At 61.2% G+C, this 220,959-nt stretch carries 204 protein-coding genes, 6 tRNA genes and 4 pseudogenes; 136 read left to right on the top strand and 78 right to left on the bottom strand.

The window, feature by feature from the left end:
• Nucleotides 1-17 precede the first annotated feature (17 nt).
• The 4 genes from V8Z78_RS16035 to V8Z78_RS16020 all read left to right on the top strand — a co-directional run bounded on the left by V8Z78_RS16035 (nt 18) and on the right by V8Z78_RS16020 (nt 1,717).
• Nucleotides 18-93 (top strand) — tRNA-Gly (locus V8Z78_RS16035).
• A 57-nt stretch (nt 94-150) separates the two neighbouring features.
• Nucleotides 151-226: transfer RNA gene (locus V8Z78_RS16030), tRNA-Gly, on the top strand.
• 15 nt (nt 227-241) lie between these two features.
• A tRNA-Cys gene (locus V8Z78_RS16025) sits at nt 242-315 on the top strand.
• A 271-nt stretch (nt 316-586) separates the two neighbouring features.
• Nucleotides 587-1,717, top strand: coding sequence for a tyrosine-type recombinase/integrase (locus V8Z78_RS16020; RefSeq protein ID WP_349731702.1), 1,131 nt, complete (start codon nt 587-589; stop codon nt 1,715-1,717).
• Here V8Z78_RS16020 and V8Z78_RS16015 read toward each other — a convergent pair.
• The 12 genes from V8Z78_RS16015 to V8Z78_RS15960 form a co-directional block, all read right to left on the bottom strand.
• Nucleotides 1,714-2,097 (bottom strand): helix-turn-helix domain-containing protein, encoded by a 384-nt coding sequence (locus V8Z78_RS16015; protein WP_349731701.1) that lies wholly within the window; start codon nt 2,095-2,097, stop codon nt 1,714-1,716. The genes V8Z78_RS16020 and V8Z78_RS16015 overlap by 4 nt on opposite strands.
• Nucleotides 2,098-2,099: 2 nt before the next feature.
• On the bottom strand, nt 2,100-2,627 hold the full coding sequence (locus V8Z78_RS16010) for a hypothetical protein (RefSeq protein ID WP_349731700.1): 528 nt from the start codon (nt 2,625-2,627) through the stop codon (nt 2,100-2,102).
• Nucleotides 2,624-3,514 (bottom strand): Lar family restriction alleviation protein, encoded by an 891-nt coding sequence (locus V8Z78_RS16005; protein WP_279086830.1) that lies wholly within the window; start codon nt 3,512-3,514, stop codon nt 2,624-2,626. Before V8Z78_RS16005 ends, V8Z78_RS16010 begins: the two co-directional genes overlap by 4 nt.
• On the bottom strand, nt 3,511-5,169 hold the full coding sequence (locus tag V8Z78_RS16000; protein ID WP_349731699.1) for a hypothetical protein: 1,659 nt from the start codon (nt 5,167-5,169) through the stop codon (nt 3,511-3,513). Before V8Z78_RS16000 ends, V8Z78_RS16005 begins: the two co-directional genes overlap by 4 nt.
• Nucleotides 5,170-5,180: 11 nt before the next feature.
• On the bottom strand, nt 5,181-5,840 hold the full coding sequence (locus V8Z78_RS15995; RefSeq protein ID WP_349731698.1) for a ParB/RepB/Spo0J family partition protein: 660 nt from the start codon (nt 5,838-5,840) through the stop codon (nt 5,181-5,183).
• Nucleotides 5,837-6,046, bottom strand: coding sequence for a hypothetical protein (locus tag V8Z78_RS15990; RefSeq protein ID WP_349731697.1), 210 nt, complete (start codon nt 6,044-6,046; stop codon nt 5,837-5,839). The genes V8Z78_RS15995 and V8Z78_RS15990 overlap by 4 nt, the downstream gene beginning before the upstream one ends.
• Nucleotides 6,043-6,690 carry a deoxynucleotide monophosphate kinase family protein gene (locus tag V8Z78_RS15985; RefSeq protein WP_349731696.1) on the bottom strand — a complete coding sequence of 216 codons (648 nt, stop codon included), beginning with the start codon at nt 6,688-6,690 and terminating at the stop codon, nt 6,043-6,045. Before V8Z78_RS15985 ends, V8Z78_RS15990 begins: the two co-directional genes overlap by 4 nt.
• On the bottom strand, nt 6,677-7,027 hold the full coding sequence (locus tag V8Z78_RS15980) for a hypothetical protein (RefSeq protein WP_349731695.1): 351 nt from the start codon (nt 7,025-7,027) through the stop codon (nt 6,677-6,679). Before V8Z78_RS15980 ends, V8Z78_RS15985 begins: the two co-directional genes overlap by 14 nt.
• Nucleotides 7,024-7,209: a hypothetical protein gene (locus V8Z78_RS15975; RefSeq protein WP_349731694.1), complete on the bottom strand. Its 186-nt coding sequence runs from the start codon at nt 7,207-7,209 to the stop codon at nt 7,024-7,026. Before V8Z78_RS15975 ends, V8Z78_RS15980 begins: the two co-directional genes overlap by 4 nt.
• A complete protein-coding gene (locus tag V8Z78_RS15970; RefSeq protein ID WP_349731693.1) occupies nt 7,206-7,343 on the bottom strand; it encodes a hypothetical protein in 138 nt (45 codons plus the stop codon). Before V8Z78_RS15970 ends, V8Z78_RS15975 begins: the two co-directional genes overlap by 4 nt.
• A gap of 761 nt (nt 7,344-8,104) precedes the next feature.
• The gene (locus V8Z78_RS15965) at nt 8,105-8,479 is read right to left on the bottom strand and encodes a hypothetical protein (RefSeq protein WP_349731692.1); all 375 of its coding nucleotides are present in this window, start codon (nt 8,477-8,479) and stop codon (nt 8,105-8,107) included.
• A 9-nt stretch (nt 8,480-8,488) separates the two neighbouring features.
• Complete coding sequence (locus tag V8Z78_RS15960) at nt 8,489-9,229, bottom strand: LexA family transcriptional regulator (protein WP_349731691.1); 741 nt, start codon at nt 9,227-9,229, stop codon at nt 8,489-8,491.
• Between the two features lie 82 nt (nt 9,230-9,311).
• Here V8Z78_RS15960 and V8Z78_RS15955 point away from each other — a divergent pair, with 82 nt between their 5' ends.
• From V8Z78_RS15955 to V8Z78_RS15800, 32 genes are all read left to right on the top strand, one after another.
• Nucleotides 9,312-9,542 (top strand): helix-turn-helix transcriptional regulator, encoded by a 231-nt coding sequence (locus tag V8Z78_RS15955; protein ID WP_349731690.1) that lies wholly within the window; start codon nt 9,312-9,314, stop codon nt 9,540-9,542.
• 207 nt (nt 9,543-9,749) lie between these two features.
• Nucleotides 9,750-10,271 carry a hypothetical protein gene (locus V8Z78_RS15950; RefSeq protein WP_349731689.1) on the top strand — a complete coding sequence of 174 codons (522 nt, stop codon included), beginning with the start codon at nt 9,750-9,752 and terminating at the stop codon, nt 10,269-10,271.
• The gene (locus V8Z78_RS15945; protein ID WP_349731688.1) at nt 10,268-10,561 is read left to right on the top strand and encodes a hypothetical protein; all 294 of its coding nucleotides are present in this window, start codon (nt 10,268-10,270) and stop codon (nt 10,559-10,561) included. The genes V8Z78_RS15950 and V8Z78_RS15945 overlap by 4 nt, the downstream gene beginning before the upstream one ends.
• Before the next feature lie 80 nt (nt 10,562-10,641).
• Nucleotides 10,642-13,386 (top strand): VapE domain-containing protein, encoded by a 2,745-nt coding sequence (locus tag V8Z78_RS15940; RefSeq protein ID WP_349731687.1) that lies wholly within the window; start codon nt 10,642-10,644, stop codon nt 13,384-13,386.
• 315 nt (nt 13,387-13,701) lie between these two features.
• Nucleotides 13,702-14,103 carry a hypothetical protein gene (locus V8Z78_RS15935; protein WP_349731686.1) on the top strand — a complete coding sequence of 134 codons (402 nt, stop codon included), beginning with the start codon at nt 13,702-13,704 and terminating at the stop codon, nt 14,101-14,103.
• 2 nt (nt 14,104-14,105) lie between these two features.
• Entirely contained in the window at nt 14,106-14,540 is a 435-nt protein-coding gene (locus tag V8Z78_RS15930; protein WP_349731685.1) for a hypothetical protein, read from the top strand.
• 688 nt (nt 14,541-15,228) lie between these two features.
• Nucleotides 15,229-15,693, top strand: a complete 465-nt coding sequence (locus V8Z78_RS15925) for a P27 family phage terminase small subunit (RefSeq protein WP_349731684.1) — start codon at nt 15,229-15,231, stop codon at nt 15,691-15,693.
• Entirely contained in the window at nt 15,656-17,449 is a 1,794-nt protein-coding gene (locus V8Z78_RS15920) for a terminase large subunit (RefSeq protein WP_349731683.1), read from the top strand. The genes V8Z78_RS15925 and V8Z78_RS15920 overlap by 38 nt, the downstream gene beginning before the upstream one ends.
• Complete coding sequence (locus tag V8Z78_RS15915) at nt 17,446-17,625, top strand: hypothetical protein (RefSeq protein WP_349731682.1); 180 nt, start codon at nt 17,446-17,448, stop codon at nt 17,623-17,625. The genes V8Z78_RS15920 and V8Z78_RS15915 overlap by 4 nt, the downstream gene beginning before the upstream one ends.
• Before the next feature lie 12 nt (nt 17,626-17,637).
• Nucleotides 17,638-17,883 carry a hypothetical protein gene (locus V8Z78_RS15910; RefSeq protein ID WP_349731681.1) on the top strand — a complete coding sequence of 82 codons (246 nt, stop codon included), beginning with the start codon at nt 17,638-17,640 and terminating at the stop codon, nt 17,881-17,883.
• Complete coding sequence (locus V8Z78_RS15905) at nt 17,843-18,922, top strand: phage portal protein (protein WP_349731680.1); 1,080 nt, start codon at nt 17,843-17,845, stop codon at nt 18,920-18,922. Before V8Z78_RS15910 ends, V8Z78_RS15905 begins: the two co-directional genes overlap by 41 nt.
• Nucleotides 18,919-19,872 (top strand): S49 family peptidase, encoded by a 954-nt coding sequence (locus V8Z78_RS15900; protein ID WP_349731679.1) that lies wholly within the window; start codon nt 18,919-18,921, stop codon nt 19,870-19,872. The genes V8Z78_RS15905 and V8Z78_RS15900 overlap by 4 nt, the downstream gene beginning before the upstream one ends.
• 74 nt (nt 19,873-19,946) lie before the next feature.
• Nucleotides 19,947-21,263: a phage major capsid protein gene (locus tag V8Z78_RS15895; protein ID WP_349731678.1), complete on the top strand. Its 1,317-nt coding sequence runs from the start codon at nt 19,947-19,949 to the stop codon at nt 21,261-21,263.
• 50 nt (nt 21,264-21,313) lie between these two features.
• Nucleotides 21,314-21,610: a hypothetical protein gene (locus V8Z78_RS15890; protein ID WP_349731677.1), complete on the top strand. Its 297-nt coding sequence runs from the start codon at nt 21,314-21,316 to the stop codon at nt 21,608-21,610.
• A 2-nt stretch (nt 21,611-21,612) separates the two neighbouring features.
• Entirely contained in the window at nt 21,613-22,152 is a 540-nt protein-coding gene (locus V8Z78_RS15885; RefSeq protein WP_349731676.1) for a hypothetical protein, read from the top strand.
• A gap of 7 nt (nt 22,153-22,159) precedes the next feature.
• A complete protein-coding gene (locus tag V8Z78_RS15880) occupies nt 22,160-22,498 on the top strand; it encodes a head-tail adaptor protein (RefSeq protein WP_349731675.1) in 339 nt (112 codons plus the stop codon).
• Nucleotides 22,491-23,045 carry an HK97-gp10 family putative phage morphogenesis protein gene (locus V8Z78_RS15875; RefSeq protein WP_349731674.1) on the top strand — a complete coding sequence of 185 codons (555 nt, stop codon included), beginning with the start codon at nt 22,491-22,493 and terminating at the stop codon, nt 23,043-23,045. Before V8Z78_RS15880 ends, V8Z78_RS15875 begins: the two co-directional genes overlap by 8 nt.
• Nucleotides 23,045-23,410: a hypothetical protein gene (locus V8Z78_RS15870; RefSeq protein WP_279086790.1), complete on the top strand. Its 366-nt coding sequence runs from the start codon at nt 23,045-23,047 to the stop codon at nt 23,408-23,410. Before V8Z78_RS15875 ends, V8Z78_RS15870 begins: the two co-directional genes overlap by 1 nt.
• A 17-nt stretch (nt 23,411-23,427) precedes the next feature.
• On the top strand, nt 23,428-23,652 hold the full coding sequence (locus tag V8Z78_RS15865; protein WP_279086788.1) for a hypothetical protein: 225 nt from the start codon (nt 23,428-23,430) through the stop codon (nt 23,650-23,652).
• A gap of 26 nt (nt 23,653-23,678) precedes the next feature.
• Nucleotides 23,679-24,611: a phage tail tube protein gene (locus V8Z78_RS15860; RefSeq protein ID WP_279086786.1), complete on the top strand. Its 933-nt coding sequence runs from the start codon at nt 23,679-23,681 to the stop codon at nt 24,609-24,611.
• Nucleotides 24,612-24,695: 84 nt separating this feature from the next.
• The gene (locus V8Z78_RS15855) at nt 24,696-25,421 is read left to right on the top strand and encodes a DUF1799 domain-containing protein (protein ID WP_349731673.1); all 726 of its coding nucleotides are present in this window, start codon (nt 24,696-24,698) and stop codon (nt 25,419-25,421) included.
• Between the two features lie 2 nt (nt 25,422-25,423).
• Nucleotides 25,424-30,718 (top strand): phage tail length tape measure family protein, encoded by a 5,295-nt coding sequence (locus tag V8Z78_RS15850; RefSeq protein ID WP_349731672.1) that lies wholly within the window; start codon nt 25,424-25,426, stop codon nt 30,716-30,718.
• On the top strand, nt 30,718-31,608 hold the full coding sequence (locus V8Z78_RS15845) for a hypothetical protein (protein ID WP_349731671.1): 891 nt from the start codon (nt 30,718-30,720) through the stop codon (nt 31,606-31,608). The genes V8Z78_RS15850 and V8Z78_RS15845 overlap by 1 nt, the downstream gene beginning before the upstream one ends.
• A complete protein-coding gene (locus V8Z78_RS15840) occupies nt 31,605-32,198 on the top strand; it encodes a hypothetical protein (protein ID WP_349731669.1) in 594 nt (197 codons plus the stop codon). The genes V8Z78_RS15845 and V8Z78_RS15840 overlap by 4 nt, the downstream gene beginning before the upstream one ends.
• A 6-nt stretch (nt 32,199-32,204) precedes the next feature.
• Nucleotides 32,205-33,473, top strand: coding sequence for a phage head spike fiber domain-containing protein (locus V8Z78_RS15835; protein WP_349731668.1), 1,269 nt, complete (start codon nt 32,205-32,207; stop codon nt 33,471-33,473).
• An 80-nt stretch (nt 33,474-33,553) separates the two neighbouring features.
• Nucleotides 33,554-34,024 carry a hypothetical protein gene (locus V8Z78_RS15830; RefSeq protein ID WP_349731667.1) on the top strand — a complete coding sequence of 157 codons (471 nt, stop codon included), beginning with the start codon at nt 33,554-33,556 and terminating at the stop codon, nt 34,022-34,024.
• Nucleotides 34,024-34,554, top strand: coding sequence for a hypothetical protein (locus V8Z78_RS15825; RefSeq protein WP_349731666.1), 531 nt, complete (start codon nt 34,024-34,026; stop codon nt 34,552-34,554). Before V8Z78_RS15830 ends, V8Z78_RS15825 begins: the two co-directional genes overlap by 1 nt.
• A 64-nt stretch (nt 34,555-34,618) precedes the next feature.
• A complete protein-coding gene (locus tag V8Z78_RS15820) occupies nt 34,619-35,017 on the top strand; it encodes a hypothetical protein (protein ID WP_230847783.1) in 399 nt (132 codons plus the stop codon).
• Between the two features lie 2 nt (nt 35,018-35,019).
• Nucleotides 35,020-35,313 carry a hypothetical protein gene (locus V8Z78_RS15815; RefSeq protein WP_045839860.1) on the top strand — a complete coding sequence of 98 codons (294 nt, stop codon included), beginning with the start codon at nt 35,020-35,022 and terminating at the stop codon, nt 35,311-35,313.
• A 3-nt stretch (nt 35,314-35,316) separates the two neighbouring features.
• The gene (locus V8Z78_RS15810; protein ID WP_349731665.1) at nt 35,317-35,775 is read left to right on the top strand and encodes a D-Ala-D-Ala carboxypeptidase family metallohydrolase; all 459 of its coding nucleotides are present in this window, start codon (nt 35,317-35,319) and stop codon (nt 35,773-35,775) included.
• Nucleotides 35,772-36,167 (top strand): hypothetical protein, encoded by a 396-nt coding sequence (locus tag V8Z78_RS15805; protein ID WP_349731664.1) that lies wholly within the window; start codon nt 35,772-35,774, stop codon nt 36,165-36,167. The genes V8Z78_RS15810 and V8Z78_RS15805 overlap by 4 nt, the downstream gene beginning before the upstream one ends.
• Entirely contained in the window at nt 36,167-36,463 is a 297-nt protein-coding gene (locus tag V8Z78_RS15800; protein WP_349731663.1) for a hypothetical protein, read from the top strand. Before V8Z78_RS15805 ends, V8Z78_RS15800 begins: the two co-directional genes overlap by 1 nt.
• 97 nt (nt 36,464-36,560) lie before the next feature.
• Here V8Z78_RS15800 and V8Z78_RS15795 read toward each other — a convergent pair whose 3' ends face one another.
• The 4 genes from V8Z78_RS15795 to metE form a co-directional block, all read right to left on the bottom strand.
• A complete protein-coding gene (locus V8Z78_RS15795; RefSeq protein ID WP_349731662.1) occupies nt 36,561-37,436 on the bottom strand; it encodes a S1 family peptidase in 876 nt (291 codons plus the stop codon).
• 70 nt (nt 37,437-37,506) lie between these two features.
• Nucleotides 37,507-38,805: a Y-family DNA polymerase gene (locus V8Z78_RS15790; protein ID WP_349731661.1), complete on the bottom strand. Its 1,299-nt coding sequence runs from the start codon at nt 38,803-38,805 to the stop codon at nt 37,507-37,509.
• Between the two features lie 6 nt (nt 38,806-38,811).
• Nucleotides 38,812-39,252 carry a LexA family protein gene (locus tag V8Z78_RS15785; RefSeq protein ID WP_349731660.1) on the bottom strand — a complete coding sequence of 147 codons (441 nt, stop codon included), beginning with the start codon at nt 39,250-39,252 and terminating at the stop codon, nt 38,812-38,814.
• 362 nt (nt 39,253-39,614) lie between these two features.
• The gene (gene metE, locus V8Z78_RS15780; RefSeq protein ID WP_349731659.1) at nt 39,615-41,936 is read right to left on the bottom strand and encodes a 5-methyltetrahydropteroyltriglutamate--homocysteine S-methyltransferase; all 2,322 of its coding nucleotides are present in this window, start codon (nt 41,934-41,936) and stop codon (nt 39,615-39,617) included.
• Nucleotides 41,937-42,064: 128 nt separating this feature from the next.
• Between metE and V8Z78_RS15775 the strand changes: the two genes are divergently transcribed.
• A complete protein-coding gene (locus tag V8Z78_RS15775) occupies nt 42,065-42,988 on the top strand; it encodes a LysR family transcriptional regulator (RefSeq protein WP_004341389.1) in 924 nt (307 codons plus the stop codon).
• A gap of 42 nt (nt 42,989-43,030) precedes the next feature.
• Here the strand turns inward: V8Z78_RS15775 and V8Z78_RS15770 are convergent, their stop codons facing one another.
• Nucleotides 43,031-44,248 carry an MFS transporter gene (locus V8Z78_RS15770; protein WP_349731658.1) on the bottom strand — a complete coding sequence of 406 codons (1,218 nt, stop codon included), beginning with the start codon at nt 44,246-44,248 and terminating at the stop codon, nt 43,031-43,033.
• 150 nt (nt 44,249-44,398) lie between these two features.
• On the opposite strand from V8Z78_RS15770, the gene V8Z78_RS15765 reads away from it, so the two are divergent.
• Nucleotides 44,399-44,965, top strand: coding sequence for a TetR/AcrR family transcriptional regulator (locus V8Z78_RS15765; RefSeq protein WP_004341384.1), 567 nt, complete (start codon nt 44,399-44,401; stop codon nt 44,963-44,965).
• Nucleotides 44,966-45,194: 229 nt separating this feature from the next.
• On the opposite strand, the gene V8Z78_RS15760 is transcribed toward V8Z78_RS15765, so the two are convergent.
• Nucleotides 45,195-45,797, bottom strand: a complete 603-nt coding sequence (locus V8Z78_RS15760; RefSeq protein ID WP_349731657.1) for a DJ-1/PfpI family protein — start codon at nt 45,795-45,797, stop codon at nt 45,195-45,197.
• Between the two features lie 90 nt (nt 45,798-45,887).
• On the opposite strand from V8Z78_RS15760, the gene V8Z78_RS15755 reads away from it, so the two are divergent.
• Nucleotides 45,888-47,225 (top strand): aminotransferase-like domain-containing protein, encoded by a 1,338-nt coding sequence (locus V8Z78_RS15755; protein WP_179625702.1) that lies wholly within the window; start codon nt 45,888-45,890, stop codon nt 47,223-47,225.
• Between the two features lie 156 nt (nt 47,226-47,381).
• Here V8Z78_RS15755 and V8Z78_RS15750 read toward each other — a convergent pair whose 3' ends face one another.
• The 3 genes from V8Z78_RS15750 to V8Z78_RS15740 form a co-directional block, all read right to left on the bottom strand.
• Complete coding sequence (locus V8Z78_RS15750; protein ID WP_012837456.1) at nt 47,382-48,242, bottom strand: isocitrate lyase/PEP mutase family protein; 861 nt, start codon at nt 48,240-48,242, stop codon at nt 47,382-47,384.
• Between the two features lie 129 nt (nt 48,243-48,371).
• The gene (locus V8Z78_RS15745; RefSeq protein WP_179625703.1) at nt 48,372-49,373 is read right to left on the bottom strand and encodes a Bug family tripartite tricarboxylate transporter substrate binding protein; all 1,002 of its coding nucleotides are present in this window, start codon (nt 49,371-49,373) and stop codon (nt 48,372-48,374) included.
• A 76-nt stretch (nt 49,374-49,449) separates the two neighbouring features.
• Nucleotides 49,450-50,424 carry a Bug family tripartite tricarboxylate transporter substrate binding protein gene (locus V8Z78_RS15740; RefSeq protein WP_179625704.1) on the bottom strand — a complete coding sequence of 325 codons (975 nt, stop codon included), beginning with the start codon at nt 50,422-50,424 and terminating at the stop codon, nt 49,450-49,452.
• 183 nt (nt 50,425-50,607) lie between these two features.
• On the opposite strand from V8Z78_RS15740, the gene prpR reads away from it, so the two are divergent.
• Complete coding sequence (gene prpR / locus V8Z78_RS15735; protein ID WP_179625705.1) at nt 50,608-52,617, top strand: propionate catabolism operon regulatory protein PrpR; 2,010 nt, start codon at nt 50,608-50,610, stop codon at nt 52,615-52,617.
• Nucleotides 52,618-52,856: 239 nt separating this feature from the next.
• The gene (locus V8Z78_RS15730) at nt 52,857-53,804 is read left to right on the top strand and encodes a diguanylate cyclase domain-containing protein (protein ID WP_179625706.1); all 948 of its coding nucleotides are present in this window, start codon (nt 52,857-52,859) and stop codon (nt 53,802-53,804) included.
• A gap of 51 nt (nt 53,805-53,855) precedes the next feature.
• On the opposite strand, the gene prpF is transcribed toward V8Z78_RS15730, so the two are convergent.
• Genes prpF through prpC form a run of 5 tightly spaced genes read right to left on the bottom strand, consistent with a single transcriptional unit; the run spans nt 53,856 to nt 60,051 of the window.
• Nucleotides 53,856-55,049 (bottom strand): 2-methylaconitate cis-trans isomerase PrpF, encoded by a 1,194-nt coding sequence (gene prpF / locus V8Z78_RS15725; RefSeq protein WP_057091777.1) that lies wholly within the window; start codon nt 55,047-55,049, stop codon nt 53,856-53,858.
• Nucleotides 55,050-55,103: 54 nt separating this feature from the next.
• The gene (locus V8Z78_RS15720) at nt 55,104-55,679 is read right to left on the bottom strand and encodes a 2'-5' RNA ligase family protein (RefSeq protein ID WP_349731656.1); all 576 of its coding nucleotides are present in this window, start codon (nt 55,677-55,679) and stop codon (nt 55,104-55,106) included.
• Nucleotides 55,680-55,688: 9 nt separating this feature from the next.
• The gene (gene acnD / locus V8Z78_RS15715; RefSeq protein ID WP_046461325.1) at nt 55,689-58,316 is read right to left on the bottom strand and encodes a Fe/S-dependent 2-methylisocitrate dehydratase AcnD; all 2,628 of its coding nucleotides are present in this window, start codon (nt 58,314-58,316) and stop codon (nt 55,689-55,691) included.
• Nucleotides 58,317-58,341: 25 nt separating this feature from the next.
• Nucleotides 58,342-58,830: a GntR family transcriptional regulator gene (locus V8Z78_RS15710; protein WP_223305660.1), complete on the bottom strand. Its 489-nt coding sequence runs from the start codon at nt 58,828-58,830 to the stop codon at nt 58,342-58,344.
• Between the two features lie 24 nt (nt 58,831-58,854).
• Nucleotides 58,855-60,051 (bottom strand): bifunctional 2-methylcitrate synthase/citrate synthase, encoded by a 1,197-nt coding sequence (prpC, locus tag V8Z78_RS15705; protein WP_081033915.1) that lies wholly within the window; start codon nt 60,049-60,051, stop codon nt 58,855-58,857.
• A gap of 169 nt (nt 60,052-60,220) precedes the next feature.
• Here prpC and V8Z78_RS15700 point away from each other — a divergent pair, with 169 nt between their 5' ends.
• The 24 genes and pseudogenes from V8Z78_RS15700 to V8Z78_RS15585 all read left to right on the top strand — a co-directional run bounded on the left by V8Z78_RS15700 (nt 60,221) and on the right by V8Z78_RS15585 (nt 87,101).
• Nucleotides 60,221-61,708 carry a short-chain fatty acyl-CoA regulator family protein gene (locus V8Z78_RS15700; protein WP_034363669.1) on the top strand — a complete coding sequence of 496 codons (1,488 nt, stop codon included), beginning with the start codon at nt 60,221-60,223 and terminating at the stop codon, nt 61,706-61,708.
• A gap of 233 nt (nt 61,709-61,941) precedes the next feature.
• Nucleotides 61,942-62,673: an SDR family NAD(P)-dependent oxidoreductase gene (locus V8Z78_RS15695; RefSeq protein WP_004341349.1), complete on the top strand. Its 732-nt coding sequence runs from the start codon at nt 61,942-61,944 to the stop codon at nt 62,671-62,673.
• 12 nt (nt 62,674-62,685) lie between these two features.
• A complete protein-coding gene (locus tag V8Z78_RS15690) occupies nt 62,686-63,453 on the top strand; it encodes an SDR family NAD(P)-dependent oxidoreductase (RefSeq protein ID WP_004341345.1) in 768 nt (255 codons plus the stop codon).
• A gap of 16 nt (nt 63,454-63,469) precedes the next feature.
• Nucleotides 63,470-64,117 (top strand): nuclear transport factor 2 family protein, encoded by a 648-nt coding sequence (locus tag V8Z78_RS15685; RefSeq protein ID WP_004341341.1) that lies wholly within the window; start codon nt 63,470-63,472, stop codon nt 64,115-64,117.
• A gap of 9 nt (nt 64,118-64,126) precedes the next feature.
• Nucleotides 64,127-65,209, top strand: a complete 1,083-nt coding sequence (locus tag V8Z78_RS15680; protein WP_004341337.1) for an alkene reductase — start codon at nt 64,127-64,129, stop codon at nt 65,207-65,209.
• 295 nt (nt 65,210-65,504) lie between these two features.
• Complete coding sequence (locus V8Z78_RS15675) at nt 65,505-66,407, top strand: VOC family protein (protein WP_046461329.1); 903 nt, start codon at nt 65,505-65,507, stop codon at nt 66,405-66,407.
• A 16-nt stretch (nt 66,408-66,423) separates the two neighbouring features.
• Nucleotides 66,424-67,302, top strand: coding sequence for a CoA transferase subunit A (locus V8Z78_RS15670; protein WP_003078407.1), 879 nt, complete (start codon nt 66,424-66,426; stop codon nt 67,300-67,302).
• Between the two features lie 12 nt (nt 67,303-67,314).
• A complete protein-coding gene (locus V8Z78_RS15665) occupies nt 67,315-68,085 on the top strand; it encodes a CoA-transferase subunit beta (protein WP_349731655.1) in 771 nt (256 codons plus the stop codon).
• A 1-nt stretch (nt 68,086) separates the two neighbouring features.
• A complete protein-coding gene (locus V8Z78_RS15660) occupies nt 68,087-68,989 on the top strand; it encodes an enoyl-CoA hydratase (RefSeq protein ID WP_349731654.1) in 903 nt (300 codons plus the stop codon).
• A complete protein-coding gene (locus V8Z78_RS15655; RefSeq protein WP_004341321.1) occupies nt 68,986-70,074 on the top strand; it encodes an NAD(P)H-dependent flavin oxidoreductase in 1,089 nt (362 codons plus the stop codon). The genes V8Z78_RS15660 and V8Z78_RS15655 overlap by 4 nt, the downstream gene beginning before the upstream one ends.
• A gap of 22 nt (nt 70,075-70,096) precedes the next feature.
• Entirely contained in the window at nt 70,097-70,855 is a 759-nt protein-coding gene (locus tag V8Z78_RS15650) for an enoyl-CoA hydratase family protein (RefSeq protein ID WP_004341319.1), read from the top strand.
• Between the two features lie 28 nt (nt 70,856-70,883).
• Nucleotides 70,884-72,038 (top strand): acyl-CoA dehydrogenase family protein, encoded by a 1,155-nt coding sequence (locus V8Z78_RS15645; protein WP_004341316.1) that lies wholly within the window; start codon nt 70,884-70,886, stop codon nt 72,036-72,038.
• 17 nt (nt 72,039-72,055) lie between these two features.
• Nucleotides 72,056-73,195 (top strand): acyl-CoA dehydrogenase family protein, encoded by a 1,140-nt coding sequence (locus tag V8Z78_RS15640; protein WP_012837475.1) that lies wholly within the window; start codon nt 72,056-72,058, stop codon nt 73,193-73,195.
• Nucleotides 73,192-74,346 (top strand): acetyl-CoA C-acetyltransferase, encoded by a 1,155-nt coding sequence (locus V8Z78_RS15635; RefSeq protein ID WP_012837476.1) that lies wholly within the window; start codon nt 73,192-73,194, stop codon nt 74,344-74,346. Before V8Z78_RS15640 ends, V8Z78_RS15635 begins: the two co-directional genes overlap by 4 nt.
• Before the next feature lie 100 nt (nt 74,347-74,446).
• Complete coding sequence (locus tag V8Z78_RS15630) at nt 74,447-76,012, top strand: amidase (RefSeq protein WP_349731652.1); 1,566 nt, start codon at nt 74,447-74,449, stop codon at nt 76,010-76,012.
• Entirely contained in the window at nt 76,013-77,602 is a 1,590-nt protein-coding gene (locus V8Z78_RS15625) for an amidase family protein (RefSeq protein WP_179625715.1), read from the top strand. It abuts the gene before it with no gap.
• Between the two features lie 57 nt (nt 77,603-77,659).
• The gene (locus V8Z78_RS15620) at nt 77,660-78,535 is read left to right on the top strand and encodes an SDR family oxidoreductase (RefSeq protein ID WP_349731651.1); all 876 of its coding nucleotides are present in this window, start codon (nt 77,660-77,662) and stop codon (nt 78,533-78,535) included.
• Nucleotides 78,536-78,603: 68 nt separating this feature from the next.
• Nucleotides 78,604-79,743: an acyl-CoA dehydrogenase family protein gene (locus tag V8Z78_RS15615; RefSeq protein ID WP_349731650.1), complete on the top strand. Its 1,140-nt coding sequence runs from the start codon at nt 78,604-78,606 to the stop codon at nt 79,741-79,743.
• The gene (locus tag V8Z78_RS15610; protein WP_349731649.1) at nt 79,740-80,918 is read left to right on the top strand and encodes an acyl-CoA dehydrogenase family protein; all 1,179 of its coding nucleotides are present in this window, start codon (nt 79,740-79,742) and stop codon (nt 80,916-80,918) included. Before V8Z78_RS15615 ends, V8Z78_RS15610 begins: the two co-directional genes overlap by 4 nt.
• A 215-nt stretch (nt 80,919-81,133) precedes the next feature.
• The gene (locus tag V8Z78_RS15605; protein ID WP_012837482.1) at nt 81,134-81,919 is read left to right on the top strand and encodes an SDR family oxidoreductase; all 786 of its coding nucleotides are present in this window, start codon (nt 81,134-81,136) and stop codon (nt 81,917-81,919) included.
• Nucleotides 81,920-81,921: 2 nt separating this feature from the next.
• Nucleotides 81,922-82,407 carry a MaoC family dehydratase gene (locus V8Z78_RS15600; RefSeq protein WP_349731648.1) on the top strand — a complete coding sequence of 162 codons (486 nt, stop codon included), beginning with the start codon at nt 81,922-81,924 and terminating at the stop codon, nt 82,405-82,407.
• A 136-nt stretch (nt 82,408-82,543) separates the two neighbouring features.
• Nucleotides 82,544-83,746, top strand: coding sequence for an acetyl-CoA C-acyltransferase (locus V8Z78_RS15595; protein ID WP_034360206.1), 1,203 nt, complete (start codon nt 82,544-82,546; stop codon nt 83,744-83,746).
• 41 nt (nt 83,747-83,787) lie between these two features.
• Nucleotides 83,788-85,035 carry a LuxR C-terminal-related transcriptional regulator gene (locus tag V8Z78_RS15590; RefSeq protein ID WP_012837485.1) on the top strand — a complete coding sequence of 416 codons (1,248 nt, stop codon included), beginning with the start codon at nt 83,788-83,790 and terminating at the stop codon, nt 85,033-85,035.
• 613 nt (nt 85,036-85,648) lie between these two features.
• Nucleotides 85,649-87,101 (top strand): annotated as a pseudogene (locus V8Z78_RS15585) (sensor domain-containing diguanylate cyclase).
• A 209-nt stretch (nt 87,102-87,310) separates the two neighbouring features.
• Here V8Z78_RS15585 and V8Z78_RS15580 read toward each other — a convergent pair.
• On the bottom strand, nt 87,311-88,444 hold the full coding sequence (locus V8Z78_RS15580; RefSeq protein ID WP_349731706.1) for a CaiB/BaiF CoA transferase family protein: 1,134 nt from the start codon (nt 88,442-88,444) through the stop codon (nt 87,311-87,313).
• Nucleotides 88,445-88,628: 184 nt separating this feature from the next.
• On the opposite strand from V8Z78_RS15580, the gene V8Z78_RS15575 reads away from it, so the two are divergent.
• The 7 genes from V8Z78_RS15575 to V8Z78_RS15545 all read left to right on the top strand — a co-directional run bounded on the left by V8Z78_RS15575 (nt 88,629) and on the right by V8Z78_RS15545 (nt 100,633).
• Complete coding sequence (locus V8Z78_RS15575; protein ID WP_046461334.1) at nt 88,629-89,372, top strand: SDR family NAD(P)-dependent oxidoreductase; 744 nt, start codon at nt 88,629-88,631, stop codon at nt 89,370-89,372.
• 289 nt (nt 89,373-89,661) lie between these two features.
• A complete protein-coding gene (locus V8Z78_RS15570; RefSeq protein WP_004341287.1) occupies nt 89,662-90,867 on the top strand; it encodes an acetyl-CoA C-acetyltransferase in 1,206 nt (401 codons plus the stop codon).
• Nucleotides 90,868-90,884: 17 nt separating this feature from the next.
• Nucleotides 90,885-93,044 carry a 3-hydroxyacyl-CoA dehydrogenase NAD-binding domain-containing protein gene (locus V8Z78_RS15565; RefSeq protein ID WP_349731647.1) on the top strand — a complete coding sequence of 720 codons (2,160 nt, stop codon included), beginning with the start codon at nt 90,885-90,887 and terminating at the stop codon, nt 93,042-93,044.
• An 88-nt stretch (nt 93,045-93,132) separates the two neighbouring features.
• On the top strand, nt 93,133-94,839 hold the full coding sequence (locus tag V8Z78_RS15560; RefSeq protein ID WP_046461336.1) for a GMC family oxidoreductase: 1,707 nt from the start codon (nt 93,133-93,135) through the stop codon (nt 94,837-94,839).
• A gap of 30 nt (nt 94,840-94,869) precedes the next feature.
• Nucleotides 94,870-97,281 (top strand): acyl-CoA dehydrogenase family protein, encoded by a 2,412-nt coding sequence (locus tag V8Z78_RS15555; RefSeq protein WP_349731646.1) that lies wholly within the window; start codon nt 94,870-94,872, stop codon nt 97,279-97,281.
• Between the two features lie 103 nt (nt 97,282-97,384).
• On the top strand, nt 97,385-98,743 hold the full coding sequence (locus V8Z78_RS15550) for a spinster family MFS transporter (protein ID WP_012837493.1): 1,359 nt from the start codon (nt 97,385-97,387) through the stop codon (nt 98,741-98,743).
• A 264-nt stretch (nt 98,744-99,007) separates the two neighbouring features.
• Nucleotides 99,008-100,633 carry an AMP-binding protein gene (locus tag V8Z78_RS15545; protein ID WP_349731645.1) on the top strand — a complete coding sequence of 542 codons (1,626 nt, stop codon included), beginning with the start codon at nt 99,008-99,010 and terminating at the stop codon, nt 100,631-100,633.
• Between the two features lie 102 nt (nt 100,634-100,735).
• On the opposite strand, the gene V8Z78_RS15540 is transcribed toward V8Z78_RS15545, so the two are convergent.
• Together V8Z78_RS15540 and V8Z78_RS15535 are read right to left on the bottom strand one after the other, a co-directional pair.
• Complete coding sequence (locus V8Z78_RS15540; RefSeq protein ID WP_223305662.1) at nt 100,736-101,134, bottom strand: hypothetical protein; 399 nt, start codon at nt 101,132-101,134, stop codon at nt 100,736-100,738.
• 283 nt (nt 101,135-101,417) lie between these two features.
• Entirely contained in the window at nt 101,418-103,133 is a 1,716-nt protein-coding gene (locus V8Z78_RS15535) for an N-acyl-D-amino-acid deacylase family protein (protein ID WP_349731644.1), read from the bottom strand.
• A 297-nt stretch (nt 103,134-103,430) separates the two neighbouring features.
• Here V8Z78_RS15535 and V8Z78_RS15530 point away from each other — a divergent pair, with 297 nt between their 5' ends.
• The gene (locus V8Z78_RS15530) at nt 103,431-104,726 is read left to right on the top strand and encodes an MFS transporter (RefSeq protein ID WP_223305663.1); all 1,296 of its coding nucleotides are present in this window, start codon (nt 103,431-103,433) and stop codon (nt 104,724-104,726) included.
• Nucleotides 104,723-105,448, top strand: coding sequence for an EthD domain-containing protein (locus V8Z78_RS15525; protein WP_046461342.1), 726 nt, complete (start codon nt 104,723-104,725; stop codon nt 105,446-105,448). The genes V8Z78_RS15530 and V8Z78_RS15525 overlap by 4 nt, the downstream gene beginning before the upstream one ends.
• 174 nt (nt 105,449-105,622) lie before the next feature.
• Here the strand turns inward: V8Z78_RS15525 and V8Z78_RS15520 are convergent, their stop codons facing one another.
• The 3 genes from V8Z78_RS15520 to V8Z78_RS15510 all read right to left on the bottom strand — a co-directional run bounded on the left by V8Z78_RS15520 (nt 105,623) and on the right by V8Z78_RS15510 (nt 109,084).
• Complete coding sequence (locus V8Z78_RS15520; protein ID WP_046461343.1) at nt 105,623-106,732, bottom strand: aromatic ring-hydroxylating dioxygenase subunit alpha; 1,110 nt, start codon at nt 106,730-106,732, stop codon at nt 105,623-105,625.
• Between the two features lie 158 nt (nt 106,733-106,890).
• The gene (locus tag V8Z78_RS15515; RefSeq protein WP_280008287.1) at nt 106,891-107,727 is read right to left on the bottom strand and encodes an SDR family NAD(P)-dependent oxidoreductase; all 837 of its coding nucleotides are present in this window, start codon (nt 107,725-107,727) and stop codon (nt 106,891-106,893) included.
• A gap of 22 nt (nt 107,728-107,749) precedes the next feature.
• Nucleotides 107,750-109,084, bottom strand: a complete 1,335-nt coding sequence (locus V8Z78_RS15510; RefSeq protein WP_231879603.1) for a spinster family MFS transporter — start codon at nt 109,082-109,084, stop codon at nt 107,750-107,752.
• 124 nt (nt 109,085-109,208) lie between these two features.
• Here V8Z78_RS15510 and V8Z78_RS15505 point away from each other — a divergent pair, with 124 nt between their 5' ends.
• Entirely contained in the window at nt 109,209-110,633 is a 1,425-nt protein-coding gene (locus V8Z78_RS15505) for a coniferyl aldehyde dehydrogenase (protein ID WP_046461345.1), read from the top strand.
• Nucleotides 110,634-110,893: 260 nt separating this feature from the next.
• Nucleotides 110,894-111,664: a glucose 1-dehydrogenase gene (locus V8Z78_RS15500; RefSeq protein ID WP_279086633.1), complete on the top strand. Its 771-nt coding sequence runs from the start codon at nt 110,894-110,896 to the stop codon at nt 111,662-111,664.
• Between the two features lie 239 nt (nt 111,665-111,903).
• Here V8Z78_RS15500 and V8Z78_RS15495 read toward each other — a convergent pair whose 3' ends face one another.
• Entirely contained in the window at nt 111,904-112,839 is a 936-nt protein-coding gene (locus V8Z78_RS15495; protein WP_046461347.1) for a LysR family transcriptional regulator, read from the bottom strand.
• Between the two features lie 79 nt (nt 112,840-112,918).
• Here V8Z78_RS15495 and V8Z78_RS15490 point away from each other — a divergent pair, with 79 nt between their 5' ends.
• The 4 genes from V8Z78_RS15490 to V8Z78_RS15475 are packed head-to-tail and all read left to right on the top strand — an operon-like array spanning nt 112,919 to nt 115,196.
• Nucleotides 112,919-113,557 carry a DsbA family protein gene (locus V8Z78_RS15490; protein WP_046461348.1) on the top strand — a complete coding sequence of 213 codons (639 nt, stop codon included), beginning with the start codon at nt 112,919-112,921 and terminating at the stop codon, nt 113,555-113,557.
• 50 nt (nt 113,558-113,607) lie between these two features.
• Nucleotides 113,608-114,507: an MBL fold metallo-hydrolase gene (locus tag V8Z78_RS15485; protein WP_349731643.1), complete on the top strand. Its 900-nt coding sequence runs from the start codon at nt 113,608-113,610 to the stop codon at nt 114,505-114,507.
• A 17-nt stretch (nt 114,508-114,524) separates the two neighbouring features.
• Nucleotides 114,525-114,917 carry a nuclear transport factor 2 family protein gene (locus V8Z78_RS15480; protein ID WP_349731642.1) on the top strand — a complete coding sequence of 131 codons (393 nt, stop codon included), beginning with the start codon at nt 114,525-114,527 and terminating at the stop codon, nt 114,915-114,917.
• Between the two features lie 18 nt (nt 114,918-114,935).
• Entirely contained in the window at nt 114,936-115,196 is a 261-nt protein-coding gene (locus tag V8Z78_RS15475) for a hypothetical protein (RefSeq protein WP_034360276.1), read from the top strand.
• Between the two features lie 52 nt (nt 115,197-115,248).
• Here V8Z78_RS15475 and V8Z78_RS15470 read toward each other — a convergent pair whose 3' ends face one another.
• The 7 genes from V8Z78_RS15470 to V8Z78_RS15440 form a co-directional block, all read right to left on the bottom strand.
• A complete protein-coding gene (locus V8Z78_RS15470) occupies nt 115,249-115,662 on the bottom strand; it encodes an aminoglycoside phosphotransferase family protein (protein ID WP_349731641.1) in 414 nt (137 codons plus the stop codon).
• A gap of 13 nt (nt 115,663-115,675) precedes the next feature.
• Nucleotides 115,676-116,083 carry an aminoglycoside phosphotransferase family protein gene (locus tag V8Z78_RS15465; protein ID WP_349731640.1) on the bottom strand — a complete coding sequence of 136 codons (408 nt, stop codon included), beginning with the start codon at nt 116,081-116,083 and terminating at the stop codon, nt 115,676-115,678.
• Between the two features lie 280 nt (nt 116,084-116,363).
• The gene (locus V8Z78_RS15460; RefSeq protein WP_004341242.1) at nt 116,364-116,855 is read right to left on the bottom strand and encodes a hypothetical protein; all 492 of its coding nucleotides are present in this window, start codon (nt 116,853-116,855) and stop codon (nt 116,364-116,366) included.
• A 238-nt stretch (nt 116,856-117,093) separates the two neighbouring features.
• Nucleotides 117,094-117,570: a GNAT family N-acetyltransferase gene (locus V8Z78_RS15455; RefSeq protein ID WP_349731639.1), complete on the bottom strand. Its 477-nt coding sequence runs from the start codon at nt 117,568-117,570 to the stop codon at nt 117,094-117,096.
• A 123-nt stretch (nt 117,571-117,693) separates the two neighbouring features.
• Nucleotides 117,694-118,278 (bottom strand): nucleotidyltransferase family protein, encoded by a 585-nt coding sequence (locus V8Z78_RS15450; protein ID WP_046461351.1) that lies wholly within the window; start codon nt 118,276-118,278, stop codon nt 117,694-117,696.
• A 222-nt stretch (nt 118,279-118,500) separates the two neighbouring features.
• On the bottom strand, nt 118,501-120,627 hold the full coding sequence (locus V8Z78_RS15445; RefSeq protein WP_046461352.1) for an NAD(P)/FAD-dependent oxidoreductase: 2,127 nt from the start codon (nt 120,625-120,627) through the stop codon (nt 118,501-118,503).
• A 16-nt stretch (nt 120,628-120,643) separates the two neighbouring features.
• Nucleotides 120,644-122,659 carry an NADPH-dependent 2,4-dienoyl-CoA reductase gene (locus V8Z78_RS15440; protein WP_046461353.1) on the bottom strand — a complete coding sequence of 672 codons (2,016 nt, stop codon included), beginning with the start codon at nt 122,657-122,659 and terminating at the stop codon, nt 120,644-120,646.
• A 154-nt stretch (nt 122,660-122,813) separates the two neighbouring features.
• On the opposite strand from V8Z78_RS15440, the gene V8Z78_RS15435 reads away from it, so the two are divergent.
• Entirely contained in the window at nt 122,814-123,587 is a 774-nt protein-coding gene (locus tag V8Z78_RS15435; protein WP_046461354.1) for a 3-alpha-hydroxysteroid 3-dehydrogenase, read from the top strand.
• A 153-nt stretch (nt 123,588-123,740) separates the two neighbouring features.
• Entirely contained in the window at nt 123,741-124,118 is a 378-nt protein-coding gene (locus V8Z78_RS15430) for a steroid Delta-isomerase (protein WP_349731638.1), read from the top strand.
• Between the two features lie 162 nt (nt 124,119-124,280).
• On the opposite strand, the gene V8Z78_RS15425 is transcribed toward V8Z78_RS15430, so the two are convergent.
• The 3 genes from V8Z78_RS15425 to V8Z78_RS15415 form a co-directional block, all read right to left on the bottom strand.
• Nucleotides 124,281-125,192, bottom strand: a complete 912-nt coding sequence (locus V8Z78_RS15425; protein WP_349731637.1) for a bifunctional GNAT family N-acetyltransferase/nucleoside diphosphate kinase regulator — start codon at nt 125,190-125,192, stop codon at nt 124,281-124,283.
• A gap of 400 nt (nt 125,193-125,592) precedes the next feature.
• Nucleotides 125,593-126,033 carry an acetyltransferase gene (locus V8Z78_RS15420; RefSeq protein ID WP_057091834.1) on the bottom strand — a complete coding sequence of 147 codons (441 nt, stop codon included), beginning with the start codon at nt 126,031-126,033 and terminating at the stop codon, nt 125,593-125,595.
• Between the two features lie 44 nt (nt 126,034-126,077).
• Nucleotides 126,078-126,989: a LysR family transcriptional regulator gene (locus V8Z78_RS15415; protein WP_279086614.1), complete on the bottom strand. Its 912-nt coding sequence runs from the start codon at nt 126,987-126,989 to the stop codon at nt 126,078-126,080.
• 108 nt (nt 126,990-127,097) lie between these two features.
• Here V8Z78_RS15415 and V8Z78_RS15410 point away from each other — a divergent pair, with 108 nt between their 5' ends.
• Nucleotides 127,098-127,865, top strand: coding sequence for an SDR family NAD(P)-dependent oxidoreductase (locus tag V8Z78_RS15410; protein ID WP_349731636.1), 768 nt, complete (start codon nt 127,098-127,100; stop codon nt 127,863-127,865).
• A 148-nt stretch (nt 127,866-128,013) separates the two neighbouring features.
• Nucleotides 128,014-128,415: a GFA family protein gene (locus V8Z78_RS15405; protein ID WP_279086611.1), complete on the top strand. Its 402-nt coding sequence runs from the start codon at nt 128,014-128,016 to the stop codon at nt 128,413-128,415.
• Between the two features lie 59 nt (nt 128,416-128,474).
• On the opposite strand, the gene V8Z78_RS15400 is transcribed toward V8Z78_RS15405, so the two are convergent.
• Nucleotides 128,475-129,287, bottom strand: coding sequence for an enoyl-CoA hydratase (locus tag V8Z78_RS15400; protein ID WP_012837522.1), 813 nt, complete (start codon nt 129,285-129,287; stop codon nt 128,475-128,477).
• A gap of 108 nt (nt 129,288-129,395) precedes the next feature.
• Between V8Z78_RS15400 and V8Z78_RS15395 the strand changes: the two genes are divergently transcribed.
• The 14 genes from V8Z78_RS15395 (at nt 129,396) to V8Z78_RS15330 (ending at nt 146,577) form a co-directional block, all read left to right on the top strand.
• Entirely contained in the window at nt 129,396-130,187 is a 792-nt protein-coding gene (locus V8Z78_RS15395; protein WP_034360305.1) for an SDR family oxidoreductase, read from the top strand.
• An 18-nt stretch (nt 130,188-130,205) separates the two neighbouring features.
• Nucleotides 130,206-131,150: a Zn-ribbon domain-containing OB-fold protein gene (locus V8Z78_RS15390; protein ID WP_046461360.1), complete on the top strand. Its 945-nt coding sequence runs from the start codon at nt 130,206-130,208 to the stop codon at nt 131,148-131,150.
• 15 nt (nt 131,151-131,165) lie between these two features.
• Nucleotides 131,166-132,269, top strand: coding sequence for an acyl-CoA dehydrogenase family protein (locus V8Z78_RS15385; RefSeq protein WP_349731635.1), 1,104 nt, complete (start codon nt 131,166-131,168; stop codon nt 132,267-132,269).
• Between the two features lie 12 nt (nt 132,270-132,281).
• The gene (locus V8Z78_RS15380; RefSeq protein WP_004341218.1) at nt 132,282-132,698 is read left to right on the top strand and encodes a MaoC family dehydratase; all 417 of its coding nucleotides are present in this window, start codon (nt 132,282-132,284) and stop codon (nt 132,696-132,698) included.
• A gap of 32 nt (nt 132,699-132,730) precedes the next feature.
• Nucleotides 132,731-133,903, top strand: a complete 1,173-nt coding sequence (locus tag V8Z78_RS15375) for a lipid-transfer protein (protein ID WP_046461362.1) — start codon at nt 132,731-132,733, stop codon at nt 133,901-133,903.
• A 17-nt stretch (nt 133,904-133,920) separates the two neighbouring features.
• Nucleotides 133,921-135,102 (top strand): acyl-CoA dehydrogenase family protein, encoded by a 1,182-nt coding sequence (locus tag V8Z78_RS15370; protein ID WP_034396832.1) that lies wholly within the window; start codon nt 133,921-133,923, stop codon nt 135,100-135,102.
• Nucleotides 135,103-135,144: 42 nt separating this feature from the next.
• Nucleotides 135,145-136,956: a long-chain-acyl-CoA synthetase gene (locus V8Z78_RS15365; RefSeq protein ID WP_046461363.1), complete on the top strand. Its 1,812-nt coding sequence runs from the start codon at nt 135,145-135,147 to the stop codon at nt 136,954-136,956.
• A complete protein-coding gene (locus V8Z78_RS15360) occupies nt 136,949-138,016 on the top strand; it encodes an MBL fold metallo-hydrolase (RefSeq protein WP_046461364.1) in 1,068 nt (355 codons plus the stop codon). Before V8Z78_RS15365 ends, V8Z78_RS15360 begins: the two co-directional genes overlap by 8 nt.
• A 12-nt stretch (nt 138,017-138,028) precedes the next feature.
• Nucleotides 138,029-139,225 (top strand): acyl-CoA dehydrogenase family protein, encoded by a 1,197-nt coding sequence (locus V8Z78_RS15355; RefSeq protein ID WP_004341213.1) that lies wholly within the window; start codon nt 138,029-138,031, stop codon nt 139,223-139,225.
• 132 nt (nt 139,226-139,357) lie between these two features.
• A complete protein-coding gene (locus V8Z78_RS15350) occupies nt 139,358-140,485 on the top strand; it encodes an acyl-CoA dehydrogenase family protein (RefSeq protein ID WP_046461365.1) in 1,128 nt (375 codons plus the stop codon).
• A 1-nt stretch (nt 140,486) separates the two neighbouring features.
• Nucleotides 140,487-142,193: a class I adenylate-forming enzyme family protein gene (locus tag V8Z78_RS15345; protein ID WP_046461366.1), complete on the top strand. Its 1,707-nt coding sequence runs from the start codon at nt 140,487-140,489 to the stop codon at nt 142,191-142,193.
• 282 nt (nt 142,194-142,475) lie between these two features.
• A complete protein-coding gene (locus V8Z78_RS15340) occupies nt 142,476-143,855 on the top strand; it encodes a DUF1329 domain-containing protein (RefSeq protein ID WP_004341210.1) in 1,380 nt (459 codons plus the stop codon).
• A 35-nt stretch (nt 143,856-143,890) separates the two neighbouring features.
• Nucleotides 143,891-145,402: a DUF1302 domain-containing protein gene (locus V8Z78_RS15335; protein ID WP_004341209.1), complete on the top strand. Its 1,512-nt coding sequence runs from the start codon at nt 143,891-143,893 to the stop codon at nt 145,400-145,402.
• A gap of 71 nt (nt 145,403-145,473) precedes the next feature.
• Nucleotides 145,474-146,577 (top strand): dienelactone hydrolase family protein, encoded by a 1,104-nt coding sequence (locus V8Z78_RS15330; RefSeq protein WP_223305665.1) that lies wholly within the window; start codon nt 145,474-145,476, stop codon nt 146,575-146,577.
• A gap of 170 nt (nt 146,578-146,747) precedes the next feature.
• On the opposite strand, the gene V8Z78_RS15325 is transcribed toward V8Z78_RS15330, so the two are convergent.
• The 3 genes and pseudogenes from V8Z78_RS15325 to V8Z78_RS15315 form a co-directional block, all read right to left on the bottom strand.
• Nucleotides 146,748-147,206 carry a nuclear transport factor 2 family protein gene (locus V8Z78_RS15325; RefSeq protein WP_046461368.1) on the bottom strand — a complete coding sequence of 153 codons (459 nt, stop codon included), beginning with the start codon at nt 147,204-147,206 and terminating at the stop codon, nt 146,748-146,750.
• Nucleotides 147,206-149,690: pseudogene (locus tag V8Z78_RS15320) on the bottom strand (efflux RND transporter permease subunit). The gene V8Z78_RS15325 and the pseudogene V8Z78_RS15320 overlap by 1 nt, the downstream one beginning before the upstream one ends.
• Nucleotides 149,687-150,634 (bottom strand): WD40/YVTN/BNR-like repeat-containing protein, encoded by a 948-nt coding sequence (locus V8Z78_RS15315; RefSeq protein ID WP_349731634.1) that lies wholly within the window; start codon nt 150,632-150,634, stop codon nt 149,687-149,689. The pseudogene V8Z78_RS15320 and the gene V8Z78_RS15315 overlap by 4 nt, the downstream one beginning before the upstream one ends.
• A 271-nt stretch (nt 150,635-150,905) precedes the next feature.
• On the opposite strand from V8Z78_RS15315, the gene V8Z78_RS15310 reads away from it, so the two are divergent.
• The 4 genes from V8Z78_RS15310 (at nt 150,906) to V8Z78_RS15295 (ending at nt 156,076) form a co-directional block, all read left to right on the top strand.
• Nucleotides 150,906-152,120, top strand: coding sequence for a thiolase family protein (locus V8Z78_RS15310; protein WP_004341195.1), 1,215 nt, complete (start codon nt 150,906-150,908; stop codon nt 152,118-152,120).
• Nucleotides 152,121-152,124: 4 nt separating this feature from the next.
• Nucleotides 152,125-153,069, top strand: coding sequence for a bifunctional OB-fold nucleic acid binding domain-containing protein/MaoC family dehydratase (locus V8Z78_RS15305; RefSeq protein WP_046461372.1), 945 nt, complete (start codon nt 152,125-152,127; stop codon nt 153,067-153,069).
• 352 nt (nt 153,070-153,421) lie between these two features.
• Nucleotides 153,422-153,625, top strand: a complete 204-nt coding sequence (locus V8Z78_RS15300; RefSeq protein ID WP_039049306.1) for a hypothetical protein — start codon at nt 153,422-153,424, stop codon at nt 153,623-153,625.
• 351 nt (nt 153,626-153,976) lie between these two features.
• On the top strand, nt 153,977-156,076 hold the full coding sequence (locus V8Z78_RS15295; RefSeq protein WP_349731633.1) for a TonB-dependent receptor: 2,100 nt from the start codon (nt 153,977-153,979) through the stop codon (nt 156,074-156,076).
• Nucleotides 156,077-156,245: 169 nt separating this feature from the next.
• On the opposite strand, the gene tesG is transcribed toward V8Z78_RS15295, so the two are convergent.
• The 5 genes from tesG to V8Z78_RS15270 form a co-directional block, all read right to left on the bottom strand.
• The gene (gene tesG, locus V8Z78_RS15290; protein WP_349731632.1) at nt 156,246-157,286 is read right to left on the bottom strand and encodes a 4-hydroxy-2-oxovalerate aldolase TesG; all 1,041 of its coding nucleotides are present in this window, start codon (nt 157,284-157,286) and stop codon (nt 156,246-156,248) included.
• A 14-nt stretch (nt 157,287-157,300) separates the two neighbouring features.
• On the bottom strand, nt 157,301-158,224 hold the full coding sequence (tesF, locus tag V8Z78_RS15285; protein WP_004341179.1) for an acetaldehyde dehydrogenase TesF: 924 nt from the start codon (nt 158,222-158,224) through the stop codon (nt 157,301-157,303).
• Nucleotides 158,225-158,230: 6 nt separating this feature from the next.
• Complete coding sequence (gene tesE / locus V8Z78_RS15280) at nt 158,231-159,037, bottom strand: 2-hydroxyhexa-2,4-dienoate hydratase TesE (RefSeq protein ID WP_003071347.1); 807 nt, start codon at nt 159,035-159,037, stop codon at nt 158,231-158,233.
• A 4-nt stretch (nt 159,038-159,041) separates the two neighbouring features.
• The gene (locus V8Z78_RS15275; protein ID WP_012837539.1) at nt 159,042-159,881 is read right to left on the bottom strand and encodes an alpha/beta fold hydrolase; all 840 of its coding nucleotides are present in this window, start codon (nt 159,879-159,881) and stop codon (nt 159,042-159,044) included.
• Between the two features lie 79 nt (nt 159,882-159,960).
• A complete protein-coding gene (locus V8Z78_RS15270; RefSeq protein ID WP_349731631.1) occupies nt 159,961-160,938 on the bottom strand; it encodes a flavin reductase in 978 nt (325 codons plus the stop codon).
• A gap of 288 nt (nt 160,939-161,226) precedes the next feature.
• Between V8Z78_RS15270 and V8Z78_RS15265 the strand changes: the two genes are divergently transcribed.
• The 11 genes and pseudogenes from V8Z78_RS15265 (at nt 161,227) to V8Z78_RS15215 (ending at nt 170,688) form a co-directional block, all read left to right on the top strand.
• Complete coding sequence (locus V8Z78_RS15265; RefSeq protein WP_349731705.1) at nt 161,227-162,414, top strand: acyl-CoA dehydrogenase family protein; 1,188 nt, start codon at nt 161,227-161,229, stop codon at nt 162,412-162,414.
• Nucleotides 162,415-162,518: 104 nt separating this feature from the next.
• Nucleotides 162,519-162,635, top strand: a pseudogene (locus V8Z78_RS15260) (FAD-binding protein); the annotation flags it as partial.
• Nucleotides 162,636-162,741: 106 nt separating this feature from the next.
• Nucleotides 162,742-164,043: an FAD-binding protein gene (locus V8Z78_RS15255; RefSeq protein WP_502878851.1), complete on the top strand. Its 1,302-nt coding sequence runs from the start codon at nt 162,742-162,744 to the stop codon at nt 164,041-164,043.
• A 10-nt stretch (nt 164,044-164,053) separates the two neighbouring features.
• Nucleotides 164,054-164,251 (top strand): FAD-binding protein, encoded by a 198-nt coding sequence (locus V8Z78_RS15250; RefSeq protein ID WP_349731629.1) that lies wholly within the window; start codon nt 164,054-164,056, stop codon nt 164,249-164,251.
• A gap of 15 nt (nt 164,252-164,266) precedes the next feature.
• Nucleotides 164,267-166,003, top strand: coding sequence for an FAD-binding protein (locus V8Z78_RS15245; protein WP_003071332.1), 1,737 nt, complete (start codon nt 164,267-164,269; stop codon nt 166,001-166,003).
• Between the two features lie 82 nt (nt 166,004-166,085).
• The gene (locus V8Z78_RS15240) at nt 166,086-167,153 is read left to right on the top strand and encodes a ferredoxin--NADP reductase (RefSeq protein ID WP_046461376.1); all 1,068 of its coding nucleotides are present in this window, start codon (nt 166,086-166,088) and stop codon (nt 167,151-167,153) included.
• A 3-nt stretch (nt 167,154-167,156) separates the two neighbouring features.
• The gene (locus V8Z78_RS15235; RefSeq protein WP_057091852.1) at nt 167,157-168,779 is read left to right on the top strand and encodes a FadD3 family acyl-CoA ligase; all 1,623 of its coding nucleotides are present in this window, start codon (nt 167,157-167,159) and stop codon (nt 168,777-168,779) included.
• A 97-nt stretch (nt 168,780-168,876) separates the two neighbouring features.
• Nucleotides 168,877-168,952 (top strand) — tRNA-Gly (locus V8Z78_RS15230).
• 99 nt (nt 168,953-169,051) lie between these two features.
• Nucleotides 169,052-169,140 (top strand) — tRNA-Leu (locus V8Z78_RS15225).
• Between the two features lie 226 nt (nt 169,141-169,366).
• Nucleotides 169,367-169,996: a DUF6806 family protein gene (locus V8Z78_RS15220; protein ID WP_003061017.1), complete on the top strand. Its 630-nt coding sequence runs from the start codon at nt 169,367-169,369 to the stop codon at nt 169,994-169,996.
• 74 nt (nt 169,997-170,070) lie between these two features.
• Nucleotides 170,071-170,688, top strand: a complete 618-nt coding sequence (locus V8Z78_RS15215) for a M48 metallopeptidase family protein (RefSeq protein WP_034407375.1) — start codon at nt 170,071-170,073, stop codon at nt 170,686-170,688.
• A gap of 9 nt (nt 170,689-170,697) precedes the next feature.
• On the opposite strand, the gene murI is transcribed toward V8Z78_RS15215, so the two are convergent.
• The 4 genes from murI to V8Z78_RS15195 all read right to left on the bottom strand — a co-directional run bounded on the left by murI (nt 170,698) and on the right by V8Z78_RS15195 (nt 173,405).
• A complete protein-coding gene (gene murI / locus V8Z78_RS15210) occupies nt 170,698-171,594 on the bottom strand; it encodes a glutamate racemase (protein ID WP_012837546.1) in 897 nt (298 codons plus the stop codon).
• Between the two features lie 85 nt (nt 171,595-171,679).
• The gene (locus V8Z78_RS15205; RefSeq protein ID WP_223305666.1) at nt 171,680-172,276 is read right to left on the bottom strand and encodes a hypothetical protein; all 597 of its coding nucleotides are present in this window, start codon (nt 172,274-172,276) and stop codon (nt 171,680-171,682) included.
• Between the two features lie 188 nt (nt 172,277-172,464).
• The gene (locus tag V8Z78_RS15200) at nt 172,465-172,902 is read right to left on the bottom strand and encodes a hypothetical protein (RefSeq protein ID WP_349731628.1); all 438 of its coding nucleotides are present in this window, start codon (nt 172,900-172,902) and stop codon (nt 172,465-172,467) included.
• A gap of 38 nt (nt 172,903-172,940) precedes the next feature.
• Nucleotides 172,941-173,405 (bottom strand): GNAT family N-acetyltransferase, encoded by a 465-nt coding sequence (locus tag V8Z78_RS15195; RefSeq protein WP_046461379.1) that lies wholly within the window; start codon nt 173,403-173,405, stop codon nt 172,941-172,943.
• A 227-nt stretch (nt 173,406-173,632) separates the two neighbouring features.
• Here V8Z78_RS15195 and V8Z78_RS15190 point away from each other — a divergent pair, with 227 nt between their 5' ends.
• From V8Z78_RS15190 to V8Z78_RS15155, 8 genes are all read left to right on the top strand, one after another.
• A complete protein-coding gene (locus V8Z78_RS15190; RefSeq protein ID WP_349731627.1) occupies nt 173,633-176,608 on the top strand; it encodes a monovalent cation/H+ antiporter subunit A in 2,976 nt (991 codons plus the stop codon).
• Nucleotides 176,608-176,973: a Na+/H+ antiporter subunit C gene (locus V8Z78_RS15185; RefSeq protein WP_003061035.1), complete on the top strand. Its 366-nt coding sequence runs from the start codon at nt 176,608-176,610 to the stop codon at nt 176,971-176,973. The genes V8Z78_RS15190 and V8Z78_RS15185 overlap by 1 nt, the downstream gene beginning before the upstream one ends.
• Nucleotides 176,970-178,802, top strand: a complete 1,833-nt coding sequence (locus tag V8Z78_RS15180; RefSeq protein WP_039049282.1) for a monovalent cation/H+ antiporter subunit D — start codon at nt 176,970-176,972, stop codon at nt 178,800-178,802. The genes V8Z78_RS15185 and V8Z78_RS15180 overlap by 4 nt, the downstream gene beginning before the upstream one ends.
• A complete protein-coding gene (locus V8Z78_RS15175; RefSeq protein WP_003061039.1) occupies nt 178,799-179,299 on the top strand; it encodes a Na+/H+ antiporter subunit E in 501 nt (166 codons plus the stop codon). Before V8Z78_RS15180 ends, V8Z78_RS15175 begins: the two co-directional genes overlap by 4 nt.
• Nucleotides 179,296-179,574 (top strand): K+/H+ antiporter subunit F, encoded by a 279-nt coding sequence (locus V8Z78_RS15170; RefSeq protein ID WP_003057255.1) that lies wholly within the window; start codon nt 179,296-179,298, stop codon nt 179,572-179,574. The genes V8Z78_RS15175 and V8Z78_RS15170 overlap by 4 nt, the downstream gene beginning before the upstream one ends.
• Complete coding sequence (mnhG, locus tag V8Z78_RS15165; protein WP_012837551.1) at nt 179,571-179,999, top strand: monovalent cation/H(+) antiporter subunit G; 429 nt, start codon at nt 179,571-179,573, stop codon at nt 179,997-179,999. Before V8Z78_RS15170 ends, mnhG begins: the two co-directional genes overlap by 4 nt.
• A gap of 54 nt (nt 180,000-180,053) precedes the next feature.
• Nucleotides 180,054-180,431, top strand: a complete 378-nt coding sequence (gene crcB / locus V8Z78_RS15160) for a fluoride efflux transporter CrcB (RefSeq protein WP_003061043.1) — start codon at nt 180,054-180,056, stop codon at nt 180,429-180,431.
• Between the two features lie 217 nt (nt 180,432-180,648).
• On the top strand, nt 180,649-181,527 hold the full coding sequence (locus V8Z78_RS15155) for an LOG family protein (protein ID WP_012837553.1): 879 nt from the start codon (nt 180,649-180,651) through the stop codon (nt 181,525-181,527).
• A gap of 4 nt (nt 181,528-181,531) precedes the next feature.
• Here the strand turns inward: V8Z78_RS15155 and V8Z78_RS15150 are convergent, their stop codons facing one another.
• The 8 genes from V8Z78_RS15150 to V8Z78_RS15115 all read right to left on the bottom strand — a co-directional run bounded on the left by V8Z78_RS15150 (nt 181,532) and on the right by V8Z78_RS15115 (nt 189,219).
• Entirely contained in the window at nt 181,532-181,660 is a 129-nt protein-coding gene (locus V8Z78_RS15150) for a hypothetical protein (protein ID WP_255432077.1), read from the bottom strand.
• A complete protein-coding gene (locus V8Z78_RS15145; protein WP_349731626.1) occupies nt 181,650-182,171 on the bottom strand; it encodes a DUF2199 domain-containing protein in 522 nt (173 codons plus the stop codon). Before V8Z78_RS15145 ends, V8Z78_RS15150 begins: the two co-directional genes overlap by 11 nt.
• Nucleotides 182,172-182,182: 11 nt before the next feature.
• On the bottom strand, nt 182,183-182,815 hold the full coding sequence (locus V8Z78_RS15140) for a DUF938 domain-containing protein (RefSeq protein WP_349731625.1): 633 nt from the start codon (nt 182,813-182,815) through the stop codon (nt 182,183-182,185).
• Nucleotides 182,816-182,894: 79 nt separating this feature from the next.
• On the bottom strand, nt 182,895-183,479 hold the full coding sequence (locus tag V8Z78_RS15135) for a hypothetical protein (protein ID WP_046461382.1): 585 nt from the start codon (nt 183,477-183,479) through the stop codon (nt 182,895-182,897).
• A gap of 208 nt (nt 183,480-183,687) precedes the next feature.
• Nucleotides 183,688-184,407, bottom strand: coding sequence for a hypothetical protein (locus V8Z78_RS15130; RefSeq protein WP_046461401.1), 720 nt, complete (start codon nt 184,405-184,407; stop codon nt 183,688-183,690).
• A gap of 300 nt (nt 184,408-184,707) precedes the next feature.
• Nucleotides 184,708-185,208 carry a GNAT family N-acetyltransferase gene (locus V8Z78_RS15125; RefSeq protein ID WP_349731624.1) on the bottom strand — a complete coding sequence of 167 codons (501 nt, stop codon included), beginning with the start codon at nt 185,206-185,208 and terminating at the stop codon, nt 184,708-184,710.
• Between the two features lie 135 nt (nt 185,209-185,343).
• Complete coding sequence (locus tag V8Z78_RS15120) at nt 185,344-186,897, bottom strand: fumarate hydratase (protein ID WP_003061052.1); 1,554 nt, start codon at nt 186,895-186,897, stop codon at nt 185,344-185,346.
• Nucleotides 186,898-187,032: 135 nt separating this feature from the next.
• Entirely contained in the window at nt 187,033-189,219 is a 2,187-nt protein-coding gene (locus tag V8Z78_RS15115) for a putative bifunctional diguanylate cyclase/phosphodiesterase (RefSeq protein ID WP_256630031.1), read from the bottom strand.
• 245 nt (nt 189,220-189,464) lie between these two features.
• On the opposite strand from V8Z78_RS15115, the gene fumC reads away from it, so the two are divergent.
• From fumC to V8Z78_RS15100, 3 genes are all read left to right on the top strand, one after another.
• On the top strand, nt 189,465-190,856 hold the full coding sequence (fumC, locus tag V8Z78_RS15110) for a class II fumarate hydratase (protein WP_003061054.1): 1,392 nt from the start codon (nt 189,465-189,467) through the stop codon (nt 190,854-190,856).
• A gap of 95 nt (nt 190,857-190,951) precedes the next feature.
• The gene (locus tag V8Z78_RS15105) at nt 190,952-191,596 is read left to right on the top strand and encodes a ParB-like protein (RefSeq protein ID WP_349731622.1); all 645 of its coding nucleotides are present in this window, start codon (nt 190,952-190,954) and stop codon (nt 191,594-191,596) included.
• Nucleotides 191,593-193,260, top strand: a complete 1,668-nt coding sequence (locus V8Z78_RS15100) for a SulP family inorganic anion transporter (protein ID WP_280031991.1) — start codon at nt 191,593-191,595, stop codon at nt 193,258-193,260. The genes V8Z78_RS15105 and V8Z78_RS15100 overlap by 4 nt, the downstream gene beginning before the upstream one ends.
• Here the strand turns inward: V8Z78_RS15100 and V8Z78_RS15095 are convergent.
• The 3 genes from V8Z78_RS15095 to V8Z78_RS15085 are packed head-to-tail and all read right to left on the bottom strand — an operon-like array spanning nt 193,215 to nt 195,578.
• Nucleotides 193,215-193,793 (bottom strand): SMI1/KNR4 family protein, encoded by a 579-nt coding sequence (locus V8Z78_RS15095; protein WP_003061059.1) that lies wholly within the window; start codon nt 193,791-193,793, stop codon nt 193,215-193,217. The genes V8Z78_RS15100 and V8Z78_RS15095 overlap by 46 nt on opposite strands.
• A 53-nt stretch (nt 193,794-193,846) precedes the next feature.
• The gene (locus tag V8Z78_RS15090; RefSeq protein WP_046461386.1) at nt 193,847-195,043 is read right to left on the bottom strand and encodes a multidrug effflux MFS transporter; all 1,197 of its coding nucleotides are present in this window, start codon (nt 195,041-195,043) and stop codon (nt 193,847-193,849) included.
• 52 nt (nt 195,044-195,095) lie between these two features.
• Entirely contained in the window at nt 195,096-195,578 is a 483-nt protein-coding gene (locus tag V8Z78_RS15085) for a MarR family winged helix-turn-helix transcriptional regulator (protein ID WP_003061063.1), read from the bottom strand.
• 301 nt (nt 195,579-195,879) lie between these two features.
• Here V8Z78_RS15085 and V8Z78_RS15080 point away from each other — a divergent pair, with 301 nt between their 5' ends.
• Nucleotides 195,880-197,949, top strand: coding sequence for a PQQ-dependent dehydrogenase, methanol/ethanol family (locus tag V8Z78_RS15080; protein WP_502878852.1), 2,070 nt, complete (start codon nt 195,880-195,882; stop codon nt 197,947-197,949).
• Between the two features lie 60 nt (nt 197,950-198,009).
• On the opposite strand, the gene V8Z78_RS15075 is transcribed toward V8Z78_RS15080, so the two are convergent.
• A complete protein-coding gene (locus tag V8Z78_RS15075) occupies nt 198,010-198,708 on the bottom strand; it encodes a DUF3334 family protein (RefSeq protein ID WP_003061066.1) in 699 nt (232 codons plus the stop codon).
• A gap of 124 nt (nt 198,709-198,832) precedes the next feature.
• On the opposite strand from V8Z78_RS15075, the gene V8Z78_RS15070 reads away from it, so the two are divergent.
• Entirely contained in the window at nt 198,833-199,351 is a 519-nt protein-coding gene (locus V8Z78_RS15070; RefSeq protein WP_349731621.1) for a hypothetical protein, read from the top strand.
• A 76-nt stretch (nt 199,352-199,427) separates the two neighbouring features.
• On the opposite strand, the gene proX (V8Z78_RS15065) is transcribed toward V8Z78_RS15070, so the two are convergent.
• From proX (V8Z78_RS15065) to V8Z78_RS15040, 6 genes are all read right to left on the bottom strand, one after another.
• Nucleotides 199,428-200,474 carry a glycine betaine/L-proline ABC transporter substrate-binding protein ProX gene (gene proX, locus V8Z78_RS15065; RefSeq protein WP_349731620.1) on the bottom strand — a complete coding sequence of 349 codons (1,047 nt, stop codon included), beginning with the start codon at nt 200,472-200,474 and terminating at the stop codon, nt 199,428-199,430.
• A gap of 107 nt (nt 200,475-200,581) precedes the next feature.
• A complete protein-coding gene (proX, locus tag V8Z78_RS15060) occupies nt 200,582-201,652 on the bottom strand; it encodes a glycine betaine/L-proline ABC transporter substrate-binding protein ProX (protein ID WP_057091865.1) in 1,071 nt (356 codons plus the stop codon).
• Nucleotides 201,653-201,826: 174 nt separating this feature from the next.
• Nucleotides 201,827-202,882: a glycine betaine/L-proline ABC transporter substrate-binding protein ProX gene (gene proX, locus V8Z78_RS15055; RefSeq protein WP_057091866.1), complete on the bottom strand. Its 1,056-nt coding sequence runs from the start codon at nt 202,880-202,882 to the stop codon at nt 201,827-201,829.
• A gap of 20 nt (nt 202,883-202,902) precedes the next feature.
• The gene (gene proW / locus V8Z78_RS15050) at nt 202,903-204,147 is read right to left on the bottom strand and encodes a glycine betaine/L-proline ABC transporter permease ProW (protein ID WP_012837572.1); all 1,245 of its coding nucleotides are present in this window, start codon (nt 204,145-204,147) and stop codon (nt 202,903-202,905) included.
• A 15-nt stretch (nt 204,148-204,162) separates the two neighbouring features.
• The gene (gene proV, locus V8Z78_RS15045; RefSeq protein ID WP_145914893.1) at nt 204,163-205,458 is read right to left on the bottom strand and encodes a glycine betaine/L-proline ABC transporter ATP-binding protein ProV; all 1,296 of its coding nucleotides are present in this window, start codon (nt 205,456-205,458) and stop codon (nt 204,163-204,165) included.
• A gap of 720 nt (nt 205,459-206,178) precedes the next feature.
• Nucleotides 206,179-206,817: a YqhA family protein gene (locus V8Z78_RS15040; protein WP_349731619.1), complete on the bottom strand. Its 639-nt coding sequence runs from the start codon at nt 206,815-206,817 to the stop codon at nt 206,179-206,181.
• 359 nt (nt 206,818-207,176) lie between these two features.
• Here V8Z78_RS15040 and acs point away from each other — a divergent pair, with 359 nt between their 5' ends.
• Both acs and V8Z78_RS15030 read left to right on the top strand, forming a co-directional pair.
• The gene (acs, locus tag V8Z78_RS15035) at nt 207,177-209,171 is read left to right on the top strand and encodes an acetate--CoA ligase (RefSeq protein WP_349731618.1); all 1,995 of its coding nucleotides are present in this window, start codon (nt 207,177-207,179) and stop codon (nt 209,169-209,171) included.
• 141 nt (nt 209,172-209,312) lie between these two features.
• Nucleotides 209,313-209,768 (top strand): hypothetical protein, encoded by a 456-nt coding sequence (locus V8Z78_RS15030; protein WP_003057208.1) that lies wholly within the window; start codon nt 209,313-209,315, stop codon nt 209,766-209,768.
• Between the two features lie 107 nt (nt 209,769-209,875).
• Here V8Z78_RS15030 and argG read toward each other — a convergent pair whose 3' ends face one another.
• The 4 genes from argG to V8Z78_RS15010 all read right to left on the bottom strand — a co-directional run bounded on the left by argG (nt 209,876) and on the right by V8Z78_RS15010 (nt 213,027).
• A complete protein-coding gene (gene argG, locus V8Z78_RS15025) occupies nt 209,876-211,213 on the bottom strand; it encodes an argininosuccinate synthase (RefSeq protein WP_003057205.1) in 1,338 nt (445 codons plus the stop codon).
• A gap of 106 nt (nt 211,214-211,319) precedes the next feature.
• The gene (gene ppnP, locus V8Z78_RS15020; protein ID WP_349731703.1) at nt 211,320-211,637 is read right to left on the bottom strand and encodes a pyrimidine/purine nucleoside phosphorylase; all 318 of its coding nucleotides are present in this window, start codon (nt 211,635-211,637) and stop codon (nt 211,320-211,322) included.
• A 149-nt stretch (nt 211,638-211,786) separates the two neighbouring features.
• Nucleotides 211,787-212,539, bottom strand: a complete 753-nt coding sequence (locus V8Z78_RS15015; RefSeq protein ID WP_012837577.1) for a glycine zipper 2TM domain-containing protein — start codon at nt 212,537-212,539, stop codon at nt 211,787-211,789.
• Nucleotides 212,540-212,664: 125 nt separating this feature from the next.
• Complete coding sequence (locus V8Z78_RS15010) at nt 212,665-213,027, bottom strand: ArsC family reductase (protein WP_003061086.1); 363 nt, start codon at nt 213,025-213,027, stop codon at nt 212,665-212,667.
• Nucleotides 213,028-213,127: 100 nt separating this feature from the next.
• On the opposite strand from V8Z78_RS15010, the gene folC reads away from it, so the two are divergent.
• From folC to V8Z78_RS14970, 8 genes and pseudogenes are all read left to right on the top strand, one after another.
• Nucleotides 213,128-214,453 (top strand): bifunctional tetrahydrofolate synthase/dihydrofolate synthase, encoded by a 1,326-nt coding sequence (folC, locus tag V8Z78_RS15005; protein ID WP_057091868.1) that lies wholly within the window; start codon nt 213,128-213,130, stop codon nt 214,451-214,453.
• Between the two features lie 58 nt (nt 214,454-214,511).
• Nucleotides 214,512-215,486 carry an SPOR domain-containing protein gene (locus tag V8Z78_RS15000; RefSeq protein ID WP_057091869.1) on the top strand — a complete coding sequence of 325 codons (975 nt, stop codon included), beginning with the start codon at nt 214,512-214,514 and terminating at the stop codon, nt 215,484-215,486.
• Nucleotides 215,487-215,514: 28 nt separating this feature from the next.
• Complete coding sequence (locus V8Z78_RS14995; protein WP_057091870.1) at nt 215,515-216,012, top strand: CvpA family protein; 498 nt, start codon at nt 215,515-215,517, stop codon at nt 216,010-216,012.
• A 105-nt stretch (nt 216,013-216,117) separates the two neighbouring features.
• Nucleotides 216,118-216,264 (top strand): hypothetical protein, encoded by a 147-nt coding sequence (locus tag V8Z78_RS14990; RefSeq protein ID WP_003057184.1) that lies wholly within the window; start codon nt 216,118-216,120, stop codon nt 216,262-216,264.
• A pseudogene (gene purF, locus V8Z78_RS14985) lies at nt 216,209-217,716 on the top strand (amidophosphoribosyltransferase). The gene V8Z78_RS14990 and the pseudogene purF overlap by 56 nt, the downstream one beginning before the upstream one ends.
• 304 nt (nt 217,717-218,020) lie before the next feature.
• Nucleotides 218,021-219,232 carry an O-succinylhomoserine sulfhydrylase gene (locus V8Z78_RS14980; protein WP_003061097.1) on the top strand — a complete coding sequence of 404 codons (1,212 nt, stop codon included), beginning with the start codon at nt 218,021-218,023 and terminating at the stop codon, nt 219,230-219,232.
• A 150-nt stretch (nt 219,233-219,382) separates the two neighbouring features.
• The gene (gene gltX / locus V8Z78_RS14975; protein ID WP_179625746.1) at nt 219,383-220,792 is read left to right on the top strand and encodes a glutamate--tRNA ligase; all 1,410 of its coding nucleotides are present in this window, start codon (nt 219,383-219,385) and stop codon (nt 220,790-220,792) included.
• Nucleotides 220,793-220,860: 68 nt separating this feature from the next.
• Nucleotides 220,861-220,936, top strand: a tRNA-Ala gene (locus V8Z78_RS14970).
• Nucleotides 220,937-220,959 lie beyond the last annotated feature (23 nt).

The raw sequence follows: 220,959 nt of genomic DNA, 5'->3' as shown, positions 1-220,959 counted from the left end.
GCGAAGGCTTTTTGAATGCGGGAATAGCTCAGTTGGTAGAGCGATACCTTGCCAAGGTATAGGTCGACGGTTCGAACCCGTTTTCCCGCTCCAGGTTTTCAGAGCCTGTAGCAATACAGGTTCGCATCAGAAAGCGAAGGCTTTTTGAATGCGGGAATAGCTCAGTTGGTAGAGCGATACCTTGCCAAGGTATAGGTCGACGGTTCGAACCCGTTTTCCCGCTCCAGGTTTTTGTGATAGCGGCGCGATAGCAAAGCGGTTATGCCCCGGATTGCAAATCCGGTTAGACCAGTTCGACTCTGGTTCGCGCCTCCAGATTTCTCCAAGGAAATCAACAAGTTAGGCCACCCTTGCGGGTGGCCTTTTTGTTTTTACACGCGCAAAACCCCCGTAAAAACGATGCTGACCGCGCGTCATTCGCGGTCAAACCACGCGTGGAACTTCATTCTTGCCGTCCACACGAGTACACTTTATATGGCTGTTGTTTTATACAGTGTTAGGGGTGTATATGGCGAGTGTGCGGGAGACGCGGACGGGCCGCTTTGAGCTGACCATCAGAAACAAGCTGCTGCCCAAGCCGGTGTATTTGACTTTTGAAACGCGTGAAGAGGCCGATGCTTATGGCAAGCAGGTCGACATGCTGCTAGCTGCCGGCGTCGTGCCAGCAGATCTGGCCAGGACTGATGCCGAGCCCAAGCCGACCGAAAAGCTGCGCTACATCATCGGTGCCTGGATGAATACAGGCCAGCCCGCCAGGAGTGACATGGAGATCCTGCGACTCTTGCAGATCGAGCTGGGCAAGGTGCTCATTGCCGACATCACCTACAAGTGGGCCGAGGCCTGGGTGAAAAGCATGAAGCTCGATGCGAGCAAGAACTACGCGCCCAGCACCATCCGCAAGCGGATTGGCTCACTCTCGCGCTGCTTTGACTGGTGGCTTCGGCAGGCGGACGGCGTGAACTTCGGCAACCCGCTCAAGCTGCTGCCCCGTGGTCTGGCCTCCTACAACGGCAAGGACCGTGAAGAGATCGCACAGGCCAATGCCGCCGGCGTGCCTGGTGCGCAAGGCTTGTCTGTGCGTGTGGACGTGAGCCGAGAGCGGCGCCTGTTCCCTGGAGAGCAGGAGAAGATCGAACGGGCCATGGCGGGTGAAAAGCGGCCAGACCGTGAGCGCGCCCTGGATGCGCCAGACATGCCCGCGCTCTCTGTGCTCTTTAGGTTGATCGTCTGGACGGGATTGCGATTGCGGGAGGCCTATACCTTGACGCGTGGCCAGGTCCAGCTCGATGCGCTCAAGCTGCGCGTGCGCACCAGCAAGCAGTGGCACGGGAATGTTAAGTGGCGCGAGGTGCCGGTGCGGCCGGAGCTATTGCCCGTGCTGCGTGAGTATCTGGAAGTGCTCCCGAATGAGGGGGCGGAGCAGCTGATTTTCCCGTTCTGGGATGGTGATCCTGATGAGATGGATCGTGTGTCGCACAAGCTGTCAAACCGTTTCAGGACGGTGTTTGCTTATGCCGATTGCCAGGGGCTGGCTGAGCATGATTTGCGGCATGAGGCGACCTGCCGCTGGTATGAGATGCGTCACCCTAAAACGGGTGACTGGATGTTCCGTGAGGTAGAGATACCTGGAATGATGGGCTGGGCTCCGGGGAGCAAGATGCCGCAGCGCTACGCCAGCTTCCGTGCGGAGGATCTGGCCGCGCGCATGTACGGCTAGCACGGCATTCCATGGCTGGCCAGCAGGCCGCCCAGCTCCGGCGGCTTACGGCTCTGGCCGCGTCTGCGAGGCCGTTCGTTGGTCGGCAGCATCGGTGAGGGTGCGGCCGCAGCTTTGGCGGGGGTCTTGCCCTTTTCAAGTGCGGCCGCACGGGTGCCCTGCAGGTCTGCTTTCCGCTGGGCGGCTTCGCTCAGTGCCATTTCATTCAGGCACTGGAGCAGCGCCTGGCGCGGAATGACCCAGCTCTTACCAAACTTGACGCCTGGCAGGTCGCCGCTGCGGATGCGTGCTTCTGCCGTCTCTTTGTCGCATTTCAGAAGAGAGGCAATCTGCTCGGCCGTGTAGATATCGCTGTCGATGATTTGATCTGCGGCTTCCATGATCAGGCTCGCTTTCTTTGTTCTTGTTTGTAGGTTGTCAGGGTGGTCATGCTGTTGTCTGCCTGGTAGACATCGCCGCCGGCGGACTTGGTGCGGGCAATCAAGCGCTGTGCAGCCAGGTGCACTTCGCGTGCGGTGAGCTGCTGTAGCTGGTACTCGTGCAGATCTAGCATCGCGCCCAGTGCGTCCAGCTCATGGAAGTGCATATCGCTGGGCGCCCAGTTTTCGGCATAGCCGCTGCGCTCCTGGTAGGAGGCGCAGGCCTGCAGCGCGGCCGTGATGTGCTCCTGCAGGCCGCGCACGACGCCCATCTGCTCAATCTCTTGTGCAATCAGCATGCTGGTGTGCAGGACTGCATATTCGTTGTGCGTAGCCACGCCTTCGCGCATGTGCGCAAAGGCCGTGCGTAGTGAGCCCATGGTCTCGGCAACTTCGGCAGGCGTGAGCTTGCTGTTGTGCTGGTTGAAAACCATCAGCGGATTGCGGCCGCGCTTTGGCTGTGGTGTGTGGAAGCGTCGGCGTCCCATCATTCCCCCTTTGATGCCGCCATAACGGCGCGGGTCGATGCTTCGGCACCTTGAACCCAGTTGAGATTGAGAACTTTTTGAATGGCGCCAAGAGCTACGCCTGCTGCAACTCCTCCATGCTGGTGTGTATCGAGCGCGAAGTAGTAATCACGAACTGCCTGTGTCACTGCATCCTGCGTGTACATCCCAGCAAGCCGGGCATGGGCTTGCGCCATGCGGAAAATGCTTTTTGCGTGCCATTCCGGGTCAACAATGATGGTGTCGGCCGGATAGTTCTTTGCAAACCATTCTCGGAAGCTATCTGGCATGTCCGCCTGCGCGGGAAGTCCGGTAGCAGTGGCCAGTTGGGCGCGCAATGCCTCGATTTCCAAAGCACCACGGATGCAGACTTTTGCATCGAGCTTGTCCCAGCTGTGACCGGTTGGGTAGTTCGTTGCCATGGTTCGCAGTTGTGCGGCTGCGCTCTCGCCCTTGGGCATGATCGCAGGTTGCTGCGCCTGCGCTTCTCCACCAGTAGCCAGCAGGGCGCGCAGGATTGCAATAGCTCGCCGCATCTGGCGTTGGTCTTCTTCATCCGGCCGAACGTCTGCTTCAATCGCCATGGTGTCGATGGCCTTTTGAAAAGCGAAGCGCCATTCTCGATGCATAGGCTCAGGCAGCACCACTGGCGAGGCTGCAGCCTGGGTGGGCCGACGATTCCAAGTGGCGATAACTTCCTCGCGCGTCGCTTCAATCATCCCGCAGCCACACGCGCACTCGATGACGTGGCTGCCTGGGTGGTCGGGCATCTTTGCGCCGGCGAACTGGAGGACGTGGGTATGCGGCTCGATGGCGTATTCGGTCGGCCGCTGGCCGCAGAACGGACAGGGCAAGAGTGTGGTTGTGCTCATTGAATCACCTCAACTTCAGAGATATGGAAGGCCACGCGAATGGGCTTGCAGCGCGGGGCGCGCACGATGGAGACGTCTACGGACTCGGGGCCGATCTGGGCCACGACCGTGCCCTCGTAGCCAATCCAGGGCTTTTGTTGCTTGCCGGTAGCGGTCTCCCGGATCTGCACGCGCTCGGCCACCAGCTCCTCGGCCGTCCATTGCTTCGCTGCAGCCCCTGTCTTCGCGTCTGTATTGCCTTGGCCACCGTTAGCGGCCGCAGCCTGCGCGTCAGCAGGCTGCTGTGCGTCATCGTCCGGGTAGGGGAAGTCGTCCTCGATCTCAGGGGAGGGCGGCAGACCATGAGCCGCTTTGGCGGCTACAGGGGCTGCTTTGTCGCCTTGCGCTTTAGCGCCTGATATGGGTGCCTGGGCGACAGCCACAGGCGCCCCATCGTTGCCCTGCGCGGCTGCGGCCGCGCCTGATCCTTCCAACTCTTGCAACGCCTCAGCGATCTGGGCAGACGCATGCGCAGCGCTGGTTTTCGGCTTTTCGCTGGCCTGCGCAGCGGGCTTCTTGCCTTTTTTGGCATTGCCTCGCCCGCCATCACCGCCAGCGCGCGCAGCGGGGTGTTGGGGTAGATCGGCCTTCGGGGCGGCAGTTTGAGGGGTGGCAGCGGCCTTTCGGGCGGCTTCGGCCGCGCGCTGATTGGCCTTTGCCTGTGCCTTGATGGCTTCAATGTCTATGCCGCAAGCGGTTGCCAGCGTCTGCAGCTGCTCATTCGGCTGGGTGTATGGGTTGCGTTCATCCCACCATGGTGAGTAGGCACTATCTCTGAGAGCGATCACTGCGCCGGCGGTGCTGATAGGGCTGGCCTCGGCTTGCTCCTTGATTGCCGCGACTGGTGCGACCTTGCCCAAGTCCATCAGCTTGCAAAGCGTTTGCGCGTGGGCGGTATTGATCGTGTTGACGATATTGCGCGCAGCCATCAGGGTGATGCAGTCTTGCGCGGCCTGGCTGGGTGCCTGTAGGTGCTGCACGATGGCGGCAAGCGTGCCCTGGCGCCACGCGATTTCGTAGTCTGTCTTGAGCTGGGCTTTGGCTGATTCCTCATTGAGCTTGGCCGTGCGTTCAGCCTCCTCAGCCAGCTTCGCCTCGGCTTCCTTGGCGCCGGCCATAGCCAGCAGTTCTCGGGCTTGCTCTGGGCGCAGCACCGGGATGAGGTCTTTATTGTTGTGCGGGTTGACGATGATGGTGGCCTGCACGCCTGCCTGCTCCATGACCTCGGCCAATGCAGTCCGCAATGTCTTGCCCTTGATTGGGCTGTCGTCCTTGCTGTCCAGGCGCAGATAGCCTTCCACCCGGTTGCTGAAACTGCTGGTGACCAGGGCCTTGGCCTCGCGGCCGTCGATTACTTCGGCGCCCAGCTGCTCGGCCTGCTTGCGCACATTGGCCGCGTGTGCCTCTTCTTTTTCGCGGTAGCAGGGCGGGTTCGTGCACACGTCTGCACTCTCCACGTCCGTAAACATGTCCGGGTTTGCGCCGGTGCGATGGGTGCAACTGCTGCACGTGCCTGCTGCCGGGCAAAGATTCGCGTCTTCACGGTCAAACTGCGCATACTCCAGCTTGAGCATGTAGCTGTGGCGAACCAGGTCTTGCGCGGCACGGGCACTCATGCGGCTGCCATTCATGCTAGACCGGGTGAGAATTTCTTCCAGTGCCTTGATCTGCAGCTGCTCGTTGGGAATACGGGCAACCGGGAGAGCAGCAGAGAAGTCAATCTTGCCTTCGCGCAGTGCGTGTTGGCCTTCCTGGCACAAGTCCAGATCTTGACCCGCGTATGCACATAGCTCTTGCTCTTGCCGATCTTCTGCGCCACTTGCTCCAGGCTGATGCCCTGGCTATCCATCAGGGTGCGATAGCCCTCGGCCTCTTCCAGCTCGGTCACGTCCTCGCGCTGCAGGTTCTCAATGACCTGGACTTCCAGGGCCTGCTCGTCGGTCATGGGGCGGATCATGGCCGGGATCTGCACAACCTTGGCCAGCTGGCAGGCACGCCAGCGGCGCTCGCCGGCCACCAGCTCATATTCGGGCGCGGGCTGCTTGAGTGCGCGGGCTTCGCGGTGTGTGTCTTCCAGGCGGTGGCCTGGGAGCGGGCGAATCAAGATGGGCTGATGCACACCGCTGGCCGCGATGCTGTCTGCCAGCTCCTGCAGCTTGGTCGGGTCGAAGCGCTTGCGCGGGTTGGTCAGGCTGCGGGCAATGCTGACGATTGCCACATGGTCCATGCGCTCGCCGGCGCCGGGCATTGGCATGGCCTGGCTAATGGGGTCTTGGGTGTCAGTCATGCTGTTGCTGCTCCATTGCAGGCCACTTGGCCGGTGGGAGGGTTGGCGTAGGTCGTAGCGTTATCCGTCCATGTGTGACGTTTGCGAAATTCCTGATCGCGGTAAGCGAGGCCCAGGCCGCAGTGCATGCATTTGCGGCTTTCATGGGTGTAGGGCTTGCCATCGCTAGTGCGCAGATGCAGCGTGACGGTCTGGCCTTGTGTCATGCTGCCTCCTGGGCTTTGCCGAGCTTGGCCAGCAGCGCATAGGCCTGCTTGTGCAGGTGGGTGATGCTGTGGCTGTTGACCAGCTGGTAGTCGGGGCCGAACTCGGCGCCTGTGGTTTCGCTGCTGTGCGAACCTGGCTGGGGCTCAAAGCCGGGGCGGGTGATCTGCCACAGGCTGGCGCCCAGTTCGCGCAGCAGTTCGGCCTCGTTGGCATTGCGCACATCAGTCACTACAAAGCGGTTCTGGCCGTCTCGGTGCGCCCTGACAAATCGCGTCGTGAAGGCATCGAGCCAGTAGTGCGGATTGTTGGCGCGGCGGTATTCGGTGCCCCACCATTGCATGATCTGGCGCGGGCTGCGGGGCGCGCTCAGGTCCAGTTTGTCGAGGTGGACCCAGATCCGATTCACAAACTCGTTGTCCATGCAGCGGCGCAGGGCGAGCGCTGACATGGGGTGCTCTTTGGTCTCGCGCTGGATGAGCAGCTGGATCGACACGTCAAAGGCACGGCCGATTTCATCGCGCAGCGCATCGGCAAAGGCCAGCTTTGTGTAGCCGTGGTGTCCAGCTAGGTAGTCGGCCACAGTGTCCTTGCCCGCGCCGGCGGGTCCAGTCAGGGCGACGATGATGGGGTCAAGCATGGGCATGTGTTGCCTCCTTGGGTGGGGTTGTGTTGGCCTGCGTTGTGCGGCCGTGGACTTGGATGCGGCTGGACATGCCCAGCGTGGTGCGCAGCTGGGCGATGGGTGCCCAGACCGTGACGCGCATGCCTTTTTTCATGGTCTTGGCGGCGCGGTCTGCATCGCCACGCATTGCGGCGGGGTAGACCTGCTCGGCGCGCACAGGGGCGGTGCAGCTGCCGTCTGTCTGCATGACCAGGCAGAGCACGGGCATGGCGGTGTTGTCGTCGCCCATGGGGCGGGTGCGGACCTCGGCGTCCTGCAGCAGCACGCCGCTCAGTTCGATTTGAGCGTCGGTCGTCATGCTTTGATCTGCAGGCTGAACTGCAGCTCCAGGCCTTGCGTGGCGATGATGTAAGTCGCTGCCGTGGCGGGCGCGATGATGGCGACCCAGGCCAGGACAGCGATGAGCATGCGCTGTCGGCGCATGCGATCCATCTGACGGCGACTGCGTGGACGCTGGGGCAGCAAGGTGGTTGTCTTCATGCTGCCGCCTTCCGTGCGCTGATGCGTTGCGTGTTGCCGAAGCGAACCATTGCGCGGTCGATTGCGGCGCAGCTGCTGGTGGCAAGGGTGGTGCGGCGCTTGCCGCCACAGGTGACGATGTAGCGGGTCAGCATTTGCCCTCCTGGCGCCTTTTTGCACGCAGTTCGTGTAGTTCTCGAGCCTTTTGAACAGCGGCGTTTACACCGATGTGAAGGAGCCCGCCGTACTGAATTGCTTTGTCTTCGTCGGTTCGTGCGCATTCGGTTAGTGCAAATTCACCGTCGAGGATGGCGTTCGATACTTTGCTGTTCTTGAGCTTCGACCAGTGCGCGCGCAAGACCTCGGCTGATGCTCGGTTTTCAGCTGCGATCAAGATCCAGATATCGCATCGCGCGAGAGCCGACATAAAGGGGAACCCGTTCAATGGATGCTTGCTAGTGCACGCGTGTGCACTCTGTATTCGGGGTGCTGTGCACACGTGTGCACAGGCTTGTGTGGTGCTCATCCTCTGCTCCTTGGGCAAGAAAAAGCCCGCCTGGTCAGGGCGGGCAGATCCTGCTGAGCACATGCGGCACCACTCGGGCGCGAGAAAAAGGCCGCATAGCCCGTGGCAAGTAAGAGAGGGAGGGAGGAGAAGAACCACGGGCGCGGCACAAACCTAAGCGCATTGGCCGGGGTGGCAATGCGCTTAGGTTTGCCCTGCACGGGGCAGGGCAAGGCACCGAGGGGTGCCGTATGTGCTCAGCAGGTTGTTAACGACCGGGGCTGGCCCGGTCGATGCCGTGGAGCCCATCGCGTTGGTGCGACGGGTTGCATAGTAGCATTGCTTCTTGAAATGTCAACAGCTACGCTTCTTTTGTGCTTCTGTGATGGGTGAACTCAGATTCTGATGCTGTCAGGAAAAGCATTCATCTTTGGTTGCCTTGGGAAAGATAGAGCAGCGCCACAGCATTTGCTTCTTTCCTGTTCGTTGATTGCTCGTGTAGCTCGCGACCTCACTGCTAACCTCTTTGGGGGCTAGAGGGAATTTTCTTGGGGATGCTGTCCCTGTCTCCCAGAAATGGACATAGCAGAAGGCTTTGTTAAAGCAGTAGCCTTCAGCTGTTCTCAGGAGAAATGCCTGATCTCTAATCTGAGGTTTAGGTACCGTAAAAAAATAGTGATCGCCTTGTTGTCCAACCAGCTGAAGGTTAATTTTTTCGGCGTGAGCTGAAAAGTAGCAAGTAGCTAATAGCGGGAAAATAGCTATTTTTAAGCGTGAGATTTTCATGAAAATCGATTAGAACTGTTCGCTACGCCAAACGGTTAGGATTTTTCCGAAAACTTGAAAATCCATACCGCTCTTAATATCAAAAGACTCATAATCTGGATTAAATGACTTAGCCCTTAATATCATTCCGTGTTCGCTTGGTATTCTTTGTAGCTGCTTAATGAATCCGTATTGTTCGACGCGGAAAAAGAATATTCCATCATGGTCAACATGGGTTACACCACTATCCATAAGAAGAGGATCGCCGGGGTTGTATCTCGGCTTCATGGAATTCCCGAATCCAGTAACAATACATAGATTATTGGCGCTGGTGTATGAAGGAACGTTGAGTTTTAGCCAGCTTTTATCCACGCGCCAACTTTTTATAAATCCTGGAGGGTGATCTTCTAAAGTGAAACCGGGGCCCATAGCGCCATATGCGGAGTATTGGGAAATTAGTACCTCATTGGCACTCGCATTGTCACCAATTCTGTACTCGGCAGAAGGTTCTGCAGCAATGGATATGGTTTGAGCTAGCCGTGGGCTGAAGTCTGAAATATTGCATTTCAGTCCTTTTGCAAAACCAATTGCTGCTTTCAGGCTAAGGGGGCGCTCGCCACGAAGAAACTGACCAACAGCGCTTTGGCTTCCTATGCCGAATTCTTCTCCGAAAACGGCTTGGCCAGGATGCTCTCTGCTGTCCCAGAGGGCTTTCAGTTGCTGTGCTTCTTGATGTGCTTCGGGGGTGCTCTTGAGCTTGCTATCTGACATGAGGGAACAGTAGCTTAGCTACTGGAAAACACATAACAGCAATGCTTTTGACTTTATCAAGAAGCAATGCTACTATGTGCGAATGAGCAACATCAAAGCTATTCGCCTTGCGCTTGGGCTTACTCAGCAGAAATTTGCTGAGGGGGTGGGCTGTACCCAGAGTGCTGTTGGGCAATTTGAGCGCGGAGAGACCACCCCTTCAGTGGAAATCGGTAAGCGGGTTGTAGGTCTTGCAGCTGACGCAGGGCGGGAAGTGTCTCTTGATCATGTGTACGGAATGAAGCCTTGGGGCGATGTGGCTGTCCATGGCTAACCGTCTCACTTTTACCCACCGCCCAGAACCGAGCTGCACAGCTGCCGGGCGTTTTGTCTCCCCGCTCCATCAAGGTGCTGCACGCATTGGCAGTTGCGTGCGGCTTGCTGTGCTGCGGGTGGTGGGCTTTTTTATTCATGGACGCAGTGTCGTTGCTGCGGTCGCGGGCCGAAAGCCTGAAATTTTTCTGTTTCAAGGGGGTGGGCTGTGACCTGCTATCTGTCTCCCAATGCATGGCGCGATGTGCTCTACAACGCAGTGCGCAACACCCCCGGCGGCGTCTCAGCCGCTGCCACGTTTCTGACCGTGCGCCGTGGTCGCAGCATTCACACCGAGACCCTGCGCGCCCGCCTGCGTGGCGTGGATGGCGAATGGATCAATCTGGAGATGCTGGAGCTGCTGACGGAATGGATGCAGGAATGCCGCGACCCTGGCTCCCTCAAGTGGCTGAGCATGCTGAACCAGCAATACGGCATGGTGGCTATGACCTTGCCCCCGGCTCCTCCTGGTGGCTGGCCCTGCGAGGCTGAAGCCATCCAGAAGAAGCTACTGCAGCTGGGCGTTGAGGGCGGGTCTCTGACAGCCCTGGGCATGCGCGTCACCGAGGACAAGCGAGTGGAGCCGGCCGAGGCTGAGCAGATGTGCGCCCAGATCATGGGCGAGGTGGAGCTGCTCCTGCGCTTGCACCGCAATGTGCGCCGCGCTGCCGGCCTGGAGGTGGACCTATGAGGCCCGCAGGAGAAATCAGCCTGGCCTTGTTGCAGGCCGTTGAGCATCTGGCGGCTGCAGGCCGCGGTGCAACGTTGCGTGAGATCGCAGCACAGGCGCAGGTGGGCCTGGATGCAGCTCGCACTTTGGTGCCAAAGATGAAGCGCTATGGCCGTCTTGTGATTTGTGGGCAGCGCAAGGTGCCTGGCCGCAATCGCCCGGCAGCCGAGTACGCGCTGCCTCATCAAATTCATGCCGCCAATGAGGCGGATTTCGTTGGCCTCTCGCAGGCCATGCAGCTCTGGGGGTAAGGGATGGTTGTAGTGCACGTCGCTGGTGTTAGGGACGCCGGCGTGTCGATGTTCTGTCAGGGATGGCAAGGGGGTGCTGCATGAACCAGCGCCGCAATGACTTGCCGCCCATTCAGTTCGGCCCGCTGCGTAAAGCGCTGTTGGCCAATGCAGAGAATCTGGTACCGCGCTGGCTGCCTGGTGGGCAGTTTGACGGTCATGAGTACAGGTGCGCCGACTTGAGTGGCGGGCACGGGCATAGCTGCAGTGTCAATGTGAAGTCGGGCAGTTGGGGTGACTTTGCCACGGGTGACCAGGGCAACGACCTGATCGGCCTGTACGCCGCAATTCATGATTTGAGCAATGCCAAGGCTGCCATTCAGGTGGCGCGCGAGGAAAAACTGGAGAGCGTGGCCGGGCTGGTGATTCAGTCCAGCGGAGCCCCCGTGGTGCCCACAGCCAACCCGCGCCCAGCACCCGCGCCCAAAGCGGACAAAACTCGTGACCAGGAAGAGTGGAGCACGCTGCGGCCGGTGCCAGGGAATGCGCAACAGCCCACGTTCTGGCACAAGCACCGTCAGCTGGAAGACCTGGAGCACAAAGCTGAGTACCGTGTGGGTGCTGATTTGCACGGCTTTGTGATGCGGTACCGCACCAGCGATGGCGGCAAGGATACTTTGCCGCACACGTTTTGCAGTAGTGCCCGCGATGCGTCTCGTGCTTGGAAGTGGAAGACCTGGGACGAACCCCGGCCGCTGTATTTCCCCAGCCACGAGCTGCCCAATGGTCGCACGGTCATTCTGGTTGAAGGCGAACTCAAGGCAGACGTACTGCAGCAGTTGCTGGATGCGGTGGCCCCTGGCATTTACTGCGTGGCCAGCTGGGCCGGTGGCAGCAAGGCGTGGAAGAAGGCGGGCTGGGATTGGCTTGCCGGGGCCACGGTGCTGTTGTGGCCTGACTGCGATGCGCAACGTGAGAGGTTGACCAAGGCCGAGCAGGCCGAGGTGAAGGATAAGCCCGAAGCGAAGGAAGCCTTGCAACTGACAAAAGCTTTGCTGCCTGCACACAAGCAGCCGGGCATGGGCGCGATGCTGGGTATTGGTGGCCATCTGGTGGCTGAGCAAGGCTGCACTGTGCAGCTGTTGCCCATTCCTGAGCCAGGCGCGAAGCCCAGCGGCTGGGACTGCAAGGACGCCATCAAGGATGAAGGCTGGACCGGTGAGGATGTGCTGGCCTTCTTCGGCCGCGCACAGCCATTGCCGTCTGTCGATGCGTCTGCAGACGCGCCCGATCAGGCTGATGCCCCTGCGGCAGCGGGTGGAAGTGGTGGCAAGCCGCCAAAACGCGATGCCCCCGTTGGCACGGACAGCGGCGGGTCTAGTCCGCCCTCGGGTGACCCTGATGACCTGGACTGGCTGTGGCAGTTCTACGACCGCAAGAAGTACCGCTGGGATCTGCGTCGCAGCCTGGTGGTGGCGGCCTTGCAGAACGATCCCAAGCTCAAGGGCTGCGTTGCATTCAATGAGCTGAGCAAGAGCACCAGTGTGCGCAAGGCGTGGCCATGGCCGCATGCCAAGGAGGGCGGGCTTGAGGCCGATAGCACTTTGCTGCTGGGCATGTACTTGAATGATGTGTATGGCGTGGGCGATGTCTCTACCCAGAACATCAAGGACGGCATTGCCACGGTGGCCTATACGGAACGCTATCACCCGGTGCGTGAATGGCTGGCTGATCTGGAGTGGGACGGCAAGCCGCGCCTGGACAAGTGGCTGATCCATGTGTTGGGTGAGTCCCCCGAGACGCTGAAGGCGCCGATGGATGAGTACCTGGCGCTTGTCGGTCGCTACTGGGTGATGGGCATGGTCTGGCGGGTCATGGAGCCCGGCTGCAAGTTTGACTATATGCCTGTGCTTGAGGGCAAGGGCGGCTTGCGTAAGTCCACGCTGGGCCGCTTGTTGGCGGGCCGGCCTGAATGGTTCAGCGACACCAAGTTTGACCTGAGCAGGGGCAAGGAAGCCTATGAACAGGTGCGCGGCAAGTGGCTGTATGAGATCCAGGAAATGTCCAGCTTCTCAAAGGCGGACGTGAATGACATCAAGGCCTTTGTGTCGTCGATGGTGGACAACTACCGGGTGGCCTATGGCGACCAGGCGCAAGAGTTCCCGCGCCAGTGTGTGCTGGTGGGATCGACCAACGATAAGAAATATCTGCGCGACCGCACGGGCAATCGTCGCTTCTGGCCTGTGCCGGTGCGCCACAAGATCAAGACCGAATGGATTGAGAAGTGGCGCGACCAGCTGATGGCCGAGGCCTATGCGCTGTATCAGAAGGGCGGCGAGCGTTACACGCCGACCGAAGAGGAAGAAGAGCGCCTGTTTGTGCCCATGCAGGAAAGCCGTCAGCAAGATTCGGCCGTCGATAACGAGCTGTTCAAGCTGCTGACCCGTGCGGCCACAGCTGATGCGCGATTTATCAACAGCGATGCTGAGCGCGTGGCCGTCAATTCGCTGATCAGGGCCTTGGGCGTTGACATTGGCAAGGCCACCTCTGTCCTGAAGGGGCAAATAGAGGCGTGGCTTGAAAGCAATGGCTGGCAGTTCAAAGGCCGTCAGCGCGTCAACGGCGTGCTGGAGTCGGGCGTGTACTTCCGGCCCGATGTGTGGCCCCCGGCCGAAGAGGATGAGGCGTCCGCATCGTGGACGCAGCAAACGGATGTGACCGCTTCACCTGAAGTCGCGCCTGGCGGTGCATCGACAACCTTTGAGGCCCCACCTCTACCTGCTGGCATTGGCGCAGCGGGTGGCGGCGGCTATGGGCCTATGGACGGAGACGATGAACCGTTCTAACCCCTTTTCTATTGACATGGTGGCAGCGCCTGAATCGCGCTGCACTGCCCACGTGGCTGGAGGCGAGATTCGCGTCCACGTGGTGGCATGGGCGATGGTGCGCCCGGCCTGCGGTGCAGTGGCGGGGATGGGCTGCCATGCGCCTATGAGTTGATTCTGTTCAGTTGTTCAGGCTGTTCAGGCGTTTGCCTAGTGCCATATAGCAATCACTACCCCTCTCTTTTGGGGTTGAAGCTGCTGCATTGCCTAGTTGATGACTGTTCAGCCTGGATGACTGAGACAAGCGCATGCCGGGGCGCATAGGCACAGGCGCGCGTGCGCTCGGGCAAATCCGCAATTCCCTCTTATCAATTAACTGAACAGGGTGAACAGATGAACAAAGATGTTAGGGCATCAGTCAAAGTGGGTGGTCAGGGCCAGTGGTCTGATCATGAGAAGTGGTTGATTGAGCAGGGGCAGCAGCGCATCAAGAATTCGATGCCCGAGGTTTACAAGACCATTTGCCGGTATGCAGAGAAGGACTCGAATGTGTGGCGCATCGTGCGCTTGGGCCTGATTGGTCGGCCCGATCAGTTCTGGGCCTGCGAGGCTGGGCATGTGGCGGGTGCACCGTTCACACAGTTCAAGCGGGCTGTCGAGGTGTCGCGCCTGATGTCCCGGTTCGGTTGTGCACACGTGTGCATGATCGCCGGCCACGGTGATCTGGGAGGCTCCTGACCATGGCGCGGATCGAGCACATCAAGCGTCGCCTGGACAACTGGGCGCTGTGGAAGGCCCGGCTCAACAGCTCAGGCCTGGGCTTCCATTCGATGAACGTGCTGGCCGTGGATGTGTGGAGCCGCAACAGCTACAACGGCAGCATGATCCCGCACATCGACCAGGAAGGAGAGGAGACGGATCAGGCGGTGGAGGCGTTGAAGCCCGGAAAGATTCACCTGTACCAGACGCTGCATGCCTACTACCTACAGGACCTCGGCGTGCAGTTGATAGCCCGCAGCACAGGTAAGAGCCCCAGCACCATCCATTCGCACTTCGACCAGGCGGACCACTTTATCGCTGGCTGGTTGCAGGAGCAGGCCAGGGTGAGGGAAGAGAAAGAGGCATTAGCCCGTGGCCGCGAGTACATGGCGAAGCAAGGGAGTTTTTCCACATAGAGAGTTGCAGTACATTTGCGGCAAGCTAGTGCTCAGTGCCCCTAACCGCTGAGTCCTTGCCGGGAACCCCGCCAGTTTGCGCTGTGCGGGGTTTTCTTTTGTCCTCCCCCTCGGAGCAACTATGAGCAACGCCAGCAAACGGGCGCATGACGACCGGCGAGGCAGCTCGCACTCGCGTGGCTACAACTATGCATGGCAACAGGCCCGCGATCAGTTCCTGCGTGACAACCCATTGTGTGCAGAGCATGCAAAGCAGGGAGACGTGGTGCCCGCATCTGTGGTTGACCACATCGAAGCGCCGCGACTGCGCGAGGCCAGGGAGTCGGGAGATCCGGCTCGGCTGACTGCAGCTCAGCAGTTGTTCTGGAGCCGGTCCAACTGGCAGCCCTTGTGCAAGCACTGCCATGACTCGGTGAAACAGCGGGTTGAAAAGTCAGGTCGGGTGCCTGGATGCGACCCCTCGGGGCGCCCATCAGACCCGTTTCACCCATGGAACCGACGCCGACCCGAGGGGGAGGGGGGGGTGAAAAATTCGACCCCTTGAAGGGTCAAGACCGACAGCCCCTCTCTATACGCAAAATGCGGGAAATATGGGGAGGGGGGGGATCAAGTGAGGAGGCCATTATGGCAGGAAACGCAAACTCTGGCCGCAGTGCCAAACCCTCTTTTCTGCACCTTGCAGGCGGAAATGCCAGCAAAAAAAAACGCGGCTGAACTGCTCCGCGAAGTGGAGGCGCAGACGATCGCATCAAGCGAGCCGCCGATGCCGGAATTCCTCAGCCCGGCTGCTCAGGAAGAGTGGCGCCGCGTGGTGGTCGATCTGCTCACGCTGGGCTGGGTGCATCAGCTGGACATGATGGCCCTGGCCTCCTACTGCGAGGCCGTGGCCGACTGGCGCCGGTTCCGTGAATTGATCGCCAAGAAGAATCTGGCAGATCCAGAAAGCGGCGACGTGCAGACCTACGCCACGGGCGCAAGGCAGATCAGCGTGTGGCGCCAGTTGGCAAACGACGCGGAAAAGCGCGCGAACGCCGCTGGCGCGTTGTTCGGTATGTCGCCCCTGGCGCGGCGAAACATGAAAGCTGCGCCGCTGCCGCAGGGGGAGTTGTTCGGAAATGACGAAAAGGACGCCGTTAGCCGCTACTTCAGCTGATTGCCGCGTCCTTAAATTCGCGCGCCGCGTGCTGCAGGGGCGCATCATCGCTGGCCCACTGGTACGCGCAGCATGCAAGCGCCATCTCAGTGACCTCAAGTCCGGGCACAAGCGTGGGCTGGTTTGGAACCAGAAGGCCGCAGATAAAGCCATTGGGTATTTTGAGGATGTCCTCAAACTCAACGGTGGAGAGTTTGAGGGGAAACCTTTCCTGCTGGCGCCCTGGCAGGCCTTCATCGTAGGGAGCCTTTACGGCTGGTTCATGGATGACGGGCAGCGCCGCTTTCGCGTGGTCTACATCGAGACGGGCAAGGGCTCGGGCAAGAGCCCGCTTGTGGCGGGCATCGGCCTCTATGGACTGGCATCGGATGGCGAGCAGCGCGCGGAAATCTATGCTGCCGCTACAAAGAAGGATCAGGCCCAGATCCTGTTCCGGGATGCGGTGGCGATGGTCAATCAATCGCCTGGTCTCAGCTCGCGCCTGGTGCAATCTGGCCGTGACGAGAAGGTGTGGAACCTGTTCTACCCGAGCAAGAACAGCTTCTTCAAAACCATCTCTGCAGATGAAGGTGGCTCAGGGCCGCGCCCTCATGTGGGCCTGATTGACGAGGTGCACGAGCACAAGACGGCGACGGTGATTGACATGATGATCGCCGGCACAAAGAGCCGCCGGCGGGCCATGGTGATCATGATCACCAACAGCGGCAGCGACAAGAACACGCCTTGCGGCCAGTATCACGATTACGGTGCAGACGTGTGCACAGGAAAGGCACAGGATGATCGGTTCTTCGGTTTCATTTGCTCGCTCGATAAGGGCGACGACCCGATCAAGGATGAGCGCTGCTGGCCGAAGGTCAATCCGTCGCTGAGATATCGCCTGCCAGGTCAGCGCGAAGGCATCCCCGGATACGCCTACCTGCGGGCACAGGTGCAAGGTGCCAGAGGCATGCCATCGAAGCAGGCCAAGGTGCTGCGCCTGAATTTCTGCGTGTGGACTCAGGCGGAGTCGCCTTGGATTGACTGGGAGATTTGGAGCAGCGCCGCAGACAAAGTGCCGATGCGCTTGCTGCGCAATCGCAGGGCTGTTGCTGGCCTGGACTTGTCCAGCACCACGGACTTGACGGCTTTCGTGCTGCTCTTCTTCCCAACGGTCGAAGACCCGTACTGGCGATTGATGCCGTATTTCTGGATACCTGATCACGACATCGATGAGCGCGAGAAGCGTGACCGGGTTCCTTACCGAGAGTGGATTGAGAAGCGCCAGCTGGAGACGACACCAGGGAGAGCTGTCAGCCGTCTGTTTGTGTTGCGCCGCCTGCAAACCATCTGTGATTTCTTCGGTGGTGTGGAAAAGATCGCCTATGACCGCTGGCGCATTGAGGATCTGATCCAGCTTATGTCTGAGCACAGCATCAGCTTGCCGCCCATTGAGAAATTCGGTCAGGGCTATCAAGACATGGCCCCAGCGGTCGATGAGTTTGAGCGTCGTTTGCTCGGCGCTCCCTTGGAGGGGTCGGAGCCACTGGAGGACATGGAGGTCATCGAGCAGTTGCGGCATGACTCGAATCCTGTGCTGACCTGGAATGCGGCAAATGCTGTGGTGACTGCTGACCCAGCAAACAACCGGAAGGTCGATAAGTCCAAGTCAATTGGCCGAATTGACGGCATCGTCGCCTCGGTCATGGCTTGCGGTATCAGCGGGAAGGGCTCCCAGTTGGGCGGCCCTTCCATTTACGAATCAGGAGTGCGGATATGAAGCTGCGGATTCTCTCGTTTGTGTTTGGAGTGCTCGGCTTCGCCCTCCTGGTTAGTGGGCTGGCACTTTGGAGCGTCCCGGTGGCGCTGTGCGTTGCCGGGGTTTGTCTGTTGTTGTACGCGCTGTTGCTGGATAAGGCAGCAGCCGCATTGATCGCCAAGGGCGAGCCCAGCTAGTAAAGGATTGCCATGTTTTTTTCCTCGCTGCTTGGCGGTAGCGGCACGGGCGACCTGATCGATAGCAAAAGCAGTTTTTGGAACGGCTTTCTGGGATCGATCGGCATGAGCGCGTCCGGTGTGCGCGTCACGCCTGAATCCGCGCTGGCCCTGCCCATCCTGCAGAACTGCGTCACGTTGCTGGCCGAAAGCCTGGCCTCGTGCCCTGCAGAGCTGTATGAGCGCCTCGACGATGGGGGGGCGGGTCGCTGCCACTGAGCACCCGCTTTACAACGTCCTGCGCAGCAAGCCCAACGACTTCCAGACTCCCTACGAACGGGTAGAACTGTCGCAGATGGCCGCAGGTCTGCGCGGCAACAGTTACTCCTTCATCGACCGTGACGATCACGGCCAGGTCAAGGCACTTTGGCCTCTGGACTCATCCAAGGTCACAGTGCTGAAGGGGCCGGATCTACTGCCCTATTACCAGGTGGCCGGCGCCGGTGCACCGCTGCCCATGCGCCTGGTGCACCACGTTCGCTGGCATAGCCATAACGGTTATGTGGGGCTGTCGCCTATCCAGCTGCACGCCGATGCCATTGGCCTTGCTCAGACAGTACGGACATTTGCGGGAAAGTCATTTGCCAACGGAGCCAGTCTGTCGGGCGTCATTGAGCGGCCCAAGGAGATGAGGGCCATCACTGACCAGGCCACCATCGACGGGATCATCAACCAGTGGGGCAGCAAATTTAGCGGTGCAGACAATGCTCGGAAAGTGGCGTTGCTGCAGGAGGGCATGACCTTCAAGGCGGTGTCGCTGTCCAACGTTGATGCCGAGATGATCTCCATGCTCAAGACATCGGGCGTGGATGTGGCGCGGATCTACAAGATCCCGCTGCCCATGGTCAACGACCTGGAGAAGGCCAACTACAACACCATTGAGCAGTTGCTGATCCATTTCGTGGTGTTCGCGCTGCTGCCCTGGGCCAAACGGCACGAGGGCGCAATGATGCGCGACTTCCTGCTGGATAAGGAGCGGGGGCGTTACTTCATCGAGTTCAACCTGTCTGGCCTCATGCGGGGCGACCAGAAGAGTCGCTACGAGGCCTACGCCATCGGGCGGCAGTGGGGCTGGCTGTCGGTCAACGACATTCGGCGCCTGGAAAACATGCCGCCCATTACTGGAGGCGATACCTACCTGCAGCCGCTGAACATGGTGGATGCCAGCAAGGGCACGCCGGATCTCAACAACCCTCAAGTGCGCGCCCAGTTGGTGAACCAGCAGCGCGAAATTGAAAAACTACTGGCACCGCAATGAAGAGCTATCTCCGTGCAGCCGGGCTGCTGTTCAATCAGCCCCTTCTCGCCACGCCCGACACGGTCGAAATGGCCGTGCGCTGGGCCAATCAGACCATGGGCCTGAATATCATCAACCTGCCAGGCCCGGCCGAGCCGCGCATGTGGCACGACGATGACGACTATTCAGCTGCGCTGGCCAGGCAGGAAGCCGAGCGCCGGGCGGTCATTGAGTCCACGGGCGTAGAGGTGATCGCTGTGCATGGCCTGCTGGTCAGCCGTGGCGCTCACATGAACGTCTGCGAAACAATGACCAGCTATGAAGGGCTGCGCAGCGAACTGCGCCGCGCGGTGGCTGATCCCAAGGTGGAGCGCATCGTGCTGGACATCGACAGCCCTGGCGGTTCTGCCACGGGTGCTTTCGAGCTGGCCTCCGATCTGCGGGCCATGAGTCGGCAAAAGCCCATCACGGGCATCGTCAACTTCCAGGCCTTCAGCGGTGGCTACCTGATCGGGGCGGCTTGTTCCGAGCTGGTGGTCAGCCGCACCAGCGGTGTGGGCAGCATCGGCGTGATCGCCAAGCATATGGATCGTTCTGTGATGGAGGAGCGGGCCGGCGTCAAAGTGACCACGGTCTACGCTGGCGCCCACAAGAATGACCTCTCGCCGCATGAACCCCTCACGGAGCAGTCTCTGCAGTACCTGCAAGGTCTGGTCAATGAGGGCTATGCAATGTTTGTCGATGCGATTGCGGAATATCGCGGGCTGAGCCCTGATGCAGTGCGCGCCACGGAGGCCGGCGTCTATCGAGGTCAAGCGGCCATCAGCCTGGGCCTGGCCGACCGCCTGGAAGCACCGACCGACGCCCTCGACAACATCACCCGCGCCATCGCCGTGACTCGGGCAAACCGCCCCAGCGGCAGTCGCCTATCTGTACGCGCTGCAGCTGCTGCAGCACAAGTTCAACTCTGACGCGTTCGCGGCAGATCTCCCGGCCCGCTGGCAATCGCCATGCGGGCTTTTTTATTGCCTCAAGGAAGCAAACCATGTCTCTCGTGACTCAACTCCGCAGCGAACGCGCCCAGCTCAATACCCAGCTGCAAGCCCTGGCACAGAAGGAAGCTGGCGGCGAAACCCTCTCGGCTGAAGAGCTGCAACAGTTCACATCCCTGGAAAGCCAGATGGCTGACCTGACCGCAAAAATTGCCCGCGCCGAATCGGCAGAGCGCCTCGCAGCCTCGGCGGCGGTGCCGGTCACTGAATCGGGCCGTGGCATTGCATCGCCTCCCGGCCAGACTCCTCACATCACTGTCACCAGCAATGAAGCGCCTGGCGCGCAGGCCGCTCAGATTGTGCGCCTTCTGGGCGCTGCGGGCGGCAGCCAGCTGCAGGCAGCAGAGCTGGCCCGTGCTGGAGGCTTTGACAACGAGGTGGTGATGGCGCTCAGCACAGTCACGCCTGGTGCGGGTGGTGTGCTGGTCCCCACCAATATGGCCACTTCTGTGATTGAGGCATTGCGGCCGCATGCCGTCATGCGTCGCATGGGTGCGCGCTCTCTGCCGCTGCTCAACGGCAACATGACGCTGCCCCGCATCAAAGACTCCACCACCATCTCCTATATCGGTACGGAGACGGACATCCTTATCACGGGCATGACCTTCGCGGATATGAAGCTGCAGGCCAAGAAGCAGGCCGGACTGGTGCCTATCGCCAATGACCTGCTGAAGTTCTCTGGCGTCAATCCCCAGGTGGATGCACTGGTCGCGCAGGACATGCTGGTCACGAAGGCGCTGTTTGATGATGTGACCTTCATCCGCAACGTGGGTAGCGACCTGGAGCCCAAGGGCCTGCGCTACCTGGCATTGCCCTTTAACGTGGTGACGGCGCCGGTCAACCCTGACCTGCAGGACATTGATATGTTCCTGGGTGGTCTGATGCTGCGCCTGGAAGCGGCCAACGCCAACATGGCCAACTGCGGCTGGCTGATGGCACCCCGCACCGTGCGCTGGCTGCAGGCGCTGCGTGATGGCAACGGCAACAAGGCTTATCCCGAAATCGAACAGGGCCAGCTCAAGGGCTACCCCATCGGCATCACAACTCAGATTCCGGTGAATCTCGGCGCGGGCGGCGATGAGTCGGAGATCTACTTCAACGACTTCTCCGACAACTACATCGGCGAAACCGGCCAGATGACCATCGCTTACAGCAATGAAGCGACCTACAAGAACGCGGGCGGAGACGTTATCTCTGCCTTCCAGCGCGATCAGACGCTGATTCGCCTGATTGATCACAACGACTTTGGTCTGCGTCACGTCGAGTCCGTGGCAGTCGGCACCGCTGTGAAGTGGGGCGCCGGCATGTAAATCGGCTCCGGCCTCCGGGCCGGGTTTATCGGACTTTAAGGAATCCAATCATGAGCAAGCAAGACAACGTGGCAGTGCAGTTTCTTAAGACCTGGCGCGGCTACAACAAGGGCGAAGTCGCAGGCTTCCCAGCTGAGCAGGCTGAGGCGCTGGTCAATGGCAAGGTGGCCGAGCCGTATAGCTCGGTCAAGAAGCCTGCGACCAAGCAGGAAAAGGGCGCAGCGACCGGCAAGCCCCCGGTGGCCAATCAGACGACTGCGGATGGCAAGGGCACTGGCGATGGCAGCGATAAGTCGCCCGATGACAACGGCGCCGGCACTGGCGGCGCTGACGACGACCGGCCCTGATCATGGCGCGCCGCATTCGATATAGCGGCGATCCAGTGCTGACCGTCCAGGATGTGGTGGCCTGGGTACGTGATGACCTGGCCAACGCCGAGGAGGCGCTGATCCGCGATCTGATCATTCCCACGGTCACAGCTCAATGCGAGGCCGAAACCGGAGCAGCGATCCGCCAGGCCGAGTATGTGGAGGACTGGCCTGCGGGCCTGCTGAGCCGTGCGCTCGATGTGGGTCAGGCCGTCGAGGTGCTGGAGGTGAAGTCTCTTGCGTCAGGCGGCCAGATCCTCTCGCCGACTCAGTACAGCCTGCAGCTAGGTCAGCGGGTCAGCCATCTAACCCTGGCTGGTGGTGGCAGTCCGGTGCGCATCACCTACAAGGCCGGCGTGGACTTCGCCGCCTACCCCTCGGTCAAAACCTGGATGCTGCTCCAGGCCGGGACATTGTTTCAGCAGCGCGAGTCCCTGATTACAGGAACCATCGTGGCCGAGCTGCCGTTGAAGTTCATCGGCAGCATGCTGGCCGACATCACCGTCCCGCCGCGCTTCTGAGGTGCCTATGCTGAAAGCTGGAAAGTTCAACTGTCGCATAGACATTGAGGCGCCTACGTTCACAAAAGGCACCTCGGGCGGAGTCAAGACCGCCTGGGCGCCATTCGCATTACAGGTCTGGGCCACCCGCACCAGCAAAAGCGGGTTTGAGCGGGCCAGCACTTCTGCCGGTGGTGAGGTCGCTGTCGCCCGAGAGGAGTTCTTTCTCTACTGGCGGCCGGGCATCACCGCAGAGATGAGGGTCGTTCTGAATGGCCAGATCTTCAACATCAAACACGTCAATCCAGTTGTGGATCGTCGGCGTGCTTTGCTCCTGACTTGTGAAAGCGGTCTGAACAATGGCTAAAACTGAAACCCTCGGCATTGGCGAGATACGGGCCGAGTTCACGAGAGTGCGCACTGACATGCAAAAGCGTGTTGCGCGCAAGGTGGTGGTGGCGGGCGGGCGCGTTCTCAAGGCTGAGGCGATTGCCATTGCCACGGCCAACGGCTCCAAGGTCTCCGGCGACATGATCAAGAACATCGCCATCAAGCGTGAATCCAAGGCGCCGCCAGGCACTGAGCAGATTCACCTCGGCGTGCGACATGGCCGCGAGCAGACCAAGAAGGTACGCATGCAGGGCAACAAATCCCTGGCCGTCAACAGCCAGGGCCGAATCGTCACCCGCCGCGATAACGATCCCTACTACTGGCGCTTTGTGGAGTTGGGTCACAAGATCGTCCCCCGGCGCAGTGCCAGCGGCAGCAGGTCGATCCGCAAGCGGCGCCAGGAGGCTGTTGCCCATGTGGCGCCCAAGCCCTTCATCCAACCTGCTCTGGAGCGCAAGCGCACTCAGGCCATCGACGCCATGGGTAAGGCGGTGGTGCAGGAAGTGCTCAAGGGGGGAGGCTGATGCCGACGATTCACGAAACCATTACTGCTGCCCTGCAGGACGTGCCCAACAGCTGGGCCATCGAGCTGCCGACCCGGCCCAAGTTCCCTGCGGTGGTCTTCAACGTGGAGACCAACCCCGAGGACGCCTGGTGCATGGGTGGTGGCTACGACCAGCACACGGTCCAGATCGTGGCCCTGGCCGACACGCTGGAGGAGCTGGATGCATTGATCCCGACCTCGCCCGCCACCGGCCCGATCCGTGCCGGTATGGAAGCCTTGGACTGCTTCCAGTACGAGGACTCTAGCGGCGATGCCGTCTATGAGCCCGACCCCAAGAAGTATGGGCGCCACGTCACGGTGGTGCTGCGTACACCTCGCTACTGAAACTCTCTCACATCACCATGACCACTGACAAAAAGACTGCGCCCAAGGCTGCGCAGGTTGTGCATACGTCTGCACAAACCAAGCCCGTGAAACCCGACGAGCACAAACCCAGTGCACCGCTGGCTGTGGATGAATTCCACGGCAAGGCTGGTTGCTTTGTGCGTGACCCGATAACCGGCGAGCGCAAGCCAGATCCCGCCACCGAAGTGCAGGCACCTGCCGCCGAGCCCTCGGCTGAATGATTCAACTGAAGAAAGGTTAGATCACCATGGCAAAGTCTATGAAGAAGATGCTGCTGCTTGCTGCCGTTCAGTCGGTGGTGGGCACGGCGGTGGTTCCCACTGCTGCAGCCAATGCTGTTCTAGTGCGTGGTTTCACGCCAGAGCCCATTGCGGCCGAGCAAGTCTCCCGCGACCTGATCCGCCCCTACAAGGGCAACAGCGGCAAGCTCACGGTGGGCGAGCACCGCAAATTCAGCTTTGAAGTGGAGCTGGCCGGCAGCGGCACCGCCGGCACGGCACCGGCTTGGGCGCCAATCCTCATGGCCTGCGGCTTCTCGCAGACCATCACGGCTGGCACGGATGTGCGCTATTCGCCCGTGAGCGAGGGCGAGCCCGTCATGACCATGTACGGTTATGTGGACGGCACGCTCTTCAAGATGGAGGACGCGCGCGGCACCGTCACCTTTGAGCTGAACGCCAAGGGCATCCCGGTGATGAAGTTTGAATTCCTGGGCACTTATTCCCCGGCCTCCGAGGTGGCGATGCCCACGGGCGTGGACTACACCAAGTTCAAGCAGCCGTTCACGGTGGGCAAGAAGAACACGCCCACGCTGGAGATCCACGGGCACGCAGCCTGCACCAGCGCATTCAGCGTCAACTGGGCCAACCAGCTTGCCTGGCGCGAGCTGATCAACTGCGCGGGCACTTCCAGCGACGACCGTCAGCCTACGGGCTCCATCACCATGGAGTTCCCCAAGGTCACCACCAAGGACTGGGCAGAGATTGTGCGCACCAGCACGGGCGGCCCGCTCAAAATCGTGCACGGCACCACGGCCGGCAACATCGTTGAGCTGCAGATGCCGTTCATCCAGCCCGGCCCGTTCACGCTGCAGGACGATGCATCCAACGTGATGATGACCCTGCCTTTCGACGTCAACCCAGTGGTGGGCAATGACGAGCTGGTGATCATCGTCCGCTGACCGCTTCCACTTTCAACAACCCCGACAAGGGCCGCTACTGCTGCGGCCCTTTTTCTTTTCTCGTTTTATCTCAGGAGATACCCAATGTTTGAACTGGCCCGCAAGGAAACCTTCAAGGCAAAAGTCACCGTCCAAGTCAAGACCGATAGCGGCTGGCGTGAAGAGCACTTCATCGGCATCTTCAAGCGCGTCGATGACGACCGTCAGCGCGAACTGGCAGAGGTTCCCTACAAGGACGTGGTGGACGAAATCCTGATTGGCTGGGAAATGGTGGATCTGCAGCACAAGCCGGTCGAATTCACTCCCGAGAACCTGGCCGCTTTCAAGTCGCTGCCCGGTGCTGCGCGCGAAACTGTGATCGCCTTCATGAGTGCCAACAGTGGCGCCAAGCAAAAAAAACTGATCGAGGCCGCGCGCTGGTGGGCCGGGATTCGTCAGGTCCAGCCCGACCCCTGGGCGGTTGATGAATCGGTGCTGGAGGCCATGCGCGCCTTTGGCGCACCCGCCGAGGACATTGAGCGCGCGGCCCAGCTCATCGAGGACGGCAGCAAGCCAGCCGAACACGCAGCCTTTGAGGTCCATCACGACAACATGCGCAGCGTTCGTGCCTGGCTGGGCATCAGCACCCAATGGCAGTTTGCGGGCATGGCCGGTGTGCGTGTCGGCCTGAACTACGCCGGCGTGCTGGCCTGGCTGCAGATCCACGTGCGGCCCCGCCTTCGGCGTGCGGTCATGAGTGATATCGAACTAATGGAGCGCGCTGCCCTGCAGGCGCTCAACGAGATCCGCGAAGCGGAAGAGCAGGAGTAGCTATGTCGGCACTGGGTTCGCTGGTCGTCAAGCTCGCGCTGGAGTATGCGCAGTTCACGCAGGGCCTTGATAAGAACGAACAGGCCGCGCTGAAGAATGCCAAGAGTGTTCAAGCAGCCTACGACAAGATGGCCGGCGCAGTGGAGGAGCGCTTTCAAAGCGTGAAGTCATCCATTGCCGGCGCCGTCGCGGGTGTTGTCTCTGTGGCTGGTCTGATTGCCGTGGGCCAGAAGATCCGCGAGGAGACCATCAACGCTGAGAAAGAACAGGCTCAGCTCACGGCCGCGCTCAGATCCACGGGCGAGGCTGCAGGCTGGAGCCAGGATCAACTCAACGATATGGCGGCGGCCATGTCCAAGGTCACCACGTACTCTGCGGGCGAGGTCAACCAGGCGCAGGCGCGTCTGCTGGCCTATGTGAATATCACGGGCGAGCAGGTTCCCCGCGCCATCCGGGCCGCCATGGACATGGGCACCCGGCTGGAAATGAACCTTAACCAGTCCATGGAGACGGTGGCTAAGGCGCTGGACAAGCCCAGCACGGGCATGCAGTCATTGCAGCGCCAGGGCTTCAAGTTCACCGAGTCTCAGATCGAAATGGCCAAGGCGCTGGAAAGCAGCGGCCGCCTGGCCGATGCGCAGGCCATTGTGTTTGCAGAGCTGGAAAGCTCCTATGGTGGTGCGGCCGAGGCGGCGCGCGACACATTGGGCGGTGCGCTCACGGCAGTGTCCAACACCATCAACGATCTGTTGACGGCGGACAGTGCCAGCTTGCCTGCCCTGCGCAACAGCGTGGAGGAACTGAATCAACTGCTGAATAGCGATGCGTCAAAGGCTGCATTCAGCTTCTACGTGCAGCTCATGGTCAACATGGCTACGACCGCCGGGAAGTTGGCGGTCGCTCTGGCAGATCTACGTAATGGCGGTCTTGGGTCGCTGCTGGGTCATGCCACGGCAGATAACGCCGGCAGCGAACTCGTTTCGATTGAGGGCAAGCTCAACAAAATGCGCGCCGACGCAGCGGCGGTAGATCCTTCCAAGGGCTTCACGAACAAGCTCAATGACTTCCTGTTTGGCGACTTCGGTGACCTGCAGCGCCAGATCGGCGTTCTGGAGAATCAGCGCGAAGTGCTTCTGCGAACGGTCAATGCATCTGAAGGCCTCGGCAAGTCCTATGAGGATCTGAGTGCAGACAATGACCTGTTGGTGGCTTCACTGGCGGGGACTTCGGAGCAGCTTGGAAAGCAGACCGTTGTCGTTGGTCAGACGGACTCTTACCTTAAGAAGTACGGCACCAGCGCCCAGAAGGCCGCGATTGAGATTGCCGAATGGAAGAGCAAGCTGGGCGCTGCCTTCACCCCCGAGATGGAGGCCAAGATCCGCGAGGCCTATGCCAAGCAGGATGCGGGGGCCAGGGGCGCTGCGCAGTCCGTCAAACAGCTGCAGACGGCCTATGACAACATGGCCAAGGGCCTGGATGAAAAGATCGCCAGCCAGCGCCTGGAGCTGGCTACCTCTGAAAAGCTCACCGATTCGGCCAAGCTGCGTATCAAGTTTGAGCAGGAGTTGAAGGGCTCGCTGGCCGGTTTGAACCAGGTGCAGCGCGACAGCCTGGAAGCTCGCTTCAAAGAGCTAGAGAAATTGGAGGAAGAAAAGGCGGCGAGGGAGGCGCTTGCCAAGCTGGCCGAGGAGGAGCGTGCGTACAAGCAGCAGTGGCTGGGCGACCAGGCCAAGACCGTGGAGGAACTGACAGCCAGCAACAAAGCTTTGCGCGAGGAAGTGGAGCTATCGGGCCTCAATGCCACTCAGCAATCCAGCGTGCTGCGCCTGCGCGCGCATGCCATCCTGTTGACCAAAGAGCAAACGCTTGCAGAGATGGAGCGTGCAGCACAGCTAACGGGCACTATGACCCGAGAGCATGCGGCGCTCCAGCAGGAGGTTGAGCTTCTGCGCGAGCGCATGGTGCTGACGGGCACGAAAGAATCCCGAGAGGCATCGGCCCAAGCTGCACAGGCCAGTGTGCAAGAGTGGCAGTTGGGCGTGAACCAAATCAGCCAAAGCCTTACCGATCAGCTGATGGATGGCGGCCGAAGCTTCGGTGACTATCTTAAGAATCTTGCGCGCACTCTTGTGTTTCGTCCCATCATTCAGGCCATTGTTCAGCCCGTGCTTGCTGGTGGTGCCATGGCTGGGCTCAGTGGCACGGCATCAGCTGGCGGCACGAGTATGGTGGGTGCTTTGCAGTCAGGTCAATCCCTCTGGTCTGCGTTCTCTGGGGGTACCTCTGGGGCGCTTGCATCAGGGGTTGCCGGGCTTGGCAAACTCATGGGCAGCAGCTTTTTGGGTGAGCTGGGCTCCGGCATCGCTGCTGGTGGTCAACTCGGAATCGGTGGAACCGCATCGTTGATTGGATCAGCTGGCGGGACCACGGGCATGGGAATGGCCATCGGGGCGGCGTTGCCTTGGGTCGCTGGCGGCTTGGCTGTGCTCAGTCTGGCCGGGGGGCTCAAAGGAATCTTCGGCGGCAAGGTCTCCAAGCGCGGCGAAGGCATTGAGGGCGAGCTGGGCGGTCAACTGCTCAGCTATGCGGAATACAAGAAGTCTGGCGGCTGGTTCGGCTCCAACAAGTATTGGACCGATACGGCACCGATGCAGGCCAATGATGCTCTGCAGCAGACCTTTGCGGCGCTGCAGACCAGCATCAGCCAGCAGGCCAAGGTGCTGGGCATCTCGGCAGACGCTGTCGCCACCTATACCCGCAAGATCCGCTTCTCCACCGAGGGGCTGTCTGGCGACCAGGTGGCGGCACGCCTGCAGGAGGAAATGACTGCAGCCGGGGAAGAGATGGCCGCCCTGGTGCTGGGCACTGCGCAGTACACCAAGGCCGGCGAGACCGCCTCGGCAACGCTGCAGCGACTGACTGGCAGCCTGGGCGTGGTCAACACCACGCTGGAGGTGACGCGGGGCAAGCTGTTTGATGTGGGCCTGGCCGGCGCAAGCATGGCCAGCGACCTAGTGGACCGCTTCGGCGGCCTGGATGCCTATATCACTGCCAGCGATGCCTATTACCAGGCGTACTACACGCAGGCCGAGCGGGCGAACCAGAGCACCGAAGCCATGCGCAAGCAGCTGGAGGCCCTGGGTTTGTCGCTGCCCGAGTCGCGTGAGCAGTTCCGCCAGTTGGTGGGCAGCCTGGATCTGACCACGGTGCACGGCCGGGAGGCCTATGCCACGCTGATCAAGATGGCGCCCCAGTTCGACGAGACAGCCTCCATGCTGGAAGAGCTGGCACGTGCTGCAGCGGCCGATCTGATTGCCACCTACACCAAGGCGGCAGCAGTGGCGCCGGGCATGAAGATCGCTCAGGACGCCATGGCAGCGGTTGCCACGCAGTCCGATCGCTTTGCCGGCAGCGTCTCCATCATCAACAAGATCCTGGGGGATTCCTCCAGCGGCGTGCTGGTGTTCGGGGACCGTGTGCAGTTCGTGACCTCGGCGCTCGACCCTGCGCAGCTCGCTGTGCAGCGCCTGCGTGCCGAGATGCTGGACCTGGAGACTGCGGCCTCAGGCTCGGTCGTCAACATCGACGGCCTGGCTAAAGCCCTCGACGGGGTCGATGGTCGAACCTTCACCGCCACGGTGGTGGGTGTGTTCGACCTGATCGCCAACCGCATCCGCAGCAACCTGGCAGACATTGCCAGCGAGCGCGAGGCGGTGCGTGAGGCAGCCATCAGCATCATCGCTCCCCGCGTGATGACGCCGGCGCAGATCCGTGAGCAGATCAAGGCGCAGACTGTGGCACTGCCCAATCAGAACGGCATTGCAGCCGCGCAGACCGCGCTGGCCAGGGCCGATACGCTGGTCAAGCAGCGCGAGGCGGAGCGACTATTGGCAATACAGAGTCTGACGTCAAAGCAAAGCAGTGAGGTGACAGCTGCACAGCAAGCCCAGAATCGAATCGATAGCGCGAAGAGAACGCTCACGGATTTTTATAACTCTTGGGCAGACATCCGACGTTTGACAGGAAACAACGTCAACAGGTTGCTGGATGGATCTATAGCGCCGGGCACATACGTCCCTGAAAAATTCGGTGTAGCACCAGACCTTACTGAAGAGCTACGGAAGCGCCTGCAGGCACTTATAGATGCTCAAAATTCTGCATTCACAAGCGCTCAGAAAAATGCTGACGCCGTCGCTGCAGCTAGAGCTAAATATGACGCGACCGTGGCTCAGGCGGCGACTGCGCAGCAGGCCCTGGCAGCCGCTGCAGCCGCTGCCCAGAAGTCACAACTTGACTATGTCGCGGCACTGCAGAAGTACAGCATGGACAGCGGAAAAGCCGTCTCTAACCTAAGTAAGCTGCGCGAGGAAACGGTGGCTTGGTATCAAAGCCAGGCCCAGCTTGCCCAGACCATGGGGGACAGTGCGGCAAGCCTGCGGCAGACCGTGGCGGATGTGCGATTCAGCATGCTCGACACGCCTGCGCAGTTTGCCAACCTGCAGGAGCGGTTCAACGTCGCCTACAGCATGGCCATGTCCACCTCCGGTGAGACCTTGGCTGGTTACGGCAACGAACTGAACTCGCTGCTGAATCCGGTGCTGCAGAAGGCGCAGGAGGCAGGACTTTCGGGCTCTGAATACAGCAGCCTTGTGAAGACCCTGCTGGCCCGCGCCGAGGCTGTGGCTGGCCGGCTGGATAAGGAAGCGCCCAAAAACTACCAGGAAGAAAGCCTGGGCCTGCTGGGCCAGATCGACAGCACGCTTGCCGCCCTGGAGGCCGGTGCCAAAAGCACCGAGCAACTGATGGTGGAAGCGATCAAGGCGGGCACGGATACCACACGGGATGGCCTGCGTGCCGTGATCGCTGTGCTGCGTGGCCAGGCGGTTCCTGCATTCGCAGAGGGTGGCTCCTTTGCGGGCGGCTTGCGGTTGGTGGGGGAGCGCGGCCCAGAGCTGGAAGTGACCGGGGCGGCCCGGTACTACAGCGCTGAGCAGACGGCTCGCATGCTGGCTGGGGTGCAGGCGCCTGTCGTGACTCAGGTCATGCGGGGCGGCGCTGTTGACCTGACGCCGCTGCTCGATGAGATGCAGCGGCTCAGGCGAGAGGTTGCCGGGCGCCTTCAAAGGCAAGAGGCCTCTATTGAGGCTGTTGCTGTCAATACAGGTCGGTTGCAGCGCAACTTCGACCGCATCACTGTGGAGGGCATGCCTGTGCGCAATGTCGATGATGAGCTGTTGACGGTTCGCGTGCAGCCGGAGCCGGCGGCACCCGAGCCGGCACCGGTGGAGGGGGGCTGATGCTTCTGATCAGGCCAACCAAAATCACGCCTGGAATGGTCACTGCCAGCAATGCCGGCCAGGCTGATCCCGCTTACTCGGGCGCGGCCACCTACAACCTGAATGAGCGCGTGTTCTTCCCGGATAACGGGAAGACATACGAATGCATTGAGGGGCCGGTCACCGGGGTGTCACCCGTCAGCAAAGATGGTCCTTTGCATTGGCTATTGGCAGGGCCATCCAATCGCTGGGCCATGTTTGACGATGAAACCAGTACGTCCACGGAGACGGCTGGCGACCTCACCACCACGGTGGTGTTTCCTGGCCGTATCAATGCGGTGGCCTTCTTTGGACTTGTGGGGCAAGCCATTGAGGTTACGCAGCGCAGCAGCGCAGGGGTCGTGCTCAGCCAGTTCAGTCGGTCGCTGAAAACGCAGCCAGCTGACTGGTATGAGTACTTCTTTAGCGAGCCTGAGCAGATCCCGGATGTGGTGTTCGCCGGCCTGGTGCCTTCCTCTGGCAGTCGCCTGGAGATCAAGATCACCGGCCCGGCGGCCTGCACATCCATTGTGGCGGGCAGCACTTTTGACCTGGGTGAGGCTCAGTATGGCGCGTCCACATCGATCACCGACTACTCGCGCAAGAGCACTACCGCTGATGGGGTGCAGAGCTTTACCAGAGGGCGTTTCAGCCGTCGCATGTCCATGCGTCTGGAGCAGCCTCGTGAGCGATACCCATCTGTTCAGCGTGTTCTGGAGTCTGTGCGGGCAACGCCTTGCGTGTGGTTGGGCGTGCCGGGCTCTGAAGCCTATAGCCCCATGACCATTTACGGCTACTACCGAGACTTCTCTATCGAGGTCTCGTATTCGACAACGCACTTGTGCTCACTGGAGATTGAGAGTCTGACATGACAGTTACCGTCCCTCCTTTACCCACGCCGCCCCAATCGACAGACCCGCAAAACTTCAATCCTCGCGCGGATGTATTCCTCACTGCATTGGTGACTCAGACCGATGCGATGAACGCCCAGAATGCTGAGAACAATCAGTTGTCCGCGGCGACAACAGCTGCTGCAGCGAGGGCTGCGGCCTCAGATGTCAGTGCGCGCAATGCGTCTGATCTGGCAGTCAATGCGGCAGCAGCTGGCCGGTTTGATCCCACGGCGACATACGCGCTAAAGGATCTGGCCTGGAGCCCCGTCAACGGGATGATCTATCGGCGCCTTGTCGCCGGGCGCACCACGACAGATCCGAGCGCCGACAAGGTCAACTGGGTCGAATGCACCAACCTGCCTGTGGGGGCAGATCCGAATCAGGTTCCCGCCGGCCACCAGCTAGGGCGCCTGGCGTACCTGGACTTCCTGGGCGCTCTCACCGTTTCAAGGAACCAGCCGCTGGCTAACGGCAGTGTCTGGGTGGAGCGTGCCAGCGATACCTCCATCAAGCTTTTCATGCGCGGTGATGACGGCGTCGCGCGTTCTGCAACCCTCACCTTGAGCTGATCTGATATGGGAACCATTCTGAATCTTCCCGAGCTGCGGCCTGCTCTCATGCTGGACTTTGCCAACAGCCGCCAGGTGGACCCGCGCGTCACCTTTACCCGAGCGTCTGCTGCCACGCGATGGAATGCTGCTGGCGTGCTGGAAACTGTGCCTGCTGGTGTGCCGCGCATCGACCACGATCCAGCGACCGGTAAATGCCTGGGCCTGTTGGTGGAGGGGGCGCGCACGAACCTGAGAACCAACTCCCGGCAACCCACTGCAAGCACGGGAACCGTCTTGGGTACATCCACTGCGATTGCACCCGATGGACTGGCGGTCACCTCCATTGAGGACGATCCAGCCACCTCTGGAGAGCACTACACCAACGATGCGAGTATTGCAGTCACTGCAGGGCAGACGATCGTACAGAGCATTTTTGTAAAGGCTATGCCTGGCGCAGAGCGCCAAGTTGCGCTTCGAGTAGCTGGAGGTTCTGCAGGAAGTCTGGCTCTGGCTTTCAATGTCAGCGACACGGCATGTTCGGCCGCAGTGGTCAATGGTTATCCATACGGCATACAGAAATGCCTGAATGGCTGGTGGCGTATCTGGATTTCCTACACCGCCGCGAGCGACGTGCCAGCTGCGATTTTCCGTGTTCAGTTATACAAGAACAATGCCAGCGTCTATCAGGGGGAGGCCGGCAAGGGGTTGTTTCTGTTTGGTCGACAAGTCGAGGCGGGCAGCTCCCCAACGTCATACATCCCTGCAGGGGCGAGTGTGGCTACGCGGGCTGACGAGTTCGCTGGGCTGCTCGGTACCAACTTCTCCAGCTGGTATCGGCAAGATGAAGGAACCTTCTTGTTTGAGGGGGCGCCTTCGAGTATTGCCTCGGGCAGCGGCCTGTTTGCAGTCGGGGATGCTTCGCTGAATTTTGAATCCAGCAATGGCATCTATCTGAGTGTCAGCAGCGGTACGGGTTTGATCTCAGCAAGTATGGCTGTGGCGGGTGTTGGACAGATCGGCACCAACACAGTTACCGGCGGCTTTGCAGGCGGTGTGTCCAAGAAGACAGCCTTTGCCTACCAGACGGACAACACGGTGGGGGCCACCGACGGGATCCTGGGAGTGGCCGATACCTTGTGCACGATTCCCAAGGGGGTCACGGGGCTGTCTTTGGGCGAACTTTCCGCCGGTTGGACCGGAGGGACTTCCAGGCTGAATGGCCATATCCGCCGCTTCGCTTACTACCCGAAGCGGCTTTCGGACATCGAGCTCAGAAAGATCACGGAGGTATGAGCGTGCGATTCCTCAAATTTGAATCCGAGGCGGCTGCTCGCCTTGCCTTCTCTCCTTGGATGGTAGACCTGCATGGTGAGATGCCCTCATCCATTGGCACAGTGGCCGTCGATGTTGTGGGTGTGGTGATGCGGCCCACTGGCGGCACTATTCAGACAGAGACTGGCCCCGTGCCTGAACTGGCCCCCATTCCCGGCTGGCATGTCAATCTGAGTGATGCAGTCCCTGAGCTGGAGGCATACGAGATTGAGCCACCGGCCAGCCCTGATCGCGTATTCGCCGGCGCCTGGCCGCCCAGCGTTCCGCAGGTGCCGCTCAAGGTAACCCGCCGCCAGGCGCGTCAGGCGCTGCTGCTGGAAGGCTTGTTTGATCTGGTGCAGCCAGCTATCAGCGCGATCCCAGATCCGGTCCAGCGTCAGATGGCCCAGATCGAATGGGACGATTCGCAAGACTTTGAGCGCCACCGCCCGCTGTTGATCCAGATCGGCTACTCCATCGGCCTGGATGACGCGGGCCTTGATGCACTCTTCATTCGTGCAGGAGGGCTGTGATGCTGATAGCGAGTTACAAGGTAACGCGGCCTGGCCTGCAGGGGCTGTTCAATCGCATCATCCGTTTGCGCCTGCGGGCGCCGTACAGCCACTCCGAGGTGGTGTTTGAGCCAGGCGATGGAGTGGGCCAGTTCATGCCCGATGGCACTGCCGCGCAGGGGCAGGACGGCTCTTTGTGGTGTGCCAGCAGTGTGGCGGCCGAGGCGCTGTCGGCGTACTCCCCGCGCCGGCCAGGCAAGAAGGGCGGCGTCCGCTTCAAGCGTGTGGTGCTGGACCCAGACCATTGGGACATCGTCAAGGTCGATTGCGACCCTGTGGCGGCCGCGCAGTGGTTCAAGGCCCACGAGGGCGAGCTATACGACTGGCAGCTCATCCTGGGTTTTGTGTCCTGGGTGATCCCTCAGAAGTCCCAGCGCTGGACCTGCAGCGAGTCTGCGGCCGCAGCCTTGGGCATTGCCGAGGAGGAGGCCTGGCGCTTTGATCCCGTGAACTTGCACGCCGCATCGCAGACCTGGCTGCACACCCGTTGATTCCAATTCAAACCCATCGAGCCCGCCCTGTGCGGGCTTTTTTCTGCCCGAGGGAGGGCAACAAATGGCAGAACCTGCATCGACCACGACGGCTGTGACCATCGCCAGCGCGGCCGTCTCCACGTCTGCGCTCACGGCATTCGGTGTGCCGCTGGGCCTGCGTGCTGATGTGCTGCTCGCTGGCTTTCTGGGCAGCCTGATCGCAATCATCTTGCTGAACACCGTGCCCGGAAGCAGCGACACAACACGGGACATGGTGCGCTTGGCCTTTCGCCGTATGGCCGTGGCCTGGGCCAGCTCCATCACGGCGGGCTATCTCACGCCCCTGGTGCTGTTGGTGGCCATCGTTCCCGAGACCGTCTTGCTGCCTATGGCCTGCCTGGTCGGCGCTGGGGCGCAGAGCTTTCTGCGGGCACTCATTGGCAAGTACCTGCCAAAGCCTGACCAGGCGGAAGGGGGCTGACCATGTTCTATCCCGTGATTACTTTGCTCAGCGTACTGCACTGGCTCTGTGGCCTGGTCGTCGTGGCCGAGGCGCTTAACAAGCTGGAGCGCACCGCGCCCTGTATGCCTGGGCTTGCTCCGCGCACTCGCCTGGTGGCCTGGCTCAAAGCCATCGCCTGGGCGCTGCTCGCTCTGGGCGGTGCCGGCGCCTTGGTGGCGCCATGGCTGCGGCCCACACCACCAACCCTTGCCGATGTCTGCGTCATCGCAGGCTTCACTTTTCTCATCATTCGCACCCGTTTTAAGGAGGGTTGATCCATGAAGTTGACAGAGCATTTCACCTTGGCCGAGCTGGTGGCCAGCAGCACCGCGCGCAAGCTCGGTCTGGACAACACCCCAACCGCTGATGCCTTACAGCAGTTGTACCGCACAGCCCAGATGCTGGAGCGCGTGCGCGGCTTTCTCGGCGGCCATGCGCTCATCGTGACCAGCGGCTATCGCAATCGCCAGGTCAATGCCGCTGTGGGCGGCGTCACATCGAGCGACCACGCGCATGGCATGGCAGCCGACGTGAAGATCCCCGCATACGGCACGCCCTATGAGGTGGCCAAGGCTCTGGCACCGCAGATCAGTGCGCTGGGCATCGGGCAAATCATCTACGAGAGCGTGGGCGGGGCTCAGTGGGTGCACCTGTCCACGCGCATCCCACTGCAGGCGGTCAATCGTGTGATCACGGTCCACGGCAAAACCACCATGGTGGGGATTCGGTCGGTATGACGACCGCAGCAAAGATTGCGGCAGCGCTTGCCCTGGCGCTGCTGTTGAGCTTGGCGGGCAACGTGGGTCTGGCCTGGATGTACGTGGGGCAGCGTGACGCTGCAACCCTGGCTAGATCTGATGCCAATCACGCAGGCGAAAAGGAATCGCTGGCGCGCGGGAGTGCAGACGTGTGCACAAAGGCTGTCGATGCATTGCAGTTTGTCGGTGAAGGTCTCAAGCGCGAGCGCGACCAGGCCAGAGCACAGGCTGCAGCGGTCGCAGCTGGGCATAAGGCCCGCGCGGACAAGATCCTGAGCTCGCCGGCCGCAGTGCCTGGCGATGCATGCGCAAGCGCACAGGCCCGAGTGACTGAGCTGCTGGCGTCCCGTAAGTCCGGAGGAGGTCAGTAATGCGCCGTCTACCCCTACTCTCGGCTGCGCTGGCGGCCGCTGTCCTCCTGGCTGGTTGCGGCGCCACGCAGCCGGCGAGGGTCGAAATTCAGCAGGTCAAGGTTGCCGTGCCTGTGCCTTGCGATGAGCCCGAGCCTGAGCGCCCCAATATGCCGACCGAGCACCTTTCTGACGGTGCTGACGTGGACATGTACGTCCAAGCCGCCGGCGCCGAGCTGGAGCGCCGTGAGGGCTACGAAACGGAGTTGCGCGTGGCCCTGGCCAACTGCAGACGACCTCTGAAAGCAGGCATTTAAATATGGAAAACCTCCCGGTGCTTCGGCATCGGGAGGTTTTTTTGTATTTGAAAATTATATGAAAAATGAGATTGATGAATAGAAACCGTTTTTTTTTTTAGGTAACTACTATTGGTGGGTAAGGGTGTTGCACGATAACTGGATCTGTGAACAATTCATCAATTAGAATTCTTTGCCAAACGATTCCGACATTAGGATCATTTTTGCCGCTTGCGACTCTGCCGGAGTATATTCCTATTAGACGGAAAAACTGTTTGGAAAATGTCTTTCCGGATGAAGGAAGGTTCACCTTGTCGAGCAGTTCGTCGATGTTGATTTTTCCTTGCTCATACATTTGCATACTGTCATGAGTATTCTTATCGACCTCTACTAAATTTCTCCATTCCGCTGCAAAAACTGGTGATCCAGACATTCCTGGATGTGTGTAGGCGTCAATGTAGAACTTTGATAAACCGTTGGGTTTGAATAGTGGCTCACTGGCAACAGTTCCTTTTTTCCAAATGGGATAATAGTCTCCTGCACTAAACCCCCATGGGAAACCAATAACGAATAGGTTGGAGCCAACTTCAAGATCTATATCTTCTACTAAAGGTAGTTGATCTTGAGTCAAGACTGCGGCATCTCCCGGAAAATCTATTGGAATAGCCACGATGTCTACACCATCCGATCTACGACGATGTTCAAACCATTTCGACTCTGCGTCGATTTTTATAGATCCAGGCTTGGGCTCATAAGTCGGCCTTGAGGGCATGTAAAAAATGATCTCATCGGGTGAATCAGGGTAGCCATGTAGAAGGCGTGCAGGTTCTTTAGGGTCTCTGCAGGTGAGTACATGGTAATTAGTGATGAGAAATTTCTTCTTGGATTTTTGATGTAGGTAAATAAAACCTGTTCCATCACCGATTTTTTTACCACCTTTCAAAAGCTCGAGGTGTAGAGAATAAATTGAAAGAAGAGATATTTTTTTTGTCAAGGTGATCATCCTATAGCTATGAAGATTATCCCTGCGTGCTACGAGCTGCAGAATATAGCATTTGAATTGCTCAAGCCCTTGCTATAGGAATTTCATCAAGATTTGTTGTATAGCGTGGAGTTCGACGCTCTTGTCGCATCCGCCACCCGCTTTCATCCAGCTCGGGCACGCCGGTGCTGGCGACATGCACGGTGCCCTTGCCAAAGCGTTTGTTGACCTTGTCCATGGCTTCCATCAGCTTGCTCTGATCTCGGCCCGGTTCCTCGAAAAGCAGGTTGCCTTGTTGAATGGTTGCCGGGCACAAATCCTGCAGCAGCACGCCGGCCTTGGAGAGCTGATAGCCCGGCTGGTAGATCGAGCGCAAGCCGTGCACGGCCGCGTTGACCAGAGCCTTGGTGTCTGATGAGGGCGGCTGGAGTTGAGTCACGGCCGTTTCGTAGAACCTGCGACCGGGCCTGAATGGCGATGTGTGCACGAAAACATGCAGGGCACCTGCGCGCAAGCCGCCAGCGCGCAGTTTTTCTGCAGCCCTGGTTGCAAATTCGCTCACGGCTTCAATCAATGGGGGGAGGGTGGTTATGGGGTGGCCGAAACTGCGGGTGCACGCAATCTGCTTTTTGGCGGCAGGGGCCGTCTCCAAGCTTATGCAGCTCACGCCCTGCAGTTCGCGCACGGTGCGCTCCAGCACGACGCTCCAGCCGTCGCGCGCGACTTGGGCAGGCAGCCTGGCCAAGTCCAGTGCAGTCAGCACGCCTTGCTCAGCCAGTTGGGCAGAGATGCGCCGGCCTACGCCCCAGACCTCGCTGGCGGCGGTGCGGGCGAGAATGTCGGTGCGTTGCTGTTCGGACAGCTCGGCCCAGTTGCAGACCCGCTGCAGCTCGGCGGGATAGCTGCCAGGCTTGCGCTCCGAGTCCTTGGCGACATGGTTGCAGAGCTTGGCCAAGGTCTTAGTGGGAGCCAGGCCCACGCATGTAGGGATGCCTGTCCATCTCAGGATGCGTGCGCGAATGGCAAAGGCGCGCCTGGTCAGATCCCGCACGCCGTCCAGATCCCCAATGAATGACTCGTCGATGCTGTAGATCTCTTGGGTGGGGCCCAGGCCGGCAGCCAGCGACATCATGCGGTCGCTCATGTCGCCGTACAGCTCAAAGTTTGGTGAGAGGCAGACAAGCCCCTTGTGCTCGACCAGGTCGAGCAGTTGAAAAAACGGCTGCCCCATCTTTACGCCCAAGGCCTTGGCCTCATCGGAGCGTGAGATGGCGCAGCCGTCGTTATTACTCAGGACGACAACAGGAATGCCCTGCAGAGCTGGCCTGAACGCGCGTTCGCAGCTGACGTAAAAGTTGTTGCCGTCGATGAGCGCGAACATACATGCTCATGCAAAACGCTTGATGCAGGACTTGACCACGCCCCAGATCTCCAGTTCTTGGTTTTCTTTGGGGACTATGTCGGGGTAGGTGGGGTTGCCGGCCCTGAGCCTGAAATTACCGCCGGCGTTGTACAAGACCTTGACGGTGAAGTCATTGTCTAGAACGGCCACGACGATGCTGCCGTGGCGAGCGCGCAGCGCCCGATCCACCACGATGAGGTCGCCGTCATCGATGCCGTACTCACGCATGGACGGGCCAGCCACGCGCAGCAGGAATGTGGCCTGCGGGTGCTCAACCAGCAGCTCGGCAATGTCCAGCCGCTTGCCTGAGAAGTCCTCGGCTGGAGAGGGGAAGCCTGCGCGCACGCTGCAATCTGCCAGAGGCAAAGCAACTGGGGAGGCAGTGAGTTGGACGGGCAAGCCGCTCAAGAGTCGATGACTGTACATTCATACAGTATATCGATTGATTGAAATCAAACTCTATGAATCCACAAGGCCGCTGTATGCTTTCGCCCTTAGCTGTGTAACTTGAGCCTGCGCCGATATTAGTGGGTGTGCGCGGTTTGTTTGCAAGTTGTTGATTTTTAAAGCATATAGTGGATTGCAAATCCGGTTAGACCAGTTCGACTCTGGTTCGCGCCTCCAAACTTGTGGCACAAGCCCTGCAGATGAAAGTCTGCAGGGCTTTTTGCTTTGTGCGCTTGATGCCGAATCTGCGTCACCCGATTCAACTGCGGCCGTGCATTTCGGTATGAAAAAGCCCAGGGCATGCCTGGGCAACTAGGAGAAGGCTGGAGCGCCGCCTGCTTTCAGGCGGATTCGGCTACTTTGACAGACCGGCGCAATGTTCTGGCAGCCTCCACCATGTGCTGCAGTGCAGGAATCACTTCGGCCCACTGACGTGTCTTGAGGCCGCAGTCGGGGTTGACCCAGAGGCGTTCGGCGGGAATGCGTTCTGCTGCTTTCTGCATGAGCTGCACGATGCCTGCCTTGGTGGGAATATTGGGAGAGTGGATGTCATAGACGCCCGGGCCGATCTCATTGGGGTAATCGAAGTGCTCGAAGGCCTCAAGCAACTCCATGTCCGAGCGCGAAGTCTCTATGGTGATCACATCGGCGTCCATGGCTGCAATGGACGCAATGATGTCGTTGAACTCCGAATAGCACATATGGGTGTGAATCTGGGTTTCATCGGCAACGCCATTGGCGCTGATGCGGAAGGACTCCACGGCCCAGTGCAGATATTCCTTCCATTGTGATTTGCGCAATGGCAAGCCCTCGCGCAATGCAGCCTCGTCGATCTGGATCACGCGCACGCCGGCTCTTTCCAGATCCAGCACTTCCGCGCGAATCGCCAGAGCCAGCTGATAGCAGGATGTGGCGCGCGGCTGGTCATCGCGCACGAATGACCAGTTCAGGATGGTGACCGGGCCTGTCAGCATTCCTTTCACGGGTTTGCGGGTCAAGGACTGGGCGTACTGGATCCATTCCGTCGTCATGGCCTTGGGGCGGCTGATGTCGCCGAACAGAATGGGCGGCTTGACGCAGCGTGAGCCATAGGACTGCACCCAGCCGAACTGGCTGAAGGCATAGCCATCGAGCTGCTCGCCGAAATATTCGACCATGTCGTTGCGCTCGGCCTCGCCATGCACCAGAACGTCCAGCCCCAGAGCCTCCTGCTCTCGCACGCAGCGTTCAATCTCGGCACGCATGGCGCCTTGGTAGCGGGCGAAATCCAGGCGACCGGCCTTGAATTCGCTGCGCGCCTGGCGTATCTTTGCCGTCTGGGGAAAAGAGCCGATGGTGGTGGTCGGAAAGGCTGGCAGCTTCAGCAGCCGGGATTGCTTGGGGGCGCGTGCTTCGTAGCTGCTTTGGCGCTGACCCAGCCTGGCGCTGATCTGCTTGAGCGCAGCCTGCACCGCAGGGTTGTGGACGCGATGCGATCTGCGGCGCGCGGCCAGAGCGGCAGCGTTGTCGGCCAGTTCGGCTGCGACAGCATCTCGGCCATCGCGCAAAGCCTTGCCCAGCACGCGCAGCTCATCCAGTTTTTGCAGAGCATAGGCCAGCCAGGATTTGATGTCGGTATCCAACCTTTGTTCGCTGTTCAGATCCACGGGTACATGCAGCAAGGAGCAGGATGGCGCAATCCAGAGGCGGTCGCCCAGGCGCTCTGCCAGCGGCTCCACCCAGTCCAGCACGGCATTCAGATCGGTTTTCCAGATATTGCGGCCGTTGATCACGCCCAGCGACAGCACCTTGTGCGCGGGCAGCAGCCCCAGCAGCTGTTGCACATCGTCCTGGCCGTTGATGGCATCGATGTGCAGGCCGGCTACAGGCAGGTTTGCTGCCAGATATTTGTTTTCAGCCAACTGGCCGAAATAGGTCGCCAGCAGCAGCTTGACCCTGCAGCTCTTGAGGTGGTGGTAAGCAGTGTTGAACGCATGTTGCCAGTCGGCATCGAGTTCGGTGACCAGGATGGGCTCGTCCATCTGCACCCATTCCACGCCCTGGGTCGCCAGCACATCCAGTAGTTGCGCATAGACGGGCAGCAGCCGCTGCAGCAGCTTCAGCTTGCTGGAGCCATCCTTGGTCTTGCCCAGCGTCAGATAAGTGACGGGGCCTATGAGGACTGGTTTGGCCTGTATGCCTTGTGTCCTGGCTTCGGCCAGTTGTTCCAGCAGGCGCGACGCATCGAGCTTGAATTCGGTGGCTGAGCTGAACTCGGGCACGATGTAGTGGTAGTTGGTGTCAAACCACTTGGTCATCTCGCCCGCGGCGACGCCAGCGCAGCAGTGGGTGTGGCCGGTACTGCGGGATTCGGTCGTGACCGCCGAACGGCCACGGGCTACGCGAAAGTAGTTGTCCAGCGCATCGCCTTCGAAGCCTTGCACCCGTTCGGGCAGATTGCCCAGCGTAAAGCTCATGTCCAGTACCTGGTCGTAGAACGCGAAGTCACCCACGGGAACCCAGTCCAGCTCTTGCTGAGCGGCCCAGTGGCGTTGGCGCAGCTCGGCGCCCAGCGCCTTGAGCACATCGCGCGAGGTTTCGCCTCTCCAGTAGGACTCCAGTGCGAACTTCAGTTCGCGCTTTGCACCGATGCGAGGAAAGCCCAGGTTGTGAATAGTCGTCATGCAGAAATCCAGTCTTGTGATCTTCGGCCCATGGCCAGAGTGGCTCGGGTCAGCGGACTGGATGTTCCTGGAATCGATACATGAAGTAAAATGGTTGTTTCTCATGTATCCATGAATTGTGTTCACAGATGATTGAGCGTATCCATCTCGCCATCGTGCAAGAGGTTGAAAAACAAGGTTCTTTGACTGCGGCAGCTGATGTGCTGTGCGTCACACAGTCCGCCCTGAGCCACAGCATGAGAAAGCTGGAAGCCCAGCTCGGCACCGATGTCTGGTTGCGTGAAGGGCGCAGCCTGCGCCTGACGCAGGCGGGTCAATACCTGCTGGCAGTGGCCAATCGCGTGCTGCCTCAGCTGGATCTGGCCGAGTCGCGTTTGCAGCAATTTGCTCTGGGAGAGCGCGGAAGCTTGCGCATCGGCATGGAATGCCATCCCTGCTACCAGTGGCTGCTGAAAATCGTCTCACCCTATCTGGCCGCCTGGCCCGACGTGGATGTGGACGTGAAGCAGAAGTTCCAGTTTGGCGGCATCGGTGCGCTGTTCGGCTATGAGATCGACATGCTGGTCACGCCCGATCCGTTGTTCAAGCCGGGTCTGCACTTCGAGCCCGTTTTTGACTATGAGCAGGTGCTGGTCGTGGCTGCGGATCACGCCTTGGCCCGGGTCGACCATGTCAAGCCCGGCGATCTGTCTCGCGAGGTGCTGATTACCTATCCCGTGGCCGTGGATCGGCTCGACATCTATACCCGGTTTTTGCTACCCAAAGGCATTGCCCCCAGGCGCCATAAAACCATAGAGACCACCGACATCATGATGCAGATGGTCGCCAGCGGGCGGGGCGTCGCGGCTCTGCCGCGCTGGCTGGCTCTGGAATATGCCGAAAAGATGGCAGTCGTACCCGTGAAGCTGGGCAGCAAGGGCATAGCCAAGCAAATCTACCTCGGCGCGCGTGAGGCAGAGTTGCATACCGACTATCTGCAGGCCTTTATTGCGCTGGCACGAGCACCTGGTCTGGCTCTGCCGGCTGCCGCATCCGCGCAGGACGACTCTTGAGAAGAGCGGCAGCCGACGGCTGAATAAGCAATAGCGGCTGACTCACATGTTGATGGCCGTCATGCCCGGTGCGGATGCACGGTCGGCTTGCCGTCCGGCTTGCACGCCCCACAGCCACATGGCGCCGCCCGCCAGCAGCGTCAGCACAAACGATTGCTGTGCGCCCCAGTGGTCTATCAGCCAGCCGGCAGCGGCAGCGCCCAGGGCCACACCGCTGGCGAGGCCAGTCAGCAGCCAGGTCATGCCCTCGGTCAGTCGGTTTGCTTGTACCTGCTGCTCCACCAGACTCATGGCCACGGTAATCGTCGGGCCAAAGGTAATGCCTGCCAGCAGAACGGCCAGCGTCAGTGCCGTCAGATTGCTGGCCAGCAACAGGGGCAGGGCGGAGATGGCGACCGATGCCCCGACCCAGACGATCTGGCGGCTGAGCGGCATCTGCAGGCGCAGCGTGCCAAACAGCAAGCCCATGGCGCAGGAGCCCAGCGCATAGAAGGACAGCACCACACTGGCCATGCCGGGCTGGCCCTGAGCTGTGGCGAAGGCCACGCTGGCCACATCGATCACGCCCACGATGACGCCTTGTGCCAGCATGAACAGCGCCAGCGTGCGCACCACGGGCTGGCGCAGCATCGACGACGACCTGTCTTTTTCCGAGCCTGTGTGCTGGCTGACAGGTGGTTCGGTACGGCGTTGCACCACAAACAGGCCTACGCCTATGATGAGGAACAGCGCTGCTGCCAGCGGGCCGGCCTCGGGGAACAGCAGCATGCTCAGGCCCACCGACAGCGGTGGGCCGACGATAAAGGCCAGGTCGTCGAGCACGCCTTCCAGTGCAAACGCGGTCTGCAGCTGAGGCGTTCCACTGTAGATCGCCGTCCAGCGGGCGCGGACCATGGCCGGCATGCTGGGCAGGCTGCCGACGGCAGCGGCCAGTACCAGCAGCAGCCAGTCCGGCCCCTGCCAGTGGGCGCAGGCCAGAAGGGCCAGCATCGACAGCGCACTGCTGGCGGCCGCAAACGGCAGCACCCTGAACTGGCCGTAACGGTCAACCAGCGCCGAGATGCGCGGTGCCAGAACGGCAATCGACAGCGCGAAACAGGCCGACACCATGCCTGCCAGCGTGTAGGCGCCGCGCTGCTGCGACAGCATGGTGATCAAGCCAATCCCTGTCATCGACAGCGGCAGTCGCGCCAGCAGCCCGGCCAGCACAAAGCCCGTGCTGCCCGGCGCCGTAAACAGCTTGCGGTAAGCATTCAACATGGAAACCCTTGAATAGATTCATTTGCATACATCGTGTATGCGAGTGACATTCTAGGAGCTTGGGATGTAGCGCGTATGATTGGCATACGCTTTGTATGTGAATATTGCCGGGAGTTCGCAGTGACCCAAGTTCGCCAGAGTCGTGCCAGCATGATCGAAGCCACGCGGGCCAAGCTGATCAGTGCTGCGCGCAGCGCTTTCGCCCAGCATGGCTACGCCCAGGCCGCCATGGACGAGCTGACCGCGCAGGCGGGTCTGACGCGCGGCGCGCTCTATCACCACTTTGGTGGCAAGCCCGGTCTGCTGGCTGCCGTGGTGGCGCAGATGGATGAAGAAATGGACCAGCGGCTGGAGCTTGTGCTGCGAGGCCATGACGATCCATGGGAAGGCTTTCTGGCCTATTGCCGCGCCTATCTGGCCATGGCGCAGGAGGCAGAAATTCGTCGCATCGTGCTGCAGGATGCACGCTCTGTGCTCACTGGCACCGACCAAGGTCAGCAGCACCAGCAATGCATTGCTTTTATCGCCGGTTTTTTGCAGCAGCTCATCGACGAGGGGGTGATCGTGAATGCCAGTGCAGCGGCGCTGGCAAGGTTGCTCAACGGCTGCCTGATTGAAGCGGCTTTCTGGATTGCCGAGGAGGGTGCTCCACCCGAGCGCCTGAACGAGTCCTTGCAGGCGCTGGATTTGATGCTGCAAGGCTGGAAGGCGGCCTGAGCCATTGTCAGAGCCGTGCCTGCTGTGCCTTGCCTGCAGCAGCCAGAATGAGGATCGTTTTGACTGCCAGGGTGTTCTCAAGCTGAGGACATCAGCGATTTTGTGCAAGCGAACAATCCGGAATTTGCAAAGAGTCCGGGCTCGGAGGCTTTACCGGGACCGGCGACCGGCTGCATTCGAGTTGTCTGAGGTCTTCAGCGTGCTTCCGCGATCACGCTGATGCAGCAAGTCAGGCCGGCAGGTAAGGCGAGATGTTGGCGATGGCCCGGGCCATATAGACATCTTTTTCACCCACAGGGGCCACGTAATGCAATGCGCTCCTGGCGGCCTCGATCCCCTCGACACGGGCAATAAGCCAGGTGGCGAGGTATTGCGCAGCCAGGCAACCTCCAGCGGTAGCCACATTGCCGTTTGCGAAGAATGGTTGCTCCAGTACGCGAATGCCAGCCTCTTCAACCCAGGGCCTGGTTGTCAGGTCGGTACACGCCATCACGCCATCCAGCAAGCCGAGCTTGGCCAGTATCAGCGTGCCGGAGCACTGTGCAGCAATCAGTTGCCGTGAAGGGTCCAGCCTGAGTCTCGACATGAGGTCGGCATTGCGCGCGACCTCACGCGTTTGCATTCCACTGCCCACGATGACCGCATCTGCAGCACTCGCATCCTCCAGAGTGGCCTGGGCTTCGATGACCACTCCGTTCATTGACTTGACGCGTGCGCTCGGGCAGGCAATCGACACTCGCCAGCCGGGTCGCTTGATGCGGTTGAGTATGCCTAGAGAAATGAGTGAGTCGAGCTCGTTAAAGCCTTCGAAAGTCAGGATTGCGATATGCATTGGGATGTTCCGGATGTGAACTTGTATCAATGCTCATGCTAGAGATGAGGTCCAATACGTTCAAATAATTGTCATGGATACAGGTTCTATATGCCGATTGCCCGATACAAGCAGCTGGTGGACCAGCTAGCCTCGGAAATTCGCGAAGGCCGGCTGGCACCGGGCACACGCCTGCCCACCCACCGGCAACTGGCATCCCGGGAGGGACTGGCCCTGGTCACGGCGACTCGTGTCTATGCCGAACTGCAGGCCATGGGCCTGGTCAGCGGCGAAACGGGGCGAGGAACTTTTGTGCGCGAAACAGCGCTGCCACGTGGCCTCGGTATCGACCAGCATGCCGCTGCGATAGGCATGCTGGACCTGAACTTCAACGCTCCTGCTCTTCCTGGTCAAGCCGAGTTGCTGCGCTCTGCATTGCGTCAACTTGCCGCCAGCGGAGATTTGGAGGCGCTGCTGCGCTATCAGCCACACGGAGGCCGAGCCCATGAGCGAGCTGCTATCGCTCTATACCTTGAAAACCGTAGGCTGACGGTTCCTGCCGAACAGGTGCTTATTGTGGATGGAGCGCAGCATGGACTCGCAAGCACGGCCATGGCATTGCTGCAACCGGGCGATGTAGTGGCTGTTGATGCTTTGAGTTACCCGGGCTTCAAGGTGCTGGCGCAACAGCTGAGGCTTGAGCTGATTGCCATTCCGGCAACTGGTTCGGGGCTGGACATCGATGCGCTGGAGCTGCTGTGCCGACGCCGCAAGGTGCGCGCGGTCTATGCAATGCCGACTCTCCATAACCCGCTTGGATGGGTGATGAGCATCAACCGACGTCATGCATTTGCAGCGTTGATCCGTCGCCATGGCCTGTTGCTGATCGAAGATGCCGCGTATGCGTTTCTTGCTCCGGATGCACCACCGCCCATGGCCGCACTGCTGCCTGAGTCCACGGTATATGTCTCAGGCTTTTCCAAGAGTGTCGCCACAGGTTTGCGGGTGGGCTTTGTGGCTGCGCCGGCAGCCTGGATATCTCGGATAGAACGAGCTATCCGTGCAACGACCTGGAACACCCCCGGCGTCATGACCGCCATGGTTGTGAATTGGCTGAGAGACGGGACGGTTGCCAGGCTGGAAGCTCAGAAGCGAGAGGACGCCCGGATGCGTCAGAAACAGGTGACGCAGGTCTTCAAGGGGCTGCCCTGTATGCGCCACCCCAGTTCGTATTTTGTCTGGCTCCCCATGCCTGACGAGCTGAGGGCTGATCAGGTCGCGATGGCGCTGCAGACGGCAGGAATTTCCGTGTCAACGGCCGAACCCTTTGCCACTGGCGTGCAAGTGCCGCAAGCACTGCGGCTGGCCTTGGGTTCGGTGCCGCTCGAAAAACTTCGGCATGCCTTGATGCGGGTCAGGCTGGTGCTCGATGGGGCCACGCTGCGCTAGAGGATGACGCCCAGAGCTCTCTGCGCATCCGGTTTCGAGGCCGTAGTCGAGGGAGTGAATGCTGCAGGCCATGGTCACACCGACCTGAAAACATGGCGTGCGGCGCCTGATGTATCAACGTTGCACGCGATTCAGGCGCTGGGTCCGGAGACCGGATTACTGGTACTTTTGCTCCAGCCCATCCCAGAAGTCCTTGTTCACCAGCCGCTGGCGTTCAAGGAAGGGGGCGACGATGGCGGGGTCTTCATCGACCTTGTGATCGTCGCGCAGCAGGGTCAGGCACTTTTGCATGCCGGCCACGGCCCCTTGCAGTGCGGCATTGGCGTAGAGCACAAAGCCATAGCCCAGCTCGCCCAGTTCATCGGCGTTGAAGATGGGGGTCTTGCCGCCAATGACCATATTCATGAGCTGGGGCGCTTGCAGGCGCTGAGGCAGGGCGCGCACTTCTTCGGCCTGGGTGACAGCCTCGACAAACAGGATGTCGGCGCCGGCTTCCTGAAACTGCTGGGCACGCTCGATGGCGGCTTCGAAGCCGTGGACGGCGGCAGCGTCGGTTCGGGCCATGATGAGAGTGCCGCTGTCGCGGCGCGCATCGACGGCGGCCTTGATCTTGCCCAGCATTTCGCCGGTTTCGATCACGGCCTTGCCATTGAAGTGGCCGCAGCGCTTGGGGCTGACCTGGTCCTCGAGCTGAATGCAGTCGGCACCGGCGCGCTCCAGTGTGCGCACGGCGTGGTAGGTGTTGACGGCATTGCCGAAGCCGGTGTCGGCATCGACCAGCAGCGGCACTTCCACGGCGTCGCGGATGCGGGCCGTATGGTCGGCGATATCGCCGAGACCCATGAAACCCTGGTCGGGCATGCCGAACCACATATTGGTCACGCCGGCACCGGTCACGTAGATGGCTTCAAAGCCCAGATCGGCAATCAGCCGCGCCGACATGGCGTTGAATGCACCGGGCACGATGACGCCACGGCGGGCATCGGCCAGGGCTTTGAGTTGTTGTTTGGGGTTCATGAGATTTCTTGATAAAAAAGACTCTGATGCTTATCTGCCCTGCGCGGCCGGCTGTCAGCCTTGACGAGTCAGGGCGCTACCTGGCAGCAGCCGCCTCGCACCCAGGGCGGCGAAGCAGCTCAGGGGGAATCAGTCCAGCGAAATATTCGCGTTCTTGATCACGGGCCCCCACTTGGCGCGCTCGGCTTCAAGATATTTGCCATAGGCCTGGGGTGTGCCGCCCATGATCTGGCCGCCGCTGCTTTCGATCATCTGGCGCAGAGACTTGTCGGTCTTGAGCGCTTCGTTGACGGCCTGGTTGAGCTTGGCCACCACGGCGTCGGGCGTGCCGGCCGGCGCAATCATGCCCAGCCAGTTGTACGACTCGAAGCCCTTGACCCCGGCTTCGTCCAGCGTGGGCACCTCGGGCAGCACGGCCAGACGGGTCTTGCTGGAGACGGCCAGGGCATTGATCTTTTTGGCTTTGATGGAGGGCAGGGCCGAGTAGCCCATCTCGAACATCATGGCCAGATGGCCGCCCATGAGGTCGGTGGCCGCCAGCGAGCCTCCCTTGTAGGGCACATGGGTCAGCTGGGTCTGGGTCTGATAGGCCAGCAGCTCGCCCGACAGATGGTGGGCCCCGCCTACGCCCGAGGAGCCATAGGTCAGATCGCCGGGCTTGGCCTTGGCATGGGCCAGCAGTTGCTGGACGCTCTTGAAGGGCTGGTTGGGAGCCGTGGTCAGAAACAGGGGAGCCTGCTCGATGAGGATAATGGGCTTGAACGCCGTCTTGGCGTCATAAGGCATCTTCTTCATCAGCATGGGGTTGGTGACCAAGGGGCCGGGCGAGCCGAAGCCGAAGGTGTGCCCGTCGTTGGCCTTGGCGATGGCATCCGTGCCCGTCACGCCACCGGCACCGCCGCGGTTGTCGATGATCACGGGCTGGCCCAGCACCTTGCCCAGCGAGTCGGCAATCAGGCGTGCGCGGGTATCGGCATAGCCGCCTGCCGCATAGGGCACGATGAGCTTGACGGTACGGGTGGGCCAGGCTTCAGAGCCCTGGGCCAGAGCGGCAGAGGAAGCGCCCAGCAAGGCGGTGGTGGCGGCAGCCCAGGCAGTGGCGCGGAGCAAGGCGTTTCTACGGGAAATCATGAATCAGGTCTCAGTATTCTTTTAAGGATCCAGCGTATATGGGGCATACGCTGGTTGCTATGTTTTCTTGTTCAGCCTACTTTTCCTGCATATGAGCTGCCTTGACGATCTCGCCCAGGCGCTTGCGCTCGGCATCGGCAAACTTCACGAATTCCGCACGTGTGCCGCCGACCGGCTCGATGCCCAGCCCCTTGAGCTTTTCGACGGTGGCGGGCTCCTTCATGGCCTTGTCCACGGCGGCTGCCAGCTTGTCCAGAATGGCGGGCGGCGTGCCCTTGGGGGCATGAATGCCGGCCCAGTGCGCGATCTGCAGATCGGCAAAGCCCTGCTCCACGGCAGTGGAGAGTTGGGGGTAGGCGGAGATGCGCTGGGTCCAGGTCGTGGCCAGAGGTTTGAACTTGCCCTCGTGAATGATGTGCGGCAGCGCGATGATGCTGGCTTCGGACGTGCCTTCGACCTGGCCGCCGAGCACGGCCGTGGTGCTCTCCGAACCGCTCTTGTAGGGCACGGGCTGTAGCTTGGCACCGTATTTCACATTCAGCATCTCGGCCACGAAGTGCGGCGTGCTGCCCGTGCCGGCGGTGGCAAAGTTGAAGCCTGCGCCCTTCTTGGAGGCTTCGACGAAGTCACGCAGATTGTTGTAGGGCGCGTTCTTGGGCACCACGATCACCGAAGGTGCCAGGCCAATCATCACCACGGGCTGCAGGGTATCGTCCTTGAAAGGCATGGTCTTCTTGATCATGCTGTTGGAGATGACGCCTGCCGCGCTGACCAGCAGCGTGTAGCCATCGGGCTGGGCCTTGGCCACGATATCGGCACCCACTGTGCCACCTGCGCCGGGGCGGTTGTCGATCACCACGGGCTGGCCGAGGATCTTGGAAGCACCTTCGGCCGCCGATCTGGCCATCAAGTCATTGGCGCCGCCTGCGGAAAACGGTACCACGAGGCGAATCGGGCGCGTGGGCCAGTCGGCGGCCAGGGCCAGGCCAGCTGCGCCCAGCACGGAAAGAGTCAAGGCCTGGGCAACAAGCTTGCGACGGTTCAAAAACATGGATATCTCCTGGATCCAAATCCCTATTGGTATGGGCTGTTGCCGCAAGCACTGTGCCAGACGGATCTGGGGAAAACCCTTTGTGTTCCAAGTATTTGAAATCATTGAAATTTCTGGAGTTTTGTGGAGTGTCCATCTGCGGTTGTGTATGGCTTCTGTTTCGATGATGAAATAATAATTTTCATGAATGAAACAAATGCGATATCGAATCATGGCGTCAAACGTCTGCCGGCAGCTGGCCAGCCGCATTTGCCGCACATCGTCACCGTAGGCCGCTACCGTGTGGGGCGGGTGCTGGAGCGGCTGGCACAGCCCTGGTCGGGTGAGGCCAGGTTCTCGCACATCTCGGCTTCTTTCGACGATGCGGTGGCCCAGGTGCAGGCGCTCAATCTGCGCCAGCCCATCGATGCCCTGGTGGGGGCGGGGGCCAGTGGTGCCTGGATTCGAGAGCGCGTGGACATTCCGCTGGCCATGGTAGAAGTGCGTGGCCTGGATTTGCTGCAGGCGCTGCGCCAGGCCAAGTTGCAGACCACGGAAGAAGCTCCGCGCGTGGGCCTGGTCAACTTCGAGGTGCCGTCGCCCGTGGTGGCACAGTTCGACAGCCTGTTCGGCCTGGGCCTGGTCCAGATTGCCTATCAAGGTCCGCATGACGCGCCGGCCTGCGTGCAAAAGCTCAAGGCGTCGGGCGTTGGCGCCGTGGTTGCGCCGGGCCTGGTGGCCGATTTGGCAGAGCAGGCGGGCATGGCCAGCGTGTTGCTGTATTCCGATATTTCGGTGCGTCAGGCACTCAGCGACGCCATGCTGCTGGCCCGTCATCGACGTGCCGAGCGCGACCGGCATCAACGGCTGGAAACCGTGCTGCATCAACTGCAGGATGGTGTGGCTGCCGTGGACGAGCGTGGCCGTATTTGCGCGCTGAACCCACGAATGGCCGCCTTGCTCGGAGCCCCGGTCGATGCCTTGCACGGCCGCATGCTGGAAGAGGTGGCTCCGGCCCTGGGCACGGCTCGGGCGCTCGCTGGCGAGGAGGGCGGAGAAGAGGTGGTGCAACTGGCCCTGCGTACCCTGGTGGTGCGACGTGCGCCAATTGTGGAGAACGGGCTGGTGACCGGCGCTTTGCTGGTCTGCCGCGATCCAGCTGTCATTCAGCGGGCCGATCGCAGCCTGCGCGCCAGTCAGCGGCAAAGAGCTTCCGGTGTACGCTGGCGCATTGAGGACTATCTGGGCAGCAGCCCCGCTGCCCAGCGCGTGCGACTGCTGGCCAGGCAGTACGCGAACAGCGATGCGACGGTGCTGATTCTGGGCGAAAGCGGGACCGGAAAGGAGCTGGTGGCGCAAGGCATTCACAGCGCGGGACGGCGTGCGGAGCAGCCATTTCTGGCCGTCAACTGTGCGGCGCTCAGCGAAAGCCTGCTGGAGAGCGAGCTTTTCGGTTACGAGGAAGGCGCTTTTACCGGGGCCAGGCGCGGCGGCAAGACCGGGCTGGTCGAGGCAGCGCATACCGGGACCCTGTTTCTCGATGAAATTGGCGACATGCCGCTGGCACTGCAATCGCGGCTGCTGCGCGTGCTGCAGGAGCGCGAGGTATTGCGCGTAGGTTCCACCACGCCGATTCCAGTGGATGTGCGCGTGATTGCCGCCACCCATGCGGATCTGGCGGATCAGGTGGAGCGTGGCCGGTTCCGGCGCGATCTCTACTACCGCCTGGCGGTGCTGCGCCTGAGCACGCCTTCGCTGCAAATGCGAGGTGGTGCCGATGTTGCTGAACTGGGCCGCGCCATGCTGGCTCAGCGCCTGAGCGCTGCAAGCGGGTTGCCCCGCGCACTGCATGACAGAGTGGAGCAGCAGCTCGATGCACTGCTGGCCAGGGCTGCGGCGCATGACTGGCCCGGCAATGTCCGTGAACTGGACAACTGGGTGGAGCGCCTGCTGGCCTGCAGCGACTATCTGGACTCAGGCCGGGGTGGCCTTCTGGATATGGCGCGCTTGCTTGAAGTCTTCCCGGAGTGCGCCGACGGCCTGGCTCTGGCCGAGCCTGCCGCGGCTCGGCAGGCACAGCTCAGAGACGCGGGTCGCCTTGCCGAACAGAAGCGATTGCGCGAAGTGCTGGAGTCGGTCGGAGGTGATCAGCGCCAGGCCTGTGAAATTCTCGGCATCAGCCGGGCCACTTTGTGGCGGCGCATGAAGGCTTAGCAGCAACACTGCTTGAGTGCCTGCAGTGCGCCATGCGTATGATTTCGGCCAATATCGTGAGCGCATAGCGTGAATTGCGGCATCCGGCGCAACAATCACCAGCAAGCGGAGATTGGGCTGTGCCTCGGGCTTTCTGGGTGTGAAAGACTGCAGGCTCCGCTGTCTGGTGGGCCGGGTCAAGACCAGCACCACAGCCGGGCCTGATGTTTTATCGATTGAGATCGGGAGAGAGACGGGTTATGTCCGACGTGAGCGAGCTCGAGAACGAGAGTGCGGTCTATAGAACCTTGCTGGAGTCCACCAAGGCCATTCCCTGGAAGATCGACTGGGCGACCATGAAGTTCGCCTATATCGGCCCTCAGATCGAGAGTCTGCTTGGCTGGAGCCGTGAAAGCTGGGTCAGCGTCGAAGACTGGGCCATGCGCATGCACCCCGACGACCGCGAATATGTGGTGAATTTCTGCGTGAGCCAGTCCCAGGCCGGCGTGGACCATGAGGCCGACTATCGCGCGCTGACCAAGGACAACGGCTATGTCTGGATTCGCGATGTGGTCCATGTGGTGCGCAATGCGCAAGGTGAGGCCGAAGCGCTGATCGGCTTCATGTTCGACATCAGCGAGCGCAAGAAGACCGAGGAAAGACTGTTGAGCCTGCAAAAGGAGCTGGAGGTGCTTTCCTTCAAGGATGGTCTGACCAGCATTGCCAATCGACGCTGCTTCGATACCAGTTTCGAGCAGGAATGGGAGCGCACGCGCAGCGATGGCAAGCCCCTGTCCATGCTGCTGTTCGATGTCGACTTCTTCAAGCAATACAACGATTTATACGGTCATATCCAGGGCGACAAATGTCTGGTGGATATTGCCCAGACCCTGAGCCTGGCGCTGGACGGACAGCGTGACCTGGTGGCGCGTTACGGTGGCGAGGAGTTTGTGGTGCTGCTGCCCGAAGCCGATGCCGAAACTGCGCAAAAAGTGGCCGAGCGCTGCCAGCGCCTGATCCAGAAGCAGTCCATCGTGCATGCACTGTCGCCACATGGCAGGCGGGTCACCATGAGCATTGGTGCGGGGACGGTGCAGCCGGCAGAGCATGATCGACCTGCCAGCTTTATCGAAGCCGTGGACCGGCAGCTCTATGCGGCCAAGAACAAAGGCCGCCACCGGATTGAAAGCGTCATCTTGAGCGCTTGAACCCTGCCCAGGCCTGCGTGCGGCAGGCGCCCGGCAGGGCAATACCCGGTGTCAGGCCTGCAGCACCTCGCCCGGCACCCGTACCCAGCCTTCCATCAGAATGCGGGCGCTGCGGCTCATCAAGGCCTTGGTGACCTGCCATTGACCCTGGTCGCTCCTGGCTTCGGCCCCCACACGCAGGGTGCCGCTGGGATGGCCAAAGCGTACGGACTGGCGCTCGCCGCCGCCCGCCGCCAGATTGACCAGCGTGCCGGGAATGGCGGCAGCCGTGCCAATGGCGACGGCGGCCGTGCCCATCATGGCGTGGTGCAGCTTGCCCATGGACAGCGCCCGAACCACCAGATCAATATCCCTGGCTGCAATGGCTTTACCGCTTGAGGCGATATAGCTTTGCGCAGGAGCCACAAAGCCTATCTTGGGCGTGTGCTGGCGTGTGGCAGCTTCACCCAGATCCTTGATCAGACCCATCCTGAGTGCGCCATGGGCGCGGATGGCTTCGAACCTGGCCAGGGCGGGGCCATCGCTGTTGATGGCATCCTGCAGTTCGCAGCCGGTATAGCCCAGCTCTCTGGCATCGAGAAAGATGGTCGGAATGCCGGCATTGATGAGGGTCGCGCAAAAGCGGCCGACGCCGGGCACATCCAGCTCGTCGCTGACATTGCCGGTGGGAAACATGGCAGCTCCGTCCTCACCTTCATCGGCGGGATCCAGGAACTCCAGGGCCACTTCGGCAGCGGCAAAGGTCACGCCGTCAAGTTCGAAGTCTCCGGTTTCCTGCACCTGACCATCGCGGATCTGCACATGGTTGATGATGGTCTTGCCGATATTGGCCTGCCAGATGCGAATGACGGCCACGCCGTTTTGCGGAATGCGCTCGGCCGGAATCAGACCCATGTGAATGGCGCAGGGGCCGACGGCTGCGCTCAGGTTGCCGCAGTTGCCGCTCCAGTCCACAAAAGGCTGATCGATGGAGACCTGGCCGAACAGATAGTCCACATCGTGATCGGCGCTTGCGCTCCGGCTGAGGATCACGCCTTTGCTGGTGGAGGATGAGGCATTGCCCATGCCGTCAATCTGTTTGCCATAAGGGTCGGGGCTACCCAGAGTGCGCAAAAAGATGGCGTCGCGAACAGGGCCGGGCTGCCGGGCCGCCTCGGGCAGATCCTGAAGCTTGAAGAACACACCTTTGCTGGTGCCTCCGCGCATATAGGTGGCGGGAATGCGGATTTGCGAAGTGAGGGACATGGAATGGCAAACAAACAAGGTATTCAAGGCTCAAGCCAGGGCTTGAGCCTTGAATCAGTGAAACAGGCGTAGCTGTTGAGGACGAGGCGGAGAGCCGGAAGCCAATGGCCAGCGATGCAGTAGCTGGTAGCGTAACTGCTTGCCTGTGCCGGTTCGCTCGACCAGCTGGATCTCATCGATCAGCCAGTCGACGGGATCGATACGCCGAGTGGGCAGGGCATGTAGAGCTTTGTAGCTGATGGTGATGTGCGGTCTATGGCCGTCATCCTTGAAACCGTGGGATTTCAATCCGGTCTGTAGCGTTGTCAGTAGCCGGTTGAAAGGCTCCGGACGTCCGCGGGTTAGCAAAGACCAGTGAATGCGCTCGCCCTCCTCACCGCGAATGCGGTTGAAGCTGAGCTCGAAGGCCTTCAACTGCGCCGCTTGAACGGCATTGCCTGCGGCCAGCAAGGCGAGCAGTGCCTCTTGCCCGGAGTCAAACGGGCCACACCAGGTTTGGTGCCAGTTGTCTGGAGAGAACAGGCGCTCGCCCAGTTCCTTATCAAGGCCCAAAGCGCTGATCCGGGCACGCAGGCGATGACGTACCGGGATTTTGGGCTGGGTGACAATCAGTATGCGTGCCTGGCTCATAGCTGCTCCTTAGCTCACAAGTTCAGCCGTCGATGTGGAATCGGCCGCTGCGCTGTCCGCCAGGAAGTCCTGGGCAAAGCGCTGCAGCACGCCACCGGCCTCGTAAATCGAGACCTCTTCCGCGGTATCGAGGCGGCACAGTACCGGCACTTCGGTGCGGACACCTGTCGTTCGGTGGATATGAAGTGTAAGCGTGGCCTGGGGGCTGCGCCGGCCGATGACATCAAAGCTCTCGGTGCCATTCAACCCCAGTGTGTGGCGGCTCGTGCCGGGCAGGAACTCCAGCGGCAACACCCCCATGCCGATCAGATTGGTGCGGTGAATGCGCTCGAAGCCCTCGGCCACGATGACCTCCACACCGGCCAGACGCACGCCCTTGGCGGCCCAGTCACGGCTCGATCCCTGGCCGTAGTCGGCGCCGGCGATGATGATCAGCGGTTGCTTGCGCTGCATATAGGTCTCTATGGCTTCCCACATGCGCATGGTCAGTCCCTCGGGCTCGACGCGGGCAAGAGAGCCCTGGCGCACCTTGCCCTGGTCGTCCACCACCATTTCGTTGAGGAGCTTGGGATTGGCAAGGGTGGCGCGCTGCGCGGTCAGGTGGTCGCCGCGATGCGTGGCATAGGAGTTGAAGTCCTCCTCGGGTAGACCCATTTTGTGCAGATACTCGCCTGCGGCCGAGTCCATCAGGATGGCATTGGAGGGCGAGAGGTGGTCGGTGGTGATGTTGTCGGGCAGGATGGCCAGAGGGCGCATGCCGCGCAGCGTGCGCTCTGTGGCCAGCGCCCCCTCCCAGTAGGGCGGACGGCGGATATAGGTGCTCTGCGGGCGCCAGTCATACAGTGCCTCGACCTTCCCGCCCTGGTCTGAGCGGATGGCAAACATGGGCTCGTAGACCGCGCGGAACTGCTCGGGCTGGACGGCAGCCTTGGCCACGGCGTCGATTTCCTCATCGCCGGGCCAGATGTCCTTGAGACGGATTTCGCGGCCCTGGAAGACGCCTAGCACATCGTTCTCGATATCGAAGCGCATGGTGCCTGCAATCGCATAGGCCACGACCAGCGGTGGCGAGGCCAGGAATGCCTGTCTGGCATGGGGGTGGATGCGGCCATCGAAGTTGCGATTGCCCGAAAGCACGGCTGTGGTGTGGAGGTCGCGATCCACGATTTCCTGCTGAATGGCCGGATCGAGCGCGCCACTCATGCCGTTGCAGGTGGTGCAGGCAAAGGCCACCACGCCAAAGCCCAGCGCTTCTAAGTCATGTAGCAGGCCGGCTTGCTGCAGATACAGCGGCACGGTTCTGGAGCCGGGGGCCAGCGAGGTCTTGACCCAGGGCTTGCGCGCCAGGCCCAGATTGCGCGCATTGCGCGCCAGCAGGCCGGCCGCGATCACATTGCGTGGGTTGCTGGTATTGGTGCAACTGGTAATGGCTGCAATGATGACCGCTCCATCTGGCATCTGCCCTTCGGTCTGCGTCCACTCACCGGCAATGCCTCTTGCTGCAAGCTCGCTGGTTGCCAGGCGAGCATGCGGATTGGAAGGGCCGGCTATATTGCGCACCACGCTGGACAGGTCAAAGCTCAGCGTACGTTCGTATTCGGCATTCTCCAGGCTGTCTGCCCACAGACCTGCCTGTTTGGCGTAGTTCTCGACCAGTTGCACCTGTGCGGGCTCGCGCCCCGTCAGACGCAGATAGTCGATCGTCTGCTCGTCGATCGCGAACATGGCCGCCGTGGCTCCATATTCGGGAGCCATATTGGAGATGGTGGCGCGGTCGCCAATCGTCAGACTCCGTGCGCCCTCCCCGAAAAATTCAAGATATGCCCCCACCACTTTTTGTCGACGCAGGAATTGCGTCAAGGCCAGCACGATATCGGTGGCAGTGATGCCCGGCTGGCGCGTGCCGGCCAGTTGTACGCCAATGATTTCGGGCAGGCGCATCCACGAGGCACGGCCCAGCATCACGTTTTCTGCCTCCAGACCGCCCACGCCCACGGCGATCACTCCCAGTGCATCGACATGTGGCGTGTGGCTGTCGGTACCTACCAGAGTATCTGGGAATGCTTCACCATCGATAGCGTGGATCACAGGGCTCATGCGCTCCAGATTGATCTGGTGCATGATTCCGTTGCCCGGTGGAATCACCTCCACATTCTTGAAGGCTCGCTTGCACCAGTCGATGAAATGAAAGCGGTCCTCATTGCGCCGGTCTTCGATGGCGCGGTTTTTCTCGAAGGCCTCACGGTCGTAGCCACCGCACTCAACGGCCAGCGAATGATCGACGATCAACTGCACGGGCACCACGGGATTGACAGCGGCCGGATCGCCACCTTGCTCGGCAATCGCATCGCGCAGGCCGGCCAGGTCGACCAGCGCTGTCTGGCCCAGGATGTCATGGCAGACCACGCGGGCCGGGAACCAGGGAAAATCGCGTTCGCGCTTGCGTTCAACGATTTGCGCGAGGTACTCGGTCAGGTGGGCCGGATCGCTGCGCCGCACCAGGTTCTCGGCATGGACGCGGCTGGTATAGGGCAGTGTGGTCCAGCTGCCGGGGCGGATGGCTTCCACAGCGGACCGGGCGTCGAAGTAATGCAGCGCAGTGCCGGGCAAGGGTTTACGGTAGGGGTGGTGAGTCATTGTCTCGGGGATTCTTTTAGGAGTCTCAATAGGCCAGAGCCGAGCGTGAGGCTTCTGCGTTGCCGGCACTGTGACTGTGCGGGGATTGTGAAAGGGCTGCAGGCAATGGTGCACGCATCGGCGCTTGGCTTGTCGGCTGCATGGCGAGCTGTGTACCCAGTGCGAGTTGGAGTCGGGCCTGCGACACGCGCAGCAACTGCTCGCAAAGCTGCGTGCTGGCAGTCTGCATCTGGCGTTGCCGCGCCAGATGGCCAGCCAGCAGGCTGCTCAGCAAGCGAGCCTCGGCCACCTGGGCTGCACTCAGGCAGGTCACGCTCATGCCGCGCCGGGGCTGTGCGCTCAGCAGTCCTTCATGGCATAGCAGCTTCATGGCCTCGCGCACAGGAGTGCGGCTCACGCCAAACTCCTGCGCCAGTGCTCCGTCATTGATGTCCGATCCGGGCGGTAACTGATGGCTAAGAATGCGCTCGCGTAGCTTGTCGGCGATGGCAATGCACAGGGAATGGGCTTGCATGGGCTGGGCAGACATTGCTGGAGCTTACTGGCGTGCCTCGATAGGCACGAAATGAAGGTCGTCCGGGCCTGTGTAGTTGGCGCTGGGACGGATGATCTTGTTGTCCTGGCGCTGCTCGATGATGTGCGCCGCCCAACCGCTGGTGCGGGCAATCACGAACAGCGGCGTGAACATGGCGGTGGGCACGCCCATCATGTGATAGCTGACGGCGCTGAACCAGTCGAGGTTGGGAAACATGTTCTTGACTTCCCACATCACCGACTCCAGACGTGCGGCAATGTCGTACATCTTGGTGCTGCCAGCTTCGTCCGACAGCTTCTTGGCCACGCCCTTGATGACCACATTGCGGGGGTCGCTCACGGTATAGACCGGGTGGCCGAAGCCGATCACGACCTCCTTGGCATCCACGCGGCGGCGGATGTCGGCCTCGGCTTCGGCCGGGTTGTCATAGCGCTTCTGGATCTCGAACGCCACTTCGTTAGCGCCGCCATGCTTGGGTCCGCGCAGCGCGCCGATCGCCCCGGTTATCGCCGAATACATATCGCTGCCCGTGCCTGCCACCACGCGGGCCGTGAAGGTCGAGGCATTGAACTCATGCTCGGCATACAGATTGAGCGAGGTATGCATGGCACGTACCCAGCTCTCGGACGGCTTGGCACCATGCAACAGATGCAAAAAGTGCCCACCGATCGAGTCGTCGTCTGTTTCAACTTCGATACGGCGGCCCGAGTTGCTGAAGTGATACCAGTAAAGCAGCATGCTGCCCAGGCAGGCCATCAGGCGGTCGGCGATATCGCGGGCGCCAGGAAGATTGTGGTCGTCTTTCTCCGGCAGCGCGCAGCCCAGGGCGGAGACACCGGTGCGCATCACGTCCATGGGATGGCTGGCGGCGGGTAGCTGTTCCAGCGCAGTCTTCACGCTGCCGGGCAGGCCGCGCAAAGCCTTGAGCTTGGCTTTGTAGGCCCTGAGTTCGGCGTGGGTGGGCAGCTTGCCGTGTACCAGCAGGTGGGCAATCTCCTCAAACTCGCAGACCTCGGCAATGTCCAGAATGTCGTAGCCGCGGTAGTGCAGGTCGTTGCCGTTCCTGCCCACGGTGCACAGTGCCGTGTTGCCTGCTGTCACGCCGGAGAGGGCGACGGACTTTTTTGGCCTGAAGCTTGCGGCGGCGTGGTTAATGGCGGTTGAAGATATTGGGGATGTTGGGGCTGTCACAGTGCTCATGGGTGTCTCCTTTGGATGTGCAGTGCAGGTCCTTGCCGGTCTGCGATACTTCGCAATCTACGCATTTGTTTTTTATGCGTACAGAGCTGAATTGGTGAATGCTTGCGAAGGTGATTGCATGTATTTGAAAATTTTGCGAATCTTTGGAGCGGCAATAGGGAGCAGGTAAGTGGCCAAGACATTCATGGGCGTGCGTCTGCGCAGCCTGCGTGCCGAGCGTGGTCTTACGCAGGCTGCGCTGGCCCAGGCGCTGGAGTTGTCACCGAGCTATCTGAATCAGATCGAGCAGGATCAGCGCCCGCTCACGGTGGCCGTGCTGCTCAAGATTCACAGGGTGCTGGGCGTCGATATCCAGCAGTTCTCCGAGGATGAGGAGGCCCGCTTGCTGGCGCAGCTGCGCGATGCGGTGGCCGCCATGCCTCAGCCAGAAGGTTCGGTGCCGCTTCCCGAGCTGCGTGAGGTCGCAGCCAAGCTGCCGCAGCTGGCACAGATGCTGCTGGCCATGCACCAGCGTCACCTGGCAGACGCCGAGCGGCTGGAGGCCTTGACCGCCCATCTGGGTGATGGCCGCGCCGGGCCGGATGCCGACACCTCAGTTCACAGAGGTGTCGCCGGGAATGGCGCAATGGCAGGCCTGCTGGCTGAGCCCTTGCGCCAGATGCCGTTCGAGGCGGTGCGTGATTTCTTTTTTTCCCACCGCAATTACCTTGATGCGCTTGATCGTGCAGCTGAAGCGCTGGCTCGGCAGGCTGCAGAGCAAGGCGGTCATCTGCATGATTGGCTGCAATACCGGCTGCAGGCACGACATGGTGTATTGGTTCTGCATGCTCATGTCGGGACCGCTGAGAAAGCGGGCAGCCATAGGCGCTACGATGCGCTCACGCGCACCTTGTATGTTGCTCCGCAACTGAGTCCCATGCAGCAGGCATTTCAGCTGGCTACGCAACTGGCGCTGCTGGAGTTTGATTCACTGATTGAAAGGGAGCTGCAAAGCGTTCCCTGGCAGGACGAGGCCACGCGCCGGCTGGCACGCATGGGGCTGGCCAATTATGTAGCCGGGGCATTTGTGCTGCCATATGGGGAGTTCTTGCGTGCAGCCGAAGGCCTGCGCTACGACATAGACTTGCTGGCAAAGCACTTCGGTGTGGGCTTCGAGACCGTCTGCCATCGTCTCTCAACCCTGCAGCGAAGCGATGCGCCGGGTGTGCCGTTCTTCTTTATACGAGTGGACCGGGCCGGCAATATCAGCAAGCGCCAGTCGGCCACGCATTTTCATTTCTCCAAGACAGGCGGCACCTGCCCGTTGTGGGTGGTGTACGAGGCTTTTACCCAGCCGGGCCGCATAGTGCCCCAGCTCGCCAGCATGCCGGACGGGCGCGTCTACCTGTGGATTGCTCGCACCATCAGCCATGCTGGCCAGGGCTGGGGGGCTCCAGGCAAGACCTTCTCCATCGGCCTGGGCTGCGACTTGCAGCACGCCGCGCGGCTGGTGTATTCCCAAGGCATGGATTTGCGCAATATAGGAGCGGCCACACCTATCGGCATGGGCTGCAAGGTATGCGAGCGCAGCGCTTGCCCGCAACGTGCTTTTCCGTACGTAGCCAAACCGCTCAAAGTCAATGAAAACGAGAGCGGATTTGTCCCCTATGGCGGTTAGTTGCTGCTGCCATGTGCGGTGAAGTTGAGAGGATGCATCTGACGCTGGATTGCTGTCACCAACTGATTAACAGGTGTGAAAATGCATTGGAGCAGAAATCTGTATTGTATTTATTGCTATTTATTTGATAGCTTTCCGAGAAAATTTGCTTAGTCTTCTTGGACGATGGGCTGAGGGCGATTTCTTCATACGCTGTCTCCAAGTTTTGATTGCACATCAACAAGGAGACAAGAATGCGTTTAGCCGGAAAAGTTGCCGTGGTCACGGGGGCGGGCCAGGGCATGGGGCGAGCGATTGCACAGCGTTTTGCCGATGAAGGAGCCACTGTGGTGGCCGTGGACTTGAATGAAGAAGCAGCCAGGCAGACCCTGGAAGGCAAGGGCAGCAAGCATCTGGCCCGTTCCTCCAATGTGGCTGACAGCGCTGCGGTTGATGCGCTGTTTGTCGAAATCCGCGAAAAGCTGGGCGCCGTCGACGTGCTGGTGAACAACGCCGGCGTAGGCTCGGTGGACCAGTTTGCCGATATTCCTGACGCGACCTGGGAGCGCGTGATTGGCGTGAACCTGAACGGCGCGTTCTACTGCGCCCGTGCCGCCGTCAAGCAGATGCAGGAAGGCAAGGGCGGTGCCATCGTCAATATCTCCAGCACCTCGGCTGTCAGCGGTGACGGTCCGGCGCACTATTGCGCTTCCAAGGCCGCCCTGATGGGCTTGACCCGTGGCATGGCCAAGGAGCTGGCGTCCAAGAAGATCCGTGTGAACACACTGGTTCCCGGACCCACGAACACGCCCATGATGCAGGGCATTCCCCAGGAGTGGGCCGATGCCATCATCGCCGGCGTGCCCATGGGCCGCATGGCTGAGCCAGAAGACATCGCCAAGGTGGCAGTGTTCCTGGCCAGCGACGACAGCGGCTTTGTGACGGGGCAGAACGTGGCAGTCAACGGCGGCAGCGCCTTCCTCTAAGGAGAGACAAGCATGAGCAAGCGTCTGGAAGGAAAGATTGCGTTTGTGACCGGTGGTGGTTCCGGTATCGGCGCCGCAACGGCTGAGCGTTTCGCACAGGAGGGGGCAACCGTGGTGATCTGCGGCCGCCGCAAGCAGCCTCTCGACGAAGTCGTGGCCAGGATCAAGGCTGCAGGCGGCAGTGCCGAGGCCATCGTGGCCGACGTGGGCAACGAAGCCCAGTTTGTCGGAGCGCTGGAGCAGACTGCCAAAAAGCATGGCAGCCTGGACATTCTGGTCAACAACGCCATGGCCTACACCTGGGGTGGCATCGACGGCATGACCACGGCGGACTGGCATGCCAACTTCAGCACATCGGTGGACGGCACTTTCTGGGGAACGCGTACTGCGCTGAAGCTGATGGGGCCCAAGGGTGGTTCCATCGTCAATATCAGCTCCATCTGCGGCACGCTGGGCACACCTTTTATGTCGGGTTACTCGGCAGCCAAGGCGGCCATCATCAACTTTTCGCGTGCAGCGGCTGCCGAAGGTGCTGCAGCAGGCATCCGCGTGAACGTGGTGATCCCGGCGGTGGTGGAAACGCCTGCCACGGCCGGCATGCTGGCTGATGAGGCATCGCGCAAGAACACCGAAAAACTCATTCCCATGGGGCGCGTGGGTCAGTCCGGCGAGCTGGCCAATGCCGTGCTGTTTCTGGCCAGCGACGAGGCCAGCTATGTGACAGGTGCCGCCTTGCCCGTGGATGGCGGCCGCTCCGCGGTGCTGGTGACGGCACTGTAAGAAAGAGGCTGAAGAGATGAGTGAACCCGTGAATCAGTGGCCACAAACGCTGGAAGAGCGTATCGACAGGCTGGAGTCGCTGGATGCGATTCGTCAACTGGCTGGCAAGTATTCCCTGTCGCTGGACATGCGCGACATGGACGCCCATGTGAACCTGTTCGCTCCCGATATCAAGGTGGGCAAGGAAAAAGTGGGGCGGGCGCATTTCATGGCCTGGCAGGACAGCACGCTGCGTGACCAGTTCACGGGAACCTCGCACCATCTGGGCCAGCACATCATCGAGTTTGTGGATCGAGATCACGCCACCGGCGTGGTCTACTCCAAGAACGAGCATGAATGCGGTGCCGAGTGGGTCATCATGCAGATGCTGTACTGGGACGACTACGAGCGCATTGACGGCCAGTGGTACTTCCGTCGTCGTCTGCCCTGTTACTGGTATGCCACGGATCTGAACAAGCCACCGATTGGCGACATGAAGATGCGCTGGCCCGGTCGTGAGCCCTACCATGGCGCTTTCCACGACCTGTTCCCGAGCTGGAAGGAGTTCTGGGCCCAGCGCCCCGACAAGGATGAGTTGCCGCAAGTGGCCGCGCCCGCGCCGCTGGAGCAGTTCCTCAAAAGCATGCGCCGTGGCACACCTGCGCCTCGCATGCGTGTGCGCTAAGGAGCCGGCATGAGTCAAACGCTTTTCACTCCCATCCAGCTGGGCAAGATTGCTCTGCAGAACCGCGTGGTCATGGCCCCCATGACGCGCAACCGCGCCGATGCCGATGGCACGCCCACCGACATCATGGCCGAGCACTATGGCCAGCGCGCTGATGCCGGCCTGATCGTGGCTGAAGGGGCCTGGCCCGAGGTCACGGGTCAAGCCTACTGTCGTCAGCCCGGCATCGAAACTGCCGCTCATGTGCGCGGCTGGCGCCGTGTGACGGACGCCGTGCATGCGCGTGGCGGATCCATCGTGCTGCAAATCATGCACTCCGGTCGTATCGGCAGCAGCCATATCAAACCCGCTGGTGTGCGTTCCGTATCGGCGTCCGCCATTCAGGCTCAGGGCAAGATCTGGACCGATGCGGCAGGCATGCAGGATTTCGACCAGCCCCAGGCATTGACCACCGAAGAAGTGCGCAAGGCGATTGCCGGGCATGCTGCGGCTGCTCGGCGCGCCATGGATGCGGGCTTTGACGGCGTCGAGCTGCATGGCACCAGCGGCTATCTGAGTCTGCAGTTCCTGCATTCCAGTACCAATCAGCGTACCGATGAATATGGTGGCAACGCCAGCAGCCGCTCACGTTTCGCCGTGGAATGCCTGGGCTCCATGGGAGAGGCCATCGGCATCGATCGCGTGGGGCTGCGCCTGAACCCCGGCAACACCTTCAATGACACAGCGGATGAAAACTCCGCGGCAACCCATGCCGAGCTGATGCGTCAGGCCGCCAAGCTGGGCATTGCCTATCTGCATGTGATGCGTGCAGTCTTCGATCCTTCAATCGATGCCTTCAAGCTGGCGCGTGAGAACTTTGGCGAGAACCTGATTCTCAACGATGGCTTTGATGCGCAAAGCGCCGAAGCCGCGTTGCAGGCAGGCGAGGGCAAGGCGGTATCTTTTGCGCGGCATTTCATCGCCAACCCCGATCTTGTGCAGCGCATGCGCCAGGGCCTGCCTTTGGCCAGGTTTGACCGCAACACGCTCTACACCCCTGGTGCCAGGGGCTACAACGACTATGCGTCTGCAGAGGAAGTGCAGACCGTCTGATCCATCAAGAAACTGAGTTCATCGTGTTGGCCGCATTCCCGCATGGGGGTGCGGCCTTTTTTTTTTGTACCGAGGGTTTTCACGGCTGTCGCAAGGGTGTCGGTTCGGCCTGTTTCAAAAGGTTGAAAGCAATCTAGTCTATTCCGCTGAAATACATGCTGATTCTTGTATGAGTGCTATTAAATTTGGGTGATGAAGCGGCAAATCGTTAGTCTCAATGGACGATGTTTGCAAAGGCTCTCCTCTTCAGAATCCTCTGCATCACTAAAGGATTTGGGTTGGAGGCCCCGACATCATGATGGAAATACGTGGACTAGCGTACGTTGTTGCCGAGAGCTCTGATTTGGATCGCTGGGTCAGCTACGCACGTGACGTGCTTGGCATGATGCCGAGCACCACTGCCGATGGCGATCTGCTGATCAAGATGGATGAGCGTCAGTTCCGCTTCCAGGTTCAGCCTGGCAGCAATGACAGATACTCCGCATCCGGTTGGGAGGTGGCCAACAAGCAAGCCTTCGAGCAGGCGCTCGAGGTGTTGCAGGCTGCTGATGTGCACTACGAAATGGGCCGCCCCGAGCTGTGTGCCAAGCGCCATGTGCAGGAGTTGGCCATCGTGATGGATCCGTCCGGAAACCGTCATGAGATCGTCTGGGGCTTCAAGTCCGACTTCAGCCATTTCGCATCGCCCCAGGGCGTGTCGCGCTTCATCACCGGTGACTATGGTCTGGGCCACACCGTGCTGCCTGCTCCCGACTTTGACAAGACCGTGGCCTTTGTGCGCAATGTGCTGGGCTTTGGCCTCTCGGATATTTACAACTTTAAGCCCGCAGGCGATGCCGGCCCCACGGTCCGAATCCACTTCTTCCACTGCGCCAACGCTCGTCACCACAGCCTGGCGCTGGCCGAATTCCCTTCTCCCTCGGGTTGCGTACACGTGATGGTGGAGGTGGACAACATGCCCGAAGTGGGCCGCGCCATGGACCGCATGCAAAAGAGCCAGGTCAAGCTCTCTGCCACTCTGGGTCAGCACACCAACGACAAGATGATCTCGTTCTACATGAAGACGCCCTCCAACTTCGACCTGGAGTTCGGCTATGGCGGCGCCATCATCGACTGGGAACACCACATCACGCACGAGTTCACGACCGTAAGCCTCTGGGGGCACGACTTCAGCGTGGGCCGCCCTGAAAACAACTGATAGGAGGCTTGGAGACATGGCCAATAAATTGATGACAGCGAAGGACGTTGTGGCATCCATCAAGGACGGCATGACGATCGGAATTGGTGGCTGGGGGCCCCGGCGCAAGCCCATGGCCCTGGTGCGCGAGCTGCTGCGCAGCCCCGTCAAGGATCTGACCGTGGTGGCCTATGGCGGTGCCGATGTGGGCATGCTGTGTGCGGCAGGCAAGGTCAAGAAGTTGATCTTCGCCTTCGTGTCGCTGGACTTCATCCCGCTGGAGCCGTACTTTCGCAAGGCCCGCCAGAGTGGTGAGATCGAGGTCATGGAAATTGACGAAGGTCATATGGTGCTGGGCCTGAAGGCTGCCGGCATGCGCATTCCCTATATTCCCACCCGAGTCGGTCTGGGCACCGATGTGCTCAAGCACAACAGCTCCATTCGCCTTATCGAATCGCCCTACGACGGCAAGGAGTGGGTGGCGATGCCCGCCATCAATCTGGATGTGGCCCTGCTGCACGTGGATCGCGCGGACTCTCGCGGTGTCTGCCAGATTGCCGGTCCCGATATCTATATGGACGACCTGTTTGCGCGAGCCGCAACCAATACGTTTGTGAGCTGCGACGAACTGGTCGAGTCCAGCAGCTTCGAGTCGGAGCAAGCCGCTCGCCTGGTGTTCTGGGAGCGCTCTGAAACCACAGGTGTCGTGCATCTGCCCGGCGGTGCTCACCCATCGTCCTGCGCTCCTCTGTATGGCTTTGATGTCAAGCACTTCAAGGAATACGCGGCCAGCAGCAAGGAGGAGGGCGGCTGGAGCAGCTACCAGCAGAAATACGTGCAGTGCACGGAGCAGGAATATCTGGAAAAAGTGGGTGGCATGGAAGCAATCAAGCGCCTGCCCTTGCCCGTGTTCTGAGGAGGCACAGAGATGAGTGAAATTGCATTGGTAGATCGCGTCATCTGCGCCGCGGCACGTGCCTGGGAAAACGACGGCGAGGTGTTGGCCACCGGCATTGGCCTGGTGCCACGTCTGGCGGCTTCGCTGTGCATGCGTTCCATCAACACCGCTCTGATGATGACGGACTCCGAAGCCTGGGTGGTCAATGAACCCGTGCCCGTAGGTCCACGAGGTGAATACAAGATCAAGCGTGAAAGCTGGATGGGTTTCTCGCGCATCTTCGACAACGTCTGGGGAGGCAAGCGCCACGCCATGGTGGGTCCCGTGCAGGTGGACCGCTTCGGTCAGGGCAATATTTCCATGGTGGGCAGCGACTACGCTCGTCCCAAGTCCATGATGCTGGGGGTGCGCGGCTTCCCCGGCAATTCGATCAACCACGCGAATTCCTTCTTTGTGCCCAACCACAGCACCAAGGTTTTTGTCCCGGGTGAGGTCGATGCCGTGGGCAGCGTGGGCTACAACCCTGCGCGCCTGGCCAAGGGCTGGACGCTGGAGGAGACCACCGACATTCGCTTCATCTTCACCAATCTGTGTGTGATGGACTTTGGCGGACCCAGTCATCAAGTGCGCCTGGTGTCGCTGCATCCCGGCGTGACGGCGGCGCAGGTCAAGGAGGCCACGGGCTTTCCGATCCATGTTCCCGAGAGCGTGGGTGTGACACCTGATCCCACGCCCGAGCAACTGGCCTTGCTGGCTCAGCTCGATCCGCACAATCTGCGCGCTACGGCCATGGGAGTCTGATATGGATGATGCATCCAGCGAATTTGTGACACGCGAGGACAAAGCCGTCTATGAAACGGACGAGCCCGTTCTCTATAGCGTGGACAACGGCATTGCCACGGTCATCATGAATCGGCCCACGTTCAACAACGTGCAGAACTCGCAGATGACCTATGCGTTGGATGCTGCATTTCGCAAGGCGACCGATGACGATCGCGTCAAGGTCATCGTGCTGCGCGGCGAAGGCAAGCACTTCAGTGCGGGTCACGATATCGGCACGCCCGGCCGAGACATCAACAAGTCCTTTGACCGTGCACACCTGTGGTGGGATCACACCAACAAGCCCGGCGGCGAGCAGCTGTTTGCCCGTGAGCAGGAGGTCTACCTGGGCATGTGCCGGCGCTGGCGCGACATCCCCAAGCCCATGATTGCCATGGTGCAGGGGGCATGCGTGGCGGGCGGTCTGATGCTGGCCTGGATCTGCGACCTGATCGTGGCCAGCGACGATGCGTTTTTCCAGGATCCCGTGGTGCGCATGGGCATCCCCGGTGTGGAGTACTTCGCCCACGCCCACGAACTGCATCCGCGTATTGCCAAGGAGTTCCTGCTGCTGGGCGAGCGCATGCCGGCAGAGCGCGCCTATCAGATGGGCATGGTCAACCGCGTGGTTCCGCGTGCCGAGCTCGAGGATCAGGTCTATGCCATGGCCCAGCGCATGGCGGCCCAGCCGCGTCTGGGCCTGGCGCTGACCAAGATGGTCGTCAACAAGGCCGAGGAGCTGCAGGGCCTGCGTTCCACCATGGACATGGCTTTTGGCTACCACCACTTTGCTCACGCGCACAGTCAGGCGATGGGCATGGGGCAACTGGGCGGCCAGGATGCCAGGTCCATGGCAAAGGCCAATAAAGAAGAGTCAAAGGCATGAGCAATATGAACGATATGGGCAGTCTGCGCACTCCTATCTGCGACCTGCTGGGGTGCCGCTACCCCGTCATCCAGACGGCCATGGGCTATGTGGCGGGCGCTGATCTGGTGATAGGTACTACCAACGCCGGCGGCTTCGGCTTTCTGGCCGGCGCCACCATTCCCGCCGACAGGATCGAAGCCGAAATTCTGCGTGTCAAGCGCGAGACCGATGACCAGCCTTTCGGCCTGAATTTCCATATGTTCCAGCCCAACGCTCAGCAGTTGCTGGACCTGGCTGTGAAGCATCGTCTGCGTGCCGTCAGTTACGGCCGAGGTCCGGACAAGAAGGTGATCGGCCGTCTGCGTGATGCCGGCATCGTCTGCATGCCCACAGTGGGGGCCTTGAAGCATGCTCAGAAGGCGATCGAGATGGGCGCCAATGCCATCACCGTACAAGGCGGTGAAGGGGGAGGCCATACCGGCAGCGTTCCCACCACGGTGCTGCTGCCTCAGGTAGTGGATGCGGTCGATGTGCCCGTGATTGCCGCAGGCGGCTTTTATGACGGCCGTGGCCTGCTGGCTGCTCTGGCCTATGGCGCATCGGGTATTGCCATGGGCACGCGGTTCTTGATGACCAGTGATTCCAAGGTGCCCGCCGCCACGCTGCAGCGCTATCTGGCTGCAAGGGATGCGGAAAAGATCGCCATCTCGCATCTGGTCGATGGCATGCCCCAGCGCATGATTCCCAACGAATACCTGGCCATGCTCGAAAAAGCCAGCCCCATGAAGCGCTTGCGCATCGCCCTGGGTCTGGCATTGCAGTGGAAGGCCGAGACCGGCATGACCACGGGCCAGGCCTTGAGCATTTTCATGAAAGCCATGCGCGAAGACTCGTCTTCCGTCGCCCAGACCGTGATGGCTGCCAATGCCCCCATGTTGTTGCAGCGCTCCATGGTCGATGGCAATCCCGCAGAGGGCGTGATGTCTGCCGGCCAGGTGGCCGCGCTGATTGGCCGGCTCGACAGCTGTGAGGAAGTGATAGGCGGAATTGTCCGCCAGGCCATGGACCGTCGCAACGCATTGAACGCATTGACTCCCGCATAACAACAAGCCAACGAGACCGGATATGTCCACTCAACAATTTCACTCCAATATTCATGACAACGGCGTGGCGGAGCTGGTGATAGACCGTGCTCCCGTGAATGCCTTGAATGCAGCCGGCTGGAATGGCCTGGCCCGGGAAATCCAGGCGCTGGGCGACCGGCCCGAGGTGCGCGTGATCGTCATCCGTGCCGAGAACCGTGGTTTCTGCGCGGGTGTGGACATCAAGGAGCTGGCTACCGACGACAAGCTCATCATCGACGTGAACGCAGGCAACTACGCCACGTTCAAGGCCGTGCACCTGAATAAGGTGCCTGTGATTGCGGCCGTGCACGGCTTTGTGTTGGGCGGCGGCATCGGTATCTGCGGGGCATCGGACATCGTGATCGCCGCGGAAGACGCCACTTTCGGACTGCCTGAAGTGGACCGCGGAGCCATGGGCGGTGCCGCCCATCTGCAGCGCATGTTTGGCGTGCAGAAGACCCGCTATCTGTTCTTTACGGGCGAGATGATCGCTGCGGCAGAAGCCCTGCGCCTGGGTGCCATCGAGCGTGTTGTTCCCCGTGAGCAGTTGCGCGACGTCGCCATGGAGATCGCCAACAAGATTGCCGCCAAGAGCCCCGCCATGATCCGCATCGCCAAGGAGGCGCTGACCGGCATCGAAGACGGCAATCTCGAAGACAAATACCGCTGGGAGCAGGGATTCACCCTGCAAGCCTATATGAGTCCAGATTCCGCCGAGACGCGCAGCGCCTTTGTGGAAAAGCGCGACGCCAAATTCTGAGCATCACTAGCGCGAAGAGGAGACAACCATGGATTTGACATACACCCCAGCGCAGAAGACCTTCCGTGCCCAGGTACGTGAATGGCTCAAGAACAATGTGCCCAAGGAACGACTGCAGAGCTATGACACTCGAGAGGGTTTCGAGCAGCACCGCCAGTGGGAAGCCAAGCTGGCCAGCGCCGGCTACAGCGCCGTGACCTGGCCCAAGGACTTGGGCGGCAGCGGCTGCGACCTGACCGAATGGCTGATTTTTGAAGAAGAGTACTGGGCAGCCGATGCTCCATCCCGCGTGAACCAGAACGGCATTCTGCTGTTAGGCTCCACGCTGATGGAATTCGGCACGCCCGAGCAGAAGGCCCGCTTTCTGCCCCGTATGGCCCGCTGCGACGATATGTGGGCCCAGGGGTGGTCGGAGCCCAACGCCGGCTCGGACATGGCTGCCATCAGCAGCCGCGCCACACGCATGGGTGACAAATTCATCTTGAACGGTCAGAAAATCTGGTCTACCCGTGCGATCTTTGCCGACTGGGTGTTCGGCCTGTTCCGCAGTGATCCGACATCGAGCCGCCATCATGGTCTGAGCTACATACTGGTGCCCTTGAATACGCCCGGCATCACCGTGCGTCCCATTCGTGCCATCAATGGTCGTGAGCACTTTGCCGAAATCTTCTTCGACGATGTCGAAGTACCCGTGGAGAACCTGCTGGGTGCAGAAGGCAAGGGCTGGCATGTGGCGATGGCGACGGCCGGCTTTGAGCGCGGCCTGCTGCTGCGCTCTCCCGCCCGCTATCAGCGCAGTGCGCAGAAGCTGGTGGACCTGTATCTGCGCAATCAGGTCGATGCCGACCGCGATCACTCGATTCGCGATGCCGTGCTGCGTGCCTGGCAGGGGGCGGAGGCATACACGCTGTCTTCCTATCACACGGTAGGCCGCCTTAACAAGGGCGCACAGATTGGCGCCGAAGCCAGCACCAACAAGATTGTCTGGTCCGAGCTGGACATCATGATTCACGAAACCGCGATGCGCATTCTGGGCGCGCGTGCCGAGCTCATCGATGACGCCGAGGCCAACGAATGGCTGGAAGGTTTCCTGTTCTCGCAGGCTGGTCCCATCTACGCGGGCAGCAACGAGATCCAGCGCAACATCATCGCTCAGCGCATGCTGGGCCTGCCCAAATCCTGATCGGCAGGGAGACAACCATGGACTTCACCTTTACCGAAGATCAAATCGCATTCCGTGACTCGATCAGCCGCTTTCTGATGACCGAAGCAGCCCCCGAGCTGCTGCGCGACATCTGGGAAACCCCGACCGGTCGCAGTCCCGAGCTGTGGGCCAAGATTGCAGAACAAGGCTTGATGGGCCTGTCCGCTCCCGAAGCCGATGGCGGCATGGGCATGGCCGATGTGGACTGGGCACTGCTGCTGCAGGAGGTGGGCTATTACGCTCTGCCCGATTCCCTGACCGACACCGCCTATGTGGCTGTGGGCATGCTGTGTGCATTGCCGCAAGGACATGAGAGCCGTGTCTGGCTGTCCAGGATTGCCGAAGGCAGCTGCCGCGTGGCCGTGGGCCATCCCGTCAACCTCAATGTGGCGGACGCGGCATTGGCCGATGTGCTGTTGCTGCCCCATGCCACGGCCACCGGCCTGGAGTTGCACCTGGTCAGGCCTGCACAGTGCGAGATCACGGCACTGAGCAGTATCGACTCTTCGCGCCGTCTGTCACGGGTACGCTGGACGGCATCCGATGCCACCCGTTTGCTCGACGGCACTCAGGGCCAGAAGGTCTGGGACACAGCCGGCGAGCGCGGTGCACTCGCCGCTGCTGCCCAGATGCTGGGCCTGGCCCAGCGCATGCTGGATCTCTCGGTGGACTACGTGGCACAGCGCAAGCAGTTCGACAAGGTCATAGGCAGCTTTCAGGCCGTGCAGCACCACCTGTCGGACATCGTCACCAAGATCGAGTTTGCCAAACCCGTTCTCTACCGTGCCTTCTACGCGCTGCAGCACGGTGAACCCGATCTGGCCGTGCGTATCTCGCACGCCAAGCTTCAGTGCAGCGAAGCGAGCTGGTTTGCCGCGCGCAACAGCCTGCAGGTGCATGGCGCCATGGGCTACACCTGGGAAGTCGATCTGCAGATGTTCATGAAGCGCGCCTGGGTGCTGGACGCTGCCTGGGGCGACAAGGCATACCACGCGGCCCGCCTGACTCAGGGCCTGCTGCGCAGTCCCAATGCCCCGGTGGGCCCCGGATCGACTTTTGATCGAGAAATCGATTCATGTGCCTCCTGCTCTGCGCAAGATGCTATTAAGAACGTTGCTGAAGAGGTGGCCGCATGAGCGCCCAGGCTTATATCGTTGATGCGCTGCGCTCTCCTACCGGAAAGCGCAAGGGCTCTCTTGCCACCGTGCACGGTGCCGACCTCGGCGCCCATGTGATCAAAGCGCTGGTTGAGCGCAACGACATTCCCGCAGCCGATTACGACGACGTGATCTTTGGCTGCGTGGACACCATAGGTTCTCTGGCTGGCGACATTGCCCGGACTTCCTGGCTGGCAGCCGGCATGCCCTTGAACGTGCCGGGCACCACGATTGATCGCCAGTGCGGCTCGTCCCAGCAAGCCATTCATTTTGCGGCCCAGGCCGTGATGAGTGGAACGCAGGACGTGGTGCTGGCCGGTGGCGTGCAGACCATGACCGCCATTCCCATTTCCTCGGCCATGCTCGCCGGCCAGCCCCTGGGCTTTACCACGCCGTTTGCCGAGAGCAAAGGCTGGCAGGCGCGTTTCGGTAACGCACCCGTCAACCAGTTCTACGCCGCCCAGCGTATTGCAGACCACTGGGGCGTGAGTCGTGCCGACATGGAAGTATTTGCCAAGGAAAGCCACGACCGCGCTTTGAATGCGATTGCCGAGGGCCGCTTCGACCGTGAAATCGTTCCCTTTGGCGCTTTCATGATGGATGAGACCGCTCGCCTCTCGACTCTGGAGAAGATGGCCACGCTGGAGCCGGTGGACCCCGACTATCCCTCCATCACTGCAGCCGTCTCAAGCTCCACCTGCGATGCGGCGGCTGCCGTGCTGGTGGTGTCCGAAGCAGCGCTCAAGCGCTACAACCTCAAGCCACGCGCTCGCATTCACCATATGAGCGTGCGCGCCGATGACCCCATCTGGCACCTGACCGCGCCGATTCCAGCCACGGAATATGCGCTCAAGAAGGCGGGCATGACCATGTCCGACATCGACCTGGTCGAGATCAACGAGGCCTTTGCTTCCGTGGTCATGGCGTGGCTCAAGGAGACCGGCTACGACCATGCCAGGACCAACGTCAACGGCGGTGCGATTGCGCTCGGTCATCCACTGGGAGCCTCAGGCGCCAAGCTCATGACCACGCTGCTGCACGAGCTGGAGCGCACCGGCGGGCGCTACGGCTTGCAGACCATGTGCGAAGGTGGAGGACAGGCCAATGTGACCATCATCGAGAGACTCTGACGGCAGACATGCAGGCACCCCTGGGTGCCTGTATTGCGTTGGAGCTCCGGTGTTGGCGGCTTAGCAAGTCATCCACAAAAATATCTACGGAGACAAAGACATGCAAGACAAAGCGACGGATTCAGATCGCAGAGCATTCCTGGCCGGAGCAACTGCCGCGGCGGCAGCGCTGGGTCTGCCAGCAGCGCAAGCTCAAGTCGGCACCAGGACCGTTGCGCAGGCCGATGCCATCACCATGGCAGCGCAGATGCGCAAAGGCGATATCACGCCGCTGGAGGCTCTTGATGCCGCCATTGCGCGCGTTGAAGCCTTGCCCAAGCTCAATGCCGTGGTCATCAAAGACTACGAACTGGCCCGCGAGCATGCCAAGAAGCTCTCGACCATGGGCCGCGATGCACGCAAACAGGCGACTGACAAAGCCCCGCTGTGGGGTCTGCCGTTTGTGCTCAAGGACCTGGGTCTGAGCATGGCAGGAACCGTGACCAGCAATGGTTGCCGCTTCTTCAAGGATGCTGTCGCGTCGCAGGACTCCACGCTGGTGATGCGCTACAAGGCTGCGGGTCTCAACATCTTTGGCAAGACGGCATCTCCCGAGTTCGGCATGACGACTACCACGGAGTCAAAGCTTTACGGCGTCACGCCCAACCCCTGGAACACCGGGCATACCACGGGCGGTTCTTCCGGTGGGACTGCCGCTGTGGTGGCGGCCGGCATTCTGCCCGTGGGCCATGCCAGCGATGGTGGCGGCTCCATCCGCATACCGGCCGCACATTGCGGCCTGTTCGGACTCAAGCCCAGTCGTGGACGTGTGCCTGCAGGGCCAGGAGCGCTGGATGGCGCAACAGGTTTGTCGGTGAACCACGTCATCAGCCGCAGCGTGCGCGACACAGCCTTGCTGCTGGACTTGAGTGCTGGGCCCGAGTTCGGCTCGCGAGTGCGACCTCCCTCTGATGTTTCTCGGGGCTACCTTGAAGCGATGCACCAGCCCGAGCGCAAGCTGCGTATTGCCGTCTGGCGCAAGAACTACTTCGGGATTCCCGTACATACCGAATGCCTGGAGGCCGTGGACAAAGCGGCCAAGGCCTGCGAGGCCATGGGGCATTTTGTTGAAGAGGCCATGCCGGAGCTGCCGGTGAACGAAATTTTTGGTGGCATGGGTGCAGGCATGTCGGCAGGTCTGCTCAGCGCCATTGAATACCGTGAAAAGCAGCTGGGCCGCGCTGTGCGCGAAGACGAGATGGAGCCGCTGAACTGGGCTGCGTTGCAGGCCGCGAAGAAGGCCTCGGCGCTGGATCTGTACCGCAGCCGCGCAGGCTTCGACAAGGCGGGGCAATTGATCGATGCATTCCTGTCCAGGTACGACCTGATTCTGACGCCCACCACCGTGGTGCCTGCACAGAAGCTGGGCGCTCTGCGACTCGATCAACCCTATGAAAGCTATGCCGCCGAGGCCATGAACTCCTCCGCGTTTACCTCGCTGTTCAACATCAGCGGTCATCCGGCCATGTCCGTGCCGCTGCACTGGACGGCGGACCACCTCCCTGTGGGTTCCCACTTTGTCGCACCGTTTGGTGGCGAAGGCCGCTTGCTGCGTCTGGCGGCGCAGCTGGAGCAAGCCCTGCCATGGGCACATCGCGTGCCGGACCTGTCCGCACTCAAGGCTTGAATGTCCGGCAACAAGAAGGAGGAGAGCATGGAATCAGTGAATCAAGGTGTGGATCGTCGTGGCTTTATTCAGGGCGCAGGTGCCGTGGCCGCAGCAACAGCCATGCCGACAATGGCTGCACAGAAGAAAAATGAGGCGACGGCGGTGGATGGCTACGCCTGGGCAGAACAGATCCGCCGGGGCGATATCACGCCGCTGGAAGCGCTGGAAGCGGCGATTGCACGCACCGAGGCCTTGCCCAAGCTCAACGCAGTGGTCATCAAGGACTACGATCTGGCACGTGATCAGGCCAAGCAGATGTCGGCTCTGGGCAGCGCTGCACGTGCCGAAGCCACAGCCAGGGCGCCCATGTGGGGCGTGCCCTTTCTGCTCAAGGATCTGAACCAGTATCTGAAGGGAACGGTCACTACCAACGGCTGCCGCTTTTTCAAGGGGGCCGTGGCAGAGTACGACAGTACCCTGGTGGCACGCTACAAGGCGGCCGGTCTCAATATCTTTGGCAAGACGGCATCGCCCGAGTTCGGCCAGACGCCCACGACCGAGTCCTTGCTCTACGGCAAGTCGCCCAATCCATGGAATGCTGCCCACACGACGGGCGGCTCCTCGGGTGGTGCGGCATCGGTGGTTGCCGCAGGCATTGTGCCCGTGGCCCATGCCAGCGACGGAGGCGGCTCCATTCGCATTCCCGCTTCGCACTGCGGCCTGTTTGGCCTCAAGCCCAGCCGCGGCCGTCTGCCCGCCGGTCCGGCCAATATGGAAGGCTGGATGGGCTTGTCCATGAACCATGTCATCAGTCGCAGCGTGCGCGACAGCGCTCACCTACTCGATCTGACGCAGGGGCGCGAGCCGGGCTCGCGCACCGTGCCGCCGCGCGACGTGGAGGGCAGCTATCTGGACGCCCTCAAGCAGTCGCCCAAGAAGCTCAGGATCGCCGTCTGGTCCAGGAACTACTTTGGCATTCCCGTGCATGCGGACTGTCAGGCTGCGGTGGACAAGGCCATCAAGGCCTGCCTGGCGCTGGGGCATGAAATCGTGGAGGACATGCCGGAGTTGCCTGTGGCTGAGGTGTTCTCGGGCCTGGGCGTGGTGACATCCGTGGGCATGATGGCCAGCATCCGCGCCCGCGAAAAGCTGCTGGGTCGCGCCGTGCGCCAGGATGAGGTAGAGCAGATGGACTGGCTGTATCTGGAAAAGGCCAAGTCCTATACCGCCGAGCAGATGCTGATGGCGCGTACCAACTTCGATACGGCGGGCCAGATTCTGGACCGATTTTTTCTGAAGTACGACTTGATTCTGACCCCGGTGATGGCTGTGCCGCCACCGCTGTTGGGCGTGCTGACGCTGGACCAGCCTTATGACTCATTCGCGCGCGAAGCCGTCAAGGCTTCGCCCTATACCGCACTTTTCAATATGACAGGCCAGCCCGCCATGTCTGTGCCCATGCACTGGACCAGGGACAACTTGCCTGTGGGCGCGCACTTCGCTGCGCCGTTCGGCCGCGAAGGGCGCTTGCTGGCGCTGGCCGCGCAGCTGGAACAAGCCGTTCCCTGGGCACATCGTCAGCCTGATCTGTCGGTCTTCAAAGCGTAATTTCAAAAAGGCAGACGGCCATGAGGTTGTCTGCATTGCAAGCAAAAGGGGAAAGAAATGGGTATTTGCAACCAGAGAACCGTCGTCATCACCGGTGCAGGCGGTGGCCTGGGCCGCGCTTATGCGCTGGCCTTCGCGCAAGAAGGTGCAAATGTGGTGGTCAACGACATTCGTGCCGAAGCCGCCCAGGCCGTGGCCGAGGAAGTCAGGGCCGCTGGTGGCAAGGCGCTGGCCAACACGGGTGACATCACCACGGTGGCCGGAGCGCAATCGATTCTCGATGCGACACTGGCCGCCTTTGGCGATGTGCAGGTCATCGTCAACAACGCGGGCGTGCTGCGCGACCGCATGTTCCTGAGCCTGTCCGAAGAGGACTGGGATATGGTCATGCGCGTGCATCTGCGCGGACATTTTTGCATGGCCAAGGTGTTTGGCGGCTACTGGCGCGATCAGAAGAAGGCCGGCAAGGACGTGGATGCGCGCATCATCAACACCAGCTCCGGCGCGGGCCTGCAAGGCTCCATAGGCCAGAGCAACTATGCTGCAGCCAAGGCCGGCATCGCCGGTCTGACACTGGTGCAGGCCGCGGAGCTGGCGCGCTACGGCATCACCGCCAACTGTCTGGCACCTGCTGCGCGCACCTCCATGACCGAAGGCGCCATGCCCGATATGGTCAAGAAGCCCGAATCCGGCTTCGACGTCTGGGACCCCATGAACGTGGCCTCCATCGTCGTCTGGCTGGGCAGCAGCCAGTCCAGGCATGTGACGGGCCGCTGCTTCGAAGCCAAGGGCGGCGAGCTGTCCGTGGCCGACGGCTGGTTCACCGGCAAGGTCAATGACAAGCAGGCGCGCTGGGAGCCTGCCGAGCTGTCAGGTGTGGTCGATCAGCTGATCGCCGAGGGCAAGGCTCCTCAGAAGGTCTACGGGACCTAAGCAGAAGAATCAGCCGGGGCATGGGCCCGGCCTTCCCATTCGATGAAGAACTCAGGACGCGAGCCATCATGGATTTAAGTCTGAACGAAGAACAAAAAATGATCGCCGAGAGCGCCGCGGTGTTTCTGCAGGAAAAAAGCAGCACGGCGCAGGTGCGCAAGGTTTCTGAAACCGAGGGCGGGCTGGACCGTGCCCTGTGGCAGGAAGTGCTGGACATGGGCTGGTGCAGCGTGGCCCTGCCCGAAGCCGCAGGTGGCATGGGTCTGGGCTGGCGCGAGCTGGTGCTGCTTCAGGAGCAGATGGGCTATCACCTGGCCTGCGTGCCATTTTTTGACGCTGTCGTCGCAGTGACGCCGTTGTGGCAAGCGTTGAGCCAGACCGGGCAGGGTCTGGGCGTGGTGGAGCGCCTGGCGGCCTCGGGCCGGATCTGCGTTCTGGGCATGACGGTGCGTGGTGAGCTGCCCGCGGCCGCGACCGTGAAGCTCGAAGGCGATGCGCTGGTGCTCAATGGCCAGTGGAGTCAGGTGGGATCCGGAGCACATGCCGATGTGTTCCTGCTGCCCGCTACTCTGCCTTGCGGCTCGCTGGCCCTGCTGGAAGTGCATGCCAAGGAAGAAGGTTTGAGCATGCAGGCGCTGACTACGGTGGACGCCACACGCAGCAGTGCCGATGTCATGGCCGTTAATGTGAGATTGACTGGCGCTGCCGTGTTGATGCATGGCGAGGCGCTCAGGAGCCTGTGGGCGCAGACCCGCAATCTGGCGGCCATCGGTTTGGCGGCTGAACAAGTCGGTGTGGCCGAGCGCGCGCTGAATCTGGCCGTGGAATACACCAAGGAGCGTCAGCAGTTCGGCAAGGCCGTGGGCAGTTTTCAGGGCGTCAAGCACCGGGCAGCGCAGATGCTGGTGAAGGTGGAGACCGCTCGTTCTGCCGTCTATGCAGCAGCTTTCATAGCTGATGGCGCCGACGTCACGAGCGATCTGAGCTACTTCGCGGCTCAAGCTCGCACAGATGCAACGGAGGCTGCTCTCTTTTCCACGCGCGAAAGCATTCAGTTGCACGGCGGAGTGGGATTCACCTGGGAGTTTGATCCGCATCTGTTCTTCCGCCGCGCGCAGGCATCCAGCCAGCGCATGGGCACGGTGGAGCAGTGGCGCGAGCTGGTGGCTGCGCGTTTGTTGGACGAGAGCGTGACGGAGGCAGCATGAAGATGCAGGAGTCGGAAGTCAATGAAGCCTTTCGCGCTGAAGTGCGTGAATGGATGGCCCAACATCTGACAGGGCGGTTCGCCCCGCTCAAGCATGCCAGCGGTCTGGGTGCCGAAGGTTATGACGCGCAACTGGCCAAGGAATGGGAGCAGGAGCTGGCCAAGGGCGGCTGGACCGGCCTGGGCTGGGAGACCCGGTACGGCGGCCGCAACGTCCCGCTGGCCCAGCAAGTCATCTTCCACGAGGAGTATGTACGCTGCGGCGGTCCCGGCCGCATCGGTCATATCGGCGAGACCCTGCTGGCCCCCACGCTGATGGCTTTTGGCACGCCCGAGCAGAAACAGCGTTTTCTGCCCGGCATTCTGGCCGGTACCGACTATTGGGCTCAGGGCTACTCCGAGCCCGGCGCGGGCTCCGACCTGGCCGCGATTCGCACCAAGGCACGCCGCGATGAAGCCACGGGCGAGTGGGTGATCGACGGCCAGAAGGTCTGGACATCGTGGGCCCATGAATCCGAATGGGTGTTTGTGCTGGCTCGCACCGACGAGGTCGGAGCGAGCACTGCCAGCCCCCGCCATGCGGGCATGGTGCTGCTGCTGGTGCCCATCAAGCAGGCCGGCGTGGAGGTGCGTCCGATTCGCCAGATCACCGGTACTTCGGAGTTCAACGAAGTTTTCTTTGATGGCGCACGCACCGAAGGCGCGCTGCATCTGGGCCCCGTGGGCGATGGCTGGAAGGTCGCCATGTATCTGCTGGGCTGCGAGCGCGGTGCGTCCACTCTGGGCCAGCAGGCACATTTCCGCTATGAGCTGGACCTGATCATCGACCTGGCCAGGCGCAATGGCGCTGCCCGCGACCCGCTGATCCGTCAGCGCCTGGCCAAGGCCGATATGGGTCTGCAGACTCTGCGCGCCCATGCGCTGCGCGCAAGCGATGAGAGCACGCCCTTCCGTGTGGCTTCCGTATCCAAATACGCATGGTCCAACTGGCACCGTGATCTGGGCGAGCTGGCCATGGATGTGCTGGGCGAGCAGGGCGAACTGGTGCTCAGGGATCCCGCGTTCAGCGCTTTGCAGCAGCTATGGCTGGTCAGCCGTGCCGACACCATTTATGCAGGCACCAACGAGATTCAGATGAACCTCATGGCCGAACGTGCACTGGGCATGCCGCGCTGATCGAACGCGCCTGCTCCTTGGTCATTGGAGTAGGTGAATACGCTGAGTGGCTCCAAAGAAGATGCTGTGAACCGCGGGTTCTCCCTGGTGGTTTGCAGCATTTTCTCCTTTGAAATGTCCTCCCAGCGACATTAGGGAATGACCTATCGTCCAAAGTGACGATGCTGCAGCGCAGCGGCGATCGGAAGATCGAGGCAACTACTTTTGAATGACAAATGACTAGCGCTCCCTCTTACGTTGCTCCCCACGGCCTGCTCAAAGACAAAACTGTGCTCGTTACCGCTGCTGCTGGCGCCGGTATCGGCTTTTCAGCTGCAAAACGAGCAGCAGAGGAGGGCTGCAAGGCCTTGTTCATCTCCGACGTGCATGAGCGTCGGCTGGCCGAAGCCGTGGAGCAGATCAAAAAAGATACGGGTTTGTCCCAGGTCTTTGGCAAGCTCTGCGACGTGAGCAAGGAAGAGCAGGTGCAGGCGCTGATCTCCGAAGCCGACAGCGCCATGGGCGGTATCGATGTGCTGATCAATAACGCGGGTCTGGGCACCAGTTGCAAGGTCGTCGACATGGGCGATGACGAGTGGAGCAAGGTCATCGACATCACGCTGACCGGCACCTTCCGCATGACGCGCGCAGCGCTCAAGCTGATGCAGCCACGCGGCAAGGGTGTGATCGTCAACAACGCCTCGGTGCTGGGCTGGCGCGCCCAGACCGAGCAGGCTCACTACGCGGCCGCCAAGGCGGGCGTGATGGCCCTCACACGCTGTTCGGCGCTGGAAGCGGCCGAATTCGGCATCCGCATCAACGCCGTGGCGCCTTCCATCGCCATTCACGCCTTCCTCAAGAAGTCGGCCTCTGAAGAGCTGCTGGCCAAGTTGTCCGAGAAGGAAGCCTTTGGTCGGGGTGCCGAGCCCTGGGAAGTAGCCAATGTGATGATCTTCCTGGCCAGCGACTACTCCTCGTACATGACGGGTGAAGTGGTGTCCGTCAGCTCGCAGAGGGCCTGAGCATGAATGCAGTCGCAGACAAGATGCTGTTTGACTCGGCAGCCTCGGTGCAGGCATCGGTGGGGCGTCAACTGGGCGCGACCGAATGGGTGCAGATCACGCAGGAGCGCATCAATCAGTTTGCCGATGCCACTGGCGATCACCAATGGATTCACGTGGACCCCGAGCAGGCCAGGAACGGTCCGTTCGGCGCCTGCGTGGCCCATGGATATCTGACGCTGTCTCTGGCCAATCTGTTTTTGCCTCAGCTGGTCAGCTATCAGGGGCTGAAGATGGGCGTCAACTATGGTTGCGAGAAGGTGCGTTTTCCGGCTCCGGTGCTGGTGAACAGCTTCGTGCGTGGCAGCGGCGAGGTGGTGGCGGCGACGCCTATCGGAGAAGACGGCGTACAGGTCACGATCCGAATCACCGTACAGGTCAGGAATCAGGATAAACCCGGCTGTGTGGTTGAAACCATCAGCAGGCTGTTCTTTATCCAGGAAAATTGAGTGTGTGCAAGCGCCTGCTTCGGCGGGAGGTTGCATTTTTTGTGAAGAGGGATGAGCTGCCGACAGAGTGGCCGACCTCGATACGGCAGCAAAAGCTGCCCAGGGCGCGACGAAAAGAAAGTTAGGAGACAAAGACATGAAAGACGCAGTCATCGTTTCGACGGCACGTACCCCCATAGGCAAGGCTTACCGTGGTGCCTTCAACGACACCGAAGCTCCGGTGCTGGGCGGACACGTCATTCGCGCGGCGCTCAACAAGGCGAACGTGGCTGGTGCGGATGTGGATGATGTCATTTTGGGCATTGCCGCGCAGCAGGGCACGCAGGGCTACAACCTGGGGCGTCTGTGCGGCTATACCGCCGGCCTGCCGGAATCCGTGGGCGGAATGGTGATCGATCGCATGTGCGCATCGGGCCTGATGAGCATTGCCACGGCTGCCAAGGGTGTCATGACCGGCGAGATGAATATCGCTGTGGCCGGCGGCCTGGAGTCCATTTCCCTGGTTCAGAACAAGTACAAGAACTCGTACCGCGCCCAATCGAAGGCTGTGCTGGCCGCAGAGCCCACAGCCTACATCCAGATGATAGAGACGGCCGAGCTGGTCAGCCAGCGTTACGGCATCAGTCGTGAAGCCCAGGACGAGTACTCGCTGCGCAGCCAGCAGCGCGTGGCCGCCGCACAGGCCCGTGGCCTGTTCGACGATGAAATCGTGCCGCTGACCACGGTCAAGCAGCTGTTTGACAAGGAAGGCAATGTCACCGGCAGCGAGGAAGTCACGCTGACCCGCGACGAGGGCAACCGTGCCGACACCACGCTTGAGAGTCTGGCCAAGCTCAAGCCTGTATGGAAGAACGGCCAGTGGGTGGAGCAAGGCCAGTTCATCACGGCCGGCAATGCATCCCAGCTGTCCGACGGTGCCAGCGCCTGTGTGGTGATGAGTGCCGACGAAGCCCGCAGTCGCGGCCTCGCGCCTCTGGGCATCTATCGCGGCGTGGCCGTGGCAGGTTGCCGTGCCGATGAAATGGGGATCGGCCCCGTCTATGCCATCCCCAAGCTGCTCAAGCAGCATGGGCTGACGGTTGGCGACATCGGCCTGTGGGAAATCAACGAGGCATTTGCCTGCCAGGTGATCTACAGCCGCGACAAACTGGGCATTCCCGATGAGCGCCTGAACGTCAACGGCGGCGCGATCTCCATCGGCCACCCCTTCGGCATGTCGGGCGCACGTCTGGTTGGTCACGCCCTGCTGGAGGGGCGTCGCCGCGGCGTGCGTTTTGTGGTGGTGAGCATGTGTATTGGCGGCGGCATGGGCGCTGCCGGCCTGTTTGAGCTGAGCTGATCCGATCTGTCTGCAACCAACCTTCAACCAAGGAGTTGAACATGATGGACAGCGCTTTCGCCAAGATGGGTTTTTCCACCTACACGCCAAGTTCCATCGCTTGCGTGATCAAGGATGTGCCCATATTCGACACCCCGGCCCCCGTGCGCGCATCGGCCGATGCACCCTTCGTGAGCGCCGAGCAGTTCAGTGCGCTGATCAGTCAGCTCTATGAAGCTGCCATGGATCCGGAAGGCTGGAAGCCTTTTCTGGAGACTCTGCGTCTGCAACTGGGAGGCAATTACGCCTCGCTCATAGTGCGCCCAGGCTCCGCCGATGATGTGGGGCTGATCGTCTCGGCCGCAGGCGACCGCCGCGATCTGATGCCGAACTGCCCCAAGATCAGCATGAGCCCGTTTCGCAGCATGCCTACCGATCGTATCGTGACCGTGGGGGATGTGATGCCCGAGTCCGAGTGGCGCGCTTCAAGCTACTACAACGACTGGTGCAAGCAGCTGCAGGTGTTCCACGTGATGGCAGCCGACATCGTCACCAAGGACAGCTGCGTCTACGGTCTGCGCATCACGCGGCCCGAAGGTGCCCCGGCTTTCAACAAGCAGGAGCGTGCCTTTGGCTCCATGATGCTGCCGCATATCAAGCGCGCGCTGAACCTGCATCTGTCGGTGAACCAGGACCGTCAGGTCATCTCCCTCTACAGCAAGGCCACGGCCCAACTGATGGTGGGGGTGGTCATCCTCGATCAGAACGGCAATGTGCTGGAGTGCAATCCCGCCGCGGCCAGCATTCTGGACATGCAGGACGGTCTCAAGATCTCCGGCGGCATGCTGGAGGCCAACTACGCCAATGACAACCGCAAGCTGCAGCGCCTGATCAAGGATGCGCTCATGCATACACAGGTCTCGCGCCTGTCCATGACCGAAGGCATGTCGGTCAGCCGGCAGTCCGGCCAGCTCAACTGGGGCGTGGTGGTGCAAAGCATTTCTCCCGACGAGTGGACCGAGGGCAAGCAGCGCCCCAGTGTCGCCGTCTTTGTACGCGACACCGGCGGCAAGGCAGACCCTCCCGTGAAGCTGGCTCAGCAGCTGTTCCAGCTGACGCCGGCCGAGACTTCGCTGGCCATTCAACTGGCCAATGGCCTGTCGCTTGAAGAGGCCGCCGAAGCGCTCAACATCCGCCGCAACACGGCGCGAGCCCATCTGCGCTCCATCTTCTCCAAGACGGGGGTGCGCCGCCAGACCGAGCTGGTGCGCATCTTCCTCAACAGCGTGGCCTGGCTGGGGAACAAGTGACGACGGTTGGTGGAAATAAAAAGCGGGCTTCGGCCCGCTTTTTTGTATATGGAGCAGAGCCGGGCAGTCTGCTTTCAATCCTGACCGTGGAAAATTCCTCGCGCAGCATGTCGATGGGAGGCCCGGATTCAGGCCGCTTGTGATCGGGTGTGGAGCAGCCTCGACTCATTGAAGGCCAGACCGGGCCGAAATGGCGCCTATGCAGAAATGACTGTACGGTTGCAGGCAAGCCCAGCGAATGTGCTCCATGCACTCCCTGGCGAAATCTCCAGGCCCTGGTTTGCTTGCGCACAGCTTGTCCGTGCAGCATGGTCATGTGGTCTCCCTGGCTTGCTTCTCATAGATTCCATCCACGCCAGTTCAATCGTTTGAAAGCAAGCTGGCGGTCGAGGTGCGAATGCCTGCCAGAGCAAGATACCCCCGCCCCTCGCTAGAGAAACCAAGGCAGAATGACGGGCGCGGGGGTGAGTATCCGGTGTTCCTACGGAAGAAAGCACTTGCATGGCTCAACAGAAGAAATGTGACCGGCTCGCTCAAATACAGCAACGACATGAAACTATTTCGCAAGCCTGCTTTTGATCACTTCAACTTCGTTTCTAGTGCGCCCTATGCAATGCTCTTGGTGGGAGGGGTTATTGCGCTGTCGATGACAGTGATCTGTACCGTCGTCCTCTATCAGAGCCGGCTGGATACGATGGAGCATGCGATAGAAACATCGCGCAATGTTGCCCTTCTTGCTGAAAATGACGTGGTTCGGAACTTCGAGCTCTATGCACTGTCGTTGCAAGCCGTAGTCGATGGACTCAACGATTCCGAAGTGATGGCTGCCTCGCCGCATTTGCGTAATGCGGCCTTGTTCGACAAGGCCGCGACCGCGACCTATCTGGGATCCATCCTGGTTCTTGACGCAGACGGAAAAATTGCCCTCAATGCAGGGGGCGCGGATTCGGTGAATGAGCATTACTCGGATCATGACTTTTTCAAGGTGCACAAGGAAAGCCCAAGCATCGGGCTCTACGTGGGCGACCCTTACTCATCCACGCTGCATGGTGGCTCCCTGAGCATTCCTCTGAGTCGTCGGATTTCCCATGCGGACGGCTCTTTCGCCGGCATTGTGCTGATAGATGTTCAGCTGGAGTACTTTCAGAAGCTGTTCTCCGCGCTTTCGCTGGGCAAGCATGGATCGCTGGCCCTGATCAGAAAAGATGGCGCCATGATGATGCGTCAGCCCTTCGATGCCAAGGTCATCGGGCGCAATATCCGCAATGCAAGCACGTTCCAGCAGTTCATGTCGGCACCCGAAGGCAGCTTTTCGGATACGTCGTACCTGGATGGCGCGCAGCGCGCGTACTACTTCAAGAATCTTCCGAGCTTGCCATTCATCATCATGGTGGCGAAAGCGCATTCCGATATCTACGCAGTCTGGCGCCAGCGCGCCTTGCTGATTACCTCCGTCATGGGAACGCTCACCATGGCTTTCATCAGTCTGTCCTTTGCGTTCGGAGTGCAGCTCAAGCGCCGCATGCGCGCAGAGTCCGAACTGGCGCTGCTGGCGCGTACCGATGGACTGACCGGCCTGAACAACCGCCGCAAGCTCGACGAGATCATCGAGCACGAGTGGCACAGGGCCAAAAGAAGTCACAGCGCCTTCTCGCTGCTGTTTGTGGATATCGACTGGTTCAAGGCCTACAACGACACCTACGGACATCAGGCCGGGGATATGGTTCTGGCGACCGTGGCCAGATGCATTGCCAGCAATATCCGGCGCCCCGAGGACAGTGCGGCCCGCTATGGGGGGGGAGGAATTCATCGTGGTGCTGCCGGACACGACCCTGGATGGAGGCGCGCTGATTGCCGAGAACATCCGGGAGGCAGTCTCCGAGCTTGCGATTGCGCACACCGGAAGCGAATTCGGCTGCATCACGGTCAGCATCGGTTGTGCGGCCTGGGTACCGGGCAAGGATCTGGACGTGCAGGAGGTGCTGCGTTCGGCCGACAAGGCACTGTACGGCGCCAAGATGACCGGGCGCAACAAGGTCGTTCTATCCAGCTCGTCTGCGGCATAGCGCCGCAGCCGCTCTGGTGACTTGGGGCTTGGCCTGCATGGCAGCGTCCACCCCGGCAAAGCAAGTTGCCTGAATAGTGATAGCTGCTATCGCCTGATATACATGGATTTCAATATGAAAAATATCTGAAATCTAGTCATATAAAGCGAGAGTAGCTATATTTTAAGTAGCTTCCATCCAGTGAACCGCTTGGTCGCCTCGCCGGCTGCTCAGGCACAGGCCTTGCTCTCGCGCAGCGCCGCTATATCGGCCTGGGCATAGCCCAGGGACGCGAGCACGGCATCGGTGTCCTGGCCGATTCTGGTTCCCGGTGTGGGGCTGCGCGCAGGGGTGCGTGAAAAGCGTGGGGCCGGCGAGGGCTGGCGCTGGATACTGCCGTCCACTTCCAGATCGACGAACAGATTGCGCCGGGCGTTGTGCGGATGAGCGGGTGCCTCGGCCAGGCTCAGCACCGGGGCAAAGCAGACATCGCTGCCTTCGAGCTCTTCGCTCCACTGTGCCTGCGTCTTCCTGCGCACGATTTCGGCCACGCGGGCCTTGACTTCGGGCCAGTCGGAGCTTTGGTACTGGCGCCTGGGGTCCACATCGGTCAGGCCCAGCTTCTGCAGCTGCAGGGCATAGAACGGCGGCTCGATGGCGCCCAGGGTGATGTGCTTGCCATCTGCGCACTCGAACACTTCATAGAAGGGTGAAGTGTTGAGAAAGTGATTCTGCGCGGGATCGTCCTTCCAGTAGCCCATGCCACTGCGCATCTGGTGCATCAGGCCACTCATGGCGCTCACTCCGTCGATCATGGCTGCGTCCACCACCTGACCCCTGCCGGATTGACGTGCCTCGTGCATGGCGCACATGATTCCGAACAGCAAGAACATGGCACCGCCCGCCATATCGCCCACGATGGTGGGCGGCAGCACGGGCGCCTGGCCGGGGCGCATGGAGGTGGACATCACGCCCGTCAGCGCCACATAGTTGATGTCATGGCCTGCGGCCTGGGACAGGGGGCCGGTCTGGCCCCAGCCGGTGACGCGGCCAAAGACCAGGCGGGGCGCGCGGCGGGCGACTTCCTCGGGGCTGAAGCCCAGGCGCTCCATCACGCCGGGTCTGAAGCCCTCGATGAGCGCGTCGGCAGACTCGATCAGCTTCCAGGCGGCGGCGCGTCCGCCCTCGGACTTGAGGTCCAGCGCGATGGACTTCTTGCCCCGGTTCTGCGCCATGCGCGGGTAGCGGGATGCCGCAGCATGGTCTGCGCTGCGCTCGATGAGAATCACTTCGGCACCCATATCGGCCAGCATCATGCCGGCAAAGGGGGCAGGGCCGATGCCTGCAAATTCGATGACGCGCATTCCGCTCAAAGGCCCTGGGCTCTGGCCTTGGAAAGGGTGTTCTGTACTCAAGTCGGTCTCCTGTTTTTGTCTGCGACTTTTCTATCTTGTTGATCCTGCCGGTTTTGGACCCGTCCGTTTGGAGTATGTCCAGGGTGAAAGCCAGGCCAACACTGGACATTCCATAAAAAAAGGAGAGCAATACATGTTCAGGCTGGATGGGAAAGTGGCGCTGGTCAGCGGCGGCGGGCGCGGCATGGGGTTCGGCATCGCGCAGGCGCTGGCTGCGCAGGGCGCACATGTGGTGGTGAACGACTTTCATCAGGACCGTGCCGAGAGTGCGGCACGTCAATTGTGCGAAGCGGGATTGAAGGCATCGGCCCAGGCGGCGGACCTGACGGATCGCGCCGCCATCTTTGCCATGGTCGAGCGCATCCAGGCCGAGGTCGGTGTCGTCGATATCTTTGTGCACAACGCCGGCATCCCGGCCCAGGGCTGGGGCTACACGCCGTTTCTGCAGTCGCCCGAGTCCGAATGGAACGCCTGGCTGCAGCTCAATCTGCATGGGTTGATGCATGCCTGCCAGACTCTGCTGCCCGCCATGCAGGAGCAGGGCTGGGGGCGCATTGTGGCCATCAACTCCGACGCGGCGCGCACGGCCACGGGCATGGGGCTGTGTGCCTATGGTGCGGCCAAGGCGGCAGCGATTGGCTTCATTCGCAATCTCTCGGGCGAAGTGGGCCCGCACGGGGTGACGGCCAACGCTCTGTCGCTGGGCACCATGAACAACTGGGAAGGCTCGGAGAAGATTGCCAGAAAGGGCACGTCCGTGGGCCGGGCCGGATCGCCCCAGGATGTGGGTGCGGCCGTGAGCTATCTCGCATCGACCGAGGCTGAGTGGGTCAACGGCCAGGTGCTGCCGGTCAACGGCGGTGGTCTGGTTGCCTGAGTTCAGCAGCCGTCCTCAACAGCCTTCCGGTGGTTCAAGCCGGGAGGCTTTTTTGTCACTCAAGAGACTGAAGAACTGTCGAACGGGAGACTGCCAAGCCCTGGCGACGGACATTCTGGCGGCATCAACTGCTTTCCCGTTCTGAACCGAAAGCCATGTGCCGGAAAGTTCGGTTTCGACCGGTTCTTCTCATAGTCTGCCCCTAGTCCGAATCAGGTAGGTTTGGGCAAAAGCCGTATGGCAATCTGAATAAGAACTCGATAACAACCTGGTGATGTGAGGAAAGCAGATGGAGGCATTGATCTTCGACCATGTCCGAACCCCCCGAGGCAAGGGCAAGCCGGATGGAGCACTGCATGAGGTGACGCCGGTCTGGCTGGCCGCGCAGCCGCTGGTGGCGCTGCGTGAGCGCAATCGGCTCGATACGGCGGTGGTGGACGACGTGGTCATGGGCTGCGTGGTGCCCGTGGGCGAGCAGGGTGGCAATGTGGGCCGCATGGCGGTGCTGCAGGCCGACTATGCGCAGAGCGTGGCTGGCGTGCAGCTCAATCGCTACTGCGGCTCGGGCCTGGAGGCGGTGAGCTTTGCTGCAGCCAAGGTGATGGCCGGCCAGGCCGATATGACGATTGGCGCCGGTGTGGAGATGATGTCCCGCGTACCCATGGGCTCCGATGGCGGCGCCTGGGCGCAGGACCCGCAGCTGGCCAGCAAGACCTATTTCGTGATGCAGGGCATTTCGGCAGACTTGCTGGCATCGCTGCGCGGCCACAGTCGCCGTGATCTGGACGAGTACTCGGCCGAAAGCCACCGCCGCGCGGCCAAGGCCTGGACGGAAGGTCGCTTTGACCAGTCTGTCGTTCCCGTCAAAGACTTCCTGGGCATGACGCTGCTGGAAAAGGACGAGACCATTCGAGCCGAGACCACCGCCGATTCGCTGGCCGCCCTCAAGCCCGCTTTCACCGAGATGGGCCAGAAATACGGTTATGACAGCGTGGCGCTGCAGCGCTATCCGCAGGTCGAGCAGATTCACCATCATCACCATGCAGGCAACAGCTCGGGCATTGTCGACGGTGCGGCTGCCGTGCTGATCGGCACGGCCGAGGCCGGTGCCAGGCAGGGCATGAAACCCAGGGCCCGCATCCGCGCCTTTGCCAGCATCGGCTCCGAGCCGACCTTGATGCTGGACGGCCCGGCCCATGCCGCACGCAAGGCTTTGGCCAGGGCGCGCATGCAGGCTTCGGACATCGATCTGTGGGAGCTCAACGAGGCCTTTGCCACGGTGGTGCTGACCATGATGGAGGAGCTGGACATTCCCCATGAGCGCATGAACGTCAACGGCGGAGCGATTGCCATGGGCCACCCGCTGGGGGCCACCGGCGCCATGATTCTGGGCACGGTGCTGGACGAGCTGGAGCGCAGCGGCAAGCGCACGGCGCTGATCAGCCTGTGCGTGGCCGCGGGCATGGGCTCGGCCATGATCATCGAACGCGTGTGAGTGAGGGAGCAGAAGTCATGACAACGGAAATCATTCGCTACGCCGTAGATGAGGACGGCATTGCCATGCTGACGCTGGATTACCCTGGCAAGACCATGAATGTGATCGACCAGGCCTTCATGGACAGCCTGGAGGCCTGTATCGCACGCATGCACGGCGACGACCGGGTGCGCGGCGGCATCATTACCTCGGGCAAGGACAGCTTTGTCGCGGGGGCCGACCTGATGGGCATGGAGGCCAATATCGACGCCATGGCGGACATGCCCATCGAGGAACTGTTCGCCTCCTGCGCATCGCTGTCCCGGCTGCTGCGCAAACTGGAGACCCTGGGCAAGCCGCTGGTGGCGGCCATCAACGGCATGGCATTGGGCGGCGGCTATGAAATCTGCCTGGCCTGCCACCACCGCATTGCCGCCGATGCACCCACGGTCATGGTCGGCCTGCCCGAGGCTCAAGTGGGCTTGCTGCCCGGCGCCGGCGGCACCCAGCGTCTGCCGCGCATGATCGGCATTCTGGCCGCCATGCCTTTTCTCATGGAGGGCAAGCAGTTGCAGGCAGTGAAGGCCAGGGAAGCCGGTCTGGTGGACGAAGTGGTGGCTCCCGAGCAGTTGCTCAGTGCTGCCAAGGCCTGGCTGCTGGCCAGGCCTACGGCGCTGCAGCCCTGGGATGTGAAAGGCTTTCGCATCCCCGGTGGCGGCCCGCTGGACCCGCGTGTGGCCCCGGCCTTCGTGGTGGGCAACACCATGCTGCAGGCCAAGACCTTTCACAATATGCCAGCGCCGCTGTGCATTCAAAGCTGCATCTACGAAGGTTGCCAGCTGTCCATCGACAAGGGCCTGCGCATCGAGAGCAAGTACATGGCCACGCTGTCGCGCAGTCCCGTGGCGCGCGGCATGATTCGCACGCTCTTCGTCAACAAGGCCAAGGCTGAGAAAGGCATGCACCGTCCTGCAGGCTTGGAGCCCTTCCAATGCCGCAAGCTGGGTCTGATCGGCGCAGGCATGATGGGCGCGGGCATCGCCTTGGTGGCCGCCCAGCGCGGTATTCAGGTGGTGCTGATAGACCGGGATCAGGCAGCTGCGGACAAGGGCAAGCAGTACTCCGAGAAGACGCTGGCCAAGCAGGTGGACAAGGGCCGCCAGAGCCGCGAGAAGGCCGATGCCATCCTCGCCTGCATCACGCCCGGCACCGATTACGAGCTGCTGCGCGATGCCGATATGGTGGTCGAAGCCGTGTTCGAAGACCGTGCCATCAAGGCTGAAGTGACCCGCAAGCTGGACGCCGTGCTGCCGCCTGGCTGCGTGCTGGCCAGCAACACCTCGGCACTGCCCATCAGCCTGCTGGCGCAGGCGAGCGACAGGCCCGATCGCTTCATCGGTCTGCATTTCTTCTCGCCGGCCGACAAGATGCCGCTGGTGGAAGTCATTCGCGGCAAGCAGACATCGGATGCCACGCTGGCGCAGGCACTGGATTTCGTGGCTCAGCTCAAGAAGACGCCCATTGTCGTCAACGACAAGCGCGGCTTTTTTACCAGCCGCTTCATCGGCGCGTTTGTGGATGACGCCATCGGCATGGTGGCAGAAGGCATTGCCCCTGCATTGATAGAGAACTGTGCAAAGCATGCGGGCATGCCCGTGGGGCCGCTGGCGATTACCGACGAGCTGTCGATTGATCTGTCCAAGCATGCGGGCGAATCCCAGGCCAAGGAGTTCCCAGAGGAATACAAGCCCGGTCGCTCCGTGCCGGTGATCGGCAAGCTGTTCGAGCTGGGCCGCCTGGGCCGCAAGGCGGGCAAGGGCTTCTATGACTACGATGAAAGCGGCAAGCGCATCTGGCCGGGCCTGACCGAGTATTACCCGCTGAAAGCCCCGCAGCCCAGTGCGCATGACCTCAAGCAGCGCATTCTCTATGTGCAGGCCGTCGAAGGAGCGCGTGCCATGGAGGAGGGCGTGCTGCTGGCGCCGGCCGACGGCGACATCGGCTCGATTCTGGGGGTGGGCTTTCCCGCCTATACCGGCGGCCCCTTCTGCTTTATCGACGGCATAGGTCTGGCGCAGTTCGTGGCCGAGGCCGATCGCCTGGCAGATCTGTTTGGCGAGCAACTGCGCCCGCCACAGCTGCTGCGGGATATGGCGGCCAAGGGCCAGACCTTCTACGGCAAGAGCGCAAGAGCCTGACAAAAGCACAAATGTGCCGCTAGGGGCGGGCCAGGGCTCGCCCCATGTGCAGACACTCATCCGATAAATACATCAATGGAGACAAGGCATGGATGAAGTCTTCGATTACATCGTCATAGGCGCGGGCTCGGCGGGGGGCACACTGGCTGCACGGCTGAGCGAGAACCGGCAGCACAAGGTCCTGCTGCTAGAAGGCGGCGCAAGCCACAAGGATTTGCTGGTCTCCATGCCTTCTGGCTGGGGCCAGATGGTCAACAGTTCCCGTTATTCCTGGGGGCACGAAACAGAGCCCGAGCAGTACGCAGCCAAGCGCCGCATTAGCCTGCCGCGAGGCAAGCGCCTGGGAGGCTCATCTTCCATCAACGGCATGATTTATGTGCGCGGCGATCGCGCGGACTTCGACAGCTGGGCTGAGCAAGGGGCGGCGGGCTGGAGCTATGACGAGTTGCTGCCCTACTTTGTGCGCACCGAAGACCAGCAGCGCAGCGAACAAGAATTCACCCGGCCCTGGCATGGGCGCGGCGGGCCGCTGACGGCCAACAATCTGCACAACCCACATCCCGTATCGCTGGCCATGGTACAGGCCGCCATTCAAGCCGGCATGCCCGCATGCAAGGATTTCAACAACGGCCATCCCGACGGGGCAGGGCTGTTTCAGGTCAATCTCAAGAATGGTCAGCGCTCGTCGGTGGCCAAAAACGCCATCGAGCCCGCCATGCAACGGCGCAATCTGGATGTGCGCATGCAGGTGCTGGTCACCCGCATAGGTCTGGACGGGCTGCGCGCCAGCACGGTGCACTGGAGGGACAAGGCCGGCGCAAGCCATGCAGCTCGCGCCAGCAAGGAAGTCCTGCTGTGTGCAGGGGCTCTGCAGTCGCCCCAGTTGCTGATGCTTTCGGGCATCGGCCCGGCAGCGCACCTGCAGGAGATGGGGATCGAGGTCAAGGTGGATCTGCCTGGGGTGGGCGCCAATCTGCAGGACCATGCGATTGTCCCCATGTCCTGGCGCATGAAGGCCGGAACGCCCAGCCTCAACCGCTCGCTGCGCGGCCTGGGGATTGGCGCTTCGCTCATTCAGTACCTGTTGACCAGGCAGGGCGCCATGGCCATGCCGGCTTCGGAGTTTGCCGCCTGGTTCCGCAGTGACTCCAGCCTGCCCTATAACGACATCCAGATTCACGGCCTGCCCGTGACCGGCGATATCGAGGGCTATATGCAGGGCGGCAAGAACTACCGCACCGAGGCCTTCCCCGGCATGACGATGGCGCCCTATCAGGTGCGGCCCTATTCACGCGGCCAGCTCAGGCTCAGGAGCAGCAAGCCCGAGGAGCTGGCCAGCATTCGCATGAACTTTCTGCACGACGAGCGTGACCGCAAGGCGCTGCTCCATGGAGTACGCATGGCCAGCAGGATTGCGCAGCAGCCCGCGCTGGCCGGCCTGATCGAAACGCAGACGCGCCCGGCACCTGGCCTGCAAAGCGACGAGGAACTGCTGGACTGGATCTCCATGTACATGGGTTCGGGCCACCACGCCAGCGGCAGCTGCCGCATGGGCCATGCGGCCGATCCGCGAAGCGTGGTCACGCCCGAGCTCCGGGTCAAGGGCGTGCAGGGCCTGCGCGTGATCGATGCCTCGGTCATGCCGCATCTGGTGTCGGGAAACACGAATGCGGCATCGGTGGTGATCGGAGACAAGGGCGCAGATCTGGTGCTGGGCCTGGCCCCGCCTGCTGCAAGGCGGTGGAATGTGGCAGCCGTGCTGCCGGATGGCGCATGCGCCGCCGCCGCGGTTTGAGCTTGGGAAGAATGGGTGGAGACAAAAAAGATGAACTTCGATTTCAGTGACGACCAGAACGCATTGCGCAACGAAATACGAAAATTCCTGACCAGGGAATCGCCGCTGACGCAGCCGCGTGCCTTGCTCGAGGGCGAGGGTCACCATGCCCAGGACGTATGGAGCGGCATGGCCCAGCTGGGTGTGAGCAGCCTGATGCTGCCGGAGGACTGTGGCGGTATAGGCCTCGGTGCCATGGAAATGTGCGTGGTGGCCGAGGAAGTGGGCCGCCAGCTCAGTCCCGTGCCTCTGGCCTCGACCATGTATCTGGCGGTGCAGGCCGTCCTGCTATCTACACAGGAGCAGTCTGCGCAACGCCGGCAATGGCTGCTGCCGGTTTCGGGTGGAAGCATTGGCTGTCTGGCAGCGCCGACGGACGGGCAGGAACCGCCATCCGGTCTGCCCCTGTTTGACGGCAAGACCTTGAAGGGGGAATGTCCGCTGGTGGCCGACGGCATGGCCGCGCAATGGGGTGTGGCGCTGGCGCGCAATGAGACGGGGGCGGATGTGCTGGTGGCCTTCAGGTGTGACGGCTCGGTGCAGCGCAAGAAGCTCAAGACGCTGGATCCTTCCAAGCCCTATGCCTTGTTGCGCTTTGACGGCACGGCGGCCGAGCAGCTTGGCGGAGCCAGCAGCGCTGCCAAGGTGCTGGCACGCGTGCGCAATCGTGCTGCCGTGATGTTGGCCTTCGAACAACTGGGAGCGGCCGACGCCGCGCTGGAGATGGCCTGCAGCTACGCCAGGGAGCGCAAGGCCTTTGGCCGGCCCATTGGGTCCTATCAGGGCATCAAGCACAAGCTGGCCAATCTCTACACCAACAACCAGCTGGCCCGTGCGCATTGCTATTACGGAGCCTGGGCGCTGACGGCAGACATGGCTCTGGCTGATGGTGCGCCCGAGCTGCCAGGCGCAGCCGCCGCAGCGCGCGTGAGCAGCACTCAGGCGCTGTCGGATGCTGCACAGGAAAACCTGCACACCCACGGCGGCATGGGCTATACATGGGAGATGGATTGCCATCTGTTCTACCGCCGTGCGCGCCAGCAGGCCGTGGAGCTGGGCAGTATCCACGCCTGGCGCGAGCAGGTGGCGGCCGAGTTGCAAAAACGATTGCTTGCTCCTGCGAAAGAGACGATTGTGCAGAGCTCGACCGCGGCTGACCGCCAGTCCATGGACTTTGGGGACACGCCCGAGGAAGCCGCCTTCCGCGCCGAATGCCGCGCCTGGCTGCAAGCCAATGCCGTGCCCAAGGCAAGTGCCGACGACTATTTCGGTCGTGACATGACTGCCGAGCAGCGCATGGAGGCAGCCCGGGTCTGGCAGGGCAAGAAGGCTGCAGCGGGTTTGGGTGCGATTACCTGGCCCAAGATGCTGGGTGGCCGTGGCGGCACGCCCATGCAGGAGCTGATCTGGCGCCAGGAAGAGGGCAAGGTCAAGGTGCCAACGGGCATGTTCAACGTCAGCCTGGGCATGGTTTTGCCATCGGTGATGGCGCACGCCAGCGCCGAAGTGCTGGCCCTGCATGTGGCCCCGGCACTGGGCGGAAAAAACCTCTGGTGCCAGTTGCTGAGCGAGCCGGGTGCGGGCTCCGATCTGGGCATGGTGCGCACACGTGCCGAGCGTGCCACCGATGGCCGTGAGGGCTGGATCGTCAACGGCCAGAAGGTCTGGACGTCGCTGGCGCAGTTTGCCCAGTTTGGTCTGGTATTGACTCGTACCAATCCCCAAGCCAGCAAGTTTGAAGGCTTGACCACCTTCTTCCTCGACATGAAGTCGCCCGGCATTACCGTGCACCCGATTCGCCAGGCAGGGGGCGAGTCCGAGTTCAACGAAGTCTTCTTCGAGGACGTGTTCGTGCCCGATAGTCAGATGGTGGGCAAGCTGGGCAGTGGCTGGAAGGTCACGCTGACAGGCTTGATGGCAGAGCGCCTGGCCATTGGCGGCGTGATGCCCGCTGAGCTGTGGCGCACCACGGCTGGCTTGCTGGCCGATCATCGCTTTGACGGCAGGCCGGCGCTGCAGGACGGTCGCCTGCGCGAGCGCTGGGCCGACCTCTATTTGAAGGAGCAGGCGCTATGGCTGCTGCAGTGCCGCGCGCTGACGGCGCTGAGCAAGGGCCGCCAGCCCGGCCCCGAAATGAGCGGTGCCAAGAACGTGGCCGCTGCCGCGCTGCAGTCCTTTAGCTACTTCGCCATCGACTTGCTTGGCGAGCGCGGCGTGCTGGCCGCCAGCGAACTTGGCGAGCGTTTTGCCATGGTGGAGCGCCTGTGGTTCGGCTCTGCCGGCATGCGCATTGCCGGCGGTACCGACGAGGTGGTGCTCAACAGCATTGGCGAACGCGTGCTGGGGCTGGCTGCCGAGCCCCGTGCGGACAAGGACCTGCCCTTCTGCGAACTGCTTGCCTAGTGACTTGGCGCGGCACATCGCAATGTGCCGCGTCCTTTTTACTGGGCATACAAGCCTCCATTCAATCCACGTGGCGGAGATCACGTTTTTCAGGAGACAGGAAATGAGTGCATCTGCTGTGGCACGTGTGCCGCAAGCCGCTTCGGCCAGGGTGATGCCGGTCAGCAATGTGACGGGCTGGCGTCGTCACTATCTGCTGCTGGTGCTGTTGCTCGTCTATGGCGTGAGCATGATAGATCGTCAGATCATGGGGGTGCTGATTCAGCCCATCAAGCAGGAGATGGGGGTTTCGGACAGTGCCATGGGCTTGCTCACGGGTCTGGCCTTTGCTCTGTTTTACAGCATTCTGGCCGTCCCCTTTGGCCGCTTTGCCGACCGTACCAACCGCCGCAACCTGATTGCCTGGTGCTGCGCCGGCTGGAGCGTTGCCACGGGTCTTTGCGGTATGGCGGTGGGCTTCTGGAGCCTGACGGCCGCTCGTGTGGGCGTGGCTGTGGGCGAGGCGGGCAGCACGGCGGCATCGACCACCATGATCGCCGATGTCTACCCGCCCGAGCAGCGCAGCCGAGCCATGAGCGTATTCAGCCTGGGCCCGCATCTGGGCTCGCTGGTGGGTCTGGGCGTGGGAGCCTGGATTGCCCAGCACCATGGTTGGCGTGCGGCCTTTTTGTGGCTGTCTGTGCCCGGCGTGCTGATCGCTTTGGTGCTGCGCATGACTTGCCGCGAGCCTTTGCGCGGCGCGCAGGAAGGTCGTGTCGTGGTGCAGGCCGCAACCGAGAAGTTCAGCGAGGTGATGTCAGCCCTGGTGCGCAACAAGGCGTTTGTGGGCCTGGGGCTGGCCAGCATGCTGATGGCGTTCTCGGGCTATGCGATCGGCATGTGGAATACCGCGTTTCTGGTGCGCTCCCATGGCCTTCAGCTCAAGGACGCGGGCGCCATCATGGGATTCATCGGCGGGCCGGGGGCGATTTTCGGGGCTTTGCTCAGCGGCTGGGTCACCGATCTGATGGCAAGGAGGGATGTACGCTGGCAAATTGGCGTTCCGGTTCTGGGGACGCTGATTTCGATTCCGCTGGGGCTGGCTTTCTATCTGAATGACTCTGCGGGACAGTGGACGCTGGCCGGCCTGCAGATTCCGCACGCGATTGCCTACTACGGTCTGTTTTCCATCTTCTCCAGTTTCTGGGCTGCGCCGGTGTTTGCTGCACTGACCAATGTGATTGCCTCCAGCCGTCTGGCGACTTCTCTGTCCATCTACAACCTGCTGCTGACTGCAGTTGGCGGTGGTCTGGGACCTCTGACGGTGGGTCTGCTCAGCGATGCATTCATCGTTCGGGCGGGCAGTGAATCGCTGCGCTGGGCGCTGGTCTGCATGCTCGCCTTTTATGCGCTGGCGCTGCTGATCTATGCCTGGACCATCAAGCCCTATGCATCGATGGTGACAGCGAAAAAGATCGCTTGAAGCGATTTGGAAACAGACGATGGAGAGAGTTTCCACTGAGATTGTGCTTTCTTCGACCAAGTCTTGGGAAATGCCTTGGCGGAAGTTTTTTAAGGGTAGGTGCTGTTGGGAGCTGCTTGCCTATCTGCGAGCATGCACCCTCGAAACCACAAGGGTCTGCACCAGGTTCAAGCAGACGATGAATGTGGACAGGCCGTCGTCGAGCATTGCAGCACCTGCGGGACAAGTGGATTCGTAAAACGGGAAGACAGACGGAGACAAGAGATGACACGGACCTTCAATCTGGCGGATATTTTTGAGTTGGTGGTGCAAGCTGTGCCGGATCGCATTGCCTTTGGCTGCGGCAGGCAGAAGCTCAGCTTCAAACAGCTCGATGAGCGAGCCAATCAGCTGGGCAATGCGCTGCGCGCGCGTGGCATAGGACGGGGCGACAACGTCGGCATCCAGCTCTACAACTGTGCCGAGTATCTGGAGGCCTTTTTCGCCTGCAGCAAGATCGGTGCCGTGCCGGTCAACGTCAACTACCGCTACGTGGCCGATGAGCTTCAGGGGCTGTTCAACAGCCTGGACCTGCGCGGCCTGGTCTATGGAGCGGACTTCGATGCGTCGGTGCTGGAAGTCATTGCCCTGGTGCCCACTTTGCGCCTGGCGCTGCGGGTTGGCGAGGAGCGTCATGGCCTGCCCAGGACAGTGCAATCCTACGAGCGCGTGTTGGCCGAAGGTGGACGGGAACTCACGGACGCCGAGCGCAGCGATGACGATATCTTCATGCTCTGTACCGGCGGCACCACGGGGCTGCCCAAGGGCGTGATGTGGCCGCATAAATCCTTGTTCATGGGGGCCTTGGGCGGTGGCGGCTATTACTTCCGCAGACCTCCCATCGAAAGGCCGGAGGAGCTGCTGCAACTGGTGCCCAACGGCCCGGCGCTGGCCTATCTGGCGGCGGCACCGCTCATGCATGGCGCAGCCATGTGGGCCACCCTGATCAGCCTGTTTTCCGGACATCCGGTCTATGTGAACGATCGCAAGAACTTTGATTCCGTACACATGCTGGATCTGATCGAGCATCACCAGATCAATGTGATGGCCGTGGTCGGCGATGCCATGGCCTTGCCCATCATCCAGACGCTGGAGAACAACCCCGGGCGCTGGCCTCTCAAGTCACTGATGATCTTCGGCAACGGCGGTGCCGTGTTCTCGCGTCATCTGCAGGAGCGGCTGCTGGTTCAGGTGCCTCATCTGGTGCTCAACAACGGCATGGCCAGCTCCGAATCCGGAGTCTTGGGCGGGGGGGAGAAAACGCCCGAGGGCGAAGGCTTTATGCGCATCGCGCCGCGTCCCGACCTCAGCGTGATCTCCGAAGATCTGCGCATTCTGACGCAGCCAGGTGAAGAAGGCATTCTTTCGCGCCGTGGCCACATGCCCCTGGGCTATTACGGAGATCCCAGGAAAACGGCCGAGACCTTTGTGATGGTCAAGGGCAGCCGCTGGGTGTTGACAGGGGACAGGGCCCGCATCGACACCACGGGTGAATATGTGGTGCTGGGCCGTGGTTCGCAGTGCATCAACACAGGAGGCGAGAAGGTTTACCCCGAAGAGGTGGAGGAAACCGCGCGCCGCTACCCGCCGGTTCAGGATGTGGTGGTCGTGGGCCTTCCTGACGAACGCTGGGGCAGCAAGGTGGTGGCCGTGGTGCAGGTGCAGCAGGGCCACGAGTTCGATCTGCAGGAGTTCGAAAAGATCTGCCGCAGCAATCTGTCTGGCTACAAGCTGCCGCGCGCCGTGTATCTGGCCACTGAAGTCAAGCGCAGCCCGGCAGGCAAGGCGGATTACCGCTGGGCCAAGGCCTATGCGGCGGAGCATGAACCGCTGAGCGCCATAGAGGCCTGAACCGGAGGAAAAAACAGTTACAGACAGCACAACGGATACCCTGTTCGTCGCGCCTGACGACGGGATTTAAAGGAGGCCCCGGCCTCCTTCTTTTTTTTATCTTCAGCGTGCCGCAGCGCAGATCCGGCGCGCAGTCTTCTCGGACTTCAGCGCCACAAAGGCTTTGGCTTGCGTGTCATAGCGGTGTGCAATCACATACCGGCTGCAGCGATCCGAATAGCGCGCGCAGGCCTGCATGGCAATGCAAAGATGGGGCCCGTTCCCCCAGACCTTGGCGGGCGGCCGGTCGTAAATGCCTTCGTACAGCGTCTGCTCCTGCGCTCCCCCGTCATTCCATCTGGCCACGATTTCAGAAGAGAAATGGTCAAAGCCTGCGCTGCTGTAGCCCACCTCGTAGTCAATCGTGCCCAGCCTGGTGATGGAAGTGCGGCCCGTGACCTGTTTTTCCCAGGCCGCAGCTTCCTGCGCGCTGCAAGGCATGACGCAAAAGCTCAACAGCATGAGCCAGGTCTGAAGCGGGATACGGAACTTGCGCAAATGCATGGGGCATGGACGTGGAAGATGACGGGGTCACTATATCGCTGGCATCCGCATGGCGTGAACACGATCTGCTCAAGGCGCTTGGTCGAGGCGCCCGATCTCTGCGAAGGAGGCCAGGATGGCTGCTCGCAAGCAGGCGGGCCTGGCGGATTGGGTCCGTTTTTGGATGAGGGGGGATGAAAAACGAGCGCAGGCTTCAAGAGCCCGGCTTGCTTCGAGGCCTGGTGGGGAGGACCGGCAGCGTTCAGCTGGCCCTGTGCTCGCTGCGCCTGAGCAAGCGGCCCGGCAATGCATCGGTGGCCATGCTGTCGCGGTAGGTGATCTGGCCGGACTTGATGGTGTAGCGATAGCCCTGCGCGCCTTGCAGGAAGCGCTTGCCGCCGGCGGGCAGGTCGCGAGCTATGTGCGGCGGCAGAATTTTGAGCGCCTGCAGATCGATGAGGTTGAGATCCGCCAGTTTGCCGACCTGCAGGACCCCTCGGTCGGCAAAGCCGTAGAGCGAAGCCGGCCGCTGCGTCAGCATATGGACGGCCTGCTCGATGCTGAACAGGCCGCGCTCGCGTACCCATTCTGTGAGCAGAAAGGTCGTGGCGCTGCCGTCGCAGATGGTGCCCACATGGGCGCCGCCATCGCCCAAGGCGGGTACGGTGTGGGGATGGCCGAGCAGTTCGTGCAGGGCGCTGCAGTCATGGTCCAGATAATTGGCCATGGGCAGATAGACCAGCGCCTGGCCTTCATTGCCCAGCATGAAGTCATACATCCAATCCAGCGGTGGCAGGCCGGCTGCGTCGGCCAGAGCCTGAACCGAATCGCCTTCTTGCGGCAGATAGTTGGGCTCTTGGCCGCTCCAGGGGTACATGCCCGCAAAGTTCTGGCCGAAGTACTCCATGAACAAATGGGGATTGCGGTCCTTCTCGCCGAGGATGGCGCTGCGCGTGCCTGGTCGGGACAGCTCTTTGATGCGTTCTGCCGGACTGAGCTGCGCCAGCGCTTCATAGCTGGGCTTGCTGGAAAAGGGGTTCAGGCTGCATTCAAACCCCATGAGTACGCCCACAGGGCGGTTGAGCACCTGGCCCATGATGCGCAGCCCGCCGGCATTGGCTGTTTCAATATGCTGTAGCAGCTCTCGGTGCAGCTGCGGGCGGTGCGGATACTGAAGCACGGTGAGCGTGCCGGCGCAGCCCGTGCCCTGACTGACGCGGGTGAGAATGCCGAATTCGTCCTCGATGTGCTCGAAGTCCGAGATCATCTGGAAGACGCTGTTCGGATAGCTCTTGAGCGAGAGTCCCAGCTCCAGCAACTCCTCGCTCACGGCCTGGTACATGGGGGTGAAGTCACCCGACTTGGAGCGGTGGGCCATGGTGCGCGAGGTTGACAGACCAACGGCTCCGGCGGCCAGACCTTGCTTGATCAGCTCCTGCATGGTGCCGATGTCCTCGGCATTGGCCTGCTCGCGCCGTATGGCGCGCTCGCCCATGGCATAGACGCGCAGCGGACCGTGAGGCAGCAGGGCTGCAATATCGATGTCGTAGCGCCGCCCTGCCAAGGCTTGCAGATACTCAGGAAAGCTTTCCCAGTTCCAGGGCAGGCCTTCATGCAGCGCGGTGTCGGGGATGTCTTCCACGCCCTCCATGAGCGCAATCAGCGTGTCGCGGTCCTCGGGACGGCAGGGGGCAAATCCCACGCCGCAGTTGCCAATCACTGCGGTGGTCACGCCCTGCTGGGAGCTTGGCCAAAGCCTTTCATCCCAGGTCGCCTGACCGTCAAAGTGGGTATGCACATCCACAAAGCCCGACGTCACCAGCAATCCGTCGGCATCGATTTGCTGCGCGGCGATGCCCAGGTCTTGGCCGATGGCGGCGATGCGCCCGTTGCGCACGCCGAGGTCTGCGCGGTAAGCGGGGGCGCCGGTGCCGTCCACGATGCGGCCGTTGCGGATCAGCAAGTCGAATTGCTGCATGTGTCAGTCTCCTTGAGGTTCTGGTGTGCGGTCGAGCCCGCAGCCGCATTCCATTAAGAGGCAATCCGCACCCAAGGCCAATCAGGGTTAGGGAATCGTCCGTTGGGACGATGTGAGGGCGGCTGCTCATGACCACGATGCTCAAGGCGGCGCCATCGGACTGGACATGGATGCGGCCGCGATGCGAGACGTGCGCAAAGACCTGCTCTCGCGCTCCTTGCGCCCGAGGGCAGACAGCGCTGCTGAGGCGTGAGCAGCGGCGAGAGCCATGACGTGATGCAAAAAACCAAGAAAACAATGACAAACAAAAATCATCAAAGCTCATCCAGAGTGTATGTGCTGGTGCTGCTGACGGCCCTGTCTGCTCTGACCTTCATGGACCGGCAGATCCTGGCTGTGCTGCTGCAGCCCATCAAGCAGGAGTTCGGCTTCTCGGACTTGCAGATCGGCCTGATCACCGGACTCGGTTTTGCGCTGACGTTCGCAGTGCTGGGCATTCCTCTGGGACGATTGGCAGATAGACAAGAGCGCCGCAGCCTGATTGCCTGGTGCCGTGGCGTTGGTGGCAGCGTGGCGGCGCTGGGAGCGCTGGCCACTGGTTCGGGTGGACTGACTGCATCGCGCGCCGGTGCCGCATTGGGGGATGCCGGTGGCGGCGCTGCGTCCATGTCCATACTGGCCGATCTGTACAAGCCCCATGAGCGCTCGCGTGCCATGAGTGTCTTTGGTGTCGGCAATGCGATGGGCGCCTTGCTGGCCTTGCTGCTGGGGCCGTTGTTTGCCGAGTGGTGGGGCTGGCGTGTGACCATGGTCATCATCGGTGTGGCCATCATGGTCCTGTCCCTGGTGCTGCGCCTGAGCATCAGCGAACCCGTTCGTACCATCGCGCAGATGATCTCCGACCCGCAGGACGGCGGGCAGCAGGCCAAATCTGCCGTCGCCTTGATATGGAAAGAGCCCGTGACCCGGTTTCTGATCGTGGGCGCTGCTTGTGTCCTGATCGCGGGAATCTCGATCGGCGCCTGGAATGTGGCTTTGCTTGCGCGGCGCTTCGATCTCAGTCTCAAACAGGCGGGGACAATTTCTGCAGGGGCCGCTGTGCTCTCGGTCTCGGGCAGCCTGTTCTCTGGCTGGTTGACGGACCGGCTGGCGCGCAGCGATGTCCGCTGGCAGATTCGCATCCCCGTGATCGGCACCAGCGTGGCCATGGTGCTGGGTTTCGGCTATCTGCTGGTGGGCTCGGACATGTTCATGCTGTCCATGGCCTGCATGTTGATCTATTCGTTCTTCACATCCTGGTGGGCTCCGGCCACCTACGCAGCCCTGAGCCTGGTCGTGCCGACCGAGCGGCGAGCCACGGCCAGCGCCATGGTTCTGATGGCCGGAGCCCTGCTGGGCAACGGAGTGGGGCCTATCGTGGCGGGCTGGCTCAGTGATGTGCTCAACACCGTTGCGCCCGGCGAAGGCCTGCGCTATGCCATGGCGATCATGATGTGCACGCTGTTGCCCGCGGTATGGGCGTTTTACCGTGCTCTGCAGCATTACCCCGGCGCCTATCGCAAGGCCCACGCCCCCGTGGCAGTTGCCGCATGAAGGCGGAAGAAGTGACCGGGAAGGATTCTTGCGTCGTCTGGAAGATGATCTATCTGGCGCGGCGCAACCCGGCGCTGCGCCCGGAGGAGTTCGCGCAGGCCTGGCGCGAGCATTCCGCGCTGGGCCGCCAGTGCCGCAACGTGGGCCAGCGCGTCAAGGCCGTGGCCCAGTGCTCACGCCACCTACAGGCAGATGCCGCAGAGCTGAGCAAGGACTATGACGGCGTCAACCTCATGGTGCTGGCCGAGCGCGAAGCAGGCTCTGCGATCTGGAGCGACCCCGAAACCCTGGCTGTCATGCGCCCCGACGAGCCGCGCGTGTTTGCCGACTATGTTCGCAATTTCTCGCTGCTGTGCCGTCAGCAGGTGTTGCGTGGCAGCCTGAGCGTAGATGTCCTGCCGCAGCACAAACAAGTCATGCTGATCGGCTTTTTGCAGCGCAGCGACGTCTGGCGCGGGGCTGCGGTCTTGCCGGAGATTTGTCCGCCGCAGTGGCAGAGCCTTGCTCTGGGCCTGGCCAGCCGCATTGTCTGCAACACCATCGATGAGCAGCCTCCTTTCGGCTACGGCTACCGCCATGTGGTCGAGTGGTGGTTTGACTCGGTGGAGCAGGCGCAGGCGGCAGCGGCTTCACTCGATGTTTCGGCCCGTGCGCAGGACGGCGAGTTCGGCTGGGGCGTGCATGTCTTCATGCTGACTGAGGTGACGCATGCCAGACCTTGAGGACTTGAAAAGATAGTAGCTGCTTGCGCTTTATGAATAAGGATTTCAATATGTTTTGTATTGAATTTCCATGGAGATAAAGCGTTGGAAGCTATGGTTTTATAGGGCAGACCTTCACCTCGACAAAAAGGCCCATGCAAGCGCATGGGCCTTTGGCCTTGGAGATTCACGGGATCAGGCCGTCGCTTCCTCGGTTTCCTGGGTATAGGCCACCATGCCGCGAGGAATGTACCTGCCTTCGCACTGGTCCAGATACTCGCCCGCCTTGGCGCGCGGGTTGTAGAACTGCTTGTACCAGATGCGGGCCTTGAGGAAGGCTCCGTCGCTGGGGATGAACAGAGGGTTCAGGCAGGGCGCCTTCTGAGACCAGACTTCGAAGTCCTGGGCAAAGGCCAGGCGGCTGGCTTCCTGGTACTGCTTGGCTGCGACTTCGTCAGCCTTGGTGGGCAGGCCGCCATGTGCAGTCTTGACCAGCAGGTTGTGCCAGACCTTGATCCTGCCGTCCTCGATGGGGGTATGCATGATCATCATGAAGGAGTTGAACATGCCGCTGACCTTGGAGACCAGGATGGCGGGGCCGTGGTACCAGGTGTCGGTGTGCAGATCGGCGCTGGCGCCGCCTTCGCCCACCAGGGTGCGATGGCCGCCGCACTGGCGCTGGATGGCGTTGTGGCCCTTGAACTCGTTCTCGAAGCGCGCCACGGTGGAGCCGTGGATGGGGCTCAGATGACCATAGTCGGCAATATTGTCCACGACCTCCATGGGATGCTGGTTCAGCTCGCCCAGGTAATCCCACTGGCCGTTGACATAGGTCTCGTCACACCAGTCGCCAAAAGTGGGCAGATCGTAGTCGGGCTCGCCGCCTTCGGGATCGAACCAGACCCAGATGGCGCCGTATTGCTCGACCACCTTCCAGCTCTTGACCGCGGCCGCAGCCGGGATGGCTCCGTCGTGATAGGGGATGTGGTTGCACTTGCCGTCCGCTCCGAAGCGCCAGCCATGATAGGGGCAGCGGATGCCGTCGCCTTCCACATTGCTGCCGCCTCCGTCGATCACCACATAGCTGGTGGCATTGGGCGCTGCCAGATGGGTCTTCATATGAGGGCAGTAAGCGTCCAGCAGCACGACCTTGCCGCTTTCGCGGCCACGGTACAGCGCGAAATCCTGGCCGAAGAAGCGCACGGCCACGGGCTTGTGGGTGTCGAGCGCCTTGGCCTCGGAAATCATGAACCAGCCACGTGGGTAGGTGAATTCACCGAGGCGGTAGTCCTTCGTGGTTGCCATTGCAGAGGTCTCCGTATTTAGTTTTGGACGGATGAATCTTCTGGCAAGCGGCGTTGCCGCGCATACTCTGTTTGGACGAGTGAAGGCGCGGCTTTGATCTGGCGCAAACCGCACAGGGTTTGCCCTTGCTTGGGTGTTTGCGCACGCTTACCTGCTGCTCACGTTGTCGCAGCCACGCGCTCTTTGTGAAGTGGTTGCAGGTCAATCATGGTGTGACTCTTGGCCAGTGGCAGAGCGTCTTTCTCAGTGCCCAGCCAGAACAGTGCCGCCGCAATTTCTTCGGGGGTGGAGGCACCATAGCGCTGAGCCAGCAGGCCATCGTCGCCCAGCGTGGCCTTGACGGCCTCGGTCGTCACCACGCCGGGGTTGACGCTGAAGGCGCGTACATTCTGCTGCTTGTACTCGGTGTTGATGCAGCCGGCCAGGCGCGCAATGGCGGCCTTGGAAGCCCCGTAGGAAAAGCCCCAGCCGCCCTGGTCGGCCGGCACGGGCGGGTTGTACTGGCCCGCAGCCGAGCACACATTGATGATGCGGCCGCCGCCTTGTGCCGCCATGGCCGGCAGCAGGCGCTGAGCCAGATGGAAAGGGGCGATGACATTGCCCAGCATGGAGCGCTGCAGCGACTCGGCCGTTATCTCGGGGATCAGATGGTTGATCTCGCGGTTCTGGTAGACAGCGTTGTTGATCAGCAGATCGACACGGTCAAAGCGTTTCAGCACAGCGTCGGCGGCCTTGTCCAGGCTGCTCAGGTCCATCAGGTCCATGACATGCGGAAACACCTCGCCGCCAGCGGCCTCAATGGCCTTGGCTGTGGACTCCAGGCTGCCGGACAGAAGCTGGCCGCCTGGCAGGCGCAGCTGGTTTTCCATCTGCGCACCGTCGGTCAGCGTGCGGGCAGTGATGGCCACGCGCCATCCCTTGATGGCAAAGAAGACGGCGGTTGCAGCGCCAATGCCGCGGCTGGCACCGGTGATGAGAACTACGGGTCGGCTCATGAGAGTCTCCAATTTTTGATGATCAGGCGGCATTCATCTGCAACTGCTGCAGGCGCTGCTTATAGGGGCGGATGGCTAACGCGAAGAAAAGCGAAGTGATGACCAGCAGCGAGGTCACGCCCATCAGCGCCCAGCGCAGGCCTTCGGAGCCGTGGGTCCGGGCAAAGTAGTCCGACAGAATGCCGGTTACCAGAGGCCCCAGGCCCACGCCCAGCAAGGTCATGAAAAGATTGAGAAGTGCCGAGGCGACGCTGCGTTCGGCTGCAGTCACCATCTGGCTGACGGCGCTGTATGAGAGCGTGGCAAACCAGCTCGCAAAAAAGCCGAACAGCAGGGCAAATGCCATGGCATAGGGGACCTTGATGCCGGCAACCGTCCAGAAGTCGGATACGGGCCAGAAAAACACGGCGACGCCTGCAGGCACGGCGCACAAGGTGCCCATGGCAGCCAGGCGCAGCTGCCAGCGCGAGTCGCGCTGGGTCAATCTGTCGCTGAGCCAGCCGCAGAACATGGCGCCGAACACGGCACCCAGGCCGCTGGCCAGGCCGAACACCAGGCCGGCGTGAGAGATGCTCATGCCGTGAATGCGCATGAAAAAGCTCGGCGCCCAGACACCGTAGCCATAACCTGCAATACCGGCCACGCCGCATGCGATGCAGATATAGCGCAGCGACGCCATGCCCAGCAGGCGCCTGAGCTGGCGAAACATGGATTCGCGCGGAGCGCTGTCTTGAGCGGCGGGCTTGATGCTTTCATAGGCGCCACGTGCCGGCTCCTTGACAAAGAAATACACCAGCAGCGCAAGAATCACGCCCGGAATGCCAAAGGCGAGAAACACGGAGCGCCAGCCGTAATGCTGGGCCACCATGCCGCCTATGACCAGTCCCAGCAGCGTTCCCAGGTTGGGGCCCATCATGAAAAGACTGATGGCAAACGAACGCATCTTGGGAGGATACAGGTCCGAGACTATGGACACCGAGGGCGCCATGCCGCCGGCTTCGCCCACGGCCACACTCATGCGGGCCAGCAGCATGTGCCAGTACTGGGTGGCCACGCCGCAGGCAGCGGTGGCAAGGCTCCAGATCCCGCAGCACAGGGCCACGATGTTGCGGCGGTTGCGGGTGTCGGCCAGACGCCCCACAGGCACACCCAGCATGGCATAGATCAGACCGAAGGCCAGCCCCGTGAGCAAACCCATCTCGGTATCGGAGGCGCCGAATTCCTGTTTGACGGGCTCCAGCAAAATAGACAGAACCTGTCGGTCAATGAAGGAGAAAATATAGACCAGCGCCAGCAGGGCGAGGCTGAGATGAGTGCGCCAGCTGACGGCGGGAGGCGGGGTTTGATGGGTGTGCATGCGCTGCATCGTGCGAGGGGCCTAGGGTTATGCCATCGTCTTTTTGGACGACGACCACGAAATCCGGAGGTCTGAGCATGTGCCTTCCGTTCATGGCTTTCAAGAGAAATATCGAGGAGACAAAATGACCCAGACGAATTCGTCCATCGGCATTCGCCAGCTGCTGGACATGCAAAAACAGGCTTTTATCGAAGAGGCTGCGGTCGGCGCCGATGTGCGCATGCAGCGCATTCAGCAAGTCATCGACATGCTGGTGGAGCACAAGGAGGAACTTTGCCAGGCCATGGGCGAAGACTTTGGTGGCCGCCCCGCCGTGTTCTCGCTGGCCAATGACATTCTTGGCTCGCTCTCCTCGCTCAAGCATGCACGCGATCACCTCAGGGACTGGCTGGGTGACTCCGAACGCCCCAGCGTCAAACCCTTTGACATGTTTGGCGCCACGGCCTGGGTCAAATACCAGCCCAAGGGCGTGATCGGCATCATCGGCACCTGGAATGCACCTCTGTTCACCTTGCTGTCGCCGCTGGCCTGCGCGTTCGCGGCGGGCAACCGGGCCGTGCTCAAGCCCTCCGAAATTGCGCCGCGTACGGCCCAGGTGCTGGCCGAGGCCGTGGCCAAGCGCTTTGATCCCCAGGTGCTGGCCGTGGTGCAGGGAGGCCCCGAAGTGGCTGCGGCATTTGCCGAGCAGCCCTGGAATCATATGGTCTTCACGGGCGCCACCAGCGTGGGCAAGCTCATCATGGCTGCAGCCGCCAGAAACCTGGTGCCCGTGACGCTGGAGCTGGGTGGCAAGTCTCCCGTGCTGGTGGGTGATTCCGCCGACATCGCCAATGCGGCCGAACGCATCGCCGTAGGCAAATCGCTCAACTCCGGCCAGCTTTGCGTGTCACCCGATGTGGTCTGGGTCCATGAATCGCGCCTGCAGGCGCTGGCCGATGGCATTGCCTCGCAATACCAGGCGCTGTATCCCTCGGTGACAGGCAACGCAGATATGACGCCCGTGATCAACGAGCGCCACCACGCACGTGTGAAAGCCTATGTCGATGATGCCAAGGCGCGCGGTCTGACCGTGCTGGAAGTCGGCGCCGCGCAAGCCGGCGCAGACCGCCGCCTGCCGCTGGCGCTGGTCGTCAACCCGCCAGCCGAAGCCGAAATCTCTCAGCACGAAATCTTTGGCCCGGCCGTGGTACTGCGCAGCTTCCTGAACATCCGCGACGCCGTGGCCGCGATCAATGCCGGTGAGCGCCCGCTGGCCCTGTACTACTTCGGCAGCGACGAGACGGAGCAGAACTGGGTGCTGGACAACACGCTGTCCGGCGGTGTCTCCATCAATGATGTGGTCATGCATCCGGCGCTGGAGGATGCGCCGTTTGGCGGCGTGGGCGCTTCGGGCATGGGCCACTATCATGGCCGCGAGGGTTTTCTCGAGTTCAGCCATGCCCGCTCCGTCTACAAGGCCGGCAACCACGACCCGCGCCGCGAGTGGGGCATGCTGCCGCCCTACAACCCGCAGTTCGAACAGATGCTGCAGGCCGCAGTCACCCCCTGAGCCGCTGTGCTTCGCTGAGGAAGACGGCAGCCTCGCTGCGGGGCAGCTTTGGCCCTTGCTCGCTGTCCCTGATCTGGACTTTGCCTGATTCGCGGCTCTGCCCTGGTGCAGCGCTATCCATTTCAAGGGCTCAATTCTTGCGTGTTGACGCAAGCTGCAGGGGCTGGCCATGGGGCTTGTCCCATGGTCCGTTTGGCTGATGCCCTGAAAGCGTTTCGTACAGAGCATGGGCGGGTCTGAACGCAATCATAGGAATAGACATGAACGAGATTTTTCGCCAGTTTTCGCTGGAGGGGAAGGTGGCCGTGGTGACCGGCGCGGGCAAGGGTATCGGTCGTGCATGCGCTGTCACGCTGGCGAAGGCCGGTGCCGATGTGGCGCTGTTTGCGCGCACCGAGGCGGATCTGCAGGCCGTCAAGGCCGAAATTGAAGCGCTGGGCCGCCGCGCCATTGCCGTGCAGGGCGATGTGAACAAGGAAGAAGATCTGGACAAGCTCATCGTCCGCACTGTGGAGGAGCTGGGCAAGATCAATGTGCTCATCAACAATGTGGGCGGTGGCGGCCCCAACGACCCGCGCAAGGTGGCGGGCAAGGCCGTGGGCGACATGCTTGCCTTCAATGTGGTGCCTGCATACACGCTGATCCAGAAGGCGGCTGCGGCCATCGAAGCTGCGGGCGGCGGAGCCGTGGTCAATATCTCGTCGACGGCGGCACGCTACTCGCAAAAGTACTTCAGCGCCTATGGTGCAGCCAAGGCCGCTCTCAACCAGATGACACGCTGCCTGGCGCAGGACTTCGGTCCCAGGGTGCGTATCAACGCCATCGAGCCCGGCACTATCATGACCGATGCACTGGCACCGTTTCTCACGCCGGATCGCAAGGAGCGCATGGAAAAAACCACGCCCATGGCACGCATGGGCCAGCCCGAAGACATTGCCAGTGCCGCGCTGTTTCTGGCCAGCCCCGCATCGAGCTGGGTGACTGGCAAAGTGCTGGGGGTGGACGGAGGTGTGGAGGCGCCCAACTTCTGAGTCTGATGGCATTGCTCAGGAAAAGGGGAGCCTCGGCTCCCTTTTTCTATGCACTCTTGACGATGTCGCTTGAGCTCGATCCGCAGCAGGAATCGAGCCGCTGCGTTCCCGGTCAAGCGCAATGGCAAGGTCTGCAAGCTGCTGCCCGGATGGCGTGGCTGCTGTGCGGTAGTGGTCCGGTGTGGCTTCAGCATGCCATCGCCCGAGCCGCTTGTCAGCTGCCTGATGGCCTGCCCTGGTCATGCCCTGGAGCGGATTTGCTCCTGCATCAGGTCCACGAAGGCTTTGACCTTTGCCGGTCGGAATCGTGCAGTCGGGAACACGGCATGAACGCCCCCCGATGGCAGCGACCAACTGGGCAGCACCTGTATCAGCGCGCCGCTCTTCAAATCATCGGCCACGGCGAAGTCGGGCAGTACCGACAAGCCCGCCCCATGACGCACGGCTTCGCGCACGGCCAGTGTCGCATCAAGCGAGATCGCAGGGTGTACCGTCACGCTCTGGCACTCCAGCTCGCTTCGCGAGAAGCTCCAGTTGCAGGGTTCACGCAAGGCCGTGTTCGCGACAAAGGGCAGCTCGCTGATGTGCTGTGGCTGTTTGAGCTGCGTCACTTGCCGGCGCAATGAGGGAGCTGCGACCAGCAATTGCCTGAAGCTCCCGATCTGACGGGCCTGCACATTCAAGTGGGAAAGCCAGCCGACGCGGATTGCCAGCTCGACCTGCCCCGACATCAGATCAAGCGGCTGGTCGCTGAACACTGCGTCCACCTTGCATTGGGGATAGTGCCGCGTGAACTCGGTGATGGCTGGCACCACTGCCGTGATGCCATAGTCCAGCGGGGCGGTCAGACGCAAGGTTCCCGAAGGCTCGGCCGCCACTTCCCCCAGCTCGTCGAAAGCATCGCCCGCTTCCTTGAGGATGGATGCGCAGCGTTGATAAAAGATCCGGCCTGCATCGGTGGGAACGACCTTGCGGGTGGTGCGGGTCAGAAGCGTCGTGTGGAATTCGCGCTCCAGCCTTGCGACCTGCTGGCTGACCACGGCCTTGGTGATGCTCAGCCGGTCCGCAGCAGCCGTGAAACTGCCGGTTTCCACCACGGCCGCGAAGTAGGCCAGGCGCTTGAGATTGGCAAGCCTGCCGGCGACGGATTCTTCTAAATTGTTTGCCATTGACATACAGTTTATCTATTCGATCAGGCTTTTTCTGTCAATGCTTTGTTCCTACGATCACGGTATTGAAGCAACGGAGCCCTCGGTGACCAAGACCCTGCATTACGTATTCGACCCTCTGTGCGGCTGGTGCTACGGTGCCGCCGCAGCGGTGGCGGCTCTGGGCAAAGTGCCTGAGGTCGAACTGCGGCTGCTGCCCAGCGGCCTTTTCGCAGGCGCGGGTGCACGTCTCATGGACGATGGCTTTGCCGCCTATGCCTGGAGCAACGATCAGCGCATCGAGCGCCTAACGGGCCAGCGCTTTAGCGAGCGCTACCGCAGCCATGTGCTGTCGGATCGTCAGCAACTGTTCGACAGCGGCCCGGCCACCCTTGCGCTGAGCGCTGTCAGTCTGTGCACCCCAGAGCGTGAGCTTGACGCCCTTGAGGCCATTCAGCATGCCCGCTACGTCAATGGCGAGGACATCACGCAACCGGACACACTGATGGCGGTTCTGCAGGCCCTGGGGCTGGAGCAGGCTGCTGCAAGCCTGCTCCGGTCCGATGGCGAGCTGCTGGCTGCCAATCGCGCCCGCATCGAAGGCGCAAAGGCGCTGCAGAGCCAGCTTGGCGCGCGTGGCGTTCCAAGCTTCATCCTGGAAACCAATGGCCAGCGCCAATTGCTGAACTCCAGTGCCGCTTACTCCAACCCGCAGGCCTTTGCCGAGCAACTCAGCGCGGCCTGAACCTTTCGCGTCTGACCCCTGCCATTCTTGAAATTCACTGAAGGACCATCATGATGAATCGCCGAGACTTTGTCCAAGCCGCCGCCGCTGCCGGCATTGCCACAGGCCTGGCTGGTTGCGCCGCAGCTGTGAGCGGCCATTCCAGGCTGCAATGGAAGCACTTTCCCGCAGGCGACAAGGGCTTTTTCCGTGCGCCCGTGCTGCTATCGGGCGACAGGGAGGCCATGCTCATCGACGGCGGCTTTTCCCTGCCCGATGGCCGTGCCGTGGCCGAAGCCATCAAGGCATCGGGCAAGCAGCTGACCACCATCTACGTCAGCCAGAGCGACCCGGACTATTACTTCAGCCTGGGCCCGATCAAGGCAGCCTTCCCCGCTGCCAGGGTGCTGGCCGCCTCCGACACCATTGCCGCCATCCGCGCCAACGTGCAAAAGAAGATAGCTACCTGGGCGCCTCAGCTCAAGGAGAACGGTCCGCAGAAGCTCGTCGACATCGTCTTTCCTGAAGCCTATGACGGCCCTGCACTGATGCTGGAAGGCAACACCATCGAAATCGTCAACGCACAAGGACTGGAGAACCGCCGCTACCTGTGGGTCCCCTTGCTGAATGCAGTCTTCGGTGGCGTGCTGATCTTCTCCGGGTTGCATGTGTGGACGGCCGATACCCCGACGGCAGCCTCTCGCGCGGCCTGGGTAAAGAACCTGGAAGCCATCGCTGCGCGCAATCCGGCCGTGGTCGTGCCGGGCCACCTGGGCGCCCATGGAGCGCTGGATGTTTCGGCAGTGAACTACACCCGCGAGTACCTGCTGGCCTTCGAGCAGGAGCTGGCCAGGGCGGCCAATGGCGACGCGCTGATCGCAGCCATGAACAAGCGCTATCCTGACGCCGGCCTGGCCGCCGCGCTGCAGATCGGCGCCAAGGTGGCCACGGGTGAGATGAAGTGGGGCTGAAGCCCGGGATGCACACCATGACCACCAATCTGGATATCATCCGCGCGACCTACGAAGGTTCGTCCGAGGAGAACGGCAGGAATCTGCTGGCGGCACTGGCGCCCGATGCCAGATGGACCGAGGCCGCCGGCTTTCCCTATGCCGGAACTTATGTCGGCCCGCAGCAGATTGCCTCGGGCGTGTTCCAGCGGCTGGCGACGGAGTGGGACGGCTACAGCGCCAAGGTCCACACCTACCTGGCCGATGGCGACCGTGTGGCAGCCTTCGGCGTCTATTCGGGAACCTACCGCAAGACGGGCAAGGCGATGACGGCGGGCTTCGCTCACCTGTACCGGCTTAACGACGGCAGGATCACGAGCATGGAGCAGTATGTGGACAGCCACCTGGTGCAGCAGGCGCTGCTGGCCTGAGCGCGACGGAGTCCTGCCATGAGCGAAGTCAATGCGCAGCTGCAAGCCATTCTGTCGCTGATGCGGGCCGGGCAATGGAATGCCGCGCACGATGCCGTGCAGCGACATGAAGGCCTGCTCGCGGCCTGGCTGCACGGACTGCTGCATCTGCAGGAAGGCGATCTGGAGGACGCCGAGAACTGGTATGAGCGGGCAGGGCTGCGCTTCAGGCAGCGCGGCACGCTGCAGCAGGAGCTGGCCCGGTTCGAAGCGGCGCTGCGCGCTCGGTCCGGCGCGTGAACCCGAGGCCGGCCGTCCGAGAGCCGGCCTTTTGGCGGCAGAGCTGGAAGCCTCATCCCAGTGCCTGCCTCGCAAGATGCGCAACGGCCAGCTGCCTGTTGGCCCTGGTGCGCTCTCCGTCCTCCAGGAACCAGGCTGCCGACAAAGCGGCGTGAGCCATAACCCATTTGAGTAAACGCCGACGTTCCAGCCCCGTGACATTGATGACTACTGCAAGCTGCCGCGCGAAGCGCCCCGGGTCGGTGCAAGTCTCCAGGTCGGGGTTGCACAGCACGCTAACGTAGTCGTAGTACCGCTCACCTGTGACGCGCTTTGGATCTATCGCCAGCCATCCACGTCTGTCGAAATCGAGTATGTTGCCATGGTGCGTATCGCCATGCAGGACGACAGGCTCGCGCTGCTCATTCAGCAACTCAGCTGCCACCGTTGCGCATTCGGCCATCAAGCCGCCTTCCTGCTGCGCCATCAACGCGAGTGACCTAAAAAAAATCCGTCAGCGTCAGCAGTTCTTCAGGTGGTGCGGAGGATCTCTTTGAATGCAGTTGCTCGATGGTGTGGCAGATACAGCTTGTCGCTGCATCATCTTCGCCTTCTCTAGCCATGTGCAGCAAATGCTTGGAGCCGGTTGCGCGCTCCATCAGTAGCGCTCCTGAATCTTGGTCGCAAGCATAGACTCGCGCTGCTCCATTGCCGTCCCACCATTGAAGCACTCTGCCGCCGATGCGCTCGTCAAGGTTTCGCGTGATCTTGATCATCGCTGGAAGATCTGCCAAGTTCCTTGCAAGGATGACTGGCAGAAGGTCACTTGTATGAGTTGTGAAGGGGTCACCAGCCGCCTTCGCACTCCAGCGGTGGAGATGGATATCAAACAGGTCGAGGTGGGGCATCTGGCTGATTTTCGAGCTAACTCATGCAATCCGAAGGTGTGGTGCGGTATCCAATGTCCGCTGACGACTGTGGCTTCAACTGCTCAATGCAGCTCCTTGACCGGGGCTCCGGAGTGTCGGGCATGCCTATCAAGGCTGGCTGGGTGGTGTGCTCAATTTCTCCGGCATTACTTTCTTCCGGTGCTCAAGCCAGCTTCCGCAAGCAGCCAAGGCCATGCTACGGACATTGGTTGCCCTGAAAGGTCCCCTCGACTTCTGAGCAAGGGTCTTGTCCTGAGGTTCAGTCCTCGCTCTCACGCGGGTAGCCTGCGTCTGCCCAGCGCTGTGCAGACGCACGGGTGAGACTATGGTCCGGCCGGACTCGTACCCTGGCCAATTCGCTGCCGTCCGCCGCGGTGGCAGTGAGAGTCGCCGTGGGATTGTCCTCATCGGGCTCAATATCGAGAGCTACCGTCACGCGCAATCCGCGCACTTCAATCTGTATGGCTTTGTGCAACAGCGCCGCCTGGTGCTGCTCATGGCGACGTATCACTTCGCTGGCAGTCTTTACCAGCGTGTTGAAGGCCGACACATCAAGAGGCTTGGGATTCTTCTTGTCGCGCCCCATGGTCCATGGGCCGACCAGAGCTGGTTCCGCCTGGCCGTCTTGGGTCATTGACACTGCCCAGCCATCGTCGTCTTCATTCTTGATGACGCGGGCTTCCCAGCCCTTGTGGTGCCAAAGGCGGTCTTCGAAGATGGATACGTCTTCTGGTTCGAGTTCTGCTGGCATGTCTGGACTTTTCCTGGAGCTATCAAGTCCAAAGTCTACTGTTTCTTTATACAGTTTGTGAGGCTGGGTTTATCTCAAGCTTGGGCGCTGTGGGCCATGCCTGCCCTGACCAGGTCGATGCGGAGGCCGGCATTGGGCAAGACCATCCAGGTTGAAAGCAGCGGCTGCATTCGAGCATCGAGTCAACCCAAAGCCACCATCAATTGACGAACCTCATTCGTCCATTTGGAGTGAGAGACTACAGTTCATGGCTATACACGATGAAACCGCTATGTTTGGCTAATTTGTCGTAGAGCGCTCGGCCGGCTTCATTGGTTGCTTGTGTTTGCCAATAGACGCGATTTGAGCCAGCCAGTATTGCTTGCTTATAGACGCTGCTGATCAGGGCCTTGCCAACTCCAAGCTGACGCCTTTTCGGGGCCGTGAAAAGATCCTGCAGATAGCAGACCGGACCAAGTCTCGTAGTACTACGGTGAAAAATGTAATGAGCTAGGCCAACCACTTCTCCTGCATCTTCAGCGACCAGCGCAAATACAGGTTCGATGGGATTGAAGAATCGCTCCCAGGTCTTTTGGGTAATTTCCTTCGCCAGCCCGGTAGCTCCGGACCTTCCATAGAAAGCGTTATAGCCATCCCAGAGCGAAAGCCAGGCTTCAAATTCATGTGGTTGGACTTCTCTTACTACTACAGTTGTTGCAGCGTTACTTTTAGACATGGGAAAGACTTTTCATAGTACGAGCCGTGAGTAAATTGAACGGTCTGCACCGAAGTGTAAGGTCTGCTCGTGGCCGCTAGGCCACCGTCCCGGCACGATCCAGGGCGGACATGCATGCACACATCAGCGTGCAACAATTCTCTGAGGCTGATGACCCTGGGCAACGATTCGCAGCCATGGCCAACGCGCTTGGTAAGACTCGGCCTTTTGTTGGAAAAGCTCACGATGCGGCGTCAATGGATTGAGTGCCAAAACTCCGTCATAGATCAGATCCAGGCTGTTCGGTGCATAGAGGCCGCCTGGGCGAAGACCCACGCAGGTAGCTGGGATCAGGAACCGGTCTATTCCCTCGCAAGAGCTTCGCAGTGCCTCATATGGGCGACCGAAATATGACTCGTACCACAGGTGAACCCGAGCTTGGTTCGTGACTTCAATCTTGATGCCAAGGTCGCGTAAAACGCGATCGGCATGTGCTTGCATCTTCTGCTCCGCACCGTCAGTGGTGCTCGATGGATCAAAGTAGAAGAGATCGTAGTCTTTGATGGAATCCTCTGGATTCCGCTGCGCCTGCAAATTCCAAACTGTCTGAAATAAGCAGCCTGCAACAAGCCAGCCGTCTGGAAGATTCAAATCATCCCAGCGTTCAAGAATCGTACGATTGTTGCTATTTTGGAGGACATCCGCAACGAAGCGCTCAGGCGTAGGCATCGGGACAGTCAATCCTTGGTGGAGCAAAAGTGAGAGGCAGGTTCGAGCCTATTTTGCTTCGGTTGCGAAAACCCGCTTCCGGCCAAAGGAAGCCTCTCGCTCCGGCTGGCTGCATGCCGGCAATCGGCAAAGGGCCTGGTGCTGCCGAAATACTGTGATGCCAATGGAAAACCGCCTGTGCGCTCCATGCACGCAGGCGGTTTCAGCTATCAAGGAGTATCTTCAGACTTCGCGCCCGGCCTGATGGCCTGAATGCATGGCGCCTTCGATATAGCCCAGATCCTGGCAGTCGCCGATACGGCGCACGGGAGTCCGGGTAAGGGATTGCAGCTGGTCGGCAACGGCGGAGTCGGCCTCGGCTCCAATGGCCAGCACCACGGAGTCGGCTGGCGTGCGGTATTCCTCGCCTTTTTTGTCCGTCCAGACGACTTCCTTGCGCTCGATGCGCGTGACGTTGGACTGCATCAGCAGCTTGCCGTGCTTCTTCACGGCGTCGTACACGCGCCAGCGGCGCACGATGGCCAGTTCGGTACCGGGATGGGTGCCAGGGTCCAGCACGGTGACTTCGCGGCCGCGATCGAGCAGGAACTCGGCCAGTTCCAGGCCGACCAGGCCTGCGCCGATGATGACCACGCGCTTGCCCAGGGGCATCCACAGCTTGGACAGGTTCTGGATCGCTGCCGTGCTGTCCGTCACCTTGAACATGCCGCCGGCCTTGAACAGCGCGCGCTCGGCCAGATTCAGCTTGGCCTTGGCAATTTCTTCGGCGCGATCGCCCGTCATCAGACGGCGCAGTTCGTCGCCGCTCCAGACATGGCTTTGCTGCGCGCCTTCGATGGCGGGCGCGGCACGCCTGGCGCCGGTGCCCACCAGAATTTCGTCAGGCTGCAGCTCGGCCAGCAGCCCGGCATCGACTGTGGTGTTCAAGCGCAGCTGGATGTTCGGGTGGTCCATCTGCCGCACCAGATAGTCGAGCAGGCGGCCGTTCTCGGGATAGGCCAGTGCGGCAAAGAACAGCGTGCCGCCCAGGCGGTCGCTTCGCTCGACCAGCGTCACGCGATGGCCGCGCAGGGCGGCGACGCGGGCGGCTTCCATACCCGAAGGGCCGCCACCGACGATCAGTACATGCTTGGGCTTTTCGGCAAAGGTGATGGTCTTGGTCGCCTCGTGGCCGGTCTGTGCGTTGACCGCGCACTTGATGCCCTTGTTGATGAAAATCTCGCTCACGCAGGCATAGCAATAAATGCAGGGGCGCACGCTCTGGGCGGCGTTGGCTTGCAGTTTGTTGGCCAGGTCGGGGTCGGCCAGCAGCTTGCGGCCCATGGCCACAAAGTCAATCTCGCCATTGCTGATGGCGGCGGCGGCGGCATCCAGCTCCCAGCGGCCGGCCGAGATGATGGGAATGCCGACGGCCTTTTTGATGCCGGTGGCAAATTCGCGATAGGCATTCTGCTTTTGCGGAATCGGTGCATCGGTGAAGGCCGTGCCTGTGGGCAGGCGCGCATAGGCCGAGACGTTGATGGCATCCACGCCCAGCTCTTCGCAGAGCTTGGCGGTCTTGAGCGCCTCGTCCATGGTGATGCCGCCGGGCGTGTGCATTTCTTCTGCGTCGATGCGGACCCAGATGGGGAAGTCAGCGCCCACGCGCTCGCGCACGGCAGTCAGCACCTCGCGCAGCAGGCGGCTGCGGTTTTCATAGCTGCCGCCGTATTCATCGCTGCGGCTGTTGAAAAAGGGAGAGAGGAAGTTGGCGATCATGTAGTTGTGCGCGCAGTGCACTTCCACAGCATCGAAGTTGGCCTGCTTGGCGCGCAGGGCGGCCGCAGCAAACCATTCCACCATCTGTGCAATATCGGCCTTGTCCATCACGCGGTAGCGGTCGGGGTAGGGGCTAACCCCCACAAAGGTCGAGAACTCCTTGGGCGTGACGGTGCGCATGGCTTCGGCCACAGGGCCGTCGGGCGGAATCGAGGACACCCACATCTCGCGCCCGTGGGTGCGGTCATTGGCAGCGACCTTGCCGCTGTGATTGATCTGGATGGCGACTTTGCCGCCGTGCGAGTGAACGCGGCGCGTGACTTCCGCCAGGCCGGGGATGAAGCTGTCATTGGAGATGCCCAGCTGGTGCGGCTCGCTGGTGCCGGTGGGCCAGGAGATGGCGGCCGTGCCCATGATGATGAGGCCGGTGCCGCCCTTGGCACGCTCTTCGTAATAGTCCTGGGCGCGTTCGCCGCAGATACCGTCGATGCCGCCGTAGTTCTCGCCCATGGGGGCCATGATGATGCGGTTCTTCAGCTCCATGGTGCCGATACGGCCCGGCTCCAGCATTGATGCGTGGGGATTGCTCATTTTGTTTCGCTGTCTCCTATAGTTTTCGGCCGAGTTCGGCCCCTTCTTCGATGGCGCGCGCTGCATCAATTTTGTGAGCATTGCGCGCGCCCCCAATCACAGTGTGCGCAATGTTTTGTGCTTGAAGCCTTGATGACCAGGGGTCATGTGATTCCTGGCCGGCGCAGACCACGATGTTGTCCACGCTCAGGCAGCGCTGCTCTCCGCGTATGCGCAGGTGCAGGCCGTTGTCGTCGATATGGATGTACTCCACATCGTTGAACATGCGTGCGCTCTTGTTCTTGAGCCGGGTGCGGCGAATCCAGCCCGTGGTGGTGGGCAGGCTGCTGCCCATGGCGGCCTTGCTGCGCTGAAGCAGCCAGATCTGACGTGGCGAATCGGCTTTCTTGCTGGCCTTGATGCCGCCGCGCAGCTCGCGTTCGGGATCGATGCCCCATTCGCGGTCAAAGGCGGCCACGCTGCCGTCGTCGGACTTGTGATGGGCCAGCAGCTCGGCCATGTCAAAGCCCAGAGGCCCTGCGCCCACGATGGCCACGCGTTCGCCGACAAAGCGGGGGCTGCGCAAGGCCTCGATATAGTCCACCACCTTGGAGCTGTTCTCGCCCTCGATGCCGCTGCGTCGCGGTGTCACTCCCGTGGCCACGACCACATGATCAAATCCGCTCAGGGTGTCGATGTCCGGTGTGGTGTTGAGCCGCAGCTCTATGCCCAGGCGCTGGATTTCATGCTCGAAATAGCGCAGCGTCTCGCCCAGCTCCTGCTTGCCGGGCACTTTCTGCGCCAGAAAGAACTGGCCGCCGACGCGGATGCCGGGCTCGAACAGCGTCACCTTGTGGCCTCGGTCGGCCGCCTCGCGCGCGCAGGCCAGTCCTGCAGGTCCGGCACCGAGTACGGCGATCTTGCGCGGAACTGCGGCTTTTTCCTGCGGCCATTCCCATTCGCGGCAGGCTCTGGGGTTGACCAGGCAGCTGACCTGCTGGCGCGTGAAGATGCGATCCAGACAGGACTGATTGCAGGCAATGCAGGTGTTGATGGCGCTGCTCTGGCCCGCCTGCGCCTTGCGCACAAAGGCCGGGTCGGCCAGAAAGGGGCGAGCCATGGCCACCATGTCGGCATGACCCTGGGCAATCAGGTCATCGGCCACTTCGGGGGTGTTGATGCGGTTGCTGGCCGCCACGGGGACACTGACTGCCTGCCTGAGTTGCTCGGCAGCCCAGCTGAATGCAGCGCGCGGCACCATCATGGCGATGGTGGGAATGCGCGCCTCATGCCAGCCCACGCTGGTGTTGAACAGGTTCACGCCAGCGGCTTCCAGCTGGCGGGCCAGGTCCAGCACTTCCTTCCAGTGGCTGCCATGCTCGACCAGGTCCATCAGAGACAGGCGAAAGCTGATGACGAAGTTCTCGGGCACAGCCGCGCGTATGCCCTGCACGATGCGCAGCGCAAAGCGGCTGCGGCCGGCGGCATCGCCGCCCCATTCGTCGGTGCGGAAGTTGGTCAGCGGCGCCAGAAACTGGTTGATCAGATAGCCCTCGCCGCCCATGACTTCCACGCCGTCATAGCCGGCTTCGCGGGCCAGGCAGGCGCAGCGCACATAGTCGGCAATGATCTGCTCGATCTGGGTCGCGCTGAGTTCGCGCGAGCTGCGGTTGCTGAGCCTGGACAGCACGCTGCTGGGCGAGACGCCGCCGCTGCCGTGGTCGTAGCGGCCCACATGCAGTACCTGCATGAGGATATGGCTGCCTTCGGCATGCACGGCGTCGGTGATGAGGCGGTGCCGGGCCGCCTGCTCGGGCGTGCACAGCGTCGAGAACTCGGCATGCTCGGGCATGCCCAGCGCCCACTCGTTGACGCCGAAGCCGCCGGTGACGATGAGCTGCAGCCCTTCCCGGGCACGCTCGGTATAGAAGAGGGCTAGCTTCTCGAAACCCTGCGCCTGATCCTCCAGCCCGGTATGCATGGAGCCCATCAGAATCCGGTTCTTCAGGGTGATGTGGCCAATGGTGATGGGCTGGAAGAGATGGGGGTACATGGCTGGTTTCCTCACACGCAAACGTTGCGCCAGTGTAGGAAGGGCCACGGTAAATTTTCCCTAGGGGAATTACATCGTCCGTTTGCATGTAGTCTGGTTGTTCATGATGGGCTTTGATGTGCGCCATCACCACCCAGACAAAAGGAGACAAGACATGTCCATCATCGTGATGAGCGGCTGCGCCACCGGCATTGGTGCCGCTACGCGCAAGGTCCTGGAAGCGGCCGGTCACCAGATCGTAGGCATCGATATACGCGATGCGGAAGTGATTGCCGATCTCTCGACGGCCGAAGGTCGAAAGCAGGCGATTGCCGATGTACTGGCGAAGTGCAGCAAGGGCATGGACGGCCTGGTGCTGTGCGCCGGCCTGGGACCGCAGACCAAGGTGCTTGGCAATGTGGTTTCGGTCAATTATTTTGGCGCGACCGAGCTGCTGGATGCCTTTCTGCCAGAGCTGAAAAAAGGCCATCAGCCCGCAGCCGTCGTCATCTCGTCCGTGGCTTCCGCTCATCTGGCTTTTGACAAGAACCCACTGGCACCGGCACTGGAGGCCGGCGAGGAAGCCAAGGCCCGCGCCATTGTCGAACAAGCGGGAGAGCAGGGCGGCAATCTGGCCTATGCGGGCAGCAAGAATGCCTTGACGGTGGCTGTGCGCAAACGCACCGCAGCCTGGGGCCAGGCCGGCGTGCGTCTGAATACCATCGCCCCCGGCGCGACCGAGACTCCCTTGCTGCAGGCGGGCCTGCAGGATCCTCGCTATGGCGAATCCATTGCCAAGTTCGTGCCTCCCATGGGCCGCCGAGCCGAGCCGTCCGAGATGGCGTCGGTCATCGCCTTTTTGATGAGCCCGGCCGCAAGCTATGTGCATGGCGCGCAGATCGTCATTGATGGCGGCATTGATGCTGTGATGCGTCCGACACAGTTCTGACATCTCCTGAGGCGCTTTGCCTTGGTGCTCCTGCGCCTTTCCTCTCTCTGCAGGAGGGCAACGACGGCCTCGCCGCAAGGCGGTTTTTTTGCTTGCTGCCCCCGTTTGGGCATTGCCGGTTTTCAACGGCACTTGCTAAAAGGATGATTTGAGATGAATACCCCAGAACATATGACAGCCGTGGTGCAGCGCTATGTGGCTGCGCTCAATGCCGGCGATCTGGACGGCATCGTCGCGCTGTTTGCCGATGACGCCACAGTGGAGGACCCCGTGGGCTCCGAGCCCCGGCGTGGCAGTGCGGCGATTCGCGCGTTCTACGCCAACTCTCTCAAGCTGCCTTTGGCAGTGGAGCTGACGCAGGAGGTGCGCGCGGTCGCCGACGAAGCGGCCTTCGCCTTCACCGTCGGCTTCGAACACCAGGGCCGCAAGACCGTGATTGCGCCCATCGATCACTTTCGCTTCAATGGCGCGGGCAAGGTGGTGAGCATGCGCGCCTTGTTTGGCGAGAAGAATATTCACGCCGCCGTCTGATGAGAGTCAGGCACTTGACTGCTTCTGATATGGAAGCTGTCTTCGCCTGATTTAAAAGGATTGCAAGACTCTTTGAATCTGAAATCCATTGATATACAGCGGGAGATGCTATTGATTTTATTGTTCAAGGCGGTGCAGCGAATGCCCCCAGCCTGAGCCGGCTTACAGATGGAAGTGCCCGGCTGCCTCGGGCTGGTAGAGCACTTTCTCGATCCGGATATGGCAGGTGCGATCGAGAATCCGCCAGTCGATGCGGTCCCCTTCCCGACAGCCCAGAATGGCCGTGCCCACGCCCGAGAAGACCGAGAGCCTTCCGGCACTGTCATCGGCATCCTCTGGGTAGACCAGGGCCACTTCGACGGCCTCCTCATCGAGGCGCAGCAAGGCTCTGGAGTTCATCGTGACCACATTGCGCTGCACCTGCCGCGCATCGACCACGCAGGCGCGCTCGATTTCATGCTCCAGATCGGCCGCTTGCGACTCCCATTCCAGGGCGAGCAGATCTCTGAGGCGTGCCTGATCCACGGCGGTGATGCAAATGCCGCCCGCCGCTCCCGGCAGCCCGGCGCGCAAGCGCTGGAGGTAGCGCTGCGCCGTCATCGCATAGGACTTGAGTGCAGGCGTTTCACTCTCCAGCACAAAGCCGTTGTGCGCAAAGGCTTTGAGCGAGCGCGTGTTGTCGGCATGGATCCTCGCAATCAGTCTTTCGGCACGCATGTCGAAAAAGGCCAGCTTCATGCCCTCGTGCAAGGCGCTGGCGCCGAGCTTGCGCCCCCAGTTGTCGCGCTTGCCGATGACCAGCACGATTTCGCAGTCCGGTCCATTGCGGATCAGGCGCACGAAGCCCACGGGCAGGTCGTCGCGGTCGTAGGCCATGAAGAAGCGGCCGCCCTGATTGAAGAGATGGGTGAGTATGGGCAGCTGAACCCGGTCGATGAGCTGCTCTATGTGACGCGAGACATGGCGCGAATCGCTGAGGTGGCGCACGACGTCTTCGTCGCTCAGCCAGTCCATCAGATTCAGTGCATTGGCCCGCGTGATTTCCGGGCACAGGGATATGAAAGGCTTGCTCATCTTCAACACCGTCGGTTGCAAGAATGAAAGCCTTTCATGGCCACGGCGCGGGCCATGACGGTTCTTTCGACACAGTCGCCGATTCTAGGCAAGCAGATTCTGCTGCGCAGGCGCAGCGCTGATCTCGCATCTCTTTGCTCGGTCTATGGCAAGCCAGCGGTGTGGCGTGCGGTGCTTGCCCCGAAGCCGGAGAAGCCATGGCGCCGGCGCTGCAACACAGCGGCTGTCGATGCTCTGTATTCAGAAGCTGCTTGCGCTTGACTGCATTCGAACTTCGAATGCTTTATGGTCATGATCAATAAAAGACAGGCGCAAGATGCTCTTATTTGGATAGCATTTGAAGCGCTGAATATTACGATCCGTGCCGGGTCGACGCGCGTAGTCCAGCCAGGCCGGCCATTCAGGGATTGGCGTATTTCAGATGGATGATCGGGTAGGCGCGGCCTTGTCCGTCATGCGGGGAGCGGCCCGTGCGCTTGAAGCCCAGGCGTTCGTAAAAGCCCACTGCCTGAGCGTTGTGCTCGTTCACATCGGTGCTCATCTCGGGATGCAGTGCCAGGCCGTGGCGCACCAGCGCCGCACCGAGGCCCCGGTGTCTGAAAGCGGGGTCCACAAACAGCGCTTCCATATGGCCCTGGTCCATGAGCATGAAGGCCAGGGGATAGTCCTGCTCGTCGACGGCGAACCACAGCGGGGCGTCTGGCAGAAAGCCGCACACCATCTCATCAATCTCGGAGCGATCCTGCGGGCTCAGAAAGTCATGCGTGGCATCAACGGCATGGCGCCAGATCTCTATCGCTCGTGCCCCTTCGTCGGGGCGGGAAGCTCGAATGGAAGTCATCGCCGAATTATGCATATGCACCATGCTTGCCCCGGGGACTGGCATCAAGAGCGGTCCATGCCTGTCAGATGGGGCGCCAGTACCTCGGTGATCCAGTTCAGGAAGGCGGTGACCCGTGGCGCGATATGCCTGCGATGCGGGTAGAGCAGGGACACCGGCATGGGCGCCGCCCTGAAGTCGCGCATGACCTCGACCAGCAGGCCCTGATCCAGCAGATGGCGCGCACCCCGGACGGGTGCCTGAATCATGCCAAGACCGGCAAGACAGGCGGCCTGATAGGCATCCGTGCCGTTGACCACCAGGGCGCTGCGCACGGGATGTAGAGCGATCTCCTTGCCGCGCTGGTACTCCCAGCCCGCGCCATGCCGCCCGAGCTGGTTCGCATAGTGAATGATGCGGTGCCGTGACAGATCGGCCAGTGTTACGGGCGTGCCGTGGCGCTCCAGATAGGCGGGACTGGCCAGATTGCACATCTCCATTGCACCGATGGTGCGGGCGATCAGGTCGGTATCTGCCAGCGGGCCGATGCGCACCACGCAGTCAAAGCCTTCCTGCACCACATCCACGCGGCGGTCGCTGGTGCTGATGCCTACTTCCAGCAAAGGGTGGGCCGAGAGGAATTCGGGCAGTTTCGGAATGACGACATCCCGGGCCAGAGAGTTGGGCATATCGATGCGCAGACTGCCTCGCAGCCCGCTGGCGGCAGGCTGGAACATGGCTTGCAGCTGTTCCAGGTCGGCCATGAGTTCCTTGCTGCGCTCAAGGAACTGCTCGCCATCGGCGCTCAGCCGGACATGCCGCGTGGTGCGTTGCAGCAGACGGGTTCCCAGCTGCTTTTCCAGCTGCTGTACCACGGTAGACACACGGCTTTTGGTCAGCCCGAGCTGCTCTGCGGCCTGGGTGAAGCTGGAGAGTTCGGCAACGCGGGTGAACACATGAAGCGCATTGAAATCCATGGCTTTATTGTATTTTCAAAGTGAACAGTGCGATCTTTTTCAAAGTGTTTATTCATGAATGGAGAACACCTAAAGTCCTGGCTTGTTGACATCCTCCATGAGACCGACATGCAAGTATCTGCACCCCGTATCGCATTGATCACCGGCGCAAGCCGTGGCCTGGGCCGTAGCGAAGCCCTCAAGCTGGCCGAGCTCGGCGTTCAGCTGATCATCACTTACAAGGACAGCGAAAGCGATGCGCAGGAGCTGGTATCCCGCATCGAGGCACAGGGCAGTCGCGCCGTGGCGCTGCGCCTGGACGTTGGTGAAAGCAAGAGCTTTGCCGCATTTGCCGACAGCGTCAGGCGCGTGCTGGCCGATACCTGGCAGCGCGAACAGTTGGACTATCTGGTGAACAATGCCGGTATCGGCCTGGTGGCGCCGTTTGCCGAAACCACGGAAGAGCAGTTCGATCTGCTCGTCGATATTCACCTCAAGGGCACGTTCTTTCTGACGCAGAAACTGCTGCCCCTGATCCGGGACGGCGGACACATCATCAATACCTCGTCCGGGCTGGCACGCTTCAGCCTCCCCGGCTACGCCGCCTATGCGGTGATGAAGGGCGGCATTGAGGTGATGACGCGCTATCTGGCCAAGGAGCTTGGCGCACGCGGCATCGCCGTGAACACCATTGCACCCGGCGCCATAGAGACTGATTTCGGTGGCGGCGTGGTGCGCGACAACGCGCAGCTCAACGCCCATATCAGTGGCCTGACCGCCATGGGCCGGGCGGGGCGCCCCGACGATGTGGGTGCCGCGGTTGCCGCATTGCTTGCCGATGGCAACAACTGGGTCACGGGCCAGCGCATTGAAGTGTCTGGTGGCATGATGCTCTGAGCGTATGCCAGGCAACTCCATTCGGAGCGCGGCCTTGCCCGGCAGCGCCGGGGCGGTCAAGGCATATGGGATGCATGCAGACACGCAGCGGCAGATATTCGATGCCTGCGGACCAGGTGTTGGGGATAGAGGATTTGGAGACTGAGTCGTGCCCGAGAACTATCTGGGAAGCTGTTTATGTGCAAGAGTCGGCTATCGGCTGCTGTCGCCGCCCAGGGCCGTGACCCACTGCCATTGCAGGCAGTGCCACAAAAGCCATGGCTCCGCGTTCGCGAGCTATGGCGCCGTGCCGCGCAAGGATTTGTGCATAGTCTCCGGGCAAAGCGACATCAAATCCTATGCATCGTCGGCTTCCGTGCACAGGCAGTTTTGCCAGCACTGCGGTTCATCCCTGTTCTGGTCCAGACAGGCCGGTGACTGGGCCGACTGGATATGTATCGCACTGGGCACGCTGGACTCGCCTTTTTCGGCGCTCAAGCAAAAGCATGCGCATCTGGAGTCGCAGCCTTTGTGGTCAAGCTTTGCCGGTGGCTGCATGCGCAATGACTGAGGGCCGCCTTAGCCCCTCGGGCTGCTGCACCGGCCTCGTGCAAGGCGATGTTGATGCGTTCACTCCCCCTTGAACACCGGCTGGCGTTTCTCAATAAACGCATTCATGCCTTCCTTCTGGTCGCGGGTCGCAAACAGGATCTGGTTGGCCTTGCGCTCCAGCATCAGGGCGGCATCGAGCGACGCGTCCATGCCGGCAATCACCACTTCCTTGATCTGCTCCACGGCCAGTGGCGGCATATTGGCAATCAGTTTTGCCATTTTCAGCGCCTCAGGGATTACCTGATCGTCTGCACAGACTAGGCTGACCAGACCCATGGCATAGGCTTCGTCGGCGCTGACGGGCTTGCCGGTCAGCAGAATGCGCATGGCCTGGAACTTGCCCACGGCGCGCACCAGCCGCTGGGTGCCGCCGATACCGGGCATGATGCCGATGCGAATCTCGGGCTGTGCAAAGCTTGCCCCTTGCCCGGCAATGATGATGTCGCAATGCATGGCCAGCTCGGCCCCGCCGCCAAAGGCATAGCCGCAGACCGCTGCAATGATGGGTTTGGGGCACTTCTCAATGGGGGCCCAGACGCGCTCGGTGTGGCGCTTCATGATCTCTATGGGGCCGCAGGAGTCCATGCTCTTGATGTCCCCGCCTGCCGCAAATACCTTGTCGCCGCCGGTCAGAACGATGCAGCGCACGCTGGCGTCTGCGCTCAGCTCAGCGAAGGTTCTGGACAGCGCAGCCTGCAGAGAAAGACTCAGCGCATTCGTTGCCTCGGGGCGGTTGAGCTGAACGATGGCCACGCCATGGTCCTGATGCCGAACCAGTAGCTCTCGCTGCGCGGTGTCCATGTTTTCAATAGCGGAAAGCGATGCCGACATAAGGATTCCCTGGGAGTTGAACAGGGACGATGGTCGTTTTCAAGGGATGGACCAACATCGTCCTTTTGGACGTATCTGCTGCCGGTGCCGAAACCTAAATTGGCAGGCATGGATACGAACAAAAGCTTTCAAGACAAGGTAGTGCTGGTCACTGGCGGCACCAAGGGCATCGGCAAGGGCATTGCCCAGGCGTTTCTCGCGGCAGGTGCCACGGTGGTGGTGTGCGGCCGTCAGCAACCTGAAGCGTTGCCAAGCATCAATGGCAGCAGCGCAGACTTCGTTGCATGCGATGTGCGCGAGGCCCAGGCCGTCAAGGACATGGTCGATGAGGTGCAGCGCCGCCATGGCCGTCTGGACGTTCTCGTCAACAACGCCGGTGGCGCTCCCCATGTGGATGCCGCCACGGTGTCGCCGCGCTTTCACGAAAGCGTGCTGCGCCTGAATCTGTTCTCGACCCTGCATGCCTCGCAGGCCGCCAATGCCGTGATGCAGCAGCAGGACGGCGGTGGCGTGATTGTCTGCATCGGCAGCATCAGCGCGCTGCGTCCTTCCCCCGGTACGGCAGCCTACGGCGCGGCCAAGGCGGCGGTGCTGAGCCTGGTCAGTTCTCTGGCCGTGGAGTGGGCGCCTAAGGTGCGTGTGGTGGCAGTCAGCCCCGGCCTGGTGCGCACCGAGCAGTCACACCTGCATTTCGGGGATGAGGCTGGAATTGCCTCTGTCGCCGGGACCATTCCTGCGGGTCGCCTGGCCGAGCCGCAGGACATTGCCAATGCCTGTCTGTATGTGGCTTCCGAAAACGCTTCTTACATGAGCGGCACCAATCTGCTGCTGCATGGCGGTGGTGAGCGCCCCGCATTTCTGAGCGCATCGAACTCGGAATCCGTGCAACAAAAACACTGAATTTCAAAGGAGACAATCTTGACCGATCAAGACTGGATGGCAGGGGTCCGCGCATACGTGGGCAAGCAATACGGGCGTGTCTATGCCTGGGACAAAGTCAACAGCCCCATGATTCGTCAGTGGAGCGAGCTGATGGGGGTGGCCGTAAAGACCAACAAGGATGGCAAGACCATTGCACCTCCCGCGATGCTGCAGGTCTGGTGCATGGAAGGGCCGGTGCAGAACAACTACCCGCCAGGCTCCACGACAGAGAATCCTTATGAAGTTCTGAAGCTGATCGAAGCGCACGACTTTCCTTCCACCGTGGCGGTGAATTCCGAGCTGAGCTTCGAGCGCGATGTGCTCGAAGGTGAAGACCTGTACTACACGACACGCCTGGAAGCCATCAGCGAAGAGAAGACCACGGCCCTGGGCACGGGTTACTTTGTCACGCAGATCATGGAGTACTTCTCGATCAAGGCAGCGAACGGCGAAGACGAGAAGGTCGGCCAGTTGATGTTCCGCGTCTTCAAGTTCCGCCCCGCCAATGCGCAAAAGGCCGATCCCGCGCAGGCTGCCGCCCCGAAGATCAAGCGACCCGCACCAGGCGTGAGCGATGACAACCGTTTCTTCTGGGAAGGCCTGAAGGAAGGCAAGCTCTTGATTCAGCGCTGCAAGAGCTGCGGCGATCTGCACCATCCACCGGGTCCCGTCTGCCCCAAGTGCCATTCGTTCGACTGGGACACGGTGGAGGCCAGCGGCAAGGGCACGGTGTACTCGTTCGTGGTCATGCACTACCCCGAAGTACCGCCTTTCGATCACCCCAATCCCATCGGTCTGGTGGAGTTGCAGGAGGGCGTGCGTCTGATTGCCCAGCTGGTCGGCGTCAAGCCCGGCGAGGTGCAGATCGGTCAGAAGGTGCGGGTTGAGTTCAACACCTTCGACGGTGATCTGACTCTGGCCCAGTTCCGTCCCGTGGGCTGATGCGAGGAGACCGTCATGGACTTTCAACTCAGTGAAGACCAACGTGCATTCGCAGACATGGCGCAAAGCCTGTTTGCAGACTATTGCACCGACGACAAGCTGCGCGAGCACGATGCCTCGGGCCAGCCTTTCATGCAGGATCTGTGGCAGCAGTGCGTGGCTGCGGGCCTGCACAGCATCCTGGTGCCGGAAGCTGCAGGCGGCCTGGGTCTGGGAATGAGCGAGATGCTGGCTGTGCTGGAGCAGCAAGGCCGTGCGCTGGCGCAGGTTCCGCTGTGGCAGCAGCAGGTCGCTGCGGCCGCGATTGCCAGGTTTGCCGAGGGACAGGACGCAATCGTTCAGTCAACCATGAAGGGCGAGTTGCTGGCTCTGTCCCTGCAGGCAGCCGTGGCTACACGCGGGCCGGCGCTTGAGCTGCAGGGGGAGCGACTCAAAGGCCAGCTGCAAGCCGTGCCACTGGGCGAACAGGCCAGGGTGGCTCTGGTGGCCGCGGCGGCGGGCGATGAGATCAAGCTGGTGCTGGTGAGCCTGCAGGCGGATGGTGTCAGCCGCGTGGCCGGCATGCGCGAAGACTACTGTGCGGTGGCCGACATCAGCTTTCGCAACACGCCGGTGCTGGCCGTGCTGGGCGGCCGTGCGCTGGACTGGGTCAACGAAATGGCAATCGCCTGCCTGGCCAGCCTGCAGCAGGGCGTGACACAGGAGCAGCTGCGTCGCACCGTGGAGTATGTGAGCGAGCGCAAGCAGTTCGACCGTCCCATCGGTACTTTCCAGCTGGTACAGGGCCAGATGGCCGACGGCTACATCCTCATGCAGGCCCAGCGCGGCGCGCTGAGCCAGCTGGTCTGGCGTCTGGATGCCGGCCTGCCCTGCGTGCCGCAGGCCCACGCGGTGCGCGCCCAGTCCAACGAGCTGGGCCTGAAGGTGGGCCGCGTTGCACAGCATGTGCATGGCGGCATGGGCGTGGATGTGACCTATCACATTCACCGCTTCATGTTCTGGTGTCGTGCACTGGCTGCCGAGCTCGGCAGCGCCGAGCAGCACCTGCAAGCGCTGGGCCAGTGGCTCGCAGACAACGACACGCTCGGCTGGAAGTACGACCTGCCCGAAGACCGCTAAGGAGACAACAACATGGCAAACCAATCTATTCGCTTCGAGTCGGTGAACGTGGGCGACGAACTGCAGCCCGTCAGCGTGCCCATCACCGTGCCGCTGATTGCCGGCGGCGCCATCGCCACACGTGACTATTTCCCCGGACATCATGACCGCGACGCCGCGCGAGAGCTGGGCTCGCCCCATATCTTCATGAACATCCTGACCACCAACGGTCTGGTGCAGAGCTTTGTCGAGAGCTGGGCTGGCGACGAGGCGCGCCTCATGGATCTGAAGATTCGCCTGGGGGCTCCCAATTACCCCGGCGACACCATGAAGTTCACGGGCTCCGTGACCGAGAAGAACGAGGCCACGCGCAGCGTTCAGATCATGCTCAAGGGCAGCAATTCCATGGGCTCTCACGTCAGCGGCACCGTACAAGTGGCCCTGGCCTAAGAACAACAAGCGGAGACATTCCTGTGAACGATATGAATATTTCCGGTCGCGCCGCCATTGTGGGTCTGGGTGCAACAGAATTTTCCAAGAACTCGGGCCGTACCGAGCTGCGTCTGGCCATGGAAGCCACGCTGGCTGCGCTGAGCGATGCCGGCATCGACCCCAAGGAGGTGGACGGCTTTTCCTCGTACTCCGTTGACAAGGTCCCCGAGTATGAAATCGCCCGCCTGCTCGGGGCTCGCAATGTGAGCTTTTTCTCGCAGGTTCCGCATGGTGGTGGCGCGGCCTGCGGCCCCGTGCTGCATGCGGCCATGGCCGTGGCCACGGGCATTGCCAAGACCGTCGTGGTCTACCGCGCCATGAATGAGCGCAGCTGGTACCGCTTTGGCACCGGTAGCTATGGTTTTGGTAGCGCGCCATTCTTTGACAATGTGAACTATGGCTGGTACATGCCCCACGGCTTTCACACGCCGGCATCCTGGGTGGGCATGTTTGCCCGCCGCTATATGCATGCCTTCGGTGCGACCAGCGAGGACTTCGGCCGTGTGGCCGTGGCCGTGCGCGACTTTGCCGCCACCAATCCCAACGCATTCTTCTACGGCAAGCCCATCACACTGGAGGAGCACCAGGCCAGCCGCTGGATCTGCGAGCCGCTGCACCTGCTGGACTGCTGTCAGGAGTCCGACGGGGCCGTGGCCATGGTCATCACATCGAGCGACCGTGCCCGTGAGATGAAGGCCAAGCCGGTCTACATCAAGGCGGCGGCCCAGGGCATCTCTGACGGTCAGCAGTCCATGACCTCGTTCTACCGCGAGGACATCACCGGCCTGCCTGAAATGGGGCATGTCGCCAGCCAGCTGTGGCAGCAAAGCCGCCTGACTCCCAAGGATGTGCAAAGCGCAGTGCTGTACGACCATTTTTCGCCCTTTGTGCTGCCTCAGCTCGAGGAGTTCGGTTTCGTCAAGCGCGGCGAGGCCAAGGATTTCATTCGCTCCGGCGAGCATGCACGCGGCGGCTCCATGCCCATCAACACCCATGGCGGCCAGCTGGGCGAAGCCTATATCCATGGCATGAACGGCATTGCCGAAGCCGTGCGCCAGATCCGCGGCAGCTCCGTCAATCAGGTCAAGGACGTGCACAACATGGTGGTGACCGCCGGTACCGGCGTGCCCACCAGCGGCCTGATTCTGGGCGACGAGGCCTGATGGCAAGGGAGACATTCATGTTCATTGACCTGACTCCCGAGCAGCATGCGCTGCGCCTGAAGTGCCGTGACTACTTTCAGGCGTTGATGACGCCCGAGCTCAAGGCCCGCATGCGCGGTGCCGAGGGCGGCGACGAATACCGCGAACTGATCCGCAAGATGGGGCGCGACGGCTGGCTGGCCATAGGCTGGCCCAAGGAATTCGGCGGCCAGGGCCTGTCGGCCACCGAGCAGCTGATCTTCTTTGAAGAAGCCAATATTGCCGGAGCGCCCCTGCCTTTCGTCACCATCAGCACCGTCGGCCCCGCGCTGATGGAGCATGGCACCGAGGCGCAGAAGCAGGAGTTTCTGCCCGGCATGGCCAGCGGCGACATCATTTTCGCCATTGGCTACTCCGAGCCCGGTGCTGGCTCCGACCTCGCCATGCTCAAGACACAGGCTCAGCTGCAGGGCGATCTTCAGACCGGGCATTTCGTGGTCAACGGCCAGAAGCTGTGGACTTCGGGCATCGAATCTGCCGACTATGTGTGGCTGGCCGCACGTACCAACCAGGAACTGGCTCGCCACAAGGGTATTTCCATCATGGTGGTGGATACCAGGGACAAGGGCTTTTCGCATACGCTGATTCAGACCGTGGGCAACTACACGGCAGCCACGTACTTCGACAACGTTGAAGTGCCGGCAGCACGTTTGATCGGCGAGCTCAATGGGGGCTGGAAGCTGATCACTGCACAGCTCAACCACGAGCGCCTGGGTCTGGGGGCCTGGTCGGACAAGGTGTTTGCTCCCTTCGTCAAGGTGCTGCAATGGGCCAAGGCCAAGGATGAGCAGGGCCGTCGCGCTGTCGATCAGGCCTGGGTGCGACGCAGTCTTGCGGAGTGCTATGCCCGCCTTGAAGCCATGCGACTGACCAACTTCCGCATCGCGGCCAGTCTGGAAGCCGGTGCCATGGACGTGAGCCTGGCATCTGCCACCAAGGTCTATGGCTCGGAAGGCGTGGTCGAGGTGCTGCATCGATTGATGGACATCGTGGGCAGCAGCGCTCTGGTGCGTGGTGGCTCGGCGGCTTCCTATCTGATGGGCGAGCTGGAGTATGAGCTGCGCGCCTCCACCATCAACACCTTCGGTGGCGGCACGAACGAGATTCAGCGCGAGCTGATTGCCCAGTTCGGACTCGGCATGCCGCGCCCCCAGCGCTGATCGAAGACATCTCACACATAACAAATACCAAGGAGACATGTGATGAGCGACACGACTGTGGTGTCGCGCGAGCAGACCCAGCTCAAGCTGGATCGTCGCGCGCCCATTGCGGCCAAGTACCTGGCCGATACGCCCTACACCATGGCTGATCGTCTGGAGGACTGTGCGCGAGATTTCGGCGAGCGCATTTTTCTGATCGAAGGCGATGTGCGCTACACCTATGCGCAATTCAACCAGCGCGCCAATCAAGTGGCACGTGCGTTGCACGAGCAGGGTGTGAGAAAGGGCGATGTGGTGGCCATGGCCATCGAGAATCGCCCAGCCTTTTTCTTTGCCTGGTTTGGCGTGGCCAAGCTGGGTGCCGTGGTGGCCTTCATCAACACCCATGTGATGGGCAAGCCTCTGACGCATGCACTGGAGGTGACCAACGCCAGCCATGTGATCGTGGGCGAGGAGTGTGCAGAGCGCTTTGCGCAGACCGAAGGGCTGAATACCGCGCTGAGCTACTGGCACTGGCCGGATGAGGACAGGCCCGCGGCAGCGGAAGTCCTGTCGCAATTCGGACCGGATCTGCAGGCACTGGCCATGAGCCAGGACGGCTCCCCCGTACCGCTTGCATGGCGCGAGGGCGTGGTGGCCGGCGATACGGCGCAGTACATATTCACCTCCGGCACCACCGGCCTGCCCAAGGCCGCGGTCATCAGCCATGCACGCTGGCTGATGGCGGGGGACTCCATGCAGCTGCTGTGGGAGATCACCCAGGATGACTGCTTCTACTGCTTTTTGCCGCTCTACCACGGCGCGGCTTCCATGTCGCTGACGGCAACCGCCATGGCTGCAGGAGCGCGCATCGTGGTGCGCCGCAAGTTCAGCCGCAGCGAGTTCTGGCGCGATATCCGCGCACATGGCATTACCTTTTGCCAGTATGTGGGGGAGATCTGCCGCTTCCTGCTCAGCGTGCCCGCGACGGACTGCGACCGGGAGCACAGCTTGCGCAAGATGGCCGGAACCGGTCTCACGCCGGAGATCTGGCAGCAATGGACATCGCGCTTTGGCGCCGTATTCCAGATCTATGAAGGCTGGGGAGGCACGGAGTCCAACACCAATACCATCAATCTGGACAATCGCATCGGCTCCTGCGGCCGCGTTCCCTTCTGGGAAAAAACCAATTTGCGCCTGGTTCGCTACGACCAGGAAAAAGGCGATTACATCCGAGATGAAAACGGCTTCTTGCAATTGGCCGGCGTGAACGAGCCCGGCGAGGCCATCGGCATGGTCATCCAGTATCCCGGTGTGGTTGCTGGGCGCTTTGAAGGCTATACCAGCGAGGAGGCCTCCGAAAAGAAGCTGCTGCGCAATGTCTTCCAGCAGGGCGATGTGTGGTGGACATCGGGCGACCTGCTGCGCTGCGACGAAGACGGCTACTGCTGGTTTGTGGACCGTATCGGCGATACCTTCCGCTGGAAGAGCGAGAACGTCTCGACCATGGAAGTCAGCGACGCACTCGGAGACTACCTGGGGCTGGATGCGATTACCGTCTATGGTGTGCAGGTTCCCGGTCACGGTGGCCGTGCGGGCATGGCAGCGTTGGTGATGCATGAGGGAGCCCAATTCGATCCCAAGGCCTTCTGGAAGATGGCCATCGCTCGTCTGCCGCGCTATGCGGCACCACTGTTCGTGCGTCTGATGGATACGCCGGACATGACCGGCAACTACAAGCTGCGCAAGGTGGATCTGCAAAAGCAGGGCTATGACAGCGCTCAGACTGGCGACCCGCTGTTTATACGCAATGACAAGCTGCAGACCTATGTGCCGCTGACCGCTGCAACGCTTGAAGAGGCTCTGCGTGGATAGCGCCGTCGCGCAGGAGCGCGTACGGGCCAAGCCCGCAGATGTGCTGCGTTATCCCTTTGCGGCACCTGCAGCCGATGGCAGCCATGTGGAGATCGTCCCCGGTCTGCTGTGGCTGCGCATGCCCATGCCCATGGCTCTGGACCATATTAATGTCTATCTGCTCAGGGACGGCGACGGCTGGGCGGTGGTCGATACGGGGCTGGGAATTCCCGGCACCTTCGAGCTGTGGGAGAAGATCTTCACGGAGAAATTGGCCGGCCAGCCGCTGACCCGTGTGATCTGCACCCACTGTCACTATGACCATGCGGGTGCGGCATGGTGGTTGCAGGAGCGCTTTGGCGTGCCGCTGCTCATGAGCTATGGCGAGTTCATGATGCTGCGCTCGCTGATGGGGCCGCCGCCCGATCCTCTGCCCGAGGCGCATCGCGATTTCTATGCGCGTGCCGGGGTGAGCAGCGAAGAGCTGGACGACATGCTGGCTGCCATGCGCAAGGATCCGTTCATGCCCAGGCAGCCCAGCCATTACCAGCGCATTCATCCGGGTGAGGTGCTGCAGATCGGGGAGCGTCGGTGGCGCATTGTGCTGGGCGAGGGGCACTCGCCCGAGCATGCCTGTCTGTATTGCGAGGAAGACGGCATTCTGCTGGCCGGTGATCAGGTGCTGCCGCGCATCACCTCGAATGTGATGGTCAGCCCCATCGAGCCCGAAGGCAATCCGCTCAAACTCTGGATCGATTCGCTGCATCGTTTGCGTGAGCTGCCGGCCGAGACCTTGGTGCTTCCATCGCACCAGGGCGTTTTCTACGGCCTGCATGAGCGCTTGGTGCAGGTGCTCGAGCACCATGCCGAGCAGTTTGCACTGCTGACCGGACATCTGGGCCAGGTAGGACGGGCAACGGCTGCCGAGCTGGTGCCCGTGCTCTTTCCCAGGCTGCGCAGCCCCGTGGATCGCCTGATGGCCCTAGGGGAAACGATAGCCCATTTGAACCTGCTTCACCAGGATGGAACGCTGCTGCGTACCCCGGGTGAGGGCAAGATTGCATATTTCTCGTTGGCCTGAGGTAAGGAAGCCATGACGGAACTCGAAACATTCAAACAAGAAGTGGCGCAGTGGCTGGAGGAGAACTGTCCTGCGAGCATGCGCCGGCCCATTGTTTCAGAGGAGATGGTCTGGGGCAGCTCCAAGCTGCAGTTTCTGAACGAGGATCAGAAGCTGTGGTTCGAGCGCATGCGCGACCGTGGCTGGTTTGCACCGTCATGGCCGCGTGAATACGGCGGCGGTGGACTCTCCCCGAGGGAAGCCCGTATCCTGGACACGGAGATGGCCCGTCTTGGCTGCCGTCAGCCCCAGTACAACCTGGGCGTGTGGATGCTGGGGCCGGTTCTGGTGGAGGTGGGGACGCATGAGCAAAAGCTTGAGCATCTGGTTCCCATGATGCGCGGCGAGCAGCGCTGGTGTCAGGGCTTTTCGGAGCCCAATGCCGGTTCGGATCTGGCCAGCCTCAAGACCTCGGCCAGGCGCGTGACGGACGAGCAGGGCGAGGCCTATATCGTCAACGGGGGCAAGATCTGGACCTCGGACGGAGACAAGGGCGACTGGATGTATGCGCTGGTGCGCACCAGCAGCGAAGGCAAGAAGCAAGACGGCATCAGCTTTTTGCTGATCGACATGAAGAGTCCCGGCGTCACGGTCAAGCCCATAGAACTGATCAGCGGCAAGTCCAGTTTCTGTCAGGTCTTCTTCGACGATGTGCGGGTGCCTGTGCGACAGCTTGTGGGCAAGGAAGGCGAAGGCTGGTCGCTGGCCAAAAAGCTGCTCCAGCATGAGCGTGCAGCCATGTCCAAGTTCACGGAAGGTGGTGCGCCGTCGCACGATGCACTCAAGACCGCCTTGCCCTACATGGTGGACGAGCAGGGGCGGATCAGCGATGGTGTGCTGCGCGAGAAGCTGGCAGGACTGCTGATGGATGCACAGTCTTTCGCCCTGACCCATCGTCGGGTGACCGAGAAGGCTCTGGCGCGTCAGGACGTTGCAGGCCCCTCCAGCATCATGAAGCTGGTGCAGACCGAGCAGGAAGTTGCCAAGTACGAACTGCTGGAGCAGGTGCTGGGCCTACGCGGTCTGGGCTGGGAGGCTGGCGATGATTTCACAGCCGATGAGATCGATATAGGTCGTGCATGGCTGCGCTCCAAGAGCTACACGATTGCAGGCGGAAGTTCGGAAGTGCAACTGAACATCATTGCCAAGCGAGTGCTGGAATTGCCTTGACCCCCTGAGCCGCTGTGCGGCGACAGCCTCGCTGCGGGAGGAGGGGCTGTCTGGGCTCTTGCTTGCCGTCTCTGAGCTGGGCAGTGGTGGTCGCGCAGGCTGAGGATAACGAATTGAAATGGAGACAAGAATATGACCATGCTTTTGTCGCAAGAGCAGGAATTGCTCAAGGACAGTGCTGTTGCCTTTCTCGCGCAGGAAGCACCCGTGGCCCAGCAGCGCCGTCTGCGGGATGACAAGGTGGAACAGGGCTTTGATACACAACTGTGGCAGCAGATGGTGGAGATGGGGTGGCCCGTGGCGGTGCTGCCCGAGTCGCATGACGGGCTGGCTGCGGGCTATCTGGGCATGGGCGCCGTGTTTGAAGCCATCGGCCGAAACCTGTCGGCACAGCCGCTGCTGAGTCAGGCCGTGATCGCACCTGAGCTGCTGATTCGCGCCGGCTCCGAAGCTCAGCAGGCGCAGTGGCTGCCCCTGCTGGGCAGCGGGCAGGCCAGGCTGGCACTGGCTCTGGATGAAAAGTCCGGCCAGCATCTTTCAGCCAGATTGAGCACGTTAGCCGAGCAGACCAGCACGGGCTGGTGCCTGAGCGGTGAGAAAGCCTTTGTGATGGATGGAGTGGGCGCCAATGGCTTTTTGGTGCTGGCGGCGTCTGGCGAAGGTGCTCCCGGTTTGTGGCTGGTGCCAGCTGATGCACCAGGCGTCAGCATCAAACCCATGTGCATGATTGACAGCCGTAACATGGCCCGCGTGCAGTTCGATAAGGTGGAGCTGAGCGCCGATATGGCGTTGGTGGCCCGGCCCGCTGCTCAGGTGCTTGATGAAGTGCTGGACCGAGCCCGTGCCTGCCTGGCCGCAGAGTCTCTGGGTCTGATGCGTGAGGTGTTTGATCGTACGGTTAGCTATCTGAAGGAGCGCGTTCAGTTCGACGTACAGATCGGCTCATTCCAGGCGTTGCAGCACCGTGCTGCACGTCTGTATGTGGAGCTTGAGCTGCTGGAGAGCTGTGTGCTGGCAGCTTTCGAAGCCATTGATTCAGGTTTGGAAGCCAAGGTGCCCGAGCTGGTCAGCGCAGCCAAGGCCAAGGCATCTGACTTGTGCGAGAAGCTGTGCAACGAGGCGATCCAGTTGCATGGCGGCATCGGGGTGACCGATGAACTGGATATTGGCCTGTTCTTCAAGCGGGCACGCGTTCTGCAACGCCTGCTGGGCGACGGTGGTTATCACCGCAACCGCTTTGCACAACTGAAAGGTTTCTGAGATGAGCGATGCCTTGGTTTCTATGGGTGAAAAGATCAGGAACATTCGTGCGCAGCTGACTTCGCAGGGCGCACCTTTTGAAGTGCAGCAGGTCACGCTGTCCGATGGGCGCAGCGTGGCAGCCTATCGCAACGCCTTTCAGAATCTGGCACAGGTAATTGACGCCGGTCGGGTTCATGGTGCGGCCGAGTTCATGGTCTATGGCGAGGATCGATGGACATTTGACAGGTTCTTTGCAGCAGCCGATGCACTGGCCAGTCGTTTGCAGAAGCAGTGCGGTATCAAGCCCGGCGACCGGGTGGCGATTGCCATGCGCAATCGTCCCGAATGGGCCGTGGCTTTTGCTGCCATTGCCTTGCTTGGCGCAGTGCCGGTGCCTTTGAACAGCTTTGGCCTGAGCAGCGAGCTGATGGCCAATCTGGAGGACACCCGGCCGGTGATGCTGATCTGTGACGCGGACCGCCATGCTCGCATCAGCCAGGCCATTGCGCAGACGGCTATCAAGGTGGTGGTGGTGGATGGCGAGGGGGGCGATATCAGCTGGTCGGAGTTGACCGCAGGCGGTCATGATGGCTTTGTGTCGCCGCAGCTGAGTGCCGATGAGCCTGCGCTGATTCTGTTCACTTCGGGCGCCACCAGCCGAGCCAAAGGCGTGGAATCCACCCACCGCGCCGTTTGCCAGGGCATCTTCAATATTGACTTCATCGGTGCAGTGGCAGCCATGACTTCGCCGGATGCCATCGCCGCCATCATGGCGCGACAGCTGCAGCCCACGATCTTGTCGGCAGTTCCTCTGTTTCATGTCAGCGGCCTGCATGCCCAGCTGCTGGTCAGCCTGCGCCATGGTCGCCGCCTGATCTTCGTGCACCGCTGGGAGCCAGAGAAGGCTGCCGAGCTGATTCGCAAGGAAAAGGTCACGCAGTTCAATGGTGCGCCCAGCATGGTGCAGCAGCTCATTGGACTGCCCGGCTTCGAGCAGCCTGAAAGCTCTGGCAATCTCTCCGGTGTGGGCTTTGGCGGAGCGGGCCTGCACCCGCGCCTGATCGATGAGGTGTTGGCCAAGTTCAAGGGGCGCATGTCAGGCATTGGATTTGGACTGACCGAATCCAATGGCGTCTGCGCAGGCAGCTCGGGGCGCATGTTCGAGGCGCATCCGCGCAGCTCGGGGGTGCTGTCGCCCATCATCGAGGTACGAATCGCAGACCTGGATGGCACAGCCTTGCCTATCGGTGAGCCCGGTGAGATCTGGCTGCGTGGCGTGACCCTGATGGAGCGCTATTGCGGTGATGCAGAGGCCACAGCCAAAGCCATGCAGGGCGGCTGGTTCCACACCGGAGACATAGGAGTTCTGGACGATGAAGGCTTTTTGACCATCGTCGATCGCATCAAGGACGTGATCAACCGCAGCGGTGAAAAGATTGCTGCGGCGGAGGTCGAGGCCTGTCTGCTGCAGCATGAGGCACTGGAGGAGGCTGCTGTGTTCTCCATGCCGCATGAGGTAACGGGCGAGCAGGTCGTTGCCGTGGTGGTCGGGAAGACCGGGAGTCAGGTGACTCCCGAGCTGCTTCGCGAGTTCGTGGCACAGCGCCTGGCGGGCTACAAGGTTCCCAGTCGGATCGTTGTTCGTGCCGAGCCTTTGCCTCGCAATCCCGCAGGCAAGATGCTCAAGGCATCGATTCGCAAGGAGTGCGCTCACCTGCTGACCTGATTCACGGAATTGGGTGGTCCTGGGACTTTCCCGATCACGCTCCGAAAGCCTGCTGCTGCTTCGTGCACCAGCAGGCTTTTTTCATTCGGGGCGGCGCTTCAGGTGACCCATGTGGACTAGGTCGCTAGGGTCTGTCAGTAGTCAACTCAGACGATGGTTGAAGAGACCTGCTGGCGCAGTATGCAACTGCCTGCAAACGGCAAAACCAATGGGGTGATGCGAGGCAATGTACCTCGTTTGTAGCACCCGCCAAAAATAAGTTCTAGAACCTAGGAGACAGAGATGAAGTTTGTGACAGCCAAGACTCCACTCGCAGCGGCAGTGGGTTTGATGGTGGCGACGTCGGTATGGGCGAAGGTGCCGGCGAACGAGGCAGAACAGCTGGGCAAGGAATTGACATGCGTGGGTGCCATCAAGGCCGGCAACAAGGAAGGCACGATTCCAGAGTTCACAGGCAAATGGGTCGGAGCCCCTGCTGGCGTGGCTCATGTGCAATCCAGCGGCAAGCACCCCGTGGATATCTATGCCGATGAAAAACCACTGTTCGTGATCACTGCAGAGAACATGGAGAAGTATGGCGACAAGCTCAGTGCTGGTCAGAAAGCCATGTTCCAGAAGTATTCCAAGACCATGCAGATGCCGGTCTACAAGGGACATCGCGATTTCCGCTACACCGATGAGGTCTGCGCAGTGTTGAAGAAGAATGCACTGGAGTCCGAGGTCGTCGATAACGGCATGGGAATCAAGGGCAGCTTTGGTGCGATCAACTTCCCGATTCCCAAGACCGGGCAGGAAGTGATCTGGAACAACCTGCTGCCCACGCGTGCCTACACCGAGGCCATCACGCGTGACATGGCGAATGTGCTGTCAGACGGCAGCATGAGCTTTGGCCGTATGCAGAACCTGAACCTGGACATGGTCAACAAGCCTGAAATGCTTGGCAAGCCGGTCGAGGGCGTGATGGCCTATACCCGCACCAGAACGCTGGCTCCCGAGCGTGAAAAGGGCGGTGTGACCCACTCGGTGGAGCCCGTCAATTTCGGCAAGGACAAGCGTCTGGCCTGGAGCTATGACCCCGGTACACGCCGCGTGCGCCAGGTGCCCGAGTATGGCTTTGACCAGCCCATGGCTGGCACCGGCGGCAAGATGACCATCGACTCGGATCGTCTCTTCAATGGCTCGCCAGAGCGCTACAACTGGAAGCTGCTGGGCAAGAAGGAGATGTATATCCCCGCCAACAACTACAAGATCCATCAGCCCACGGTGAAGTATGCCGACCTGCTCAAGCCCGGTCATGCCAACCCCGACTTCATGCGCTACGAGTTGCGCAGAGTCTGGGCGGTGGAAGGCACGCTGAAGGACGGTTTCCGGCATGTCTATGGCAAGCGTGTGCTGTTCGTGGACGAGGACACCGGCCAGGCCGTGGCCGCGGACATGTACGACGCGCGTGGCCAGTTGTGGCAGCACGCCTTCATCAACTACTACTACTCCTTTGACATCAAGGCCTGGCATGCAGGCACGTCCTTCTATCACGACCTGAATTCCGGCGGCTACATGGGCTACAACCTTTTTCAGGAGCGTCCCCAGGGCCCCATCCTGAACAAGGGTGATCTCGTGCCCGCCATGTTCACACCAGAAGCCGCACGCAACGCGGGCAACTAAGTTTTATCAACGAGCGACTCATTATGAAAAACAATATGAAGAAACTCACGCCCATCGCAGTGGCGGCGCTGCTGTCCTTGGGTATGGGAGCAGTTCAGGCGGGGGAGACTGTCGAGCTGGGAGATGGCCTCAAGTTCGACTGGCGTCTGAACGTGAGCTATGGCCTGGGTGTTCGTCTGGATAACCCGTCTCCGGTGCTGAACACAGACGGCAACAACAATTTCAAGAAAGGTGCTCTGACGGCGAACCGACTGGGTGCCGTCTGGGAAAGCAAGCTGTCAAAAGGTGACAGCGGCTTTGTGCTGAATGCCAGCACCTTTTATGACGATGTATATCACCAGCGCAACGACAACAAGGGACCGATCAGCACGGCAGGTCCCGTCAATGAGTTCAACTCTGCTGCCAAACGCTATGGTGGCGGCTATTCGCGCCTTCTGGATACCTACGCCTACACCAGCTTCAACATGGGCGAGGCCCGCGCCACGGTACGCCTGGGCAAGCAGGTGGTGAACTGGGGCGAGTCCATGTACTTTGCCAATATCGCTGCGGCCCAGGGACCCAGCGATGCAGCAAAGGCAGCTTCGCCTGGCGCTGAGGTCAAGGAAATCCTTCTGCCGGAAGATCAGATCTCGGCTTCGCTGGAAGTCAGTCCCAAACTCTCGCTGCTGGGCCACTACCAGTTCGGCTTCCATGAAACGCTGCTGCCGGCTCCCGGCATGTACACCAGCACCAGCAATGCCCTGGGTCCCGGCGCCTCCTGTCTTGGCGTCTACAACGGTGCGACCTGTCGCGGCCTGCGACGCGGTACCGACATCCGGCCCAGCAGCTCGGGTCAGTGGGGTATCGGCGGTCGCTACCGCGTCACCGACGAGACGGAAGTCGGTCTGTACTACCTGAACTACAACGACCGCACTCCATCGCTGGTCGTGAACATGAATGGTGCGATACCTACCGGCTATCAGGTTCGCTATTTCGACGACATCAAGATGCTGGGAACGACGGTCAGCACGACCTTCGGTAAGTTCTCTGCATTTGGTGAAGCGAGCTATCGAAAAGGTACGCCGGTGCTCAACGGCAATGGTGTGGCGGTGCGTGGCGATGTGGTGCAGGGCAACGTCGGCGGTATCTTCAATATCGGCCGCACCGGTATCGCGGACGACATGTCCCTGGCTGCCGAAATTTCCGGCTCTCGCGTGATCAGTGTGGCCGATGGCAGCTCTACCGATAACCTGAGCTTCAAGACCCGTAATTCCCTGGTGGCCGGTGCGACCCTGACGCTGGGCTACCCCGGCATCTTCGAAGGCTGGGATCTGAGCATCCCCATCAGCTACCAGTCGCAACTGCGCGGCCGTTCTCTGGTCGGCACCTTCGGCGGCGGCCAGAGCGACAGCCGGTTGAGCATTGGCGCGACTTTTGTTCGCAAGAGCAATTTCTCGATCAACGTGGCCTACATCAACTACCTGGGCAATCCTTCTGCCGATTCCCTGCGTGCACGCCCGCTGGCCGACCGCGACCAGCTGTCTGTTACCGCCAAGTACTCGTTCTGAACCACATCAACGAGCCAACACCACAAAAGCCCGGCTCTCCGGGCTTTTGTGTTTGAAAGAGGTCTGAGTACATGCAAATAACGACCGGAAAATGGATCACCCCTTTGAGGGCCATGGCGCTGGGATTGATGAGCAGTGCCGCATCGGGGCAGTATCTGCTGGACGCCTTGCCTCCTTTGCCCAAGGTGGCTCCCTTGATGGCCCCCACGGAGCTGCATGGTGATACACAGGGCGATATCCGCTTCAAGTCCAGCAGTCCGTACGACCTCGATGTGCTGCTCAGTCAGCCTGCCAAGGCAGAGGCAACCATGGGTATGGGAAAGCTGTTCCTGCCCAAGGGGGCCAGCGAAAAGAAGCAGGTGCCGGCCATGGTTGTCCTGCCAGGTGGCGCGGGGGCCATCCCCGGGCGCGAGAGCGAAACGGCCCAGATGCTGGCCGACAACGGCATAGCTGCGCTGTTGGTCGATAACTTCAAGCCGCGTGGCATCAGCGAAGACATGCCTTATGCGCTCAAGATCATGGGTACCTCCGAGTTCGATGCCGTGGCCGATGCCTATGCCGCCCTCAAGGCCTTGAACAAGCACCCCGCCATCGATGGCTGGCGTATCGGGGTGATGGGGTTTTCCAAAGGCGGAATTGCGGCACGCATGAGCCTGGATGCGCGCATTCGCGACAAGCTGGCGCCTTTCATTCAGCCCTTTGCCTTGCATGTGGACTTTTACGGGCCTTGCTATGCGCTGCTGCAGTCACGCAAAACCACGGGTTCGCCTCTGCTCAGCTTCAGAGCGGGGGAGGATGCATCGAATGATCTGGTGGCCTGTGCGCAGCAGGAAAAAATCCTGCGTGAGGCGGGCTCCGAAGTCAGTACCGTGGTTTATGCCAGAGCAGGCCATGATTGGGAAAGCGACAAGCCACGAGAGATGACGAATCGCCCCTACCTGTCCGGCTGCACGATAGAGTTCAATGACAAGGACTTCCCCGTCCTCAACGGCCAGCCGCTGATTCCCGCCGGGGCCCAGTCCGATCGCCAGACCCGCTACAGAATTCGGGTGCAGAGCGGCAAAGCGCTGAGGGACTGCGTCAAGGTGGGCTATATCGCCGGACGTGATGAAACCGCACGCAGTCTGGCCGGCAAGCAGTTGCTGCAGTTTCTTAAGGTGAAGTTCGAGCAGTAGACAGGACTCGGCGGAAAAGCAGAAGGCCAGCAAATGCTGGCCTTTTTCACGTGTCAAATTTGCCCAAAGTTCGTTTCTTGATGGAGCGTAGGCTTTTGTCAATTGAATCGTCCGGAAACAGAAAAGCCGCGCAGCGTGGCCGCGCGGCTTGATTGATGGAGTGTGGCTGCTCAGGTGCCGGGCTGCAGCACGGAGCGCTCACCGACCTCAAGCAACATGGTCATGCTGCGCTTCTGGATGCGCCAGCCTTCGGGCAGCCTTACCCATTCGTCTTCATAGAAACCGATGGCGTCGTAGCGCAGATGACTGCGCTCGCCCAGTCCCTGATGCGCGGCTCGCACCTGAATCCTGCTGCGCGGGCGCTGCGGGTCGGCTGCATCGACTTCCAGATTGCCCAGCAGATGCTGGGTGGGGCCGCAGCCGTCAAGGTGGGTGCTGATCATGCGGCGGACCTTGGCAACCCCTTCGCAGATGTAGCTGCCACCGTAGACCGTGGTGCAGTCAGGTGTGAACACCTGCTGCAGCAAGTCCCAGTTGCGGGTGTCGCAGGCCGTGGCGTAGCGGGTCAGGGTCTGGGCCAGAGCATGTTCAAGAAGAACCTGCTCCAGCGTGCTTGCGGCGGTCTGCATCACACTTTGCCGTTCACGGATGACTGGGGCTCGGGTTTGAGCATGCCGCCCGCGTGGCTGATGCCGCCTGCGCTGCCTGTCGCATGGGCGTGTCTGGGCTGCCGGTGCAGGCGCTTGACGCGTGCCCTGGCTTCCGCCGCGCCCACATTCAGCCAATAGGCCATGGCAGGCAGCAGGAAGATCGCGCCCAGCATGTTCACCAGGAACATGAAGGCCAGCAAGATGCCCATGTCGGCCTGGAACTTCAGTGCCGAGAACGCCCAGGTGCCCACGCCTATGGACATGGTCAGCGCCGTGAAGATGGCGGCGTTGCCGCGCTGGCGCATGGCTTCATAGAAAGCCTCGCGCAGCGTGATGTCTCGCTCGCGCAGCTCATGCTGCATGCTCTCGAACAGATAGATGCCGTAGTCCACGCCCACACCCACGCCCAGCGCCACCACGGGCAGTGTGGGGACCTTGAGACCTATGCCCAGCATGGCCATCAAGGCATTGCAGAGTATGGAGACGATGGCCAGGGGCACGACGATGCACAGCACGGCGCGCCAGCTGCGGAAGGTCAGCCAGCACAGCAGCGTGATGGCGCCGAAGATGGAGCCCAGCATCTGCACTTCGGCATGTTCCACGGCCTCGTTGGTCGCGACCGCCACGCCGGCGTTGCCGCCAGCCAGCAGGAACTTGACGTTGGGCGTCTTGTCTGCGGCGATGAAATCACGCACTTCATTGACGACATGGGTCAGCGTGGCGCCTTCGTGGTCCTTGAGGAAGACCTGCAGATTGATGACCTTGCAGCCCTCTGTGTTCAGGCCCAGATCGGGAGATAGTGCCTTGGCGCCCGAACGCAACGCGGCTTCGGTGCGCTGCAGAGCTGCCCAACGGGGGTTGCCCTCGTTGTTGCTGGAGGCCGCGATCTTGGCCAGACCGGAGACGGTGGAGACAGATTGCACGCCGTCAACCCGGCGCATGCGCGACTCAAAGCGCTCCACGGCGTTCATCACCTGCCAGTTAAGGCAGCCTTCGTCGAGCTTGGAGGTTTCGACGAAGACGGACAGCACGTCCATGCCTATGGAATAGCTGCCGATGATGGTGTCGTTATCACGGTTGTAGCGCGACTCGGCGCGCAACTCGGGAGCGCCCGTGCCCACATCACCTGTCAGCAGATTGCGCGATTCGTAGGTGCCGGCGGCCAGCAGCAGCAGCGATACCACCAGAGTCAGCATGGCGGGCTTGCCTTCGGCCAGTGCCGACAGCTTCCACCAGATGGGGTTACGGCCATTGGCTGAGGAGGAGGGGGCTTGCATGGCCTTTTTTTTCCAGGCGCAGATTGGCCAGCACCGCGGGCAGGAACACCTTGTTGGTGATGATCATCAGCAGCACGCCCATGCAGGCGGTCACGCCCAACTCGTGCACGATGGGGATGTCGATCAGCATGATGACCATGAAGCCCAGAGCATTGGTCAGCAGCGCCAGAGCTCCGGGAATGGCCAGCTTGCGAATCGCGTTCTCGGCAGCCAGCCTGGAGCTTAGGCCGGCGCGCACATCATGCTTCCAGGCTCCCGTCATCTGCACCGCATGGGATACACCGATGGAGAAGATCAGAAAGGGAACCAGGATCGACATGGGGTCGATGCCGTAGCCGATCAGCGGCAAAATGCCCAGCAGCCAGATCACGGGCAGCAGTGCCACGGCCAAGCCGACCACCGTGATGTTGGTTGACTTGGTGTAGAGGCGCAGCATGATGGCCGTGATGACAAAGGCGATGGCAAAAAAGGTCATCACCGTGGTCAGGCCGTCCATCACATCGCCCAGCACCTTGGAAAAACCAATGATGTGGATGGAGATGTCCTTGCCTTCGAACTTGCTGCGGATCTCTTCCAGGCGCTGCGCAACCTTGTGATAGTCGAGTTTTTCTCCGGTCTTTGGGTCGACCTCGAGCAGGTCGGCGCGCACCATGGCGGACTTCAGATCGTTGCTGACCAGCGAGCCGATCTGACCGGACTTGGCCACGTTGGAGCGTACCTGGGCCAGGCCTTGTTCGTTGGCCTCGAAGCGCGAAGGAATCAGCACCTCGCCCACGTAGCCGTCTTCGGTGATCTCGATGTATTTCACGTTCGGTGTGAACAGCGAATACACTTGGCCGCGGTTGACGCCGGGCGTGAAGAAGACCTCGTCCGTCACGCCACGCAGGGCTTCGAGAAATTCCTTGTTATAGATATCGCCTTGCCGGCCCTTCCATTCCACGCTCACCAGAATGCGGTTGGCTCCGGAGAAGGTGGCTGAATGCTTGAGAAATGCCGTCATGTACTCATGACGCATGGGGATCAACTTGTTGAAGCCCGGATCCAGGTGCGTGCGCATGGCCGAGACAGCCAGCAGTGCCGTGGCAATCAGCGTCAGCACGACTATGGACTTGCTCCACGAGATCAGCCAGCGTGCCGTGGATGCAATAAACCGGTCCAGCCGGCTGGTGGGTTCGCTCAGAGTCATTGAGTCGCTCCTGGGGCAGCCTGAGCGTTTGCCTTGGCTTGTTGTGGTGGGGGAAAGGGTTGCAGGCCTGCGTCGCTGGACATCCATCCGCTGTCGGGGCCGGTAAGCACAATGTCGGTCAGGGTGGCGCGGCCCTTGGCGCGTTGCAGGCTGAAGCTCTTGCCGCCGTCCTTGCTCAGGCCGAGCATGCTGCCCTGTCCTACCAGGATGATGGTTCCGTCCTTTTCCTGGGCATGGCCAAAGAAGGAGACCGGAGCCTGAATCGTCGACTTGACCCATTGCGCGCCCGGCGCGGCCTGCACAAAGGCGTTGCCGCGCATGCCATAGATCAGCCAGCCGCCGTCGCGTGTAGCCATGGCGTTGTAGAAAGATCCGTTGTAGAACCCGGGCTCGATCTGCCAGCTTGCGCCGGAGTCCTCGGACTTGATGACCAGGCCGCGCTCGCCCACTATCAGCCAGTGCTTGCCATCTTCGGAGCTGGCAATGCGGTTCATGTGCTTGTCCTCCACCTCTGAGGGCAGGGGCAACTGCTCCCAGGTCTGACCGTTATCCCTGGAGGTGATGGCACGGCCGAAGGCGCCGACACTGATCCAGTCGCCCGAAGGAAGGCGCGCGATCGACATCAGAGGCTCTCCGTTTTCCTCGGAGAAAGCGACCTCCTCCCAGGTGCTGCCTCCGTCCTTGGTACGCAGAATCCAGCCTTCGTGCCCCACGGCAAAGCCGGTCTTTCTGTCGGGCGCAAACGCCATGCTGACGATGAGCGCCTGACGCTGCTCCTTGATCTGTGCCTGCTGCCAGTGAGCACCCTTGTCGTCCGAGTACAGGATTTCACCGAGTGCGCCGGCTGTCAGCAGACGATCGCCCGCCTGCGTGATGGTGTTGAAGTGACTGCGCTCGATGCCAATGGTGGTAGGGGCCAGGGGGGGGCGGTGTGCGGGGTGCAAAGGCGAGCGCTGAGGCAAAGGCCACCAATGCTGCTGCGCCTATACCGACGGCTGTTTTCACGTTGTCTCCTTATTGATTCGTACACGCTGTGCATGTATTGCAAACACGGGTGCAGGTTCTTGATTTGGAGCTTCTGCAACATCGTCCGAATGGACGTTTGCCTGGAGAATTAGGGGTATGTACGGGGCCGGCTTTTTAGTCTCTACAGACGATGGATTCGGTCTGCTTCATTTACACAATGAATGCACACTTTCTTGGTAAGGGAGACATATGGGTTTGCAAGGAAAAGCGGCGCTGGTTGGCGTCGCGCAGTACAAGCCGGAGAAGTACGCAACGGCGCCGCGCATGTTCCATCTGGAACAGGTGGCCGACCTGACGCTGCAGGCTCTGGAGGACGCCGGCATGGAGCTGTCCGAGGTGGACGGTCTGATCACCAGCGCTCCGCACTTTCATGAAGCCAGCTGTTTTGTGCCCGCCATGGCCGGCGAATACCTGGGTGTGCGCCTGAACTTTGCCGAAGTCGTGGACCTGGGGGGAGCCAGTTCCGTGGCCATGGTCTGGCGCGCGGCGGCGGCGATCGAGCTGGGGCTGTGCAACACCGTGGTCTGCGTGCTGCCGTCGCGCATGGCACCGATCTCCGAACATGACGACCACATCAAGGAAGTCATGAAGGCCAGCCGCTTCGGCGGCCACAGCACTCGCTTTGGAGCGCCCGAGGCCGAGATGGACCTGCCCTATGGCCATATGGCGCAGAACACCGGCTATGCCATGATTGCCCAGCGCTATGGCGCGGTCCATGGCTACGACGCGGCCGCTCTGGCACGCATCAGCGTGGACCAGCGCTTCAATGCCTGCCACAACCCCGACGCCATGTTCTACGGTCAGCCCATCACGGTGGATGACGTGCTGAATTCGCGCATGGTGGCCGACCCTTTGCATGTGCTGGAAATCGTGCTGCCGGCTGCGGGCGGCGGCGCCATGATCGTCACGCGCGCCGATCGCGCCAAAACCACCAGACACCGCCCCGTCAGCATCGTCGGCTGCGGCGAGCATGTGAGCAGCAAGTCGCCCACCTATATGGCCGACATGCTGCAGACCCCCATCGGCCCGGCTTCTGCCAAGGCTTTCGAAATGGCGGGCATGCGTCCCTCAGACATGCATATGGCGCAGATCTATGACTGCTACACGATCACCGTGATGCTGACGCTGGAAGACGCGGGTTTTTGCGAGAAGGGCAAAGGCATGGACTTTCTGCGCAACAACGACTTCACCTTCAAGGGCAACTTCCCCATGAATACCCATGGTGGCCAGCTGAGCTTCGGTCAGTCCGGCACGGCGGGCGGCATGTCCCAGGTGATTGAAGCGGTGCACCAGATTCAGGGGCGTGCCGGCGACAGGCAGCTGGGTCGCAACGATCTGGCCTATGTGTCCGGCACCGGTGGCGTGATGAGCGAGCAGGGCGCCTTGATCCTGCGGGGAGCATAAGAACATGGCTTGGAACAAACCTCTGCCCCATCCCACGGAAATTTCTGCGCCGTACTGGGAAGGTCTCAAGGCCCACGAAGTGCGCATTCAGCAATGTGATCGTGGACATTCGCTGTTTTTTCCGCGGACCCATTGCCCCACTTGCGGATCGCGCTCCTTGAAGTGGAGCAAAGTGTCGGGCGAAGGCACGCTTTACAGCTTCACCATCGCGCGCATTCCCACCATGCCCGAATTCACGGACGAGATGCCCCAGGCCCTGGCCGTGGTCGAACTCCGTGAAGGCGTGCGCATCAACACCACCATGGTCGGCGTGGATCCCGAGGCGCTGAAGGTGGGCATGGAGGTGCGTCCCGTGTTTGACGAGCGCCCCGGCGAGGTCACCCTGCTGCGTTTTACCGCCCACGCGGGCAGCCACCCGACCGTCATCAAGGCCGACGCCGAGGCCGCAGTTGCGGTTGCCGTGGTGGAGGAGGCTGCCGCAGCCAAGCGCAGGATTTCCGTCAAGGACATCGAGGCCATGAAGTCGCTGGTGTCCGAGGAGTACAGCCCCTGGTCCAACGAGTTCACTGTAAGCCAGGAAGTCATCAACGAGTTTGCCAGGCTCTCCGGCGACGACTACTGGATTCACACCGACCCCGTGCAGGCGCGCGAGAAAAGCCCGTTCGGCACCACCATCGCCCACGGCGCTCTGGTGCAGGTGCTGGCCAGTCAGCTCAGGATTCCGCTGGACTACGAGGTGGTGGACTTCAACAACATGGTCAACTATGGTTCGGACCGCCTGCGCTTCCCGACCCCCGTGCCCTCCGGCTGCAAGATCCGTGCGCGGGCTCGCATCAAGGCTGTGGAGCAGGTCAAGAGCGGCATGCAGGCCACGATGGAGCTCAACATCCATGTGGTCGGCCAGGATCGTCCTGCAGTTATCAACGACCTGGTGATTCTCTACATGTAATCGCCGTTGCCCGCCCGGTGAAGGCGGGTGTTTCAGTTTCTTCAAGGGTTGGGGCTTTGCGCAAGCAAAGCCCTTTTTTTGCGACCGTTCACAGATGGGATCCTGGCTCTGTTGGAATGCGAGAAATATCAGTCAAATTGGCTTTATACCTATGTCTGAAAATCGCTGGCAGCTATCAAATTATTGAAACTCTGCCTGGCAGGAGTCAAAGCCATGCGGCGGCGCCATCGGGTCGGCGATCTGGGGTTGCCACCTAAGTAAATACCTGCTCATCAAAATGGACGATGTTGCGTTTTCCGTGCAGGCCATACTGCAAACCAGAAAGGCCATAGAGCCTGTAAAGGAGACAAGCATGAAAACCTCTTTTCGCTGGATGAATGCGCTTCGCGCAGTGTCGCTGGTGGCTGCCGCACTGGCGCTGTACCTGCCTGCCATGAATCTGCCGCAGGGTACCGCTGTGGCAGGGCAGGCGGAGTCTGAGGTCAAGCTGCCCGCTGGCATCGTGCTGGCCAGTGCCCAGACCTCCTGGAACGCAGTTTTTGCATCGGGCTATTGAACCCTGGGCTGAAAGCTCTGCCGGTCGGGCCCTCTCGTTTTCCCTTGATCGGTCCTGAAATCGGCGGCCTGATGGCAGCGAGTTGCCGTTGCATCGGCATCGCCTCCAGTCCGCCTCGGAGGGGCGGATACGGCCTTGTTAAGCCATGGACTCTTGCCGCTTTCAAAGCATCTACATGACTTTGATCTCCAGATAATTTCTGTACTGTAAAGTACATGTAAATGAGACTGATTCTCGATTATGATGCGCACGCTTTTGCACAGCACACAGGTTGTAGCCAATTGATGCCGTAGTCCCTGCTGCGGACGATACCCGCCAAGCCGAATTAAAACTCCGTATAACGAGGCATTCATGGCATTGAGGTATTCGCCGCTGGCAGCGGCATTGGGGCTGGCTTTTTCCGGTGCAGCGTGGGCGCAGCAAGCTTCAGAGGTGGTGCTGGACGAAGTACAGGTCCGCAGCGATCGCCAGCCCGATTCAGGCTACAACCCACCCACGGCAACGAGCGCCACCAAGATCGAGGCACCGTTGCGTGATATTCCTCAGACCGTGAATGTGGTGCCGCAGAGCCTGCTGCGCGATCAGGTCGCGCAATCCATGCAGGATGCTCTCAGGGCCGTGCCCGGCGTGGGATTTTCTCATGGTGACGGTCAGCGCGATCAGGTCACCATTCGCGGCTTCTCGGCGATTGCCGACCAGTTCGTGGACGGCCTGCGCGATGACGCGCTGTATTTTCGCGATCTGTCCAATATCGAGCAGATCGAAGTGCTCAAGGGCCCGGCATCGGTGCTGTACGGGCGCGGCTCGTCGGGCGGCCTGATCAATCGCATCACCAAGAAGCCCGGCGTCAATCTCAGCGAAGTGGGCTTGACTCTGGGACGCTGGAACCAGCGCCGTGGCGAGTTCGACCTGGCGCGTGCGCCGCAGGACAGTGTGGTCTCCTATCGTCTGACCGGCGCCATAGAGCGCGCCGACAGCTACCGAGACCAGCAGTTTCTCGATCGCAAGGCGCTTGCGGCATCGGTGCTGATCAAGTCCAGCTCGGATACCAGCGTGCTGTTGCAGGCCGACTATCTGAAGGACAGCCGCCTGACGGACTTCGGTATCCCCGCGTACCAGGGCCGACCCGTCAATGTGTCGCCCGGCACCTACTACGGTGCGGCCAATGCCAGGGATGTGGATGTCAGCCGTGCCGAAGTGGCATCGCTGGGTGCGACACTGAATCACCGTATCAGCGACAGCCTGTCCTTGCGCAATGCCTTGCGTTTCTACGATTACTCGCTGGATAGAAACAACACGCTCGTTGGATCGGTCAACGAAAAGGCCCTGACCGCATCGTTGACCCGGGGCAATGTCCAGCGCGACGAGAACGGCTTTTTCAACCAGACCGAGCTGACCCAGAAGCTTGAGCTTGCAGGGATGAAGCACCAATTGCTGTACGGCTTTGAATTCGGCCGACAGAGCAAGGATCTGCTGTCATACAGCCGAGCCAATGTGGCAACGGTCTCGCTCTTCAATCCGGTGCTGCCGACTTTGCCGCTGCGCATCGACGGCAAGCCTGCGGCGGACAATCACAGCGTCTTCAAGGTGGCCAGCGCCTACCTGCAGGATCTGGTCACCATCAGTCCTCAGTGGAAGGCGTTGGCCGGTGTGCGCTACGACCGCTTCCAGCAGGAAACGCATGAGCGCCAGCCCGGAAAGCCGGATCTGAGCCGTACGGACACGGCCTGGAGTCCGCGCGTCGGGCTGGTCTATCAGCCCTCGTCGGCGTGGTCCTACTACGCGTCGTGGAGCAAGTCCTTCCAGCCCTCGGGCGAAACCTTTGCGCTGGCGGCCAACAATGCACAGCTGGCTCCGGAGAAAACAACCAGCCAGGAAGTCGGCGTCAAATGGGATCTGCCTGATGGCAAAGCCTCGGTCACGGCCTCGCTGTTCAAGCTCGAGCGCACCAATATCAAGAGCGTCGATCCCACAAGCAACACCGTGGTGCCTCTGGGTGTGCAGCGCACCAACGGGCTGGAGCTGACTTTTGCCGGAGAGATTGCTCCGAGCTGGCAGGTCTGGGCCGGCTACGCTTTCCTCGATGGCGAGATGACCACATCGCCTGCCGTCGATGCCGGCCAGCCGGTCCAGGGCAAGCGCCCCACGCTGACGCCCAGGCAAAGTGCCAACTTATGGGTGACCAAGGCACTGGGCCACGGCTTCGGTCTGGGCGGGGGGCTGAACTATGTCGGTGCCCGGTTCGCCAATCCTGGCAATACCGTGACCTTGCCGGGCTATACCACGGTGGATGCCATGGCCTACTACCGCGTGGGCCCCTGGGATGTGCAGCTCAAGCTCAACAATCTGCTGAATCGTCGCTACATCGTGGCCGGTCATGGCAGTGTGCCCAACCTCAATCTGCCGGGCGCACCGCGCTCGGCCCAGGTGGTGGCGCGCTATCGCTTCTAGAAAAGGTGTGCCATGGGGGTTCGGGCAGGCGGACCTTGACTCCAGCCGCTGCCAGTGGCGACGGCCTGGATGGATAGAGGCCTGATGCTCACAAAAAAGGGTTCAGCAGCCGCCCCAAGCAGCCGCTGAACCCGAACAAAGTGGCAATAAGAACCTGAAGTGATACGTATCAGGCCGCCACAGCCTGCTTCTGGCGCTTGCGCACCATGGTCAGGGCCGTGTCTTCGATCATGTCTTCCTGGCCACCCACCATGCCGCGGCGGCCCAGCTCCAGCAGCAGCTCGCGCGCGGGGATGCCGTACTTGGCTTCGGCACGCTTGGCAAACAGCAGGAAACTGCCGTACACGCCGGCATAGCCCAGGGTCAGCGCGTCGCGGTCGATGCGGATGGGGAAGTCCATCAAGGGCACGACCAGGTCTTCGGCCACGTCCTGGATCTTGAACACGTCCACGCCGGTTTCAATCCCCATGCGCGCGCACACGGCTACCAGCACTTCCATAGGCGTGTTGCCCGCACCGGCGCCCAGGCCGGCAGCCGCAGCGTCGATGCGGTTGGCACCGACTTCCACTGCAGCCAGAGAGTTGGCGATGCCCATGGCCAGGTTGTGGTGGCCATGGAAACCCAGTTCGGTCTCGGGCTTCAGAGCCTGACGCACGGCGGACAGACGCTCTTTCACGTCGTCCGGCAGCATATAGCCGGCCGAGTCCGTGATGTAGATACAGTTGGCGCCGTAGCTTTCCATCAGCTTGGCCTGCTTGACCAGGCCTTCGGCACTGTTCATATGCGCCATCATCAAAAAGCCCACGGTATCCATGCCCATCTTGCGGGCCATGGCGATGTGCTGCTCGGAGACATCGGCCTCGGTGCAATGCGTGGCCACGCGGATGGTGGAGACGCCCAGCTCGTGGGCCATCTTCAGGTGATCGACAGTGCCGATGCCGGGCAGCAAGAGAGCCGAGACCTTGGCCTGCTTCATCAGCGGAATGACGGTGGACAGGTACTCCTCGTCCGTATGTGCAGGAAAGCCGTAGTTGACCGAGCTGCCGCCCAGGCCGTCGCCATGGGTCACTTCAATCAGGGGCACACCAGCGGCGTCCAGTCCCGTGGCCACGGACTTCATCTGTTCCAGGGTCATCTGGTGGCGTTTGGGGTGCATGCCGTCACGCAGCGTCATGTCGTGAACGGTGATCTTCTTACCTTTGAGGGACATGTTTTTCTCCTGGATCAGACAGCAACAGCGGCTTCGGCCAACTCGAAACGGCCGGCGAGGATTTCTTCGGCAAACATCTCGGCCGTGCGCGCCGCAGCGGCGGTCATGATGTCCAGATTGCCCGCGTACTTGGGCAGGTAGTCGCCCAGGCCTTCGACTTCCATATAGATGGAGACGCGGTTGCCGTCGATCACGGGACCGTTGACCAGCTTGTAGCCGGGCACGTATTTCTGCACTTCCTTGATCATGGCGTGCACCGAGGCTTCGATCTCGGCAGGCTTGGGCGTATCCACCGTCAGGCAGTGGATGGTGTCGCGCATGATCAGCGGCGGCTCGGCGGGGTTGATGACGATGATGGCCTTGCCCTTTTGCGCGCCGCCAATCTTTTCCACGGCACCCGATGTGGTGCGCGTGAACTCGTCAATGTTCTTGCGCGTGCCGGGGCCGACCGAGCGGCTCGATACCGTGGCCACGATTTCGCCATAGCTCACGGCCTGCACGCGCGAAACCGCCGCCACCATGGGGATGGTGGCCTGGCCGCCGCAGGTGACCATGTTCACGTTCATGGCCTTTTCTGCAACCTTCTCGGCCAGATTCACGCTGGGAACGCAATAGGGACCGATGGCAGCGGGCGTCAGGTCGATCATCAGCACGCCCAGCTCGTTGAGCTTGCGGCTGTTTTCGGCGTGGACATAGGCGCTGGTAGCGTCAAAGGCGATCTGGATGCCGTCTTCCTTGACGAAGGGCAGCAGGCCGTCCACACCGTCGGCAGTGGTCTTGATGCCCATCTCGCGGGCACGCTTGAGACCATCGGACTCAGGGTCGATGCCGACCATCCACACAGGCTCCAGTATGGGGGAACGCTGCAGTTTCATGAGCAGATCGGTACCGATATTGCCGGGGCCGATCAGTGCGCACTTGATCTTTTTTTGCGTCATGGTTTCTTACTCGGTGAATTGAATGGAACAAGTACCCATGCCTTCGATGACCATGTCGAAACGGTCGCCGGCGGCGGCGGGCACCAGGGGGGCGAGAGAGCCAGAGAGAATCACTTCACCGGCTTTGAAAGGAATGCCAAAAGCGCCCAATGTGTTGGCCAGCCAGGCTACGGCTTCAGCAGGGTGGCCCTGCACGGCACTGCCCAGGCCAGAGCCTGCTGGCTGGCCGTTCCGTCGCATCTCCATGGCGGCAGCGGCCAGATCCAGCGAAGCCGGATCTGTATGCTGCTTGCCGATCACGAAGACGCCGCAGGAAGCGTTGTCGGCCACGGTGTCCTGGATCTTGATCTTCCAGTCCTTGATGCGCGAATCGACGATCTCGAAGCAGGGGGCGACCCACTCGGTGGCGGCCAGCACGTCTTCCTTGGTCACCCCCGGGCCTTGCAGATCCTTCTTGAGCATGAAGGCGATCTCGCCCTCGGCGCGGGGCTGGATCAGGCCGGATGCCTTGAGCGAGACGGCTGCGCCGTCTTCAAACTGCATGCTGTCTGTGAGAAAGCCGAAGTCGGGCTGGTGCACATTCAGCATGTCCTGCACGGGCTTGGAGGTCACGCCTATCTTCTTGCCGATCACACGTTCGCCCGATGCTTCGCGCAGGCGCAGCATGTGCAGGGAGATGTGATAGGCGTCTTCCACCGTCATTTCGGGGTGGCTGTCGGTCAGCGGTGCCAGTGTCCTGGCGGTGCGCAGCGCGTCATACAGGCGCCGACCCTGGGTTTCGGTGAATGACAGATCAAGTTCGGTGGTGCTCATGGATTCAACCGTTTTTCATGAAGTCTATGCAGGTGCGGTTGAACATCTCGCGATGCTCGACCTGCACCCAGTGGCCGCACTGGTTGACCAGCACCACGCGACAGTTCTTGATGCCCTTGGCCAGCTTGTCGGCACCGCCCACGGGGTTGAAGGCGTCCTGCATGCCCCAGAACCCCAGCACATTGCACCTGAGTTCAGGCAGCTGCTCGGTCATATTGGGGATGTACAGGCGCTGGCGCGAGGCCTCGGTCTGGGTCAACGCAATCGGGGCGCGTTCATTGATGATTTCGTCCGTCAGCAGCGACTGGTCCACCACCTGCATGCTCATGACGGCGCGCATGGCTTCGGGGCCGGTCTTGCCCGACTTGTAGACATTGAACATATTGGCAATGCCGGGCATGGCCATATAGGCTTCAAACTCTTCCACGCCACCGGGTGCCATGAGGATCAGGCTCTTGACGTCCTCGGGGTACTTGAGCGCATAGCCCAGCGCCACCGCACCGCCCAGCGAGTTGCCCAGCAGGGTGATGTTTTTCAGGCCCAACTGCTCCACCAGTCCCTTGACGCCGGCGATGAAGAAATCCATGTCGTACTGCCTGGGCTCCTCGGTCTTGGACGAGAGGCCGTAACCGAGCAGGTCGGGAACGATGGAGCGAAAGCCGGCCGCAGCAAACTCGGGGTAGTTGCCCTTGAAGTTGCTGTAGCCGCTGGCACCGGTGCCAGCACCGTGCAGGAAGATTACCGGGTCACCCGATCCCTGTTCGTGGTAGTGAACGCGCTGAGGATGACCGGCCACATTGCCGATGTCCACATACTTGCCTTCTGGGATGGAAAATTGGCTCATCTCTGTTCTTTATGCTTGGAGTGGATAGGCGAAGGCTGTCTCCTGCCTTCGGGTGAGGAATCTTGGATGACGAGGCTTATCAAGCCCTGGCTTGCCAAAGCTTGGGCAGGCCGGGATCGGTGGCGGCAATCGCCTTTTTGAGCAGATTGCGCAGCGTGGCTGCTTCCATCTCGCCAAGGCTTGCTATCAAATCGGTTTCCACGGCTTTGGCTGCGGCCAGCACACGCAAGATGGCTTCGTTGCCCAGGGGCGTGAGCTGCAGCGACTCGGCGCGCTCGCGGCTTTCTTCCACCCAGCCCTTGCTGATCAGCGACTGCAGGGCCACGGCTCCGATGTCGGTGCCGGTGTAGGCCATGTGAGACGCAATTTCGGCAGGCGACTGAGGCTGTTGGATGCTCAGCAGCGAGAGCACGTAAAAATCGGCATCGGTCATGCCGTAAGCCGCCATGGGCTTGCGCAAGCCGCTCAGGAATTGAAAGTGCGCGCGGCCCATCAAATATCCGATCAGGTTTTCCGAGTAGGCGGTATTGGTGTCTGCGGCCGGTTCGCTGGCCACGGCGTTGGCCTTGCGTGAAGCCAGGGCGTAACCGCCGGTCACGTAGAGCAGGGGAGGGTGTGGGTTGGCGTCGTAGTCGGTCACCTCGCCCACAAAGATGATGTGGTCGCCGCCGTCGTACTGAAATGCCGTCTTGCACCTGAAGCGCGCGCTGCAGTCCTGCAGCAGCGGGGCATGGGCCGCCTCGGAGTCCAGCGACAGGCCGGAGAACTTGTCTTCGCCAGCACGGGCAAAGCGGTTCGACAGGGCCTCTTGCTCGTTGGAGAGGATGTGCACATTCCAGGTGTCGGCGTTCTGGAACACAGGCAGGCTGCGGGCGTTCTTGGCCAGGCTCCACAAAACCATGGGGGGCTCCAGCGAAACCGAGTTGAAGCTGTTGGCCGTGATTCCTACAGGCTCGCCATTCTCTGCACGGGTGGTGACGATGGTGACCCCGGTGCCAAACATGCCCAGGGCGCGGCGAAAGTCTTTGGGGTCGAAGGTTGCTGCAGTGCTTTGCATGGGGTGAATGTCTCCTTGGTGCAAGAGTGCTGCGAACAGGGCTTTTATGAATCCTTCACATGGACTAGCAGCGCAAAACAGGGCTTGGTGTTTGTCCTAGGCTCCGTGTTTTTGCTGTGCGGGATCAGGCTTTGGAGAGGTCCGCAAACGCCTGCTTCATCGTTAGTCTGATCGGACGATGAACGGAAAATTGCATGGTGAGAGCATTTCTGTCATAGGCGAAAAGGCCTTGCCCACCACACCACAAGCCGTCCGGTGGAGCGGCAACTGGAGACCTGAATGAACACAATGACAGATAACTACCTCACCCCTGATGCGCTGGCCGTGATCGAGCGTGCCAAGGCCCTGGCGCCCAAGCTGGCGGCGCGCGCGCAGCAGGCGGATCGCGAAGGAAAGATCAGCGACGAAACCGTTCAGGAGATGGCTGAGGCGGGTCTGTTCCGTGTGCTGCAGCCCAAGCGCTGGGGTGGCTATGAAATGGATCCCCGTGTGTTCTACAGCGTGCAGATGGAGCTGGCCAAGGGCTGCATGTCCACGGCCTGGATTTACGGGGTGGTCGGCGTTCACCCCTGGCAGCTGGCGCTCTTCCCCGACCAGGCCCAGCAGGATGTGTGGGGCAAGGATAACGGCGTGCGCATCGCCTCGACCTATATGCCTACTGGCAAGGCCGAGCCCGTGGAAGGCGGATTCAGGTTCAACGGTCGCTGGAGCTTTTCCACCGGCTCCAAGCATTGCGACTGGCTGTTTCTCGGCGGTCTGCTGCCCAAGCGTGATGGCACGTCTGGCCTGGAGCATGTGACTTTTCTGGTGCCCAAGGCGGACTACCGCATTGAGGACAACTGGGATGTGCTGGGCCTGCGCGGCACAGGCAGTCATGACATCGTGGTGGAAAACGCGTTTGTCCCGGCACATCGCATCCAGTACACCAACGACCACAGCGATGTGGGCTGCCCCGGCCGCACCGAAAACACCAGCTGGCTGTTCCGCATCCCCTTTACCCATGTGTTCCAGCGTGCGGTGTCCACCGCCTGCCTGGGCGCGCTGGAAAGCGCCATCGCGTCGTTCACCGAGCGCGCGACGGCGCACATTGGAAAGCATGGCAACAGGATGGCCGAGGACGTGAACGCCCAGACGGCCGTGACCGAAGCCACGATTGCGCTGGACCAGCTCAAGATGGTGCTGTTCCGCAATTACGCACGCATTGTGGATGCGGCCAAGACTGGTATTCAGCTGACGCTGGAAGAGCGTCTGCTGCAGCGTGCTCAGGCGTCATACGTTCCCAAGCTGACGGGCTTTCATGCCAATGAGCTGATGCGTGCCTGCGCAGCCAGCGGTACTTTCAAGAACAATCCCATCGAGCGCATCTTCCGCGACATCCATCAGGGACGTACCCACATTGCGAACAACACGGATGCCTATGTGCGCGCCTATGGCTCGCATGTGCTGGGCATTCCCAACCAGGAACCCTTTGTCTGATTGAATTCAGGCCAGGCTGCGGCAGCGCTCTCACAACGGAGGCTGCCGCCAGCGTGTATTTGCGACAGTCCATCCATAGAACAAAAGATTGACGGAGACAAGGTATGGCAGAACAAGAATATGACCTGATCGTCGTGGGGTCGGGGGCAGGTGCCATGTTGGGCGCCATTCGCGCGCAGGAGCAGGGCCTCAAGACTCTGGTGGTGGAGAAGACAGAGCTGTTTGGCGGCACTTCGGCCCTGTCGGGGGGGGGGCATCTGGATCCCGCTCAATTACGATCAGAAGACCGCTGGCATCAAGGACGATCTGGAAACCGCATTTGGCTATATGAAGCGCTGTGTGCGCGGCATGGCGACGGACGACCGCGTGCTGGCCTATGTGGAAACCGCCAGCAAGATGGCCGAGTACCTGCGCCAGATCGGCATCCCTTATCGCGCCATGGCCAAGTATGCGGATTACTACCCCCATATCGAAGGCTCCAGGCCCGGCGGCCGCACCATGGATCCGGTTGACTTCAATGCCGCCAGACTAGGTCTGGCGGCGCTGGAAACCATGCGCCCCGGCCCTCCCGGCAACCAGTTGTTCGGCCGCATGAGCATCAGTGCCTTCGAGGCGCATTCCATGCTCTCGCGCGAGCTCAAGTCGCGCTTCACCATCCTGGGCATCATGCTCAAGTATTTTCTGGACTACCCCTGGCGCAACAAGACCAGGCGCGATCGTCGCATGACGGGCGGCCAGGCGCTGGTGGCAGGCCTGCTGACTGCTGCCAACAAGGTCGGTGTCGAGATGTGGCGCAACTCTCCGCTCAGGGAGCTGGTGCAGGATGCATCGGGCCGTGTGACGGGTGTCATCGTTGAAAGGAATGGTCAGCGCCAGCAGATCAACGCCAGACGTGGCGTGTTGTTGGGTGCTGGTGGCTTTGAGCGCAATCAGGAGATGCGCGACCAGTATCTGAACAAGCCCACCAAGGCAGAGTGGACGGCCACTCCAGTGGGAGGCAATACCGGCGATGCTCACCGGGCCGGTCAGGCCGTGGGCGCGCAGCTGGCGCTGATGGACTGGTCCTGGGGCGTGCCCACCATGGATGTTCCCAAGGAGCCGGCCTTTCGCGGCATTTTCGTGGAGCGCTCGCTGCCGGGGTGCATGGTGGTCAACAGCAGGGGGCAGCGCTTTCTCAACGAGTCCGGCCCTTATCCGGAGTTTCAGCAGGCCATGCTGGCCGAACATGCCAAGGGCAATGGCGGCGTGCCTGCATGGCTTGTGTTCGACGCCAGCTTCCGCGCGCAAAACCCCATGGGGCCGCTGATGCCTGGCTCGGCCGTGCCGGACAGCAAGGTGCGCAAGAGCTGGCTGAACAATGTCTACTGGAAGGGCGAGACGCTGGAGGATCTGGCGCGCCAGATCGGCGTGGACGCCGCTGGCCTGCAGGACAGTGCGCGCCGCATGACCGAATACGCCAGAGCTGGCAAGGATCTGGACTTTGACCGGGGCGGCAATGTGTTTGACCGCTACTACGGCGATCCGCGTCTCAAGAATCCCAACCTCGGCCCCATCGAGAAAGGTCCGTTCTACGCCATGCGCCTGTGGCCCGGCGAGATCGGCACCAAGGGGGGGGCTGCTTACCGATAGAGAGGGGCGTGTGCTCGACACGCAAGGCAGGATCATCGAGGGGCTGTACTGCGTGGGCAACAACTCCGCCTCCGTCATGGGGCCGGCCTACGCCGGCGCTGGCTCCACCCTGGGGCCAGCCATGACTTTTGCCTTTCGCGCCGTGGCCGACATGCTAGGCAAACCCTTGCCGCTTGAGAACCCGCATCTGCTGGGCAAGACGGTTTGATCAGGAGGCGCGGAAATGTCCAATTTCAAAAAGCATGTCAGCACCATCAATCCTGTGGGTGCAGTCTTGGATGTGCGGTCGGCCGATGAGGTTCAGTGGTCCGATGCCAGCGATGTGGTGGTGGTCGGCTGGGGAGGCGCAGGTGCCAGTGCAGCGATTGAGGCGCGCGAGCAGGGGGCCGAAGTTCTGGTGATAGACCGCTTCAGCGGCGGCGGTGCCAGTGTGCTGTCGGGTGGTGTGGTCTATGCCGGTGGCGGTACCAGGTACCAGAAGGAGGCGGGCTTCGAGGACTCACCCGAAGCCATGACTGCCTACCTCAAGCATGAGGTCAATGGTGTGGTCAGTGACGAGACACTGGCTCGCTTCAGCCGCGACAGCGTGGCCAACCTGAATTGGCTGGAAAAGCAGGGCGCTACCTTTGCGTCGACCATGCCTGCGTACAAGACCTCCTATCCGACCGATGGCCTGTATCTGTACTACTCGGGCAACGAGGTGGTGCCCGCCTACGGCAACCCGCAACTGGTCAAGAAGCCTGCTCCGCGCGGTCATCGCGTGGTGGCCAAGGGGCAGTCGGGAGCGACGTTCTTTGCCGCGCTGCAAAAATCCACATTGGCGCACGGAGCCCGCACATTGACGCAGGCCCGTGTCCAGCGCCTGGTGCGCGAAAAGGACAGTGGCCGTGTATTGGGCGTGGAGGTGATGGTGTTGCCCGAAGGCGATCCACGTACCGAACGCCACAAGAAGCTCGATGAGCTGGTGGCCAAGTGGCGTTTGTATCAGGCACCACGTGCCCAGGCGGGTCGTCGTGAAGCTGCGCAGATCGAAAGCGAGATCGGCGAGAAGCGCTACATCCGTGCTCGCAAAGGTGTGGTGCTGTCCACTGGCGGCTATATCTTCAATTCGGAGTTGCTGGAACGGCATGCGCCGGCTTACAAGCCCGGCTGGCTGACCGGTGCTGCGGGCTGCGATGGCTCTGGTCTGCGCCTCGGGCAATCCGTGGGAGGGATCGCTCAGGATCTGAACAATATCTCGGCCTGGCGCTTCATCACCCCACCCTCGGTCTGGCCCAAGGGTCTGGTGGTCAACACCAAAGGCGAGCGCTTCTGCAATGAACAGGTCTACGGTGCCAAGCTTGGCTACGAGATGATGGAAAAGCAGGGGGGACAGGCTTGGCTCATCATTGATAGCAAGCTGCGCAGGCAGGCTGCGTGGCAGTGCCTGTTTGGCGGTTTGTGGGCCTTCCAGTCCATGCCCGCGCTGGCGCTGATGTACAAGGTCGCGATCAAGGGCAAATCTGTCGCCGATCTGGCCAAAAAGCTTCGCATGGATGCAACAGTGCTGCAGCTCCAGTTCGATCGCGCCAATGCCGCTGCACGCGGTGAGATCGAAGACCCGTTGGGCAAGTCCCAGGACATGCGCCATGAGTTCAAGGGCGGCTCGCTGTTTGCCATCGATATCTCCATCAGCCAGAAGATGTTCCCGCTGGCCGTCCTGAGCCTGGGGGGCCTCAAGGTCAACGAGGACAACGGTGCAGTGATTGACGGTGCCGGCTATGACATTCCCGGGCTGTATGCCGCGGGGCGCACCGCCATTGGTGTGGCTTCCTCGCGTTATGTGAGCGGCTTGTCCCTGGCCGACTGCGTGTTCTCGGGCCGTCGAGCGGGCAAGGCGGCTGCACTGGAAGGGGGCGAGCCCCCTGCTGCCCAGGCAGCGTGTCCGCAGGCAAGCGCTGTGGAGAGCGTCAGTTCCTGACCCCGTGGATTGGGGACGATCTTGTGCCGGGGCGCCAGTGCAAGGTTGCACAAAAGAGTGAGTGAGTAAGGGGTAAGAAGAAATGAGCAGTGAAGCCACAACAACCGCATCGCGGTATCACCCGCTGCGCGTGCGCGCGGTGATTGACGAGACGCACGATACCAAGTCAATTGTGTTCGAGGTGCCAGAGGCTCTGGCTGAGCAATTCAGCTATCGTCCCGGCCAGTTTCTGACTCTGCGACTGCCTATCGAGGGCCGCTATGTGCCTCGCTGCTACTCCATGTCCAGTGCCCCGATGCTCGACGATGCCTTGCGGGTGACTGTCAAGCGCGTCGACAAGGGACGAGGCTCCAACTGGGTTTGCGACAGGGTTCAGGTGGGTGACTCCATCGAGCTGATGCCTCCCTCGGGCCTGTTCTCGCCCCGGAATCTGTCTCAGAACTTTTTGCTGCTGGCCGGTGGCAGCGGAATCACACCGGTGTTCTCCATCTTGCGCACCGTACTCAAGCAGCATCAGGGCAATGTGGTGCTGTTCTATGCCAACCGCGATGAGCGCTCGGTGATCTTCAAGAAGGACCTGCAGCAGCTGGCGGCCGAGTATCCGGATCGCCTGCAGGTCATTCACTGGCTGGACTCCGTGCAAGGCGCGCCTTCGCAGAAGCAGCTCGCAGCCTGGGCCACGCCCTGGGTGGCCGATGCAGGTCAGGCCTTTATCTGCGGGCCGGGCCCCTTCATGGATGCCGCGCAGGCCGCGATGATCGAGGCCGGCATGCCTGCCGAGCAGGTACATGTGGAGCGCTTTGTCTCTCTGCCTGACGAGGAGACTCTGCATCTGATGCAGGAGGCAACTGCTCCCGTGGAGGCTGCTGTCGACCAGGCACTGGTGCAGCTGCGTCTGGACGGCGAGGAATACGAATTCAACTGCAGTGGCACGGAGACCATTCTGGAGGCCGGACTGCGCGCCGGCATCAATGTGCCCTACTCCTGCCAGGCCGGCATGTGCGCATCCTGCATGTGCCAGGTGCAGGACGGCAGCGTACATCTGCGACACAACGAAGTGCTGGATGCCAAGGATCTGTCCAAGAAGTGGACGCTGGCCTGTCAATCCGTGCCCACCAGCGAAAAGCTGCGCGTCAAATTTCCGGAGTAACTTATGTCGAATACCAACCAGAACGCGATGCCCGAGTCTTCGCTGACCTTGCCCGGCATGCTGGCTGACGTGGTCAGCCGCTTTGCCGGTCGCGCGGCGATTGTCGAAAACGGCAAATCCATCAGCTATGCCCAGCTGCAGCAGCTGAGCCGCCTGGCCGCACGTGCCTTGATGAGTCTGGGCGTGCAGGCTGGCGATCGTGTGGCTCTGTGGGCACCGAATCTCAGCGAGTGGATCGTTGCCGCCTGCGGTGTGCATGCTGCGGGCGGCGTGCTGGTGCCCTTGAACACCCGCATGAAGGGCGCCGAGGCTGCCGATATTCTCGAGCGCAGCCGTGCCAGGGTGCTGGTGTGCGTGGGCGACTTTCTGAACAACTACTACCCGGATCTGCTGAACGGCCTGCGTCCTGTCACATTGCAGCAGGTGGTGGTACTCGGTGACAAGGTGCTGCCCAGCGCGGATATGAACTGGGCGCAGTTCATGGCCAGGGCCGATGACACGACTGCCGAAGCCCAGCAGCAGCGTGAAGCCCGGATCAAGCCTGACGATACGGCCGATCTGATGTTCACTTCCGGCACCACGGGACGCCCCAAGGGAGTGATGTGCGCGCACCGCCCGACGATCCTGGCTTTCAAGGCCTGGTCGGATGTGGTGGGTTTGACCGAAGGCAGCCGATACCTGATCGTCAATCCGTTCTTTCATACCTTTGGCTACAAGGCCGGCTGGGTGGCAGCCTTGCTGCAGGGCTCTACCGTCTATCCCGAGCAGGTATTTGATGCGCAAGCGATCTTGCATCGCATCGAGAGCGACCGTATCAGCTTTCTGCCCGGGCCGCCCACTCTGTTTCTGTCCATGCTGGCGCATCCGGGGCTCAAGAATTTCGATCTGAGTTCGCTGAAGTCCTCCGTGACCGGTGCTTCCACGGTACCTCCCATTCTCATCAAGCGCATGCGCGAGGAGCTGGGCATCGTGAATGTCACCACGGCCTACGGCCTGACGGAGTGCGGTGGCTGTGCCACGCTCTGCGAGCCCTCCGACAATGTGGAAACCGTGGCCAATACCTGTGGCAAGGCCCTGCCGGGGACCGAGGTGCGCTGTGTGGATGAGCAAGGGCAGCCTGTTGCCCCAGGTGAAGCGGGGGAGGTGCTGCTGCGCGGCTACCACATCATGCAGGGCTACTTCGAGGATGAGAAGGCCACGGCAGAAACCATTGATGCCGATGGCTGGTTGCATACAGGCGATGTGGGAGTGCTTGACGAGCGCGGCTATCTGCGTATTACCGACCGCCTCAAGGATATGTTCATCGTGGGCGGCTTCAACTGCTACCCAGCAGAAATCGAGCGCATGCTGTCCAACCACCCCGATGTGGCACAGGTTGCCGTGGTCGGGGTGGCCGACGAGCGCATGGGCGAGGTAGGCTGTGCCTGCGTGGTGACACGCAACGGCGTGACACTGGACCAGGAGGCCTTCATCGCCTGGTGCCGCGCCAATATGGCCAACTACAAGGTACCGCGCTTTGTCCTCCAGCTCGATGGCCTGCCCGTCAACGCATCCAACAAGGTGCAAAAGCGCGATCTGCTGCAGATCGTCAAGGTCAGGCTTGAGTCTGTACCTCAGCCTGCCTGAACAGGGCTATCTGAAAAAGCCATACGGTTTCGAAACCGGCTCAAAATCGTGGCTATAATTCAAGTCTGCTCTGTAAGGCGAACAGCTTTGCAGAAATGCGGGAATAGCTCAGTTGGTAGAGCGATACCTTGCCAAGGTATAGGTCGACGGTTCGAACCCGTTTTCCCGCTCCAGATTTTGAAAAGGGAAGCAAAAGCTTCCCTTTTTTATTGCTTTGGTCGCATGGCTGATGCAATACTTCTCGCTGGCGCCCTGCGCCGGTTGTGAAGTGGGCCCCGATGGTGAAATTGGTAGACACTGCAGACTTAAAATCTGCCGCTTTTAACGAAGCGTACCGGTTCGATTCCGGTTCGGGGCACCAGAATTGAAAAGCCTGCTATATCTTTTGTAGCGGGCTTTTTTATTTGTGACTTGAGTAGCCGTTGCTGCCCGCAGTCTTGCTGAAGGTGGGAAAATTCAGTCACTGCGATGCCGTAGGGCTGTGGGCGTCAAGGCTTGGCCAAGGCGCTTGGAAAAGTCCTGGCTTCGATGCAATATGGCTTGCAGTTCTGTCATGCTGACGAGGCCTGCACTCCCAGAGAAAAAAGATGTCTAGTTACAACGCTGCTTTTGAAATTCATGTCCACGGACAGGTTCTGCTCCGTGCTGATGTTACGTATGAGCAGCTGCAAGATGCATTGCGTCCCTTGTGGGCCTATGCTGGTGCGCGCTCATTGACCGACGGCGAGGGAAGTCTCTATGAAGAAGAGCCTGGCATTCAGTTCGACGCCAAGGAGCATCTGTTGCAGATGTGCTGGACCGTGCGTGGTGACGATGATTTTCGTCAGTCCCTGGACGATATGTGCATGGGCCTGAACGAGCTGGCCGAGCAGGGCTCGCCCATCGAGGTGACCTTCTACGACACCGAGTTCGACGAGGAAGAGGCTCCTGCCGAGGCCCAGAGTCGCGATGACTTCCTGATGCTGTTTGTCGGTCCCAATCCCGCAGCCATCATGCAGGTGCAGCGCGATCTGCTGGTGCAGGATGTCATCAACATGATGGAGCGTCACTTTGACGGTGCAGAGCTCGGCGGAGTGGTGCAGGAGATCGACAAGCTGTTCTCGCAGCGCTTCGAAGCCCTGGTCAGCTCGCTGGAGCTGGGCAAGCCGCCGCGTGGTGGATCGGGGGGCTCGGCCTCCGGTCATGGCGGCAATCGCCGCCCGCGCCATCTGCATTGATTCCTTCGATCATCCGCTGTCAAAGCCCTCTGTGCTGCAGTCCCGAGACTGTGGCGGAGGGCTTGTCTTTTGTCATGAAGCCCATTCCTACACCCAAGTATTCAGGAGCCGTGACCCAGCAGTTGCGCAAGGACAGGGCTGCGCGCGCCAGCATGGGCGAAGAAGGGGTGAATGCATCCATGCCTCTGGCATTGCCCTATCTCTCGGGCTACGCGCCATCGCTGCAGAATCAGGTGCGCGACTGGCTGCTCGCGGGCAGGGCCGCTGACTGGCTGCTGCGCAAATATCCGCAGGCCCACGCGGTTCGCACGGACAGGGCGCTCTATGACTATGTCGATGCGCTCAAGGCGCAATATCTGCGCAATGCAGGGCAGTTGCACAAGGTGGCCTACGACAGCAAGATTCATGTGGTGCGCAATGCCCTGGGTCTGCATACGCGGCGTGCGATTGCGCATGGCGGCAGGCTCAATGCGCGGCACGAGATTCATGTGGCGGCCATGTTCAAGCAGGCGCCAGATGCCTTTTTGCGCATGATTTGCGTGCATGAGCTCGCGCATATCCGCATCATGGATCACGACAAGGCTTTTTATCAGTTATGCACGCATATGGAGCCTGATTACCATCAGTTGGAGTTCGATGTGCGTTTTTATCTCAGTTATCTGGATCAGGGCGGCGAGCTGCTCTGGAGCTGATGGCGCAGATCAGGCGGGGGTGGGCACTGCGCTGGGCGAGCACACGTTGACGGCCAGGCTGCAGCCTTCGGGTAGCTCCAGCCAACGCTGGGCTGCGGCTTGCATGGCCGTCAGGCGCCCGGTCGTCATGAGCTGAATCTGATCGGCCTGGGCCAGCTGCAGCGATCCATCGGTCTCGGCTCCCAGCAGATTGCGCTGCTCCAGCATGCGCCGGGTCTGGCGTGCCACGGGGGCACCCGTGTCCAGGAGCTGAATATCGGGCCCCAGCAGGGCACGCAAATCATCCTTGACGAACACATAGTGGGTGCAGCCCAGCACCAGCGTATCCATCTGTCCTGTCTTAAGGCCGAAACTCCCTAAAGCGCTTGTGTACTTTGCGCACAGCGCTCTGATTTCCGTGGCGCTTGCATCCTCGGGCAATGCCTGCTCCGTGCTTTGCTCGATCGCCCTGGCCAGGCCGTCGCAGGCTTGGAGGTGAAACTCGGCGCGTTGCCCATGCTCCGACACCAGGCGTGCCACACGCTGGCTGGAGATGGTGCCCCGGGTGGCCATCACTCCCACATGATGGGTCTGGCTGGAAAAAGAGGCAGGTTTGATAGCCGGTTCCACGCCAATGACGGGCAGTTGCGGCAGGCGTTCGCGCAACAGTTCCACGGCCGCAGCGGTGGCAGTATTGCAGGCAATCACGAGAATCTTGATGTCGTGCTGCTCCAGCAGGTATTTCGCAATGGCTAGGCTGCGCTCCTGCACGAACGCATCGCCGCGTGCATCGCCATAGGGTGCATTGCCGCTGTCGGCCAGATAGACAAACTGCTCGTGCGGCAGCTCATGGCGCAGTGCCTGCAGCACGCTGAGGCCGCCCACACCGCTATCAAAAATACCGATGGGGGAGTGAGGAGTGGGCATGGTGCAAGAGGTAGGTGGAGGCGATGGTGCGGCCGTCAGTATGCGCCGCTTTGGGTGCCGGCGGCGCCTCCAGGGCTATGGTTTATCAGGGATTCGGGCTGTCCTGGTCTGCAGGCAAGCCGCAGACCGGGCAGAAATTATCACCATGACCGACTTTATGCCCGGCCGGGCAGTGGCGGATCTTGAGCATGGCAGGCAGGTTCCAGCTCGAGAAGAAGATGCAAAACGCCATGCCGTAGAAGATCATCCAGTGGCCCGAGAACACGCGCAAGCCGTGCTGCTGCTCGGCCATGCCTCCCGCAATGCCGAGAAAAAAGTTGGCAAAAGCGTAAATGAAGACCGCATAGGCAGTGTTGCGCATCCAGGAGGGGCAGCCTGCGAGCACCTTCTTCCAGGAAAACTGCAGGCGATTGCCGTTGTTGATGCGCTGAGCAATCAGTGCCGCAGGCATCCAGACGGCAAAAATCCCGATGGTCATGGCGCTTGTGAATGTCTCCAGGACATCTTGAGGTAAGTGTGTTTCAAGTACATCGATCTGCCCTGCAAATGCTGCCAAATGTGTGATTGCACTGAGTGCAAAGCCCATTCCGGAAATCAGCATCAGTGGTGGCAGAAGAATTTGCATGGCGGCTTGAGAAGAAAAAAGGAGCTGAAAGCGCTTATTTACTGATGGTTTCAGCATTAAATAAGATGTTTTTCTATTGTGGCACAGCGGTCAGTGCTCATCTTTTTTGCTGTGAGGCCGCCAGACGAATGCTGTCCACAAGCCTGCCAAAGTAGCTTTTGCGCATGGACAGCGAAGCGGGCAATGGGGCAGATGGCAGGCTGTCGTAGCCATCTTCATCAATGCAGAATTCGAAAAACAGGTAGTCAACTTCGGGTAGCTTGAGCTGATGGCGGCAGGCGTGGCGGCCCGAGCCCCGTTTTTTTTTCGGCCATGGTCTGCATGCTGATATTGCTTCCCAGGATCGCCGTGTAGGCCATGGGCAGGGTGGCTGCCAGGTTGAGCCAGAGCATGAAAGCCATGAAAGCGGTGCATAGCAAGGCCATCAGCCAGCGCTTGATGGGGCCGTAGCTGAGCCAGGGGCCTGCGGGTTGCCAAAGTCCCAGCCTATGGAGTCGTCGCAACCAGATGCCGGCTGCTGCGGTAAATGCCAGCGCCAGATACAGCGCGATCAGTTGCCAATGCGCATCGGGTATGAAGCTGCGCCAGAAAATGGGGGCGAGTGCGCCCATCATCACCGCCATGAAAGCGACGATCAGCCATTTCTGTGGATTGGAGGTTTCAGGTTTCCAGAGCCAGTTCATGCTTGTTGCATCTGTTGGGGTGCTGTCGGTAGTTTGATTCAAAGAGTTTTTCGCATACGCGCGTTGCTCAGGGCAATGCCACGTACGACAGGGGTTTGACGGCGCTGTAGCTCAAAGCCGAAATGTGCGAAGAAAGCCTGGGCATTGAGACTGACATCGGCGGTCAGCTCAGGCAGGCCGTTTTGCCGTGCTGCTAGTTCGATATGTGCAAGCAGCAATCGGCCCACGCCTTGGCGCGCGTATTGCGGAGCTACAAAAAAGTGGTCGATATAGCCATTGGTCTGCAGATCGGCATAACCCATGGGTAAGTCATTGGCGCAGACGGCGACAAAAGGCTTGAGTGCCTGGATGCGCTGGCGCCACTCCATCCAGTCGGGATGTTGGGGCGCCCAGGCGTCAAGCTGCGCCTGGCTGTAGTGATTCACTGCCAGCTGATGAACAGCACCGTGAAACACCTGCCATAGCGCGATTTCATCTCCGGGACGATAGCTGCGTACATGCATGGGTTGGCAGATTGATTGAGTTTGGCAAAAATGTTTTGCAGCAGCAGAGGTATGACATCGGTGCAGCGCGCAAGGGCGGCTGTGGAAGCATTTCTTTATCTGCATGCAACCCGCTGTTTTGATGAATTTTCTGTCATCAATTAAGGATGAACGGTGGTCTAAAGTCTGTGAAATGCTCAGGTTTTTATAGCGGAAAAAATAACGTCAACCTCTAGAATGATCCGCCCATGCCCTTGATATACCTCATCCTCCTACCTTTTGCAGGCAGCCTTCTGGCTGCTTTATTGCCGGCGAATGCGCGCAATACTGAATCAACACTCGCGGGTGTCATTGCGCTGATATGCGCAATTCAGGTAGGGATGCTGTTCCCGGAAATGGCCGATGGAGCGGTGCTCAGGCAGGAGATTTCCTGGCTGCCGGCGCTGGGGCTGAATCTGGTGATCCGCATGGACGGGTTCGCCTGGCTGTTCTCCATGCTGGTCTTCGGCATTGGTGCGCTGGTGGTGCTTTACGCGCGCTACTACATGTCGCCCACTGATCCTGTACCGCGCTTTTTCTCGTTTTTTCTGGCCTTCATGGGGGCCATGGCGGGGGTGGTGCTCTCGGGAAACATCATTCAACTGGTATTTTTCTGGGAACTGACCAGTCTTTTTTCGTTCCTGCTGATCGGCTACTGGTATCACCGCAAGGATGCGCGCCGAGGTGCACGCATGGCTTTGACGGTCACGGGAACGGGCGGGCTGGCCATGCTGGTGGGCATGCTGGTACTGGGTCATATCGTAGGCAGCTATGACCTCGACAACGTGCTGGCGGCAGGGCAGCAGATTCGCGATAGTCACCTCTATCTGTTGGCATTGGTGCTGATTTTGCTTGGTGCACTAACGAAAAGTGCCCAATTTCCATTTCAGTTCTGGCTGCCAAACGCCATGGCGGCTCCCACGCCCGTGTCGGCCTATCTGCACTCGGCCACCATGGTCAAGGCCGGCGTGTTTCTGCTGGCACGGCTGTGGCCGGTGCTGGCAGACACCGATGCATGGTTCTGGCTGGTTGGTGGAGCCGGCGCCATGACGCTGCTGATTGGCGGTTATTGCGCGATGTTCCAGCATGATCTCAAGGGTTTGCTGGCTTATTCAACGATCTCGCATCTGGGGCTGATTACCTTGCTGCTGGGCCTGAACAGCAAGCTGGCTGCCGTGGCGGCAGTGTTTCACATCATGAACCATGCGACCTTCAAGGCTTCGCTGTTCATGGCGGCGGGCATTGTGGACCATGAAAGCGGCACGCGTGACATCCGGCGCCTGTCGGGTCTGCGCTTCATGATGCCGATCACGGCCACGCTGGCCTGTGTGGCCAGTGCCGCCATGGCCGGTGTGCCCTTGCTCAACGGCTTCATCTCCAAGGAGATGTTCTTTGCCGAGACCGTCTATCTGGATGCAGCACCCTGGGTCAAGACTGTGCTGCCCGTGGTTGCGACCGTGGCGGGCATGTTCAGCGTGGCCTATTCGCTGCGCTTTACGTTCGATGTCTTTTTTGGGCCCCAGGCAAACGATCTCCCTCACGAGCCGCACGAGCCGCCGCACTGGATGCGTGTACCGGTGGAGCTGCTCGTGCTGGCTTGCCTGATCGTCGGCATTTTCCCGGCCTGGGCGGTGGGCGGTTTTCTGGCTGTCGCTGCAACTCCAGTCGTAGGAGGTGACTTGCCGCAGTACAGCCTGGCCATCTGGCATGGCTGGAATATGCCGCTCATCATGAGTCTGGTGGCGCTGGCCGGTGGTATCTTGCTCTACACCATGCTGCGCTGGCAGCGCACGGTCGGACACTTTGATACGACGCCCGTGCTGGGCCGTGTCAGCGGTCGCAGGATTTTTGAGAATCTGCTGGCTCGCATCACCTGGCTGGGCCGGGCGGGGCGCCGCAATCTGTCCACGCGCCGCCTGCAGTGGCAGATGCTGTGGCTGGTCTGCGTTGCTCTTGTGGCGGCAGCATTGCCAATGTGGCTATGGGGCATGAAGCTGGGCAATCGCGGCACTTTGCCCGTGTCTTCGGCTTTTGTCCTGCTCTGGGCAATTGGCTGCCTGTGTGCGCTGGGCACGGCCTGGAAAGCCAAGTACCACCGGATGACCGCATTGATCATGCTCGGCGGCACGGGCCTGTGCACGGTGCTGACCTTCCTCTGGTTCTCGGCCCCCGATCTGGCTCTGACTCAACTGGTGGTGGAAGTCGCCACCACGGTGCTGATCCTGCTGGGGCTGCGCTGGCTGCCCAAGCGGGACAAGAATATGCGCACGGCCGATAACGCCGATGCCAGGGCCAAGGCACGCCGCCTGCGCGATCTGGTGCTGTCGCTGATTGCCGGCGGCGGCATGGCCTGGCTGGCATTTGCCATGATGAGCCGGCCTTTCTATGAAAGCACCTCCACCTTCTTCCTCGAAAACGCGCTGGGCGGCGGTGGCGGCACCAATGTGGTCAATGTGATGCTGGTGGACTTCCGCGGCTTCGACACCTTTGGCGAAATCGTGGTGCTGGGCATTGTGGCCATCGTCATCTATGCGCTGCTGCGCCGCTTCCGTCCGGCACGCGAGGCCATGGACATCCCGGAGCAGCAGCGTTATGTGCCTGGCGATTTGCAGACCGACCTGCTCAACCCGCGCAATGCCAGCGATACAGCCGTGGGCTACCTGATGGTGCCAGCCGTGCTGGTGCGACTGCTGCTGCCGTTTGCGACGCTGGTGGCGGCCTATATCTTTGTGCGCGGCCATAACCAGCCCGGCGGCGGGTTTGTGGCGGGGCTGGTGTTTTCGGTCGCCTTGCTGATGCAATACATCATCTCGGGCACGCACTGGGTGGAGGCGCATCTGCCGCTGTATCCGCGTCGCTGGATTGCCGCGGGCCTGCTTTTTGCACTGGGCACGGGCCTGGGGTCGGTGGCCGTTGGCTACCCCTTCCTGACCAGCCACAGCTTTAACTTTTCGCTGCCATTGGTGGGGCATGTGCATCTCGCCAGCGCCACCTTCTTCGATATTGGCGTGTTTGCGCTGGTGGTGGGCTCCACCATGCTGATCCTGACGGCGATAGCCCACCAATCGGTGCGCGGACACCGCTTTCATGCGCGCTTGCTGGAAGAGCAGGAACAAGAGGCCAAGAAGGCCGAGGCCGAGGTGCAGGCAGCCACAGCTGCAGCACTGGCAAGGGGAGGTATGTAATGGAAATCGTTCTGGCCATTGCCATCGGTGTGCTCACCGGCTCGGGCGTCTGGCTGCTGCTGCGCCCGCGTAGCTACCAGGTCATCATGGGGCTGGCGCTGCTGTCCTATGCCGTCAATCTGTTCATCTTCTCCATGGGGCGTCAGGGCCTGTCGATCAACAAGGTGCCGGTGCTGCAAAACGGTGTGCCGACCGATTTGTCGCACTATGCAGACCCCATGCCTCAGGCCCTGGTGCTGACCGCCATCGTCATCGGCTTTGCCATGACGGCGCTGTTCCTGGTCGTGCTGCTGGCATCGCGCGGCGCTTCTGGAAACGACCATGTGGATGGCGTGCACTCGCGTACCGAACAGGAAATGCTATGACCGGGTGGATTGAGCATCTGATGCCGCACCTGATGCTGGCTCCCATCATGCTGCCCATGCTGACGGCAGCGCTGATGCTGTTCTTGCGTGAAGAGCGTCAGCGCCTGAAGCTGGGCATGAACATCCTGTCCACCACGATCAGTCTGGTGATCGTGGTCATGCTGCTGGGCTGGACCAACCAGGCGGGCTCTGCCGTCACCATGTCGGTCTATATGCCCGGCAACTGGCCGGCGCCCTTCGGCATCGCGCTGGCGCTGGACAGGCTGACTGCCCTGATGCTGCTGGTCACCTATGTGGTGGCACTGGCTGCGCTGGTGTTTTCCGCTGCGCGCTGGCACAAGGCCGGGGTGCACTTCCACCCCTTGTTCCAGCTGCAGCTGATGGGGCTCAGCGGTGCCTTCATCACGGCCGATCTGTTCAATCTGTTTGTGTTCTTCGAGATCATGCTGGCAGCCTCTTACGGTTTGCTGCTGCATGGTTCCGGCAGCACGCGGATTCAGGCCGGTCTTCACTATATCGCCATCAATCTGGCCGCGTCTTCGCTGTTCCTGATCGGCGTGTCCATGCTCTACGGCATTACCGGAACGCTCAATATGGCCGATCTGGCCCGCGCCATTCCGCAAGTGCAGGACGCCGACCGCGGCCTGCTGCATGCGGCTGCAGGCGTGCTGGGAACGGCATTTTTGATCAAGGCAGCGCTGTGGCCGCTGAATTTCTGGCTGGTGCCTGGCTACAGTGCGGCGACTGCGCCGGTGGGCGCCTTGTTTGCGCTCATGACCAAGGTGGGGGTCTATGTCATCTTGCGCCTGTGGACCTTGCTGTTCAGCTCGGAAGCCGGGGCATCTGCCCTGTTTGGCAGTACCTGGCTGATCGTGGGCGGCATGCTGACCATGGCCTTTGGTGCGATAGGCATGTTGGGCTCGCAACGGCTGACCCATCTGGCGGGCTTCGCTGCCATTCTTTCGTCCGGCACCCTGCTGGCCGCAACGGGCTTTGGCCAGAATCTGCTGACAGCCGGCCTGCTGTATTACCTGCCGGGCTCCACGCTGGCCGTGGCGGCCCTGTTCCTGATCGCCGATGTGGTGGACCGCTGGCGCGTGGATGATGACGCGGGCGAGCCCTATGAGGACGATGAAGCGCCATTCCTCAATGCAGAGCTGTTGCCCACCGAAGGCTTCAATCTCGACGATGATGAAGAGCTCATGATCGGCCGGGCCTTCCCGGCAGCGGCGGCTTTTCTGGGTCTGAGCTTCATGGTCTGCACCTTGCTGATCTCGGGACTGCCGCCTCTGTCCGGCTTTCTCGGCAAGTTCGCCATGCTGACCAGTCTGCTCAACCCGCTGGGCATGGGGACATCCAGTGGTGTGAAGGCCGGTCCGCTGGGCTGGAGCATGGTGGCCCTGCTCATCATCACCGGTCTGATGGCGTTGGTGGCACTCACGCGCGCCGGCATCCGACATTTCTGGGCCAATCCGGAGCAGAGCGCGCCATCACTCAAGGTGGCGGAAGGCCTGCCCATCGTTGCACTGCTGCTGTGCTGTGTGGTGTTGACGGTCAAGGCCGATGATGTGATGCGCTATACCCAGCGAGCGGCCAATGCACTGCATTCGCCCGATGTCTATGTGCGTACCGTCCTGGGTCTTGCTCCGGTACCTGCGCCCAAGGAGAAGAAGGCTCAGGAGGCTGCGGGTCCCGAAGCGGCGGCACGTGCTGCAGCACTGGAAATGCAGGCAGAGCCCGTCCCCGGTATCGGCGATGAAAGCGAAGCTGCACAGGAGGCCGCTACCCAGACCGCAGCCTCGGCTCAGAAAGAGGAGGGCCGCCCATGAAGAACATCATGAAATCCATCTTCCCGGCACCGCTGCTGTCGGTAGCTCTGCTGGTGCTGTGGCTGTTGCTCAACCGCTCGGTCAGTGCCGGCCAGATCTTGCTGGGCCTGATCCTGGGCCTGCTGATCCCCGTGCTGCTGCGCGGCCTGCGCCCCTTGCCGGTGCGGGTCAGCCACCCGCTGAGCATTCTCAAGCTGGCATTCCGTGTGGTCTGCGACACCTCGGTCTCCAATTTCAATGTGGTGCGTTTTCTGCTGCTGCCGCGCATGCGCAAGCACCCGGCGGCCTTTGTCCATATTCCGCTCGAGCTGCGCGATCCCAACGGGCTGGCAGTACTGGCCATGATCGTCTGCCTGACGCCGGGCACGTCCTGGGCCGAAATTTCGCGTGACCGCTCCATGCTGCTGCTGCATGCGCTGGAGGTGGAGGATGCCAAGCAGCTGGCCGACTTTGTGAAGTCCCGCTACGAGAGCCTGCTGATGGAGATTTTTGAATGAATCCCTGGTTTTATTGGGTGCTGATGGCATCTCTGGTCATGCTGCTGGCGGCCATGGGCTGCTCGGTGCTGCGCCTGCTCAAGGGGCCGCATGCGCAAGATCGCGTGCTGGCGCTGGACTGCATGTATCTCAACGGCATGCTGGCCATGCTGGTCATGGGCATTCTGTATGACAGCACCAACTATTTCGAGGCGGCCTTGCTGGTGGCTCTGTTCGGCTGCGTCGGCTCCACGGCCATGGCCAAGTTCCTGTTGCGCGGCGAGGTGATCGAATGAGTACCGAGGTCATTGGCGTGGATCTGCCGCTGTGGGCCCAGATTCTGGTGGCGGCCCTGGTCTTCGGTGGTTCGCTGATTGCTCTCATGGGCTCCGTAGGACTGCTGCGGCTCAAAAGCTATTTCGAGCGCGTGCATGCGCCCTCCATCATCGCCACCATGGGCTGCTGGCTCATCATGCATGCCACCTGGATCTACTTTTCCGTCAGCGGCCAGGGCTTTGTCATGCACTCGGTGCTGATTGCCATCTTCATTGCCGTGACCGTGCCCATCACCACCATCTTCCTCATGCGCGCAGCGCTGTTTCGCTCGCGCCGGGCAGGAGAGAGCGTACCGCCCACGCTCAGCAACCTGGTGCGCAACGAACCCCTGGACGAAGAAGAGGCCGCCGAGGCCGACGAAAAGCCGGTGGCGAACAAAGTCTGAAATCCTTGGAGTCCAAGCCCTTCAGGGCGGCCGTCTTGCGCTAGATTGGCAGCCATGCTCAATATTGTTGCCATCTGCATCGGTGCCTGCCTGGGCGCCCTGTCGCGCTGGGGGCTGGGACTGTGGCTGAGCGCCGGAGCCAGCATGCCCTGGGGCACTCTTGCCGCCAATCTGATCGGCGGCTATCTGATCGGCGTCTTCATCGCGCTGTTTCAGGCGATGCCCCAGCTGGATCCGGCCTGGAAACTGGCCATCATCACCGGCTTTCTCGGTGCTCTGACCACGTTTTCCAGCTACTCGGCCGAGGTCATCGGCCTGCTGCAGCAGCAGCGCCTGGTCGCTGCTCTGGGCTGGGCCTGTGTGCATCTGGTCGGCTCTCTGTTCATGACCTACATGGGTATGCTCAGCTGGAGCATCGGGTTCAGCCGTTAAGCTGGCAGACCATTTGCCACTATTGCGGCAAACTGCTTCAGCGTTTAGAGGCGAAATACTCTCCAGGGCTATAGCTTTGTGAGCGTATAGTGCAAGCATCATCTGCACTACAGGTGCATTTGAGCTTGAAGTACTTGACGGATGGGCGGTCAGCGCTACGAAATCTTTAGGGATGGCTGTAGTCCGTGCTGCTCAGCATTCTAAGAACCGAGGGTCCATGCAAATTTCTTCACCCCTGTCCGATACCGATCTGGCCAATGCCTGGGCCGAGCTGCACAACCAGGCCCATAACGGCAAAGAGCTGGAACCTCAATCCAACCGCCTTGCATTCGCCGATCCGGAGTTCATGTTCCGCCGCGAAACCCGTGGCATCCGCATGCAGCTGGAAATGCTCAAGCCAGATCTGACCCAGATCGAGCGCGGCATCGAGCACACTGTGGTTGTCTACGGCAGCGCGCGCTTTGTGGATATGGAGCAGGCGCGTCAGCAGCTTGCGCAAGCCAAGGCCAGCGGCGATACCCAGCGCATGGCGCTGGCCGAACGCGGCATGCGCAATGCCGAGCGCTATGAGGCGGCACGCGCCTTCGCGCGCATCGTGGCGACCGAAGGCATGAAGCAGGCGCCCAGCGAGCGCTTCTACATCTGCACGGGCGGCGGCCCCGGCATCATGGAGGCGGCCAACCGCGGCGCGCATGATGCGGGTGCTCCCAATGTGGGGCTGAACATCTATCTGCCGCATGAACAGCATGGCAACCCCTACATCACGCCGGGGCTGAGCTTTAAGTTCCACTACTTTGCACTGCGCAAAATGCACTTCATGATGCGCGCCAAGGCGCTGGTGGCCTTCCCTGGCGGCTTCGGCACCATGGACGAGCTTTTTGAAGTGCTGACGCTGGTGCAGACCCACAAGAGCAAGCCCGTGCCCGTGATCCTGTTCGGCACGGAGTTCTGGAAGCGGGTGCTGAACTTCGATGTGCTGGTGGAAGAGGGCACCATTTCTGCCAAGGATCTGAACCTGTTCCGCTACACCGACGATCCGGCCGAGGCCTGGTCCTTCATTCAGCAGTTCTACCAGACCGGCTGGAACAACGGATAAGCAGTCACGCCTGATCACCAAACGGCCAGAAACCGCCAGAAGATTTTCCTCTGGCGGTTTTTTGTTGCCCATCAATGCATGAAGATAGTTCTTGATGAGCCAGTGCTTGGGCCTGGTTCGGCTTAAATGCCATGCAGCGACTGCTCGGCCAGTTGCTGGGCACGCGCGATCGAAATGCCTTCATGCTGATCGACGACCAGTGCATCGCTTCCCTCATCGCAGCGGTGCAGCACCACGCGCGGGCGTGTGCCGTCGGCCTGGATATGCACATCGGCCGGGCGTGATTCCTGCGTGGGGTAGACGGCAATCAGATTGGACAGCCAGCCAAAGAAAATCGGGTCTTCGGGAGGTTTGTCGAAGGAGTCCAGATAGCGGTGAAAACTGGCTTCGCTGGCCGACACCCAGATGCCCCAGAGAAAGGGCTCGTCCAGGCCATTGATCGGCACTTCCAGAATGGCGCGCACATAGTATTGCGTGCCTTCGGGGTGGGCGATGACGCAGAGCTCGTCGCTAAGCTCGGCCCATTCCTCGCGTTCTTGCTCGCTCAGGCGTCGGTAGGGTGCTGGGGCATCGAAAGCAAAGCTCGGCGATCCTTCGTGAATCTGATCGCATTTGCTGCATTGGTAGGCAAAGATGGCGGCCATGGTGTAGGAGTTCAGCGTTTGCGAAATACCAGCGTACGGTTATTGGCCGGCATGGCCTGGTCGAGCTGCAACTCCATGCCGTGCTCTGCGGCCAGCGCCACGATGGCTTCAAAGTCGCGCAGGCCGCTGCGCGCATCACGCTGGCGTAGCCAGGCGTCGAAGGCACGGTTGCTGTCGCTGGTGAAGTGGCCGCCGTAGTTGAACGGGCCATAGATGGCAAACACGCCGCCTTCGGGCAAGTGCGAGCCCACCAGATCAAACATGCGCTGCACCAGCGGCCAGGCCACGATATGGCAGGTGTTGCTGGTAAAGACGGCATCAAAGCCTGATGGATTCTTGGTTGCGGGCCAGGCATCGGTCGCCAGGTCGAACTCCAGCGGAGCAAGCAGATTGGGTGCTCCATGGGCGGCGTGCCAGGCCTGGATGCCTGCATGACTGTCGGCCAGGTCGCTGGTCTGCCAGATCAGCTGCGGCAGGCGCGGAGCGAAGTACACGCTGTGCTGCCCGGTGCCGGAGCCTATCTCCAGCACATGCCGGCTGTGCTGAAAAGCGGACTTCAGCACCTCGAAAATAGGGGCCTGATTGTTTTCGCAGGCCTGGGAAAAAGGCCGTTGCGGGGCTGTCGATGGAGGGTTTGGGGTCATGAGGGTCTTGGCGGGCAGACACGGGAAATCGTACAGGCATCTTCTCCCGAAATGCCAAGTCCGAGCACTGCGACAGCCTTCACGGCCTGAAGCGCAGCCTGATCTCGGGTCGCACGTTCAGGCCGCCGATTTTCCAGCTGTATGCGCCCATGCCCAGCATGGGGGTGGAGCTGGCGTTTTGCGAGAGCACCTCGGCATTGCCGGGCAGGCTGACTTTCAGGCTGCCATTCATGGTGATACCCAGTTGCGCGAAGTCTCTCTTTTCCTTGTCCTTGAGCGGTTTGGCGGCAATCGTCATCACGCCATTCCTGTCGATCTGCACGGTGAACATGTCCAGCAATCGCAGACCTTCACCGGGCTTTCGCTGGCCGGCAATCTCCAGCGCATAGCGCGCATTGCCTTTGTAGACGGCTTTCCTGACCTCGGGTTCGCTGCTCAGTTGCTGCGCTTGCGCCGCCAGCTCCTGGTGGTCTTTCTCGCTCAGCACACCTTGTTTTCTGAGCTTCATCACGGCCAGGGCATTCACCACCGTGCCGTCAAAGCGGTAGCTGTAGCTGCCATCGGCCTGCACTTCCACGTTGGCGGAGAAGCGCTCAGGTACCAGGCAGGCGGTCAGCAAGGCGACGAGGGCGGTGGTCGTCGACAGCGCAAAAAGCTTGTGCATGAGGACTCCTTTTGAGTGGCATTGAAGTGGCCCTGGGTGCAGAGGTCTGAGTCATCGTAGAGCAAACAGGGCATGCGCCAATAGGGGGCGCTATCAAGCCTGCGTGGAGTCTTGCCAGAAGATTATTCAAAAAGAGTGGCCGCAAGCGATTTCTACATAAGGGATATAGGCCCTTGGACTTTGATTTCGGCGGGTCGGCAGCGATCGTTCACTTGGATTTTGATTCGGCTTTGAGCTGGCTGATGGCTTCCTGAAAGCCCTGTAGATACTTGGTGCGCGTCTGCTCGGCCAGGCTAGGCCACTGCGCGGCTGGCAGGCTCAGCGATTCCATCGTCAGCCTGGCGGCCAGTTGCGGGTCCCGGGAGGCCTGCACCGCCTGCATACCGTGCAGATTGATCCAGTGCGGGTCGTAGGCGTGGGGTGTGCGGCGATCCCAGTCCACAACCTTGGCGATCAACTCCTGAGCCTTGTCCAGATCCTGAAACAGATGGCGGTTGATGGGGGCTCCATAGCTCTGATTCATCACATCGACCGCTTGTCTGGCAGTGGCGTCGGTACAGCGATTGGCGTCGAAGCGGGCACGCAGCTGGCCGGCGTAGAACCAGAAGGCAGCCTCGTCCCGCAGACCTGCCTTGAACAGTATTTGCGACAGCACATAGAACACGGGCGGTTGAAAGCGCTCGGGCGCGGCGCGTACGCGCTCGAGCACGGCTTGCTGCTGCTGAGGCGTCCCCTGCGACAGCAAGCGAAGAGCCTCCTGCCCCAGTCTGGTGTCGATCTGCGCATAGACTCCCTGGGGGACCAGTACCTGAGTCGCAGGGGAGGGCAGCGGTTTGGGCGCAGCCGATGGCTGCTGAGTCTGTGCGGAAGCAAAGCCCGAGAGCGCCACCAGCGCACCGGTCACCATCTTTGCTGCGACATGGCTCATGCTGAACTCCTTGTGCTTGCGATGCAAATCATTCTGGACAGCGTCAGACAAATACCCACTCTGTCGCATATCTTAATTAGCATGCTTGGTATCTGTGTCTCGTATTTACCAAGAAGCCCTGATTTCGATGAAGACTAGGCATCGCGTTGCCGTGAACCCCGAAAGCTTTGCTTGCTGATGGCGGCTGTGTGCCCAATGTCGGATTGGCCAGCACATCGGCTTTGTCATCGGTGCTGCGCCGATGGCCGAGAGCGGATGCCGCCTCGCCGCCGAGCCGACAGACGGTAAAAACCGGCAGGCTCAGTCCCGGGCGTTGAAGGCCCTGTGATAACTCACCTGGCCTTGCGGCGGCAGGCCTTCGAAAGTCAGGGCTTGAAAGTACTCGGCAGGCACTCCGGGCAGCACCAGGCCCGGCACCGTCCGGAAACCAAAGCGCCGGTAGTAGTCCGGATCGCCAAGCAGCACGCATCCCCGCGCAGACTGCGCTTGCAGAGCGCTGATGGCTGCCTGCATGAGTGCACTGCCGATACCCTGTCGCTGTTCTTGGGGAATGACGGAGATGGGGCCCAGGCCAAACCAGTGCAGGCTGCCGTCACTGATGGTGACGGGAGAGATGGCGACATGCCCGACGATTTGCTCGTCAATCTCTGCGACCAGGGACAGGGCAAGCGCCCCGGTTGCGCGCAACTCACGCACGATGAATTGCTCGGTGTGGTCGGTATGCGGTGCGTCCTTGAAGGCCAGGATTGTCACCTGCTCGATGGCCTTGGCATCGGTGGGCAGTTCTGCTCGGATATGCATGGGTTGGATTGGGCTCTTGATAAATCCTGGGAAAAGGCCAGTTCGGCCCATCAGCCTATTGCAACTGCTTTCTTTAAGCTTTGGGACGAAAAAACCGCCCGAAGGCGGTTCTTCAAGGCAGGGCCTGACGGGTGATTACACGCCGGCCACTTCAATGCCCTTGAATTCCCCGGTCGCGATCTTTTCCTTCCAGATGGCGGGGCCGGTGATGTGGGCGCTGGTGCCGCCGGCATCCACGGCCACGGTCACAGGCATGTCGACCACGTCGAATTCATAGATGGCTTCCATGCCCAGGTCTTCGAAGCCAACGACCTTGGCTTGCTTGATGGCCTTGGAGACCAGGTAGGCGGCGCCGCCCACGGCCATCAGATAGGCACTCTTGTGCTTCTTGATGGCCTCGATGGCGACGGGGCCGCGCTCGGACTTGCCGATCATCGAGATCAGGCCGGTCTGCGACAGCATCATGTCGGTGAACTTGTCCATGCGGGTGGCCGTGGTGGGGCCTGCTGGGCCGACCACTTCGTCGCGCACGGGGTCCACAGGGCCTACGTAGTAGATCACGCGGTTGGTGAAGTCCACAGGCAGTTTCTCGCCCTTGGCCAGCATGTCCTGGATGCGCTTGTGGGCGGCGTCGCGGCCGGTCAGCATCTTGCCATTGAGCAGCAGTGTGTCGCCGGGCTTCCAGCTGGCCACTTCTTCCTTGGTCAGATTGTTAAGGTCGACCTTCTTGGACTTGTTGTAGTCGGGGTGCCAGTCGATCTTGGGCCAGGTGTCCAGCGAGGGGGCATCCAGGTGCACGGGGCCTGATCCATCCATCACGAAGTGGGCGTGGCGCGTGGCGGCGCAGTTGGGAATCATGGCCACGGGCTTGGAGGCCGCGTGCGTGGGGTACATGTTGATCTTGACGTCCAGCACCGTGGTCAGGCCGCCCAGGCCTTGGGCGCCTATGCCCAGGGCGTTGATCTTTTCAAACAGTTCCAGGCGCAGCTTTTCCACGTCATCGAGCTCTGCACCGCTGGCAGCTTTTTGCTGCAGCTCGTACATATTGAGGTCTTCCATCAGGCTTTCCTTGGCCAGCAGGACGGCCTTTTCAGCCGTGCCGCCGATGCCAATACCCAGCATGCCGGGCGGGCACCAGCCTGCGCCCATGGTGGGGACGGTCTTCAGAACCCAGTCCACGATGTTGTCGCTGGGGTTCATCATGATCATCTTGGACTTGTTCTCGGAGCCGCCGCCCTTGGCGGCCACGGTCACGTCCACCTTGTCGCCGGGCACGATCTGCACATTGATCACGGCGGGGGTGTTGTCCTTGGTGTTCTTGCGCTTGAACTGGGGATCGGCCACGACGGAGGCGCGCAGCGTGTTGTCGGGGTGGTTGTAGCCACGGCGTACGCCTTCATTGATGGCGTCTTCCAACCCCATGGTGAAGCCTTCCCACTTGACGTCCATGCCCACTTTCAGGAACACGTTGACGATGCCGGTGTCCTGGCAGATGGGGCGCTGGCCGGTGGCCGCCATCTTGGAGTTGGTCAGGATCTGTGCCATCGCATCCTTGGCCGCAGGGCTTTGCTCGCGTTCATAGGCGCGGGCCAGATGCTGGATGAAATCCGGCGTGTGGTAGTAACTGATGTACTGGAGGGCACCTGCGATCGAATCGATCAGGTCCTGCTGGCGGATGGAGGTGGTCATCGTGAAGCTTCTCGGGGGTTGCAATCTGTACGCGTGGGGCGCGCACGGTAAACCCATCGATTATCGGTCCAGACGACAATTCTTGCAGCCATAACCCACCAGTCTTATATATGACTGGTGGGCGCTGTGTGGCGTTCAGCCGGTCAGTGCGCCGAGGATGGAGGCCGAGAAATCGGCCTGACCACCTCGGCGATCGCCTCTTGCCCAGGCCAGCAGGCTGTCCGCCGGCATGGGGCGCGCGTAGAAGTAGCCCTGAAGCTCATCGCATTGCATGTCGATCAGGATGTCCCGCTGACCCGCAGTTTCCACACCCTCGGCCACCACGCGCAGGCCTAGGGCATGGGCCAGGCGCACGACGGCATGGACCACGGCGCGGGCATCTTCCTCGGTTTCCAGGTCGCGGATGAAGCTGCGGTCGATCTTCAGCTGCTGCGCGGGCAACTGACGCAGATAGTTGAGGCTGGAGTAGCCGGTGCCAAAGTCGTCGATAGAGAGAAAGATGCCGATGTCGCGCAACTCCTCGATTGCGCGCTGCGTGGCCTGGGTGTCTTCCATGGCCACGGATTCGGTGATCTCGCAGAGCAGCTGGCTGGCCTGTACATCGTGGCGCAGCAGCGTCTGGGTGATGCGATCTGCCAGGCCGCTTTCGCGCAGCTGGTGCACGGAAAGATTGATCGCCACCCGCATCTGCAGTCCCATATCGCGCCACAGGGCCAGCTGGCGGCAGGCTTCTTCGATCACCCAGTTGCCCAGGCTGTTGATGATGCCGAAGCGCTCGGCCAGGGGAATGAAGATGTCCGGGGCAATCATGCCGCGTTCGGGGTGAGCCCAGCGCAGCAGCGCCTCGACCCCGATGATGTTGCCGCGCTCGCTGTCGATCTTGGGCTGGTAATGCAACTCCATCTGACCGCGCTGAATGGCGTGGCGCAGGTCGTTTTGCAGCTCCAGCTGCTCGGATGCATCGCTGCCCATATGCGGCTCGAACACTGCAAAACCGTTGCCACCATTGCGTTTGGCTGCGTACATGGCGGCGTCTGCGTTGGCGATCAGGTGGTCGCGGTCACCATGGTCGGGAAAGGCCACGATGCCGATGGAGCAGGTGATCTGCAGCTCCTTGTTGCCTAGGCGAAAGGGCTGACTAAGCGCCTTGAGAATGCGATTGGCCACCGCCATGCAGGCGGCCACGTCCTGGGTGTCCTCCAGCAGCACCAGGAACTCATCCCCGCCCACGCGGGCCACGGTATCGCTGCTGCGGGCTTCCGCCATGAGGCGCTCGGCCGCGCTGACGAGGATCTGGTCGCCTGCTGCATGACCGAAGGAGTCGTTGATGGGCTTGAAGCCGTCCAGATCCACAAACAAGATTCCCAGCCGCTCCTTGATTCGTGATCGGTTGGCGCGCTCCAGGCGCAGCAGGGCATGGATGAGGCGGTCTTCGAACAGCAGCCGGTTGGGCAGATTGGTCAGCGGATCGGCAAAGGCGCGCTGGCGCAGCTCGGTATTGGCCAGCTGCAGCTTGGCATTGGCTTCCTGCAGCGATTGATTGAGCTTGAAGGCTGTGCTTTGCAGGCGCGCATCGAGCAAGGTGCTGAACATCGCCGCAATCAGCAGCATGACCGTGGTGATGATGATGATGGTTGTGAGCTCGGGGCCGCTCAGGGCTTCCGCACTCAGGCAGACCGAGCCGCTGGCAAAGCTGGCTGCCGACATTCCGGTGTAGTGCATGCCACAGATTGCAAAGCCCATGACCAGTGCCGCCAATGTCTGGAACAGCCACAGCCGCTTGCCGGAGAGCGAAAACAGCGCGCGAAACAGAGTCAGCGCCGTGGCCGAGGCCAGTACTGCGATCAGAGCGGAGGCCGCCACCAGCGGCCAGTCCCAGGCAATCGGGATGGACATCTCGATGGCAAGCATGCCCAGATAGTGCATGGCGCAGATGCCGCCGCCCATGAGCAGCGAGGCTCCCAGAAAATGAGGCCAGCGGTATTCGGCCCTGGTTGCCACTCCAAAGGCCAATGCCGATGCCGCGACTGCCGCGACCCAGGATGCCAGCGTCAGAGCACCGCTGTAACCCAGGGTGATGGGCAGCTCAAACGCCTGCATGCCGATGAAGTGCATGGCCCAGACCCCCGTGCCCATCACCATGGCGCCGATGGCCCACCAGATGCGTCCGATTCTGCCCGAGGCCATGCGCATGCGACGGGCCAGACCCAGCGTCACAAAAGAGGCAAATACCGCGATGACGATGGAGACACACACCATCATCGTGCTGTAACTTGATGTCATGACGGTGGTGGCGATGGGGGTGGAAAGATCAGTGAACATTGATGTGGCGGGCCAGCAAGGCCGGTCGGATTCTTTGTCCGACATTGATTTAATGTAACTATGTATTTCTGGCCTTGCCGGCGCAGGGGTGTTGCCTCGATTGTGCTTGCCGCCTGCCGGGCTGAGCTAGCATGGGCCGGTTGTGGGAGTGGCCTGCCTGGCGGTGGGTCGACTTCCGTTTGCGGCCAACGGCAGCCAGATTTCTCCAGCCAGCTGCGCCGAGTTGTATTGCAAGGAGCGATTCCATGACAGTCACCCGCCAGGAAAAAGACACTTTTGGCCTGATCGATGTACCCGCCAACAAGCTCTGGGGCGCGCAGACGCAGCGCTCGCTGCAGAATTTTGACATCAGCGGCGAGCAGCAGCCGCGTGAAATCATTGCTGCGCTGGCGCAGGTCAAAAAGGCCTCCGCCAGCGTCAACCAGGCGCTGGGTCTGCTGGACGAGAAAAAATCCAGAGCCATCAATGCGGCCGCCGATGAGGTGCTCGCGGGCAAGCACCCCGATGAGTTCCCCCTGGTGGTCTGGCAGACAGGTTCCGGCACCCAGACCAATATGAACGTCAACGAGGTGCTGGCCAACCGGGCCAGCGAGCTGATGGGCGGCGAGCGCGGTGAAGCCCGTCTGGTGCACCCGAATGACGATGTGAACAAAAGCCAGTCCAGCAACGATGTCTATCCCACGGCCATGCATGTGGCGGCGGTGACGGCCATCGAGCACAAGTTGCTGCCTGCCATCGCCAAGCTGCGTGTCACGCTGCTGGCCAAGAGCGAAGCCTTTGCCGATATCGTCAAGATCGGTCGCACGCATTTGCAGGATGCCACGCCGCTGACGCTGGGTCAGGAAATATCCGGCTGGGTGGCCCAGCTGGCCCATGGCGAAGCCCATGTGCGGGCTGCATTGCCGCATCTGTATGAGCTGGCCCTGGGGGGGACGGCCGTGGGTACGGGGCTGAATGCCCCCAAGGGCTATGCCGAAGGCGTGGCGGCGGAACTGGCCAGACTGACAGGCTCCCCGTTTGTCACCTCGCCCAACAAGTTCGAGTCTCTGGCGAGCTGCGACGGCTTGGTTTATGCACATGGCGCTCTCAAGACGCTGGCTGCAAGCCTGATGAAAATCGCCAACGACGTGCGCTGGCTGGCATCCGGGCCGCGCAGCGGCCTGGGCGAAATCTCGATCCCGGAGAACGAGCCGGGTTCGTCCATCATGCCGGGCAAGGTCAATCCCACGCAGTCCGAAGCCGTGACCATGCTTTGCGCCCAGGTGTTCGGCAACGATGTGGCCATCAATTTCGGCGGAGCCTCGGGCAACTTCGAGCTCAATGTGTTCCGCCCCATGGTGGCGCACAACTTCCTGCAAAGCGTGCGCCTGCTGGCCGACGGCATGGTCAGTTTCAACGATCACTGCGCCGTGGGCATAGAGCCCAACCGTGCGCGCATTGACGAACTGGTAGGCCGTTCGCTGATGCTGGTGACAGCGCTCAACACGCATATCGGTTACGACAAGGCAGCCTATATTGCCAAGAAGGCGCACAAGGAGGGCAGCAGCCTGCGAGACGCGGCCATTGCCAGCGGCCATGTGACGGCCGAGCAGTTCGACCAGTGGGTCGTGCCCGAGCAGATGGTCGGCAATCTGTAAGCCGTTTCCGTACTGAAAAGAGCCCGCCTGCCGGGCTCTTTTCTTTTTGCCCAGGGTTTGCACACAATGCGACATCGTTGATGACTGGAGTCGGCATGCCCGCACAGCAGCACCTGGAGCAGGTTTCGGTTTCGGATCTACGGCCCACGCAGATGACGGTGGGGGCTGCCGAAGTGTCGCTCAAACGCTCTCAATGGGCTCAGCTGAAATCCAAGGCTCGCGACAAACTGTTGCTCAGTCACTGGTTTCCAGCCGTGAAAGGTCCTCAGGGCCGGTTTTTCATCGTGGATCACCATCATCTGGGACTGGCGCTGATGCATGAAGCGGTCAAAACCGTCTGGGTCATGCAACTGGCCGATCTGAGCGAACAGGGCGCGGAGATGTTTTGGCGCGTCATGGAGTTCCACCACTGGGCGCACCCTTATGACGAGAAGGGGCGGCGTTGCGAGTTTTCGCAGATCCCCCAGCAACTGAGCCAGCCTAGGGATGACCCGTATCGCAGCTTGGCGGGGGAGGTGCGCAAGGCCGGTGGTTATGCCAAGGATGCCTCGCCTTATGCCGAGTTCCTCTGGGCTGATTTCTACCGGCCTCTGTTTCGCAAGGCGGATTTGCGCAGCAGTGGCGGTTTGGGCTTGCCTGAGTCTGCGGTCGTGGAGGCTGTTGCGCTGGCCCGTAGCGTCAAGGCGCAGTTCTTGCCCGGCTGGTCAGGTGTGACCAGCAATCTGCACAAGCCTTTATGACTGCACGCTGGATGCTTGCGGGCGCGGACTGGATTGCGGGCCTGTCTATCGCGGGGCTGCTGCTGCCCGAGGCCGTGGCCTATTCTGGCATTGCCGGTGCGCCGCCCCAGGCCGGGGTGATTGCGCTGTTTGCGGGCTTGCTGGTCTATGGGCTGCTCGGTACCAGCCGCTTTGCGATTGTGTCGTCGACCTCATCCTCAGCGGCTGTGCTGCTGGCGGCCACGGGCTCGGTGCTGCATGTCTCGGCCGATCATCGCGCGCTCATGGGTGTGGCCATGGTGCTGGTGGCTGGGGTGATGTTTGTGCTGGCGGGCCTGCTGCGGCTGGGCGGCATCTCGCAATTCATTGCCAAGCCCGTGCTGCGCGGCTTTGCCATTGGTCTGGCGCTGACCATTGTGGTCAAGCAACTGCCACTGGCTGTGGGCGTGCATCCCGCGCACAGCGACTTTCTGCATTTCAGCTGGGACTTGATCGCGCTGCTACCGCGCTGGAACTGGTATGGCCTGACCATGCTGCTTGTGGCCTTGCTGGCGCTGCGGCTTCTGGCGCGGTGGAAAGCCGTGCCCGGTGCTTTGCTGGTGATTGCGGCGGGCATTGCGCTCGATGCACTGGGCTTTTGCAGGAGCTGGGGCATAGCGCCTGTGGGTTCGCTGCAACTGGGTGCTGCGCATCTGGCCCTGCCTGCGCTGGACTGGAGCGATTGGCTGCGCGTGGGGCAGCTGGCTGTGGCGCTGGCCCTGATTCTGTATGCCGAGTCATACAGCTCTATCCGCTCGCTGGCACTGCGCCATGGCGATAGGGTGAACAGCAACCGCGATCTGCTGGCGCTGGGCGGCGCCAATATGGCCTCGGCCCTGTTTCAGGGCCTGCCTGTGGGGGCGGGGTTTTCGGCCAGCTCGGCCAATGAGGTGGCTGGCGCGCAGACCAAGGCCGCAGGCCTGATTGCCTGCGCCGTGGTGGCCGTGCTGGTGTGGCAGTTGCTGCCCTGGATGGAGCGAATCCCTGAGCCCTTGCTGGCCGCCATCGTCATTCATGCGGTGGCGCATTCGCTCAACTGGCGCACGCTGCAGCCTTATTTCATCTGGCAGCGTGATCGCGCCGTGGCGCTCACAGCTTTTGCTGCCGTGATTGTGCTGGGCGTGCTTGATGGCCTGCTGCTGGCCATGGTGGTCAGCATTGTGATGCTGCTCAAGCGCATGGCCCAGTCCCATGTCAGCGAGCTGGGGCGGCTGGTGGGCAGCCATGATTTTGTGGACCGCCAGCGCCACCCAGAAGCGCAACCTGTGCCGGGTCTGCTGATTCTGCGGCCCGAGGAAAGCCTGTTCTTTGGCAATGCCGAGGCTGTGATGAGCGATATCCGCGCGCGCGTGGCGCAAGCTGCAGATGTGCATGCCGTGGTGCTGAGTCTGGAAGAAAGCCCTGATCTCGACAGCACCGGCATTGAGGCACTGGGCGAGCTGGCGTGTCAGCTGCAGCAAGCCGGGGTGCTGCTGCGGCTGGCCCGCGTCAAGGACAGTCTGCGCGAGCTGCTGCAGCGCGTGCAGATGCCGGGGCTCAACCCCGACTGCTATTCAGCCTGGAGCGTGGACGATGCCGTGCAGGCCTTGACCGCCGATTTTCACCAGGTGCCCGGCGGTGCCACACAGCCTGCGTCTTCGATATAGACATGCTTGCCTTGCTCCAGCTCGTCGGCCAGCAGCGCCAGCCAGGCCGAGAAGCTGGGTGCAAACACGCCCTTGGGGCCTCCCTCGTGATCAAACTCGATGATCTGGCCCGCATGGCCACCAGCCGCTGGCGCAAGGTCCAGCATGGCGCCATCGCCGCAGTTGTCGGTCAGGGGAATACGCAGTGCATCCCAGTACACGGGGCGCAGGGGGCCTTGCAGATAGTCGGGGTTGTAGTCCGGGCCAAGCCCCCAGCCTTCGCTCTTTTGCATGTCCGCATACATCTGCCAGACCTCCAGCATGCGCTGTGTGGACAGCAGCTCGCCAAAGTACAGCAGATACGCCTCATTGGCCGCGCCGTTGTGCAGGGCCAGTGACTCACGCACATCGTCCGGCAGGCGCTGACCCAGGGCGGCTTCCAGCTCGGCAATTTCTGCCTCGCTGGCGCCATCGGCCAAGACCAGAGTGTCTTTGGGTGTGTTCTGGGCATACCAGGCGCCGATGCGCTGCCAGCTTTGGGCGATGGATGACATGGTGCTCCTTGAATCTGTTTGCTACTGAATATATAGCTGTTTACGATTTTCCATCAAGCGCTAGAGGCCGGTTTCATCTTGAGCGCGCTGCGAAAGCCCAGCTGACCCACGATGCAGGCAATCAGCAGCACTGTAAAAGCCGATAGCGCCGGGCTGCCACCCAGGCTGGCTCCCAGCGTGCACAGACCGCCCACGGCCATTTGCGTGAAGCCATAGACTCCGGCGGCCGATCCCGTCAAATCGCTGTGCACGCCCAGAGCCTTGGAGAGTGCGGCGGGGCTGGTCATGCCGGAACCCAAGGTAAACAGCAGCATCAATGTCACGACAGCGGGTACGTTGATCAGCTGCAGCAGCGTCAGGACTACCAGTGCAGCCGCACAGCCCAGGCTCAACATATTGCCGCCCAGTATCAGCCGCTCCAGTGGCCAGCGTTTGATGAGCTGGCGTGCCAGCGCATTGCCTGCTGCCATGCCGGCCATCAGCACCCCGAGGTAGATTCCAAGCTGCGCCTTGCTGGTGTGCAACTGCTCGATGAAGATGAACGGCGCTGCAGCAATAAAGGCGTACATGGATGTGGTGGCGCTACCGCCGCCTATGGCGAAGCCCAGAAACTGGGGGGAACCCAGCAAGGTTCGATAGTCATTGCGCACGGTGCGCCAGTTCAGCTTGCCGGTGGGGTGACCGGTCTCAGGAAGCAGGCGCCAGACTCCGATGGCCGTCAGCGCGCCCATGAGCGCCAGCACCGCGAAAATGATGCGCCAGCCAAACAGGGCATCCAGCCCCGAGCCTATGGAGGGGGCGATGCCCGGGCCAATCATCATCATGAGATTGAGCAAGGCCAGACTGCCCACGGCGGTTTCCGGTGTCGCAGTGTCGCGGGCAATGGCGCGGCCCAGTGCCAGGCCGGCACAGCCGCCCAGAGCCTGAATCAGGCGCGCGCCAATCAGCATATTCGCGCTGGGGGCCAGAAAGGCCGCAAGGCTGGCGACGGTGTAGAGACACAGTCCGACCAGCAACAGAGGGCGGCGACCCAGTGCATCCGACATGGGGCCATAGATCAGCTGGCCCAGTGCCAGGCCGAGGATGTAGACGGTGATGGTCTGCTGCATCTGTCCGCTGCTGGCGCCGAAGTGGCGAGCAGCATCGGGCAGAGCCGGGATGAACATATGCATGGCCATGGTGCCGGCAATGGTGACCATGACCAGCAGCCAGAGCGGCGCTTTGCGTACAGGGGTGACGGGACTTTGCATACAAGTGAAATCCGGAACTGGCTGTGAGGGTTCTGTTGCGTGCGGCGCTAGTTCAGCTTTCGGGCTGGGAGCCCTCGCTGGCGCTTGCTTCCAGCGCAGCCATCTTTTCCAGCATGGTTTCCAGTGCATCCAGTGTGGCGTCCAGCAGATCGGGGGGCAGCTCCTGCATGACTTCGCTGCGGACATCCGCCACGATGGTCTTGACGGTCTCGACCTGAAGCAGTCCGGCCGCCGTGAGCTGTATGCGCTTGACGCGCCGATCGGCATCGTCGATGCGCTCCACCCAGCCTTGGGCCTGAAGGCCGTCAATCAGTCGCACGATGGAAGAGCTGTCCAACGCCAGCGCCAGAGCAAGGTCCTTTTGCCGCATGGCACCCGCACTGCGCTCCAGGTGGACCAGGGGCAGCCACAGCGCCTGCGTCAGACCCAGGGGTGCCAGGACCTTGTCCAGCGTGCGGCGCCATTGCTTGTTGACCTGCGCCATGACGAACATGAGCTGGCGCTGACGACTGGACAGTGAGGCGGTGCTGGACATTCCGAATGCATTCAAATAGTTGGTATTCAAATTATTGCGCAAACAGTATTTATCTTGTTAACAGGGTTTTAGGCAAGGATGCTGTGACCTGCTGTCGTCGGACATGGCACCTTGTCAGGCGTGCGACGCATCGTCCAAACGGAGTGCGGATTTGCCTGTGATGCGAGCTGCTCCTGCTTGCCCAAGAATTTGCCGAAGCTGGCGGGAGAACTGCGGCAGAACGACCCCATCACCACAGGAGACAGACTCTATGCAAAACCCTGCGTGCATCCGCACCCACCACAGGCCAAACCGGCGTTTGATGAGCCTGGCCGTTGCAGGATTGCTGGGCTGGCTGTCCATGCCGGCGCTGGCTGGGCAGCATGTGGATGACGCCCATATCGAAGCCAATGCCAGGACCGGCAAGGACTGGCCCAGCCATGGGCTGAACTATCAGGAAAATCGCTTCAGCCCGCTCAAGCAGATCCACAGTGGCAATGTGGACCAACTGGGCCTGGCCTGGTCGTACAAGCTCGATTCGTCGCGCGGCGTGGAAGCCACCCCCATCGTGGTGAACGGCGTGATGTATGTTTCCGCCCCCTGGAGCGTGGTGCATGCGGTGGATGCGCGCACGGGCAAGGCGCTATGGACCTACGACCCACAGGTGCCGCGCGAGATGGCCTACAAGGGCTGCTGCGATGTGGTCAACCGCGGTGTGGCCGTCTACAAGGGCAAGGTGTTTGTGGCTGCCTTCGACGGGCGGCTGATTGCGCTGGACGCTGCCACGGGCCAGCAGGTCTGGTCCACGGACACCATAGACAACAAGAATTTTTCATACACCATCACGGGCGCTCCGCGAGCGTTCAAGGGCAAGGTCTATATCGGCAATGGCGGCGCCGAATATGGTGCTCGCGGTTATGTGACGGCCTATGACGCCGAGACCGGCAAGCAGGTTTGGCGCTTTTATACCGTGCCAGGCGATCCGGCTCGGGCTTATGAGAGCAAGGCGCTGGAGGAGGCGGCCAAAACCTGGGACCCGGCAGGCAGGTATTGGGAGAGCGGCGGTGGCGGAACGGTCTGGAACTCGCTGGTGTTCGATCCCGAACTCGATCAGATGTATATCGGCGTGGGCAATGGCTCACCCTGGGCGCACCGCAAGCGCAGTCCAGCGGGGGGAGACAACCTCTATCTGGGCTCCATCGTGGCGCTGGACCCGGACACGGGTGCCTACAAATGGCACTACCAGGAAACGCCGGGCGATAACTGGGACTTCACTTCTGCCCAGGATATCGTGCAGGCTGACATCAGAATTGACGGCAAGCTGCGCAAGGTATTGCTGCATGCGCCCAAGAACGGCTACTTTTTTGTGATCGACCGCCAGAGCGGAAAATTCATCTCCGCGAGGAACTTTGTGCCCGTGAACTGGGCCAGGGGCTATGACGGCAACGGCCGTCCCATCATGGAGGAGGCCGTGCGCAGAGCCAGCAAGGCCGAGATCATTCCCGGCCCTCTGGGGGCGCACAACTGGCATTCCATGGCCTATAGCCCGCAGACAGGGCTGGCCTATATTCCGGCCCAGCATATTCCCACGGCCATGGCCGACGATCCGAACTGGACCGGCTTCAACAGCAATACGCCGGGCCAGCTCATGAGCAATACCGGCTGGAATACGGGGCGCGTGATGCTGGAGCCCAGCAGCCTGCCCTTTGGTCGCCTGATCGCCTGGGACCCGGTGCGGCAAAAGGAAGCCTGGCATCAAAAGCATGTCTCGCCCTGGAATGGCGGAACGCTGGCGACGGCCGGCGATCTGGTCTTTCAGGGAACGGCCGACGCGCGGCTGGTGGCCTATCACGCCAGAAGCGGCAAAAAGCTCTGGGCGGCTCCCATGGGCAGCGGCGTGATTGCGGCACCGGTGAGCTATGAACTGGACGGCCGGCAATATGTCTCGATTGCAGTGGGCTGGGGTGGTGCTTTTGGCCTGGGTGACCGCGTGGCCGACTTCAAGAGCCCCGGCACGGTCTATACCTTTGTGCTGGGAGGCAAGGCCCCGATGCCGGAACGGGTGGCCTATCAGATGAATGCCCTGATCGGTGGGCTCAAGTACGACCAGCAACTGGTGCCGGCCGGTGCCGCACTCTACAACAGCAACTGCATTGCCTGTCACGGCTATCCTGGCATCAGCAAGGGCGGAGCCCTGCCCAGCCTGACCTATCTGCCTGCGGCCATGATTGACAATCTGGGCAGCTTCATCATCAACGGCCCGGCCACCTCGCGTGGCATGCCCGATTTTGCGGGCAAGCTCAGCGACGACGATGTGCAAAAGCTACGCGCCTTTATTCTCGCAATGGCCGATGCGGTAAGACCGGGCCTGCCGGCAGAAAAAGGCAGGTAAGCGCCGCCGACTCAGGACCGATCACGTGCAAACGCGAGCTCCCGGGCCGTCGCTCTTGCCTTAGAGGCCCAGCGACTTGAGCAGGTCGTCGGTGTCGCTGGAGGCTACAGCAGTATTGATAGCAGCAGGTGCTTGTCCAGATTGGGCTTCACGGGCCTGGGCCATGACAAGATCAGGGTCCGGTTTTTCCTGGGCCTCGAAGTCCTTGATCTTGATGAACTCCATGTGATCCACCGCCATCTCCAGATAGAAGATGTTGTTGTTGCCTGTGTAGAAGGTCACGCGGCGCGCTTCCGGGGCATCCAGATTGGCATCCACGCTCAGATTGACCTGCTTGTTCAGGCGGATCATCTTGGGCTGGCTTTGCGCGATATGGGTCTGCAGCTCGCGCTGCACCTTGCTGGTGAAGTCGCCAACGACCTGGTTCATCAGTTCGCCCATGACGTTGCTCACATCGTCCGAGGTATAGGAACTGGCCAGATCGCTCTCGGCCATGCCCATGGACAGCAGATAGCTGCGGTAGAGTTCCATGGCCGCATCGGCCGAGAAGTTGATGATGATGAGCGCAGAAAAGCCGCCATCGATCAGCACAAAGCAGCCGATATCGGGTTTGAGACTGGTCTTGGTGATGCGTTGCACCATGCCCGAGTACTGGATCGGGCACTGGGTGGCCACCTGCAGCACGCGCGAGACGGAGTTGCACAGGGCAATCAGCACATCTTCGGTGCCGTGGACGATGGGGGCGGTGGGTTGGCTCATGGCTGCATTGGTTCAAGAGATCGCTGATTATGTATGCAACACTTTGTTGCATAGAGATATCTGCAGCAATTGAAGGCTGCCGCTGTCTGTTAACGTGCCTGCTTTTGGAAAATCAGAGGTATTCATGCAGAGCAAGCTGTGGCGCCTGGCGGCCAGTGTCATTGTGGTGACGGGTTTGACCGCCTGTTCGAGCTTGTCCGGCATGACGGACAAGGTTTCCCAGACCTGGGACAAGACCTGGACCGGTCTGACGGGCAAGAAGCAGGCCCAGGCCCAGGCCCAGACCGAGGTCAGGCAGGCCGGCCCTGCCGCCGCAGGCCTCAAGCCTAGCGAGGAAAGCGGGCGCTGGCAGGGGCTGTACAGCCTGGACGGCGAGACGGCCCGGTTTCAGGAATGCGAAAGCGGCCAGATCATCGGCGTGCTGCCCGAGGGAGACAGCGTGCTGCTGGAGCAGGCCTATCTGAACACGCGCAGCAGCGCCACTGTCGCCATGCTGGCCGAGGTACAGGGCAGGGTGGTGGAGCGAGCCGTGGCTGATCCGGTGCTGGCTCGACAGGGGCGCAAGATGTTGGCGCTGCGGGTGGAGCGCTTTGTCGCCCTGTCCAGCCAGGCGGCCTGCCGCAATGCCAAGGCCAACTGGTAGGCAGCGGCCCGCTGCCGAAAGCACTTTTGATAGCTGCCAGCGCTTTGTCATAAAGCGCTGTAGCCGTTTTTGATCCTTATCTGGCAGCGGCGCGCGCCTGCTCCAGCCAGCTGTCAAAAGTCTGCTGATGGGCCTTGATCCAGCCGTCCACATGGCGGCTGACGTCGGCCGAGCTGCTCTCGCCCTGGCGCATGCGCATGTTCTGGGCATTGATGTCCTCGATGGGCAGCTGCATCACGGCAAACAGTTTGGCAGCGGCCGGATTTTTCTCGGCCCAGGCCTTGTTGGCCAGGATGTATTGCTGATTGAGCTGGAAGCCGTAGTTCTTGCCATTGGGTAGCTGGGTCTGGTCCTCGCCCTGTGCCCCGGGGACATTGGGTACCTCCAGCCAGCTGACCTCCTTGCCCGGGCGCAGCACGGTGTTCACCCAGAACGGGGTCCAGACGTAGTAGAGAATGGGCTTGCCGCTTTTGTAGCGGGTGATGGTGTCGGCAATCAAGGCCTGGTAATTGCCTTGCCTGTGGGTAATGCTGGACTCCAGATCCAGTCCCTTGAGATGTTTGTTGATGGCCAGCTCGCAGCCCCAGCCGGGGTTGCAGCCCGTCAGGTCGGCCTTGCCGTCGCCGTCGGTGTCGAACAGCGCCGCCAGCTTGGGGTCCTTGAGCTGCGTGATGCTGGTGATCCGGTACTTCTCGGCCGTGGCCTTGTCGATCAGATAGCCTTGGACCGCATTGCGCGAATAGGTGCCAGAGCGATAGAAGGCCTTGTCTGCGCCATTGTTCTCATAGAAGGCACGGTGCAGAGGCATCCAGTGAGTCGCGGTAAAGGTGGCATCGCCCTGGGCCACGGCCACATGCTGGGTGCCGTTTTCCAGGCTCTTGACGGGCTGTACCCGGTAGCCCAGCTTCTCCAGAGCACGCGAAACCAGCAGGGTCTGGAACATTTCCTCATCCACCGTGCCCTTGAGCGGTTGCACCGAGACGCCTTTGCCGGGCAGATCGCCAGAGCTCGTTTGTGCTTGAGCGGCAGCAGCACCAAAGCTCAGCAAGGCGATGGCAACCAGATAGCGGTATCGGGGCTGCAGGGTTGGGAGAGGGGAATGTGCGGGCGTGTCGCGGTGCATGAGTACTCCTTGGATGCTGGGTGCCTACCCCGAAATCGGCATGAAAAAAGCGAGAGGGTTGATGAAAGAAACGGCGCCCGAACCCGGTTCGGTGCGCCGTTGGCGAATCAGGATTTCAGGGCTGCGGCCTTGGCCTGGACAATCCAGGCGTCAAAAGTCTTCTGGTGGCCCTTGATCCAGGCGTCCACATGGCGGTGGATATCGGCGGGCTTGCTTTCCCCTTCGCGCAGCAGCTGGTTCTGGCGGCTGATGTCGCTGATGGGAATCTGCATGATCTCGAATAGCTTGCCGGCAGCGGGGTTCTGTTCGACCCAGAGCTTGTTGGCCACGATGTACTCGTTGTTGAGCGGAAAGCCGTAGTTGCGGCCATTGGGCAGCCGGGTGTCGGTGCCGGCCTGCACGCCGGGCATGGAGGAGCGCGGTACTTGCAGCCACACCACTTCCTGGCCGGGGCGCAGCACATTGCTGAGCCAGTACGGTGTCCAGGCGTAGTACAGCACGGGCTTGCCGGCCTTGAAGCGCGCCAGCGTGTCGGCAATCAGGGCCGGATAGTTGCCCTGTGTGTAGCTGACGGTGCTTTCCAGACCGAAAGCCTTGATCTGGTGGGCCACCACGGCCTCGCCGCCCCAGCCGGCGTTGGGGCCGATCAGATTGGCCTTGCCGTCGCCGTCGATATCGAACAGGGCTGCCAGTCCAGGATCCTTGAGCTGGTCGAGATGGGTGATCTTGTGTTCGTCGGCCGTCTTCTTGTCGATCATGTAGCCCTGGGCCGCACCGGCTGCATACACGCCCTTGCGCGAGAGCTTGGCGTCGCCGCCGGCCTGCTGATAGAACTCGGCGTGGTGCGGGTTCCAGTGGTTGGCCATGAAACTGGCATCGCCATTGGCCACGGCCACGTGGATCAGCGGGTAGTCCAGCTCTTCCCAGGGCTTGACGGTGTAGCCCAGTTGCTGCAGCGCCTTCATCACCAGCAGCGTCTGGAAGTTCTCCTCGGCCAGAGCGCTCTTGACGGGCAACACGGTGATGCCTTTGCCCGGAAGCGCATCGCCAGACACATTCTGGCCGGCTGCCCAGCTTGGTGACTGACCCAGACTCAGCGCTGCGGCTCCGGCCGTGCCCAGCAGCAGCTGGCGCCTGGCGCGTCGGTTTGGGGTCGGGGTCTGCACAGACTTGCTCATTGTTCTTGTCTCTCCTTGGCTTGGGTGGGCCTGCGGCCCGATTGCAAATGACACCCCACGCTCCCCACTGCGTGTGGTTCGCTGCCCCTCCAGGAGGGGCGTTTTATCTTGGGGCGGCCCGGTGATAAAAAAACGGCGGCCGCCGTAGCGGTCGCCGTGATTCGGGGATTGTGATCAGGACTTCTTGGCAGCCGCCAGCGCCTGGCTGATCCAGCCGTCGAAAGTCTTCTGATGGGCCTTGATCCAGCCGTCGGTGTGACGCTCGATGTCGGAGGCCTTGTTCTGGCCCTGGCTCATCATGTAGTTCTGGGCGTTGATGTCGCCCACGGGCAGCTTGATGATTTCAAACAGCTTGGCTGCCGCAGGGTTTTGCTCGGCCCAGGCCTTGTTGGCCACGATTTGCTGGTTGTTGGCAATGAAGCCGTAGTTCTTGCCGTTGGCCAGCTTGGTGTCGGTGCCGGACTGTTCGCCGGGTAGCGCGGAGAACGGAACCTCCAGCCACACCACGTCCTTGCCGGGCTTGAGGACATTGCTCACCCAGTAGGGCGTCCAGGTGTAGTAGAGGATGGGCTTGCCGGCCTTGTAGCGCGTGATGGTGTCGGCCATCAGCGCCGAATAGGTGCCTTGCTTGTGAGTGACGGTGTCGCGCAGCTTGTAGGCGCCAAGCTGGTGCTCGATCATGGCTTCGCAGCCCCAGCCCGGCGTGCAGCCCGTCAGATCGGCCTTGCCGTCACCGTCTGTGTCGAAGAGCTTGGCAATTTCGGGGCTCTTGAGCTGACCCAGATTCGTGATCTTGTACGCATCGGCCGTCTTCTTGTCGATCAGATAGCCCTGGGCCGCATTGGCCGAGAACACGCCCTTGCGGTAGAGCTTGGCGTCGCCGCCCGCATTCTTGTAGTAGTCGGCGTGCAGCGGGTTCCAGTGATTGGCCATGAAGGTGGCATCGCCGTTGGCCAGTGCAATATGGGCCGTGGGGTATTCCACTTCCTTCATGGGCTGGACCTCGTAGCCCAGCTTTTCCAGGGCCTTCATGACGAGCTGGGTCTGGAAGGCTTCTTCGGCAATCGAGCTCTTGAGCGGCTGGACCTTGACGCCCTTGCCAGGAAGCTCGTCGGCAGCGAAAGCAGCGGTGCTCACCATGGACAGGGCCATGGAGGCTGCGGCTGTGCTGGCAAGCAGCCAGTGGCCCAGGCCATGGCGGATGCTGGCAGTGTTGGTGGCTGTATTCATGCGTTCTCCTTGTTCTTGATTCAGATCGTTGCTGGCTTGGTGGCTTCGCTGCCGGGCTTGGGAGCCGGTGCCGAACGCTTGTTGCCCAGCAGACGCACGGCCAGACCAGCTGGGCCGGTGGCCCACCAGCGGGCACTGCCGCGCTTGGGCTCGCCCATGGCCTGGGTGATGCGGTCCAGCACGATGGCCAGCAGCACGATGCCCAGGCCGCCGACGGTGGCCAGACCCATGTCCAGACGGCCGATGCCGCGCAGCACCATCTGGCCCAGACCGCCGACGGCGATCATGGAAGCAATCACCACCATGGACAGGGACAGCATCAGCGCCTGGTTGATACCGGCCATGATGGAGGGCATGGCCAGCGGCAGCTGGACTTTCCACAGCAACTGGGCGGGCGATGCACCGTAGGCACGGCTTGCCTCGATCAGGTCGGGACGTACCTGGCGAATGCCCAGGTTGGTCAGGCGGATCAGCGGCGGCAGGGCAAACACAATCGTCACGATCACTCCGGGCACATTGCCAATGCCGAACAGCATGACCACCGGCACCAGATACACGAAGGCCGGTGTGGTCTGCATGGCGTCCAATAGTGGGCGCGTCCAGCGCTGGGCACGGTCGCTGCTGGCCAGCAAGATGCCGACGGGCAGGCCGATCACGATGCAGAAGAACAGCGAGGTCAGCACCAGGGCCAGCGTGACCATGGCTTCGGACCAGATGCCCAGCAGGGCAACAATCAGCAGCGAAACTGCCGAGCCAATGGCTAGCTTGCGGCCTGCAAACTGCCAGGCCAGCAGGGCAATCAGCAGCACCAGTGCGGGCATGGGGATGGTCTGCAGCACATCGGTCACACCGTTGAGCGTGGCGTCGATGGGGGTACGAACAGCCTGGAAGAAGGGGCGGAAATGATCAACCACCCAGGTGAGGCCGTTGTTGATCGAGTCCTGCACGGGCAGGCCTTCGGTGGTGATCTGGTGCCAGAGCTGGCCTATGCCGCCGTCATGCTCGGGCACATCGGTGGGCGAGGGAGCGCTGAGCCAGTCGGTGCTGCTGGCCTGGCTGGCAGCATCGCCGCTGCTCCAGGCATCGGTGCTTGAGCCGGCATCCGCATCGGCATAGGAGGCAGCCCAGGGATCGGCATCTGCTGCCGAGCTAGTGACATTGGCGCTGGCCGGCTCGGTGGCGGGCGCAGAGGCTGCGGCCCACGGGTCGTCAAAAGCCGTGCTGGTGGTTTCTGTGTTGGGGTTGTTCAGTGCGTTATCGTTCAAATCGGCTCCCTTCTTTTATTGCGCTGCGTGCTGGGCAGCTTGCGTGTTGGACTTGGGCTGGAAGTGCTGGTCCAGCTTGATGGGCGGAATTTCCTTCTGGGGTGGCGGCACCGGCGGGGTGGCTCGATCCAGGAACTTGAGCATGGTGGTGCGACTGATAACGCCCAGGTATTTGCCTTCTTCATCCACCACAGGCAGCGGGTAGGCCGGAGTGGCCACGGTGCCGAACAGCTCGGCCACCGGCGTGCTGCTGGCGATGGGCTTCACATCGGAGATAAAGGCGTGCTTGAGGCCCAGCATTCCCTCGTGGCCGTGCAGCGCATCGCGCAGCGACTGCGACGAGACCACGCCCAGAAAGCGCTTGCGTGCATTGAGCACATAGGCGTAATCGCGGTCGGAGTCCTCCAGCAGGCGAAGCGCGGCGCGGCAACCGCGGTCGCTGTGCTCTGAAATCACGGTCAGCGCCTGGCGAGCGATGTCGGAGGCCTTGAATACGGCTGCCGCATCCACGCCCTGAATGAAGGTGCGCACATAGTCGTTGGCGGGATTGCGCAGAATCTCGTCGGGCGTGCCGACCTGCTGGACCATGCCGTCCTTCATGATGGCGATGCGGTCGCCAATGCGCATGGCTTCGTCCAGATCGTGAGAGATGAAGACGATGGTGCGGCGCTTGATTTCCTGCAGACGCAACAGTTCGGACTGCATCTCGGTGCGGATAATGGGGTCCAGTGCAGAGAAGGCCTCGTCCATCAGCAAAATGGACGGGTCGGAGGCCAGCGCGCGGGCCAGGCCCACGCGCTGCTGCATGCCGCCGGAGAGCTCGTCCGGATAGCTGGCGCCCCAGGCACCTAGGCCTACCTGCTCCAGGGCATCCTGCGCCTGCTGCTGGCGCGTGGCGCGGTCCACGCCGGCCAGCTCCAGACCAAAGGCCGTGTTGTCCAGCACCGTGAGGTGGGGCATGAGGGCAAAGGACTGGAACACCATGGAGATGTCCTTGCGGCGCAGCGCGCGCAGTTCCTTGTCATTGAGCGTATTGATGTCCTGGCCGTCGACCAGGATGCGGCCGCTGGTGGGCTCGATCAGGCGATTGAGCATGCGCACCAGGGTGGACTTGCCCGAGCCCGACAGGCCCATGACCACAAAGATTTCACCGGCCTCGATGGTGAAGTCGGCGTCGAACACGCCGATGGATTGCCCGGTCTGGGCGAGGATCTCCTGCTTGCTCCGGCCCTGTTTCACCAGGTTGAGCGCGGTTTTCGGATCGTTGCCGAAGACCTTGAAGACATGATCGATAGCGATTTGCTTGGCCACTGTGGCGTTCTCCTTTTTGATGAGATGGAACACAGTCCAGCGCCCACAGCCGGCAATGCCGGTGGGCGCTGGCGCACAAGCCAAAATAAAAGCCCTGATGCCGCAGCTCAGCCCGGCCTTGTGGACAGGGCTGCGCAATGCAGATGGCGCAGCGATGGCGCCGAGTTTTCAGCCCGGATGGCACAGCCAGGTGTGCGCAAGAGCTGGCAAATTGGAAGAAGCAGCTGGCTGACAGAGCGGGTACCGACTGGCACGCGTCTGCACGGCTTCTTGTCAGGCCAACCCCGGCAATATCGGCCGGGGAGAGCCCCCTACATCAGGGCCGTGTTTCGGCCCGGTTGACGGGGCTGCGCCAAAGAGCGGCAAGCGCTCATGAATTGACACAACGATCCGCCGGGAAGTGAGTCAACCGCATCTCAACAATGCGGTGACGACCTGCACGGCAGGTTGTAAATGACTTTTTAATATATCGAATTGGGTTTTATGCGTCAAATCAAACTGTAAGCTTTGCCGCCCGCATCCGCCGGAAATAGCGCCATTGAAACATTTGCATACGCAAAAACAGGAGGTGCAAGTGCTTGATAGATAAGGCGTGGCAGCCTACCGAGGGCTTTTTTTTTGCCGGTTGTCAGCTTTTGACGCGTTTTGCCGCTGCCATGGGCATGAAAAAAGCCCCTTCATGGCCAACCATGCGGGGCTTTTTGGGGAGGACGTGTTGTCTCAATGATGAGCGCTTTGGGTGAGCTTGTCGGTCAGCGCAATGGCCAGGGCGCTGAGCAGGAAGACCACGTGGATGATGGTCTGCCACATCAGCACCTGCACTTCATAGCTGCCGGCGTTGATAAAGCTTTTGAGCAGGTGGATGGAGCTGATGCCGATGATGGACAGCGCCAGCTTGACCTTGAGTACCGAGGCATTCACATGGCTCAGCCACTCGGGCTGGTCGGGGTGGGATTCCAGGCCCATGCGGCTGACAAAGGTTTCATAGCCACCCACGATGACCATGATCAGCAGGTTGGAGATCATGACCACATCGATCAAGGCCAGTACCACCAGCATGATGATGGTTTCGTTCAGATGGGTGATCTGGACATCGCTTTTGTAGCCAATATTGGTGATCAGGGCATGCAGGGCTTCCTGATTGCCGAAGACGGCCTCCACCAGATGCCAGAGCTCCAGCAGAAAGTGCCAGACATAGACACCTTGGGCGGCAATCAGACCCAGGTACAGCGGCAGCTGCAGCCAGCGGCTGGCAAAGATCAGCGAGGGCAGGGGGCGCAATGCGCCAGAGGGCTGGAAGCCGCCATGCGGCGTGTGGTGGGTGGGGTTGCCTGCTTCGTCGGAAGGGGTGCGGCTCATGATGTGTGCTCGGGGCGGACTGTATGCGATGGGTGGGCAACGGGATGCCGCCACCTTGTAAGACTGGTTTTGCTGGGGCCGCGTCCCGGACTGCCTGCGCCTTCGAGAGCAGGCCGTAATGTGGGCTCAGGCCTCTGCAGCAGCAGGTGCGCGATTCTAAGGGTTTGTTCCAGGGTGTTTTGAAAAAAATGCAAGCAAATCAACACCAAGCAGGCACTTTCTGCTGCAAAAATGGGAGCGAATGACGGGCTTGACGGCGCGCAAAAGCCGCTTCTCAATTTCAGTCAGTGGGGTGTAAGACCGAGCCTTGACAGTACACCCACAATTATTTCATTGCTTATGCATCAGGAGACAAAACGATGAGCGCTGCGACATCAACCATCGAATCCGTGCTGGTGGAAAACCGTGTGTTCCCGCCCCCTGCGGATTTCGCCGCCAAGGCCCGCATCTCGGGCATGGCGCAATACCAGGCCCTGTGCGATGAAGCCGAGCGCGACTATGAAGGCTATTGGGCACGGCTGGCCCGCGAGAACGTGCAGTGGACCAAGCCCTTCACGCAGGTGCTGGACCAGAGCAACCCGCCTTTCTATAAATGGTTTGCCGACGGCGAGCTCAACGCCAGCGCCAACTGCCTGGACAAGCACATGGGCACGCCCGTGGAGAACAAGACGGCCATCATCTTTGAAGCAGACGGCGGCGAGGTCACCAAGGTCACTTACAAAGAGTTGCTCGCCCGTGTGAGCCAGTTCGCCAATGCGCTCAAGGCGCGCGGCGTGCAAAAGGGCGATCGCGTGCTGATCTACATGCCCATGACCATCGAGGGTGTGGTAGCCATGCAGGCCTGTGCACGCATCGGCGCCACGCATTCCGTGGTGTTCGGCGGTTTCTCGGCCAAGGCCGTACAGGAGCGCATTGTGGACGTGGGTGCCAGTCTGGTCGTCACTTCCAACTACCAGATGCGCGGCGGCAAGGAGTTGCCGCTCAAGGCCATCGTCGACGACGCGCTTGCGCTGGGCGGCTGCGAAGCCGTCAAGAGCGTGCTGGTCTATGAGCGCACGGCCACTGCCTGCAATATGGTCGCGGGCCGCGACATCAGCTTCACCGAGGCATTGGCCGGCCAGTCCACCGAGTGCGAAGCCGTGCCCGTCAATGCCGAGCACCCGCTCTTCATCCTCTACACCAGCGGCTCCACCGGCAAGCCCAAGGGCGTGCAGCATGCCACCGGCGGCTATGTGCTGTGGGCCAAGCAGACCTTCGAATGGACTTTCGATGCCAGGGACAGCGATGTCTTCTGGTGCACGGCCGATATCGGCTGGATCACCGGCCACAGCTATGTGGCCTATGGCCCGCTGGCGGCCGGTGCCACGCAGATCGTCTTCGAAGGCGTGCCGACCTTCCCCAATGCGGGCCGCTTCTGGCAGATGATAGAGCGCCACCAGTGCAGCATCTTCTACACGGCACCCACGGCCATACGCTCGCTGATCAAGGCGGCGGACTCCGACCCCAGCGTCCACCCGAAGAACTGGAATCTGTCCAGCCTGCGTCTGCTGGGTTCGGTGGGCGAGCCCATTAATCCCGAGGCCTGGATGTGGTATCACAAGCATGTGGGCGGCGAGCGCTGCCCCATCGTGGATACCTTCTGGCAGACCGAGAACGGCGGCCATATGATCACGCCGCTGCCCGGTGCCACGCCTCTGGTGCCCGGCTCCTGCACCCTACCCCTGCCCGGCATCACGGCGGCCATCGTCGACGAGTCCGGTAACGAGATCCCCAATGGCGCCGGCGGCATCCTGGTGGTGAAGAAGCCCTGGCCCTCGATGATTCGCACCATCTGGGGCGACCCCGAGCGCTTCAAGAAGAGCTACTTCCCCGAAGAGCTCAAGGGCTATTACCTGGCCGGCGACGGCGCCGTGCGCAGCGAGGATCGCGGCTATTTCCGCATCACGGGCCGTATCGACGATGTGCTCAATGTCTCGGGCCACCGCATGGGCACCATGGAAATCGAGTCGGCCCTGGTGGCCAAGACCGATCTGGTGGCCGAGGCCGCCGTGGTCGGCCGTCCCGACGACCTGACCGGCGAAGCCATCTGCGCCTTTGTGGTGCTCAAGCGCGGCAAGCCCACGGGCGAGGAAGCCAGGCAGATTGCGACCGAGCTGCGCAACTGGGTGGCCAAGGAGATCGGCCCGATTGCCAAGCCCAAGGACATCCGCTTCGGCGACAACCTGCCCAAGACCCGCAGCGGCAAGATCATGCGCCGCCTGCTGCGCTCGCTGGCCAAGGGAGAAGCGATTACCCAGGACACCAGCACTCTGGAGAATCCCGCGATCCTCGAGCAATTGTCGGAGACCAATTGAGCCGGCGCATGCCGCTGATCTGAACGCATCATGACGACAGGGCCGCTGGCAACAGCGGCTTTGCCATTTCTGGCGCTTGCTGACGCAAGCCGATGCGATCTTGGGTTAAAACAAGGCATTCCGGAGTACAAGGAGAAGAGCATGAACTTTCGCACCATCTGCATTGCCATCATCGTGGCCCTGATTGCCGTGTTGGCAGCCTTCAACTGGACGGCGCTGTCCACACCTGCAACGGTTTCGCTGGGCCTGACCGAAATCCAGGCACCGCTGGGCGTGCTCATGCTGGCGCTGACGATTTTGCTGAGCGTGTTCTTCATCGCCTATGTGCTGTGGATGCAAGGCTCGGTGCTGCTGGAGGCACGCCGCCACGCCAAGGAGATGCAGGCCCAGCGCGATCTGGCCGACAAGGCCGAGGCTTCGCGTTTCACGGAGCTGCGCAGCGTGCTCGAAGCCTTGCATGCCAGGGACAAGGAAGAGGTGATGGCTCGGCTCGATGTGCTGGAAGCGCATCTGGTGCAGCGCGCCCAGGAGTCGGACAACAGCACGGCAGCCTATGTGGGGCAGCTGGAACAGCAGGTGCACCAGATCAATCGCTGATGCCTCAATACTGATAGCCTCAATCGCTTTGCCTACAAGCGATTGAGGCGTATTCGGCATGAAAAAGCCGCTGCACTGCAGCGGCTTTTTCACGCAGGCGAACCGAATTACTTCTTGTCGTTGCCCAGCTGTGGCAGGGCGTTGGCGCTGCTCACGCTCAGCAGGCCGGCTTGCGAGTAGATGGCCAGCTTGGCGCGGGTGTCGATCAGGTCCAGGTTGCGCATGGTCAGCTGACCGATGCGGTCGATGGGGCTGAAAGGCGCGTCTTCGACCTTTTCCATGGACAGACGCTCGGGAGCGTAAGTCAGGTTGGGCGACTCGGTGTTCAGGATGGAGTAGTCGTTGCCGCGGCGCAGTTCCAGCGTCACGGTGCCGGTCACGGCGCGGGCCACCCAGCGCTGCGAAGATTCGCGCAGCATGATGGCCTGGGGGTCGAACCAGCGGCCCTGGTACAGCAGACGGCCCAGGCGCAGGCCGTTGATGCGGTACTGCTCGATGGTGTCCTCGTTGTGGATGCCGGTCACCAGACGCTCGTAGGCAATGTGCAGCAGGGCCATGCCGGGGGCTTCGTAGATGCCGCGGCTCTTGGCTTCGATGATGCGGTTCTCGATCTGGTCGCTCATGCCCAGGCCGTGGCGGCCGCCGATGCGGTTCAGCTCCAGGAAGACTTCCACGGCATCGGTGTATTCCTTGCCGTTGATGGCCACGGGGCGGCCTTCTTCGAAGGTGATGGAGACTTCTTCTGCCTTGACTTCAACTTCGGGCTTCCAGAAAGCCACGCCCATGATGGGGTTCACGATGCGGATGCCAGAATTCAGGAACTCCAGGTCCTTGGCTTCGTGGGTGGCGCCCAGCATATTGGAATCGGTGGAATAGGCCTTCTCGGCCGACATCTTGTAGCCGAAACCTTCCTTGGTCATGAAGGCCGACATTTCTGCACGGCCGCCCAGCTCGTCGATGAAGTTGCTGTCCAGCCAGGGCTTGTAGATCTTCAGCGCGGGATTGGTGAGCAGACCGTAGCGGTAGAAGCGCTCGATGTCGTTGCCCTTGAAGGTCGAGCCGTCGCCCCAGATGTTGACGTCGTCTTCCTTCATGGCGGCCACCAGCATGGTGCCGGTCACGGCACGGCCCAGGGGCGTGGTGTTGAAGTAGGTGATGCCGCCGGTGGAAATGTGGAAAGCGCCGGACTGGATGGCGGCAATGCCTTCGTTGGCCAACTGGGGACGGCAGTCGATCAGACGGGCCTTTTCTGCGCCATATTCCATCGCCTTGCGGGGGATTTCGTCGTAATCGGCTTCGTCGGGCTGACCCAGGTTGGCCGTGTAGGCGTAGGGCAGGGCACCCTTGTTCTTCATCCAGCGCAGAGCGGCAGAAGTGTCCAGGCCGCCGGAGAAGGCGATGCCGACCTTCTGGCCGACGGGAACATGTTGCAGAATGGTTTCCATGAGATTTCTCTTCAAAGTGATAGCTGCAATCGCTTGATGGGTAAACGATTGGGGCTGAAAAGGCTTGAAATTCTCGGGTCTGGCCCGAAGCCGGGCCAGGCGCGGATCAGGCGTAGTGGCAGATGTAGTGGTAAGCCTCGGTCACGCGGATGTCGAACTTGGAGTTCGCGGGAATCTGGAAGCTCTCGCCGGCCGAGGACTTCTTCCACTCGTCGCCGCCGTCGAGCTTGTATTCGCAGGAGCCGCCCACGCATTCCATGATTTCTGCGGCTGCGGTGCCAAAGGTCAGCGTTGCAGGCAGCACCACGCCCACCGACTTCTTGGTGCCGTCGGCCAGCGTGAAGCTGTGGCTGACGCACTTGCCGTCAAAGTAAACATTGGCCTTGGTGGTGAGGCTGACGCCTGCGATGGTTTCGGTGGTCATGGAAGAGGTACGCTGTGCGTGGTCGAAGATCAAAAGCATCGATTTTAGGCCACGGGATTTGCACCTGCGCGAATGCCCAGCAAAGGCAGGAAAAACAAGAGCCCCGTGACGGGGCTCCTGAGCGGCTCGCAAGGCCGGATCGGCTTGGATCAGCGGCGCCAGCCATGGCCGCCGTGGCCACCGTGCCAGCCCGGACGGTAGCCGGGTCGGTAGTAATGGGGGCGGGTGGCGTAATAGGCGCCCGCACCAATGGCTGCGCCGATCAGCAGCGGCGCCACATAGTCAGACGCCGAGTAGGTCGAGCCTACCGAGTAGGTGGGCGCCACGGGCTGAGGGGCGTAATAGCCGCTGTCGTAGTTCTGCGGATAGCTGGTGCTGTAGGCGCCCTGAGGAGGCGTCTGGGTGCTGTAGTAGCCGTCGTTGCTGTAGACCGGGTCGTTGGCCACGGGTTGCACATTCAGCGCAATCCATTGGCCGGGCGGGTTGGCGGTCTGCGTGGTGTAGTTGCGACCGTTGTACTCATAGGTCACGTTGTAGCCCACGGTACGGTTCTGGTAGAAGGTCTGCGTGCTGCACTGGCGCATGTTCTGGTACTGCACCGGGCCCGAGGCTTCGGCCTGATTGCCGAGCATGGCACCGCCGACCACGCCGGCTGCCGTGGCCGCAGCACGGCCGCCACCGCCACCGATGGCATTGCCTATCAGGCCGCCGGCAATGGCTCCGACCACGGCACCTGCACCGGTGGGGCGAGGAGCGACCGCCACCGGCTGGTCGCTGCAGACCTGCTGCGGCACGGCGACCTGCTGGGTGATGGGGGTCGAGGACAGCACGCGACCGCGCTCCTGGGCATAGGCCCCGGTGGCGGCCACGGCGGTCAAAGTCAAAACTGCCAGAGTTTTCATCAACATCTCTCCTGTCTCTGAAGCTTTAACGCATCAGATCACCGAAAAGTTTAGGGGATCTGCGTAAATTCAAGCACTCGGCACCGTAAAACTAGGTAAAGCCATGTGTAAATGTGAGCGTTTGCTTATGTGTTTTGCAGCGTATCCCATTCATCGGCCTTGAAACCGACGGTGATTTTCCCGTCGGCCCATTCCACCACGGGTCGCTTGATGGTGCTGGCGTGCTCCTGCATCACGGCGGCGGCACTGGGCGCATCCACGGCAGAGGCCTTTGTCGCGTCATCGAGCTTGCGCCAGGTCGTGCCCTGGCGGTTGAGCAGCTTTTCCCAGCCCAGAGCCTGCATCCACTGGGGCAGACGCTCGGCGGGAACGCCTTGTTTCTTGAAGTCGTGGAATTGGTAAGTAATACCTTGCTCACTGAGCCAGCTGCGTGCTTTCTTGACGGTGTCGCAATTGGGGATGCCGTAGACGGTGGTGATCTTGCTCATGGTGTTCGGTAGCGGTGAAACGGTTGGAGTCAGATGTAACGCATTTGCCAAGTGCCGGCAGCCATAGGGCCTCTGACAGTGGGCGACAATAGCGCCCAGTATGCACACCATATTCCCCACCTTGGATGCCTGGCTGGCTTATTGCGAGCGCCTGCATCCCCAGAACATCGCCCTGGGTCTGGATCGCGTGCGTGAAGTCGCACAGCGCATGGGCCTGCAATTCGACTGCCCCGTCATCACGGTGGCCGGCACCAATGGCAAGGGTTCGACCTGTGCCATGCTGGAGGCCGTGGCCCTGCAGTCCGGCTATCGCCCCGGTGTCTATACCTCGCCGCATCTGGTTCACTTTGAAGAGCGCTGCCGTGTGGGCGGCGAGATCGTCAAGGCCGAGGAGCTGATACCGCATTTCGAGGCGGTGGAGCAGGCCAGGGTGAAGGAAGGGCAAGAGGTTGCACTCACTTACTTCGAGTTCACCACGCTGGCGATATTGCGCCTGATGAGTCTGTCCAGGCTGGATGTGGCGATTCTGGAAGTGGGTCTGGGAGGCCGGCTCGATGCCACCAATATCATCGATGCCGACTGCGCCATCATCACCAGCATCGATCTCGATCACATGGAACTGTTGGGCCCCGATCGCGAAAGCATTGGCCGGGAAAAAGCCGGCATCATGCGTGCCGGTCGTCCCGTCATCGTCAGCGACCCCGTGCCGCCGCAAAGCGTGATCGATCACGCGGCCGAAATCGGTGCCGACCTCTGGCGCTTCGGCAAGGATTTCAACTACGACGGCGACAAGCAGCAATGGGGCTGGGCTGGCCGTGGCCGCCGCTATGCGGGGCTGGCCTATCCGGCGCTGCGCGGCGCCAATCAGCTGATGAATGCTTCCGGCGTGCTGGCCGCCTATGAAGCCATTCGCGGCAAGCTGCCAGTGACGGCGCAGGCCGTGCGCACGGGCTTGTCCATGGTGGAGCTGCCCGGTCGCTTCCAGATCGTTCCCGGTCAGCCCACGCTGGTGCTGGATGTGGCGCACAACCCGCATTCGGTGGCGGCACTCACGGCGAATCTCGATGCCATGGGTTACTTCCCGACCACGCATGCCGTATTCGGTGCCATGGCCGACAAGGACTGGGAGCCCATGCTCACCAAGGTGGGGCCGCTGGTCGACCGCTGGTATTTCACCGATCTGCCCACGCCGCGTGCGGATTCTGCGGAAAACCTCAAGGCCAAGCTGCAGCAACTGCAGGCCCAAGGCGTGATCCGCAAAGATGTGAGCATGCAGACCTTTGCCAATCCCCAGCAGGCCCTGGATGCAGCAGTCGCGGCAACGGAGGCGGCTGATAGAATCGTGGTCTTTGGATCGTTCTTCACTGTGGGCGGAGTGTTGCAAAACGGCACGCCTCGTCTGAACGCCAAACACCTGGCTCACTGAGTCAGCGGTCTGCCGTCCTGGCTTTTGCCGGGTGGCAGGCCTCAACAAGTCCTCACTCATGGCATTTTTCAATTTCCGTTGGCCTGGCAAAAAAGACGAAGCCGAGTCCGTGGCCGGAGCCAAGCGCCCCAGTCGCCTGGCCCAGGGCGAAAGCGTGGAAGCCATGCGCCGCCGCGCACGTCATCGTCTCATCGGGGCGGCCGTGCTGGTGCTGATCGGTGTGGTGGGCTTCCCGCTGCTGTTCGACACGCAGCCACGTCCCATTCCGGTCAATATCCCGATTGAAATTCCCGATCAGGCCAATTCGGCCCCTGAGGTCGTGCCTGGCACCCAGGTGGCGAGCCAGACGGCTGCACCGTCAGGGCGTGTTGCTGCCAATGCTTCTCTGGATGATGGCGAAGAAGTGCTTGCGCCTTCGGCCAGGCCTGCAGCTCCTGCGGCGGCCGCTGTGGCGCCTGCTGCGCCGGTGGTCGGGGCTGCAGTCACTGCGGCTGCCGTCGGCACTGCCGCTGCGGTGGCATCTCAGGTCAAGCCCGAGCCCAAACCAGAGGTCAAACCTCAGCCCAAGCCGGAGCCCAAACCGGAGCCCAAACCGGAAGTAAAGCCCGAGCGCAAGCCGGAACCGAAGCCTGAAAAACCCAAGGCCGAGGTCAAGCCAGAGGTCAAACCTGAGGTCAAGAAGCCGGAAGTCAAACCCGAGCCCAAGCACAAGCCTGAAGCACCCAAGGTGGACGAGGCCGCCCGTGCCCGTGCACTGCTGGAGGGGCGCAGTACCTCGGAAGCAGCACCGGCCAAGGAGGCTGCAGCGACTAACGAGCGCTTTATCGTTCAGATCGGCGCCTTTGCTGAAGTCGGCAAGGCCAACGAAATCAAGGGCAAGCTGGGGACCGGAGCCTTTACCCAGACCGTGGATACCAAGGACGGCAAGCGCACACGTGTTCGCATGGGGCCTTTCAAGAGCCGCGAAGAAGCCGAGAAGGCTGCCGCCAGAGCCAAGGCCCTGGGTTTGCCGGCATCGGTGTTCAAGGCTTGAGACCGGTTTTCCGGCAACGGTTTGATTGATGAGCACGCTGGACTGGATTTTTGTGGTCGTTGTGCTGGGCTCCTTGTTGCTGGGGGCCTGGCGCGGTCTGGTCTATGAAGTCCTGTCCTTGCTGGGCTGGCTGGTAGCCTTCATGGTCGCGCGGACCTGGGCGCAAGAGGTGGCGGTGTGGCTGCCGCTGGATGGCTGGGACATGCAGCTGCGTTATGCGGCGGGCTTTGTGCTGCTGCTGGTGGGGTCCATGTTTGCCTGGGGAGTGATCTCCTGGCTGTCCAAGCAGTTGATTGAAGCCGTGGGTCTGAGGCCTGTGGATCGCACCCTGGGCGCATTGTTCGGTGTCTTGCGTGGTGGCCTGCTGCTGCTGGTGCTGGCTCTGGTGATCCAGTACACGCCGCTGCACAAGGCTTTGTGGTGGCAGGACTCGATGCTGGCGCCCTGGTTGATTGAGGCGCTGGGCTGGGTGCTGCCGGCTCTGCCAGAGGAGTGGGGGCAGTATCTGCCCAAGGCTTCCTCTTGAAGCGAAGTTTTTTGCCGCAATTTACCTAAGGGTTGAAAGTGGCTAAGGTGCTTGCTGTAAAACGCAGTGGGTGCTGACGAGAGTTTGGTGTTGGCGTGATCCGCCATGCCGGATATCAAAGCGCAGGCTAGCCAATGGGTGGCGAAGCAGGCGAGTGTGGCGAAGGGCGACTTTCGCGAACAGATGGAACGCAACTATGTGTGGAATCGTTGGTGTGGTGAGCACCACACCCGTGAATCAGCTGATTTATGACGCTTTGCTGCTGCTGCAGCACCGTGGGCAGGATGCAGCCGGCATCGTGACCCAGCAGGAACGCAAGTTCTTCATGCACAAGGCCAAGGGCATGGTGAAGGATGTGTTCCGCACCCGCAATATGCGTGCTCTGCCCGGTGATGTGGGTCTGGGTCAGGTGCGTTATCCCACGGCGGGCAATGCCTCCAGCGAGGAAGAGGCTCAGCCCTTCTACGTGAATGCGCCCTTCGGCATCGTCATGGTGCACAACGGCAACCTCACCAATGCCAAGCAGCTGCGTCGCGAACTGGCGGATACCGACCATCGCCACACCAACACCGAAAGCGACTCCGAGGTCCTGCTCAACGTGCTGGCGCACGAGATCGGTCGCGCCTCCAGCGGCGCTCCGCTGCAGAGCGAGGAAATCTTCAAGGCCGTGCGTGCGGTGCACAAGCGCATCAAGGGCTCTTACGCCGTGATCGCGCTGATCGCCGGCTACGGCCTGCTGGCCTTCCGCGATCCCTTCGGCATTCGTCCGCTGTGCATGGGGCGCGGCAATGATGGCACCATCATGCTGGCCAGCGAGTCCGTGGCGCTGGAAGGTACGACCCATCAGTTCGAGCGCGACATCGCTCCCGGCGAAGCGATCTTCGTGCACAACGACGGCCGCGTCGAGAGCCAGCAATGCGCTGAAAAGACCCAGCTCAATCCCTGCGTGTTCGAGTATGTGTATCTGCACGTCCCGACTCCACCATGGATGGCATTTCGGTCTATCAGGCTCGCCTGAACATGGGGGAAACGCTGGCCAAGCGCGTGATCTCCATGGTGCCGCCCAATGAAATCGATGCGGTGATTCCCATTCCCGAATCGAGCCGCCCCAGCGCCATGCAATTGGCACAGTTGCTGGGCAAGCCCTATCGCGAAGGTTTTGTGAAGAACCGCTATGTGGGCCGTACCTTCATCATGCCGGGTCAGGGCGCTCGCAAGAAGTCGGTGCGCCAGAAGCTCAACGCCATCAGCAGCGAGTTCAAGGGCCGCAATGTGCTGTTGGTCGATGACTCCATCGTGCGCGGCACCACCTCCAAGGAAATCGTGCAGATGGCGCGCGATGCAGGTGCCAACAAGGTGTATCTGGCCTCCGCTGCGCCCCCCGTGCGTCACCCCAATGTGTACGGCATCGATATGCCCACGCGCTCCGAGCTGGTGGCTCACGGCCGCACGGTCGAGGAAATTCGCCAGGTCATCGGCTGCGACGCGCTGATCTATCAGGACGTGGAAGCCATGAAGCAGGCCGTGGGCAAGATCAATGCCCAGGTAAGCGGTTTCGAGGCCTCGTGTTTCGACGGCATCTACATCACCGGCGATATCTCCGATGAAGAGGTGACGGCGCTCAACGAAGGCCGCAACCGCGGCAGCGAAGAGGAGAGCGAAGACACTTCGCGCCTGTCCCTGCCGAATGCTCAGGAAAGCTGAGCGCTGGCGTTAAAGCGCAGCGAATGACCGAGTCGGAAAGGGTTGCTTAGGCAACCCTTTTCATTCGGGAGGACAATGGCAGAGCTGTGCGGTCGGTATGCTCTTTAAAAGTGAGCTGTTGACGTATGCTCATTAAGGGTTTGAGCCTGATACGACTCAAATTTCATGATGTGCGAGCAAAGCATATTCAAAGACCGGCACGGCGAGTGCCGCCGGTCAAGCTGGTAGAGCAGCATGCGTGCGGGCCTGATTGGCGGTCTGCAGCGGACTCATGACCGGTACCAACCATCTGGATTTGACGATTGTGACCAACAAGACATTACCCGAAGGTTTGCATCCTGAAACTCTGGCCGTGCGCGAAGCGGTCGAGCGCAGTCAGTGGGGCGAGCATTGCGAAGCCCTGTACATGACCAGCAGCTTTGTGCAGCCCGATGCGGCGACCGCAGCGCGCCGCTTTGCCAATGAAGAGCCGGGCTTCACCTACAGCCGCACTGGCAACCCCACGGTCACCAGCTTTGAAAAGCGTCTGGCGGCCATGGAAGGCACGGAATGTGCGGTAGCGACCTCCACCGGCATGTCGGCCATCTTGCTGGTGGCGCTGACGGCGCTCAAGACGGGCGATCATGTGATCTGCTCGCAGTCCATGTTCGGCTCCACCATCAAGCTGCTGGGAACCGAAATGGCACGCTTCGGCGTGGAAACCACGTTTGTCTCGCAGACCGATATCGAAGCCTGGAAGGCGGCCATCAAGCCCAACACGCGCATGCTGTTTGCCGAGACGCCCACCAACCCGCTGACCGATCTCTGCGACATCGCCGCACTGGCCGAGCTGGCGCACGCCAACAACGCGCTGCTGGCCGTGGACAACAGCTTCGCCACTCCCGTGCTGCAGCAGCCCGTGAAGTTCGGCGCCGACCTCGTCGTGCACTCGGGCACCAAGTTCCTTGACGGCCAAGGCCGCGTCATGGCCGGTGCGGTTTGCGGCACCATTGCCCTCGTGGACAAGGTCATGGGCACTTTCTTGCGCAGCGGCGGTCTGAACATTGCTCCCTACAATGCCTGGACGGTGATGAAGGGTCTGGAAACCCTGGCTTTGCGCGTCAAGGCGCAAAGCGCAGCAGCGCTGGAGTTTGCCGCCTGGCTGGAAGCCCATCCCAAGGTGGCGCGTGTGTACTACCCGGGCCTCAAGAGCCATCCTCAGCACGAGCTGGCCATGCGCCAGCAAAATGGCATGGGCGGTGCGGTGCTGGCCTTCGATGTGGTGGGCGAGGGTGCCGAGCAACTGCGTGCCAATGCCTTCCATGTCGTGGACAGCACGCGTCTGTGCTCGATTACGGCCAACCTCGGTGATGTGAAGACCACCATCACCCATCCGGCCAGCACCTCGCATGGTCGTCTGACCGAGGACCAGCGTCAGGCTGCCGGCGTGGGTCAGGGTCTGATTCGTATTTCCGTGGGTCTTGAGCATCTGGAAGACCTCAAGGTCGACCTGGCTCGCGGACTGGATACGCTGTGAAACACTCCCTGAGTCGCTTCGCGCCTTCCCCTTCCTGGGGGACTATGCCTGCGCTGCGAGGCGGCTCTTGCTCGGCATCTCTGGCCGAGACTGCGTGCGTATCAAGCGCCGCAGCCTTGGCGCGGGGAATGTCGTACAAGGATTTCTGATATGACAAACAACAAAATTCGCACCCGCTTTGCCCCTTCGCCCACGGGTTTCATCCATCTGGGCAATATTCGTTCGGCCCTCTATCCTTGGGCGTTTGCGCGCGCCAATGGCGGCGACTTCGTGCTGCGCATCGAGGACACCGATCTGGAGCGTTCCACCCAGGCTTCCGTGGACGTGATCCTGGAAGGCATGGAGTGGCTGCAACTCGACCATGACGAAGGCCCGTTCTACCAGATGCAGCGCATGGATCGCTACAAGCAGGTGCTGGCGACCTTGCAGGAAAAAGGCTATGTCTACCCCTGCTATATGAGCATGGAGGAACTGGACGCGCTGCGTGAAAAGCAGATGGCTGCCAAGGAAAAGCCCCGCTATGACGGCACATGGCGTCCCGAGGAGGGCAAGGTCCTGCCCGCGATTCCCGAAGGCGTGAAGCCCGTGCTGCGCTTCAAGACTCCGCAAACCGGTGTGGTGGGCTGGGACGACAAGTGCAAGGGTCGTATCGAGTTCCAGAACTCCGAGCTCGACGATCTGGTGATTGCCCGACCCGACGGCACGCCCACGTACAACTTCTGCGTCTGCGTGGACGACATGGACATGAACATCACCCATGTCATCCGTGGCGACGACCATGTGAACAACACGCCGCGCCAGATTCACATCTTTGAAGCGCTGGGTGCCACCGTGCCTACCTTTGCCCACCTGCCCACCGTGCTCAACGAGCAAGGTGAAAAGATGAGCAAGCGCAACGGTGCCAAGGCCGTGACCCAGTACCGCGATGAAGGCTATCTGCCCGATGCCATGGTGAACTATCTGGCCCGCCTGGGCTGGAGCCATGGCGACGACGAAATCTTCAGTCGCGCCCAGTTCCTGGAGTGGTTCAACCTGGATCACCTGGGCCGCAGTGCCGGCCAGTTTGACGAAGCCAAGCTGCGCTGGGTCAATGCCCAGCATCTGAAGGCCATGGACGACGCCGAGCTGGCCCAGTTGGTCAAGCCCTTTGTCGTCAAGGCGGGCGTGGCCGAGAGCCTGATCGACGCCGATGACCGTCTGGTGCGCATTGCTGCCTTGTTCAAGGACCGTTGCGAGACCTTGGTGGATCTGGCCAACTGGGCCAAGGTCTTCTATGCGGACAGCGTGGAGCGCAATGCGGAAGACTACGCCAAGCATGTGACCGAGGCGGCCAACCCCGTGCTGGATGCATTTGCGGCCGTGGTGGAAAACGTGGAATGGACCAAGGAAGCCATTGCGGCTGCGATCAAGGAGCTGCTCAAGGCGCAGGGCGTGAAGATGCCCGTGCTGGCCATGCCCGTACGTGTTCTGACCGTGGGCACGGCCCATACTCCCTCGGTCGATGCGGTGCTGGAATTGCTCGGACGTGAAAAAGTTATCGCGCGTTTGAAAAATCGCTAAAAACCTGTCTATAATTCGAGTCTCTGCAAAACGCGACTGATTAAAAGGTTGTCTTGCAGGGAGTTTTTGGGGGTATAGCTCAGCTGGGAGAGCGCTTGCATGGCATGCAAGAGGTCATCGGTTCGATCCCGTTTACCTCCACCAAAATTAATGACGGCGAGTCGCAA

This window comes from Comamonas sp. wu1-DMT (assembly GCF_040187805.1).
Lineage (GTDB): Bacteria > Pseudomonadota > Gammaproteobacteria > Burkholderiales > Burkholderiaceae_C > Comamonas > Comamonas thiooxydans.
Note: the sequence above shows the minus strand (reverse complement) of the source record. Positions and strands in the feature narration are given on the sequence as shown.

What these genes read in the sequence shown, in the direction of transcription:
- V8Z78_RS16015 (WP_349731701.1), bottom strand. Translation starts at nt 2,097, where the DNA reads ATGGAAGCCGCAGATCAAATCATCGACAGCGATATCTACACGGCCGAG.
- V8Z78_RS16010 (WP_349731700.1), bottom strand. Translation starts at nt 2,627, where the DNA reads ATGATGGGACGCCGACGCTTCCACACACCACAGCCAAAGCGCGGCCGC.
- V8Z78_RS16005 (WP_279086830.1), bottom strand. Translation starts at nt 3,514, where the DNA reads ATGAGCACAACCACACTCTTGCCCTGTCCGTTCTGCGGCCAGCGGCCG.
- V8Z78_RS16000 (WP_349731699.1), bottom strand. Translation starts at nt 5,169, where the DNA reads ATGAGTGCCCGTGCCGCGCAAGACCTGGTTCGCCACAGCTACATGCTC.
- V8Z78_RS15995 (WP_349731698.1), bottom strand. Translation starts at nt 5,840, where the DNA reads ATGACTGACACCCAAGACCCCATTAGCCAGGCCATGCCAATGCCCGGC.
- V8Z78_RS15990 (WP_349731697.1), bottom strand. Translation starts at nt 6,046, where the DNA reads ATGACACAAGGCCAGACCGTCACGCTGCATCTGCGCACTAGCGATGGC.
- V8Z78_RS15985 (WP_349731696.1), bottom strand. Translation starts at nt 6,690, where the DNA reads ATGCCCATGCTTGACCCCATCATCGTCGCCCTGACTGGACCCGCCGGC.
- V8Z78_RS15980 (WP_349731695.1), bottom strand. Translation starts at nt 7,027, where the DNA reads ATGACGACCGACGCTCAAATCGAACTGAGCGGCGTGCTGCTGCAGGAC.
- V8Z78_RS15975 (WP_349731694.1), bottom strand. Translation starts at nt 7,209, where the DNA reads ATGAAGACAACCACCTTGCTGCCCCAGCGTCCACGCAGTCGCCGTCAG.
- V8Z78_RS15970 (WP_349731693.1), bottom strand. Translation starts at nt 7,343, where the DNA reads ATGCTGACCCGCTACATCGTCACCTGTGGCGGCAAGCGCCGCACCACC.
- V8Z78_RS15965 (WP_349731692.1), bottom strand. Translation starts at nt 8,479, where the DNA reads ATGAAAATCTCACGCTTAAAAATAGCTATTTTCCCGCTATTAGCTACT.
- V8Z78_RS15960 (WP_349731691.1), bottom strand. Translation starts at nt 9,229, where the DNA reads ATGTCAGATAGCAAGCTCAAGAGCACCCCCGAAGCACATCAAGAAGCA.
- V8Z78_RS15955 (WP_349731690.1), top strand. Translation starts at nt 9,312, where the DNA reads ATGAGCAACATCAAAGCTATTCGCCTTGCGCTTGGGCTTACTCAGCAG.
- V8Z78_RS15945 (WP_349731688.1), top strand. Translation starts at nt 10,268, where the DNA reads ATGAGGCCCGCAGGAGAAATCAGCCTGGCCTTGTTGCAGGCCGTTGAG.
- V8Z78_RS15940 (WP_349731687.1), top strand. Translation starts at nt 10,642, where the DNA reads ATGAACCAGCGCCGCAATGACTTGCCGCCCATTCAGTTCGGCCCGCTG.
- V8Z78_RS15930 (WP_349731685.1), top strand. Translation starts at nt 14,106, where the DNA reads ATGGCGCGGATCGAGCACATCAAGCGTCGCCTGGACAACTGGGCGCTG.
- V8Z78_RS15925 (WP_349731684.1), top strand. Translation starts at nt 15,229, where the DNA reads ATGCCAGCAAAAAAAAACGCGGCTGAACTGCTCCGCGAAGTGGAGGCG.
- V8Z78_RS15920 (WP_349731683.1), top strand. Translation starts at nt 15,656, where the DNA reads ATGACGAAAAGGACGCCGTTAGCCGCTACTTCAGCTGATTGCCGCGTC.
- V8Z78_RS15915 (WP_349731682.1), top strand. Translation starts at nt 17,446, where the DNA reads ATGAAGCTGCGGATTCTCTCGTTTGTGTTTGGAGTGCTCGGCTTCGCC.
- V8Z78_RS15910 (WP_349731681.1), top strand. Translation starts at nt 17,638, where the DNA reads ATGTTTTTTTCCTCGCTGCTTGGCGGTAGCGGCACGGGCGACCTGATC.
- V8Z78_RS15905 (WP_349731680.1), top strand. Translation starts at nt 17,843, where the DNA reads ATGAGCGCCTCGACGATGGGGGGGCGGGTCGCTGCCACTGAGCACCCG.
- V8Z78_RS15900 (WP_349731679.1), top strand. Translation starts at nt 18,919, where the DNA reads ATGAAGAGCTATCTCCGTGCAGCCGGGCTGCTGTTCAATCAGCCCCTT.
- V8Z78_RS15895 (WP_349731678.1), top strand. Translation starts at nt 19,947, where the DNA reads ATGTCTCTCGTGACTCAACTCCGCAGCGAACGCGCCCAGCTCAATACC.
- V8Z78_RS15890 (WP_349731677.1), top strand. Translation starts at nt 21,314, where the DNA reads ATGAGCAAGCAAGACAACGTGGCAGTGCAGTTTCTTAAGACCTGGCGC.
- V8Z78_RS15885 (WP_349731676.1), top strand. Translation starts at nt 21,613, where the DNA reads ATGGCGCGCCGCATTCGATATAGCGGCGATCCAGTGCTGACCGTCCAG.
- V8Z78_RS15880 (WP_349731675.1), top strand. Translation starts at nt 22,160, where the DNA reads ATGCTGAAAGCTGGAAAGTTCAACTGTCGCATAGACATTGAGGCGCCT.
- V8Z78_RS15875 (WP_349731674.1), top strand. Translation starts at nt 22,491, where the DNA reads ATGGCTAAAACTGAAACCCTCGGCATTGGCGAGATACGGGCCGAGTTC.
- V8Z78_RS15870 (WP_279086790.1), top strand. Translation starts at nt 23,045, where the DNA reads ATGCCGACGATTCACGAAACCATTACTGCTGCCCTGCAGGACGTGCCC.
- V8Z78_RS15865 (WP_279086788.1), top strand. Translation starts at nt 23,428, where the DNA reads ATGACCACTGACAAAAAGACTGCGCCCAAGGCTGCGCAGGTTGTGCAT.
- V8Z78_RS15860 (WP_279086786.1), top strand. Translation starts at nt 23,679, where the DNA reads ATGGCAAAGTCTATGAAGAAGATGCTGCTGCTTGCTGCCGTTCAGTCG.
- V8Z78_RS15855 (WP_349731673.1), top strand. Translation starts at nt 24,696, where the DNA reads ATGTTTGAACTGGCCCGCAAGGAAACCTTCAAGGCAAAAGTCACCGTC.
- V8Z78_RS15850 (WP_349731672.1), top strand. Translation starts at nt 25,424, where the DNA reads ATGTCGGCACTGGGTTCGCTGGTCGTCAAGCTCGCGCTGGAGTATGCG.
- V8Z78_RS15845 (WP_349731671.1), top strand. Translation starts at nt 30,718, where the DNA reads ATGCTTCTGATCAGGCCAACCAAAATCACGCCTGGAATGGTCACTGCC.
- V8Z78_RS15840 (WP_349731669.1), top strand. Translation starts at nt 31,605, where the DNA reads ATGACAGTTACCGTCCCTCCTTTACCCACGCCGCCCCAATCGACAGAC.
- V8Z78_RS15835 (WP_349731668.1), top strand. Translation starts at nt 32,205, where the DNA reads ATGGGAACCATTCTGAATCTTCCCGAGCTGCGGCCTGCTCTCATGCTG.
- V8Z78_RS15830 (WP_349731667.1), top strand. Translation starts at nt 33,554, where the DNA reads ATGCCCTCATCCATTGGCACAGTGGCCGTCGATGTTGTGGGTGTGGTG.
- V8Z78_RS15825 (WP_349731666.1), top strand. Translation starts at nt 34,024, where the DNA reads ATGCTGATAGCGAGTTACAAGGTAACGCGGCCTGGCCTGCAGGGGCTG.
- V8Z78_RS15820 (WP_230847783.1), top strand. Translation starts at nt 34,619, where the DNA reads ATGGCAGAACCTGCATCGACCACGACGGCTGTGACCATCGCCAGCGCG.
- V8Z78_RS15815 (WP_045839860.1), top strand. Translation starts at nt 35,020, where the DNA reads ATGTTCTATCCCGTGATTACTTTGCTCAGCGTACTGCACTGGCTCTGT.
- V8Z78_RS15810 (WP_349731665.1), top strand. Translation starts at nt 35,317, where the DNA reads ATGAAGTTGACAGAGCATTTCACCTTGGCCGAGCTGGTGGCCAGCAGC.
- V8Z78_RS15805 (WP_349731664.1), top strand. Translation starts at nt 35,772, where the DNA reads ATGACGACCGCAGCAAAGATTGCGGCAGCGCTTGCCCTGGCGCTGCTG.
- V8Z78_RS15800 (WP_349731663.1), top strand. Translation starts at nt 36,167, where the DNA reads ATGCGCCGTCTACCCCTACTCTCGGCTGCGCTGGCGGCCGCTGTCCTC.
- V8Z78_RS15790 (WP_349731661.1), bottom strand. Translation starts at nt 38,805, where the DNA reads ATGTTCGCGCTCATCGACGGCAACAACTTTTACGTCAGCTGCGAACGC.
- V8Z78_RS15785 (WP_349731660.1), bottom strand. Translation starts at nt 39,252, where the DNA reads ATGTACAGTCATCGACTCTTGAGCGGCTTGCCCGTCCAACTCACTGCC.
- metE (WP_349731659.1), bottom strand. Translation starts at nt 41,936, where the DNA reads ATGACGACTATTCACAACCTGGGCTTTCCTCGCATCGGTGCAAAGCGC.
- V8Z78_RS15775 (WP_004341389.1), top strand. Translation starts at nt 42,065, where the DNA reads ATGATTGAGCGTATCCATCTCGCCATCGTGCAAGAGGTTGAAAAACAA.
- V8Z78_RS15770 (WP_349731658.1), bottom strand. Translation starts at nt 44,248, where the DNA reads ATGTTGAATGCTTACCGCAAGCTGTTTACGGCGCCGGGCAGCACGGGC.
- V8Z78_RS15765 (WP_004341384.1), top strand. Translation starts at nt 44,399, where the DNA reads ATGATCGAAGCCACGCGGGCCAAGCTGATCAGTGCTGCGCGCAGCGCT.
- V8Z78_RS15760 (WP_349731657.1), bottom strand. Translation starts at nt 45,797, where the DNA reads ATGCATATCGCAATCCTGACTTTCGAAGGCTTTAACGAGCTCGACTCA.
- V8Z78_RS15755 (WP_179625702.1), top strand. Translation starts at nt 45,888, where the DNA reads ATGCCGATTGCCCGATACAAGCAGCTGGTGGACCAGCTAGCCTCGGAA.
- V8Z78_RS15750 (WP_012837456.1), bottom strand. Translation starts at nt 48,242, where the DNA reads ATGAACCCCAAACAACAACTCAAAGCCCTGGCCGATGCCCGCCGTGGC.
- V8Z78_RS15745 (WP_179625703.1), bottom strand. Translation starts at nt 49,373, where the DNA reads ATGATTTCCCGTAGAAACGCCTTGCTCCGCGCCACTGCCTGGGCTGCC.
- V8Z78_RS15740 (WP_179625704.1), bottom strand. Translation starts at nt 50,424, where the DNA reads ATGTTTTTGAACCGTCGCAAGCTTGTTGCCCAGGCCTTGACTCTTTCC.
- prpR (WP_179625705.1), top strand. Translation starts at nt 50,608, where the DNA reads ATGAATGAAACAAATGCGATATCGAATCATGGCGTCAAACGTCTGCCG.
- V8Z78_RS15730 (WP_179625706.1), top strand. Translation starts at nt 52,857, where the DNA reads ATGTCCGACGTGAGCGAGCTCGAGAACGAGAGTGCGGTCTATAGAACC.
- prpF (WP_057091777.1), bottom strand. Translation starts at nt 55,049, where the DNA reads ATGTCCCTCACTTCGCAAATCCGCATTCCCGCCACCTATATGCGCGGA.
- V8Z78_RS15720 (WP_349731656.1), bottom strand. Translation starts at nt 55,679, where the DNA reads ATGAGCCAGGCACGCATACTGATTGTCACCCAGCCCAAAATCCCGGTA.
- acnD (WP_046461325.1), bottom strand. Translation starts at nt 58,316, where the DNA reads ATGACTCACCACCCCTACCGTAAACCCTTGCCCGGCACTGCGCTGCAT.
- V8Z78_RS15710 (WP_223305660.1), bottom strand. Translation starts at nt 58,830, where the DNA reads ATGCAAGCCCATTCCCTGTGCATTGCCATCGCCGACAAGCTACGCGAG.
- prpC (WP_081033915.1), bottom strand. Translation starts at nt 60,051, where the DNA reads ATGAGCACTGTGACAGCCCCAACATCCCCAATATCTTCAACCGCCATT.
- V8Z78_RS15695 (WP_004341349.1), top strand. Translation starts at nt 61,942, where the DNA reads ATGCGTTTAGCCGGAAAAGTTGCCGTGGTCACGGGGGCGGGCCAGGGC.
- V8Z78_RS15690 (WP_004341345.1), top strand. Translation starts at nt 62,686, where the DNA reads ATGAGCAAGCGTCTGGAAGGAAAGATTGCGTTTGTGACCGGTGGTGGT.
- V8Z78_RS15685 (WP_004341341.1), top strand. Translation starts at nt 63,470, where the DNA reads ATGAGTGAACCCGTGAATCAGTGGCCACAAACGCTGGAAGAGCGTATC.
- V8Z78_RS15680 (WP_004341337.1), top strand. Translation starts at nt 64,127, where the DNA reads ATGAGTCAAACGCTTTTCACTCCCATCCAGCTGGGCAAGATTGCTCTG.
- V8Z78_RS15675 (WP_046461329.1), top strand. Translation starts at nt 65,505, where the DNA reads ATGATGGAAATACGTGGACTAGCGTACGTTGTTGCCGAGAGCTCTGAT.
- V8Z78_RS15670 (WP_003078407.1), top strand. Translation starts at nt 66,424, where the DNA reads ATGGCCAATAAATTGATGACAGCGAAGGACGTTGTGGCATCCATCAAG.
- V8Z78_RS15665 (WP_349731655.1), top strand. Translation starts at nt 67,315, where the DNA reads ATGAGTGAAATTGCATTGGTAGATCGCGTCATCTGCGCCGCGGCACGT.
- V8Z78_RS15660 (WP_349731654.1), top strand. Translation starts at nt 68,087, where the DNA reads ATGGATGATGCATCCAGCGAATTTGTGACACGCGAGGACAAAGCCGTC.
- V8Z78_RS15655 (WP_004341321.1), top strand. Translation starts at nt 68,986, where the DNA reads ATGAGCAATATGAACGATATGGGCAGTCTGCGCACTCCTATCTGCGAC.
- V8Z78_RS15650 (WP_004341319.1), top strand. Translation starts at nt 70,097, where the DNA reads ATGTCCACTCAACAATTTCACTCCAATATTCATGACAACGGCGTGGCG.
- V8Z78_RS15645 (WP_004341316.1), top strand. Translation starts at nt 70,884, where the DNA reads ATGGATTTGACATACACCCCAGCGCAGAAGACCTTCCGTGCCCAGGTA.
- V8Z78_RS15640 (WP_012837475.1), top strand. Translation starts at nt 72,056, where the DNA reads ATGGACTTCACCTTTACCGAAGATCAAATCGCATTCCGTGACTCGATC.
- V8Z78_RS15635 (WP_012837476.1), top strand. Translation starts at nt 73,192, where the DNA reads ATGAGCGCCCAGGCTTATATCGTTGATGCGCTGCGCTCTCCTACCGGA.
- V8Z78_RS15630 (WP_349731652.1), top strand. Translation starts at nt 74,447, where the DNA reads ATGCAAGACAAAGCGACGGATTCAGATCGCAGAGCATTCCTGGCCGGA.
- V8Z78_RS15625 (WP_179625715.1), top strand. Translation starts at nt 76,013, where the DNA reads ATGTCCGGCAACAAGAAGGAGGAGAGCATGGAATCAGTGAATCAAGGT.
- V8Z78_RS15620 (WP_349731651.1), top strand. Translation starts at nt 77,660, where the DNA reads ATGGGTATTTGCAACCAGAGAACCGTCGTCATCACCGGTGCAGGCGGT.
- V8Z78_RS15615 (WP_349731650.1), top strand. Translation starts at nt 78,604, where the DNA reads ATGGATTTAAGTCTGAACGAAGAACAAAAAATGATCGCCGAGAGCGCC.
- V8Z78_RS15610 (WP_349731649.1), top strand. Translation starts at nt 79,740, where the DNA reads ATGAAGATGCAGGAGTCGGAAGTCAATGAAGCCTTTCGCGCTGAAGTG.
- V8Z78_RS15605 (WP_012837482.1), top strand. Translation starts at nt 81,134, where the DNA reads ATGACTAGCGCTCCCTCTTACGTTGCTCCCCACGGCCTGCTCAAAGAC.
- V8Z78_RS15600 (WP_349731648.1), top strand. Translation starts at nt 81,922, where the DNA reads ATGAATGCAGTCGCAGACAAGATGCTGTTTGACTCGGCAGCCTCGGTG.
- V8Z78_RS15595 (WP_034360206.1), top strand. Translation starts at nt 82,544, where the DNA reads ATGAAAGACGCAGTCATCGTTTCGACGGCACGTACCCCCATAGGCAAG.
- V8Z78_RS15590 (WP_012837485.1), top strand. Translation starts at nt 83,788, where the DNA reads ATGATGGACAGCGCTTTCGCCAAGATGGGTTTTTCCACCTACACGCCA.
- V8Z78_RS15580 (WP_349731706.1), bottom strand. Translation starts at nt 88,444, where the DNA reads ATGCGCGTCATCGAATTTGCAGGCATCGGCCCTGCCCCCTTTGCCGGC.
- V8Z78_RS15575 (WP_046461334.1), top strand. Translation starts at nt 88,629, where the DNA reads ATGTTCAGGCTGGATGGGAAAGTGGCGCTGGTCAGCGGCGGCGGGCGC.
- V8Z78_RS15570 (WP_004341287.1), top strand. Translation starts at nt 89,662, where the DNA reads ATGGAGGCATTGATCTTCGACCATGTCCGAACCCCCCGAGGCAAGGGC.
- V8Z78_RS15565 (WP_349731647.1), top strand. Translation starts at nt 90,885, where the DNA reads ATGACAACGGAAATCATTCGCTACGCCGTAGATGAGGACGGCATTGCC.
- V8Z78_RS15560 (WP_046461336.1), top strand. Translation starts at nt 93,133, where the DNA reads ATGGATGAAGTCTTCGATTACATCGTCATAGGCGCGGGCTCGGCGGGG.
- V8Z78_RS15555 (WP_349731646.1), top strand. Translation starts at nt 94,870, where the DNA reads ATGAACTTCGATTTCAGTGACGACCAGAACGCATTGCGCAACGAAATA.
- V8Z78_RS15550 (WP_012837493.1), top strand. Translation starts at nt 97,385, where the DNA reads ATGAGTGCATCTGCTGTGGCACGTGTGCCGCAAGCCGCTTCGGCCAGG.
- V8Z78_RS15545 (WP_349731645.1), top strand. Translation starts at nt 99,008, where the DNA reads ATGACACGGACCTTCAATCTGGCGGATATTTTTGAGTTGGTGGTGCAA.
- V8Z78_RS15540 (WP_223305662.1), bottom strand. Translation starts at nt 101,134, where the DNA reads ATGCTGTTGAGCTTTTGCGTCATGCCTTGCAGCGCGCAGGAAGCTGCG.
- V8Z78_RS15535 (WP_349731644.1), bottom strand. Translation starts at nt 103,133, where the DNA reads ATGCAGCAATTCGACTTGCTGATCCGCAACGGCCGCATCGTGGACGGC.
- V8Z78_RS15530 (WP_223305663.1), top strand. Translation starts at nt 103,431, where the DNA reads ATGACAAACAAAAATCATCAAAGCTCATCCAGAGTGTATGTGCTGGTG.
- V8Z78_RS15525 (WP_046461342.1), top strand. Translation starts at nt 104,723, where the DNA reads ATGAAGGCGGAAGAAGTGACCGGGAAGGATTCTTGCGTCGTCTGGAAG.
- V8Z78_RS15520 (WP_046461343.1), bottom strand. Translation starts at nt 106,732, where the DNA reads ATGGCAACCACGAAGGACTACCGCCTCGGTGAATTCACCTACCCACGT.
- V8Z78_RS15515 (WP_280008287.1), bottom strand. Translation starts at nt 107,727, where the DNA reads ATGAGCCGACCCGTAGTTCTCATCACCGGTGCCAGCCGCGGCATTGGC.
- V8Z78_RS15510 (WP_231879603.1), bottom strand. Translation starts at nt 109,084, where the DNA reads ATGCACACCCATCAAACCCCGCCTCCCGCCGTCAGCTGGCGCACTCAT.
- V8Z78_RS15505 (WP_046461345.1), top strand. Translation starts at nt 109,209, where the DNA reads ATGACCCAGACGAATTCGTCCATCGGCATTCGCCAGCTGCTGGACATG.
- V8Z78_RS15500 (WP_279086633.1), top strand. Translation starts at nt 110,894, where the DNA reads ATGAACGAGATTTTTCGCCAGTTTTCGCTGGAGGGGAAGGTGGCCGTG.
- V8Z78_RS15495 (WP_046461347.1), bottom strand. Translation starts at nt 112,839, where the DNA reads ATGTCAATGGCAAACAATTTAGAAGAATCCGTCGCCGGCAGGCTTGCC.
- V8Z78_RS15485 (WP_349731643.1), top strand. Translation starts at nt 113,608, where the DNA reads ATGATGAATCGCCGAGACTTTGTCCAAGCCGCCGCCGCTGCCGGCATT.
- V8Z78_RS15480 (WP_349731642.1), top strand. Translation starts at nt 114,525, where the DNA reads ATGACCACCAATCTGGATATCATCCGCGCGACCTACGAAGGTTCGTCC.
- V8Z78_RS15475 (WP_034360276.1), top strand. Translation starts at nt 114,936, where the DNA reads ATGAGCGAAGTCAATGCGCAGCTGCAAGCCATTCTGTCGCTGATGCGG.
- V8Z78_RS15470 (WP_349731641.1), bottom strand. Translation starts at nt 115,662, where the DNA reads ATGGCGCAGCAGGAAGGCGGCTTGATGGCCGAATGCGCAACGGTGGCA.
- V8Z78_RS15465 (WP_349731640.1), bottom strand. Translation starts at nt 116,083, where the DNA reads ATGCCCCACCTCGACCTGTTTGATATCCATCTCCACCGCTGGAGTGCG.
- V8Z78_RS15460 (WP_004341242.1), bottom strand. Translation starts at nt 116,855, where the DNA reads ATGCCAGCAGAACTCGAACCAGAAGACGTATCCATCTTCGAAGACCGC.
- V8Z78_RS15455 (WP_349731639.1), bottom strand. Translation starts at nt 117,570, where the DNA reads ATGTCTAAAAGTAACGCTGCAACAACTGTAGTAGTAAGAGAAGTCCAA.
- V8Z78_RS15450 (WP_046461351.1), bottom strand. Translation starts at nt 118,278, where the DNA reads ATGCCTACGCCTGAGCGCTTCGTTGCGGATGTCCTCCAAAATAGCAAC.
- V8Z78_RS15445 (WP_046461352.1), bottom strand. Translation starts at nt 120,627, where the DNA reads ATGAGCAATCCCCACGCATCAATGCTGGAGCCGGGCCGTATCGGCACC.
- V8Z78_RS15440 (WP_046461353.1), bottom strand. Translation starts at nt 122,659, where the DNA reads ATGTACCCCCATCTCTTCCAGCCCATCACCATTGGCCACATCACCCTG.
- V8Z78_RS15435 (WP_046461354.1), top strand. Translation starts at nt 122,814, where the DNA reads ATGTCCATCATCGTGATGAGCGGCTGCGCCACCGGCATTGGTGCCGCT.
- V8Z78_RS15430 (WP_349731638.1), top strand. Translation starts at nt 123,741, where the DNA reads ATGAATACCCCAGAACATATGACAGCCGTGGTGCAGCGCTATGTGGCT.
- V8Z78_RS15425 (WP_349731637.1), bottom strand. Translation starts at nt 125,192, where the DNA reads ATGAGCAAGCCTTTCATATCCCTGTGCCCGGAAATCACGCGGGCCAAT.
- V8Z78_RS15420 (WP_057091834.1), bottom strand. Translation starts at nt 126,033, where the DNA reads ATGACTTCCATTCGAGCTTCCCGCCCCGACGAAGGGGCACGAGCGATA.
- V8Z78_RS15415 (WP_279086614.1), bottom strand. Translation starts at nt 126,989, where the DNA reads ATGGATTTCAATGCGCTTCATGTGTTCACCCGCGTTGCCGAACTCTCC.
- V8Z78_RS15410 (WP_349731636.1), top strand. Translation starts at nt 127,098, where the DNA reads ATGCAAGTATCTGCACCCCGTATCGCATTGATCACCGGCGCAAGCCGT.
- V8Z78_RS15400 (WP_012837522.1), bottom strand. Translation starts at nt 129,287, where the DNA reads ATGTCGGCATCGCTTTCCGCTATTGAAAACATGGACACCGCGCAGCGA.
- V8Z78_RS15395 (WP_034360305.1), top strand. Translation starts at nt 129,396, where the DNA reads ATGGATACGAACAAAAGCTTTCAAGACAAGGTAGTGCTGGTCACTGGC.
- V8Z78_RS15385 (WP_349731635.1), top strand. Translation starts at nt 131,166, where the DNA reads ATGGACTTTCAACTCAGTGAAGACCAACGTGCATTCGCAGACATGGCG.
- V8Z78_RS15380 (WP_004341218.1), top strand. Translation starts at nt 132,282, where the DNA reads ATGGCAAACCAATCTATTCGCTTCGAGTCGGTGAACGTGGGCGACGAA.
- V8Z78_RS15375 (WP_046461362.1), top strand. Translation starts at nt 132,731, where the DNA reads ATGAATATTTCCGGTCGCGCCGCCATTGTGGGTCTGGGTGCAACAGAA.
- V8Z78_RS15370 (WP_034396832.1), top strand. Translation starts at nt 133,921, where the DNA reads ATGTTCATTGACCTGACTCCCGAGCAGCATGCGCTGCGCCTGAAGTGC.
- V8Z78_RS15365 (WP_046461363.1), top strand. Translation starts at nt 135,145, where the DNA reads ATGAGCGACACGACTGTGGTGTCGCGCGAGCAGACCCAGCTCAAGCTG.
- V8Z78_RS15355 (WP_004341213.1), top strand. Translation starts at nt 138,029, where the DNA reads ATGACGGAACTCGAAACATTCAAACAAGAAGTGGCGCAGTGGCTGGAG.
- V8Z78_RS15350 (WP_046461365.1), top strand. Translation starts at nt 139,358, where the DNA reads ATGACCATGCTTTTGTCGCAAGAGCAGGAATTGCTCAAGGACAGTGCT.
- V8Z78_RS15345 (WP_046461366.1), top strand. Translation starts at nt 140,487, where the DNA reads ATGAGCGATGCCTTGGTTTCTATGGGTGAAAAGATCAGGAACATTCGT.
- V8Z78_RS15340 (WP_004341210.1), top strand. Translation starts at nt 142,476, where the DNA reads ATGAAGTTTGTGACAGCCAAGACTCCACTCGCAGCGGCAGTGGGTTTG.
- V8Z78_RS15335 (WP_004341209.1), top strand. Translation starts at nt 143,891, where the DNA reads ATGAAGAAACTCACGCCCATCGCAGTGGCGGCGCTGCTGTCCTTGGGT.
- V8Z78_RS15330 (WP_223305665.1), top strand. Translation starts at nt 145,474, where the DNA reads ATGCAAATAACGACCGGAAAATGGATCACCCCTTTGAGGGCCATGGCG.
- V8Z78_RS15325 (WP_046461368.1), bottom strand. Translation starts at nt 147,206, where the DNA reads ATGCAGACCGCCGCAAGCACGCTGGAGCAGGTTCTTCTTGAACATGCT.
- V8Z78_RS15310 (WP_004341195.1), top strand. Translation starts at nt 150,906, where the DNA reads ATGGGTTTGCAAGGAAAAGCGGCGCTGGTTGGCGTCGCGCAGTACAAG.
- V8Z78_RS15305 (WP_046461372.1), top strand. Translation starts at nt 152,125, where the DNA reads ATGGCTTGGAACAAACCTCTGCCCCATCCCACGGAAATTTCTGCGCCG.
- V8Z78_RS15300 (WP_039049306.1), top strand. Translation starts at nt 153,422, where the DNA reads ATGAAAACCTCTTTTCGCTGGATGAATGCGCTTCGCGCAGTGTCGCTG.
- V8Z78_RS15295 (WP_349731633.1), top strand. Translation starts at nt 153,977, where the DNA reads ATGGCATTGAGGTATTCGCCGCTGGCAGCGGCATTGGGGCTGGCTTTT.
- tesG (WP_349731632.1), bottom strand. Translation starts at nt 157,286, where the DNA reads ATGTCCCTCAAAGGTAAGAAGATCACCGTTCACGACATGACGCTGCGT.
- tesF (WP_004341179.1), bottom strand. Translation starts at nt 158,224, where the DNA reads ATGACGCAAAAAAAGATCAAGTGCGCACTGATCGGCCCCGGCAATATC.
- tesE (WP_003071347.1), bottom strand. Translation starts at nt 159,037, where the DNA reads ATGAGCACCACCGAACTTGATCTGTCATTCACCGAAACCCAGGGTCGG.
- V8Z78_RS15275 (WP_012837539.1), bottom strand. Translation starts at nt 159,881, where the DNA reads ATGAGCCAATTTTCCATCCCAGAAGGCAAGTATGTGGACATCGGCAAT.
- V8Z78_RS15270 (WP_349731631.1), bottom strand. Translation starts at nt 160,938, where the DNA reads ATGCAAAGCACTGCAGCAACCTTCGACCCCAAAGACTTTCGCCGCGCC.
- V8Z78_RS15265 (WP_349731705.1), top strand. Translation starts at nt 161,227, where the DNA reads ATGACAGATAACTACCTCACCCCTGATGCGCTGGCCGTGATCGAGCGT.
- V8Z78_RS15255 (WP_502878851.1), top strand. Translation starts at nt 162,742, where the DNA reads ATGAAGCGCTGTGTGCGCGGCATGGCGACGGACGACCGCGTGCTGGCC.
- V8Z78_RS15245 (WP_003071332.1), top strand. Translation starts at nt 164,267, where the DNA reads ATGTCCAATTTCAAAAAGCATGTCAGCACCATCAATCCTGTGGGTGCA.
- V8Z78_RS15240 (WP_046461376.1), top strand. Translation starts at nt 166,086, where the DNA reads ATGAGCAGTGAAGCCACAACAACCGCATCGCGGTATCACCCGCTGCGC.
- V8Z78_RS15235 (WP_057091852.1), top strand. Translation starts at nt 167,157, where the DNA reads ATGTCGAATACCAACCAGAACGCGATGCCCGAGTCTTCGCTGACCTTG.
- V8Z78_RS15220 (WP_003061017.1), top strand. Translation starts at nt 169,367, where the DNA reads ATGTCTAGTTACAACGCTGCTTTTGAAATTCATGTCCACGGACAGGTT.
- V8Z78_RS15215 (WP_034407375.1), top strand. Translation starts at nt 170,071, where the DNA reads ATGAAGCCCATTCCTACACCCAAGTATTCAGGAGCCGTGACCCAGCAG.
- murI (WP_012837546.1), bottom strand. Translation starts at nt 171,594, where the DNA reads ATGCCCACTCCTCACTCCCCCATCGGTATTTTTGATAGCGGTGTGGGC.
- V8Z78_RS15205 (WP_223305666.1), bottom strand. Translation starts at nt 172,276, where the DNA reads ATGCTGAAACCATCAGTAAATAAGCGCTTTCAGCTCCTTTTTTCTTCT.
- V8Z78_RS15200 (WP_349731628.1), bottom strand. Translation starts at nt 172,902, where the DNA reads ATGAACTGGCTCTGGAAACCTGAAACCTCCAATCCACAGAAATGGCTG.
- V8Z78_RS15195 (WP_046461379.1), bottom strand. Translation starts at nt 173,405, where the DNA reads ATGCATGTACGCAGCTATCGTCCCGGAGATGAAATCGCGCTATGGCAG.
- V8Z78_RS15190 (WP_349731627.1), top strand. Translation starts at nt 173,633, where the DNA reads ATGCCCTTGATATACCTCATCCTCCTACCTTTTGCAGGCAGCCTTCTG.
- V8Z78_RS15185 (WP_003061035.1), top strand. Translation starts at nt 176,608, where the DNA reads ATGGAAATCGTTCTGGCCATTGCCATCGGTGTGCTCACCGGCTCGGGC.
- V8Z78_RS15180 (WP_039049282.1), top strand. Translation starts at nt 176,970, where the DNA reads ATGACCGGGTGGATTGAGCATCTGATGCCGCACCTGATGCTGGCTCCC.
- V8Z78_RS15175 (WP_003061039.1), top strand. Translation starts at nt 178,799, where the DNA reads ATGAAGAACATCATGAAATCCATCTTCCCGGCACCGCTGCTGTCGGTA.
- V8Z78_RS15170 (WP_003057255.1), top strand. Translation starts at nt 179,296, where the DNA reads ATGAATCCCTGGTTTTATTGGGTGCTGATGGCATCTCTGGTCATGCTG.
- mnhG (WP_012837551.1), top strand. Translation starts at nt 179,571, where the DNA reads ATGAGTACCGAGGTCATTGGCGTGGATCTGCCGCTGTGGGCCCAGATT.
- crcB (WP_003061043.1), top strand. Translation starts at nt 180,054, where the DNA reads ATGCTCAATATTGTTGCCATCTGCATCGGTGCCTGCCTGGGCGCCCTG.
- V8Z78_RS15155 (WP_012837553.1), top strand. Translation starts at nt 180,649, where the DNA reads ATGCAAATTTCTTCACCCCTGTCCGATACCGATCTGGCCAATGCCTGG.
- V8Z78_RS15150 (WP_255432077.1), bottom strand. Translation starts at nt 181,660, where the DNA reads ATGGCATTTAAGCCGAACCAGGCCCAAGCACTGGCTCATCAAGAACTA.
- V8Z78_RS15145 (WP_349731626.1), bottom strand. Translation starts at nt 182,171, where the DNA reads ATGGCCGCCATCTTTGCCTACCAATGCAGCAAATGCGATCAGATTCAC.
- V8Z78_RS15140 (WP_349731625.1), bottom strand. Translation starts at nt 182,815, where the DNA reads ATGACCCCAAACCCTCCATCGACAGCCCCGCAACGGCCTTTTTCCCAG.
- V8Z78_RS15135 (WP_046461382.1), bottom strand. Translation starts at nt 183,479, where the DNA reads ATGCACAAGCTTTTTGCGCTGTCGACGACCACCGCCCTCGTCGCCTTG.
- V8Z78_RS15130 (WP_046461401.1), bottom strand. Translation starts at nt 184,407, where the DNA reads ATGAGCCATGTCGCAGCAAAGATGGTGACCGGTGCGCTGGTGGCGCTC.
- V8Z78_RS15125 (WP_349731624.1), bottom strand. Translation starts at nt 185,208, where the DNA reads ATGCATATCCGAGCAGAACTGCCCACCGATGCCAAGGCCATCGAGCAG.
- V8Z78_RS15120 (WP_003061052.1), bottom strand. Translation starts at nt 186,897, where the DNA reads ATGACCACCTCCATCCGCCAGCAGGACCTGATCGATTCGATCGCAGGT.
- V8Z78_RS15115 (WP_256630031.1), bottom strand. Translation starts at nt 189,219, where the DNA reads ATGTTCACTGATCTTTCCACCCCCATCGCCACCACCGTCATGACATCA.
- fumC (WP_003061054.1), top strand. Translation starts at nt 189,465, where the DNA reads ATGACAGTCACCCGCCAGGAAAAAGACACTTTTGGCCTGATCGATGTA.
- V8Z78_RS15105 (WP_349731622.1), top strand. Translation starts at nt 190,952, where the DNA reads ATGCCCGCACAGCAGCACCTGGAGCAGGTTTCGGTTTCGGATCTACGG.
- V8Z78_RS15100 (WP_280031991.1), top strand. Translation starts at nt 191,593, where the DNA reads ATGACTGCACGCTGGATGCTTGCGGGCGCGGACTGGATTGCGGGCCTG.
- V8Z78_RS15095 (WP_003061059.1), bottom strand. Translation starts at nt 193,793, where the DNA reads ATGTCATCCATCGCCCAAAGCTGGCAGCGCATCGGCGCCTGGTATGCC.
- V8Z78_RS15090 (WP_046461386.1), bottom strand. Translation starts at nt 195,043, where the DNA reads ATGCAAAGTCCCGTCACCCCTGTACGCAAAGCGCCGCTCTGGCTGCTG.
- V8Z78_RS15085 (WP_003061063.1), bottom strand. Translation starts at nt 195,578, where the DNA reads ATGTCCAGCACCGCCTCACTGTCCAGTCGTCAGCGCCAGCTCATGTTC.
- V8Z78_RS15080 (WP_502878852.1), top strand. Translation starts at nt 195,880, where the DNA reads ATGAGCCTGGCCGTTGCAGGATTGCTGGGCTGGCTGTCCATGCCGGCG.
- V8Z78_RS15075 (WP_003061066.1), bottom strand. Translation starts at nt 198,708, where the DNA reads ATGAGCCAACCCACCGCCCCCATCGTCCACGGCACCGAAGATGTGCTG.
- V8Z78_RS15070 (WP_349731621.1), top strand. Translation starts at nt 198,833, where the DNA reads ATGCAGAGCAAGCTGTGGCGCCTGGCGGCCAGTGTCATTGTGGTGACG.
- proX (WP_349731620.1), bottom strand. Translation starts at nt 200,474, where the DNA reads ATGCACCGCGACACGCCCGCACATTCCCCTCTCCCAACCCTGCAGCCC.
- proX (WP_057091865.1), bottom strand. Translation starts at nt 201,652, where the DNA reads ATGAGCAAGTCTGTGCAGACCCCGACCCCAAACCGACGCGCCAGGCGC.
- proX (WP_057091866.1), bottom strand. Translation starts at nt 202,882, where the DNA reads ATGAATACAGCCACCAACACTGCCAGCATCCGCCATGGCCTGGGCCAC.
- V8Z78_RS15040 (WP_349731619.1), bottom strand. Translation starts at nt 206,817, where the DNA reads ATGAGCCGCACCCCTTCCGACGAAGCAGGCAACCCCACCCACCACACG.
- acs (WP_349731618.1), top strand. Translation starts at nt 207,177, where the DNA reads ATGAGCGCTGCGACATCAACCATCGAATCCGTGCTGGTGGAAAACCGT.
- V8Z78_RS15030 (WP_003057208.1), top strand. Translation starts at nt 209,313, where the DNA reads ATGAACTTTCGCACCATCTGCATTGCCATCATCGTGGCCCTGATTGCC.
- argG (WP_003057205.1), bottom strand. Translation starts at nt 211,213, where the DNA reads ATGGAAACCATTCTGCAACATGTTCCCGTCGGCCAGAAGGTCGGCATC.
- ppnP (WP_349731703.1), bottom strand. Translation starts at nt 211,637, where the DNA reads ATGACCACCGAAACCATCGCAGGCGTCAGCCTCACCACCAAGGCCAAT.
- V8Z78_RS15015 (WP_012837577.1), bottom strand. Translation starts at nt 212,539, where the DNA reads ATGAAAACTCTGGCAGTTTTGACTTTGACCGCCGTGGCCGCCACCGGG.
- V8Z78_RS15010 (WP_003061086.1), bottom strand. Translation starts at nt 213,027, where the DNA reads ATGAGCAAGATCACCACCGTCTACGGCATCCCCAATTGCGACACCGTC.
- folC (WP_057091868.1), top strand. Translation starts at nt 213,128, where the DNA reads ATGCACACCATATTCCCCACCTTGGATGCCTGGCTGGCTTATTGCGAG.
- V8Z78_RS15000 (WP_057091869.1), top strand. Translation starts at nt 214,512, where the DNA reads ATGGCATTTTTCAATTTCCGTTGGCCTGGCAAAAAAGACGAAGCCGAG.
- V8Z78_RS14995 (WP_057091870.1), top strand. Translation starts at nt 215,515, where the DNA reads ATGAGCACGCTGGACTGGATTTTTGTGGTCGTTGTGCTGGGCTCCTTG.
- V8Z78_RS14990 (WP_003057184.1), top strand. Translation starts at nt 216,118, where the DNA reads ATGCCGGATATCAAAGCGCAGGCTAGCCAATGGGTGGCGAAGCAGGCG.
- gltX (WP_179625746.1), top strand. Translation starts at nt 219,383, where the DNA reads ATGACAAACAACAAAATTCGCACCCGCTTTGCCCCTTCGCCCACGGGT.